Below are 225,784 nucleotides of genomic sequence, written 5' to 3'. Positions count from 1 at the left end.
GCGGGGTCCTGCCGTGCCTTACTGCGCCTTGCCGCGTCCCGCCGTGTCCTGCCGCGTCCTGCGATCGACGAGTCGTACGGTCGACGGATCCTGCGGTCGACGGGTGCCGCCTCTGCATGCGGTACGAGTGCTCCGTGCCGCGCACTACGCGGCGAGGGCCATCTCCCGGCGAGCCGCTCCTGCGCGGACCGCTGCGGCGACCGTGGCACTACGGACACCGGCGTCGACTCCGTGGCCGGACGCGTACTCGGACCCGGACCCGGTTCCGGAACCGGCGGACAGGGCGGTGGTGGAGCGGCGGACGGACGGGGTCTTGCCGTGGGCCTCGGCGCGGATGCGCTGCTTGATGGTGGGCGGGAGCGAACCACCGCGCATCATCGCCCTCCAGGTCCGCCGGGCCATGAAGGCCGGCCGGTTCACCGCGACGGCCGCGGGGGCGGCGGTGGGGGAGGAGGAGAGCGGGGCGGCTGCGGCCTGGGCGGCCTTGCCACCGAAACCGAGGGAGGCGAGGACGGCCACGAGGGCCGCGAGGACGGTGGTCCAGATCGACGTGAAGGTGCTGCGGTGAGCCATGACGGGTCCCTCATTTCGCGATGTTCTGACGGGCGGATCTGAATACATTCGTCATGATGCGGACGCAAGCGGAGCGTCTCCACGACGCGCGCCGATCTTCCGACAAACACCACCCAAAGGGGCTAATCACACAAATCCACCCCCTTGGGAGCTCACCCGCGCTCAGGCACAACTGGCACCGAGCCCGCGCCATCTTTCTTTCCACCAAGGGCAATTGACGGCACACCGGCTCGCACACCCTGCCCCGCGACAGCGCGACGGGTCTCGGGGCCTGCGCCACCACGGTCGTGCGCACCCTGGCCGGCCCCCACGGTGACGTGGGTGTCCGCCTGGTCGTCTGGTTCGCGTGATTCCGCGGGAGGCCGTGCGGGCCGGGGGCCCCGCAGGAACGCGGAAGGGGTGCCACCTGGGCGGTGGCACCCCTTCCGGGCTGGGCCTCGGCCCTGCCTGGTGCGGTGGGTGTGGGATTTGAACCCACGGTGACTCGCGCCACGACGGTTTTCAAGACCGTTCCCTTAGGCCGCTCGGGCAACCCACCTGGCGGGTACAGAGTACCGGGCGGCGGGGGTGGGCGGCGCTGGGGATTTTCGGGAGGTCAGGCGGTCTGGGCCTTGTCGTAGGCCGCCTTCGCCTCGTTGCCGAAGTACGGGCCGTACATCCGGTTCGGGAGGAACGTGTAGCCGAAGCTGTTCACCGAGGCCTGGGTGCCCAGGCCGGTCGCTTCGTTGAAGTCCTGGAACCACGGGCCGCCGCTGGAGCCGCCCGTCATGTTGCACGGCAGGCTGTGGTCCTTCGTGAGGAGGAAGTCCTTTCCGGTGTTGCCGCTGCAGTAGACGAGCTTGGTGCCGTCGTACGGGGCCGCGGCCGGGAAGCCGAAGGCGTACATCTTCTTGTTGTAGCCCCCGTTGAAGACGATGCCCTGGGCTCCGACGGTCTGGCTGAGCGTCCGGCCGTTCAGCGGGGCGACGACCGCCAGGCCGACGTCCATGTTCATGTCCTCGCTCGCCACCCACTGGTCGGTCGCGAAGGTCTTGGTGGCCCTCCACTGCCCGTAGGGCGCGTTCCCGTTGTCGTAGCCCGGGACGAAGATCCAGTCGGTGTGCCAGGCGCCCTGGTACTTCACGCAGTGGCCGGCGGTGATCACCGTGCTGCCGTTGGCGCTGGTGATCGAGTCGCCCGAGCAGGATGCGCTCTTCCCGTTGAAGGTGAAGAAGACCCGGCCCGAGGTTTTGACCACCGCGCCGCCGGATGTCCAGGCTCCGCCCGGCTGGGGGAAGGCCGCGGGTGCGGCCTTGAGGAGGGTCGTGGGGGAGGAGCTCGCGGGGGTCGGGGCGATCGTCGTGGGGCGTTCCGCGGTGGTGGGCGCCGTACGGGCGGTCGCGCCCGGGGCGGCCGTGATGTCCAGCGGGGTGGCGGCCCGCATCCGCTCGGCCGACCAGGAGCCCGGGGACGCGGGGCGCGGTACGGCGGCCGAGGGGGAGGCCGCCGTCAACGCGCCCGCGAGCAGGGCGCCCGTCGCGAGCAGAACCGATATGGCTGTCCGATGGTGATTCACGCATGACTCCTTCTGCCGTGCCCGGATGAAGAGTTGTCGGTGCGGATCGGGGGCAGAGTGGCACGCCGGGAACGAGAAGTCAGGCAGCAGTCGGAACGTTCGGTCGGTTCCGGCCAGGAAATGGCCAACTCCGGTTAGGTGGTGAGGAGAACGCCCGCGTACGAGGCTCCGGCCACCACCACCCAGGCCGCGAGACCCAGGAGGGCGGCCCGGCCGCCGGTACGGGACAAGGTGGGCAGGTGCACCGCGCTGCCGAGACCGAACAGGGCTGCGGCCAGCAGCAGTTCCTGGGCCGTGTGCGCCCCTTCCAGCGCTACGTCGGGCAGTACCCCGGTGGCGCGCAGCGCGGCCGCGGCGAGGAACCCGGCGACGAACAGCGGCACCGGAGCCGGGCGGCGGCCCGAGGACGTGCGCACTCCGCGCCGGCGGGCCCGTACCGAGAAGGCCACCGCCGCGACCAGCGGGGCCAGCAGCGCCACGCGCATCAGCTTGACCAGCACCGCTTCGCCGAGGGCGCCGGGGCCGGCCGTCTGGGCGGTCGCGACGACCTGCCCGACGTCGTGGACGCTCGCGCCCACCCAGCGGCCGAAGTCCGGGTCGGAGAGGCCGAGGGGGGACTGGAGGAGCGGGAGCACCGCGATGGCGAGGGTCCCGCACAGGGTGACCAGGGCCACCGAGGAGGCCACGTCCTCCTCGTCGCTGCCCGACACCTGACTGACGGCCCCGATGGCCGAGGCCCCGCAGATCGAGTAGCCGGTGGCGATCAGCAACGGCTGGTCCCCGGGGAGTCCGAGCCTCCGGCCGAGCCAGAGGGTGCCGAGGAAGGTCGCCGCCACCACTCCGGCCACCATCGCCACGGTGGCCCAGCCCAGGCGGAGCACCTTGTCCAGCCCCAGCGCCAGGCCCAGCAGGACGATGCCGATCCGCATCAGGCGACGCCCGGCCAGGGAGAGGCCCGGCCGCGCGGGTCCCCGTACGAAGCCCCGTAGGCCGGGGAGGTGCGCCGCGGCGATGCCGAGCACCACCGACACCGTCAGCATCGGAGCCCAGGGCAGCAGCCGGTGCACCGACCAGGCCACCAGGACTCCGGCCGCCGCGAGGCCCAACCCGGGCCACGATGACGATGTTTCACGTGAAACATCGACCGGAACCGGCGATCCCGCCCCGCTCATAGGGCGGTTGAGCAGGGCCATCAGTCGGTCGGGAGCATGTAGACGCGGCGGACACTGCTGCCCAGGCGTATGACGTCGGCGCCGTAGACGTGCAGGGATATCGCCTTCGTGCGACAGGAGTTGCGGACCTTGTGGATGTCTCCGGGCGGGGCGAACCCGCAGACGTCACCGGGTCCGTTGACCACGTGCTCGGTCGCCACCAGCCGCGCTCCGGCGGTGGCCGTGGCGGGGACGAGGCGGTAGCGGAGCTCGCTCTCCTCGCCCTCGTGCACCCCGGCCACGCACCACGAGACGTGGTCGTGGACGGCGGTCTCCTGGCCCGGAAGCCACACCAGGGCCACCACGGAGAAGCTGCCGTCCGGCTCCGCGTGCAGGACGTGCTGCCGGTAGCGGTCGGCGTGCCCCGCACGCTGCTCGGGCGTGAGCAGGCCGGGCGTGCCCAGGTGCGGGGCCAGGCGTTCGCCGACCAGGTAGGCGGTCAGATCGGGGGCCAGTCCCCGGTCGACGACCGTACGGATCTCGCTGACGAGGGCGGCCATCCTCGCGGTCGTGCGGGCCGGCGTGGTGGTGGTCATAGGGGGAGCGTCGAGGAGCCAACCCATCACGTCCAACGACAGTTATGAGCTCAAATCCCAAGACCGGCTTATGGATTGGGGGCCGAGCCGGACAGCCTGCGGGCCGGGTCAGCAGCCGACGCGGTTCGAGGCCGCCTGCTTCAGGGCCTGCAGCACCACCGCCGTGGCCGGGACCCGCAGGTGGTCGCGGTAGACGTGTGCGGCGATGTGGCGGCGGGCGGCCGGCAGGAGGGCCCGCCCGCACACCTTGCTCAGCGAGAGCGAGGGCAGCACCAGCGCGGGCATCATGGCCACGCCCAGGCCCTGGGCGACCAGGCTCTGGACCACCAGGTTGTCGTCCGTGGCGAACCGGATGTCGGGGACGAAGCCGAGCCCCGCGCATTCGTGCAGCAGGTTCGCCCGACAGCGCGGGCAGCCGGCGATCCACCGCTCCTCGGAGAGGTCCGCGAGGTGCACGGCCCGTCGCCGGGCCAGCGCGTGACCGGTCGGCAGCAGCACCGTGAGCTGGTCCTCCATGAGCCTGACCTCGGCGACCTCCTCCGGGACCTCCTCGTGCAGGCCGGGATAGGTGAAGGCCAGGGTGATGTCGCACTCGCCGCGCTCCAGCCTGCGCAGCGAGTCCGGGGGCTCCCCCTCCAGCAGCTCGACCTGGATGCCCGGGTGCTCCTTGGCCAGGCTGCTCAGGGCTTCCGGGACCAGGGTGACGTTGGCGCTGGGGAAGCCGCACAGCCGGACGCGGCCGGTCAGCAGCCGGGCGTAGGCCTTCAGCTGGGCCTCGGCGGCGGAGAGGCTGCCGAGGATGGCCTCGGCGTGCCGGGCCATGGACTCCCCTGCCTCGGTGAGCTGCATGCGGCGTCCGACGCGGGTGAACAGCGGCGTGCCGACGGCGCGTTCGAGCGCCTTCATCTGCTGGGTGATCGCGGGCTGGGTGTACCCGAGGACCCGGGCGGCGGCCGAGTAGGACCCCGAGGCGACCACCTCGTGGAACGTCCGTATGTGCCGCGAATCGAACACGGTCGAAGCATAAGCGGACGTTGGGAGGGGCCGCAGGCACAATCGCGCCTACGGCCCCTCGCCATCAAGCCAGTTGGTCCTGCCGTCCACCGGGCCGGGGCCCGTGCGCGGCAGCCGGCCGCTACTTGTCGCCGACCCGCGAGCCGAGCGTGATGTCCACCGTGGTCGGCTTGCCGCCGCGCAGGTAGGTCAGCTTCACCGTGTCACCCGGCTTGTACGTCCAGATCTCGCTGATCAGGGTCGGGCCGCTGTCGATCGGCTTGCCGCCGAGCTCGGTGATGATGTCGCCGGGCTTCAGGCCCGCCTTGCCCGCAGGGCCGTTCGGGTCGACCAGCTCGTTGGCCGAGGCGCCCGTCTCGGAGATCTTCGCGCCGTCGCTCTTGGCCGCGAGGTCCACGGAGACCGAGATCACCGGGTAGACCGGCTTGCCGGTCTTGATCAGCGATTCGGCGACGTTCTTGGCCTGGTTGACCGGGATGGCGAAGCCGAGGCCGATGGAGCCGGCCTGGCCGCCGCCGAAGCCGCCGTTGCCGGCCGACTGGATGGCGGAGTTGATGCCGATGACCGCGCCGCGGCTGTCGAGCAGCGGACCGCCGGAGTTGCCCGGGTTGATCGAGGCGTCCGTCTGGAGGGCGCTCATGTACGAGTTCTTGCCGCTGGAGCCGTCACCCGAGGCGACCGGACGGTTCTTGGCGCTGACGATGCCGGTGGTGACCGTGTTGGACAGGCCGAAGGGAGCGCCGATCGCGATGGTCGAGTCCCCGACGGCGACCTTGTCCGAGTCGCCGAGGGGCAGCGGCTTGAGCCCGGCCGGCGGGTTCTTCAGCTTGAGGACGGCCACGTCGTACCCCTGGGCACGGCCGACGACCTCGGCCTCGTACTTCTTGCCGTCGGAGAAGGTCGCGCTGAGCTTGCCGCCGTTGGCCGCGGAGGCGACCACGTGGTTGTTCGTGAGGATGTGGCCCTGCTGGTCGTAGACGAAGCCGGTGCCGGTGCCGCCCTCGCCGTCCCCGGCCGAGGCCTCGATGGTGACGACGCTCGGCAGCGCGCCGGCGGCGAGGCCCGCGACGGAGCCGGCATCGCGCTTGAGGTCCTTGGGCGTGTTGCCGGCGCTGACCGTGGTCGAGCCGGAGGCGTTGCCGCTGCGGTCGGCCGCCCAGTAGCCGACACCGCCGCCGACGCCGCCCGCGAGGAGCGCCGCCACGAGCACGCCGGCGATCAGGCCGCCCTTGCCCTTCCGCTTGGGCTGTGGGGCACCGTCGGTGCCCATGGGCGCGCCCCAGCCGCCACCGCCGTGGCCGCCGCCGGCCCCGTATGCGGGGGCCGCGGGCGGCGGCGGAGGCCAGCCCTCGGCGCCCAGCGGCTGCGGAGCCGGGGCAGCGCCATGGGTCTCGGCGTACGCCGGGGTGACGGGCGGGACCGGGCTCTCGGCGTACGCCGGGGTGACCGGCGGAACCGGGGTCTCGGCGTACGCCGGGGTGACCGGCGGGACCGGGGTCTCGGCGTACGCGGGGGCCTGGGGCTGGACGGGCGCGGCAGGCTGGGGCGCGGCCGGGGGCTGCACCGGCGCGGGCTGCGCTGCCGGGGTCTGGGGGAGCTGCTGGGTCGGCTCGGCGCCGGGCGCGGGAGTCGGCGGCAACTGCTGCGTCACCGGCTCCACGGGCGCCGACGCGGCAGGCCCGGACGACACGGACGGCGCGGCGTCGACGGGCGCGGCCACCGGGGGTACGGGCGGGGCCGCGGGGGGCGTCGGGGCCGCGGTGCCCTCGTTCTCGGTGCTCACAGCGCTCTCTCCTCGTCACACACGGCTTCAGAAATACGGGCGATATCGGTCCGACTGAACGTTCGACGTGCCGTACAAGTTCCTGGGCAAAGCCTTTCCCATGCCCCGTCAGAGCACTGTAAGCCGGACCTGTGAGTCTCCCCCATCCTTTATCTCCGACATTTCAGGCGCATCCCCAGAAGCACCCACTGGGCTCTCTCCGACATCCGCACCCCTCGCGGTGGCACCATGAGCCGGTGACCCACGCAACGCCGCGCCCCATCCAGGTCGTCGCCCACCGCGGCGCCTCGGAGGATGCCCCCGAGCACACGCTGGCCGCCTACCGCAAGGCCATCGAGGACGGGGCCGACGCCCTCGAATGCGATGTCCGGCTCACGGCCGACGGCCATCTGGTCCTGGTCCACGACCGGCGGGTGAACCGCACCTCCAACGGCCGCGGCGCCGTCTCCGCCCTGGAACTGGCCGACCTGGCCGCCCTCGACTTCGGCTCGTGGAAGGACCGGGAGGAGTCCCCCGACTGGGACGCGGACCCCGAGCGCACCTCGGTGCTCACCCTGGAACGGCTGCTGGAGCTGGTCGCGGACGCCGGGCGGCCGGTCCAGCTGGCCATCGAGACCAAACACCCGACCCGCTGGGCCGGACAGGTGGAGGAGCGCCTGCTCTTCCTCCTCAAGCGGTTCGCACTGGACGCCCCGCCGGCGGAGGGGCCCCACCCGGTCCGGGTGATGAGCTTCTCCGCACGCTCCCTCCACCGGATCCGGGCGGCCGCGCCGACGGTCCCGACCGTCTACCTGATGCAGTTCATCTCCCCCCGGATGCGGGACGGGCGGCTCCCGGCGGGAGTACGGATCGCCGGACCGGGCATGCGGATCGTGCGCAACCACCCGGCCTTCATCCGCAAACTTCAGGCCGCCGGGCACTCCGTTCACGTGTGGACCGTGAACGATCCGGAAGATGTTCAGCTCTGCGCTGATCTGGGTGTGGAAGCGATCATCACGAACCGACCGCGACAAGTTTTGTCACAGCTGGGCCGCTGACATCCCGCTTTGCGCACCCGTCCCACACGCAACACCCGTTACGGGGTGTGCACCGGCGCATCCGCTCCGCATTCGACCTCCCCGAATGCGTCAGAGGGCGCCGGTCCGACGGTTTCCGGTCCAGGCCATTGGGGCATCCAGACCATGCGTGGGGCTAAGGAGGTTCCGGGGGTGGCGTTGATGGTGGCACAGGAAGTGCCCACGTCGTCGTGCATGGACGTGTCCCATGGTCCTGCGGGCGTGGGCGAGGCGAGGCACCGGATGCGCGAGCAGCTGCGCATCAGCGGGGTGTCCGAATCGATCGTGGATGACGCCGTTCTGATCCTTTCCGAACTGCTCAGCAACGCCTGCCGGCACGGCAGACCACTGGGTTCACGGGAGATCGGCGACGGCGGGATACGAGCGTCGTGGCACGTCGACAGGGCGGGGCGGCTGATGGTCGAGGTCACGGACGGCGGCGGGCCCACCCGCCCCCTCCCGGCCAAGCCCTCGGTCACCGCGCGGGGCGGGCGGGGGCTGAACATCATCAGCGCCCTGGCCCAGGACTGGGGTGTCCGGGACGGAGCGGCGGGTGAGGTCACCGTCTGGGCGATCGTTGCCTGTGGGCCCCGGCACGAGGACTTCGCTACGCGCGTTGCGCCCCCTGCGATCGATTTCAGTACGGCCTTCGACGATCTGGATCCCTGATCCGACCGGTCCCCGACCGCGGGTGGATGGCGGCCGTCCGGGAGTGCACGCCGACCGTGCTCCCGGCCGCACCCCACCGGTTGTGGCGGTACGAACGGCTAGGCTCGCGCCCAGACCGACGCCGTACCGCCGCAACCGGGAGACACCCACGATGGCCAAGAAGCGCCCCGCCGCGAAGTCCGCAAAGCCGCAGCTCAACAACGGGGAGATCCCGGTGGTGGGCGCTCGCGAGCCCTGCCCCTGCGGATCCGGGCGCCGTTACAAGGCCTGCCACGGCGCGGCCGCCGCGCACGCCGTGACCGAGCACGTGGCCCGCCCGTTCGAGGGCCTGCCCGGCGAGTGCGACTGGGTCGCGCTGCGCGAGCTCGTCCCCGCCGCCACCGTGCCGCTCACCCTCAAGGGCGGACTGCCCGAGGGCGTCCCCTCCGTCACGCTGGTGACCGTACTCCCGCTGGCCTCGCCGGCACTGCGCCGCGAGGACGGCTCCGTCCTGCTCGGCCTGCAGAACGACTCGACCACCGGCGACCTCGCCCGGGACATGGCCGACACCCTGGAGCGCGCGCTCGTGGCCGATCCCGGCACCGTCGTCGCGGCCCGTCGGGTTCCGGCCGAGGGTCCGCGACTTCAGGATCTCCTGTCCGCGGACGGCGGTTTCGAGCCGGTTGTCCACAGCGGGTTCGAATTCTGGATTCCGGAAGCCGAGAGCGCCCAGAACGCTTCCCCGGAGGTCGCCGCCTCCCTGGAGCGCGCCAACGCTGCCGCCATCCCGACCGTCAAGCTGACCGGCGTGGATGCCGCCTACTGGTGCGAGACCCCGGACAAGTACCACCTGCGCTGGGTCATGCCGCACCCCGAGGAGAAGCTGCTCGACGCGCTCGCGCGGCTGCACGCCGCGGGCACGTCCTCGCTCGGCGAGGGCACCAAGCTGGTCGGCTCCTTCCGCGCCCACGGCCTGATGGTCCCCGTCTGGGACCTGCCGACCGGGGTCTCGGCCGAGGACGTGGAGAAGCCCGCGGCCGAGCTCGCGGAGCGGCTCGCCACTGCTCTCGCGACGGACGCGCCGCTGACCACGGAGGAGCGCCGCGCCCGCGGCGGCCTCACCAACCGCCAGGTCACGCTCAGCTGACCTGGTGGCCGGCCCGTTCCGCGGGCCGGCCGCAGAGGTCGCCGGAGGGTCCCGGGGAGGGGCTGCGGGAGCGTCACCGGTGACCGGTCACCGGTGACCGGTGTCACAACTCCCGCTAATCGCCTGCAAATCGCTGTCCGAATATCAGAGATCGAATTTGCGAACAGGCGATCTCTTGTTACCGTTCTTGTAGCCCGGTCGCTGGTGCATCCCCCGTCGCCAGCGACCGGGCCCTTGATTTTCCGTGACGCTCAACCGTCACCCGGTACCGGTGAGTTGCTCCCGGACCGCAGGAGCAGGGCTCCTTCATCATCCGGAACTGCAAATTCCGCTACGGCCGAGTAGTCCGCCGGAACCCCGGCCGACTCCTCCTTCGGCGTTTCGCACAGCCCCGGTTCGTCACCCGCCCCGACCGCACAGCGGATCTGCACCGTGCGTCCCGCCGGACCCATCACGGTGAGCACCGCGTCGAGCGCGCGGCCGCTGGTGTTCCGGTAGTAGCTGCGCCCCCACGTCCGACCCTCGCCCGACAGGACGCACGTCTGCGCCTCCACCCCCTGCGGGGAGGACAGTTCGGGTCCGCAGCGGGCGTCCGTACGCGGCTGCTCGGCCGGGCCCGGGCGGGCCGGCGCCGCGGCGGGGGTCTGCGTACGGGACCGGCCTGGGGCCGAATTCGCTTCCGGGCCGCCCGAATCGGCCGAGCCGCCAGAGCCGGCTGCGCCGTCGGGGTTCTCCGAGTCCGACCGGCCCGATTCCCCCGAGGCGCCCTTGGACGGGTGCCCGAGGCCGAAGGTGGAGAGCAGCCCGCCGCCCTTTCCATCGCTCTGACCGGCGAAATCCGGCCCGGCGATCGCTCCCGCCAGCGGGAGCGACAAGATGATCAACACACCGGCGCCGATACCGATCAGGCGGAGATTCATTCGCCGAACATAGCGATCCGGGAATGGGGCACGGAGATCCCCGCGCCCAATTCCCTTGGAAACTCGTCTCGCTGACACCCGTACGAGTGATCCGTCCGCGTTCGGGCTCAGTACGCGAGCCGGCTCCCGCCGCCCGACGCCCCGCTGCTCGCCTCCACCAGCGCGTCCACCACCGCCTCCACCTCCGGCAGCCAGACCTCCCCGGCTCCCGCCGGTGCGCGCTCCCACCGCACCTCGCCGCCGCCGATCGCGGGGGAGGGCGGGAGCAGCAAGTAGCCGCCCTCACCGTGGAAACGCAGCGAAGAGGGCACGTGGTCCTTGGCGTAGAGGATCTCGCCGAGCCGCTCCAGCGAGTACGGCTCCACGAGCAGCGACCACCGCGTGGGCGTGGCCACGATCGGCCCGAGCCGCATCCCCTCGGCGTCCAGTCGTACGACGGCACGCGCGCCCGCCGCGGCCGGCAGGCTCACCGCGCAGGGCGCGCTCCCACCGGTGGCCAGCAGGATCGGGGCACCCGCCCGGTTGGCCCACCACCAGGACACCATGCGGGGGTCGGTGGTGGCCGCGAGCAGCCCGGGATCGAAGGGGTGCGCGCCGGGTACGGCGCAGTCGGGGTCGGGGCAGGCGCACCGGGCGCTGTCGACGCCGGAGCGTCCGACGCCCGGCAGCACGGGCCAGTTCCAGGTGGTGGCGCAGGTCAGCGCCGCGTCGAGGAGAGTCGGCGCTTCACCCTGCGGCGGGGCGGGGCGCAGGGTTTGGAAGCGATTGCGGAGCCGCTGGAGACGCCTTCCGAGGATCTCGCGCATGAGCGCTCGTTCCTTTCCGTTGAACGCCGAGGGCCACATCACACCATGTAAGCGGTGGTTCACCACACGTACACGTTTCGCGTCACTGTCCGCTTGAAGCAGGTTCACACGGTTCGTGCAGTTTTCGTACGGGTCCATGAAACGTCCGTCGGGGGCGGTACGCGACCCGGGACCGCGCGGGGGACGGCTGTCGTCGATGGGGACGACGGGCCGTGCCCGACGGTTCCCGGCGGGCACCGGGCTGCGCCAACTCTCCCCGGGTGCAACCGATTACGTACCCGGACCGGCCGACTGACTCGCCCAGTCGACCGCAAAAACCGTCCGCTTCCCGCTTTTTCCGGCCAAGTTCTAGCCCTGACCGGACAGTGAGTTGCCGCCCCACGGACACCAGGATTCCCACCTGGGCAATGCTGGACATCGCTCCTCGTGTGCGTGTAGATGTGGATTCATTGATAGCGGCGCAGCATGATCTGGGGGTTTGCGATGCTATATGGCGAATCGCACCAGCTGGAAAGGCGGACGCCATGAGCGCCCCGCATCTGCCGAAAGTGGCTGGAATCGATCCAGCTGCCACAGCGTCCCCGCACACTGTGGCGCCCACACCGGTGCCCACGGCCACGTCCACACCGACGAGCCCGCGAACGACCCACGCCCCGGCGCAGGGACCCGCTGCGAGCTCCGTCATCCAGGACCGTCTCGCGGGCATGGTCTCCGACCTCACCACCCTCCACGAGCTCACCGAGCGGCTCGCCCGCGCCGCTGACCTCACCTCCTCCCTCCAGGAGTTCCTGCGGGCGGGCGCGACCCTCGTCGGCGCCCGGCGCGGCCTGATCGTCCTGGAGCCCTCCGACGGACTCGGCCCCACCAGCACGATCGGCCTCGGGCTCGGCCACGCCGACCTCGGCCACATCGAGACGGTGCCGCGCAGCGCCACCTCCTACGGCCGCATCCTCGACGGTCTGCCCGACGCCCACGGCGGCTCGGAGGTCCTGCCCGAGCCCGGCACCACCCCCGGTACCGGCGCCGGCGGGTACGCCACCCCCGTCGACCCCCGCCACCGCGAGGTCGCCGCCCGACTCGGCTACGCCGCCAGCTACGCGCTGCCGCTGACCGCCGAAGCCACGGGCCGGCTCGGCGCGGCCGTCTGGCTCTACGACGAACAGGCCGAGCCGAGCGACCGCCAGCGCGACCTGGCCGGGCTCTACGTCCGGCACGCCTCCGAGCACCTGGCCCGGATGCTGGAGGTGGAACGCGCCCGCACCAGCCTGGCCACCGTCGCCGAGGAACTGCTGCCCAGCCGGCTCCCCCGGATCTCCGGGGTCCAGCTCGCCGCCCGGCACCACACCGGCCCGCACGGCGGAGGCGACTGGTACGACGCACTGCCGCTGCCGGAAGGCGCCCTCGGCCTGGCCGTGGGCTCCGTCACCGGCTCGGGGCCGAGCGCCGTCGCCGCCATGGGCCGGCTGCGCGCCTCGCTGCGCGCGTACGCCGTCATGGAGGGCGAGGACCCCGTCGCCGTCCTCTCCGACCTGGAACTGCTGCTGCGCCTGACCGAGCCCGCGCGCTCGGCGACCGCGCTGTTCGCCTACTGCGAGCCCGCCGGGGGCCCGAACGCGAACGGCCGGGGGAGGAAGCTCATCCTGGCCGGGGCCGGGCACGCCCCGCCGCTGCTGATCGGCGAGCGGCGCACCGAGTACGTGGAGACCACCCTCTCCGCACCGCTCGGAATGCTGTCCTGCTGGGAGGCCCCGAGCGTGGAGATCGAGCCCGCGCCCGGAGAAACGGTGCTGCTCTACACGGACGGGCTGCTCCGGCGCACCGGGGACCCGATGGACCGGGCGTACGCGCGGCTGCACGCCGCCGCCGCGGGGATCCCCCGTAGCGCCCGCGAGGACCCGGCCGCCATCTGCGACCACATCCTGCGCACGGTGCTGCCGGACGGCGACGGGGACGGCGCCGTGGCCCCGGCGGACGCCTCGGAGGACATCGTGCTGCTCGCGGCACGTTTCGAGTGAGCAGAGACGCCTTCGGGACGAGACGCAGCGATACGAGGCGATGAGGGACGGGACGTGTGACCGTGTGGCCCGGTTTGGCGGATATGTCACACGACCCGTCGGGGGGCGTCCGCTCACCCATACGATGGATGAGGTCCATACCCGGTCCGTGTCCGCCGTACTGAGGAGAAGACGTGGCTGACGAGCTCACCCCGGAGACCCCGGAAGAAGAGCAGCCCAAGAAGAAGCACAAGCAGCGCAAGAACGGGCTGTACCCGGGCGTCAGCGAAGAGCTCGCCGCGAGCATGCGCACCGGCTGGGCCGACACCGAGCTGCACGGGCTGGAGCCGATCGCCCAGGCCGCACACACCGCAGCCCGCCGCTCCGCACTGTCCCGGCGCTTCCCCGGTGAGCGCCTCGTCGTCCCCGCCGGACGGCTGAAGACGCGCTCGAACGACACCGAGTACCCCTTCCGCGCCTCGACCGAGTACGCGTACCTCACCGGCGACCAGACCGAGAACGGCGTCCTGGTCCTGGAGCCCGCGGGGGAGACCGGCCACCACGCCACCGTCTACCTGCTGCCCCGCTCCGACCGTGAGAACGGCGAGTTCTGGCTCTCCGGCAGCGGCGAGCTGTGGGTCGGCCGCCGCCACTCCCTCGCGGAGGCCGAGCAGCTGCTGGGCATCCCGGCCCGGGACGTGCGCAAGCTTCCCGAGGAGCTGGCCGAGGCCGCGGGCCCGGTCCGCACCGTCCGCGGGCACGACTCCGTCATCGAGGCGGCCCTGACCGACAAGGTCACCAAGGAGCGCGACGAGGAGCTGCGCGTCTACCTCTCCGAGGCACGCGCCGTGAAGGACGCCTTCGAGATCGGCGAACTGCAGAAGGCCGTCGACTCCACCGTCCGCGGCTTCGAGGACGTCGTGAAGGTGCTCGACAAGGCCGAGGCCACCTCCGAGCGCTACATCGAGGGCACCTTCTTCCTGCGCGCCCGCGTCGAGGGCAACGACGTCGGCTACGGCTCCATCTGCGCCGCCGGCCCGCACGCCTGCACCCTGCACTGGGTCCGCAACGACGGCGACGTCCGCTCGGGCGACCTGCTGCTGCTCGACGCCGGTGTGGAGACCCACTCCCTCTACACGGCCGACGTCACGCGCACGCTGCCGATCAGCGGCACGTACACCGACATCCAGCGCAAGATCTACGACGCGGTCTACGCCTCCCAGGAAGCCGGCATCGCCGCCGTCAAGCCGGGCGCGAAGTTCCGCGACTTCCACGACGCCTCGCAGCACGTGCTCGCCGAGAAGCTCGTCGAGTGGGGTCTGCTGGAGGGACCGGTCGAGCGTGTCCTGGAGCTGGGTCTGCAGCGCCGCTGGACCCTGCACGGCACCGGCCACATGCTCGGCATGGACGTCCACGACTGCGCCGCCGCGCGCACCGAGGCGTACGTCGACGGCACGCTGGAGCCCGGGATGTGCCTGACGGTCGAGCCCGGTCTGTACTTCCAGGCCGACGACCTGACCGTTCCCGAGGAGTACCGCGGCATCGGCGTCCGGATCGAGGACGACATCCTCGTCACCGAGGACGGCAACCGGAACCTGTCGGCCGGGCTGCCCCGCACCTCGGACGAGGTCGAGGCCTGGATGGCGCGGCTCAAGGGCTGACGCCACCGCTCGTACGCGCCGATGGGCGGGACCCGCCACGGGTCCCGCCCATCGGCGCGTCTACGAGACCCTCAGCAGGGAGTCGTCCCGCCACTTCAGCATCTTGTCGAAGCTGACCACGGCGCCCCGGCCGGGCCGGTTGCGGAAGCGGACGTGGTCGGCGAGTTCCTCGATCAGGTGCAGGCCCCGGCCGTGCTCGGCCAGGGACGGTCTGCGGCGGGCCACGGTCGCGGCCGGGAACCCCGGACCCGAGTCGCTCACCTCGATGCGACAGCGGTCCCCGTCCAGATAGGCCGTGACGTGGTACGCCCCGGTCCCGTCCGGGGATCCGCCGTCCCAGGACGCACCGCCCGCGCCGTCGGATCGCGGGGCGGCCTCGCAGCCGCCGTGCTCCACGGCATTCGCGCACGCCTCGCTCAGCGCCACCGACAGGTCGAAGGAGATGTCCGGGTCCACCCCCGCGGTCTCCATCGTCCCCAACAGCAGTCGCCTCGCGAGGGGCACACTCGCTGCTTCGCGCCTCAAGTGGAGAGACCACCAGATGCTCATACGGTTACCTATTGCCGCCCGGGGCCGGGGCTAAGCCCCTGAGGACCGACAGAGCCCTCGTTCGGCCGACGCGGCGCTCCCGGGCGCCGGTGTATGCCAGGTCGGGCCGGTGTGGGCGGGGTGGGGCCGGGCATCCGTGCGCGGGAATGCAAACCGGCTGTCGCACCTGCCGTATGCGGCGCCTAAGGCCAGTGCGATGATGGCCCGGCCATGACTGCCCCCCACGCGACGCAGGCCGGACCCGGCCTCAGGCTGATCCGGACCGCGGTGTTCACCGCGGTCTGTGTCGTGCTGTCCGCGGTCGGGCACGCACTGGCCTCCTGCGCGACGGTGCCCTGGTGGTCCCTCTGCGCCGGCTTCCTCACCGTCTTCGCGGTGGCCGCCCCGCTCGCGGGACGCCGCCGCTCGCTGCCCGGCATCGCCGCCGCGCTGGCGGGCGGACAGCTCGCGCTGCACACCCTGTTCGGCCTCGGCCAGCACACCGCCGCCCCGGCGGGCGGCAGCACCTCCTCGGAGACCTCGCTCGCGGCGCTCGCCGCCCAGCTGGTCTGCGGGGGCAACTCCGTCCCGATCCACCCGTCGGATGCCCGGCGGATCGTGGAGAGCGCCGGACTGGACCCGGACGCCGTGGCCGCTCAGGCCGGGGCGCCGGGCCACCTGGCCCACGCCCACCTGGGGCAGGGCCTGGTGGAACCGGCCGGCGGATCGATGGGTCTGCTCAGCCCGGCCATGCTGATCGGGCACCTGCTGGCCGCACTCGCCGCAGGCTGGCTGCTCGGGCGCGGCGACGCCGCGCTGTTCCGCCTCCTCGAACTGTCCCGGCTCTCCGCCGGAGCCGGACCGGTGCGCCCGCTGCGTGCCGCGCTGGCCTACGTACGAGCCCTCGGCGCGGGCCTTCCGGGCCTGCCCGCACGTACCCCGTGGGCAGCGGGTGACGGGACCGGCCCCGCACGATCCACGGGCCGGGACGCACTCCAGCACACGGTGACCAGGCGCGGGCCGCCCACGGCGTTCGCCCTCGCAGCCTGAAGCGGCACCTCTCCTCCCCGGGACTCACGACGGGAGCACCGGTGCCGCGACCTCCGTGCGCGCCGCGCCCGGAGCAACCGTCACCACAGCTTCCGTGGAGTGTTTCTGCCGTGAAGACCTCTCGCGTCTCCTTCGCCGCCGCCCTCGCCGCCGGTTCCGTCCTCCTCCTCTCCGGTACCGCCTTCGCCCACGTCGGCGTGCAGCCCGTCGGGGAGGCCGCCAAGGGCGGCTACGCGACGCTCAACTTCAAGGTCCCCAACGAGCGCGACAACGCGGCGACCACGCAGCTCGAGGTCAACTTCCCCGTGGACCAGCCGCTCACGTCCGTCATGCCGCAGGACATCCCCGGCTGGACGTCCACGGTCGAGAAGACCAAGCTCGACAAGCCGCTCACCGTGCACGGCAAGCAGGTCAACGAGGTCGTCACCAAGGTGACCTGGACCGGCGGCAAGATCGAGTCCGGCAAGTTCCAGCAGTTCCCGGTCTCCGTCGGCAAGCTCCCCGAGAACGCCGACCAGATGGTCTTCAAGGCGATCCAGACCTACGACAACGGCGAGGTCGTCCGCTGGATCGAGGAGCCCAAGGAAGGCGCCGCCGAACCGCAGACCCCGGCGCCCGTCCTGAAGCTGACCGCCGCCGGCGCCGACCACCACGACACCGCTGCCAAGAAGCCGGCGGACGAGGCGAAGAACTCCGACTCCCACGAGGACGGCCACGACTCGGCCGCCGCCAAGAGCGGATCCGACACGACCGCGCGGGCCCTCGGCGTCGCCGGCATCGTGATCGGACTCGGTGGCGTGGCCTTCGGCGTCGCCTCGCGCCGCCGCACCTCCTGACCACCCGATCTCCCGGGCGCCCGGCCTTCCGCGTGCCCGGCCCTTCCCACCTGACGATCCTGCGCAGCCGGCCGGTCCTCCGGTCCGGCCGGGCTCGCGGATCCACCCGTACCACCCCCGATCTCAGGGACTTCCCCATGCGCACCACACGTGTGACGCTCGCCGCCCTCGTGGCGGCGGCCGCCCTCACCCTCACCGCCTGCGGTGGTGAACCGGCCAAGAACGGCCAGGTCACCCAGATCAGCGAGAACCAGGCGAAAGCCGGGTCCGCCACCGTGCTCGACCGCCCCTTCGACAAGCCGGACGTCGTCCTCACGGACACCACCGGCAAGCCGTGGAACCTGCGCGAGCAGACCAAGGGCAAGCCGACGCTCATCTACTTCGGCTACACCCACTGCCCCGACGTGTGCCCCCTGACGATGAGCAACGTCGCCGTCGCCAAGAAGGCACTTCCCAAGGCCGATCAGGACAACCTCCGGATCGTCTTCATCACCACCGACCCCGAACGGGACACTCCCGAGTCGCTCGGCGCGTGGCTCAAGGGCCTGGACCCGGCCTTCACCGGGCTGACCGGTGACTTCGCCACCATCCAGGCCGCCGCGCGCACGCTCGGCATCGGCATCGAGGCCCCCACCAAGGACGCGAACGGCAACGTCGTCTCCATGCACGGTGCTCAGGTCATCGCCTTCTCGCCCAAGACCGACGAGGGATACCTCCTCTACGGCGAGAGCACCACCGTCGATGACTACACCAAGGACCTGCCGAAGATCGTCAAGGGAGAGAACCCGTGAACGCCCGCACCACCCGCACCCTCGCAGCCGCCCTCTCCCTGACGGCCGCGCTCGCCATATCCGGCTGCTCTTCCGACTCCGGGTCCGCGTCCGCTTCCGGTGACGTGCCGAAGCTGACCGTCAGCGGCGGCTACATGCCGGAGCCCGTGAACGACCAGATGGCCGGCGCGTTCATGGTCATCAAGAACGACTCCAAGACGGCCGACAAGCTGACCGGCGCCACGAGCACGCTCTCCGACGACCTGCAGATCCACGAGACCAAGGATCAGAAGATGCAGCAGGTGCAGTCCATGGACGTGCCCGCCAACGGAGAACTGAAGCTGGAGCGCGGCGGCAACCACGTCATGTTCATGGGGCTCAAGAACACCCCCAAGGTCGGCGACAAGGTCACCGTCGAACTGCGCTTCGAGAAGTCCGGCCCGGTCAAGGTCGAGCTGGACGTCAAGGAGCGGACGTACAAGGCTCCGACATCCACTGACGGCACCGCCCACTGACGGACCGAGGGACTGACACGCCATGACGGCCACCGCCCCGACCCCATCCACGACCCGCGTCCGCGCCACGGCACTCCTGCCGCGGCTCACGCTGGTCCTCGCCGCACTGCTGGCAGCCTTCTTCGCCGCTGCCGCGCCGGCCTCGGCACACGCCGCGCTGACCGCGAGCGACCCCACGGACGGGGCGGTGGTCGCCGCGGCGCCCGCCCAGATCACGCTCTCCTTCTCGGAAGGGGTCGCCATGAACGGCGACTCCATCCGCGTCCTGGACCCACAGGGCAAGCGCGTCGACACCGGTGAACTGCGCGACCTCTGCAGCGGCAGCCTCATCCGCTACGGCACCGCCCTGCGCCCGGGACAGCCGGACGGCACCTACACCGTCGCCTGGCAGGCCATCTCCGCGGACAGCCATCCGATCTCCGGCGCCTTCACCTTCTCCATCGGAGCCCCCTCCGAGACCGCCGTCTCGCTGCCCTCCCGGACGGCCGGAGACGGGCCCGTCGCCGTCGCCTACGGCATCGCGCGCTACGTGGCCTACGCCGGGTTCGCCGTGCTCGTCGGCGCCGCCGCCTTCATCCTCCTGTGCTGGCGCCGGGGCGCCGCGCAGCGGCCGATGCAGAAGCTGGTCGTACGGGCCTGGGTGGCGCTCACCGTGGCCACCCTGGTGATGCTGCTGCTCCGCAACCCGTACACCGGGTCGGGGAACTTCGCCGACGCCTTCGACCTGGCCGGGCTGAAGGCGGTCCTGGAGACCAAGTCCGGCGCCTCGCTCGTCTCGCGACTGCTCCTCCTCGGCGCCGCCGCACTGTTCATCACCGTGCTGTTCGGCTCCTACGCCCGGCGCCACACGTCGGACGGCTCGGACGGGTCGGACGGGTCGGACGGCTCGGTCGCTTCGGGGACCTCCGGTGGCTCCGAGGCCGCCAGTGCCTCCGACGAGGACGCCAAGGGGGAGAGCGACCTCGTCTTCGGGCTCGGCATCGGCGGGACCGTCGTCGCGGGCGGTATCGCCGCCACCTGGGCGCTGTCCGAGCACGCCTCCACCGGCATCCAGCCCGCCCTCGCCATGCCCGTCGACATCCTCCACCTGCTGGCCGTCGCCGTGTGGCTCGGCGGACTCACCGCGCTGCTCGTCGCGCTCCACAAGGTCCCCGGGATCGAGCGCACGGCCATCCGGCGCTTCTCCACCGTCGCCTTCAGCAGCGTCGTGGTCCTGGCCTGCACCGGCACCTACCAGGCCTGGCGCCAGGTGGGCAGCTGGTCCGCACTGACCGGAACCGACTACGGCCGGCTGCTGCTCGTCAAGATCGGCCTTGTCGCCGTCGTCGTGGCCATCGCCTACACCTCCCGGAAGTGGACCTCCCGGCTGGCCGGAGGCCGGGACGAGACCGGGGCGGAGGGGGAGGTCGCCTCCGATGTTTCACGTGAAACATCGACCGTGACGGTCGCCCCGGCCTCCACCACCGCCGACACCGGTGCCTCCGACCCCCGGCGTGCCGCGCAGCTCGCACGGCAGAGCGCCGCCCGGCGCACCGCGCGGGAGAAGCAGGCGCGTGACGCCGACCCGGACCGCACCGGCCTGCGCCGTTCCGTCCTCGCCGAGGCAGGTGTCGCCGTGGTCCTGCTGGCCGTCACCACCATCCTCACCAGCACCGAGCCCGGCCGCGCCGCGGAGCTGGAGGTCGGCCGCGGATCCACCGCCACGGCCGTTCCCGACCGCGCGGTCAAGGTCACCCTGCCTTTCGACACCGGCGGCCAGAACGGCAAGGGCTCGGTCCGGCTCCAGCTGGACCCGGGCCGCGTCGGCGCGAACACGCTCCACGTGTGGGCCGAGACCCCCGACGGCAAACCGCTCGACCTGCCCGAGCTCAAGGTGTCGTTCACCTTGGAAGCCAAGGAGGTCGGTCCCCTTCCGGTCCTGCCCGAGCGCGCCGCACCCGGGCACTGGACCGCATCGGGCGTCCAGCTTCCGCTGACCGGCGACTGGCGGATCGACGTGACCATCCGCACCTCCGACATCGACCAGACGACCGTCCAGAAGAACGTGAAGATCGGCTGACCAGCGTGACCCAGAACAGCGCCCCCACCGAAAGCACTGCGAGCAGCGAGGGCAGCACCGGGCTCCCCGGCATCGAGATCTCCCGGCGCCGCCTGCTGGGCACGGTCGGCGCCGCGGGCGCGGCCGGGCTCGCGCTCGGCGCCGCCGGCGGGGCCCTCGTGCAGTCCGAGGTGTCCGGGTCCGGGACGGCGGGCTCCGGCGGCGCTCCCGGCAGCCTCGGTGCCACCCGGGTCGACTTCCACGGGGATCACCAGGCCGGCATCACCACGCCCCTCCAGGCCAAGGGGCACGTACTGGCCTTCGACCTGGCGCCAGGAGCCGGACGTACCGAGGCGGCCGCCCTGATGCGGCGCTGGTCCGACACCGCGCGGCGGCTGACGGCGGGCGAGACCGCACCGGTCGGCGACACCGGCATCGCCCTCGGCTCCGGCCCCTCCTCCCTCACGGTGACCTTCGGCTTCGGCCACTCCTTCTTCGAGCGCACCGGACTCACCGCGCGCCGACCCGCTGCCCTCGACCCGCTTCCGGACTTCTCCGCCGACCGCCTCGACGCCCAGCGCAGCAACGGCGACCTGTGGGTCCAGATCGGCTCGGACGACGCACTGGTCGCCTTCCATGCCCTGCGCGCGCTGCAGAAGGACGCCGGAGAGGCGGCCCGGCCGCGCTGGCAGATGAACGGCTTCAACCGCTCTCCGGGCGCCACCGCCTCCCCCATGACGGCCCGCAACCTCATGGGCCAGGTCGACGGCACCAACAACCCGAAGCCCGCCGAAGCCGACTTCGACCGGCGGATCTTCGTCCAGGGGACCGTGCCCCCGGAGCACGCCTGGATGGTCGGGGGTTCGTACGCCGTCGTACGCCGTATCCGCATGCTCCTCGACCACTGGGACCAGCAGTCACTGGCCCAGCAGGAGCAGGTCATCGGGCGTACGAAGGCCACCGGCGCCCCGCTGACCGGAGGCGACGAGACCACCGCCCCGGCTCTCGACAAGATCGGGGCCGACGGAAAGCCCGTCATCGCCTCCAATGCGCACGCCCGCATCTCCGCGCCCGCGCAGAACGGTGGAGCGGCCATGCTCCGGCGTCCCTTCTCCTTCCACGACGGGATCGACGCCGACGGGACCCCCGACGCCGGGCTCCTCTTCATCTGCTGGCAGGCCGACCCGTCCCGCGGTTTCGTCCCCGTCCAGCGCAAGCTCGACCGCGGCGACGCCCTGTCGGAGTTCATCCGGCACGAGTCGAGCGGCCTGTACGCGGTGCCGCCCGGGGCACGCGCCGGGGAGTACGTGGGGCAACGGCTGCTCGAAGGGTGAACAGCCCAGGTCGCGTCCGGGCCCCGGCATTAGGCTGATCGCATGTCGGCCACCCGCTTCACCTATCTCGGTCCCGAAGGCACGTTCACCGAAGCCGCCCTTCGCACCCTCCCCGAAGCCGCGACCCGGGAACTCGTCCCGATGGTCTCGGTCCCGGCAGCCCTGGACGCCGTGCGCAACGGTGAGGCCGCGGCTGCCCTGGTCCCGATCGAGAACTCGGTGGAGGGCGGGGTCACCTCGACCCTGGACGAGCTGGCCGGCGGCGTTCCGCTGATGATCTACCGCGAGGTGCTGCTCCCGATCGCGTTCGCGCTGCTGGTGCGGCCCGGGACCAAGCTGTCGGACGTCAAGACCGTCACCGGGCACCCGGTCGCCCAGCCGCAGGTGCGCAACTGGCTGCGGTCAAACCTGCCCGACGCCCTGTGGGAGTCGGCGGCGTCCAATGCCGACGGTGCCCGGCTGGTCCAGGAGGGCCGCTTCGACGCCGCCTTCGCGGGCGAGTTCGCGGCCGCCACCTACGGACTGGTCCCGCTCGTCACCGAGATCCACGACGCGCAGAACGCGGAGACCCGCTTCGTGCTCGTCGGGCGTCCCGCCCGCCCGGCCGCGCCGACCGGCGCCGACAAGACCTCCGTCGTGCTGTGGATGGGCGACGACCGCCCCGGTGCACTGCTGGAGCTGCTCCAGGAGTTCGCCGTCCGCGGGGTGAACCTGATGCTGATCCAGTCCCGGCCGACGGGTGCGGGGATCGGCAACTACTGCTTCGCCGTCGACGCCGAGGGCCACATCTCCGACCGCCGGGTCGGAGAGGCCCTCATGGGCCTCAAGCGCACCTGCCCCCAGATCCGGTTCCTCGGCTCCTACCCGCGCGCCGGTGTCGCACAGGGTGACGTCCAGGCCGTCCAGACCACCCGGCCCGGAACCTCCGACGGGGACTTCACCGCGGCCTCGGACTGGCTGACGCGTTGCCTCGACGGGCGCCCCTGACACTCCCTGGTTGTCCACAGAGTTATCCACAGGGATCGGTGTGGACCTGGGGACAAGTCGACAGAGCAGCACGACAAGGTCGACAAATCGGTCGGGGGGCGCAGGTTTCGCGCTGACGAGCGGGAGGTGAACGACGTCACCCCTGCATCACCGATCAACTCTTTGGGGCGAGTCATTCCCACCCGAATGAGTGTGTGAGGGTGGTTTGAACCCTGATGGGGCTCGCTCGCTCCACAGTCGGGATTGATCTATTCCTGTGTCCACAGATCCGGCGCACAGCCTGTGGATAAGCCGGTCGCCTGGGGAATTCCTGTGGACAAGGAAGCCCCTCCACTCCTGCTCAGGGGCTGTCCGATCACTGCCGCTCTGTCCCTTTTCGGGGAATGGAGCCGGTTTATCAACCCCTACGGAAGGGCCGCTTCCAGCCTCCCGTCGGAAGTTTTCCATTCGCGGCAATTAGGGCAAAGCGACACGCAGCGTGATATCGGTGCGTCCCCCGGAAGCCCGGCCCGGTAGCCTGGAGGGGTGATTGACCTCCGGCTGCTCCGTGAAGACCCTGACCGTGTCCGCGCCTCGCAGCGCGCCCGTGGAGAGGACGTCGCCCTCGTCGACGCACTGCTCTCCGCCGACGAGCGCCGCAGGTCCTCCGGCATGCGATTCGACGAACTCCGCAACGAGCAGAAGTCGCTCGGCAAGCTCATCCCCAAGGCCTCTCCGGAGGAGCGGGCCGAGCTGCTGAAGAAGGCCGATCAGCTCAAGCAGGACGTGAAGGCCGCCGAGGCCGAGCAGAACGAGGCGGACGAAGCCGCCAAGCAGCTCCTCCTGCGACTCGGCAACATCGTCCACACCGACGTGCCCGTCGGCGGCGAGGAGGACTTCGTCGTCCTCGAGACGCACGGCACCATCCGCGACTTCGGCGCCGAGGGCTTCGAGCCCAAGGACCACCTGGAGCTCGGCGAATCCCTGGGCGCCATCGACGTCGAGCGCGGCGCCAAGGTCTCCGGCTCGCGCTTCTACTACCTCACCGGTGTCGGCGCCCTGCTGGAGCTCGCCCTCGTCAACGCGGCCATCGCACAGGCCACCGAGGCCGGCTTCACCCCGATGCTCACCCCCGCGCTGGTCCGCCCGCGCGCCATGGAGGGCACCGGCTTCCTCGGCCAGGCCGCGGAGAACGTCTACCACCTGGAGGGCGACGACCTCTATCTGGTCGGCACCTCCGAGGTCCCGCTCGCCGCGTACCACATGGACGAGATCATCGACGCGGACAAGCTGCCGCTGCGCTACGCCGGCTTCTCCCCGTGCTTCCGCCGCGAGGCCGGGACGTACGGCAAGGACACCCGCGGCATCTTCCGCGTCCACCAGTTCGACAAGGTCGAGATGTTCTCGTACGTCGCGCCGGAGGACGCCGAGGCCGAGCACCAGCGGCTCCTGGACTGGGAGAAGCAGTGGCTGACCAGCCTGGAGCTGCCCTTCCAGGTCATCGACGTGGCCACCGGCGACCTGGGCGCCTCCGCCTCCCGCAAGTTCGACTGCGAGGCGTGGATCCCCACCCAGGGCAAGTACCGCGAGCTGACCTCCGCCTCGAACTGTGACGGCTTCCAGGCCCGCCGCCTGTCGGTCCGCTACCGCGACGGCAAGAAGACCGCTCCGCTCTCCACCCTGAACGGAACGCTGTGCGCGGTCCCGCGCACGATCGTCGCGATCCTGGAGAACCACCAGCAGGCCGACGGCACGGTCCGGGTTCCCCCGGTGCTCCGGCCCTACCTCGGCGGTCGGGAAATCCTGGAGCCGATCGCCAAGTGAGCACGGCCCCGTTCCCGTACAAGCTCGTCGCGACCGACCTCGACGGGACGCTGCTCCGCGGCGACGACACCGTCTCGGAGCGCACCCGTGAGGCGCTCCTCGCGGCCACCGCGGCGGGCGCAGCGCACATCATCGTCACCGGCCGCGCCGTGCCGTGGACCCGTCACGTCCTCGATGACCTCGGCTACAAGGGCATCGCCGTCTGCGGACAGGGCGCGCAGGTCTACGACGCGGGTGCGCACCGGCTGCTGACCTCGGTGACGCTCGACCGGAAGCTCGCCGCGCTGGCGCTGGAGAAGATCGAGGCCGAGGTCGGTCCGCTGGCGCTCGCCGCCAGCCGGGACGGAGTCGAGGGCGAGGTGCTCTTCGGCCCCGGCTACAAGGTCCAGGAGGGCCTTCCCGCGCTCTACCTGGAGGACACCGCCGAGGTCTGGTCGGCTCCGCTGAACAAGCTGTACATCCAGCACCCGGAGCTGGACGAGGACGCCCTCGTCCAGGTGGCCCGGGCCACCGTGGGCAGCCTGGTCGGCGTCGTCATGGCCGGTCCGGGCATCGTGGAGATCCTGCCGCTGGGGCTGACGAAGGCCACCGGCCTCTCGCTGGCCGCGCGCCGGCTGGGGGTGAAGGCGGCCGAGACGATCGCCTTCGGCGACATGCCCAACGACATACCGATGTTCGGCTGGGCCGCGCACGGAGTGGCGATGGCCAACGCGCACCCGGAGCTCAAGGCCGTGGCGGACGAGGTCACCACCTCCAACGAGGAGGACGGCATCGCCGTGGTCCTGGAACGTCTGCTGGGCGCCGCGTAACCGAGCGGAAGACCGGAGGAAGGTCCGGAACGGCCCGCGCCGCGAGGCGCGCTCGAAGTGGCCGTTCCGGACCTTCTTGTTTCTCCCCGCACGGCTCACTCTGCCCCCGTCGCACGCCTCGTACCAGTGATTTTCCGTCCGTCAGCCGGGGTTCCGGCGGGGGTTCGGGTACCGGGTCAGCGGCCAGGCGAGGAGGCCGACGGCGAGTGCGATGGCGTGGCCGAAGTCGGTGAAGGTGCCGTCGCTGACGAGCGGGAGTCCGAAGAAGGCCACGGTCCCGGCCAGGTAGAACCAGCGCCAGGGGCCGGGCAGGCGGTACGTCAGTACCCCGATGGCGGTCGCGAGTCCGTAGCTGACGCCGATGTCGACGACGTGGACCATGCTGCGCGGGGCGCGGTGGTCCTGGATGGCCATCAGGACCAGCTTCTGGCTGATCAGCGTGGCCGTGATGTGTCCGGTCGCGATGATGAACAGCCAGCGCAGGGTGCCGAGCCAGCGCTCGACGTTGGCCTGGAAGACCTCGAAGAGGACGAAGTAGAGCGGGAGCGAGGCGGGGTCCTCGATCCAGAACGCGCTGCTGAGCAGCGCCCGTATGGGGTGGCGGGCGAGCTCGTGGATGTTGCTGCTGTTGCGGTGGAGCAGGACGTGTTCGAGATGGTCGGGCACGATCACGACCACGATGCTGGTGACCACGATGATCAGCAGCCAGATGTGGGTGCCGGGCGCGGAGCGTATCCAGGACCGCACTGGTCTGGACGGCTCGGGCTCGGGGTGCTCGATCATGCACCGATGATCTCTCGCAAAGCTGTGCCCCGCCTGGCCGGTGGGCCGGGCGGGGCACTGTTTCACGTGAAACATCCGCTGCCGGCACCCTCGTGGGCGCCGGTGCGGAGGTCCTACTCCTCGCCCGCCAGGGTCAGGCGGCGGAGCTTCTGTCCGGCGTAGAAGGTGGCGCCGACGGTGACCGCGACGAGCAGGATCACCGCGGTGGGCAGCCCGACGGTGGCGTCCACGTACCCCTCGCCCGCGACCTTCTGCGCGAGGGCCAGCGACCACTGCTGGACGCTGAGGGTCTTGGCACCGTCGACGAGGCTGCCGAAGAGCGACTCCCAGATCAGGGCGTAGACCAGGCCGAAGACGACCGCGTGCCGGCTGACGGTGCCCAGCAGCAGGAACAGGGCGCTGTAGGCGACCGAGGCGACGAGGGCGGCGACGGTGTAGGCGACGGCGATCTGCTGGCCGTTGCCGTTGAGGATGAAGCCGGCGATCAGGGTGGGGATCGCGGAGAAGACCATGGTGACGGCGATCGCGACGGTCAGCTTCGTCAGGATGATCGTCGGGCGCTTCACCGGCTTCGAGAGCAGGTAGACGATCGAGCCGTCGTCGATCTCCGGGCCGATGGCGCCGGTACCGGCGATGACGCCGATCAGCGGGACCATCGTCGCCAGGGCGAAACCGCCGAGGAGGTCGGCGGCGACCTTGTCGTCGAGGCCCGTGAAGGCGCGGACAGCAATGGAGATGGCGATCAGCAGGACGGGCAGCGCGCAGAGGATCAGCGCGCGGCGGCGGCCGAGGAGGGCCCGGTAGGTGAGCCGGGCAACGGTGGGGTTGTACATGGGTGCCAGCTCCTTCAGGCCGTGACGAGGTAGGAGAAGACCGACTCGAGGGACTCGTCGGAAGGCGAGACCGTCAGCAGCCGGACGCCGTGCTCGCGGGCGACCCGCGGCAGCAGCTGGGTGAAGCGCCCGAAGTCGACGGCCTGGATGCGCAGGGCGCCTTCCTTGAGGTCCACCTCGATCCCGGCGGTGGACGGGTCGGCGATCAGGGCCGCGGCGAGGGCCCGGTCGTCGGAGGAGCGGACGAGGTAGCGGTGCGGGCGGTCCGTCATCAGGCGGCGGATCTTGCGGAAGTCGCCGGAGGCTGCGTGCCGGCCGGCCACGACCACCTCGATGTGGGAGGCGAGCTGTTCGACCTCCTCCAGGATGTGCGAGGAGAACAGCACGGTGCGGCCGTCGTCGCCCATCCGCCGCAGCAGATCCATGAGCTGCATGCGCTGGCGCGGGTCCATGCCGTTGAAGGGCTCGTCGAGCAGCAGCACGGACGGGTCGTGGACCAGGGCGGAGGCCATCTTCACGCGCTGGCGCATGCCCTTGGAGTACGTGGAGATCTTGCGGTCCTGCGCGTACTCCATCTCGACCGTGGCCAGGGCTCGCTGGGCGGCCGCCTCGTCGAGACCGTGGAGTTCGGCGTTGGCGACGACGAACTCCTTGCCGGTGAGGAAGTCGTACATGGCCTCGCGCTCGGGCACGACACCGATCTGCTTGTAGACCTGCTCGTTCTGCCAGATCGGGGTGCCGTCGAGGGTGACGGTGCCCGTGGAGGGGGCGAGGAAGCCGCCCATCATGTTGATGAGGGTGGACTTGCCGGCTCCGTTGGGGCCGAGCAGGCCGGTGACTCCGGGACCGATGCGCATGGTCACGTCGTTGACGGCGACGACGTTCCCGAACCAGCGGGAGGTGTGGTCGATGTCGATGATGCTCACAGCCCGGCCTTCCGGTAGCGGGCCATCAGGGCGGCGTAGGAGCCGGCGATGAGGCCGAGGATGACGAGCAGGTAGACGAAACCGACGGCGCCGGAGGGACCCTCGCTGCCGGGGAAGCCGGAGTCGGCGCCGAGGAAGGCGGTCTGCAGGCCGTCGATGAGGCTCATCGGGGAGAACAGGCCCAGCCACTCGATCCCGCCGGTCGAGCCGGTCTCGTAGGCGATGGCCTGGACGGCGGACACGGCGCCGTAGGGGATCAGGAGCACGGCGATGATGGCGGCGACGCCGAAGCCGCGGCGCGGGGTGAGCGCGGCCATGACCAGGCCGAGGCCGGAGAAGAGCAGCGACAGCAGCAGTACCGACACCAGTGCCTGCCCGAATCCCTTGGTCTGGTCGGCGAAGTCGAACTTCGCCAGGAGCGAGCCGATCCACATGATCAGCAGCGGGGTGGCCGTGAGGATGAACAGGGCCGAGGCCATGGCCGCGAACTTGGCCAGGACGTAGTCGACGCGCTCGATGGGCCGCGAGAAGTAGAGCGGCACCGTCTTGAACCGCAGGTCTCGCGAGACGGACTGCGGTGCCTGCGACGCGAGGTAGAGGTAGACGATCACCTGGGTGGTCATCGCGTACGTCGTGTACTTGATCGGCAGGGAGGTGGAGCCGGGCACCGTGATGGCGACGGCGACGAGGATCAGCGCGGGAACGCACATCACCGCGAAGAGCAGCATCGGCAGCACCTTGGACTTGGCCGAGCGGCCGAGTCCGTAGGCGCCGCGCAGGGACTGCGCGAAGAGCGACTTGCGGGCGTAGGAGCGGCCGAGCCGGGGGCCGTCGTAGGACCGGTAGCCGATGTTGTGGATCTGGGTCGAGGTGTCAGGCGCCATCGGAACCGGCTCCCTTCTGCTGGGTGGCGGCCCAGGCGGCGGCCTGGGCGGACTGGGCTGCGAACTGCTGGGCCCGGGCGGCCGCCGCGTCGCTGTCGCGGAAGACCTCGGCGATGTGGTGGCGGCGCTGTTCCATGCGGACCAGACCGATGCCGAGATCGGCCACCGTGTCGCGGACGGTGTCGTACGTGGCCTCGCCGGTGGCTTCGACGAGGAGGATGTGGCCGGCTCCGGGCAGGCCCTCCTCCTCGCCCGCGTGCAGGGTCACTCCCGCCTCGGTGAGCGCCTTGCGCAGGGCGGCGGTGCCGTCCGGGTGGGCGTCGGAGTCGGTGACCTCGACCGCGAGGGTCGTGGTGGTCTGGGTGAAGTCGCTGGTGGAGCTGGAGCGCAGCAGTTTGCCGCCGTCGACGACCACGACGTGGTCGCAGGTCCGCTCCAGCTCGCCGAGCAGGTGGGAGGTGACCAGGACCGAGATGCCGAAGTCGGTGTAGACGCGGCGGATCAGGCCGAGCATCTCGTCGCGGCCGACCGGGTCGAGGCCGTTGGTGGGCTCGTCGAGGAGCACCAGTTGCGGGTCGTGGACCAGCGCCTGGGCGAGTTTGACGCGCTGCTTCATGCCCGTGGAGTAGCCGCCGATGGGGCGGTAGCGCTCCTCGTACAGCCCCACGTGGCGCAGGGTGTCCGCGGTGCGCTCACGGGCGGCGGTCGGCGGGAGCCCGGACATGCGCGCCATGTGCACGACGAACTCGGTGGCCGAGACGTCGGGGGGCAGGCAGTCGTGTTCGGGCATGTAGCCGACCCGCTCGCGGATCGCGCTGCCGTGGGTGGCCACGTCGAGTCCGAGCACGGCGGCGGTGCCCTCGGTGGCGGGGGACAGTCCCAGCAGGATCTTGATCAGCGTGGACTTGCCGGCTCCGTTGGCGCCCACGAGCCCGGTCACTCCGGGGCCGATGTCCAGGGAGAGCCGGTCGAGGGCGGTCACTCGGGGGTACCGCTTGCTCAGGCTTTCGGTCGCGATGACAGTCACGGGAACGACGTTAGTGGCGCGCCGGGTCCGGATCGTCAGACCTGGAGCTCGATCCTTTCTCCGCCTTCAGGACTACAGACCCCGACATAAGGCTGACGTAGGGCTGATGCGTACCGGACAAGTTTGTCCACAGGTCCGTGCACGGGCCTTGACGTGATCTCCGGTCATTGTCACATTCATCAGTGTCAAGTTACGGGCGCGTACGGCTACATGGACGGACGGCTGGCATGGCTGGGGACACCAGGCAACGCACGAAGCGGCGCACCACCGAGCTCTCCGCGGAGCTGCGCGGGTTCAAGGAGGTGCAGCGCCTCTCCTACGAGTGCGCGGAGGCCGTGGCGGCGCAGCTGCGCCCCGGAGTGACCGAGCGCGAGGCCGCGCGGATGCAGCGCGACTGGCTGCGCGAGCGCGGGGTGCGGGACTGGTTCCACATGCCGTTCGCGTGGTTCGGGGACCGGACCGCCTTCACCGGCTTCAAGATCCCCCTGCAGTTCTTCCCGACGAACCGGGCCCTGGAGCCGGGGATGCCGTTCATCCTCGACATGGCCCCGGTCTACAAGGGCCACACCGCGGACATCGGGTACTCGGGCAGCCTCGGCCTCAACCCGGTGCAGGACCGGCTCATGTCCGACCTTCAGGCGCACCGCGCGCTGATCCTCGACCAGGTCCGCGAGCGCCGCTCCCTGCGCGAGATCTACGAGGAGGTGGAGCGGCTGATGATCGCCCAGGGGTACACCAACCGGCACCGGGCCTACCCCTTCGGCGTCATCGCGCACAAGATAGACCGGGTCAAGGAGCGGAGCTGGGCACCGACCGCGTTCGGGTTCGGCACCCAGGCCCTGAAGGGGCTGGCCTCCGATGCCCTGCGCGGCCACCGCGAGGGCTGGTCCCCCCTGTGGAGCCCGTACCGCTTCTCCGACCACCCGCCCCAGCCCGGCCTGTGGGCGGTGGAGCCGCACCTGGGCTTCCGGGGCACCGGCGCGAAGTTCGAGGAGATCCTGGTCGTCACCGACTCCCGGGACCCCGAGGAGAGCGCGTACTGGCTGGACGACGATCTGCCGCACGTGCGGCGCTGGGCTGAGGAGAAGGCGGCATGAGCGCAATGACGGACGCGGGCCTGACGGGCGGGCGCGAGCGCTGGGTGAGCACCGGCGGGGTCGAGCTGTGCGTCGTCGAACTCGGCGACGCACAGCGGCCGACGGTCGTCCTGGTGCACGGGTACCCGGACAGCAAGGAGGTCTGGTCGCAAGTCGCCGAGCAGCTGGCCTCCCGGTTCCACGTCGTGCTCTACGACGTGCGGGGGCACGGGCGCTCCTCGGCCCCGCAGCCGCTGCGCGGCGGGTTCACTCTGGAGAAGCTGACCGACGACTTCCTCGCGGTCGTGGACGCGGTCAGCCCGGACCGCCCGGTGCACCTGGTCGGCCACGACTGGGGCTCCGTACAGGGCTGGGAGTTCGCGACGGTCGCCCGGACCGAGGGCCGGATCGCCTCCTTCACCTCGATGTCGGGGCCCTCCCTGGACCACTTCGGGCACTGGATAAAGAAGCGGATGGCCCGGCCCACCCCGCGGCGGGCGGCCCAGCTGCTGAACCAGGGCGCCAAGTCCTGGTACGTGTACATGCTGCACACCCCCGTGCTGCCGGAGCTCGCCTGGCGCGGACCGCTCGGCAAGCGCTGGCCGAAGGTACTGGAGCGGATCGAGCAGGTCCCGGCCGGGGACTACCCCACCGCCTCCCTGCCCTCCGACGCCGCGCACGGCGCCTGGCTCTACCGGGACAACGTCCGGGCGCGGCTGCGCCGGCCGCGCGCCGACGCGTACGCACACGTACCGGTGCAGCTGATCACCCCCACCGGGGACGCCTTCCTCTCCGAGCGGCTCTACGACGATCTGGAGCTGTGGGCCCCCGACCTGGTGCGGCGCACCCTGCCGGCCAAGCACTGGGTGCCGCGGACCCGGCCCGACCAGCTGGCCGCGTGGATCACCGAGTTCGTCGGTTCCCGGGAGGAGCCCGCCGTGCGGGCGCCGGAGCAGAAGGCTCCGGGCCGGTACGCCGACCGTTTCGGCGGCCAGTTGGTCCTGGTCACCGGGGCAGCCAGTGGCATCGGCCGGGCCACCGCCTTCGCGTTCGCCGAGGCCGGCGCCCGGGTGGTGTGCGTGGACCGGGACGCCGAGGGCGCTGCCCGCACCGCCGACATGGCGCGGCTGGTCGGCTCGCCGGAGGCCTGGGGCGAGTGCGTAGACGTCAGCGACGAGCAGGCCATGGAGAAGCTCGCCGAGAAGGTCGCCTCCGAGTACGGGATCGTGGACGTCCTGGTCAACAACGCCGGGGTGGGCCTGTCGGGCTCGTTCCTGGACACGAGCGCCGAGGACTGGAAGAAGGTCCTCGACGTCAACCTGTGGGGCGTCATCCACGGCTGCCGGCTGTTCGGCAGGCAGATGGCCGAGCGCGGGCAGGGCGGCCACATCGTCAACACCGCTTCCGCCGCCGCCTACCTGCCGTCCAGGACGCTGCCTGCGTACAGCACCTCCAAGGCGGCGGTGCTGATGCTCAGCGAGTGCCTGCGGGCCGAGCTGGCGTCGAAGTCGATCGGGGTGTCGGCGATCTGCCCCGGCATCGTCAACACCAACATCACCGCCACCTCCCGCTTCGCCGGAGTGGACGAGGCCGAGGAGAAGCGGCGCCAGCAGAAGTCCTCGCGCCTCTACGGGCTGCGCAACTTCCCGCCGGAGAAGGTCGCCGACGCGATCCTCCTCGCGGTCGTGAAGAACCAGGCCGTGGTCCCGGTGACCCCCGAGTCCAAGGGCGCCCTGTGGATGTCCCGGTTCGCGCCGGGGACCCTGCGGCGGTTCGCGAAACTGGAGCCCAGGCTGTGAGCGGGGCGGCGGACGCGGGCCGGGCCGGCGCCCGGTACGCGATCGCCCCGCGCCGGGTGGCCTTCGACTGGAAGACCACCCCGCTGCACTGGATACCGGACGAGCCCACCGCCACCCACGTCATCAACGTGCTGCACCTGCTGCTGCCGGCCGGCGAGCGGTGGTTCGTGAAGGTCTTCAAAGAGGGCCTGCCCCTGGTCACGGACCCGAAGCTGCGCAGCGACGTGAAGGGTTTCATGGGCCAGGAGGCCACGCACAGCGTGCAGCACTCCGTCGTGCTGGAGCACCTCGCCGAACAGCGGCTGCCCACCGAGGCGTACACGAAGTACGTGGACTTCCTCTTCGAGAAGCTGCTCGGGGAGACCCCGCCCTTCGGGGCTCCGGTCACGGCGCAGGAGTGGCTGCGCTTCCGGCTCTCGCTGATCGCCGCGATCGAGCAGTTCACGGCGGTCCTCGGGGACTGGGTGCTCGGCGCCGAGGGACTGGACGCGGCCGGAGCGGACGAGGTCATGCTCGACCTGCTGCGCTGGCACGGCGCCGAGGAGGTGGAGCACCGGTCCGTCGCCTTCGACATGTACCAGCACTGCGGAGGCGCGGGCCTGCCCCGCTACCTCCGGCGCATCGAGGGCATGGCCGTGGTCGCGCCCGTCCTGGCCTGGCTGTGGATCGCGGGGGCCTCGTACCTGCTGCGCAACGACCCCGAACTGCGGGGAGGGACCCGCTATTCGCTGCGCGAGCACCACCGGGCCGTGGCCAAGGGTCTGCTGCCCACGTGGAGAGAGCTCGGCATGGCCATACCCCGCTACCTGCGGCGGTCGTACCATCCCTCGCAGGAGGGCTCGCTGCGCAGGGCGGTCGAGTACCTCGCGGCTTCGCCCGCAGCCCGGTCAGCTGCGGGCGCGGTCGGCCGAGCCGCCATGTCGTAGGGAGCCGGGATTGTCCGAGCAGGCAGTAGCCGAGTACCGGATCGAGGATCTGGCGCACCACAGCGGTGCGACCGTCCGCACGATCCGGGCGTACCAGGACCGCGGTCTGCTGCCGAAGCCGGAGCGACGAGGCCGTTCCAACGTCTACCGGGACACGCACCTGGCGCGGCTGCGCCAGATCGCCGACCTGCTGGACCGCGGTTACACCCTGGCCTCCATCAAGGAACTGCTGGAGGCCTGGGACGCGGGCCGCGGGCTCGGCGGTGTGCTCGGGCTGGTGGCCGAGGTGCACGGGCCGTGGACGGACGAGGAAGCGGCCCGGATAAGCCGGGACGAGCTGAACGAACGGTTCGGCGGCAAGCCGGACGACGAGGCCGTCGGCGAGGCCTGCGAACTGGGCGTGCTGGAGCGGATCCCGGGGCGCCCGGACCAGTTCCTCGTACCGTCCCCGCAGGAGCTGTCCGTGGCCGCCGAGCTGTACGCGGCGGGGGTCCCGCTGCCCGCGATCACCGGTCATCTGCGGGAGTTGCGCGGCCAGGTGGAGCTGATCGCCTCGCGCTTCCTGGAGTTCACCACGGAGCACGTCTTCGCCCGGTACCTGGGGGCCGTCCCGCCGACGGACTCCGATGCGGCCGAGGCGGCGACGATGGTACGGAGACTGCGGCCCCTGGCCCAGCAGACGGTGGACGCGGAGCTGGCGCGGGCGATGCGCCTCTTCGCGACCCGGCACCTGCAGCAGCACCTCGGGGCCGTCGGAACCCCTCAGCCGTCCGGGCCGGCCCCGGTGGCGCTGCCCGCGGAGACCGTGCGGGCGGTGCAGGAGCTGGTGGGGCCCGACCATGTGGCGGAGTTCGTCCGGGCCGCCACGGAACGGGAGTTGCAGGCCCGGACGATGAACGATCTGGCCAGCCGGGGCGGCCGGTAGTGCTCGCTCAGTAGTCCACAGGTCGGATCACGCTTTTGTCGCCGAAACCGGCGCAAAGGGCTGTGGACAAGTCCGGCCGACCTGTGGGGAAACCATCCCGGAGGGTCAGCTGACGGCCTGGTACGCCGTTCCGGGCGTGCTGGTTTCGGCCACCGGGGTGACGGTGGTGGTGGCGACCTCGGTGGCAGCGGCCCCGGTGGTGCCGGCTCCCGCGGCGGTGGCTCCGGCGGTGTCGGCGACCGCCCGGCGGGTGCTCCCGTAGAGCACGGCCGCGAGGACCAGGCCGAGCATCCCGCCGACGAGCTGGGCGGCGACGAACCCCGGCAGCGACTGCGGGGCGATGCCGGTGAAGGAGTCGCTGAAGCTGCGCCCGATGGTGCCGGCCGGGTTCGCGAAGGACCCGGAGGAGGTGAACCAGATCGCGGCGGCGATGTAGGCGGCGACCGCGGCCGGGATCAGCTTCGGCCGGCCGATGCGGCCGAGGCCCTGGATCACCAGGACCAGTCCGGCGGTGGCCACGACCTCGCCGACGAGCAGGTGCCCGCCGTCGCGCACCTGGGTGGAGAAGGCTCCGGGGATGCGGCCGAACATCGCTTCCGCGAGGACCGCGCCGCCTATGGCCCCGGCGGTCTGGGCCGCCACGTAGGCCAGGGCTTCCCGGCCTGCGAGCCCTTCGCCGCCGGTGCGCCGGCCCCACCAGGCCGTGAGGGTGACCACCGGGTTGAGGTGGGCGCCCGAGAGCGGCCCGAAGAGCGTGATGATCAGCCCGAGTCCGATGGCCGAGGCGAGCGAGTTGGCGACCAGGGCCACCCCCGTGTCGGAGGTGAGCGACGCGGCCTGGATTCCCGATCCGATGACGACCACGAGGAGGGCGGCGGTGCCGACGAGCTCGGCGGTCGCACGCCGCGACAGAGACGCACTGTTTGTCATACTTTTCTTCCCCTTGAGTGGCAGTTCAGCGGAAAATGTATTCCGTATCTTGGAAACGCGATAGAGGGAGTCCAGGTTGGGGAGAACGGCGAAAATTCGCTGCGCCGGACCCGGCCGAGCCGTCACGCTGGGCGAATGGATGACAAGCGCACCGTCAAGGTGTCCAAATACGTCTCGAAACACCTCCGGCATCAGCCGGAACGCATCGGACTGGTGCTCGATCCGCACGGCTGGGTGGAGATCGACGATCTCCTGAGCGCCGCGGCCGCCCACCACTTCCCGATCAGCCGGGCCGAGCTCGACCACGTGGTCGCCGCCAACGACAAGCAGCGGTTCGCCGTCGACGGCAGCCGGATCCGCGCCAGCCAGGGCCACACCGTCCCCGTGGACCTGGACCTGCCGGAGGCCGAACCGCCCGCGTACCTCTACCACGGCACCGTCGCGGCCGCCCTGGACGCGATCCGCGCCGAAGGGCTGTGTCCGATGGCCCGCCACCACGTCCACCTCTCCCCGGACCGGGAGACCGCGACCCGCGTCGGCGCACGCCGCGGCCGGCCGGTCGTCCTCGCCGTGGACGCGGGGGCGATGCGCGCCGCGGGGCACGTCTTCCGGGTCAGCGCCAATGGGGTGTGGCTGGCGGAGTCGGTACCGCCGCAATTCCTGCGGTTCCAATAAGCCGGAGAAGCCCGGGCAGCCCAGGAATTCACGGAGGGATTGTCAGATCATCCCCCTACTCTGTTCCTCACTCCGGGATCTGTGAGGGGGGCACCTCGCGGTCACCGAACGACCCGTACCAGCACGCGAGGTGACGCTCCATGATCTCCGAAGAACCCCTCCCGAACACCTTCCAGGTCGATCTGCGCGGCCTCGTCGACCTGCTCTCCCACCACCTCTACTCCAGCCCCCGCGTGTACGTCCGCGAGCTCCTCCAGAACGCCGTCGACGCGGTCACCGCCCGCCACGCCCTCGATCCCGAAGCCGAGATCGGCATCCGACTGTCGGCCACCGGGAACCGGGTGACCATCGAGGACAGCGGCATCGGCCTGACCGCCGACGAGGCCCACTCCCTCCTCGCCACCATCGGCCGCAGCTCCAAGCGCGGCGGCCCGCACGGCCTGGAGACCACCCGTCAGGAGTTCCTCGGCCAGTTCGGCATCGGCCTGCTCGCCTGCTTCGTCGTCGCCCGCGAGATCCGCGTGGTCACCCGCTCCGCCCGCGATCCGCTGGCCGCGCCCGTCGAATGGCTGGCCACGGACGACGGCTCGTACACCGTGCGCGAACTGCCCTCCGAGGCCCGCCCGGAGCCGGGCACCACCGTCGTCCTGGAGGCCCGCCCCGGCGCCGAGGAGTGGACCGTCCCGGCCAAGGTCGGGCAACTGGCCCGCGACTACGGCTCCCTGCTGCCCTACGACATCACCTTCGACGACGGCTCCGGCGCCGGACCCCGCCCGGTCACCGACCGGCCCGCCGTCTGGGACCGGCCCTTCCCCACCCCCGCCGCCCGCCGCGTCGCGCTCGCCGGGCACTGCGCGGAGCTCTTCGGTTTCACCCCGCTCGACAGCATCGACCTCGACCTTCCCGTGGCCGGCGTGCGCGGAGTCGCGTACGTCCTGCCCGAGCCGACCAGCCCCGCCCACCGGTCCGGACACCGCGTCCATCTCAAGGGCATGCTGCTGACCGACAAGGCCGACAACCTGCTGCCCGACTGGGCGTTCTTCGTCCGCGCCGTCCTCGACACCGACACGCTGCGGCCCACCGCCTCCCGCGAGAACCTGTACGACGACGAGACGCTCGCCGCCGTGCGCGAGGCCCTCGGCGCCCGAGTCCGCGCCTGGCTCGCCGAGCTCGCCACGAGCGAACCCGAGCGGCTGGCCGCCTTCCTGAGCGTCCACCACCTCGGGGTGAAGTCGCTGGCCCGGCACGACGCCGAGCTCCTCGGCCTGATGCTGCCCTGGCTGCCGTTCGAGACCAGCGACGGCTCGATGAACCTGGAGCAGTTCGCCGCCGCGCACACCGAGATCCACTTCACCCGGACCGTGGAGGAGTTCCGCCAGATCGCCCCGATCGCGGCGGCCCACGGCCTCGGAGTCATCAACGCCGGCTACACCTACGACGCCGACCTGCTGGCCCTGCTGCCCGCCGTACGGCCGGAGCTCAAGGTCACCGAGCTCGACGCCGGAGCCGTCACCGAACGCCTCGATCCGGTACCGACCTCCGCCGAACTGGCCCTGGCCCCCTTCCTGGCCACGGCCCGCACCCGCCTGGAACCCCAGAGCTGCGACGTCGTCCTGCGCGCCTTCCAGCCCGCCACCGTCCCCGCGCTCTACCTCGACGACCGCCAGGCCCGGCAGGAGCGCGACCGCACCGCCGCCCTGGAGACCGCCGACTCGCTGTGGAGCGGCATCCTCGGTTCGCTGCGCGGCTCCGCCCCGCGCGCCCGCCTCGTGCTCAACCACAACAACCCGCTCATCCGCCGGATCGCCGCCCTCCCCGAGGAGGCACTGACCGCCACGGCCGTCGAATCGCTGTACGGCCAGGCCCTGCTGAGGTCCCAGCGGCCCCTGCGCGCGGCCGACACCACCCTGCTCAACCGGGCCTTCCTCGGGCTCCTGGAATGGGCGACCCACGCCGTCACCGGTACGGACAGCACCGAAGGCACCGACAGCACGGACAGCACCGACACCCAGGGGGAGCAGAAGTGAGCACGATGACGGGCGAGGAGATCGAGCGCGGACTGGCCGAGAACCGCCAGGCTCCGGGCGGGGCCGCACGCAACGCCCACGCCGAGGCCCTGTCCGCGGCCGCCGAAGCGACCGGCGACCGGCCGCTGTTCCGTGCGGCACTGGACAACCTGATCAACGCCTACCTGTACAGCTCCGAGTCGCCGAAGATGCTCGTGCCCTTCGCCCGGCTGCTCCAGGAGTACGACAAGGACCCCGGCGCCTTCGACGAGTGGGACGCCCACTCGCTGTTCTGGCAGTTCAAGTGGATCGCCAGCGCCATCGGCCACTCGCCCGAGATCCCGCTGGAGTCGGCCGCGGGCTGGCTGGACGAGATGGAGCGCCGCTACCGGATCGCCGGCTACAGCGAGCGTCCCGTGCGCGAGGCCGAGCTGTGGCTCGCCGACGCGACCGCCGACGACGAGCGGGCCGGCCGCGCGTACGCCCGCTGGCAGGCCGCCGACCGCGACGACATGAGCGACTGCCACGCCTGCGAGCTCAACAGCCAGGGCCACTACGCCATGCTGCGCGGTGACGACGCCGAGGCCCTGGAGGTCTGGCAGCCGGTGCTCTCCGGCGAGCAGACCTGCGCCGAGGAGCCCCACCGGATCCTGGCCACCTCGCTGCTGCCGCTGGTGCGGCTCGGCCGGTTCGACGAAGCCCGCTCGGCCCATCTGCGCGGATACCGGCTGGCCCGGGACAAGGAGAGCCTGCTGCCCTCGGTGGGACGGCACATCGAGTTCTGCGCGCTCACCGGGAACGAGTCCCGGGGCCTGGAGATCCTGGCCGAGCACGCCGCGCACGTGGCCCCGCTCGCCAACCTCTCCGACCGGCTCGCCTTCCACGGCGGAATCCTCGTCCTGCTGCGCCGGCTGACGGAGCTGGGCCACGGGCAGAGCCCCGCCGTCCCCTACGAGGGCAGCCCGCGCACCGTCTCCGAGCTGTACGAGGCCCTGCGCGCGGACTCCCTCGACATCGCCCGGCGGTTCGACGCCCGCAACGGCTCCACCCGGGTCTCGGAGCGGTTCCTCGCACGGATCGGCGGAGCCCCGCTGACCGCGGTCCTGCCCCTGGGCGTACGAAGCTCCGCGCTCGCGGCGCTCCCGCAGCCGGGCCCCGCCCCCGTGCCGGGGCCCACGGCGCCGGCCGAGGGCTTCGCGGAACTCGTGGACCGGGCCCGGGCCGCACGCGACCTCGGGCATCCCGGCGCGGACGCCCTCTGGGAGGAGGTGGCCCTCCGGCCCGAGGCCACGGCCGGGTCCGATCCGCTGGCCGCCGCCGATGTGGCGGACCACCGGGCCCTGGCCGCCGCTCGGGCCGGCTCCGCGGACGCCGCGGAGCTGCTGGCCGGCGTACGCGAGCGCTACCGGGAGCTGGGGGTCGCGGAGCGCGCCGCCCTGGCCGAGCTGCGGCTGGCGACCGTGGCCGCGCAGTCGGGCACCGCGCCGGGGGAGCTGCGCGCGCTGCTGGCCGTCGCCCTCCGCGCCGCCGAGGCGCTGGACGCGGACGAGCCGCTGCGCACCCGGCGGATCGCCCTCGCGGAACTGACCGGGATCCGGGTGGAGTCGTACCTGCGCTCGGTCGAGGCCACCGAGGACGCCGGACACGGGCACGGCCACGGGCACGGGCACGCCGACGGGCCGGAGCACGGCCACGGGCAGGGGCACGGCCACGGCGAGCTGGCCGCCGAGCTCACCGCCTTCGCCGATGCCTACGCTGCGGCCCTGCCCGACGTGGTGGCGGAGGCCGAGGAGATGCTGGGGCGGCTCGCCCTCTCGCAGGGCGACCCGGACCGTGCCCTGACGCTGCTCGCCGGCTCCGCCGACCGCTCGGTGGCCGCGGGCCGGCCGTGGCTCGCCGTGGACCCGCTCGTGCTGCGTGCCGGAGTCCTGATGTCCCTGGACCGGCCCGCCGAGGCCGAGGAGTCGGCCCGAGCCGGGCTGGCGCATGCCGCCGAGGTGACCGACGCCGAGGCGCAGGCCGCCGTACGGCTCACCCTCGCCGACATCCTGCTGGGGCGGGGCGAGGCCGACTCGGAGGCCGCACGGCACGCGCTGGAGGCGGCGCACTGGTTCGACCAGGCCGGGCTCACCGCCGACGGCGGGGCACAGGCCCGGCTGCTGCTCGCCCGCTGCCACGCCCGCGAGGGCCACACCGCCGAGGCGGCCGAGGTGCTGCAGTCTACGCTGCCGGACCTGCTGGAGCACGGGCAGGGCCAGGCCGTCTCCGCCCGGGAGTTCCTGGGCGACCTGCTGCGCGATCTGCACGCCCCCCGGGGCGCGGCCGAGCAGTACCTGCTGGCGGCGGAGCTCTCCGAGGCCTGGGAGGACCCGCGTCCGCAGGCGAACTTCGCGCAGGCCGCCGCCGATCAGCTGTCCGAGGCCCGGCTGGTGCCGGAGGCGGTCGCCGCCTACGAGCGGGCCCTCGAACTGCGCAGGCGGTCGAAGGACGCGCCGGTCGCCGAGGTGCGGATCCTGCGGTCCCTGGCCTGGCTGGGGCTGCGCGACGCGGTCACCGACGCGGCGGTGGCGGGGGCCCGGGCCCGGATGGACGAGGCGGCCGGGGTCCTGACCGCCGTGCTGGCGGACGACCCCGAGGACGTCGAGGCACGGGCCGAGCTGGCCGAGACCTGGAACCAGCTCGCCCAGGTCCTCGACCGCCGGGTCCGCGCCGACGAGGAGGCGGAGGAAGAGGAAGAAGGGGGCCCGGGTTCAGGGCCCTCCGAACCGCTGGGGACCGAACCGCTGGGGACCGAACCGCTGGGCGCAGAGGAGCTGGAGGCCCTGCGGCTGGAGGAGGTCCTGCTCTGGGAACGGGCCGCCGCCCTCCACGCGGAGCTCGGCCCGGACCATCTACAGGCACGGTTCCAGTGCGTGAACAATGCCGCCTGGACCGAGCACGAGCTGGGCCGTCCCGAGGCCGGCGCCGCCCGGGTCTCGGCCCTGGCGGCCGAGGTCCGCGCACTGCCCGAGGGCGTGGCCCCGGAGTGGCTCCTGGAAAGCGCCGAACGCACGACGGAGCACCTGCTGCGCACCTCGGGCTGAGGACGCACGCTGCCGTCGCTCCGAACTGCGGGGCGACGGCAGCGGCACGACCACTTCGGCTGGTTCCGTCTCAGCCCAGCTGGGCGAGCGCCTCGGTGGCGATCTGCTCGAAGACGCCCTGGTCGGCGGCGAAGTCCGAGTCGGGGATCGGCCAGTGGATCACGAGCTCGGTGAAGCCGAGCTCCTGGTGGCGGCCGGCGAAGTCGACGAAGGCCGCCACGGACTCCAGCGGCCGCCCCCGGTCCGGGGTGAAGCCCGTGAGCAGGATCTTGTCCAGCTCGGCCACGTCCCGGCCGATCTCCGCGCACGCCTTGCCGAGCTTCTCGATCTGGCCGCGCAGGGCCTGCACCGACTGCTCCGGGGTGCCCTCTTCGAAGATCTTCGGGTCACCGGTCGTCACCCACGCCTGCCCGTGCCGCGCAGCGAGCTTCAGGCCGCGGGGGCCGGTCGCGGCGACGGCGAAGGGCAGCCGGGGCCGCTGGACGCACCCGGGGATGTTGAAGGCCTCCCCGGCCGAGTAGAACGCGCCCCGGTCCGAGACGGAGTCCTCGGTGAGCAGCCGGTCGAGCAGCGGCAGGAACTCCCCGAAGCGGTCGGCGCGCTCCTTGGGGGTCCACGGCTGCTCCTGTCCGAGCACCGTGGCGTCGAACCCGTTGCCGCCGGCGCCGATCCCGAGCGTGATCCGTCCGCCCGAGATGTCGTCGAGGGAGATCAGCTCCTTGGCGAGCGTCACCGGGTGCCGGAAGTTCGGCGAGGTGACGAGCGTGCCGAGCCTCAACCGCTCCGTCGCCGTCGCGGCGGCCGTGAGCGTCGGCAGCGCACCGAACCACGGCCCGTTCCGGAAGGTCCGCCAGGACAGGTGGTCGTAGGTGTAGGCCGTGTGGAACCCCAGTTCCTCGGCCCTCTGCCAGCGTTCACGTCCCCCGTCGTTCCACCGGTGGACGGGAAGGATCACGGTGCTCAGGCGAAGAGTCATGACCAGAGCCTACGACCGCCGCCCCGGGCGCCGTCATGTCCCGCGCTGGGCCCGGGCACGCCACAGGGCGAGCAGGACGGCGGAGTAGGGGTGGGCCGGAGTCGTGGTGCGGACGGTGTGGGCCAGGGCGTCGGCGGCGTCGGCGGCATGGGCCGCATCGGCCAGGACCTTGCCCACCAGCACCGGTTCTCGCTCCGGGTGGTAGGTGCTCGCTCGTGCGCACGCCGTGCACAGGACCATCGCCAGGCTCACGACCCAGTTGGCGTGCGGGCCGCCGCAGGCGGCGCAGTCCGGTGTGCGGGCTGAAGGGATGAGCACGTCGCCCCCGTGTGACGTCGTCGGAACCGGCACCGTGCCGGCGGCCCGAACGGCAGTGGAGCCGGCGAGGAGATCCTTCCACCACCCACTGACAACCATGTGGCGATGTTTCACGTGAAACATCGCCGGCCGTCGGCATGGGCGAAGATGGAGCCGTGACCTCGGCTCCCCAGCGCCCGGACGGGCCCATCCCCGCGACCCGGCTCATCGCCACCGACCTCGACGGCACCCTGCTGCGCGACGACAAATCCGTATCGGAACGCACCGTCGCCGCACTCGCCGCCGCCGAGGAGGCCGGTATCGCGGTGTTCTTCGTGACCGGGCGCCCGGCCCGCTGGATGGGAGTGGTCAGCGACCACGTCCAGGGCCACGGCCTGGCCATCTGCGCGAACGGCGCAGCCATCGTCGACCTGCATGCCATCGAACGGCAGGACACCAGCGGGCAGATCACCGACGGGCAGGCTACCGGCCGGCAGCCCTCGGGCCGGGAGTTCATCCAGGTCAGGCCCCTGCCGCGGATCACCGCGCTCAAGGTGGTGGAGGCCCTGCGGGCCGCCGCCCCCGGCACTACCTTCGCCGTCGAGCTGACCACCGGCATCAACTACGAACCGCAGTACCCGCCGTTCTACCAGGACCCGGGTGCCAACGTCGCCACCGCGGAGACCCTTCTCCACGAGGCCACGGACGACGATTCGGCGCCCGTCCTCAAGGTGCTCGCCCACCACTCCGAGCTGGCTCCGGACGAGTTCCTGGCCCTGGCCCGCTCGGTCGCCGGTGCGTACGCCACGATCACCCGTTCCAGCCCCACCTCCCTGCTGGAGATCAGTGGTCCCGGGGTCTCCAAGGCGAGCACCCTGGCGCTGTGCTGCGAGGAGCGGGGCATCTCGCCGGCCGAGGTGGTCGCCTTCGGCGACATGCCGAACGACGTGGAGATGCTCGGCTGGGCCGGCACCTCGTACGCGATGGGCAATGCCCATCCGGATGTGATCGCGGCCGCGTCGGGCCGTACGGTCGCCAACAACGAGGACGGCGTCGCCCTGGTCATCGAGCGCATCCTGGCCGAACGGACCGCCCGCACCGAGGCCTAGGCCGTCTCTTTCGGCCTAGGCCCTCTCGCGGCTACAGCGGGGCCTCCCACACCAGGGTGGTCCCGCCGCCCTCCTCACCGAGGCCGGGGCCGTACGAGCTGGACCCGCCGAGGGATTCGGCCCGCCGGCGCAGGTTCCGCAGACCGCTGCGCCGTCCGCCCTCGGGAATGCCCACCCCGTCGTCGGCCACCTGCAGCCGGACTCCGGGACGCCCGTCGGGCAGGCTGACGGTGGAGTCGAGCACCACCTCGATCCGGGACGCCTCCGCGTGCCGGAACGCGTTCGACAGCGCCTCGCGCAGGGCGGCGATCAGGTTCTTGCCGACGAGCTCGCCGACGACCGCGTCGATCGGTCCGAGGAACCGGTGCGCCGGCTTGAAGCCCAGCGGCACGGCGGCCATGTTGATCTCCCGCAGCACCCGGGTGCGCAGCCCCGAGGGGGCCTCCGCCGGTCCCTGCTGAAGGGCGAAGATCGCGGTGCGGATCTCCTGGATCGTCACGTCGAGTTCGTCCACGGCCTTGCCGACGCCCTCCTGGACCTCCGGGACGACGGAGCGGCGCTGAGCGCCCTCCAGCATCATCCCGGTGGCGAAGAGCCGCTGGATGACCAGGTCGTGCAGGTCGCGGGCGATCCGGTCGCGGTCCTCGAACACCGCGAGGCGCTCCCGGTCCCGCTGCGCCTCCGCCATCATGAGCGCCAGGGCCGCCTGCGAGGCGAACTGCGTGGCCAGGGTCCGCTCCGCCTCCGTGAACGGCCGCTTCCCGCGGGCCCGGGGCGTGACGAGGGCCCCCAGCACCCGGCCCCCGCTCTGCAGCGGAAGCATCATGCAGGCCCCGTACTGGCTGGTCAGGCGGCTGATCATGCGCGAATCCGAGGCGGCGTCGTCCACGAAGAGCGGCTCGCCCTCCAGCAGTCTGGCCACCACCGGGCTCTCGGCCGGGATGACGACGCCGAGCGAGGTCGCCGGGTTCTCCGCGGCGACGGCGACGATCTCCATCCCGCCCTCCTCGGCCGGGAGCATCACGATCCCGGCGGCCGAATCGGCGAGCCGGCGGGCCTGTTCGGCGACGACCGCGAGCGCGTCGTCCGCGTCCCCGCCCGACAGCAGGGCCGTGGTGACGGCGACCGAGCCGTCGATCCAGCGCTCGCGCTGGGTGGCGGCCTCGTAGAGCCGGGCGTTGCCGATGGCGATGCCCGCCTCGGTGGCGAGCACCCGGACCATGTGGACGTCGTAGTCGTTGAACTCGCCGCCGCCGTTCTTCTCCGCCAGGTAGAGGTTGCCGAAGATCTCTCCCTGGACCCGGATCGGAACGCCGAGGAAGGTCTTCATCGGCGGGTGATGGGCGGGGAAGCCCGCCGAGCGCGGGTCCTTGGTCAGGTCGGCGAGGTGGACCGGGTCGGGGTTGGAGATCAGTGCGCCGAGCAGGCCGCGCTTCCCGTCCGGGCGGTGCCCGATCTTCCTCGCCAGCGCGTCGCTGATCCCGAAGGTGACGAAGTCCGAGAGCCCCCGGCCCTCGGTGTCGACCACGCCGATGGCCGCGTAGCGGGCGTCCGCGAGTTCGGCGGCCGTCTCGCAGATCCGGTCCAGCGTGGAGTGCAGTTCGAGGCCGGTACCGACGGACCTCATGGCTTCCAGCAACTGCGGCACCCGGGCCGTGAGCTCGGTGGAAAGCCCCTGGAGACTCCGGGTGGCGGCGGTCGCGGCCTCCAGCGGGTCGGGCGAATCCGGTGAGGGCTCCGGCGGGTACTCGGGTGATTCCTGGGACTCCTGCGCTGACATGCCCTTGAGCCTAGTTAGTCCCGTTTGGGGAGGAAAGTCGAGCCTGTGCGGTGACGCCCGTCCCGTCCGCTTCCCGTTCCCGCTCGAGCAGCCCGCGCAGCGGACCGGGGGTCGCCGCCAGCTCCGCGTACGCACCGCGCTGGACGACGGCGCCGCCGTCCAGGACGAGGACCTCGTCGACCTCTTCGAGACCGGCCAGCCGGTGCGTGATCAGCACGGTGGTACGGCCCTCGGTCGCGGCCAGCAGGTCCGCGGTCAGTGCGTCGGCGGTGGCCAGGTCCAGGTGCTCGGCAGGCTCGTCCAGCACGAGGACGGGGAAGTCCGCGAGCAGGGCCCGCGCCAGGGCGAGGCGCTGGCGCTGACCTCCGGAGATCCGCTCCCCGTGCTCACCGACCAGCGTGTCCAGCCCGTCCGGGAGCCCCTCGGCCCACTCCAGCAGCCGGGCCGCGGCGAGGGCCTCCCGCAGCCGCGCCTCGCCCGCCCCCGGGGCGGCCAGCCGCAGGTTCTCCCGTACGGAGCTGTCGAAGATGTGGGCGTCCTGGGCACACAGGCCCACGACCCGGCGGACGTCGTCCCCGTCGAGGGCGCGCGCGTCGGTCCCGCCCAGGGTGTACGAGCCTTCGTGCTGGTCCAGGAAGCGCAGCAGGACCTGTGCCAGCGTGGTCTTGCCGGCTCCCGAGGGCCCGACGACCGCGATCCGGCGGCCCGCTTCGAGGGTCAGGTCGAGCCCGCTCAGTGCCTCGTTCTCCTGCCCCGGGTGCCGGGCGGCGAGCCCCGTCAACCGGAGCGGGAAGGGCGAGGCGGGCAGGGCTTCGGGCCGCTCCGGCTCGGTGACCGGGGCGGGCGTGTCGATGACCTCGTAGACCCGCTCGGCGCTGCGCCGGACCCGCTGGCGGTACTGGACGGCCTGCGGGAGGCCGCCGACGGCCTCGAAGGCGGCCAGCGGCGTCAGGACGACCACGGCCATGGCCACCCCGGACAGCCGGCCACCGGCGACGGCGTTCGCCCCGACGGCGGCCGCGCACACCACCGTCAGCCCGGTCAGGAAGGCGGACAGCCCGCTCCCCAGTCCCGTGACGGCGGCCGCCCGGGCCGCGATCCCGGTCAGGGTGCGGTCGCTGTCCTTCGCGGCGGCCTTGCGTCCGCCGAGTGCTCCGGCGACCGTGAGCTCCGCGGTTCCGGTGAGCAGATCCGCCACACGGGTGGCGAGCTCTCCCCGGGCGGGCGCCAGCCGGCGCTCCGTCCGGCGCGCGCAGACCGCACTGACGAGCGGTACGCCGACCCCGGCGGCCAGCAGCCCGACGGCGAGCACCACCCCGGCCTCGGGCAGCAGCCAGCCGGTGAACGCCACCGAGCCGGTGCCCACGAGCAGCGCGGTGCCGAGGGGCAGCAGCCAGCGCAGCCAGTAGTCCTGCAGGGCGTCGGCGTCGGCGACCAGCCGGGTCAGCAGATCCCCGCGGCGCTGGGTGCGCAGTCCGGCGGGCGCGATGCGCTCCAGCCGCTGGAACACCGAGACGCGCAGGTCGGCAAGCATCCGCAGGACCGCGTCGTGGGACACGAGCCGCTCCGCGTAGCGGAAGACGGCCCGTCCCATGCCGAAGGCCCGCGTCGCGGTGACGGCCACCATGAGGTAGAGCACGGGCGGCTGTTCGGAGGCGCGCGAGATGAGCCATCCGGAGACGGCCATCAGCCCGACGCTGCACCCGACGGCCAGCGCCCCGAGGAACAGGCCGAGCCTGAACCGTCCCTGCCAGGCCTTGGCCACGCCCCGTACCCGCCGGAGCGGATCGCCACCGCCGGCATCGCTGCCGCCGGTGGACGCGGCCCGTTCCGGAGCATCCCCGAGGATCCACTCGCCGGGATCGCGCGGCGCCGGGCCAGGCTCGGGCTGCCCCGCCCGCACGGTGGGAAGCGAAACGGCGGGCAGCGAAACGGCGGGGAGCGGCGCGGCGGGGGAGGACCCAGCGGGGCCGGCCCCCACCCGCACGATCCGGTCGGCCAGGGCCAGCAGCGCCGGCCGGTGGACCACCAGCAGCACGGTCCGGCCGACCGCGAGGCGGCGTACGGCCTCCACCACGGCCGCCTCGGTCTCGCCGTCGAGTGCCGCCGTCGGCTCGTCGAGCAGGAGCACCGGCCGGTCCGCCAGGAACGCCCGGGCCAGCGCGAGGCGCTGGCGCTGTCCGGCGGACAGTCCGACCCCGCCCTCGCCGAGGAGGGTGTCCGCCCCCCGCGGCAGGGCCCGTACGAACTCCCAGGCCCCCGCGTCCACCAGGGCGGCGGTCACCTCGGCATCGGCGGCGCCGGGGCGCGCCAGCCGTACGTTCTCCGCGATCGTCCCCGCGAACAGGTGCGGCCGCTGCGGGACCCACGCGATCTGCTCCCGCCACTGCTCGGGCGCCAGCCCGGCCAGGTCCGCGCCCCCGACCAGGACCCGGCCCGCACTGGGCGTCACGAAGCCCAGCAGGACCTGGAGCAGCGTGGATTTGCCGGCGCCGCTCGGGCCGGTGAGGGCCACGCATTCGCCCGGTTCCACCGTCAGCGAGACGGCTCCGGGGGAGTCCTCGCCGCGGCCCGCGTACCGGACGGCCACCCCGTCGAGCTCGATCCGCAGCTCCGAGACGGGGACGGGGGCCGTCCCGGGCGAGGCGGCGACCGGGGTCTCCAGCACCTCGAAGATCTCTTCCGCGGCGGCCAGTCCTTCCGCCGCCGCGTGGTACTGCGCGCCGACCTGACGCAGGGGCAGGTAGGCCTCGGGCGCCAGGACCAGGATGACCAGTCCGGTGTAGAGGTCCAGCTCACCGTGGACGAGCCGCATGCCGATGGTCACGGCGACCAGGGCCACGGACAGTGTCGCCAGGAGTTCGAGTGCGAACGAGGACAGGAAGGCGATGCGCAGGGTGCGCATCGTCGCCTGCCGGTAGTCATCGGTGATCTTGCGGATGGACTCCGCCTGCGCCTTCGCACGGCCGAAGACCTTGAGGGTCGGCAGACCGGCCACCACGTCCAGGAAGTGTCCCGAGAGCCGGGACAGCAGCCGCCACTGGCGGTCCATCCGGGACTGGGTGGCCATGCCGATCAGGATCATGAACAGGGGGATCAGCGGGAGCGTGACCACGATGATCGCCGCCGACACCCAGTCCTCGGTGACGATCCGCGCGAGGACCGCCACGGGGACGACGATCGCGAGCCCCAGCTGGGGCAGGTACCGGGAGAAGTAGTCGTCGAGCGCGTCCACGCCCCGGGTGGCCAGGGCCACCAGTGAACCGGTCCGTTGGCCGCTCAGCCAGCCGGGTCCGAGGTCCGCCGCACGGTCCAGCAGCCGGCCGCGCAGTTCGGACTTGACCGCCGTGCTCGCCCGGTGCGCGGCCAGCTCGGTCAGCCAGGCGACCAGGCCGCGGCCGAGCGCCACCGCCGCGAGCAGCAGCAGGGGTGTCCGCAGGGCCGCGCCGTCGAGTCCGTCCTCGAAGGCGCCGACCACGATCTCGGCGATGAGCATCGCCTGGCCGACGACCAGCCCCGCCCCGGCGAGCCCGAGGGCCACCACCGCCCCCAGGAAGAGGCGGGTGGACCGGGCGTACCGAAGCAGGCGCGGGTCGATCGGTTTCACGTGAAACATCCCCCAGGCAGGATCGGGCGGAGCGGAGCTGGCGAGTCGGCGGAGCGGCTCAGTGCACGTCGACGATGTGCTGCGTGCCGATGCGCTTGCGGAACACCCAGTACGTCCACGCCTGGTAGAGCAGGACGACCGGGGTCGCCACCGCCGCGCACCAGGTCATGATCTTGAGGGTGTACGCGCTGGACGAGGCGTTGGTGACCGTGAGGTTCCAGGCGTCGTTGAGCGAGGACGGCATGACGTTCGGGAAGAGCGTCAGGAAGAGCATCGCGACGGCCGCCGCGATGGTGACCCCCGACAGGCCGAAGGACCAGCCCTCGCGGCCCGCGAGGTTGAAGCCGAGGGCGCCGACCAGGGCCAGTACGGCCACGATCATGGCGATCAGGCTCCAGCCGTCACCGCGCGAGACCTGGGTCCAGATCAGGAAGGCGAGCGCCAGCACGGCGGTCACCACCCCGAGCCGGGTGGCCAGCTTGCGCGAGCGGTCCCGGATGTCACCGACCGTCTTGAGCGAGGTGAACACCGCGCCGTGGAAGGTGAACAGGGTCAGGGTGACCAGGCCGCCGAGGATCGAGTACACGTTGAGCAGGTCGAAGAAGTTGCCGACGTACTCCATGTCCTGGTCGATCTTCACTCCGCGCACGATGTTGGCGAAGGCCACGCCCCACAGGAACGCGGGGATCAGCGAGGTCCAGAAGATCGCGTGTTCCCAGTTGGTCTGCCACCTGTCCTCGGGCCGCTTGTGCCGGTACTCGAAGGCGACCCCGCGGATGATCAGGCAGATCAGGATGAGCAGGAGCGGCAGGTAGAAGCCGGAGAAGAGGGTGGCGTACCACTCGGGGAAGGCGGCGAAGGTCGCGCCGCCGGCTGTGAGCAGCCAGACCTCGTTGCCGTCCCAGACGGGTCCGATCGTGTTGATCAGGACCCGCTTCTCGGTGCGGTTGCGGGCCAGCAGCTTGGTCAGGACGCCGACTCCGAAGTCGAAGCCCTCGAGGAAGAAGTAGCCGATCCACAGAACGGCGATGAGTACGAACCAGACGTCGTGGAGTTGCATGGTGTGGTCTCCTCAGCCTCAGTACGAGAAGGCCATCGGCCGGTCGGGGTTCTTGTCGTCCCCGCCGATCTTGGTCGGCGGGTTGAGGTCGGCCTCGGTGAGCTCGGGCGGGCCGGCCTTGACGTACTTCACGAGGAGCTTGACCTCGATCACGGCGAGCACGGCGTAGAGCAGCGTGAAGCCGATCATCGAGGTGAGCACCTCACCCTGGGAGACGTTCGGCGAGACCGCGTCCCTGGTGCGCAGGACCCCGTAGACCACCCAGGGCTGGCGGCCCATCTCGGTGAAGATCCAGCCCCAGGAGTTGGCGATCAGCGGGAAGCCCATGGTCCAGAGCGCGATGATCCAGTACCAGTTGGTGAACTTGGGGCTCAGCGCCTTCTTGAAGAGGACCAGGTGCGGGACCTCTTCCTCGCCCGTGCGCAGCCCCGGCGGCAGCAGGAACTTCCTGCGGGTCAGCCAGAGCCCCAGCACGCCCACGCCGAGCGACGCCATGCCGAAGCCGATCATCCACCGGAAGCCCCAGTAGGCGACCGGGATGTTGGGCCGGTAGTCGCCGGGCCCGAACTTCTCCTGCTCGGCCTTGTTGACGTCGTTGATGCCCGGGACGAAGGAGGTGAAGTCGTCGTTGGCCAGGAAGGAGAGCAGGCCGGGGATCTCGATGGCGACCTTGTTGTGCCCCTTCTCCACGTCTCCGTAGGCGAAGACGGAGAAGGGCGCCGGCGCCTCGCCGTCCCAGAGCGCCTCGGCGGCGGCCATCTTCATCGGCTGCTGCTTGAACATCACCTTGCCGAGGAGGTCACCGCTGATGGCGGTCCCCAGACCGGCGATGATCATGACGACCAGGCCGAGTCGCAGCGAGGTCCGCATGACGGGGATGTGCCTCTTGCGGGCCAGGTGGAAGGCCGAGATGCCGACCATGAACGCGCCGCCGACCAGGAAGGCCGCCGTCATGGTGTGGAAGAACTGGGTCAGCGCGGTGTTCTGCGTGAGCACCAGCCAGAAGTCCGTGAGCTCGGCCCGGCCGCGCTCGGGGTTCATCCGGTAGCCGACGGGGTGCTGCATCCAGGAGTTGGCCGCGAGGATGAAGTACGCGGACAGGATGGTGCCGATCGAGACCATCCAGATGCAGGCCAGGTGGATCTTCTTCGGCAGCTTGTCCCAGCCGAAGATCCACAGGCCGATGAAGGTGGACTCGAAGAAGAAGGCGATGAGCGCCTCGAAGGCCAGCGGGGCCCCGAAGATGTCACCGACGAACCGCGAGTAGTCGGACCAGTTCATGCCGAACTGGAACTCCTGGACGATGCCGGTGACGACACCCATGGCGATGTTGATCAGGAAGAGCTTGCCCCAGAACTTGGTGGCCCTGAGGTACTTCTCCTTTTCCGAGCGCACCCAGGCGGTCTGCAAGATCGCGACGAGCGCGGCCAGAGAGATCGTCAAGGGAACGAAGAGGAAGTGATAGACGGTGGTAATGCCGAACTGCCATCGCGCCAAGGTCTCTGGCGCCAAAGCTAGGTCCACGTCGTCGTCTCCTTCGTTTCGCCGTGGTCACAGCCGCAGTTTGCCGCTTGCATCCCACTCAATCCGGGAGGAAGCAGGACACGCTTGTGAACGCGTTCACATTCACAAGCATTATGTCGTACTGCTGTCGGCATCCTTCAGGGGGGTCCCCCCTAGCGAATAAATTCAACAGATTGTTGAATGCGACCCATGAAGATTCGATTCCTCTGGCCCGCGGGCCAGCTCACCGCAACGCTTGACGAAACCCCGACCGCCAAGGCGCTCGCCGACGCGCTCCCCATTTCCGCCGCCGCCAACACCTGGGGCGAGGAGGTCTACTTCGACACCGGCGTCTCCGTGGCACTGGAGCACGACGCCCAGCAGGTCGTCGAGCCCGGCACGGTCGCGTTCTGGACCGAGGGCGACGCGCTCGCGCTGCCCTACGGCCCCACCCCGATCTCCCGCGGGGGCGAGAGCCGCCTGGCGAGCCCGTGCAACGTCCTCGGCTCGTTCGACGGCGACCCCCGCCTGCTGGCCACCGTCCGCGACGGCGACCCCATCCGCGTGGAACTGGCCTGACACCAGTTCCGGAGCACTACCCCTCCTTCGGGAGCGCTCACATCTCCTTGAAGAAGGCCTCCGCCGTGTGCAGGAAGAGGTCGTTCGCCTCGGGCTCGCCGATCGTGACCCGCAGGCCCTCGCCCGCGAAGGGCCGGACCACCACGCCGGCCTTCTCGCAGGCCGCCGCGAAGTCGGAGGTGCGCTCCCCGAGCCGCATCCACACGAAGTTGGCCTGCGTCTCGGGCACCACGGTCCAGCCCTGGGCCAGCAGCGCCCCGTAGACCCGGGCGCGCTCGGCCACCAGCGACCCGACCCGGCCCATCAGCTCGTCCTCGGCCCGCAGCGAGGCGACCGCCGCGTCCTGGGCGAGCTGGCTGACACCGAAGGGCACTGCGGTCTTGCGCAGCGCCGCGGCCACCGGCTCGTGCGCGACCGCAAAGCCGACGCGCAGACCGGCGAGCCCGTACGCCTTGGAGAACGTACGCAGCACGGCGACGTTGGGGCGGCTGCGGTAGAGCTCGATGCCGTCCGGGACCTCGACGTCGCGGACGAACTCCTTGTACGCCTCGTCGATCACGACGAGGATGTCGGAGGGCACCCGGTCCAGGAACCGCTCCAGCTCGGCACGGCGCACGGCGGTGCCGGTGGGGTTGTTGGGGTTGCAGACGAAGATCAGGCGGGTCCGCTCGGTGATCGCCTCGAACATCGCGTCCAGGTCGTGCACGTCGCCCTCGGCCAGCGGGACCTTGACCGACGTCGCACCCGAGATCTGAACGATGATCGGATAAGCCTCGAAAGACCGCCAGGCGTAGATGACCTCGTCGCCGGGTCCCGCCGTCGCCTGGATCAGCGACTGGGCGACACCGACCGAGCCGGTGCCGGTGGCGATGTGATCGGCCGGGATCCCGAAGCGCTCGGCGAGCTCGTTCACCAGGCCGGTGCACGCCAGGTCCGGGTACCGGTTGAAGTGGCCGGCCGCCGCGACCGCGCTCTCCAGGACCCCGGGCAGGGGCGGGTACGGGTTCTCGTTCGAGGACAGCTTGAACGCGACCGGACCGCCCGCAGCCGCGGGCTTCCCGGGCTTGTAGGTGGGAATGCCGTCCAGCTCGGCGCGCAGCTTCGGGCTCTTCTCGCTCACCGCAGGTCCTCCTCGACCATCCCGTACGACGTCGCCGTCGCCTCAATACTCCTCACCTTATGAGGATTCCGCCGATCCGAGAACGGCGGGCGCCTGGAATGCGGGAGAGCGCACGCATATATGCGTGCGCCGGTGGCCTGCGCCGTGGCGCGCGTCCCTCGTACAGGTGAGTTGAGCAGAGCCCGAAGGTGCGCCGTTTTGGCATGCACGGTCCCGTCGACAAGGACACCAGACACCCCGAACAACCAAGCGCCTTCATTTCCAAGGTCATTGGGGGTGGCGAACCATGCAGAAACGTGCCTGTCAACGCGTGCATATGCATCCGGGCCGCGCTGCCCACCGAGCCCTACTATCGGCTCGCCATGACAGCAGCAGGGAAGCATCAGGTGAGCCGGACCGAGACCACCCGGCGGGCCGCCGGCCGACAAGGCCGGGCCGGCATCAGGGACGTGGCCGCTGCGGCGGGCGTCTCGATCACGACCGTCTCCGACGCCCTCAACGGGAAGGGACGGCTGCCGGACGCCACCCGTCGCCACGTGCGCGAGGTCGCAGACCGGCTGGGCTACCGCCCTTCCGCGGCGGCCCGCACCCTCCGTACCGGCAAGTCGGGCCTCATCGGCCTGACCGTGACGACGTACGGGGATGAACCTTTCACCTTCACCGAATTCGCGTACTTCGCGGAGATGGCCAGGGCCGCCACCTCCGCCGCGCTCGCCCGCGGCTACGCCCTCGTCATCCTCCCCGCCACCTCCCGGCACGACGTCTGGTCCAACGTGGCCCTCGACGGCACCGTCGTCATCGACCCCTCCGACCACGATCCCGTCGTCACCGAACTGGTCCGCCAGGGTCTGCCCGTCGTCTCCGACGGACGCCCGGCCGGCTCACTCCCCGTCACCGCCTGGGTCGACAACGACCACGAGGCCGCCGTCCTGGGCCTCCTCGACCACCTCGCCGCCGCCGGAGCCCGCCGCATCGGGCTCCTGACCGGCACCACCACCGACACCTACACCCGGCTCTCCACCACGGCCTACCTCCGCTGGTGCGAGCGCGTGGGCCAAGATCCCGTCTACGAGTCCTACCCCGCCCACGATCCGTGCGCCGGCGCCGTCGCCGCCGACCGGCTGCTCGCCCGGCCCGACCGGCCCGACGCCGTCTACGGCCTGTTCGACCCCAACGGCACCGACCTGCTCGCCGCCGCCCGGCGCTACGGCCTGCGCGTTCCCGAGGATCTGCTGCTCGTGTGCTGCAGCGAATCCACCGTGTACGCCAACACCGAGCCGCCCATCACCACCCTGTCCCTCAAACCGCGCCGCATCGGCACCGCCGTCGTCCAACTGCTCATCGACGCCATCGAGGGCGTCGACACGGGCGGACCCGTCGAACAGGTCATCCCGACCGAGCTGATCATCCGCACCTCGTCCCAGCGCAGGCAACCCCGTACGACCGTCAGCCCGCCCCGCTCCCCGGCGCAGGACTGACCACCACGCCGGCCCAACGGCGGGGCCGCCGGCCCCGCCCGGGATTTCAGCAACGGTCATATCGGGAGAAACCGGCAGGAAGGATCAGCTCCGGCCAGGATTCACCACCCCTGGTGCGTCACAGAGCGCGAGCTGCATTCCTATGATGGGCGCACGACATCACGGACCCACCGCCCCCGAGGCGGAACGGTCCGCAGGTGTACGGCAGCGCGAGGGTGGTGGAGGGGTCGATGACTCAGGGGGCCGGTCAGGGACCCGCGGTGCGGACGGACACCGAGCGGGACTTCCGGTTGCCGGTCGCCGCACCCGCCCCGCATCCCGTTCACCCGGGAGCCACAGCAGCCGGATCCGTCGGCTCCACGGGGTACGGCACGGACGCACCCGTCTACGGCGAGTACCCCGCGTACTACGACGCGGGCCCCGCTCCCGTCCCCGCGCAGCACGGGTACGGCCACGAAGCCCCGTACGGCGCCGCCGGCGCGTACGGAGAGCCCGCCGGCCACCAGACGGTCCACGCCTCCGAGGAGAGCGACCCCGACGGGTACACCCCGACGCAGCGCGACCTCCCCGTCATCGGGCGCGGCGCACTCGGCGGGCCCGGCGACACCGTTCAGATCCAGTACGTCCCCCAGGAGACCCCCGGCGAGGGCCCCGGCCCGCTCTACGTCGTCGGCGACGTCCACGGCTACATCGACGAACTCGTCGCCGAACTGCAGTTCCAGGGACTCATCGACGCCGACCACAACTGGTCCGCCGGCAACGCCCGGCTCTGGTTCCTCGGCGACTTCACCGACCGCGGACCCGACGGCATCGGGGTCATCGACCTCGTCATGCGGCTCTCCGCCGAAGCAGCCGCCGCGGGCGGCTACTGCAAGGCCCTCATGGGCAACCACGAGCTGCTGCTCATCGGCGCCAAGCGGTTCGGGGACACCCCCGTCGTCTCCGGCGCGGGCACCGCCACCTTCCAGGCCGCCTGGCTCCTCAACGGCGGCCAGCGCACCGACATGGACCGCCTGCAGGACGTCCACCTCCAGTGGATGTCCCGGCTGGACGCGGCGGTCCTGGTGGACGACCACCTGCTCCTGCACTCGGACACCACCGCCTACCTCGACTACGGCGACTCGGTCGAGGACGTCAACGACACCATCCACGAGCTGCTCAACCGCAACGACGCCGACATCACCTGGGACCTGTTCCGCAAGTTCACCAAGCGATTCGCCTTCCGCGACGAGGACACCGGCCCCCAGGCCGTACGCGAGCTCATCGGCACCTACGGCGGCAGCCGGGTCGTACACGGCCACAGCCCCATCCCCTACCTGCTGGGCGAAGTGGGCACCGAGGACGGTGACGGTGCACACGGCCCCGAGGCCGTCGTCGGCCCGCACGTCTACGCGGAAGGCCTGGCCATCGCGATGGACGGTGGCGTGACGATGGCGGGCAAACTACTCGTCGTGCAACTCCCGCTGAACGACTGAGGCTTCCCGGAGCTGGGTATTTCCGGAAAGCCCCTGTCGACGTACGGCGTGGGCGCTCTACCATCGCTCTATCCGTAGCAGGCTCTCCTCCGTTTGTGCCGGCGCCCCGTTCAACACGGACATACCGGTCCCCACGGAGCATCGGGGGATGCACATGACCAGCGCTCCGCACCTGCTCACCGAAGACCGACCGGAGTTCGATCGGCTCCTCGACGAGGCGCTGCGCACGGCGAACGACCGGCCCGAGCTCGCCGCCCTGGGCGAACGGCTGAACGCCGAACAGCTGCGCACCATGGCCATCGGGGCCACCGGGCTGCTGACGGCCGCGGCCGCAGCCGAGTACGACCACTACGTGAAGATCCGCAAAGAGCGTCAGGACGAGATACTGTCCACCCCCGGGACGACGGGGGAGGAGGGCGACGGGCAGGGCGGCGGCGCGGGCGTCAGCGCCGTGGTCGCGGTCCTCGCGCCGGTCCTGGCCGGCACCGCCATGCTGATCTTCCTGCTGGTGGGCTACATCCTGAAGATGATCGAACCCGAACCAGCCTTCGCCGACACGATGCTGACGGCTGGTTGGCTCTTCGGCGGGCTCACCGCGGCCGCCCTGCTCTCCGCCGCGATCGGGCTGCTCGTGACGGCCGTCCGCAACAGTTCCACCGAGGTGGCGGCGGACGAGACCGAGGCGGTGCCCGACGAGGTGGCGCGGGCCCGGGAGGCCTGGCGCAACGCCCTGCTGGAGCGGGGCATCGTGCCGTTCCTCCGGGACGCGCTGGCCGATCCCAGCGCGGGGGCCGGCTTCCCCTCCGCCAGAAAGCCGGGAGCCGGGCGCATCCCCAACCTGGGATACACCCGGCCCGATTTCACCAGTCCCGGGGCCCCGGCCGAGGGGCCCCGTCCCGGTTACTCGTCCCCGGACTTCACCAGTCCGGACTTCGGCGGCCCGGAGACCGAGCCGGAGTGAGGGCTACAGACCGTTCGGCGAGCCGGAGTGGGCCAGGTCGCCCTTCCACTCGACGCCCTTGCTTCGGAGGCCGAGCGCCGGGTTCGGAGCAGGCAGGAGCTGGGTCCAGGCCTCGTCCCAGACGAAGTTCTGGCCGTTCACGTCGCCGTGTGTCTGGAACACCTGGCCGGTCGTGGTCAGCACCTTGATAAACGCGTCATTGCCCTGGGCGGCGATGGAGATACCGCAGGCCAGCCCAACGGGGAAGCCCGGGTTGTCGTCGGGGTCGCTGATGTTCTGCCAGACCGGCACGCCGCCCGGCGTGGACGCCCGGCCCGCGTACGCCACCCCGCCCGTGAGGGCCGCGTGGAAGTCCTCGGTGTTCGAGGGCGAGTAGCTGTCGATGTCGCTGCACGGACCGGTTCCACCCGTGGCACCGGTCGCACCCGTGGCGCCCGTCGCACCGGTGGCGCCCGTCGCACCCGTGGCGCCCGTCGCACCCGTGGCGCCCGTCGCACCCGTGGCGCCCGTCGCGCCGGTGGCACCCGTCGCGCCGGTGGCGCCCGTGGCGCCGGTGTAACCGCGCGGCCCGGTCGCACCCGTGGCACCGGTCGCACCCGTAGCGCCCGTCGCGCCGGTGGCACCCGGGTAGCCGCGCGGCCCGGTCGGGCCCGTGGCTCCGGTCGCCCCTCGGGGGCCGGTGGGACCTGTCGCGCCCCTGTCTCCCTTGGGGCCCTTGGGTCCCTTGGGTCCGCGCGGGCCCACCTTGCAGTCGTCTCCGTGAGCCGCCGCCGGCGCGCTCGCTCTGTGGCGCTGGGACTTGCAGTGGTCCGGACCCCCCGACGCCTCGGCCAGCGCGACCGCCGGGGACGCCAGGCCGCCCAGTACCAGCGCCACCGTGGCGAGCGTGCCTCCCGTCAGCCAGCCGGCCCGACGGGGCAGCGGCCCCAGGTAGGTACGGGTCTTGTTCTCAGAACTCATGTACCGCTCCTCGCACACACCGGATCGAATGGAACTGCGAAGTCCGGAGATGCGACCGGGCTCCGCGGGCCATCCTGGGGACCCCGGCATCGCGAACCGGACCGGCGCGCCCATCGGTCAGCGGAACGGCGGAGCCCACACCGCCACTTGGCGGCCCGCCGCGGAGCCACACGGGTCCGCCCAGAGGTTCGCGTACTCGCCCTGGCTTCGCGGCGTCCCGTGTTTCACGTGAAACATCCGTTCCTGTTTCACGTGAAACATCGGAGAGCCCGCCCGTCTAGCCGGCAGACCGGTCTCCCAGCACCCGCCTGCGCTGAGCGACATCAGCGAGCGCCGGCGGGCGCCACGCCCCGTCCGGCTGGTACAGGTTCCGGCCCGGCTCCACGATCTCGTCGATCCGGTCGAGGGTCGCATCGTCGAGGACCAGTCCGGCCCCCTTCACCAGGGCTTCCAGCTGCTCCATGGTCCGCGGCCCGGTGATCACCGAGGTGACCGCGGGATGCGCCAACGGGAAGGCCACCGCCAGCTCGGGCAACGTGCAGCCGATGGAGTCGGCGAGCTCCACCAGCTGCTCCACGGCCTCCAGCTTCGCGACGTTGCCCGGAATCGCGGGGTCGAAGCGGGCCGGAGTCAGCGCCGCACGCCCCGAGGTCATGTCGACGGCGCTGCCGAGCCGGTACTTCCCGCTCAGGAACCCCGACGCGAGCGGGCTCCAGGTCAGGACGCCCATCCCGTACCTCCGGGCCACCGGCAGCACGCTTGTCTCGATCCCGCGCGCGAGGATCGAGTACGGCGGCTGCTCGGTCCGGAACCTCGGCAGGGCCCGCCGTTCGGCGACGTGGTGCGCCTCGACGATCTCCTCGGCCGGGAAGGTGGAGCAGCCGAAGGCCCGTATCTTGCCGGCCCGGACCAGATCGCCGAGGACGGACAGGGTCTCCTCGATGTCCGTGCCCTGATCCGGCCGGTGCACCTGGTAGAGGTCGATCCAGTCCGTATCCAGTCGGCGCAGGCTGTCCTCGACGGCACGCACGATCCAGCGCCGGGAGTTCCCGCTGCGGTTGCGGCCCTCGCCCATCTGGAAGTGCACCTTGGTCGCGAGCACGACGTCGTCCCGGCGGCCCTTGAGTGCCTTGCCCACGATCGTCTCGGACTCCCCGGCCGAGTACATGTCCGCGGTGTCCACGAAGTTGATCCCGTGATCGAGCGCGGCGTGGAGGATCCGTGCGCACTCCTCGTGATCCGGATTGCCGACCGCGCCGAACATCATCGTGCCGAGGCAGTGCGTGCTGACCTCGATGCCGGTCCCACCCAGAATTCGGTATCGCATGCTCATGCGCCGCACTGTAGAAGTTGGAGCGCGCTTCAACGCAAGCCCCTCTTAGGGGGTGTACAACGCTCGGAGCTCACGTGCCTGAACGTCAGCGGCCCGGACCGCCTCCCGGACCGACGTCCGGGGGCGGGCCGGGCCGGCCGCGTCCGTACTGCGTGGAGTTACTGCGTCAGGTCAGACGGGCCGGCTCACTTGCGGGGCTTGGCCGGGTGGGCGGGGTTGGCCTTGAGCGCCGGCGGGACCTGGTTCGGAGTACCGTGCGCCGTGAACTCGCCCTTGAACGGGGCTCTGAGGAGCACGGCCGGCGTGGGCGTCGTCTGCTGGAGCCAGCCTTCGTCCCAGACGAAGGTGTTGCCCTGGATGTCACCGTGCGTCTGCCACACGGTCCCCGCCGCCGTCAGCACCTTGACGTACGCGTCGTTGCCCCGGGCCTCGATCGCGACGGCGCAGACGTTGGCCGGGTAGTTGGGGTTCGCGGGATCGGTCATGGTCGCGACCGTGTTGGTGAGGTCCTGCCAGACGATCGCCCCACCCACCGATGAGGCCTTGCCCACGTAGGTCCTCCCGCCGGTGAGCGCGGCTTGGAAGTCCTCGGTGTTCGAGGGGGTGTAGGCGTCGATGTCGGAACACGGCCCGGTGGGCCCCGTGACCCCGGTCGCACCCGTCGCGCCCGTGGTACCCGTGGCACCGGCCGCACCCGTCGCGCCCGTCGCGCCCGTCGCGCCCGTCGCGCCCGTGGCACCCGTCGCGCCCGTGGCACCCGTCGCGCCCGTGACACCGGTCGCACCCGTGGCACCCGTGGCACCCGTGGCACCCGTGGCACCGGTCGCACCCGTCGTGCCTGTGGCACCGGTCGCACCATCGGCACCCGTGGCACCCGTCGCGCCATCAGCACCCGTCGGTCCGGTCGGGCCCGTCGGGCCCGTCTCGCCCGTGGCACCGGTCGCGCCATCAGCACCCGTGGCACCCGTCGCTCCGTCAGCACCGGTCGCACCCGTCGCACCATCAGCGCCCGTCGTGCCCGTCGCACCATCAGCACCAGTGGCGCCCGTCGCACCCGTGGCGCCGTCGGCACCAGTGGCGCCCGTGGCGCCGTCGGCCCCCGTTACCCCCGTCGCTCCATCGGCACCGGTGGCGCCCGTCGCGCCGCTGGCGCCCGTCGCGCCGGTCGGACCTGCCGGACCTGCCGAACCCGTCGGTCCCGTCGGTCCCGTCGGTCCCGTAGGCCCCGTCGCACCGGCCGGCGGGCACCCGTGGTGGTGGTCGCGGCCCTCGTCGTCGCCCCAGTCGCCGAGCTCGTCGCCGTTTCCGCCGTCCCGCTTCCAGTCCCGTGGCGGTCCGTCGTGCGGCTCGCAGTCCTCGCCTCCGCCGCCGCCCGACGGGGTCGTGGGTCTCACGGCCGCCACCGCCGGCCCGTCTGCCGCGACGACCGGGCCGGCCATGCCCACGAGTACGAGGGAAAGCGAGGCCAGGGCACCTCCCGCGATCCAGGCGCGATTGCGGGGGACAGGACCAAGGCGGAGCTTGGTCTGGTGCTCACGACTCATCTGCAGCGCTCCTTCGGAACGGAATGCGAGCCGGAGAAGTCGGCGCCCCGGCTGCGAGTTCGAACGTCCTTGGGACTTACGGACGGAGCTGCCCAGATCTTGAGATGACCGGAGCGTTTATCAGTAGAACGGCTTATCAGACGCCTCCGAACGGCTCCGCCACCGCGCACCGGCCGGTAGCGCCACCGGCGTGCCGCCGCCCCATCTGCACCCGTACTCCCTAACGTCGCCCGCGATCCGTCCGACGAGAGGGTGCTGCGGTGAGGCCGACCATCTGTCTGAACATGATCGTCAAGAACGAGGCTCCGACGATCCGGAAGTGCCTGGAGTCGGTGCGCCCTCTGATCGACACCTGGGTGATCGTGGACACCGGTTCCACCGACGGCACCCAGGACGTCATCCGCGACTGCTTCGCCGATCTGCCCGGCACGCTCCACGACCGGCCGTGGAAGGGCTTCGACGGCAGCCGCACCGAGGCGATCGAACTCGCGCGCTCCAGCGCGGACTACCTGCTGTTCATCGACGGCGACGACGAGATGCAGATCCGGCCCGGGTTCCGCATGCCGGACCTGGCCCTCGACGCGTACCAGGTGGCACTGCACGACGGTCCGATCGTCCACTGGCGGCCGGCGCTGGTCTCCACCCGGCTGCCCTGGCGGTACGTGGGCGTGCTCCACGAGTACATCGACTGCGGCACCGAGTACGGCCGCGAGGTGATCGAGGGCTTCAACATCCTGTCCGTCGGCGGTGGGGGCCGTCTCCGGGAAGAGGGCCAGCGGGCGAAGTACCTGCGGGACGCGGAGGTCCTCACCGAAGGCCTCGCGAAGGAGCCCGAGAACTCCCGTTACGCGTTCTACCTGGCCCAGAGCTGGCGCGACGCGGGAGAGCCGGAGAAGTCCCTCGAGGCCTACGACCACCGGGTCGCCATGGGCGGCTGGGCCGAGGAGACCTACTGCGCGCAGCTCTACGCCGCACGGCTCGCGGTCACCCTCCAGAGGCCCTCGGCCGAGGTGACGGACCGCTACCTGCGGGCACACGAGAGCCGGCCCTCGCGCGCCGAGGCCCTGGGCGACCTGGCCCGGCTCTGCCGCCTCGAAAGCCGTTGGCCCCTGGCCTACTTGTTCGCCCGGCAGGCCGTGCGGGTGCCGCCCCCGGACGACATCCTCTTCGTCGAGTTCGCCTGGCACGACTGGCGTGCGCTCGACGAACTCGCCGTGGCGGCCTACTGGACCGGGGAGTACCAGGAGTCCTCGGACTGCTGCGAACTGCTGCTCCAGGGCGGCAAGCTGCCCGACGACCAGCAGGACCGGGTCCTCGCGAACCTCGAGTTCGCACGGCGCAAGCTGGGCGTGGGCCTGGGCGTGACCTCCCGGGCCTTCGCCTGACCGTCCGCCCTCCCCCCTCGTCGGATCCCCACGGCGGCCCGCGACTCCCCCCTCGGTGTCGCGGGCCGTCCGTCTGTGCCGGTGGCGGGAGGTCAGTCCGCCAGCGGCAGGTACACGCGGTTGCCCGCGGCGGCGAACTCGGCGGACTTCTCCGCCATGCCCGCCTCGATCTCCTCGGCGCCCAGGTCACCGCCGTGCTGGCGGCGGATGTCCTGGGAGATCTTCATCGAGCAGAACTTCGGACCGCACATGGAGCAGAAGTGCGCGGTCTTGGCCGGCTCGGCCGGGAGGGTCTCGTCGTGGAACTCACGGGCCGTGTCCGGGTCGAGGGCCAGGTTGAACTGGTCCTCCCAGCGGAACTCGAACCGTGCGTCCGACAGGGCGTCGTCCCATTCCTGGGCGCCCGGGTGGCCCTTGGCGAGGTCCGCCGCGTGGGCCGCGATCTTGTACGTGATGACGCCGGTCTTCACGTCGTCGCGGTTCGGCAGGCCCAGGTGCTCCTTGGGCGTGACGTAGCAGAGCATCGCGGTGCCCCACCAGGCGATCATCGCGGCGCCGATGCCCGAGGTGATGTGGTCGTACGCGGGCGCGACGTCCGTGGTCAGCGGGCCGAGCGTGTAGAACGGCGCCTCCTCGCAGATCTCCTGCTGGAGGTCGATGTTCTCCTTGATCTTGTGCATCGGGACGTGCCCGGGGCCCTCGATCATCGTCTGCACGTTGTACCGCTTGGCGATCGTGTTGAGCTCGCCCAGCGTCTTGAGCTCAGCGAACTGCGCCGCGTCGTTGGCGTCCGCGATGGAGCCGGGGCGCAGGCCGTCACCCAGCGAGTACGTGACGTCGTACGTCGCGAGGATCTCGCAGAGCTCCTCGAAGTTCGTGTAGAGGAAGTTCTCCTTGTGGTGCGCCAGGCACCACGCGGCCATGATCGAGCCGCCGCGCGAGACGATGCCGGTCTTGCGGCGCGCGGTCAGCGGCACGTACGACAGCAGCACGCCGGCGTGGACCGTCATGTAGTCGACGCCCTGCTCGGCCTGCTCGATGACCGTGTCCTTGTAGATCTCCCAGGTCAGGTCCTCGGCGCGGCCGTCGACCTTCTCCAGCGCCTGGTACAGCGGCACGGTGCCGATCGGCACGGGAGAGTTGCGCAGCACCCACTCGCGGGTGGTGTGGATGTTGCGGCCGGTCGAGAGGTCCATGACCGTGTCGGCGCCCCACTTGGTCGCCCAGGTCATCTTGTCCACCTCCTCCTCGATCGAGGAGGTGACCGCGGAGTTGCCGATGTTGGCGTTGACCTTCACCAGGAACCGCTTGCCGATGATCATCGGCTCGATCTCGGGGTGGTTCACGTTGACGGGCATGACCGCGCGACCTGCGGCGATCTCCTCCCGGACGACCTCGGGGGAGACGTTCTCGCGGATCGCGACGTACTCCATCTCCGGGGTGATCTCACCGCGGCGGGCGTACGCGAGCTGCGTGACCGCGGCGCCGCCGCGGCCGCGGCGGGGCTGGCGCGGACGGCCCGGGAAGACCGCGTCGAGGTTCTTGAGGCCACCGCGGGGCGAGGTGTGCTTGATGCCGTCGTCCTCGGGGCGCACGGGGCGGCCCGCGTACTCCTCGGTGTCGCCGCGGCTGATGATCCAGTTCTCGCGCAGCGGCGGCAGGCCCCGGCGCACGTCGGTCTCGATCTGCGGGTCGGTGTACGGACCGGACGTGTCGTAGAGCGTCACGTCCTTGCCGTTGGTGAGGTGGACCTGACGGACCGGCACCCGGATGTCGGGGCGGGAGCCCGCCACGTAGCCCTTGTGCCAGCCCGGCTGGCGCTCGGTCTGGCCGTCGGCGTCCTGGCTGACGGCAGGCGTGCGTGCGTCCTGAATGGTCATGAGACCTAATCTCCCTACGCCGGCATTACCCGGTAACAGGTTCGGCGGTCGACGCAGCCTCCTCCCGTACGCATATTCGAATGCGAACGGTGATCAGCGCCCTCTCAGCCCGGTGCTCCGAGCTCCCGCGTTGTGCAAAGTAGCCCCCACGCTAGCGTCATGTGTGGCGTGCTGAACAGTGGGCCCCCTCATCTGTTGCGATGATCAGCCAGTGACGTCCTCGCCGCAGCCCCCCATCGAGCCCACGGATCCCGCTGGTCACGCAGGCCACGCGCACGCGGAACCCGGTCACTCGCCCGCCCCCTCTGCCGGACACTCCCACGGCCATGCGCACAGCCACGGCCCGGCGGCCCCCGTCTCGAAGCACCTGCGCAAGGTGATCGCGGCCGTGCTGATCCCCTTCGCCGCAGCCGTCGTGATCGGCATGGTGGTGCTCTGGCCCGGCGGCGCGCCGGGCCACGAGCGCACCGGGGTCGGCTTCGACCGGCAGACCCAGCAGGGCACGGTCGTCGCGCTGCAGACCGTCGACTGCAAATCCGTGAACGCCGCGCAGGTGCCGCCCACCGGCGACACCTCCACGCCCGAGGGGCGCGAGGCCCTGGCCGCGCAGAACGGCGAGTGCAAGAAGGCCACGATCAGGGTCGGCAGCGGGCCCGACAAGGGCCGTGAGTTCGTCGAGATCGTCCAGCCGGGCGCACCACGCCAGTTGGCGGACGGCCAGGGCGTGGTGGTCGCCTACGCCCCGGACGCGCCCCTGGACCTCCAGTACGCAGTGATCGACGTGAACCGCAAGCTGCCGATGGCCCTGCTCGCCGGCATCTTCGCCCTCTCGGTGGTCCTCGTCGGGCGGATGCGCGGGCTTTTCGCGCTCATCGCCCTCGTCGTCAGCTTCGCGGTGCTGACCCTCTTCATCCTCCCGGCGATCCTGCAGGGGTCGAATCCGCTGGTCGTGGCCGTGGTCGGAGCCAGCGCGATCATGCTCATCGCGCTCTACATGTGCCACGGCCTGACGGCCCGCACCTCGGTCGCGGTCCTCGGCACCATCATCTCGCTGCTGCTGATCGGCGTTCTGGGCTCGCTGTTCATCGACTGGGCGTTCCTCAGCGGCAACACGGACGACAACACCGGGCTGATCCACGGGCTCTACCCGAACATCGACATGAGCGGTTTGCTGCTTGCGGGCGTCATCATCGGATCGCTCGGCGTACTCGACGACGTGACCGTCACTCAGACTTCGGCGGTCTGGGAACTCCACCAGGCCGACCCGTCGATGGGCCCGCGCGGGCTCTACCGGGCAGGCATCCGGATCGGCCGGGACCACATCGCCTCGGTGGTCAACACGCTGGTACTGGCGTACGCGGGCGCGGCGTTGCCGCTGCTCCTGCTGTTCTCGATCGCGAACAGCAGCATGGGGTCGGTGGCCAACAGCGAGCTGGTCGCGGAAGAGATCGTACGGACCCTCGTGGGCTCGATCGGACTGGTCGCCTCGGTACCCGTGACGACGGCCCTGGCCGCTCTGGTGGTGTCCGCGGACCGCGCGGACTCCCCGGCGGCCACAGCGGCTTCGGGGCCGCTCCGCGGCGGCCGGGGCCGTCGACGCAAGCGCTGAAAGGCGGGCCGGCGGGCGCGGCGGGTCAGTTGGCGCAGGCTCGCGTCAGCCCGCGTCAGCCCGCGTTCTGCTCGTTCTGCTGCGACTCCGCGAGGATCTTGTCGAGCGCCTCGTCGAGGTTCTCATCGAAGTCCCCGAGGTTGCGCTCCTGGCCGAGCGGAACGATCCGGTCGGTACGGTCGAGGAACGCCACGAGGGGCGCTGCGCTCGCACGGAAGAGAGCCCGGTCTGCGCCCACTTGCAGCCGGATGTGGACGTCGGACAGTTCCTCCGGATCGGTCGGGGCGATGTGGACGTCGCCCTCACCGCACGGCTTGTTGATGCCGTCGAGGAGGAGCTCCCGGCCGAACGCCCAGGTCACGGGCGCGTCTCCGGGAAGGTGGAAGGTCAGGCGGACTGCGTAGGGGTCACGAGCGTCGTACCGGAGTTCCACCGGGATCCGGAACGAGAGCTCCTCGGAAACGAGGAAGCTCATCATGACCTCTGCCTGTACCGACTCGCGCATTGCCTACCCCGCTGTAGTGGAAGTGGCCAGGAATGATCCCCCAAGGCCCTCTTGACAAGAGTGGTGGAAGCGCTTGCAGATCACAAGGAGTGAGTTTTCAGATACTGATAGAGAACGAGAGGGTGCTCAACAGCGCGCCTACTTCACTCCGTAGTCGATCGAGCGCATAGAGCAATCGGCCTTCCTGGTGCAGAGGAAGAGAAATCGCCATGGTCGCGGCAGTGTCTCCGGCCGTGATGGGGATGGCCGCGCACACCGTGCCCAGGGCGTACTCCTGACGCTCGGTCACCGGCTGCATCCGCTCCATGGAGACGATCCGCTGCTCCAGAGCATGGAGGTCCCGCACGGTGTGGGCGGTGATGGCCTCGACCGGATGACGGTCGTAGTAGTCCCTGCGCGTCTTCTCGTCGAGCTGGCCGAGCAGGCACTGCCCGATGGCGTGCGCATGGCCGGTCTCGCGGAAATCGGCCCACTCTTCGCAGGCAGGGTTCGCCGGGGTGTCCGAGACGCCCACGACCTCGATTTCACCCTCGCGGTAGACGGCGAAGTAGACGGGGGCCCCGACCACGTCGCGGAAGTGCGCGAGGGAGTCGAGGATCATGCTGCGACGTTTCTGCTGAAGTCCGCCATCGGCCAGTCGACCCGCGGCGTCCCCCAGGACGAAGACTCCGCACTCCCGTCGCAGATAGCCCTCGTGCGTCAGGGTGCGCAGCAGGTGGTACGCGGTGGGAAGCGGGAGCCCGGCCTCGCGCGCCAGTTGTTTCGCCGGGGCTCCCTCACTATGGGAACCCACCGCTTCGAGCAGCCTCAGTGCCCGCTGCACCGAACCGATCAGAGTCGGCACACCGGAATTGTGAACCGAAGGCAAAGCTCACCCCCAGGCGTGGCGGCGAGCCTTGGGGGCCCGCCCTGCGGGGGCCGCCCCCGCGCGTGCCGTGACTCCTGGGGGTCGTGCTCGGTGGCTGTACCAAATAACCGCAGGTCAGAGCGGCAGTACCGGCGTTCGGTGCCCAGGGAACGGCACAGATTGCCACTCTATCCGCCGATTCCCGGGCTGTGAGCGGTTTAGGGCTTCACGTTCCCTCAGCTGGGTTAATCCCGCTGTGACCCTGGTTGCGCCAGTTCTACCACTTTCCGGCGGAGGACTTCGATTCGGTGCCCTTGAACTTCCTGACGACGAAGATCAGGCCTCCGACGAGGGCCACGAGGAGCAGCGCCTTGAAGAGGAAGCCGATCAGCGCGCCGATGATGCTGGTGATCACGCCACCGAAGACGAACAGCACCAGCAGCGGAACGGCGACCCACTTGACCCACCAGGGCATGCCCTCGAATATCGCTCGGATGCCTTCCATGTCCTCGACCTCTTCCTAGTCTGTCCAGCGGTGAACTCCTGCTCTCGATGCTAGGAGGCCGGTGCGCTCGGCGGGGGCCCGCGAGCCCTCGTAGTCCCCTGATCCGACCCCTAGGGGGACGGGGCTCCGGACCCTCAGTGCCGCTCGGTTCACCTCAGTCCGGGGGGGCCGTTCACCCTTCCGGCGGAGAGAAGACGACCATCACCTTCAGGTTCTCGGTGATGTGGTGGAACTTGTGCGGCACCCCGGCCGGCACGTAGACCACGCTCCCGTTGGCGACCATCGTCGTCTCCTCCCCGACGGTGATCGAGGCCCGGCCGCTCACGACGAAGTACACCTCGTCCTGGCCGTGGGGCTGTTGGGGATCGCTCTGCCCGGCGTCCAGCGCGTAGAGCCCGACCGACATGTTCCGCTCGCGCAGGAACTGCAGGTAGGCGCCCTCGTTCGCGGCCCGCTCGGCCTCGAGCTCGTCCAGCCGGAAGGCCTTCATCTTCTTCGTACCCCTTGTGCTCTCTCGTCCGGCGAGCATCCACAGCTCAGCTGATGTTCCACCGGGACCATCTCTGCAACGATCAGACACATGACGAATTTCGTAGTCAAGACCCTCGCCAACGCGGCAGCCCTGGGCGTCGCCATCTGGCTCGTCGCAGGCATCACGCTGGACGACGGCAGCAGCATGGGCCACCGCGTGTGGTCCCTGATCCTGGTCGCGCTGATCTTCGGCCTGGTCAACCTCATCGTCAAGCCCGTGGTCAGGCTGCTCTCGCTGCCCCTGTTCGTCCTCACCCTCGGTCTCTTCACCATCGTGGTGAACGCGGCGATGCTGCTGCTGACCTCGTGGCTGGCCAAGCAGTTCGACCTCAGCTTCCACGTCGACAACTTCTTCTGGTCGGCGGTCGTCGGCGCCCTGATCATCTCCATCGTCTCCTGGGCCCTGAACATGGTCCTGCCCGACAAGAACTGAGGCCGGGCGCCCATGTACCGCGTGTGCTTCGTCTGCACCGGCAACATCTGCCGCTCGCCCATGGCCGAGTCGGTCTTCCGCTCCCACGTGGCCGACGCCGGGCTCTCGGGCCTGGTCGAGGTGGACAGCGCCGGCACCGGCGGCTGGCACGAGGGGGACGGTGCCGACCCGCGCACCGAGGCCGTCCTGGAGGCCGCCGGGTACGAGCCGGGCCACCGGGCCCGGCAGTTCCGGGCCTCCTGGTTCGCCGGCCTCGACCTCGTCATCGCCCTAGACGCCGGGCACCTGCGTGACCTGAGGGCGCTCGCCCCCACCCCCGAGGACGCCGCCAAGGTCCGGCTGCTGCGGTCCTACGACCCGGCGGCCTCCGCCGCCCAGACCGACGTACCGGACCCCTACTACGGCCCCCTCGACGGATTCGAGGAGTGCCTGCAGCTGGTCGAGGCCGCGAGCCCCGGCCTGCTGGCCGCCGTAAGCGAAGCCGTGAAGGACAAGGAGCACACCCCATGAGCGCCCCCGACCCCGTGCCGCCGAGGGCGGAGCGGTTCGGCGACGGCACCGTCGCCGTCCGCGCCGGTCTCCCCGAGCCCGTCAAGAACGAGCCTCCGCTGCCCGGCCCCGTATTCGCCGCCCACTTCCACCTTCCCGGCGACGTCGAAGGCCCCTACTCCTACGGCCGCGACACCAACCCCACCTGGACCCTGCTGGAGCGGGCCATCGGGGAGCTGGAGGCCCCCGGCCTGGACGGGGCCGACACGGTCGTCTTCGCCTCCGGGATGGCCGCGGTGTCCGCCGTCCTGCTCTCCCAGGCGCGCGCCGGCGAGACCGTCGTCCTGCCCGACGACGGCTACCAGGCCCTGCCCCTCGTACGGGAACAGCTGGAGGCGTACGGGGTCCACGTGCGGACCGCCCCCACCGGCGAGGACGCCCAGCTCCCGGTGCTCGACGGGGCCCGGCTGCTGTGGCTGGAAACCCCGTCCAACCCGGGGCTCGACGTCTGCGACGTACGGCGCCTCGTGGACGCGGCGCACGCCGGCGGAACCCTCGTCGCCGTCGACAACACCCTCGCGACCCCGCTCGGCCAGCGCCCCCTCGAACTGGGAGCCGACTTCTCGGTGGCCAGCGGCACCAAGGGGCTGACCGGCCACGGCGACCTGCTGCTCGGTTACGTCGTCTGCCGCAACGCCGAGCTCGCCGCGGGCATCCGCCGCTGGCGCAAGGTGGTCGGCGCGATCCCCGGCCCCATGGAGGCCTGGCTCGCCCACCGCTCCCTGTCCACCATCCAGCTGCGCGCACAGCGCCAGTGGGCCAACGCGCTCGCCGTCGCCGAGGCCCTCGCCGACCGCGGCGACGTCACCGGGCTGCGCTACCCGGGCCTGCCGTCGGACCCGTCCCACAAGACGGCCGCACGGCAGATGCGGGGCTTCGGCTCCGTGGTCTCCTTCACCCTGGCCGACCGCGCACACGCGGAACGGTTCATGGCCGCCCTGCGGCTCGTCGAGGACGCCACCAGTTTCGGAGGCGTGCGGTCCACCGCGGAGCGCCGCCGGCGGTGGGGCGGCGACGCGGTCCCGGAGGGCTTCATCCGCTTCTCCGCAGGGGCCGAGGACACCGAGGACCTGGTCGCGGACGTACTGCGGGCACTCGACCTGGCGGCTGCGGAGAGCTGACCGGCCGCCCGTAGGCGGTCCGGGCACGCCGCCCGGGCTCGGACCGCCCCTCTCCCCGACCTGCGGGTTTCACCCGGATGCGTTTCAGAAGCGGAAGTCTGGGCCACTCTTCTCCCATGACCGAACGTCCAGTGGTCAAACGCACCGCCCGCGCGATCCTGCTCGACGGTGACGACCTGATCCTCATCAAGCGGACCAAACCCGGCGTCGACCCGTACTGGCTCACTCCCGGCGGAGGCGTCGAGTCCACGGACCTGACCGTCGTCGACGCCCTCCACCGAGAACTCCACGAGGAGCTCGGCGCGAAGATCACCGATGTCGTGCCCTGCTTCGTCGACACCATCGAGCACATCGCCGACGGGGGAGTGACCGGCGTCAAGGTGCAGCACTTCTTCGTCTGCCACCTCGAATCCATGGACCCCAGCCAGCGGCACGGCCCCGAGATCGACCAGCCGGAGGGCGAGTACGAGATCGTCCGGGTGCCGTTCAGCCGTGTCGGCATCGCCGCGGTGCACCTCGTCCCGCTGTCCCTGCGTCACTACCTCGACGGCAACATCGAGGGCGTGCGCGCCATGCACGCCCCCGACCTGGGCTGACCCACCTCACGCGGGCGCCGCCGCAATCAGCCGGCGACGCCCGCCAGTTCCTCCACCTCGTCGTGCCGGATCCGCTCGCCGGGGATCCCGATCCGCTTCAGCGCGTCCACTCCGCTGCGGATCATCGCGGCCGGCCCCGAGACGAACGCGTCGTACGAGCTCCAGGGCCCGTGGGTACCGACGGCCTGCGGCAGTTGTCCGGCAAGCCCCTCGTCACACACCACCGGGCGCACCGACAGCCAGGGGTGCGAGCGCTGCAGCCCCAGCAGCGTGTCCTTGTCGTACAGGTCGTCGTCGCTGCGCGCCCCGAAGAACACCTCCACCGGACGCCGCTCCCCGTGCTCGGCCACGTCCTCGATCAGCGCCTTGATCGGGGCGATCCCCGTGCCGCCGCCGAGGCAGAGCATTCCGTTGTCGGTGCTGTGGTCGACCACCATCGATCCCGTCGGGGGCCCGAGCCGCAGCACGTCGCCGGGCCGGGCGTGCCGGACGAGCGCGTTGGAGACCCATCCCGCCGGTACGGCCTTGACGTGGAAGGACAGCAGTCCGTCCGCGCGCGGCGCCGAGGCGAAGGAGTAGTGCCGCCAGATCCGCGGCCACCACGGGGTCTCCAGGCTCGTGTACTGGCCCGCGAGGAAGGGGTAGGGCTGGTCGGGGCGGACGGTGATCACCGCGATGTCGGAGGTCCGCAGATCGTGGGAGACCACCTCCGCGTGCCACCACGGCGGCGCCTTGGACTCGTCCTCGGCCGCCGCGTCGATCATGATCTGCGAGATCGCGGTGTACGCCCGTACCCAGGCGGCCTCGGTCTCCGGCCCCCAGCTGGAATCCGCGTACTTGGCCAGCGCCCTGATCAGGGCCTCCCCGACCGGCGGATAGTGCTCCGGCCGGGTTCCGTACTTGCGGTGCCCCGTGCCCAGCCGGCGCAGGTAGGCGGTGAGCACCTCGGGGTTGTCGATGTGCTCGGCGGCCGTCAGCAGCGCCTTCAGCAGCCGGTCGCGCTGTACGTCCATCGCGGCGGGGAACAGGCTCCGCAGATCGGGGTACCCCGTGAACACGACGGCGTAGAAGTAGGAGGTCACCTTGTCGGCGACGGGTGCGATCTCCGCGAGGGTCCGGCGGATGAGAACGGCATCGGGTGAGGGCTCGGGCGCACTGTCCCCGGACGGTATCCGGGACGGCCCCCGTCTTGCCGATCTGGTGGGCGGAGCGTCCATGCGGTGCCTCGCTTCGAGCATCTCGGTAGGTCTGCACACGCCACGGCCTTCGAATCCGTGGTTCCGGGTTTCACAGCGTGCCAGTCCGCCCCAGAGCCTGCGGGGAAATGCGGGAATTCCGCGTTTCGAACCCACTTTCCCCTTAAGATGCCTCAACTCCCATGCGCGCCACCCCTGTCAGCTGGTATGCCTCACGCAGGTCCCGGCCCTCGTAGACGTGCGTCGCCCGCTCCACCAGGTAGGGCCGGGCATTCACCGCGACCGAAACCGGGACCACGTCGAAGAGCGCCATGTCGGTGCTGGAGTCCCCGTACGCAACACAGTCGGCCCGGGTCACGCCGAACCGCGCGCACAGCTGGTCGGCGACCGTGACCTTCCCCTCCGGCGTCAGGATCCCGGCCACGTCCACCGGCCGGGTGAAGGGCACTTCCGGGAAGACCGAGCCGTGCGCGGCGTGCGCGCCCCACTCCAGCAGGAGCTCCACGAAGAACGACGGCGACAGCGAGATCACCGCGCAGTACTCCCCGCGCTCCCGGATCTCCTTCCAGACCTCCTGGATCCCCAGCAGCCACGGAGCCGCGTCGAACGCCGCCCGGACGTGCGCCGGGGTCAGATCCGCCCAGAGCTGCTGGATGGCCGTCGCGAACTGGAACGGCTGGAGCTCCAGCGCGGCGAAGGACCGCTCCAGCGCGGCGATCTCTTCGCTCAGCCCGAGTTGCCGGGACATCTCGACAGGCGACGACGTGCCGTACATCAGCGTTCCGTCGAGGTCGAACAGGTGAAGGCGGGTCATAGCCGTCGAGGCTAGCCCCTATGTTTCACGTGAAACAGTGCCCCGCCCGGACAGCACACACGGCGGCGAGGCGATGTTTCACGTGAAACATCCACCCCAAATCCCCTGGACCGGGTCCTGTCCCATGAACCACTCTGAGGCCGTGACACCACCCCATCTCACCGCCCTCCCCATCCGCGCACTGACCGTGGACGACCTCCGCCACTGCGCCGATCTCTCGGAAGACCGCGGCTGGCCCCGCGAGGACCACAAGTGGGGGCTGCTGCTCGCCGCCGGACACGGCTACGGCATCGACGCCCCCGACGGCCTGGGACTCGCCACGGTCTGCGTGGTCACCCGCTACGGACCCCCGCTGGCCGATCCCGAACTCGCCGCCGTCGGCATGGTCCTGGTCGCCGAGCGGTACGCCCGCCAGGGCCTGGGCCGGCGCCTGATGACGTACATCTGCGACGACGTCCTCAAGGGCGTTCCGATCACCCTGCACGCCACCCCGTACGGCCGCCCCCTCTACGAGGAACTCGGCTTCGAGACCACCGGCCGTGCCGAGATGCTCCGGGGCTCCTTCAGCCCGGATGCCGCCGCTCCCGCGCAGGAAGCCATCCGCGTCCGGCCCGCCGGCGGCGAGGACATCCCGCGGATCCTGCTGCTGGACGCCGAGGTCTTCGGCGCCGACCGCACCCACATGGTCACCCGGCTGCCGGCCTTCACAGACCGGCTGCTCGTCGCCGAGGACCCGTCCGGCGAGCTGATCGGCTACGGGGCCATCTGGCCGAACATGGAGACCCATGTCGTCGGACCGCTGGTGGCCCGCGACACCGACGCGGCCCGCGCCCTGGTCACCGCCCTTGCGGCGGCCACCGACCGGCCCCTGCGCACCGATGTCGACGTACGCCACGAAGAGCTGCTCGGCTGGCTCAAGGACCGTGGTCTCGGCTCCGTGGCCTTCAATGCCGTGATGACCCGGGGCATCCCCGGCCTGCCCGGTGACTGGACCCGCCGCTGGGCTCCGCTCACCGTGGCAGCCGGCTGACCCAGGAGGATCGGACCATGACCGACACCAGTTCCGACCTGCTCATCCGGCCGGCCACCGAGGAGGACCTGCCCGCGATCGTCGCGATGCTCGCGGACGACCCGCTCGGCGCCACCCGGGAGTCCCCTGACGACCTCACCCCGTACGTGGCGGCGCTCGAGCGGCTGACGGACGATCCCCACCAGCACGTGGTCGTCGCCGTCCGTGCGGGCCGCGTCGTCGGCACCCTCCAGCTGACGATCGTCCCCGGGCTCTCCCGCAAGGGCAGCACCCGCTCGATCATCGAGGGCGTACGCGTCCACGCCGACGAACGCGGCAGCGGGCTGGGAACCCGGTTCATCGAATGGGCGATCGAGCGGTCCCGTGCGGAGAACTGCGCACTCGTCCAGCTGACCTCGGACGTGACCCGCACCGACGCCCACCGCTTCTACGAGCGGCTCGGCTTCACCCCCTCCCACGTCGGCTTCAAGCTCCAGCTCTGAGCCCCCGTGTGGGCCGGGTCGCTGTCGGCGGCCCGGCCTACGATCGGGAAGATGAGCAGCCTCCCCCTCATCAGCACCGCGGAGCGCCGACTCCGCCTCGGCCGCCGGCACCGCCTCGCACCGTCGGCCCGCGCCACGAGCGTGCCCGAAGTCGCTGACGCCGTGATCGGCCTGCACGCCACCGACGCATCGACGGTCTTCCTCTCGGCCCGGGCCCGGCTGAGCGCAGGCGGACCGGGGGAGATCGAGCGGGCCCTGTACGAGGACGTGAGCCTCGTACGGCTGCTCAGCATGCGCCGTACGCTCTTCGCCGTCTCCACCGAACTCGCCCCGTACGTCGACTCCTCCACCGCGCGGGCCATCGCCGCGAAGGAGCGGCGGAACTTCCTCAAACGGCTCGCCGAGGACGGTCATGGCCTCGATGCCGAGTGGCTCGCCGGGGCGGAGCAGGCCACGCTCGACGCGCTGGACAGCCTCGGTCCGTCCACCGGCAGCCAGCTCTCGGCGGCCGTACCCGTACTGCGGCGGAAGGTCACCGTCGAGCGGGGCGGGAAGTACGAGGCGCAAGTGGGCGTCGCCACCCACGTCATCCGGCTGCTCTCCGCCGACGGCCGCATCCGCCGGGACCGGCCGCGGGGATCGTGGACCTCCAGCCAGTACCGCTGGGTGCACACCGAGCCCTGGCCCGCCCTGCAGCCGGCCGAGGCCCGCGCGGAGCTGGCCCGCCGCTGGCTCCGGTCGTACGGTCCGGCCACCGAGGCCGACCTCAAGTGGTGGACGGGCTGGACCCTCACCGACGCGCGCAAGGCCCTTGCCGCGGTCGGCCCCGACACGGTCCGGCTCGACGACGGCACCACCGCGCTCGTCAGCCCCGGTGACACCGGACCAGAACCCGAGCAGGAGCCCTGGGCCGCCCTGCTGCCCGCCCTCGACCCGAGCGCGATGGGCTGGGCGGACCGGGGCTTCCACCTCGACCCCGCCCACCGCCCGGCCCTCTTCGACTACGCCGGCAACATCGGCCCCACCGTGTGGTGGAACGGCCGGATCGTCGGCGGCTGGGCCCAGCGCGCCGACGGGGAGATCGTGCACCGGCTGCTGGGCGACCCCGGCGGCGAAGCCGAGCGGGCCGTCGCCGCCGAAGCCGGCCGGCTCGCCGCCTGGGTGGGGGAGGCCCGCATCACCCCGCGCATGCGCACCCCGCTGGAGCGTGAACTCACAGCGGGGTGAGGGCAGCCCGCTAGCCGATGCCCCGCCAGCCCTGCGGGTCGACCCCGCCGGGCACCGGCGCCTGCGGGTCGTAGGGCTCGCGGGTGAACACGAACGAGCCGAGGTCGAGGTGGCTCACGGATCCGTCCGGCCGCCGTACGGCCCGCAGGGACTCGCCTGCGTAGTAGCCCGCCAGTCCGGTCCAGCTGCCGTCCGGCTCGGGCCGGAAACGCGCGGACCGGCCGCTGCCACCCACCGGGCCCAGCTCCAGGAACCCGTCGTAGGTCAGCCTCACGGCCTGGGCCGACGTGCCCCAGTACCAGGGGCCGCAGAGCTCCAGCGCGACGGGATCGGCCTCGCGCAGCGGCCGCCACGGCTCGGGGATCCGCGGCTCCGCCTCGGCGACGATGCCCACCAGTTCGGCCGCCAGCGTGGAAGCGGCCAACCCCGAGGTGCAGTTGGCCAGCACCACCGCGGCCACGTCGTCCGCTTCGCTCAGCCACAGCCCGGCGAGGAAGCCGGGCAGCGAGCCGCTGTGGCCCGCGAGCCGGCGCCCGCCGCTCAGCGTCAGCTGCATCCCGAGCCCGTATCCGAGGTCGGCGAGGCCCGGCTCCGGCGGGGTGGCGGACGTCCGCATCTCCCGTACGGACTCCGCGCTCAGCACGCGCTCGTCGCCCCGCAGGAGGAAGGCGGCGAACTTCGCCAGATCGCCGGTGGTGGACCACAGCTGGCCGGCCGGGGCCATCAGCCCGAGGTCCTCCAGGGGTTCCGGCATCATCACGTCCGCCCACGGGTGCACCGCCCAGCCGCCGGCGTGCGGCGCCACCGGCTGCGCCGACGTGCGCTCCAGCCCCAGCGGCTCCAGCACCTCGGCGCGCAGCACGTCCTCCCACGGCCTCGCGCGGACGGCTTCCACGAGCGAACCCAGCAGGGTGTAGCCGGGGTTGGAGTAGTGGTGGCGGCGTCCGGGCTCGAAGCGGAAGGGGTGCTCGCCCAGGACGTCCGAGAGCTCCGGCCGCAGCGTGCCCGCCGTGCGCTCCCACCACTCGCCGGGCGTCTCCGCCGCCAGCCCGGCCGTATGGGACAGCAGTTGCCCCACCGTCACCTCGCCGACCCCGGTTCCCGGAAGGAACTTCTCGACCGGGTCGCCCAGTTCCAGCAGCCCCTCGTCCCGCAGCCGCATCACCAGCACGGCGGTGAACGTCTTGGTGATCGACCCGATCCGGTACTGCACGTTCCCGTCCGGACCGTGCCCCTCGACCATGGTCCGGGACCCTTCCCAGACCACCTCTCCACCCCGCACCACGGTCGCCACCAGGGACGGAGCCCGGCCTTCGCGCTGCGCGACCGCGATCCGGTGGCTCAGCGCACGCCGGGTCGCGGGCAGCAGGACAAGATCTTCAGATACGGCATCCATGGGGCGGATGCTACGTGTTGGCCATGTCCACGAACCGCGAATAATGGCCCTGGAAGGCCACGGTGATGGTGGCCGTCGGACCGTTACGGTGCTTCGCCACGATCAGGTCCGCCTCACCCGCTCGGGGAGACTCCTTCTCGTACGCGTCCTCGCGGTGCAGCAGGATCACCATGTCGGCGTCCTGCTCGATCGAGCCCGACTCACGCAGGTCGGAGACCATCGGCTTCTTGTCGGTGCGCTGCTCGGGACCACGGTTCAGCTGGGACAGCGCGATCACCGGGACCTCCAGCTCCTTCGCCAGGAGCTTGAGGTTTCGGGACATGTCCGAGACCTCCTGCTGGCGGCTCTCGGGCCGGCGCGAGCCGCCCGACTGCATCAGCTGGAGGTAGTCGATGACGACGAGCGACAGGTCGCTGCGCTGCTTGAGGCGGCGGCACTTGGCCCGGATCTCCATCATCGACAGGTTCGGGGAGTCGTCGATGTAGAGGGGGGCGGCGGAGACGTCCGGCATCCGGCGGGCCAGCCGGGTCCAGTCGTCGTCCGTCATCGTGCCGGAGCGCATGTGGTGCAGGGCCACCCGGGCCTCCGCCGAGAGCAGGCGCATCGCGATCTCGTTGCGCCCCATTTCGAGGGAGAAGATGACGCTGGGCAGATTGGCCTTGATGGAACAGGCGCGGGCGAAGTCCAGCGCGAGGGTGGACTTACCCATGGCGGGACGGGCCGCGATGACGATCATCTGGCCCGGGTGCAGGCCGTTGGTCAGCGAGTCCAGGTCCGTGAAGCCGGTCGGGACGCCCGACATCTGCCCGCTGCGCGAGCCGATCGCCTCGATCTCGTCGAGGGCGCCCTCCATGATGTCGCCGAGCGGAAGGTAGTCCTCGGAGGTCCGCTGCTCGGTGACGGCGTAGATCTCGGCCTGGGCGCTGTTGACGATCTCGTCGACGTCCCCGTCGGCGGCGTAGCCCATCTGCGTGATCTTCGTGCCGGCCGCGACCAGGCGGCGCAGGACCGCCCGCTCGTGGACGATCTCCGCGTAGTACTCGGCGTTCGCCGCCGTGGGGACCGACTGGACCAGGGTGTGGAGGTAGGGGGCCCCGCCGATCTTGCTGATCTCACCGCGCCGGGTCAGCTCGGCGCTGACGGTGATCGGGTCGGCCGGCTCTCCCTTGGCGTACAGGTCGAGGATCGCCTGGTAGATCGTCTCGTGCGACGGCCGGTAGAAGTCGTGGCCCTTCAGCACCTCGACCACGTCGGCGATGGCGTCCTTGGACAGCAGCATGCCGCCCAGGACGGACTGCTCGGCGTCGAGGTCCTGGGGCGGGACCCGCTCGAAGCCGCCGCCTCCGCCGTCCCAGGAGCCGCCCTCGCGGCCCCGGTCGCTCTGTTCGTCCCCGCGGCCACGGCCTTCGCCGCCCCGGCGCGGACGGGCGGGCAGACGGTCACCTGGACCGCTGTCGGCCCAGGGGTCGTCCATGGGCTCGGACATGCTCACCGGGCCGCCTCCTCCCGTCCGCAACGCGGACCTTGCCGTGTCACTCTTTCTACGACACGGCTCTGACATTTGGGGCACCCGAATCGGCTCTCGGCGAGTCGGACAACGCACCACGGTAGGCCCGCGAGCGACGTCAGCCAATCTTGTTATCCACAGGCTGTGTGGATGAGGTGTGGATGACGGCGCCAATGCTGTGGGTAACTCCCCGGAAGCTGTGCACGGACCGGGGGACGGTGCTGTGGACAAAATCACCTGCCCTACCCATCCAACCCACCTGACCTGGCATTTCTCCCTCCACCGCCTGTGGGGAAGAAAATTATTCGCCACTGTCTCAAGATCGCCTCCAACGAGGTGGGACGAACGCTCGAATCGGCGTATCGGTAAGGATCCAAAAGGCCTTGCGTCTATTACCTGTGGAAGATTAGATTGAGCGCATGAGACAGGCCCCCACCGCACCGAAGGCTGCCCCGAGACGGCACGACCGCGAGATCCTCGCACTCGCCGTCCCCGCCTTCGGCGCCCTCGTCGCCGAACCCCTCTTCGTGATGGCCGACAGCGCCATCGTGGGGCACCTCGGCACACCCCAGCTGGCCGGTCTCGGCATCGCGGCCGCACTCCTCACCACGGCCGTGAGCATCTTCGTCTTCCTCGCCTACGCCACCACCGCCGCCGTGGCCCGCCGCGTCGGCGCGGGCGACCTCCAGGCCGCCATCCGGCAGGGCATGGACGGCATCTGGCTCGCCCTGCTCCTCGGCGCGGCCGTCGTCGCCGCCGTGCTGCCCACGGCGCCCACCCTGGTCTCCTTCTTCGGGGCCTCCGACACCGTCGCCCCGTACGCGATCACCTACCTGCGGATCTCGACCCTCGGCATCCCCGCGATGCTCGTGGTGCTCGCCGCCACCGGTGTCATCCGCGGCCTCCAGGACACCCGCACCCCGCTCTACGTCGCGATCGGCGGCTTCGCCCTGAACGGAGCCCTGAACGTCGCCCTCGTCTACGGAGCCGGCCTCGGCATCGCCGGCTCCGCCTGGGGCACCGTGATCGCCCAGTGCGCCATGGCCGCCGCCTACCTGGTCGTGGTGGTCCGGGGCGCCCGCAGGCACGGCGCCTCCCTGAGGCCCGACGCCGAGGGCATCCGGGCCTGCGCACAGGCCGGAGCACCCCTGCTGGTCCGCACCCTGTCCCTGCGGGCCGTCCTGCTGATCGCAACCGCCGTGGCCGCACGCCTCGGGGACGCCGACATCGCAGCCCACCAGATCCTGCTCTCCCTGTGGAGCCTGCTCGCCTTCGCCCTCGACGCGATCGCGATCGCGGGGCAGGCCATCATCGGCCGCTACCTCGGCGCGGGCGACACGGAGGGGGCCAAGGCCGTCTGCCGCCGCATGGTGCAGTGGGGGATCGCCTCCGGCATCGTCCTGGGCCTCCTCGTGATCGCGGCCCGCCCGGTCTTCATCCCGCTCTTCACCAGCGACCCCGCCGTCGAGGACGCCCTCCTGCCGGCCCTGCTCGTGGTCGCCCTCTCGCAGCCCGTCTCCGGCATCGTCTTCGTCCTCGACGGCGTCCTGATGGGCGCGGGCGACGGCCGCTACCTGGCCTGGGCCATGCTGCTCACCCTGGCCGTCTTCACCCCGGCAGCCCTGCTCGTACCGTCCCTGGGCGGCGGACTGACGGCCCTCTGGTGCGCCATGACCCTGATGATGCTGGTCCGGATGGTCACCCTCCAGCTGCGGGCCCGCTCGGGCCGCTGGCTGGTCGCCGGAGCCACGCGCTAGACCCCAGCAGCCCGGGGGAGCCTGGGGGCAGCCCTCGGGCAGGCCAGCCCTCGGGCGTTGTTTCACGTGAAACATCGCCCGCTCACGAGCTCCGTTTCACGTGAAACAACGACGAAGGGCCGCACCCCCACGGGGGTGCGGCCCTTCATGCGCAGCCCTTAGGCGGCGACGACCTCGATGCCGACGGTCGCGGCCACGTCAGCGTGCAGACGCACGGAGACCTGGTACGAGCCGAGGGTCTTGATCGGGGAGCCCAGCTCCACGCGGCGCTTGTCGACCTTCGGGCCACCGGACGCCTCGATCGCCGTGGCGATGTCGGAGGGCGTGACGGAACCGAAGAGACGACCGGCGTCACCCGCGCGGGTGGCCAGACGGACCTTGACGTTCTCGAGCTTGGCCTTGAACTCGTTGGCCTGCTCGATCGTCGCGATCTCGTGGATCTTGCGGGCGCGGCGGATCTGCGCCACGTCCTTCTCGCCACCCTTGGTCCAGCGGATCGCGAAACCACGCGGGACCAGGTAGTTGCGGGCGTAGCCGTCCTTGACGTCGACTACGTCGCCGGCGGCGCCGAGGCCAGAGACCTCGTGGGTCAGGATGATCTTCATTATTCGGTCACCCTTTCCTTATCGCGCGGTGGACGTGTAGGGCAGCAGTGCCATCTCACGGCTGTTCTTCACAGCCGTGGCGACGTCACGCTGGTGCTGCGTGCAGTTGCCGGTGACGCGGCGGGCACGGATCTTGCCACGGTCGGAAATGAACTTCCGCAGCATGTTCGTGTCCTTGTAGTCCACGTACGCGGTCTTGTCCTTGCAGAACGCGCAGACCTTCTTCTTAGGCTTGCGCACAGGCGGCTTCGCCATTGTGTCTCTCCTGTGAAATCAAGAAGTGGGGGTGCGAGCTGCCCTAGAAGGGCGGCTCGTCCGAGTAGCCACCGCCGGAGCCGCCGGAGCTTCCGCCCCAACCGCCACCGCCGCCGCCCTGCTGCTGGCCGCCGGCCGGCGCGCTGGACGCCCATGGGTCGTCGGAGGGACCTCCGCCGCCCTGGGGGCCGCCGCCACTGGGGGCTCCGCCCCAGTTGCCACCGCCGCCGCCCTGCTGCTGACCGCCGCCACCGCCGCCGTATCCACCCTGGCCACCGCGACCCGTGGTCTTGGTGACCTTGGACGTGGCGTTCTTCAGGCTGGGGCCGACTTCCTCGACGTCCAGCTCGTAGACCGTGCGCTTGACACCCTCACGGTCCTCGTACGACCGCTGCTTCAGCCGGCCCTGCACGATGACGCGCATGCCTCGCTGAAGGGACTCGGCGACGTTCTCGGCCGCCTGGCGCCAGACCGAGCAGGTCAGGAACAGGCTTTCGCCGTCCTTCCACTCATTGGTCTGCTTGTCGAAGGTGCGGGGAGTGGACGCGACACGGAACTTCGCGACCGCCGCACCCGAGGGGGTGAAGCGCAGCTCGGGGTCGTCGACGAGATTGCCGACGACCGTGATGACGGTCTCGCCTGCCATGGATGAACCTCTCGGCGGGGATTGCTGCTGGGCTGCTGTGCTACTCGGTCCCGATTACCGCTGAACCGAAGTTCAGTGGGTCTCGGGGCGAAGGACCTTGGTCCGGAGAACCGACTCGTTCAGGTTCAGCTGTCGGTCAAGCTCCTTGACGACCGCAGGCTCGGCCTGGAGGTCGATGACCGAGTAGATGCCCTCGGGCTTCTTCTTGATCTCGTAAGCGAGACGACGACGGCCCCAGGTGTCGACCTTCTCGACCTTTCCGTTGCCCTCACGGACGACAGAAAGGAAGTTCTCGATCAGCGGGGAGACAGCGCGCTCCTCGAGATCGGGGTCGAGGATGACCATCACTTCGTAGTGACGCATGTGGAACCCACCTCCTTTGGACTCAGCGGCCACGGTCGTTCCGTGGCAGGAGGGTCGTGATGCGTGCGCACGGCATCTGCAGAGCAGACACCGCGCAGCTGTACAGACTACCTCGTCGACTCCTTCCGGTTGAAATCCGGCACCAGGAGGCCACAATCTGTATGCATCGGGTGTTCTCGGTGCTAAGCCCCCGGCCCCGCCGGAGGCCGCCCGCAGCACCGCTCTGCTGCAGCCAGGAGGTGCCTTCCCATGGCACAGGCAATGCAACGACAGTCCATCTCCCTCTTCGCGACCGACGGCAAGCCCCATCCGCTCCAGGACACCCTGGTGGCGGTCACGCTGGTCCTCGGTGCCGTGGCGTTCATCACGGCCTTCTTCCACAACCTGCACCTGCTCAGCTCGTGGACCGGGCTGATCGGGATCGTCACCGGGCTCTACGGCCAGTTCATCTCCGCCACGACACGCGAGCGCACGGCACTGATCATCGGCCTCGGAGCCTCTGCCATCGGCTTCTTCCTCGGCATGGCGCACGGCGGACTTTTCGGCGGCTGGCTGGGCTGACCGGGTGCCTCCGCGACGGGGCGCCGGCCTCCCACGGGCCCGGGCCCGGCCCGTCCCCCAGATGGGTGGCGCCCCCGTCGCAGTAGGCTTCGCGCCATAGCCAGCGAAGCCGCCGAGGAGACGCCCCGCATGAGCCTGTCCCTGAGGACCATCAGCCGAGAGCAGCACCTGGGCTACCTCCAGAGCCTGCCCTCGGCTAGCCACTGCCAGGTCCCGGCGTGGGCCGACGTGAAGAACGAGTGGCGCTCCGAGAACCTCGGATGGTTCGACCAGTCCGGCGAACTCGTCGGCGCCGCACTCGTGTTGTACCGACAGCTGCCCAAGGTGAAGCGGTACCTCGCGTACCTCCCCGAGGGCCCGGTCATCAACTGGTACGCCCCCAACCTCGAAGAGTGGCTCCAGCCGATGCTGGCGCACCTCAAGCAGCAGGGCGCCTTCACCGTGAAGATGGGCCCGCCCGTCGTCATCCGCCGCTGGAACTCGACCGCCATCAAGGCCGGGATCCAGGACCCGGAGGTCAAGCGCCTGCGCGACGTGGAGGCCTCCGTCATCGAGCCCCGCGCCTTCGAGGTCTCCGACAAGCTGCGCCGCATGGGCTGGCAGCAGGCCGAGGACGGGGGCGCCGGCTTCGGTGACGTGCAGCCCCGCTACGTCTTTCAGGTGCCGCTGGCCAACCGCTCGCTGGACGACGTCCTCAAGGGCTTCAACCAGCTGTGGCGCCGCAACATCAAGAAGGCCGAGAAGGCCGGCGTCGAGGTCGTCCAGGGCGGCTACGAGGACCTGCCGACCTGGCAGAAGCTGTACGAGGTCACGGCCGAGCGCGACAAGTTCCGCCCGCGCCCGCTCAGCTACTTCCAGCGCCAGTGGACGGCCCTCAACTCCGAGGACCCCAACCGGATGCGGCTGTACATCGCCACGCACGAGGGGGAGCCGCTGGCCGCCGCCACGATGCTCACGGTCGGCCAGCACGTCTGGTACTCGTACGGCGCCTCCGCCAACCACAAGCGCGAGGTCCGTCCTTCGAACGCGATGCAGTGGCGCATGCTGCGCGACTCCTACGCGCTCGGTGCAAGCGTCTACGACCTGCGCGGCATCAGTGACACCCTGGACGAGAACGACCACCTGTTCGGCCTCATCCAGTTCAAGGTCGGCACGGGCGGCGAGGCCGTCGAGTACGTCGGCGAGTGGGACTTCCCGCTCAACAAGCTGCTGCACAAGGCGCTCGACATCTACATGTCGCGTCGCTGACCCCGCCCCATCCACACACACCGCACCGCTGCACCACGCAGCTTTTCGAGAGAGGCTCCGGACGGGCATGGCGCTCACGCTCTACGTCGACACCGCGCGCTGGCGTGCGCACCAGAAGCAGGTTCAGGACCAGTTCCCCGGGATGATCCCCGTCTGCAAGGGCAACGGCTACGGCTTCGGTCACGAGCGGCTCTGCGAGGAGGCGACCCGGATGGGTGCCGACGTCCTCGCGGTCGGCACGACCTACGAGGCCGCCAGCATCAAGGACTGGTTCGGCGGTGACCTGCTCGTCCTCACCCCGTTCCGGCGGGGCGAGGAGCCGGTGCCGCTGCCGGACCGGGTCATCCGCTCGGTGTCCTCGCTGGACGGGGTGCGCGGCCTGGTCGGCGCCCGTGTGGTCATCGAGTGCATGAGCTCGATGCGCCGGCACGGGATCTCCGAGCAGGAGCTCGGTCAGCTCCACTCGGCGATCGAGGACGTGCGGCTGGAGGGCTTCGCCCTGCACCTGCCGCTGGACCGCCCGGACGGCTCGGACGCCGTCGAAGAGGTCATCGGCTGGATGGACCGGCTGCGTGCGGCCCGGCTGCCGCTGCACACCATGTTCGTCAGCCACTTGAAGGCCTCGGAGCTCGTGCGGCTGCAGCAGCAGTTCCCGCAGACCCGGTTCCGGGCCCGCATCGGCACCCGGCTGTGGCTGGGCGACCACGAGGCGACCGAGTACCGCGGCGCGGTCCTCGACGTCACCCGCGTCGCCAAGGGCGACCGGTTCGGCTACCGGCAGCAGAAGGCCGCCTCCGACGGCTGGCTGGTCGTCGTCGCCGGCGGCACCTCCCACGGAGTCGGCCTGGAGGCCCCCAAGGCCCTGCACGGGGTGATGCCGCGCGCCAAGGGCGTCGCCCGGGCCGGACTCGCCACCGTCAACCGCAACCTGTCGCCGTTCGTGTGGGCGGGCAAGCAGCGCTGGTTCGCCGAGCCGCCGCACATGCAGGTGTCCATCCTGTTCGTGCCGTCGGACTCTCCCGAGCCGAAGGTCGGCGACGAGCTGGTGGCGCACCTGCGCCACACCACCACCCAGTTCGACCGGGTGCTCGACGCCTGAGTCACTCCCCGGGGCGCGCGCCCCATTCCACTCGCTGACCCTCCGAAGGCGCCGCGTCCTGCGGCGCCTTCGGCGTACGCGGGAGCGTGAACACGTCCTCGGCGCCGTCCAGGACGCCCCCGGAGGGGTCGTCGGAGCCGTCGCGCCGCACCACGTCCCGCTCGGGCAGCAGGATGTCGCGTACGACCACCGCGCACAGGTAGAGCGTGCACAGCAGGTGGGCCGTGATCGCCAGCTGGTAACCCTCCAGCGGCAGGCCCTGGTGCTTGTCCCCGCTGGTCGTGTAGGCGAGGTAGAACCAGATCCCCAGGAAGTAGACGACCTCGCCGGCCTGCCAGATCAGGAAGTCCCGCCAGCGCGGCCGGGCCAGCGCGGCGAGCGGGATGAGCCAGAGCACGTACTGGGGCGAGTAGACCTTGTTGACGAGGATGAAGGCGGCCACCAGCAGGAAGGCCAGCTGGGCGAAGCGGGGGCGGCGGGGCGCGGTGAGCGTGAGCAGGCCGACGCCCGCGCACAGCAGCAGGGTCAGGCCCGTCGCATAGGTGTTGGCGCCTTCGAGGGGGTTTCCGGAGCGCTGGGAGATCAGCAGCCACACGGATCCGAAGTCGATGGGCCGCTCCTGGCTGAAGGTGTAGAACTTCTGCCAGCCCTCCCAGGCGAAGAGCATCACGGGGAGGTTCACCACGAGCCAGGAGACCACGGCGCCGCCGACCGCCTCGCCGAAGGCACGCCACTTCCCGGCCCGCCAGCAGAGCACGAACACGGCGCCGAGCAGCAGGACGGGGTAGAGCTTGGCCGCGGTGGCCAGGCCGATCAGGACGCCGAAGGCCACCGGCCGGCTCCGCGACCACATGAGCATCGCGGCGGCGGTCAGGGCGATGGCCAGCAGGTCCCAGTTGATGGTCGCGGTGAGTGCGAAGGCGGGAGCGAGGGCGAAGAGCAGCGCGTCCCAGGGCCGCCGGCGGTGGGTACGGGCCACGCACACCGCGATCACGGCGGCGCAGACCATCAGCATGCCCGCGTTGACCATCCAGTACATCTGCTCCCGGTGCTGCATGGTGCCGCTGCCGGGGGTCATCCACGAGGCGATCTCCATGAAGAGCCCGGTGAGCACCGGGTACTCCAGGAACTGCATGTCGCCCGGGATCCGGTCGAAGTACGGGGTGAGGCCGTCGGCGAAGCCGCGGACCACGTAGAGGTGCGGGATGTCCGAGTAGCAGGCGTGGGTGTACTGGGAGCCGGCTCCCCGGAACCACGCCCAGTCGTAGCAGGGCAGCTTCTGCACCATGCCGAGCGCGAACATGCCCAGGGCGACGAGCACGACGACCCGCACCGGGGTGAGCCAGTGGCCGCCCAGCCGCGCGTAGCGGCCCAGCGGGCCGCCGATGAGCTCGCTCCCCGCGGCGGCCACCTCGTCCTGCTGGGTGGGCAGTACGGGGCTGTCCTCGTGCACCTTCGTCATGCGCACATCCTGCCGTACGGCGCCGCACATGGGAGAGGGCCGCCGCACTCGGTGCGACGGCCCTCTCCTGCCGTGTGTCGGGCGCTCGGTCAGCCGCCCGTGGAGCCCCCTATCGGGAAGCCTCCGTTACCGCCGTTCGTCGCGCCGCCCGGCCTGCCGCCGCCCGACTTGCTGGGCGAGGGCGAGGGGGACCGGGAGGAGCTGGCGCTGGGGTCCGGGTCGCAGATGGCCCACGGCTTGCAGGTCGGCTTGCCTCCGCTGCGCGACGGGCTCGGGGACGGGGACGGGGAGTTCGACGGAGACGGGGACGGGGACGGGGAGGGCGAGGGGGACGGAGAGGGCGAGGGCGAGGGAGCGCCGGAGGCGTCCGCGACCACACCGACCTCGTCGGGCTCCGGGAAGTCCGACTCCGGGACGCCGTCCAGCGCCTCCTTCATGTACTTGGTCCAGATCTCGGCCGGGATGTCACCACCGTGGAGGGAGGGGATGCCCGCCACGCCCCTCATCGAGATGAGTTCCTTCTTCTGCGCGGAGGGGTCCGAGCGGAACAGCGCCACGGAGGTGGACAGCTCGGGGGTGTAGCCGACGAACCAGGCCGACATGTTCTTGTCGGTGGTGCCGGTCTTGCCCGCGGCGGGCCGGCCGAGCTTCTTGGCCTTCGTGCCGGTGCCGTTCTCGACGACGTTGCGCAGGACCTTGGTGATGTTGTCCGCGATGGAGTTGTCCATGGCCCGCTCCGCCTTGGGCGCCTCGAAGCCGGGGACGTCGTTGCCGTTCTTCTTGACGCTGCGCACCGAGTACGGGTCGTGGTGGGTGCCGGAGGCGGCGAAGGTGGCGTACGAGTCGGCCATCCGGATGGCGCTGGGGGTCGAGGTGCCGAGCGCGAAGGAGGCGTTGTCGTTCGGGTCGAAGGACTCCTTCAGGATGCCCGTCGACTCCGCGACCTTCTTCACCTTGTCGTGGCCGACGTCGAAGACGAGCTGGGCGAAGGGGACGTTGATGGAGTCCTCCATCGCCTTGTTCAGGGTCACGTAGCCGTAGTCGGTGGGGCTCTCGTTCTTCTGCCTGAACGGCTTGCCGGAGCCGTCGCGCAGCGGCTGGCCCGCACGGTTGTTGATCACCGTGAGGTCGCTGGCCATGTACTTGCTGTCGGCCGAGATCCCCTTGCCCTTGGAGTTCTGGGTGCCGTACTGCATGGCCGCCGCGAGCACGAACGGCTTCCAGGTCGACCCGACCTGGACGCCGGAGGTGTTGGCGTTGTTGTTGAAGTGCTTCTTGTCCATGCCGGGTCCGCCGTACAGGGCGACGATGGCTCCGGTCTTCACGTCCACCGAGGCCGCGCCGAACTGCACGAAGGTGTCGGTGTCGGGCCGCTTCTTCTCGTCGAGCATGCCGTCGCGGGTGCCCTCGACCGCCTTGACCAGTGCGTCCACCTTCGGCTTCTGGAAGGTGGTGTAGATCCGGTAGCCGCCCTTGGCCAGGTCCTCGACCTTGATGCCGTTGGTCTTCAGCATGTACAGCTTGGCCGTCTCGACCAGGTAGCCGATCTGGCCGGACATGCCGGCGGCCTCGGGAGCCTCGATCAGGGCGGGGAACTCCTTGAACTGGTCCCTCTCCGCCTGCTGCATGCGGCCCACCTTGACCTCGCGGTCCAGCACCCAGGCCCAGCGCTTCACGGCCCGGTCCTTGTTCGCCTCAGGCGTGGCCGCGGTGCCGATGCCGCCGTCGGGGTTGTAGAGGTTCGGGCCCTTGAGCACGGCGGCGAGGAAGGCGCTCTCCGAGGGAGTCAGATCGTTGCAGTCCTTGCCGAAGTAGGCACGCGCGGCGGCCTGGATCCCGTAGGCGTCGCGACCGTAGTACGCGGTGTTCAGGTAGCCGGCGAGGATCGTGTTCTTCTCCTCGCTCACACCGAGCTTTATCGAGATGAAGAGCTCGGTGGCCTTCCGCTTGAGCGTCTGGTCGGAGTCCAGGTACGTGTTCTTCACGTACTGCTGGGTGATCGTCGAGCCGCCCTGGGTGGATCCGCCCTTGGCCATGTTCCACACGGCGCGGGCGATGCCCATCGGGTCGACGCCCTTGTCCGACTCGAAGGACTCGTTCTCCGCCGCGATCACGGCGTTCTGCATCGAGCGGGGGATCTTCTCGATGGGCACGATCTGACGGTTCACGGCGCCGCCGGTCGCGACCATCTGGGTGTCGTCGGCCCAGTAGAAGACGTTGTTCTGCGCATCGGCCGTCTTGTTCGCGTCGGGCGTGTTCACCATGGCGATGCCGATGCCGGCGCCTGCAGTGAGGAGCGCGAAGAAGCCGAGGGCCGTGCCGCCGACGAGCTTCCAGGAGGGGACGAAGCGCTTCCAGCCGATCTTTTCGCCGCGCGGGTAGTTGATGAACCGCTTGGGGCGGCCGGCGGCCGCGGCGCCCCTGCCCCGTCCCGCCGGGGCGCGGCCGGCGGATCTCCGGGCGTCCGACCGGCTGCCGTGGCCCGGCTGCTGTCCGTACGGCCCACTGGGTGACGCGGTGGGGACGTCACGCCCGGCACCGGCGCCCCTGGAGGGGCGCTGCTGGGCGGCCTTGCGGGCGGCTGCGCGGCCGCCGCCCTGGGGCTGTTGCGGTTTGCGGCGGTGCTCGCTCATCGAACGACTACTCCTCGGGCAGGCGAGTGGCCTGGAAGCGGCAGGTGAGTTCCGGTCCCCCCGGTGTCATGGCGCACAGACTACGCACGCCCAAAAGCCAATCAGTGCCGAAGTTCACCCCAAATCAGGCAACTTGCCTCGCGCAAATCAGCGATGTGACGCCGGTCACCGTGTCACCACTTGTAGCTGACGGCCACCCGTTCTATCGTCTGGATGTATCGAGTCGATACATCAGCTCGACATAAAGACTCCGAGGCGGAGGAAAGGGCAGGCGGATGAGCAGGCGCTCAGGCATCCTCGAGTTCGCTGTTCTCGGCCTGCTCCGCGAATCCCCCATGCACGGATACGAGCTGCGCAAGCGGCTCAACACCTCGCTGGGGGTGTTCAGGGCGTTCAGTTACGGGACGCTCTACCCCTGCCTCAAGACGCTCGTCACCAACGGATGGTTGATCGAAGAGCCGGGCAACGCCCCGGAAGACGCTCTCGCCGCTTCACTCGCAGGGCGCCGCGCCAAGATCGTCTACCGGTTGACGGCAGCAGGTAAGGAGCACTTCGAGGAGCTCCTCTCCCACACGGGCCCCGATGCCTGGGAGGACGAGTCCTTCGCCGCCCGCTTCGCCTTTTTCGGCCAGACCGAACGAGACGTGCGCATGCGGGTGCTGGAAGGCCGTCGCAGCCGCCTTGAGGAGCGCCTGGAGAAGATGAGCGCCTCGCTGGCTCGCACACGCGAGCGGCTCGACGACTACACGCTCGAGCTGCAGCGCCACGGCATGGAATCCGTGGAGCGCGAAGTGCGCTGGCTGAACGAGCTCATCGAGAGTGAGCGGGCGGGACGGGATCAGAGACGACCCGGTCCGTCCGACGAAACTGCAAAGTGAGGTCTGCATCTCGCAGGCCTCGTCCGAGAACAAACAGGGAGCAACCGGAATGGGTTCGGTTCGCGTAGCCATCGTCGGCGTAGGCAACTGCGCCGCCTCGCTGGTGCAGGGCGTCGAGTACTACAAGGACGCCGACCCGGCGGCCAAGGTCCCCGGTCTGATGCACGTCCAGTTCGGCGACTACCACGTGAGCGACATCGAGTTCGTCGCCGCGTTCGACGTCGACGCGAAGAAGGTCGGCCTCGACCTTTCGGACGCCATCGGCGCCAGCGAGAACAACACCATCAAGATCTGTGACGTCCCGAACGCGGGCGTGACCGTTCAGCGCGGCCACACCCACGACGGCCTGGGCAAGTACTACCGCCAGACCATCGAGGAGTCCGCCGAGACCCCGGTCGACGTCGTCCAGGTCCTCAAGGACCGTCAGGTCGACGTCCTGATCTGCTACCTCCCCGTCGGTTCCGAGGTCGCGGCGAAGTTCTACGCCCAGTGCGCCATCGACGCCAAGGTCGCCTTCGTCAACGCCCTCCCGGTCTTCATCGCCGGCACCAAGGAGTGGGCCGACAAGTTCACCGAGGCCGGTGTCCCGATCGTCGGCGACGACATCAAGTCCCAGGTCGGCGCCACCATCACGCACCGCGTGATGGCGAAGCTGTTCGAGGACCGCGGTGTCCGTCTTGAGCGCACCATGCAGCTCAACGTCGGTGGCAACATGGACTTCAAGAACATGCTCGAGCGTGACCGCCTCGAGTCGAAGAAGATCTCCAAGACGCAGGCCGTCACCTCGCAGATCCCCGACCGCGAGCTCGGCGAGAAGAACGTCCACATCGGCCCGTCCGACTACGTCGCGTGGCTCGACGACCGCAAGTGGGCCTACGTCCGCCTCGAGGGACGCGCGTTCGGCGACGTCCCGCTGAACCTCGAGTACAAGCTCGAGGTGTGGGACTCCCCGAACTCCGCCGGTGTCATCATCGACGCCCTGCGCGCCGCGAAGATCGCCAAGGACCGCGGCATCGGTGGCCCGATCCTGTCGGCCTCGAGCTACTTCATGAAGTCCCCGCCGGTGCAGTACTTCGACGACGAGGCCCTGGCCAACGTCGAGAAGTTCATCAAGGGCGAGGTCGAGCGCTAGTCGAACCCCGGCGTCCGCAAGGACACCTGGACTTCGAGAGCTCTTCCACGGAGGGTCCCCGGGCAATGTGCCCGGGGACCCTCCGTGTGTGTGACCCTTTCCCTCATGGCTGTCGTACGTGATCTGGGCGTACTCCTGCGTCTGCGGGACTTCCGCAAGCTGCTCGCCGTACGGCTGCTCTCGCAGGCCGCCGACGGGGTCTACCAGGTCGCCCTCGCCGCCTACGTCGTCTTCTCCCCGGAGAAGCAGGCCTCGCCCGCGGCCATCGCGTCGGCCATGGCCGTACTCCTGCTGCCCTATTCGGTGATCGGCCCCTTCGCGGGAGTCCTGCTGGACCGCTGGCGCCGCCGCCAGGTCTTCCTCTACGGAAACCTGCTGCGGGCCTTCCTCGCCTGCATCACCGGCATGCTGATCGTGGCGCACGTCCCCGACTGGCTCTTCTACGCCTCGGCCCTGTCCGTCACCGCGGTCAACCGCTTCGTCCTGGCCGGGCTCGCGGCCTCCCTGCCACGGGTCGTCGGGCCCGGTCAGCTGGTCACCGCGAACGCCCTCTCACCCACCGCGGGAACGCTCGCCGCCGTCGCCGGCGGGGGACTGGCCTTCCTCGTCCGCGTACTCGCCGACGACTCCGACGCCCTGGTCGTCCTCCTCGGAGCCGGCCTCTACCTGTGCGCGGCCCTGGTCTCCCTGCGCCTGGCCCTGGATCTCCTCGGGCCCGACCACCCTCCCGGGCGGATCAACCCGACGGTCCTCCAGGGGATCGCCCTCACCGTGCGGGGCCTGGCCGAAGGCCTGCGCCACCTGGCCTCCCGGCGCGAGGCGGCACGGGCGCTCACCGCCATGACCGTCATGCGGTTCTGCTACGGGGCCCTGTTCGTCACGCTGCTCATGCTCTGCCGCTACGCTTGGTCGGACAACGAGGCCGACGGGCTGGCCCTGCTGGGCGTCACGGTCGGCGTTTCCGGGGCCGGGTTCTTCGCGGCCGCCGTCGTCACTCCGTGGCTGGTGGGCCGGCTGGGCGCCCTCGGCTCCATCACCCTGTGCGCCGCGGGCGCCGCGGTGCTGGTGCCGGCACTCGGCCTGTTCTTCGCGCCCGGGCCGATGCTGGCGGCCGCCTTCGTGCTGGGCCTGGCCACCCAGGGGGCCAAGATCTCCACCGACACCGTGGTGCAGTCCCAGGTGGACGACGCCTTCCGCGGCCGCGTCTTCTCCATCTACGACGTGCTCTTCAACGCCGCCTTCGTCGGCGCCGCCGGGGTGGCCGCACTCGTGCTCCCCCTCGACGGGCACTCCGTCCCCCTGATCATCGGGGTGGCCCTGCTCTACGCCGCGACCGCCGCGCTCCTCATGCGTCAGGGCGATGTTTCACGTGAAACATCGCCCTGACCACAACACGACCGGCTCGCCGCCGCGATGTTTCACGTGAAACATCGGGACGACCCTCAGGCCTGAGCGGCCCACCACTCCTTGAGGGCGGCCACCGCAGCCTCGTGCTCCATGGGACCGTTCTCCAGCCGCAGCTCCAGCAGGAACGCGTACGCCTTGCCGATCACCGGGCCGGGGCCCACATCGAGGACCTGCATGATCTCGTTGCCGTCGAGGTCGGGCCGGATCGCGTCCAGCTCCTCCTTCTCCTGCAGCTGGGCGATGCGCTCCTCCAGCCCGTCGTAGGTGCGGGAGAGCGCGTTCGCCTTGCGCTTGTTGCGCGTGGTGCAGTCGGAACGGGTCAGCTTGTGCAGGCGGTCCAGCAGCGGACCGGCGTCACGGACGTAGCGCCGCACGGCCGAGTCGGTCCACTCCCCGTCCCCGTACCCGTGGAAGCGCAGGTGCAGCTCCACCAGCCGGGCCACGTCCTTGACCATGTCGTTGGAGTACTTGAGCGCGGTCATGCGCTTCTTGGTCATCTTCGCGCCCACCATCTCGTGGTGGTGGAAGGAGACCCGTCCGTCGCTCTCGAACCGACGCGTCCGGGGCTTGCCGATGTCGTGCAGCAGGGCCGCGAGCCGCAGGACCAGGTCCGGGCCGTCCTCCTCCAGTGCGATCGCCTGCTCCAGCACGATCAGCGAGTGGTCGTAGACGTCCTTGTGCCGGTGGTGCTCGTCGCTCTCCAGCCGCAGCGCCGGCAGCTCCGGCAGCACGTGCTCGGCCAGCCCCGTGTCCACGAGGAGCCCCAGGCCCTTGCGCGGGTGCGCGGACAACAGGAGCTTGTTCAGCTCGCCCTGGACCCGCTCGGCCGAAACGATCTCGATGCGGCCGGACATCCCCGTCATCGCCGCCACCACGTCCGGGGCGACCTCGAAGTCGAGCTGCGCGGCGAACCGCGCCGCCCGCAGCATCCGCAGCGGGTCGTCGGAGAAGGAGTCCTCGGCAGTGCCCGGGGTGCGCAGCACACCCGCACGGAGGTCCTCCAGACCTCCGTGGGGGTCCACGAACTCCTTCTCGGGCAGCGCGACGGCCATCGCGTTCACCGTGAAGTCGCGGCGGACCAGGTCCTCCTCGATGGAGTCGCCGTAGGAGACCTCCGGCTTGCGCGAGGTCCGGTCGTAGGACTCCGAGCGGTACGTGGTCACCTCGATCTGGAAGCCGTCCTTCTGCGCCCCGACCGTGCCGAAGGCGATGCCGACGTCCCAGACCGAGTCGGCCCACGGCCTGACGATCTTGAGGACGTCCTCGGGCCGCGCGTCGGTGGTGAAGTCGAGATCATTGCCGAGGCGCCCGAGCAGCGCGTCGCGGACGGACCCGCCGACCAGGGCGAGGCGGAAACCCGCCTCCTGGAAACGGCGGCCGAGCTCGTCGGCGACAGGGGCGATCCGCAGCAGTTCACTCACCGCGCGGGCCTGCCCCTGATTCAGGACACTGGGGTTGTCTTCGTTGGCGTTCGGCACAACAGAAAAGGGTACGTGCCCGGCCCGCCGCGAGCTCCCGTCTTTTGCGGCCACCCCGGCCCGCGGCCGCTCCGGGGCGGGCCCGATCATGTGGAGCAAGGCGCGGCACTCGCGCACAGCGGGCCTCGTTACCATGCGTGGACGCACAAACGACGACCACTGACACTCCGAGGGACGGGCGAGCGCGTTGGCCGAGGCGGCAGACATCCAGGGGGCGTCCCTCGCCCCTGCCCGGCGGCGCTGGCTGCGACGCGCGGTCGTCCTGCTCGCCGGGACCCCGGTGCTCGCCGGGCTGGTCTACTCGCACGTGCCCGAAGCCCAGGCAGCCGACACCGCGGCCACCGCCGTCGACGTCCAGCTCGACGCCCTGACACCGAGCGCACCGGTCAAGGGCGACACCCTCACCATCTCGGGCACCATCGTGAACAAGGGCTCCGAGAAGATCACCGACGCACACGTGGGTCTGCGGGTCGGACCGGCGCTGGGGGACCGCAGCTCCATCGAGGAGGCCGCCGAGCGCGGCGGATTCCGGGCGGGTACCGACCCGGCGGAAGTCGGCCCCGAGTTCGCCGTGAAGATCGATTCGCTGGCTTCGAAGGTCAGCCAGCCCTTCACCCTCAAGGTTCCGGTGAACAAGCTGGGCCTGGACGAGGACGGCGTCTACCAGCTCGGCGTCTCCGTATCGGGGGAGACCTCGAGCCGCCAGTACGAGCAGGTCCTCGGCATCAAGCGGACCTTCCTGCCCTGGCAGCCGGAGCCGGCCGCCAAGCGCTCCCAGCTCGCGTACGCCTGGCCGTTGATCTCCACCACGCACCTGACCGCGGAGACCGGCTCCGACGAGCTGCAGACCCCCGTGTTCCTCGACGACAGCCTCGCCGACGAGCTGCGGACCGGCGGCCGCCTGGAACAGATGGTCACCCTCGGCAAGGACCTTCCCATCACCTGGGTCATCGATCCGGACCTGCTCTACACCGTCGATGCCATGACCAAGGGCTACCGGGTCCGCACGCCCGAGGGCCGGACCGTCCCGGGCAAGAACAAGGCCATCGCCGAGCAGTGGCTGAGCTCGCTGGAAAGCGCCGTCCAGGGCAAGAAGGTCGTCGCCCTGCCCTTCGCGGATCCGGATATCGCTTCTCTCGCCCACCGCGGCAAGGACGTCTCCGGCACCCTGGGCCAGCTGCGGCCGGCCACGGACAAGGCGAAGCAGGCCGTCGAGACCGTCCTGCACGTCCCGGCGAGCACCGACTTCTCCTGGCCCGTGGACGGCGCCATCGACCCGTCGATCGTCAACGTCGCGACGTCGGCCGGTGCCCACAACGTCCTCACCCGCAGCGACAGCCTCCAGGAGACCGGCGCCCTCGGCTACACCCCGTCGGCCGCGCGGCCCATCGGCGCGGGGACCACGGCCGTCGTCGCCGACGCCGACCTCTCCACCGCGTTCCAGGGCGACATGCTCCGCGCCGGGAACTCCACCCTCGCGGTGCAGCAGTTCCTCGCCCAGACCCTCGCCCTGAACCTGCAGAAGACCGACAACCAGCGCAGCTTCGTCGTCGCTCCGCAGCGGATGCCCAGCTCCAGCCAGGCGCAGACGATGGCCGCCGCCATCCGGGGTCTGCAGTCGGGCCGCTGGAGCCAGGGCGTGGACCTGGAGGCGGCCGCCGCGGCGACCCCCGACCCCCGCGCCGCCACCCAGGTCCCGGGAGCCGGCCAGTACCCCGGGGCGCTGAGCAAGCAGGAACTGCCGGTCTCCGCCTTCGAGAAGATCCGCACCACCGAGAACACGCTCGGCCACTTCAAGGCGATCCTGACCGCGCCCGACCGCGTCGAGATCCCCTTCGGCAACACCACCAACCGGGAGATGTCCTCCTCGTGGCGCGGCCGCCCCGACGAGGCGCGGGCCTACCGGGACCAGGTGCAGCAGTACCTGGTCCGGCTCACCGAGAAGGTCAAGATCATCCCGAAGTCCGACGCGACGCTCTCCGGACACAGCGCGACCATCCCGGTCACCGTCCAGAACAGCCTCGTCCAGGACACCCACAACCTGGTCCTGCGACTGCAGTCCTCCAACCCGACCCGGCTGATGTTCGGCGACAGCGGCGAGGCCCAGCAGGAAGTCGCGATCCAGGGCGGGCACAGCCAGACCGTGAAGTTCCCTGCCAACGCCACCGCGAGCGGCCCGGTCTCGGTCACGGCCCAGCTCTTCACCACCGACGGCGTGCCCTACGGAAAGGCGCGCAAGTTCACCGTCGAAGCCACCGAGGTGACCCCGACCGTCATGCTCGTCATCGCGGGCGGTGTCCTCCTCCTCGTGCTGGCCGGCATCAAGATGTACGCAAGCCGCAAGCGTGTCGCGGCACGCAGCGCCGCGGAGGAGAGCACGCAGCAGAGTGACGAGTCCCCGGACACCGGACCGCAAAGCGCGGACGCGTCCGGCACGGGTGAGACAGTGGACCGTTGAGCGATGCCGTGGCCGGTCGGCCTGGGGACGATGAGGTGGGGTTTCGATGAACGCGCCGTACGAAGGTGACCGCGCGCAGGGCACTGGCGGGCCCGCGCCCTCCCAGGGCACTGCCCCCGGCGCCCCGGTGCCGGGACAGGTTCCCGCGCCCGCGCCCGCGCCGGACCACGACCCCTATGTCCAGGACGCCTACGCCTACGACCCGTACCGGGCGCAGGACCTCTCCGCCCAGGATCCGGTGGCGGAGGTCCTCTACGACCGGGCCTCGCACCCGCCGCCACCGCCCGGCACCTTCCAGGAGCCCGGCCCGCTCTACGCGGCCCCGGCCGCCCCCTCCTACGCCCCGGACCCGCGGGTGTGGGCCCAGACCCCGCCGCCCGAGCCGGACGGCCCCTCCCGGCACCTTCCCTACGGGGACCACGCCACGACCACGCAGTTCGTCGGCGTGGACTCCCTCGTGACCAAGGCCGCCGACCAGGACCCCCGCCCCGACGCCTTCGCCCACCTCTACCGGGACCAGGACGCGGCGCCCCGTACGCCCGCCGAGGACGCACCCGTGGCCGCCCCGGCGCCGAGCAAGCCCGCCGGACGCGCCTCCAGCCTGCTCAAGTCCAGCGCCCTGATGGCCGCCGGCACCATCGTCTCCCGCATCACCGGCTTCCTGCGGACCCTGGTGATCGCCGGGGCGATCGGCGTCGCCACCCTCAACGACAGCTACCAGGTCGCCAACACCCTGCCGACGATGATCTACGTCCTGGTCGGCGGCGGCGCCCTCAACGCCGTCTTCATCCCGCAGCTCGTGCGCGCGATGAAGAACGACGAGGACGGGGGAGAGGCGTACGCCAACCGGCTGCTGACCCTCGTCATGGTCCTGCTGGGCGCCGTCACCGTGGTCTGTGTGCTCGCGGCCCCGCTGTTCATCGGCATGATGTCGCAGAAGATCGCCGACGACCCGGCCCGCCTGGACGTGGCCGTCGCCTTCGCCCACTACTGCCTGCCCACCATGTTCTTCATGGGCGTGCACGTGGTCCTCGGTCAGATCCTCAACGCCCGCGGCCGGTTCGGCGCGATGATGTGGACCCCGGTCCTCAACAACATCGTCGTCATCGCCACCTTCGGCGCCTTCATCTGGGCCTTCGGCGGCTTCACCACCACCGGCGTCACCGAGGCCGGCATCACCCCCGAAGGCGTCCGGCTCCTGGGCCTCGGCACCCTGCTCGGCCTCGTCGTCCAGTCCCTGGCGATGCTTCCCTACCTGCGCGACGCCGGCTTCAAGCCGCGCCTGCGGTTCGACTGGAAGGGCCACGGCCTCGGCAAGGCCGCCGGCCTGGCCAAGTGGACGTTCTTCTTCGTCCTCGCCAACCAGCTCGGCCTCATCGTCGTCACCCAGCTCGCCACCTGGGCGGGCGAGGTGGCCGACAAGCAGGGCCACGGCGGTACCGGCATCACCGGCTACAACTACGCCCTGCTGCTCTGGCAGATGCCGCAGGCCATCATCACCGTCTCCGTCATGACCGCCGTCCTGCCGCGCATCTCCCGGTCCGCCCACGACGGAGACGCCGCCGCCGTCCGCGACGACATCTCCTACGGACTGCGCACCTCGGCCGTCGCGATCGTGCCCTGCGCCTTCGCGTTCCTCGCCCTAGGCGTCCCCATGGCAGGCCTGCTCTACGCCGGTTCCGGCACGCAGAGCGCCCAGAACATCGGCTTCATCCTGATGGCCTTCGGCCTCGGACTGATCCCCTACTCCGTCCAGTACGTGGTCCTGCGCGGCTTCTACGCCTACGAGGACACCCGGACGCCCTTCTACAACACGGTCATCGTGGCCGCCGTCAACGCAGGCATGTCCGCCGTCGCCTTCTTCGTACTCCCCGCCCGCTGGGCCGTCGTCGGCATGGCCGCCGCCTACGGCCTCGGCTACGCCGTGGGCGTCGGCGTCGCCTGGCGCCGACTGCGCACCCGCCTCGGCGGCGACCTCGACGGCGCGCACGTGAGGCGCACCTACACCCGGCTCATCGGCGCCTGCGTCCCCGCCGCCGCCGTGGCCGGCGCCGTCGCCTTCGCCGTCCTGCACTTCATCGGCAGCGGAGCCCTCGGTTCCCTCACCGCCCTGGTGGCCGGCGGCATCTCCCTGGCAGCGGTGTTCCTCGTCGCCGCCAAGCGGATGCGCATCGAAGAACTCAACGCCATGGTCGGGATGGTCCGCGGGCGCCTGGGACGCTGATGGGTACAACCATCCTGTCCTCTGGCGTGTCGTGCAGATCGGTGGACTGTGGGCACAATTGGCATGGCTTCGCAGACTGGCCGACAGCGCGCAACGGATGGGGAGGCGGGGACGACGGTGGCGGAACGTAGCACGGCTGCCGTCGACGTGGCCGACAACAGCGGCGACGAGCCGCTGGCCGCGGAGACGGCCCAGGCCACGGCCGACGGGGTGGACACCCAGAACGGACAAGCCGCGGACGGAACCATGCCCGAGAAGGACGGCGAACGCAGGACCCCGGCACCTGCTGCCGCGCCCGAGCTGCACAGCGGCCACAAGCTGGCCAGGCGCTACCGGCTCGAAGAATGCGTCACCCGTCTGGACGGATTCAGCAGCTGGCGCGCGATGGACGAGAAGCTGCGCCGGGCCGTGGGCGTCCACCTGCTGCCCGCCGACCACGCCCGGGCCCGCGCCGTCCTGGCCGCAGCCCGCTCCTCGGCCCTGCTCGGCGACCCCCGGTTCGTCCAGGTCCTCGACGCCGTGGAGGAGAACGACCTCGTCTACGTCGTCCACGAGTGGCTGCCCGACGCCACGGAGCTCACCGCGGTCCTCACCGCCGGCCCCATGGAGCCCCACGAGGCCTACCAGCTCGTCAGCCAGGTCTCCCAGGCCATGGCCGCCGCGCACCGCGAAGGCCTCGCGCACCTGCGCCTGACCCCCAGCGCCATACTGCGCACCTCCACGGGCCAGTACCGCATCCGCGGCCTCGCCGTGAACGCCGCCCTGCGCGGCATCACCAGCGAGACCCCGCAGCGCACGGACACCGAGGCCATCGGCGCCCTCCTGTACGCCTCGCTCACCCAGCGCTGGCCCTACGAGAACGACGCCTACGGCCTCACCGGCCTGCCCAAGGGCGTCGGCCTGATCGCCCCCGACCAGGTCCGCGCGGGCGTGCACCGGGGTCTGGGCGAGCTGGCCATGCGCGCCCTCGCCAACGACGGGGCCACCGCCTCGCGGCAGGAACCCGCCTGCACCACCCCGGAAGAGCTCTCCAAGGCCGTGGCCGCGATGCCCCGCATCCGGCCGCCGGAGCCCACGTTCACCGCTCCTCCGGAGTACCAGCACACCACGTACCAGCAGGGCAGCTACGGCAGGCCCCAGGGCCCCGGCATGCCCACCGCGCAGGTCCTCACCGTCGTCCCCCCGCCGCCGCCCCTGCAGAGCCGCACCGGGCGCGCCCTCAAGTGGGGCGTGGCCGCCCTGCTGATCGCCGCCCTCGGGCTGGGCAGCTGGCAGCTCGCCGACACCCTGCTCAACCGCAACAACCAGGGCACCACCAGCGGCAGCCAGACCAGCCACGAGAACCCCGCGGACACCACGGAGAAGCCGGCGCCCGTGCCCCTCACCATCTCCGGTGCCCGCGAGTTCTCCGTGGACGACAAGGAACAGGCCCCCGGAACCGTCAAGAACACCTTCGACGAAGACTCCTCCACGTTCTGGCGCACCAAGTTCTACCTCGACGGCCCCGACCTGAAGACGGACTACAAGGCCGGCGTCGGCATCGTCTACGACCTCGGCGCCGAACACGAGGTCAGCAGCGCCTCCATAGAGCTGCGGTTCGCGGGTGACCACACCACCACCACGCTCTACGCGGTCGATTCACTGGCCCCGTCAGCCAAGATCTCCTCCATGACGAAGATCGCCACGTCCACGACCACGAACACCAAGTTCGTCATGACCGCGGCGAACCCGGTCAAGACCCGGTACGTCCTCCTCTGGATCACCGCGATGCCGTGGGCTCCTGCCGACACCTACACCGGTGCCGGGTACAAGCAAGCCATCACGGACGTGAAGTTCACGGGCTGACGGACAGCAGGGGGAGGGGCCCAGCGTTGGACGAAGCCACACCCGGCGGCCGCAGCGACCAGGAGCTCCTGTCGCTGCACGCCGCCGGTGACCCGGACGCCTTCGGTGAGCTCGTACGCAGGCACCGAGACCGGCTCTGGGCCGTCGCCCTGCGCACCCTCGGCGACCGGGAGGAGGCCGCCGACGCCGTGCAGGACGCCCTCGTCTCCGCCTACAGGGCCGCGCACACCTTCCGCGGCGAGTCCGCCGTCACGACCTGGCTGCACCGCATCACCGTGAACGCCTGCCTGGACCGGGCCCGCAAGGCCGCCTCCCGCAGGACGTCCCCCCTCGACGACACGGACCGGCTGGAGCGCCTCCTGGAGCCCCACGAGTCCGCCGAGGCTCCCGCGGAGCGGCAGGACCTCCACCGGCAGCTGCTGGCCGCCCTGAGCACCCTCCCGGCCGATCAGCGGGCGGCACTGGTCCTCGTCGACATGCAGGGCTACCCCGTCGCCGAGGCCGCCCGCATGCTCGACGTCCCCGTCGGCACCGTGAAGAGCCGCTGCGCCCGCGGCCGGGCCAAACTCGTCCCGCTCCTCACTCATCTGCGCACACCTACCGGGGATAACACCGATACCGAGCGGGGAAGGAACCGGACACCGGGGACAACCGTCCCACCGGCGGCAGACCGCGGGGACCCGGCCCCGGATCCCAATGCAGTGAAGGGCGGAGGTGGACGAGCGTGAACCCCACAACCGGTGCGACCGGCACCATCAAACACCCCGACGTCTCGGAGATCTCCGAGCTGGCGGAAGGCCTCCTCTCCCCGTCCCGCACGGCGGAGGTGCGCAGCCATCTCGTCGGCTGCCCCCTGTGCGCGGACGTCCGCGCCTCCCTGGAGGAGATCCGGTCCCTGCTCGGCACCCTGCCCGGCCCCGCCCGGATGCCCGCCGACATCGCCGGACGGATCGACGCGGCCCTCGCCGCCGAAGCGCTCCTCGACGCCACCGCGCCGCACCGGGAGCCCGCGCCCGCCGGCCCCGCAGCGGCCGACAGGTCGTCCGGACCCGATGTTTCACGTGAAACGCCCGCCGCCCCGCCCGGTGAAAAGAGCGCCCTGCGGCCCTCCGGTCACCCGTCCGGCGCAACCGGTCCCGGGCGCCGCCGCGCACGCCGCCGGGTCGCTCTCGCGGGCGGTCTGCTCGCGGCCTGCGCCGCCGGCGTCCTGGTCTTCGGCCTGATGTCCGGCGACCACCCCGCACAGGACATGTCCGTACGGGGAGACGCGGCCACCGCGCAGTCCCGGTCCGGCACGCCCGAGTACACCGCGCAGGGACTCCCCGGCACGGTGAGCGGGCTCCTCGCCTCCGCCGCCCGCGGAGACAAGGCGGTGGCGGGGGAGCGGAACAACACCTTCGGAGTGGAGAACAGCCCCCCGTCCGAACCGGGCCTCGCCCCGGCCGACGGCGAGGCGCCCGGGGCACCCGCCTGCATCCAGGACGCCACCGGGAGGAGCGAGACCCCGCTGGCCTTCGAGTCCGGCACCTACGAGGGCAAGGACGTCTTCCTCCTCGTCCTGCCCCACCCCGGCGACCCCGCCTCCGTGGACGCCTATCTCGTCGGCTCCGCCTGCGTCACCGACCCCTCGGCCGCGCCCGGGAAGCCTCTGCTCACCCGCACCTACCCCAGGAGCTGACAGACCGGAAAGCCCAGGAGGACAACTCGGGAATGCAGGCGCCGTAGGATCCGTTGGGTGGGGTGAGAGTCCACACCGGCCCCCCGGTAGGCAGCAGGCAGTCCGCAGAGACGAGGAATCAACCCGTGAGCGACGTACGAAACGTGATCATCATCGGCTCCGGGCCGGCCGGCTACACGGCCGCCCTGTACACCGCACGCGCTTCGCTCAAGCCGCTGGTCTTCGAAGGTGCCGTCACCGCCGGTGGCGCGCTGATGAACACCACCGAGGTCGAGAACTTCCCCGGCTTCCAGGACGGCATCATGGGTCCGGACCTCATGGACAACATGCGCGGCCAGGCCGAGCGCTTCGGCGCCGAGCTGATCCCGGACGACGTCGTGGCCGTGGACCTCACGGGCGAGATCAAGACCGTCACCGACACCGCCGGCACCGTGCACCGCGCCAAGGCCGTGATCGTGACCACCGGTTCCCAGCACCGCAAGCTCGGCCTGCCCAACGAGGACGCCCTCTCCGGCCGCGGCGTCTCCTGGTGCGCGACCTGCGACGGGTTCTTCTTCAAGGACCACGACATCGCCGTGATCGGCGGCGGTGACACCGCGATCGAGGAAGCCACCTTCCTCTCCCGGTTCGCCAAGTCCGTCACGATCGTCCACCGCCGCGACTCCCTGCGCGCCTCCAAGGCCATGCAGGACCGCGCCTTCGCCGACCCGAAGATCTCCTTCGCCTGGGACAGCGAGGTCGCGGAGATCCACGGCGAGCAGAAGCTCACCGGGCTGACCCTGCGCAACACCAAGACCGGTGAGACCTCCGCACTGCCCGTGACCGGCCTCTTCATCGCCGTCGGCCACGACCCGCGCACCGAGCTGTTCAAGGACCAGCTCGACCTCGACGCGGAGGGCTACCTCAAGGTCGACGCCCCCTCCACCCGCACCAGCCTCACCGGCGTGTTCGGCGCGGGCGACGTGGTCGACCACACCTACCGTCAGGCCATCACGGCCGCGGGCACGGGTTGCTCCGCGGCCCTCGACGCCGAGCGCTTCCTGGCCGCCCTCGCGGACGCCGAGAAGGCGCACGCGGCGGTCTGACACCCTCAAGCAGCACCACACCCCACTCCCCGCAGGAAAAGAAGGAGGCCGCTGTGGCCGGCACCCTCAAGACCGTCACCGACGCAAGCTTCGATGACGACGTCCTCAAGAGCGACAAGCCCGTCCTGGTGGACTTCTGGGCCGCCTGGTGCGGTCCGTGCCGCCAGATCGCCCCGTCCCTCGAGGCCATCGCCGCCGAGTACGGTGACGAGATCGAGATCGTCAAGCTGAACATCGACGAGAACCCGGAGACGGCTGCCAAGTACGGCGTCATGTCCATCCCGACCCTGAACGTCTACCAGGGCGGCGAGGTCGTCAAGACCATCGTCGGCGCCAAGCCGAAGGCCGCCATCCTGCGCGACCTCGACGGCTTCGTCACCAGCAAGGCCTGACCCACCCGCGTCCGGGTCCGGACGCGAGCGCGTGAAACGGGGCCGCCCCCTGCCAGGGGCGGCCCCGTCCGCATGTCAGGCCACCCCCGGGACCGGGGGCTCCCGCCTCACAGCGGACGCAGCGCCGGTTCCTTCCGGGCCCCGCCCAGCAACCGGTCCAGGGCCAGCTCCACGTCTTCCTTCCACGACAGCGTGGACCGCAGCTCCAACCGCAGCCGGGGACGCGTCGGATGCGGCCGGACCGTCTTGAACCCCACGGCCAGCAGGTGGTCCGCAGGCAGCAGACAGGCCGGCCCGTCCCACCGGGCGTCGCCGAAGGCCTCGATCGCCCGGAACCCCCTGCGCAGCAGATCCTTCGCCACCGTCTGGACCATCACCCGCCCCAGCCCCTGGCCCTGATACCCCGGCATGATCCACGAGGTGATGAGCTGGACGGCGTCCGGGGACACCGGGCTGGTCGGGAACGCGGTCGCACGCGGCACGTACGCCGGCGGCGCGTACAGGACGAAGCCCACGGGAACCTCGTCCACGTAGACCACCCGACCGCACGAGCCCCACTCCAGGAGGACGGCGGAGATCCACGCCTCCTTCTCCTCGGCAGGGTTCCCCGCCTTCACGGCCGCCTCGCCGGTGACGGGATCCAGCTCCCAGAAGACACACGACCGGCAACGCCGGGGCAGGTCTTGAAGGTTGTCCAGCGTGAGAGGTACCAGCCGACGACCCATGACCGCATCGTATCCAGAGCTCGAATCACCCGAAACCGCAGCAAGGCAAAGGGGCGGGCCGCACCGGCTCACACCGGCACGACCCGCCCCTGGGCTGTGCGTTACTCCCCGGCAGCACCCTGATCCAGCACCCGGCCCTCGCCCGGCGCCAGGGTCCCCAGAATGCGCTCCAGGTCCTCCATCGACGCGAACTCGACGGTGATCTTGCCCTTCTTCTGGCCCAGATCCACCTTCACCCGCGTCTCGAACCGGTCCGACAGCCGCGTCGCCAGCTCGTTGAGCGCGGGAGCCACCCGAGCACCCGCCCGCGGGCCCTTCGGCTTCACCGCACTCGGCGACTCCGAACCCATCAGCGCCACGATCTCCTCGACCGCACGCACCGAGAGCCCCTCGGCCACGATCCGGTGCGCCAGCCGGTCCTGCTCCTCGGAGTTGTCCACCGACAGCAGGGCCCGCGCGTGGCCCGCCGACAGCACACCCGCCGCCACCCGCCGCTGCACGGGCGGAGAGAGCTTCAGCAGACGCAGCGTGTTCGAGACCTGCGGACGGGAACGCCCGATCCGGTCCGCCAGCTGGTCGTGCGTGCAGTTGAAGTCCTGGAGCAGCTGGTCGTACGCGGCAGCCTCCTCCAAGGGGTTCAGCTGCGCCCGGTGCAGGTTCTCCAGGAGCGCGTCCAGCAGCAGCTTCTCGTCGTCCGTTGCCCGGATGATCGCCGGAATCCGGTTCAGGCCGGCCTCCCGGCACGCCCGCCAGCGCCGCTCGCCCATGATGAGCTCATAGCGGCCCGGACCGGACTGCCGCACCACCACCGGCTGGAGCAGGCCCACCTCCTGAATGGAGGTCACCAGCTCGGCCAGCGCGTCCTCGTCGAACACGTCGCGCGGCTGCCGCGGGTTCGGCGTGATCGAGTCCATCGGGAGCTCCGCGAACGTGGCCCCCGCCACCTCGCCGGCCTCCGGAGCGGTGAGCTGCTCGGGCTCGCTCACGGGCGCGGGCGCGGACGTGGACGTGGACGTGGCCACCGGCGATGTTTCACGTGAAACATCGGCCTGCGCCAGCGAAGCCAGCTTCGCCGCCGCGACGCCTCGCTCCGAAGGAAGAACCGGCATCGCCGACGGAGACGTCGACCCTGCACCGATCACCGGCGGGACCTTCTCCTGGGGAGCCGCGGGAATCAGCGCGCCGAGCCCCCGCCCCAGACCCCTACGTCGCTCACTCACTGGATCCCCTCCGCCATGCTCTGCGTGTTGTTCATGCCCGCACCCTGATGGGGGTGCTGGGGGTCGTACTGGAAACCGGCCCCGCGCAGCGCGATCTCCCGCGCAGCCTCCAGATAGGAGAGGGAACCGCTGGAACCCGGGTCGTAGGTCAGCACCGTCTGCCCGTAGCTCGGAGCCTCGGAGATGCGCACCGACCGCGGGATGCTCGTGCGCAGCACCTCCTTGCCGAAGTGCGTGCGCACCTCCTCCGCCACCTGCGAAGCCAGCCGGGTCCTGCCGTCGTACATCGTCAGCAGGATCGTGGACACGTGCAGGGTCGGGTTCAGATGGGCCCGCACCAGGTCCACATTGCGCAGCAGCTGACCGAGACCCTCCAGGGCGTAGTACTCGCACTGGATCGGGATCAGCACCTCCGCGCCCGCGACCAGGGCGTTCACCGTCAGCAGGCCCAGCGAGGGCGGGCAGTCGATCAGGATGTAGTCGAGCGGCTGCTCGTACGCCTGGATGGCCCGCTGGAGACGGCTCTCCCGTGCGACGAGGGAGACCAGCTCGATCTCCGCACCCGCGAGGTCGATCGTGGCCGGCGCGCAGAAGAGGCCCTCCACGTCGACCACCGGCTGGACGACCTCCATCAGCGGGCGGCTGTCCACGAGCACGTCGTAGATGGACGGCACGTCCGCGTGGTGGTCGATGCCCAGCGCCGTCGAGGCATTGCCCTGCGGGTCGAGGTCGACCACGAGGACCCGTGCGCCGTGCAGGGCCAGGGATGCGGCCAGGTTCACGGTCGACGTGGTCTTGCCCACGCCGCCCTTCTGGTTGGCCACCACCATGATCCGGGTCTTCGGGGGCCTGGGCAGCCCCTCACCCGCACGCCCCAGGGCCTCGACCGCGATCTGGGCGGCTCGGCCGATGGGCGTGTCCTCGTTGTCCACCAGGGGCGGGGCCGATGTTTCACGTGAAACATCGTCGCCCGGGGATTCAGAGCGGGGACCGGGGACCGGATCGGCCATCGGCCCCGCAAGGTTGGCGTCTGACCGCACGGTGTCACTCTCCTCGGCATCTGGCTCGCGATGAACAGAGCCTGCCATGTCACCGGGGTCGCGAACCAGCGGGGCCCGTACTCCTGTGGATGAATCCACCGATGTGGACAACTCCGTCCCCCCTTCGCCCGTGCGGAGACGGGGGGACGTAGCCGCACGACCGCGGCTGATGATTCCGTGCAGCAGAGAGGGGCGTTTCACGTGAAACACGATGCCCGGACGGAGTCATCCGGCCGCTACGACACTCCGAAATCCGTACCTACAGGGCGCAACACGCCCCAGGACACGGCTCAGCGCCGCCGGCGCGTCCGGCTGGTCCGGGCGGCCTTGGCCCGCTTCGCCGCGAACCGCACCCCGCCGGGGCTTTCCCCGACCTCGACCCGCACCACGGTGGTGAGCGGGTCCACGACCCCCTCGCCCACGTGCAGCACCGAGGTCTTCACCACACCGAGCTTGGTCAGCGCGGACTTCGCCCCCACCAGCTCCTCATCGGCGGTGTCGCCCTTCAGCGCCAGCATCTCGCCGTACGGGCGCAGCAGGGGTACGCCCCAGCCGGCGAGCCGGTCCAGCGGAGCCACCGCGCGCGCCGTCACCACGTGCACCGGCTGGAGCTTGCCGAGAACTTCCTCGGCCCGCCCGCGCACCACCGTCACATGGTCGAGCCCCAGCAGCTCCACGACCTCCTGGAGGAAGTTCGTGCGGCGCAGCAGCGGCTCCAGCAGCGTGATCTTCAGGTCCCTGCGGACCAGGGCCAGCGGAATGCCGGGGAGGCCTGCGCCCGAACCCACGTCGCACACGGTGACGCCTTCGGGGACCACCTCCGAGAGCACGGCACAGTTCAGCAGGTGCCTCTCCCAGAGCCGCGGCACCTCGCGCGGCCCGATCAGGCCCCGCTTGACACCCGCATCCGCCAGCAGCTCCGCGTACCGCACAGCTTCCGGGAAATGCTCGCCGAACACCGCACGCGCCTCGTCAGGTGCCGGGGGCGCTTCTTCGGGCATCGGGGGAAGCTCAGCTGCCTCCGTCACGGGGACCGTCCTTCCGTACCGCATGGTTGTGAACCCACGGCGTCACTGCCGTCACTGCCAGGCTGACAAAGATCGGCCCCGCCTGCGAGACAGACGGGGCCGGACACTCAAGCTTCCGGTCAGGCCGGAAGCACGACGACGAAGCGCTGCGGCTCCTCGCCCTCGGACTCGCTCCGCAGACCGGCGGCGGCCACGGCGTCGTGGACGACCTTCCGCTCGAAGGGGGTCATCGGGTCCAGCTTCATGGGCTCACCGGACGTCTTCACGTCCTCCGCGGCCTTGATGCCGAGCGCCGTCAGCTCCTCGCGCTTCTTCGCCCGGAACCCGCCGATGTCCAGCATCAGCCGGCTGCGGTCCCCGGTCTCGCGGTGCACGGCCAGGCGGGTCAGCTCCTGCAGAGCCTCCAGCACCTCGCCGTCGCGGCCCACGAGCTTCTGCAGGTCGCGCGCGGACTCGCTGACGATGGAGACAGAGGCGCGGTCCGCCTCGACGTCCATGTCGATGTCGCCGTCCAGGTCGGCGATGTCCAGCAGACCCTCAAGGTAGTCGGCCGCGATCTCACCCTCCTGCTCGAGGCGGGTCAGGGTGTCGCCACTCTCAGCGGCGGCGGTGGTGGTGCCTTCCGTCACGGGAGGGACTCCTTCTTACTTCTTGGGAGAGGGCTTGCTGGGGGGCGTCTGACGCTGCGACTTCGACTGCCGCTTGGGCTGCTGCCGCTTCGGGGTACCACCGCCGGCCGCATCGGAGTCGACCGTCGCCTCGACGCTCTTCGCCACGGAGCCGTCCGCCTGCGCGGCCAGGCCCTGCTTGGTCAGGCCGGTGATGAACTTGCGCTCGTTGTCGTTGCGGTCCGGGCCCTTGGCCACGATCGCCGCGACGATCTTCTTCTTGCCCCGGCTCTTGAGCTCGCCGTGCGAGGTGATCTGCTTCAGCAGGCGCGACAGGTACTGGTCCTGGGCCAGGCTGCCCGGGGTGGGGTTCCGGTTGATCACGAACATCTGCTGGCCCATGGTCCACAGGTTGGTGGTCAGCCAGTAGACGAGGACACCGACGGGGAAGTTGATGCCCATGACGGCGAAGATCACCGGGAAGACGTACATCAGCATCTTCTGCTGCTGCATGAACGGCGTCTTGACCGAGAGGTCGACGTTCTTCTGCATCAGCTGGCGCTGCGTGTAGAACTGCGACAGCGACATCATCACGATCATGACCGCGGTGACGATCCGCACGTCGGTGATCGAGGCGCCCAGAGCAGCGACCTTGTCGGCGCTGTCCGTGAACTTGGATGCCAGCGGGGCACCGAAGATGTGCGCGCTACGCGCGCTCGCGAGCAGCGGGCCGTCGATCACGCCGATCGGCTTGCCGTTGGCGATGGCGGCGAGCACATGGTAGAGCGCGAAGAAGAACGGGGACTGCGCCAGGATGGGAAGGCACGAGGAGAGCGGGTTGGTACCCGTCTCCTTGTACAGCTTCATCATCTCTTCGGACTGGCGCTGCTTGTCGTTCTTGTAGCGCTCCTGGATCGCCTTCATCTTCGGCTGGATCGCCTGCATGCCGCGCGTCGCCTTGATCTGCTTCACGAAGAGCGGGATCAGGCAGATGCGGATCAAGATCACCAGGGAGACGATGGACAGGCCCCAGGCCCAGCCACTGTCCGCGCCGAACATGGCGCCGTACACCTTGTGGAACTGGACGATGATCCACGAGACAGGCGTGGTAATAAAGCTGAACAGACTGGCAATCGTGTCCACTAATCAGGCTCCTTGAGCATTGCGAGATCTACGCAACGCACTGCGCAGCTGCTCGTGCCAACGCGGGCGTTTCCGGGGTGGGACGTGGTCCACGCCACCCGGGGACCACGGATTGCACCGCAGGATCCGCCAGGCGGTCAGAGCCGTCCCCTTCACCGCACCATGCCGGTCGATGGCCGTGTACCCGTAGTGCGAACACGAGGGGTAGTAGCGGCACACCGGCCCGAGCAGCGGACTGATCGTCCACTGGTACAGCTTGATCAATGCGAGCAGCGGGTACTTCATCGAGCCACGCCTCCCAAGAGCCGCAGCAGTGCGGCATCGAGGTCCCGGGCCAGCTCGTCGAGACCGGCATCACCCGCTCCGGGCAGAGCCCGTACCACCATCAGGCTACCTTCGGGCAGCTGGGACAGCCGCTCGCGGACGAGATGGCGCAAACGGCGCTTGACCCGGTTGCGTACCACGGCGATGCCGACAGCCTTGCTGACGACGAAACCCGCACGCGTCGAGGGATCGATCTCCCCCGGCTCGTGCGGGTCCGTTGCACCGCTTGTACGTAGGTGGACGACGAGGAGCGGGCGACCGGCCCGGCGACCTCGACGTACCGCGCTCGCGAAGTCCTCGCGCCGCCTCAGCCGATGTTCGGGAGACAGCACGACGTCACGATCCGCCCGTCAGTTACGCGGAGAGGGCGGCGCGGCCCTTGGAACGACGGTTCGCGAGGATCGCGCGACCGGCACGGGTACGCATCCGCAGGCGGAAGCCGTGGGTCTTGGCGCGACGGCGGTTGTTCGGCTGGAAGGTGCGCTTGCTCACTCGGGGGCTCCAGAGAATTAAATCGTTTAGGCGGGACATCGCCTGGCTGTCACCGTGCGCCCACGAGGAGAAAACTCGCGTGTTCGCCCGAGTGGCACCGCAAAACGATCACGACCAGTGATCTTCGCCCATCGGTAGGCAGGCGGCAGCAGCCATCGACAACTCGACCTCGTTACGGTACGCGCGGCTACGCCATCCGGTCAAACCGAGCCGACGGTGCCCCACACTGTGCACAGGCTGTGGACAACGACTTGAACCGTACCCGCTGGCCTGACTACCGTTGCCTGACCCCGGATTTTTTGTCCCGACCGTCCCAAAGAACCACACATTCGTGGGACCCCCTCTGAGAGAGCGTGCCCTGTGGCTGACGTACCTGCCGATCTTGCCGCAGTGTGGCCCAGGGTGCTCGAAGGGCTCCTCGGGGAGGGACAGAACAGCATCGAGCCCAAGGACAAGCAGTGGGTCGAGCGCTGTCAGCCGCTGGCCCTGGTGGCGGACACCGCGCTGCTTGCCGTCCCCAACGAGTACGGCAAGCGGATCCTCGAGGGCCGGCTCGCTCCGCTCATCAGCGACGCCCTCAGCCGCGAGTGCGGGCGCCCCATCCGGATCGCCATCACGGTCGACGACTCCGCCGGCGAGCCCTCGCCCCCGGCTCCGTCCCCTTCTTCCTCCCGCGACGGCTACGAACCGTACGGCGGCCAGCGCCCCGGCGGCCACACCGGGCCCATGGGTCACACGGGCCCCGGCGGCCACACCGGCCCCGGCCCCGGCTCCGGCCCCGTCGATGAACAGCTCCCCAACGCCCGTCCCGCCTACCCGGACTACCAGCAGCCGCGCTCCGAGCCCGGCGCCTGGCCCCGCGGCGGCCAGCAGGACGACTACGGCTGGCAGCAGCCCCACCTCGGCGGCTTCCCCGAGCGCGACCCGTACGCCTCCCCGCAGCCGGGCTACATGCAGCAGTCCGAGCCCTCCTCCTACGACCAGGGCTCCTACGAACAGCAGAAGTACGAGCAGCAGCCGTTCGAGGACCAGCAGCAGCGCTCCTCCCGTCAGTACGAGCAGCAGCAGTACGAGCAGTCCGCCCCGCGCCCGGCGCCCAGCCGGCCCGCGCCCTCGGCGCCGTCCGGCGGTTCCACCTCGGGACCGCTGGAGCCGACCGCCCGGCTGAACCCCAAGTACCTCTTCGACACCTTCGTCATCGGCGCCTCCAACCGCTTCGCGCACGCCGCCGCGGTGGCCGTCGCCGAGGCGCCGGCGAAGGCGTACAACCCCCTCTTCGTCTACGGGGAGTCCGGGCTCGGCAAGACGCACCTGCTGCACGCCATCGGGCACTACGCGCGGAGCCTCTACCCCGGCACCCGGGTGCGGTACGTGAGCTCCGAGGAGTTCACCAACGAGTTCATCAACTCGATCCGCGACGGCAAGGGCGACGCGTTCCGCAAGCGCTACCGCGAGATGGACATCCTGCTCGTCGACGACATCCAGTTCCTCGCGAGCAAGGAGTCGACGCAGGAGGAGTTCTTCCACACCTTCAACACGCTCCACAACGCCAACAAGCAGATCGTGCTCTCCTCCGACCGGCCGCCCAAGCAGCTCGCCACCCTGGAGGACCGGCTCCGCAACCGCTTCGAGTGGGGCCTGATCACCGACGTCCAGCCGCCCGAGCTGGAGACCCGCATCGCGATCCTGCGCAAGAAGGCCGTCCAGGAGCAGCTCAACGCCCCGCCGGAGGTGCTGGAGTTCATCGCCTCCCGCATCTCGCGCAACATCCGCGAGCTGGAGGGGGCGCTGATCCGGGTCACGGCCTTCGCGAGCCTGAACCGGCAGCCGGTCGACCTGGGGCTGACCGAGGACGTGCTGAAGAACCTGATCCCGGGCGGTGAGGACAGCTCGCCCGAGATCACCGCCGGCGACATCATGGCGGCCACCGCCGACTACTTCGGGCTGACCGTGGACGACCTGTGCGGCTCCTCGCGCAGCCGCGTGCTGGTCACCGCCCGGCAGATCTCCATGTACCTGTGCCGGGAGCTCACCGACCTGTCACTGCCGAAGATCGGGGCGCAGTTCGGCGGCCGCGACCACACCACCGTCATGCACGCGGACCGCAAGATCCGCGCTCTGATGGCGGAGCGCCGCTCCATCTACAACCAGGTCACGGAGCTCACCAACCGCATCAAGAACGGCTGACGCCGGCTCTGTGTACGTGCCGTACGGGTGCCTGCGAGGCCCCTTCAAACGCTGTGAGAGGGCGCTCCCGGGTCACTTCGGGGGCGCCTTTCTTCGTGCGTGCGCCCCCAGCCTGTTCGAATACGCCCCCTCGGGGGCAACTCATCCACAGATTGGGCGACTTTCTTCCGTCCACAACCTGGGGACGGGTCGCGCCACCCACAAAACTGTCCACAGGGCCCAGGTGTGAGGCACCATCAGGGCTGGTCAGGGCCCTGTGGATTTGTGCGCAGCCGCTATCCACAGGCTGTGGACGAAATATTCATCCACAGGTTCATCCACCGCGTTGTCCACCGGTGGTCCACAGCTTCGCGGGTCCTGTGCACAGGATCAGACGACTTCCCCACACCGTTGTCCACTGTTCGGCAACGGTGAACCCTCCATCACCGCCCCGAGTGAAAGCGGTCACACCGAAGTCGACGTTTGGGTTGTGGAGTACTCGGGAAAACCTGGGGACACACCTGTGGAGTAGTCGGGGTCATCTGGGGATGGCCTGTGCAGAAGTTTTCGTTCTCCACAGAGACACCTGGTTGTCCACCGGTGCCGCCCACAGGGTGTGTGCATAAAAAACCGGGGCTGAGCTGCAGAAACACTGTTATCCACTGTTTCCACAGGCCCTACTACTACCCCCATAGAGAGTTAGCCCGGTTTCGGTTTTCAAGCGGGTCCTGTGCACAACTCGGTGGATCGCCCTCCCCGACACCTCGCTCCCGACTTGACCGGCAGCAGCAACGACTGTCGGCGCCGTACGTCAGACTGGTCCCCGGCATCGGTCGAGGCATCGACGAGCCGACGACGAAGGCCGGCAGGACGAGCGAGCAACAGCAGGAGGCGGTTTCCGGTGAAGATCCGGGTGGAGCGCGACGTACTCGCGGAGGCGGTGGCCTGGGCTGCCCGTAGCCTCCCGGCCCGGCCGCCGGTGCCCGTTCTCGCGGGCCTGCTGCTCAAGGCCGAGGACGGCAAGCTGTCCCTCTCCGGCTTCGACTACGAGGTCTCGGCCCGCGTCTCCGTCGATGCGGACGTCGAGGAGGACGGCACGGTCCTGGTCTCCGGCCGGCTGCTCGCCGACATCTGCCGCGCCCTCCCCAACCGTCCCGTGGAGATTTCCACAGACGGTGTACGGGCGACCGTGGTCTGCGGCTCCTCGCGATTCACACTCCACACGCTGCCTGTGGAGGAGTACCCGGCGCTGCCGACGATGCCCACCGCGACCGGCACCGTGCCCGGCGAGGTCTTCGCCTCCGCCGCCGCCCAGGTGGCCATCGCCGCCGGCCGCGACGACACGCTGCCCGTACTGACCGGTGTCCGCATCGAGATCGAGGGCGACAAGGTCACCCTCGCCTCCACCGACCGCTACCGCTTCGCGGTCCGCGAGTTCCTGTGGAAGCCCGAGGACCCCGAGGCCTCGGCCGTGGCCCTGGTGCCCGCCAAGACCCTCCTGGACACCGCCAAGTCGCTCACCAGCGGCGACACGGTCACCATCGCGCTGTCGGGCTCCGGCCAGGGCGAGGGCCTCATCGGCTTCGAGGGCGCCGGCCGCCGCACCACCACCCGCCTCCTCGAGGGCGACCTGCCGAAGTACCGCACGCTGTTCCCGACGGAGTTCAACTCGGTCGCCGTGATCGAGACCGCCCCGTTCGTCGAGGCCGTCAAGCGCGTGGCCCTCGTCGCCGAGCGCAACACCCCGGTCCGCCTCAGCTTCGAGCAGGGCGTGCTGATCCTGGAGGCCGGCTCCTCCGACGACGCACAGGCTGTGGAGCGGGTCGACGCGAAGCTGGAGGGCGACGACATCTCGATCGCCTTCAACCCGACCTTCCTGCTGGACGGCCTGAGCGCGATCGACTCGCCGGCCGCGCAGCTGAGCTTCACCACGTCCACCAAGCCGGCGCTGCTCAGCGGCCGCCCGGCGGTCGACGCCGAGGCCGACGAGGCGTACAAGTACCTGATCATGCCGGTCCGCCTCTCCGGCTGAGACCGGGAAACGACGCGGCAAGCCCCTCGGGCCCGGCCCCGCTTCCCGCGGGCCGGGCCCGAGGGCGTTCCGACACCCCGAGTGCCCGTGGCGCCGGGCGCCGCGGCCCGGCGTAGGCTCGGCACGGGGGGATGTCCCCGGGCAGGGGAGCACCCCGGCACAGACGGCCACAACGCTTAAGGAACCACCTGATGGAGCTTGGTCTCGTCGGTCTCGGCAAGATGGGCGGCAACATGCGCGAGCGCATCCGCCGCGCCGGCCACACCGTCATCGGATACGACCGCAACCCGGACCTCGCCGATGTCCACAGCCTGTCGGAACTTGTGGACAGCCTGCAGGCCCCCCGCGTGGTGTGGGTGATGGTCCCGGCGGGCGCGGCGACCCAGTCCACCGTCGACGAGCTCGCGGGGCTGCTCTCGCCCGGCGACATCGTCGTCGACGGCGGAAACTCCCGCTGGACCGACGACGAGAAGCACGGCGCGGAGCTGGCCGCCAAGGGCATCGGCTTCGTCGACTGCGGCGTCTCGGGCGGCGTCTGGGGCCTGGAGAACGGCTACGCGCTGATGTACGGCGGCGACAAGGAGCACGTCGCGGCCGTCCAGCCGATCTTCGACGCCCTCAAGCCCGAGGGCGACTTCGGCGCCGTGCACGCGGGCAAGATCGGTGCCGGCCACTTCGCGAAGATGGTCCACAACGGCATCGAGTACGCCATGATGCAGGCCTACGCCGAGGGCTGGGAGCTCCTGGAGAAGGTCGACTCGGTCACCGACGTCCGCGAGGTGTTCCGGTCCTGGCAGGAGGGCACGGTCATCCGTTCCTGGCTGCTGGACCTGGCCGTGAACGCGCTGGACGAGGACGAGCACCTGGAGCAGCTGCGCGGCTTCGCGCAGGACTCCGGCGAGGGCCGCTGGACGGTCGAGGCCGCGATCGACAACGCCGTGCCGCTGCCCGCGATCACGGCCTCGCTCTTCGCGCGCTTCGCGTCCCGCCAGGACGACTCCCCGCAGATGAAGATGATCGCCGCGCTGCGCAACCAGTTCGGCGGCCACGCGGTCGAGAAGAAGTAATCCACAACCGCTCCACAGGTCCACAGCCCGCAGTGGGGATGTGCACAGCCTGTGGAGCGGAGCACAGCAGAGCAGCGGGAAGCCGGGGGAGGTCGGCGCCACATGCACGTTTCGCATCTCTCGTTGGCCGACTTCCGCTCGTACGCCCGGGCCGAGGTTCCCCTCGGCCCGGGCGTCACCGCTTTCGTCGGCCCCAACGGGCAGGGCAAGACCAATCTCGTCGAGGCGATCGGCTACCTCGCGACCCTCGGCAGCCACCGCGTCTCCGCGGACGCCCCGCTCGTGCGGATGGGCGCCGAGCGCGCCGTCATCCGGGCCGCGGTCACCCAGGGCGAGCGGCAGCAGCTCGTGGAACTGGAGCTGAACCCGGGCCGCGCGAACCGGGCCCGCATCAACAGGTCCTCGCAGGTCAGGCCGCGTGACGTGCTGGGCATCGTGCGCACGGTGCTGTTCGCCCCCGAGGACCTGGCGCTGGTCAAGGGCGACCCGGGGGAGCGGCGCCGGTTCCTCGACGAGCTCGTCACGGCCCGCTCGCCGCGGATGGCGGCCGTCCGCTCGGACTACGAGCGGGTGCTCAAGCAGCGCAACACCCTGCTGAAGTCGGCGGCGATGGCCCGCCGGCACGGCGGCCGCTCCATGGACCTGTCCACGCTCGACGTGTGGGACCAGCACCTGGCGCGCACGGGTGCGGAACTGCTGGCCCACCGGCTGGACCTGATCGCGACCCTGCTGCCGCTGGCGGACAAGGCGTACGAGCAGCTCGCGCCCGGCGGCGGCCCGCTCGGCGTGGCCTACAAGTCCTCCGCGGGCGAGCAGGTGGACGGCGGCGGGGCGCGCACCCGCGAGGCCCTGTACGAGGTCCTCCTCGGCTCGCTGTCCGAGGTGCGCAAGCAGGAGATCGAGCGCGGGGTGACCCTGGTCGGCCCGCACCGCGACGACGTGCTGCTGCGCCTCGGCGAGCTGCCGGCCAAGGGATACGCGAGCCACGGGGAGTCCTGGTCCTACGCGCTGGCCCTGCGGCTGGCCTCCTACGAGCTGCTGCGCTCGGAGGGCAGCGAGCCGGTGCTGATCCTCGACGACGTGTTCGCGGAGCTGGACGCACGGCGCCGGGAGCGGCTGGCGGAGCTGGTGGCGCCGGGCGAGCAGGTGCTGGTGACGGCGGCGGTGGACGACGACGTGCCCGGGGTGCTGGTCGGGACCCGGTTCGGGGTGTCCGGGGGGGAGGTGACCCGGCTGTGAGCGGCACGGAGCAGGAACCCCCGCGCAAGGCGGCCGAACCCTCCGGCGTGGACCTGGCGCGCCAGGCGCTGGCGGCGGCGCGCGAGCAGGCGCGGGCCCGGGGCAACGCGGCACAGGGCAAGAAGAACCAGCACCGTCCGGGCCTGCGCTCGGGCGCCCGGGCGGACGGCCGGGACCCGATGCCGCTGATGGCGGCGCTGGACCGGCTGCGCACGGAGCGCGGCTGGGAGATGCCGATGGCGGTGGCGGGCGTGATGGAGCGCTGGCCGGAGATCGTCGGGCAGGACATCGCCACGCACTGCGTGCCGGACCGGTACGAGGACCGCGAGCTGGTGGTGCGCTGCGATTCCTCGGCGTGGGCGGCGCAGCTGAAGCTGCTGGCCCCGCAGCTGGTGGCGCGGCTCAACGCGGACCTGGGGCAGGGCACCGTCCGGCTGATCAAGGTCCACGGGCCGGGCGGCGGGCCGAAGCGGTACGGGCCCTGGCGGGCGCCGGGGAGCACCGGCCCGGGGGACACCTACGGGTGAGTACGGGAGCAGGCCCGGCGCGGTCCGACCGCGTGCGGGCGGCTTCGCATGCCCGCCGGCGCGGGCGCCCGTACGGGTGAGTAGGGGGCGGGCGGCCACCCGTACGGACGGCTGCGCGGGTGGTGTCCCTCACGGTAGCCGGAGGTTGACAGCCCGAAGCGCTCAATGCCCGTGTGAGCCTCTTTGAGCCCCTCCCCGGATATGGGGAGTCGGAGAGAGGAGTTTCCGGGCGGCACATGCGGACTCAGGTACCGGCAAACGCCCATTCATGGGGGTGATACCGGTAGACTGAACGAGAATCCCGCGTCCGCGCGGGATCCAGTCGAGTAAAGCTGACCACCGCTGACAACGCAGATCGACGCAGCCGCTCCCGCTTGCATGCATGCCGGCCCGGAGTACGGCCTGTGCTGTGCCAGAAAGGGCGCTTCGTGGCCGATTCCGGCAACCCCAACGACAACCAGTCCACAGCCGGCAAGAACGGCGAGGTCACCACCTCGTACGACGCAAGTGCCATCCAGGTCCTCGAAGGTCTGGACGCGGTCCGCAAGCGGCCCGGCATGTACATCGGCTCGACCGGTGAGCGCGGGCTCCACCACCTGGTCTACGAGGTGGTCGACAACTCCGTCGACGAGGCCCTGGCCGGGCACGCGGACACCATCGACGTGACGATCCTCGCCGACGGCGGCGTGCGCGTGGTCGACAACGGCCGCGGTATCCCGGTCGGCATCGTGCCGTCCGAGGGGAAGCCGGCCGTCGAGGTCGTGCTGACGGTCCTGCACGCGGGCGGCAAGTTCGGCGGTGGCGGCTACGCCGTCTCCGGCGGTCTGCACGGCGTCGGCGTCTCCGTCGTGAACGCCCTGTCCACCAAGGTCGCGGTCGAGGTCAAGACCGACGGCCACCGCTGGACCCAGGACTACAAGCTCGGTGTCCCGACGGCGGCCCTGCTGAAGAACGAGGAGACGTCCGAGACGGGCACCTCGGTCACGTTCTGGGCCGACGGCGACATCTTCGAGACGACCGAGTACTCCTTCGAGACGCTCTCGCGCCGCTTCCAGGAGATGGCCTTCCTCAACAAGGGCCTGACCCTCTCGCTGACGGACGAGCGCGAGTCGGCGAAGGCGACGATGGGCGCGGACACCGCCGAGGAGACCGACGACCAGCAGGCGCGCACGGTCCGGTACCACTACGAGGGCGGCATCGTCGACTTCGTGAAGTACCTGAACGCGCGCAAGGGCGAGCTGATCCACCCGACCGTCATCGACGTCGAGGCCGAGGACAAGGAGCGCATGCTCTCGGTCGAGATCGCGATGCAGTGGAACTCGCAGTACACCGAGGGCGTCTACTCCTTCGCGAACACGATCCACACGCACGAGGGCGGCACCCACGAAGAGGGCTTCCGCGCGGCGCTGACCGGCCTGGTCAACCGCTACGCGCGGGACAAGAAGCTGCTCCGCGAGAAGGACGACAACCTCGCCGGCGAGGACATCCGCGAGGGTCTGACGGCGATCATCTCGGTGAAGCTGGGCGAGCCGCAGTTCGAGGGCCAGACGAAGACCAAGCTGGGCAACACGGAGGCGAAGACCTTCGTGCAGAAGGTCGTGCACGAGCACCTCAACGACTGGTTCGACCGGAACCCGGTCGAGGCCGCGGACATCATCCGCAAGTCGATCCAGGCGGCCACGGCGCGCGTCGCGGCCCGCAAGGCCCGTGACCTCACCCGCCGCAAGGGTCTGCTGGAGAGCGCCTCGCTGCCGGGCAAGCTGTCGGACTGCCAGTCCAACGACCCGACGAAGTGCGAGATCTTCATCGTCGAGGGCGACTCGGCCGGCGGCTCGGCCAAGTCCGGCCGCAACCCGATGTACCAGGCCATCCTGCCGATCCGCGGCAAGATCCTGAACGTCGAGAAGGCCCGGATCGACAAGATCCTCCAGAACACCGAGGTCCAGGCGCTGATCAGCGCCTTCGGTACGGGTGTGCACGAGGACTTCGACATCGAGAAGCTCCGCTATCACAAGATCATCCTGATGGCGGACGCCGACGTCGACGGCCAGCACATCAACACCCTGCTGCTGACCTTCCTGTTCCGCTTCATGCGGCCGCTGGTCGAGGCCGGGCACGTGTACCTGTCGCGTCCGCCGCTGTACAAGATCAAGTGGGGTCGCGACGACTTCGAGTACGCGTACTCGGACCGCGAGCGGGACGCCCTGGTCGAGCTCGGCAAGCAGAACGGCAAGCGGATCAAGGAAGACTCGATCCAGCGCTTCAAGGGTCTGGGCGAGATGAACGCCGAGGAACTGCGCGTCACCACCATGGACGTCGACCACCGCGTGCTCGGCCAGGTCACCCTGGACGACGCCGCGCAGGCCGACGACCTGTTCTCGGTGCTGATGGGTGAGGACGTCGAAGCCCGGCGCTCCTTCATCCAGCGCAACGCCAAGGACGTCCGCTTCCTCGACATCTGAGTCGGCTCAGCTGACCGCCGCCTGAAAGGATTTCTGACCAGCAATGGCCGACGAAACCACCCCCACCGCCGAGAACACCGAGGAAGAGCCCGTACTGCGGATCGAGCCCGTCGGGCTCGAGACGGAGATGCAGCGCTCCTACCTCGACTACGCGATGTCCGTCATCGTCTCCCGCGCGCTGCCCGACGTACGGGACGGCCTCAAGCCGGTCCACCGGCGCGTGCTGTACGCGATGTACGACGGCGGCTACCGGCCCGAGAAGGGCTTCTACAAGTGCGCCCGCGTCGTCGGCGACGTCATGGGCACGTACCACCCGCACGGTGACTCCTCGATCTACGACGCCCTGGTCCGCCTGGCCCAGCCGTGGTCGCTGCGCATGCCGCTCGTGGACTCCAACGGCAACTTCGGCTCCCCGGGCAACGACCCGGCCGCCGCCATGCGGTACACCGAGTGCAAGCTCATGCCGCTGGCCATGGAGATGCTCCGGGACATCGACGAGGAGACCGTCGACTTCACGGACAACTACGACGGCCGCAACCAGGAGCCCACCGTCCTGCCGGCGCGGTTCCCGAACCTGCTGATCAACGGCTCCGCGGGCATCGCGGTCGGCATGGCCACCAACATCCCGCCGCACAACCTGCGCGAGGTCGCGGCCGGCGCCCAGTGGGCGCTGGAGCACCCGGATGCCTCGCACGAGGAGCTCCAGGACGCGCTCATCGAGCGGATCAAGGGCCCTGACTTCCCGTCGGGCGCCCTGGTCGTGGGCCGCAAGGGCATCGAGGAGGCGTACCGGACCGGTCGCGGCTCCATCACGATGCGCGCGGTGGTCGAGGTCGAGGAGATCCAGAACCGCCAGTGCCTGGTGGTCACGGAGCTTCCGTACCAGACCAACCCCGACAACCTGGCGCAGAAGATCGCCGACCTGGTGAAGGACGGAAAGGTCGGCGGCATCGCCGACGTCCGCGACGAGACCTCGTCCCGGACCGGCCAGCGCCTGGTGATCGTCCTCAAGCGCGACGCCGTCGCCAAGGTCGTGCTGAACAACCTCTACAAGCACACCGACCTGCAGACGAACTTCGGCGCGAACATGCTCGCGCTGGTGGACGGCGTGCCGCGCACGCTGTCGATCGACGCGTTCATCCGCCACTGGGTGACGCACCAGATCGAGGTCATCGTCCGGCGCACCCGCTTCCGCCTGCGCAAGGCGGAGGAGCGCGCCCACATCCTGCGCGGTCTGCTCAAGGCGCTGGACGCGATCGACGAGGTCATCGCGCTGATCCGGCGCAGCAACACGGTCGAGATCGCGCGCGAGGGCCTGATGGGCCTGCTGGCGATCGACGAGATCCAGGCGAACGCGATCCTGGAGATGCAGCTCCGCCGCCTCGCGGCCCTGGAGCGGCAGAAGATCGTCGCCGAGCACGACGAACTCCAGGCGAAGATCGACGAGTACAACGCGATCCTGGCCTCCGAGGCGCGCCAGCGCCAGATCGTCAGCGAGGAACTGGCCGCGATCGTCGAGAAGTTCGGCGACGACCGGCGTTCCAAGCTGGTGCCCTTCGACGGCGACATGTCCATGGAGGACCTGATCGCCGAAGAGGACATCGTCGTCACGATCACCCACGGCGGGTACGTCAAGCGCACCAAGACCGAGGACTACCGCTCGCAGAAGCGCGGCGGCAAGGGCGTGCGCGGCACGAAGCTGAAGCAGGACGACCTCGTCGACCACTTCTTCGTGTCCACCACGCACCACTGGCTGCTGTTCTTCACGAACAAGGGCCGGGTCTACCGCTCCAAGGCGTACGAGCTCCCGGACGCCGGCCGCGACGCCCGCGGGCAGCACGTGGCGAACCTGCTGGCCTTCCAGCCGGACGAGAAGATCGCCCAGATCCTCGCGATCCGCGACTACGAGGCCGCCCCGTACCTGATCCTGGCCACCAAGGGCGGCCTGGTGAAGAAGACGGCGCTCAAGGACTACGACTCGCCCCGTTCGGGTGGCGTCATCGCGATCAACCTCCGGGAGACCGAGGACGGTAGCGACGACGAGCTGATCGGCGCCGAGCTGGTGTCCGCCGAGGACGACCTGCTGCTCATCAGCAAGAAGGCGCAGTCGATCCGCTTCACGGCGACCGACGACGCGCTGCGCCCGATGGGCCGCGCCACCTCGGGCGTGAAGGGCATGAGTTTCCGCGGCGGGGACGAACTGCTCTCCATGAGCGTGGTCCGGCCCGGTACGTTCGTCTTCACCGCGACCGACGGCGGCTACGCCAAGCGGACGCCGGTGGACGAGTACCGCGTCCAGGGCCGTGGTGGCCTGGGCATCAAGGCGGCGAAGATCGTGGAGGACCGCGGGTCGCTCGTCGGGGCGCTCGTGGTGGACGAAACGGACGAAATCCTCGCCATCACGCTCAGCGGTGGTGTGATTCGTACGCGCGTCAACGAAGTACGGGAGACCGGCCGTGACACCATGGGCGTCCAGCTGATCAACCTGGGCAAGCGGGATGCCGTCGTCGGCATCGCCCGCAACGCGGAGGCCGGTCAGGAAACTGACGAGGCCGACGACAGCGAGAACGAGATCGGGACCGAGGCGGCCGTCGAAGGACAGGCCACCGAGGCTGCCGGGGGCACGGAGCCCTCGGCTGGGGAGCACGAGGAGTAAGAGTGAGCGGAGCCACGGGCGCCGGACCGGCCCACACTGGAGCGAACGGTGCCCGTGGCCCCGCCGCGGACTCGCAGGGGGGAACCGTGACGGACACCCGAGGACCGCAGCCGCCTCAGGCCGGCCCTCAGCAGCCCTACCACCCTCCGCAGGCGTACCCGGTGCCCCAGGGCCCCGCGGCGCCGCGGGGGGCGGGCGACCCCGGTGCGCAGCGGGGGCCCCGCACGGGGGCCCGTATGGCGCCCAGGACGCGCAAGGCGCGGCTGCGGGTGGCCAAGGCCGACCCGTGGTCGGTGATGAAGGTCAGCTTCCTGCTGTCGATCGCGCTGGGCGTGTGCACGATCGTCGCCGCGGTGGTGCTGTGGATGGTCATGGACGCCATGGGCATCTTCTCCAGCGTCGGCGGCACGATCAGCGAGGCGACCGGCTCGAACGAGAGCAACGGCTTCGACCTCCAGACCTTCCTGTCGCTGCCGCGCGTTCTGATCTTCACGACGGTGATCTCGGTCATCGACGTGGTGCTCATGACGGCGCTGGCGACCCTGGGCGCGTTCATCTACAACCTGTCGGCGGGCTTCGTCGGCGGTGTGGAGCTGACGCTCGCCGAGGACGAGTAGAGCTTCCGAAGACGGGGCTGGTGACCTGCGCAGACGGGTCACGGGAACCGATTTTGGAGTCACCGGGTCTGTGCGCTAACCTTCAGAAGTCAGCGCGCAGCGCGGATGGGGCTATAGCTCAGTTGGTTAGAGCGCATCCCTGATAAGGATGAGGCCACAGGTTCAAATCCTGTTAGCCCCACAGTGTCGAAGACCCCCAGGCCCATGGCCTGGGGGTCTTCGTCGTTGGGCCAGTTGGTGGATCGGCTGATGGGGCGGTAGGTCACCGATCGGTATCGGTCGGTGTGTATTGTTGGGCGCCAGAAGTCCCCTACGTCAACGAAAGACGAGGTCGCGCGGTGAAGAAGCTGCTCCTGGTCGCACTGGCCGCCATCGGCGGGCTCCTCGTGTACCGCCAGATCCAGGCGGACCGCGCCGAGCAGGACCTGTGGACGGAGGCAACCGACTCCGTGCCTTCTGGTTCCGGTGTGTGAGACCCGAGGTTGATCCCAGAGCCCCGACTGCCGCTGCGGTCGGGGCTTTGTGCTGCTCTGTGACGAAATGTTGCGGTATGCAAAGAAGTTGCTTGCGTTGGCAAACTCGGGGTGGGTGCGCGTGATGGGTGGGGTACGTCGGGTACGGACGGCCGCGGGGGCGGCGCTGGCCGCCCTCGGGCTGGTCGCGGCCCTGCCGGGGGCCGCGGGCGCCGCGGGGACCCCGCAGCCGGTGCCGTCCTACCGGGGCGCCGACGGCGCGCTGGCGGTGGCGGGCAAACCCTCCACGGCCGGAGCGCCGGAGCTGAAGGCGGGATCGGTCTACAAGGACGCGATCGCGCCGGGGGAGCGCTACTACCGGCTCAACCTCGACGCCAGTTCGAGCGTGTACGTCTCCGCCGTGCTCCAGCCCCCGGGCAGCGCCAAGGTGAGCTACACCGACGGCCTCGAGGTGGAGGTCCTGAACGCCGAGAACCGCCCCTGCCCGGGCAGCCCGGGACGGGCGGCCTTCGGCTACGACCCCGTCCCGCTCAGCGCCGTCGGCGCCCGGGTGCGGCAGGAGGACGCCGACTGCCAGGGGGCCGCCACCTACTACGTCAAGGTCACGCGCGAGGCGGGCAAGGACGCGGAGCAGGCCCCGTGGCCCCTGGAGCTGAGGGTCCAGCGCGAGCCGGAGCTCGGCGGCGGGAACGCGCCCACCGCGGCCCCCAGCGTCTGGCCCTCGGCCTCCCCGACCCTGCCGGGCAGCGATCCGGCGCAGCGCCCCGGCGGGACCGGCTTCAACGACGCGCGGGCGCTCGGCACCGGGGTCTGGAGCGACGAGCTGCGGCCCGGCCAGACCCGCTTCTACCGGGTGCCGCTCGACTGGGGGCAGCAGCTCGGGCTCGCGGCCGAGCTCTCCGCCGGCAAGCTGACGAAGGACTCCGGGTACGCCCCGTCCGGGCTCACCGTCTCGCTGTACAGCCCGTACCGGTCCCTGGTCGACGACAAGGAGGCCACCTACGACGGGAAGCAGGCGGGGCTCTCCCTGCCGCGGACGCCGCCGGTGGCGTACGAGAACCGCTTCTCCACCGACCGCAAGCTCGGGGCGGTGCGGGTGGCGGGCTGGTACTACATCGCGGTCACCATGGCCGGGAAGGTCGCGGAGTTCACCCAGGACGCGGTGCCCGTCCCGCTGACCCTGCGCATGGAGGTCATCGGCACGCCGGGCAAGGCCCCGGCCTACGCCGAGGACCTCGCGGCCGCAGGGTTCGGGGTGGGGGAGCAGGACCGTACCGCGGCCAAGGAGGGCAGTACCGCCGTGGAGGCCGATGCCGCCGCCGCGAACCGGTCGGTGATGCGGACGGTCGCGGGCGCCGGCTTCGGTACGGGGACGCTGCTGCTGCTCGTGCTGGGCGGCTGGATCCTGCTGGCCCGGCGGCGCCACCCCTAGATCTGGGTCAGGGCCCAGATCCCGACGGCGAAGCACAGCACCGCGGCGAGCAGGATCCCGGCGGTGACCTTCGCGGGCGGGGGCGCGAGCGCGGTCGTACGGGGTGCGGGAGGCGCGGCGGGAGGCGCGGGCTGCTGATACGCGTACGGGGCCGTCGGCGTGCTCTGCGGCTGCGGCTGCTGGGGATGCGGCGTCGGGGCGGCGACGGCCAGCGGTGGTGCGAGGTGGAAGCTGCCCGTCTCCGAGGGGCCGAAGACCCCGAGGGGAGCGGTGGCGGGCGTGGGGGCACCGGAGGGCTGCGCCGGTACGGAGGGCGCGGCCGAAGCGGAGGGCGCGGCCGTCGGGGGAGTCTCGTACGCGGGTTGCTGGAGGGACCGGGGCGTGAAATCGGCGGGCACCGGGCCCAGTTGGTCGAACACCTCGACCGGATCCGCGTCCGGGCCGGGCGGGGGCAGCAGCTCCACGGCCTCGGCGAGGGCCCTGCGCGCCCCGGTGGCCGTCTGGAACCTGCTCCGGGGGTCCGGCTGGAGCAGCGCGGCCAGGACGTCCCACAGCGGCGCGGGAACGCCCTCCGGCGCATCGGGGGTGCCGTGGGTGAAGAACTGCTCCACGAGGGCCTGGGAGTCGGGCTTGGCGCCCTGGAGCAGGTAGAGGCCGACCAGTCCGACGGCGAACAGGTCGGCGGTGAAGTCGGGTTCGGATCCGAGGAGCTGCTCGGGAGCGAGATAGCCCGGCGTGCCGACCACGTAGGCGGTCTCGGTGAGGCGGGGCTCGCCCTTGCGCATGGCGATGCCGAAGTCGGACAGCCGCAGGTGCGGCCGCCCGGTTCCAGTGGCCTCCATCAGGATGTTGGCCGGTTTGATGTCGCGGTGCACGACACCCTCCGCATGCACCGCCGCCAGCCCCGACAGGAGCTGGTCGAGCAGCGTGCACACGAACCGGGGCGGCAAGGCCCCGTAGTCCCCGATCACATGGGCGAGGGAGCCGCCGGCGACGAGGTCCATGGTGAAGAGGACCTTGTCGTCGTCCGCCGCCCAGCTGGCCGGGGCCAGTACGTGCGGGTGATCGATCCGCAGCGCCTGCTCGCGGACGAACCGCAGCAGGGTGTGGGCATCGCTCTGCAGGAGGACCTTCGCTGCGACGTACCGGCGGCGCCGGTGGTCCCAGGCACGCCATACGGCGCCGGCGCCGCCACGTCCGATCGGGTCGATCAGTTCGTACCGGCCGGCGAAGATCTCACCCATTGCTGCGCCCGTCCCCCGTCGTCAGCCGCGTCCGTCGCCTGCGTGGCGTGTCAGTTCTGGTGCGCCTCGTAGTGCGCGACGGCGTCGGAGGTGCGGCCCGCTCCGTACACCCGGAGAAACTCTGCCAGTTCCGGGTGGGTAGGGGCGAGGGTGTCCGCCGCGTCGATGATGTCGCCCGCCGCGGAGACCGAGCGCAGCAGCGACTGGATCTCGCGCACGACGCGCTTGACGGTGGGTGCGCCGGAACCGGTGGCGGCCTGGCTGGTGCTGTTGCTGAGGACGGAACCTCCCTGGGTCTTCTTGATCTCGTCCATCCGGTCGGTGGCCTCTCCGGCGCTGACGCTCCCGTCGGCCACCTGGCCGGCGAGATCCTGGAGAGCCTGAACCCGCTGGACCACGGCGGGGTTTCCGATCTTCGCCCGCTGACCGCTCATCAGCTGGGACAGCATCGGAGCCGACAGCCCGAGGACGGCAGCGAGGCGGGCCTGGTTCAAACCGAGGTCATCTATGAGCCGGCGGAAGAGCGCGCCGAGCGGCTCCCCGTACCAACTCCGCTGGAGTTCCCTGGCTCTGGCGGTCGCCTCTTGCTGTACTGCGTCCACTCTTACTACTCCCCTTCGCTGGTGCGAACCTCGCGAGCATCTTACGGAGAGTGGTCGCGGGGCGGGAGTCCCTATCATTTTGCGGGATGAGGGGGTACACCCGGTACTCTGTCCTAAGGAACGGTCACTCCCTCCCGGGGAACGGCCGTGCCCGCGTACGGGGCCTTAGCTCAGTTGGTAGAGCGCTGCCTTTGCAAGGCAGATGTCAGGAGTTCGAATCTCCTAGGCTCCACAGTCAAGAAACCCTGCCTGACCAGCGGAAACGCCGGTCAGGCAGGGTTTTTTCATGCCCTGGCACCCAGGGGCCCCGGGTCAGCGGGGGCCCGGGCGGCGGCACAGTTCGTGGAGCCGGGAGATGCGCCAGCCTTCGCCGAGGGGTGCGCCCCGGGGAGTCAGCAGGACGCCCGAGTTCGCCCGTACCGCTTCGGTCAGTGCCGGGCCGCGCAGGTCCGGTGAGGCGGTGAGGGTCCGGGCGAGTGCCGTGACCGCGCTGTCGGCCCGGCGCACCGCGCAGGAGTGCGCGTGGACGGCCCAGACTTCGAGGCCCGCCGCGTACGCGTCGAGGGAGCCGAAGGTGGCGAGTCCGCAGTCGGCGGGGATCAGTACCGGGCCCCTGGGCGCCACCGCGCGGGCGAGGCGCAGGCAGAGTTCCTGGGGGGCCAGTACCGCCAGGACGTCCTTCGAAGCGGCGGCGGTGGACGGGGCCGCGGACGGTGCCGTGGCCAGTCCGGCAGCGGCGGCCTCCTGGCCCACCCGGCGGGCCAGTTCCGTCCACTGCGCGCTGCCGTCGTGCAGTGCCGAGAGGGAGACCGCCCCCAGTGCGACCGCCCCCTCGACGATCAGGCGCGGCAGGGAGTCCTCGTCGGGGGCCCAGCTGAGCGCGGTGGCCTCGGGCTGCAGGAAGGGCAGCAGGCAGGTCAGCCCCGCCGCCCCGTAGGCCGCGGCCACGGCCTTGCCGCGGGCCGGGTCGCTGTGTCCGACCACCGCCGCGTAGTCCCCGGCCACGACCTCGTCCTCGACCCCCATGGTCTCGTCGTGCACGCGCCAGTCGGCCGCCGCGGGGTGCTCGGTCCTCGCCCGCTCGATCCCTCCGAGGAGCGCCGCCCCCCAGGCGGCCCGGGGGCCGGTCAGTGGGGCGACGACCGCTACTTCCGGTCGCCTCGTCATGGTCAGCCCCAGATGAAGGAGTCGGTCGCGGCAGCCTCCGGCTGCGGCGCGGCGAGGGCCGCGGGGGCTCCGCCGAGGACGAAGGCGGCGGCGATCACGACGAGCAGAGCGGTGCGGACACGAGACATGGAGAACCCCCGGAACGATGTGTGCTGTGGTGTGGAACCAGCATGCTGTGGGCGGTTCGGCGGTGGCTACGGATGCGAAGTTCCGGGACCGGCCATGGCCAGGGGCGGACACGGCGGGCGCTGCCGCGGCCCCTGCGACCTCTGCGGATGTCCGTATGCCGGACCAGGCTGGCCGTGATGCGGACCCCTTCCTAGGATCGCGGGTGCGAACCGTGGGGGATGGTTCGTCAAGCCGAGGGGGCGGTGTTGGACGACGTACGGGTCAAGGCCCAGGAGCTGTACCGGATCGCGCTGGACGACGCGTCGTGGCGGCCGGAGCTCGTCACCGTGGAACGCGGTTGGACCGACCCGGAGTTCGCGGACGTCCTGCGGCTGCTCAACCGGCTCGGCCTGTTCGTCCCCTCGCCGGAGACCCGCAACGGCTGGACGGCGCTGGCCCCGGACACGGCACTGCGCAACCTCCTGCTGGAGGAGGAACAGCACACCGGGGCCCTGATCTCGGCCGTGCAGCAGACCCGGGCCGCGCTCGCCCAGGTCGTCACGGACTTCCAGCCGGTGCACGCCCGGGAACTGTCCTCCGTACAGATGGAGGTGGTCACCGGAGCCGCCAACGTCTCGGCCGCCCTGGAGGACGCCTCGCAGCGGGTCGAGCGCGAGGTGCTGTCCCTGCACCCGGGCCGGGCACTGCCGGCCGAGATGGTCGAAGCGGGCCTGGAGCGGGACCGGCTGGCGCTCGGCCGCGGGGTGCAGATCCGTACCATCCACCTGGGTTCGGCCGCCGCGGTGCCGCACATGACCGCGTACCTGCGCAGGCTGAACACCGCAGGGGCCCAGGTGCGCACCGCACACACCCTGCCCCTGCGGCTGATCGTGGTGGACCGCTCCCTGGCCATCGTCCCGGCCCCCGAACCGGTGGACGGGGACATCGCCGCCGTCGTACTGCGCGGGGAGACGCTGGTCGGCGTGCTGCGCGGGATCTTCGAGCACTGCTGGGCGGCCGCCAGCGTGCTGGGCGAGGCCGCTACCGCGACGAGCCCGGCGGCCCCGGAGGGCGAGGGTGGGTGGCAGCCCACCGGACGCCACCGCGAGCTGCTGCGGATGCTGGAGGGCGGACTGACGGACGAGACGATGGCCCGCAAGCTCGGGGTGTCCGAGCGCACGGTCCGCCGTCTCGTCTCCGAGCTGACCGAACGGCTAGGCGCGGCCAGCCGGTTCCAGGCCGGAGTGTGCGCGGTCCGTCTGGGCTGGCTCGACGACTGAGGCGGTGGCCGCGGCGGTCTCCTCGGCGGCGTGCCCGTCCGCGGTGGTTTCCACCGCGGTGGTCTCGTCCGCGGCGGCCGGGCCGGCGGCGGCCGTGCGGCCCCAGGCGGTGCCCGCGAGGACCAGCAGGGCGCCCGCCAGGCCGAGCAGTCCGGGCCGGTCCCCGGCCAGTGCGATGCCGAACACGGCGGCCCACACGGGCTCGGTGCCGAGCAGGAGGCTGACCCGCGAGGGCGAGGTCTTGCGGACGGCCCACATCTGCGTGAAGAAGGCGAAGAGCGTGCAGAACACGGACAGGTAGACCAGCCAGAGCCAGTCGGACACGTCGAACGCGGCGGCGGCCGCCCACGGGGTGCCCCCGGTGCCCGGGGCGAAGGACAGCAGGGCGAACACCGCGACCGCGCTGCCGAGTTGGAGCGTGGTCATCGACATCGAGTCCGCGCCCCGCACCGACTTCATCCGCGACATGGCGAGGACGTGGACGGTCCGGGCCAGGGCCGCGCCCAGCATCAGCAGGTCGCCGAGGGAGGGCGCGGTGAAGCCGGCCCCCTGGGTCAGCAGCAGGACGCCCGCCACGGACAGCCCGGCCGCGGCCATGAACGGGCGCGGCAGCGCCGTCCCGCGGATCCGGCTCTCCGCGATCGGGGTGAAGATCATCGTGAGGCTGATGATGAGTCCGGCGTTGGTCGCCGAGGTGTGCACCACCCCGTAGGTCTCCAGCAGGAAGATCCCGGCGAGGATCAGCCCGAGGACGCCCGCGCCGCGCACCTGCGCCCCGCTGAGGGCGCGGAGCTTGCGCCACCCGGCGATGACGAGCACGGGCAGCGCCACCGCGAACCGCAGCACCAGCACGGCCAGCACGGTCTGGGTGGTGGTGACGCCCTTGGCGGCCAGGTAGCTCGATCCCCACACCACTGCGACCAGCAGTACGGGCAGATCGGTCAGCCAGGCGCGGCGGGCCCGGGCGGTGGCGGTGGCGGTCATCGGGACTACTCCTACGGGGTGTGGGGGAGGGGCGGAGCGCGGGGTGCGCGCTCAGCGGGCGGTGTAGGCGATCACCAGGACGTCGCGGTGGGCGGCCGTCTGGGGGTCGACGGGCTGCAGCCCGGTCACCGAGTGCAGGGTCCGGCGGTCGTCGCCGAGCAGGAGGTCGCCGGGCTCGGTCAGCGTGGTGGTGAGCAGGTGCTCGCCGGCGTCGGTGTAGACGCCGCTCTCGCCGCCGGTGACGTTGGTCCGGCCGATCATCAGCGAGGTGATGAAGGTGACGCCGTCGCGGTGGCGGCCCTCGGGGGCCGGCTGCCCCTCCTGGTCGGCGGAGGCGATGATCCGGTACGGGTGGAGCTTGATGTTCCAGGTCTTCGTGCCGTCGACCGCCGTGAAGATGCGGCCCAGTTCGACCAGGACCGACCGCAGGAGCTGGTCGCCCACGAAGGCGCCGGTCAGCGGGTCGAAGACGCGCTCCACACCGCCGTTGAGGGGGTTGACGTCGGTTTCCTGGCGGTAGGGCTCGTGGGGGAGCAGGCTGAGCTCGCCGGAGTCCGCGTCGAGCTCGAACTGGCCGTAGCGGCGGAAGCGGTAGGTGCCGCCGTCGGCCATGTGCGTGTCGAGCGTCAGCTCGTCCCAGTGGGCGGCGAAGCGGGCCCAGTCGGAGGCGTCGGCGTCGACCAGGTCGGAGAGGGCCCGGGAGGGCATCAGGTGCCCGCCGGATCCGGCGAGGGCGGCGGTGGCGTCGAGCGCGACGGGGTGCGTGGTGGAAGCGGCAGTGCTCATGGAAGTGCTCCGTGGAAACGAGGAAGAACGGTCGGTACGGGGATCCGTACGGGGACCCGTAAGGGAATCCCTCCGCGCGGGAATGCGCGCGGGGAAGGGAAACGGCCTCAGACGGCCGTGAGCAGGGAGTCGGCGCGGGCGAACGGCGCGGACTCGGCTTCGATCGCCCGCTCCTCCCAGGCCTCGCGGTCCCGCAGGTACAGCGGCTTGACGGCGTTGATGGCCCGGGTCTCCGCCCCGCCGGTCCGCAGCCGCCAGGTCACCGAGCCGGTGGTGCGGGCGGCGCACGTGTCCATGAACGCCTGGACGGTGAGGCGGAGGTCGCCGAACCAGCGGCCTTCCAGCGCCTCGCGCACCCAGACCTGCTCCAAGTGGCGCTTCTCCCGGATGAGTTCGGCGTCCAGGCAGGCGCTCTCGACGTGCCGGTAGCTGCTCAGCAGCAGGTAGGCGCCGGGCATCTCGCGGATCTCCAGCACCTTCTCGCCGTGGTCCAGGTGCTCCAGGCCGGAGTAGCGGCCGAGACCGTAGGCGCCCACGCGGTGGTTGAGCTGGTCGATCAGGTCGGTGAGCGACATCGGCACCCCGTCGACGGCGACCGGGAGCCCGCGCTCGATGGAGACGGTCAGGGTCTCGGAGTCGCCGGGCAGGGCGGTGGGCCGGCTCCAGGTGTACATGTCCTCCGGGACCGCGTGGCGCTCCGGGTCGTCGAGGATGCCCGACTCGAACTCGCGGCACCACAGGTTGGAGTCGCCGCTGACGATCCGGCCGGCGAGCAGGTCGATCCCCGCGGACCGCAGCTCGACCAGCTTCTCCTCACGGGTGACCGGGTCCAGGTCGTACGGGCTGCCGAAGCTGCCCTCCCAGCCGAGCAGGGTCAGCGCGCCGTTGAGCCGGCGCAGGGTGTTCTGCGAGCGGTTCGCGGTGTGCAGGACGGTCTGGGCGCCGAGGGCGCGGGCCAGGTCCACCGCGCTGCGGGCGATGAGCGGGCGGCTGAGGGTGGAGCTGACCGGGTGGATGCCGAGGTAGACGGCCTGGGCGGCGATCGCGGGGGCGACGTACTGGCCTGCGAACTCCTCGCGCCGGTCGAGGATGTGGATGGTCGCACCGAGCGCCTCCGCCACCTGGCGCTTGTACTGGCTCGACTCGTCCTCGCCGATGTCGACGCTGACGGCGTGCACGTCGCGGACGCCCATGCGGCGCAGCCGCAGCAGCAGGTACGAACTGTCGAGGCCACCGCTGAACAGGGTGACGACGGGACGGTTCGGGTCCAGCGTGTCGAGCTGCGAGAAGGAACGTATGAGCGGGGACTGCATGGTCTCTCCAACCTTGGCGCGGTTCACAAGAGAGGAGATTTCCCTGCGGCGGACTTCCGGACAATGGATTCCGGCCGTCCGCGCCCGGCCATGACCGGTCCCGGACGGGGTCAGGCGCGGGTACGGGCCTTGCGGGCGCGCAGCGTCAGGGCGGTGGCGAGTCCGGCGAACACCGCGACGAGGCCGGCGCCGAGGGCAGCGGTGTTCACGTCGTCCCGGGGGGCGACTTCGGCGCCCGCGGCGACCGGGCCCTTGGGGACGACGACCGTCTGCGGCTTCGCGTCCGTGGCGGGCTTGGCGGAGGGCTTGACCGAAGGCTTCGCGGACGGCTTCACCGACGGCTTGACGGACGGCTTGGCGGCGGGCTCCGCCTTCGGCATCAGCTGGAAGCTCGAGGCACCCTCGCCCAGGACGCGGATGTCGAAGCCCTCGCCCTTGTTCGTGAGCTTGTACTGGACGCCGTCGAGCACGGCCAGGGTGTGGGTGAGGTCGAGCTTCGCCAGGACGCGGCCGGCCCAGCCGTCGCCCGGCTTCCAGCCGGTGCCGACGGAGCGGATCCAGACCTCCGGGCCCTCGGACTTGTTGCGCAGCACCGCGATCTTGCCCTTGCCGAGCGGGACGATCTCACCGTTGTAGCGGTCGTTGCCCGAAGGGTCCGCCGACACCGCGGTCACGGACTGCGCAGCCTGGGCGGGCGCGGCGATGGCCGTCGCGGCGGGGGCCAGGAGGGCTCCGGCGAGGGCGGCGGTGACGATCGAGGTGCGGAGGGCGGTACGCATAACGACTCCTTGGAGCATGGTCGGGGAGGGTGGAGAGTCGCATGCCGCGGTGTCTCTGTCGGGGTTTCGTCCGGTCAGGTCTGCGGGGCTGCTGATGAGAAATCTACGGATCCTGATCGACCGGAACGTGGTCGTCCTGTCATGGCCGGGTAACAGGCACCGGTCGTTAAACCGCCGGATGACCAGCGCACTCCCCGGTTAAAGTCCCCTTTCCGTGGACGTATGTGACGGGTCCTTAGGGACCTTTCAGTTGAGGAGAGTTCGCATGACCGTGGAAGCGAAGAGCACCGAGAAGGCCCGGCGGCTGAGGGAACTGGGCGAGGGGCTGCTCGTCCTGCCCAATGCCTGGGACGCGGGCAGTGCGGCGGTGATCGAGTCGGCCGGGGCGGTGGCGATCGCCACCACCAGCGGGGGCGTGGCCTGGTCGATCGGCCGTGGGGACGGACAGCACGCGACGAAGGCGGAGATGCTGGCGGCGGCCGCGCGGATCGTGGCGGCCGTGGAGGTCCCGGTCACCGTGGACATCGAGGGCGGCTACGAGGACGTCGCGGCCACCGTGCGCGAGGTGGTGGCGGTGGGCGCCGTCGGGATCAACCTGGAGGACTCGAAGGCGGCCGACGGTACGCTCCGCACCGCCGCGGAGCAGGCCGACCGGATCCGCGCCGCCCGTGCGGCGGCCACCGCGGCCGGCCTGCCGGAGCTGGTGATCAACGCCCGTACCGACGTCTTCCTGTTCGGGATCGGCGAGGAGTCCGGCCGCCTCGCCGACGTCCTCGCGCGGGTGGAGGCGTACGCGGCCGCCGGGGCCGACGGGATCTTCGTGCCGGGGCTGCTGGACCTGGACACCCTGGGCGAGATCGCGCGGGGCCCGCTGCCGGTCAACGCGATGGCCGGGCCGGGCGGTCCGTCCGTCGCCGAGCTGGCGAAGGCCGGAGTGCGCCGGGTCAGTGTCGGGACCGGGGTGGCGCAGGCGGCGTACACGGCGGCCCGCGCCGCGGCGGTGGAGGTGCTGGAGCAGGGGACGTACGGGGCCCTCGAAGGGGCGGTCGACTACGGGACGCTCAACGGGCTGTTCGTGAAGTAGGAACGGGCCTGCCCGATGTTTCACGTGAAACATCGGGCAGGAATGGCGGGAACGACAGGGAGTCACCGGCGCGGGCCGGTCCGCAGTAGGGTCGCCGCCGCCACGAGTGCCGTGAGCATCAGACCGGCTCCGATGCCGAAGGCCAGGTGGTAGCCGGAGGTCAGGGCCGCGGCGCGGTCGAGGCCGGTGGCGAGGGCCGAGTCGGTGCGGGCGGCGGCCAGGGTGGAGAGGACGGCGACACCGAGTGCCATGCCGATCTGCTGGGTGGTGTTGAACAGGCCCGAGGCGAGGCCCGCGTCCTGCTCGTCGGCGCCGGACATCCCGAGCGCGGTGAGGGCGGGCAGGGCCAGACCGAAGCCGGCGGCCAGCAGCATCACGGGGAGCAGGTCGGTGACGTAGTCCGCGCGGACCGGGAGCCAGGTCAGCAGACCCAGGGCGGCCACCAGCAGGGCGAGTCCGGCGAGGAGGACGGCCCGCTCGCCGAAGCGGGCGTTCAGCGGGGCGGAGGCGAAGAGGGAGACCCCGCCGATGACCACGGCCGCCGGGAGCATGGCCAGGCCGGTCTCGGCGGCTCCGTAGCCGAGCACGTTCTGGAGGTACAGGGCGACCAGGACCTGGAAGGAGAACAGCGCGGCCACCATCAGCATCTGGACCAGGTTCGCGCCGACCACGGTCCGCGAGCGGAAGATCCGCAGCGGTACCAGCGGGGTGCGGGCCGTGGCCTGGCGTGCGGCAAAGCCGGCGAGCAGGGCGACCGAGAGGGCGCCGAGGCCGAGGGTGTGGGCGGAGACCCAGCCGTAGCGCTCCACCTCGACGACGGTGAAGATGCCGAGCATCAAGCCCGCGGTGACCAGGAGGGCGCCGATGACGTCGGCTCCGGCGCGCAGCCCCGGCCGGGCGTGAGCGCTGTCGGCGGGGAGTGCGGGCAGGGCCAGTGCGAGGGCGGCCAGTCCTATGGGCAGGTTGATGAAGAAGATCCAGTGCCAGTCCAGGGCATCGGTCAGGACACCGCCGAGCACCTGGCCCAGGGAGGCTCCTGCCGCGCCGGTGAAGGAGAAGACGGCGATGGCCTTGGCCCGCTCGCGCGGTTCGGTGAACAGCGTGATGAGGATGCCCAGGCTGACGGCGGCGGCCACGGCGCTGCCGAGGCCCTGCAGGAACCGGGCGGCGATCAGCACCTCGGGCGACCCGGCGAATCCGGCGAGCAGCGAGGCCCCGGTGAAGACGCCGGTCCCCGCCAGGAACATCCGCTTGCGGCCGATGAGGTCGCCGAGCCGGCCGGCGAGGAGCAGCAGGCTGCCGAAGGCGATCAGGTAGGCGTTGACGACCCAGCTGAGTCCGGCGGGGGTGAAGCCCAGGTCCTTCTGGATGGCCGGCATCGCGACGGTGACGATGCTGCCGTCGAGGACGGTCATCAGCACCCCGGTGGACAGCACCCCGAGGGCGGTCCACCGGGAGCGCAGCCCGCGCGGGGCGGCGGGTGCGGCAGGTGCGGCAGGTGTGGCAGGTGTGTCCGGGGTGGCCGGTGCTGAGGAGGCGGGAGCCGGAGCGGAGGGAGCGGGAGCGGCGGTGGCAGGCATCTGTGGTCCCCAATCGGTGATCGGCAGGCGGTGAGAGCGGCTGACTTGATGAGACCGTATCAGATAGTTCTGTTGCAGACGATCTATTGGAGACTGAATTGCTAGACTGGCGGACATGACAGCCATGGCGCCCGCGCAGAACGAGCCGGACCTCTCCTTCCTCCTGGACCACACCAGCCACGTCCTGCGCACGCGGATGGCGGCCGCACTCGACCGGATCGGGCTCACGGCACGGATGCACTGCGTGCTCGTGCACGCGCTGGGCGAGGAGCGGACGCAGATCCAGCTCGCCGAGATCGGGGGCATGGACAAGACGACGATGGTCGTCACCGTCGACGCCCTGGAGAAGGCCGGACTGGCCGAGCGGCGGCAGTCCGGCACGGACCGCCGGGCCCGCGTCATCTTCGTCACGGAGAAGGGCGCGGCCCTGGCGCAGGAGAGCAGCCGCATCGTCGACCAGGTACACGCCGAAGCCCTCGGCTCCCTCGCCGACGCGGACCGCGAGGCCGTGCTCCGGGTACTGAACCTGCTGGTCAAGGGCGATCTGGAGACTCCGTCGGAGAGCCCGAGGCCGGCCCGCAGGGCCCGCCAGTAACCGGCCGGCATCCCCCGGATGGCCCCGTCACAGGGCCGTCCCGGACCTTCTGGCAGACAGTGGAACAAGGGACTCAGCCCAGGGGGGCACCACCATGCCGGAGGCGTACGCACATGGGACTGTTCGACTTCATGAGGTCCGACAAGAAGAAGGAAGAAGCCGAGAAGGCCGCCCAGAAGGCGGCTGAGCAGGTGCAACAGCAGGCCTCGGCCACCCCTGCGCCGCCGGCCGCGATGCCCGGCGACACCGGGACCAAGTACACCGACGCGGCAGCGGCGACCAAGGCGGCCGCCGAACGCATGGCGGCAGCGGCGCCGCCCAAGCCCGCACCGATGCCGCCCAAGGCCGCACCGGCGCCCCCGGCCGCACGCCCCGCCGCGCACACGCCCACGCCGGCCTCCGCCGCGCACAAGGCGGTGCCCGCGGCGCCGATGCCGAAGCCGGCGCCCAAGCCGCAGCGCACGTACACCGTCCGCTCGGGCGACTCGCTCTCCGCGATCGCCCGCCGTGAGCTCGGCAACGAGGGCCGCTGGCGCGAGCTCTACGCCATGAACAAGGGCGTCATCGGCTCGAACCCCGACATGATCCACCCGGGGATGAAGCTCACCCTCCCCAACTGACCGCAGCGCACGAAACGCAACGAAAGAGGCGGGGCCCGGATCCTCTCCCAGGATCCGGGCCCCGCTCTTCGTTCTTCCGCGTTCCTCAGCGGTGCTTGCGCTTCGCGTCTTCCGCGTCGATCCGCTCCTGCACGGCCTCGGCCTCGGCCTCCAGGCTGGACGCGGTGTTCCTCGCCTCGCGTTCCTTCTCCCGAAGTTCCTCGTCGTAGGGGGCCGGAGCCTCCTCGCGCGCCGACAGCTCGGTCGCGGCCGGCGGCTCGACGAGCCAGTCCGGGTTCGACTGCTGGTCCCACCAGCGCCACGCGGCGTAGGCCCCGCCGGCCAGGACGCCGACGACCGCCGCTCCCTTGAACCACCGGCCGCAGCGCGCACGCCGCTCGTGGCTGCGCACGAGCTTCCTGACCTCCTTGGCCGACACCTGGCCGCGCAGCGCCGCCAGCGCCGCCGTCGACCGGGACGCGGCCTCCTCGGCCACCGGCTGGGCCGCCGCGAGGGCGCTCTCCAGCCGCGGCTGCGTGTACTCCATTGCCTGGACGGCCGCCAGACGGGTCTGCTTCACGGCGTTGGACGCCGCCCGGTCGACGTTCGGCGGAACATGGGAGCGCGCCGATTTGAGCCGGGGCTGTACGTGGCAGCCGTACGTGTGGCGGGCATGTCTGGCAGCCTCGCCGGCCGCGTACGACACCTTCGGTGCGAGCCGTTCATTCGCTTCGTGGGCGTAATGCACCGCAGCGTGCTTGGCGGATTCCGCGTACGGCGCCACCACTTCTGCTGCGTGCCGCGCCGTATCCCTGGCACTCATCGCTGCCAGGTGCACGCTTTCCTTGCGGGTCACGGGGGATCCTCCTCCTCGGTGGCGGACACAGTTCACCTTTCCACCCTTTGTCGGATCATGCCTCTCATACCGCCGACCGGCATGCGTGACAGGGCATACGGTGGACGATTTCCGCCCCGTGCAGCTCTCCGTGCGAGGATCTGAAACCGACAGTGACGACGCGAGGAAGGCAGATCCGTGGCCGAGAAGCTCTACGCCACCCTGAAGACCAACCACGGCGACATCGAGATCGAGCTTCTGCCGAACTTCGCTCCGAAGACCGTGCGCAACTTCGTGGAACTCGCCACCGGTGAGCGCGAGTGGACGCGTCCCACGGACGGCCAGAAGACGACGGACCCGCTCTACGACGGCACCGTCTTCCACCGCGTCATCAGCGGGTTCATGATCCAGGGCGGCGACCCGCTGGGCAACGGCACCGGCGGCCCCGGCTACGCGTTCGCCGACGAGTTCCACCCCGACCTGGCCTTCACCAAGCCCTACCTGCTCGCGATGGCGAATGCCGGCCCGGGCACCAACGGCTCGCAGTTCTTCATCACCGTCGCCCCCACCGCCTGGCTGACGCGCAAGCACACCATCTTCGGCGAGATCGGCGACAAGGCCAGCCAGAAGATCGTCGACGCCATCGCCGCGGGTCCCACCAACCCGCGCACCGAGCGCCCCCTCGACGACGTGATCATCCACTCCGTCGTCATCGAGAAGCGCGCCTGACCGCAGGGGAACCTTTCGGCCCCGCCCGTCCGTCCTCGATACGTACCGGACGGGCGCGGGCGGACCTGCCGCTCCGCCGCGTTCTGCGCCGACCGAGGGGACCGATGGACACCGACCGTCTTCCGGGCTGCTACCGGCACCCGGACCGTGAGACCGGGATCAGCTGTACGCGCTGTGAGCGGCCGATCTGCCCCGACTGCATGGTCAGCGCCTCGGTCGGCTTCCAGTGCCCCGAGTGCGTCCGTGGGGGCTCGGGAACGGGCCACGGCCGGGCGGCCAACGCTCCGCGGACGATCGCGGGCGGGGTCGTCGCTGCCGATCCGTACCTGGTCACCAAGATCCTGATCGGGATCAACGTGGCGGTGTTCCTCGCGGGATTCCTCTTCCCCGGGCTGGCGATCCAGCTGGAGCTCCTGGGCCGGTACCGGGAGCTGGTGGGCGGGCCGCTCGAGGGAGTCTCCACGGGCGAGTACTACCGGTTGCTGACCTCGGCCTTCCTGCACGTGCAGCTGTGGCACATCTTCAGCAACATGCTCGCCCTGTGGTTCATCGGCGGACCGCTGGAGCAGGCGCTCGGCCGGGCCCGCTATCTCGCGGTGTACCTGCTGTCGGCCCTGGGCGGCAGCGCGATGGTCTATCTGCTGACGGCACCGAACGTCGCGACCCTCGGTGCCTCCGGCGCCGTATTCGGCCTGCTGGGTGCCACCGTGGTGCTGTTCCGCCGGATGCGGTACGAAATGCGCCCGCTCATCACCATGGCCGTACTGATGCTGGTGCTGACCTTCGCACCGGGGCTGAACGTGTCCTGGCAGGCCCATATCGGTGGTTTGGTCACCGGTGTACTGGTCGCGGCGGGCTTCCTGTGGCCTTCCAGGGACATGGGCGCGCGGAATCGCACATTCATCCAGTGGGGCACCTGTGTGGTGGTGTTCTTGCTGGCCACAGCCTTGATCGCGATCCGTACGGCCGACCTTTCCGTACTCACCTGATCACACCGGCGTCAACTCTCCACAGAGTTATCCACAGATCTTCTGTCTTTTCCTCAGGTGTGGATGACGCTGTGGATAACTCATGGGGAGAGCTTGCGGAGCCGGGCTACTTCCACTGCGTGGAGACGCCGAATCCTGCCGCAATGAAGCCGAATCCGACCACAATGTTCCAATTTCCGAGTGCTTCGACCGGAAGCTGGGTCTCGGACAGATAGAAAACGACGATCCATGCCAGACCGACCAAGAAGAACGCCAGCATGACCGGGGCGACCCAGTTGCGGTTCGTCAGCTTGATCGACTGCGGCGTCCGCGTGGGGGGCGGCGTGTAGTCGTCCTTCTTGCGGATACGTGACTTCGGCACGAGGGGCTCTCCTGTCGATGGGCTGGGGACCTGGCCTGCCCCGGGCGTCCGTTAGCGTAGTGGACCTGTGGCGTTGAAGGAGAAGGGTACGTTGACCAATTCCGACGACTCCTCCGCGGGTCCCCGTCGCCGGGCCAGACCGGTCCGGCTGCTCACGGCCGCCGTTTTCGCCCTGGCCGGCCTGATCTTCGTCACCAGCTTCAACACCTCCAAGGGTACGAACATCCGGACGGACGCCTCGCTCCTCAAGCTGTCCGACCTGATCCAGGAGCGCAGCCAGAGCAATCTGGAGCTGGAGAAGAGCACCGCCACCGCACGCGGGCAGGTCGACGCCCTCGCCGAACGCGACAACGGGAGCACCAAGGCCGAGGACGCCAAGCTGGCCGCCCTGCGCGCCGCCTCCGGCACCGAGGAGCTCACCGGCAAGGCCGTGACCGTCACCCTCAACGACGCGCCCCCGAACGCCACGGCACGCATCCCCAACGTGCCCGAACCGCAGCCCAACGACCTGGTGATCCACCAGCAGGACCTCCAGGCCGTGGTCAACGCCCTCTGGCAGGGCGGCGCCGAGGGCATCCAGGTGATGGACCAGCGCCTGATCTCCACCAGCGCCGTGCGCTGCGTGGGCAACACCCTGATCCTCCAGGGCCGCGTGTACTCGCCCCCGTACAAGGTGACGGCCGTCGGCGACCCCGGCGCGCTGAAGAAGGCCCTCGCGGCCTCCCCGGCGCTGCAGAACTACCAGCTGTACGTGAACGCGTACGGGCTCGGCTGGAAAGTGGACGAGCACAAGGCGCTGACACTTCCGGGCTACTCCGGCACAGTGGACCTCCACTATGCGAAGCCGCTGGAGTCCGCCACCCCGTGACCGCCACCGTGGCCGTGGCGTCGACGTGCCGCGCCTGCTGGTGCGGACGTTCAGCGAGGTCTGCCTGACCGCGGGCTCGCTCATCGTGCTCTTCGTGGCCTACGTCCTGCTGTGGACCGGGGTCAAGGCCGACCAGGCCATGGACGGGGAGATGGCCCGCATGCGCGACCGCTGGTCCGCGGCGCCGGCGGCCGCCCCGCAGCCCGCCCCCGCACCGTCGGCGGTACCCTCCGCGGCCGCGCCACCCCCGGCCGCCCCGGAGCCCGGCACGTACCCGCCGGGCCGCGCCTTCGCCGAGATGTACGTCCCGCGCTTCGGCTCCGGCTGGAACAAGCCGGTCCTGGAGGGCACGGGCACCGAGCTGCTGAAGAAGGGCCTCGGCCACTACGCCGGCACGGCCCGGCTTGGCGGCACCGGGAACTTCGCGGTGGCCGGCCACCGGCGCACGTACGGCGACCCCTTCAAGGACATCCCCAAGCTGCGCACCGGCGACCTCGTGATCCTCAAGGACGCCACCGGCTGGTACACGTACACCGTCCGCGCGGAACCGCTGCGCACGCTCCCCACCGAGGTGGGCGTGGTCGATCCGGTACCGAGCCGCTCGCCCTTCACGGCGCTGGGCAAGTACCTGACGCTGACCACCTGCGACCCGGAATGGGGGCACAGCCACCGGCTCGTGGTCTGGGCGGAACTGACCGGTATCCGGACCCTCGCGCAGGGCTCACCGGAGGGTTTGGCAAGGTGACCCTCCGCGCCGGGCGGGTGGCTTTAGGCTGTGGACGTACCGCTCCTGCGGTGCGTTGAACGATCGTGGACGAAAAGGACACAGGCGGCATGTACGGCTGGATCTGGCGGCATCTGCCGGGCAACGCGTGGGTACGCGCTGCGATCTCCCTCGTGCTGGTGCTCGCGGTGGTGTTCGTGCTGTTCCAGTACGTCTTCCCGTGGGCCGAGCCGCTGCTCCCGTTCAACGATGTGACGGTGGACGAGGGATCGGGAGCGACTCCGTGAGCGCGCGCATTCTGGTGGTCGACAACTACGACAGCTTTGTCTTCAACCTGGTCCAGTACCTCTATCAGCTCGGTGCCGAGTGCGAGGTCCTGCGCAACGACGAGGTCGAGCTCGCCCACGCCCAGGACGGCTTCGACGGCGTCCTGCTGTCCCCCGGTCCGGGCACGCCCGAAGAGGCCGGCGTCTGCGTGGACATGGTCCGCCACTGCGCGGACACGGGCGTACCGGTCTTCGGCGTCTGCCTCGGCATGCAGTCGATGGCCGTCGCCTACGGAGGAGTCGTCGGCCGGGCTCCGGAACTGCTGCACGGCAAGACCTCGCCGGTGGTCCACGAGGGCCTCGGTGTCTTCGAGGGACTGCCCTCGCCCTTCACCGCGACCCGGTACCACTCCCTCGCGGCCGAGCCCCCGACCCTCCCGGACACGCTGGAGGTCACGGCGCGGACCGAGGACGGGATCATCATGGGCCTGCGCCACCGCGAGCACGACGTCGAGGGCGTGCAGTTCCACCCCGAGTCCGTGCTGACCGAGTGGGGCCACCGGATGCTCGCGAACTGGCTGGTGCGCTGCGGTGACGCGGGCGCGGTGGAGCGCTCGGTGGGGCTCGCCCCGGTGGTGGGCAAGGCCGTCGCGTGACGGCGCTCGCGCCGTCCGCGCCCACCGAGGGCCGGGCAGCGCGACGCAGGGCGGCACAGGAGGCCGAGAAGCGTGCGCGCACGCGCGGCGGGGGCCGCGGCCGGGGACGGCGGCGCAGGCGGCCGGCCTCGGGCGGGCCGGTCGTGGTCGTCAGCAGGCTCGCGGGGGAGCTGCTCATCACGATGGGCCTGGTGATGCTCCTCTTCGTCGGCTACCAGCTCTGGTACACGAACTTCCTGGCGGGCCGGACGGCCGACCACGCCGCGGGCTCCCTGCTCCAGACCTGGGACCGCGATCCGGGCGCCGGAGGGGCGGCCGCCCCGCCCGTGGAGGCGTTCGAGCCGGGCCAGGGCTTCGCGATCCTGTACATCCCGAAGCTGGACGTGAAGGTGCCGGTCGCGGAGGGGATCAGCAAGGCGAAGGTCCTCGACAAGGGCATGGTCGGCCACTACGCCGACGGGCCGCTCGCGAGCGGGATGCCGGCCGACGCGCAGGGCAACTTCGCGCTGGCGGGCCACCGGAACACGCACGGCGAACCGTTCCGCTACATCAACCGGCTGGTGCCGGGGGACAAGATCGTGGTGGAGACCCGGGACGCGTACTACACGTACGAGATGACCTCGCAGCTCGCGCAGACCCCGCCGTCGAACGTGTCGGTCATCAAGCCGGTGCCCGTCGGATCGGGCTTCACTTCCCCGGGCCGGTACATCACGCTGACCACGTGCACCCCGGAGTTCACCAGCACCTACCGGATGATCGTATGGGGCAGGATGACCGCTGAACGCCCCCGCAGCCAGGGCGCCCCGCCCGAGCTGACCCCGTAGGCCCGTACATCCGTAAGCCCGTAAGCCCGTAAGCCCGTAGAGGATCCGCAGTGTCACGTGTCGCACCGCCCCCGCGCCGCAGCGCCCTCGCGGGGTTCCTGAGCCTGCTGGGCGAGGTCCTGATCACGGTGGGCCTGGTGCTCGGGCTGTTCGTGGCGTACTCGCTGTGGTGGACGAACGTCCTGGCCGACCGGGACGCCTCCGCGCGCGGGGACGCGGTGCGCGAGCAGTGGGAGCGGGCGGCGCCCTCGCAGGATTCGGCAGCCGCGCCGGGGGCGCTGGACACCCAGGGCGGGATCGGCTTCCTGCACGTGCCGGCGATGAAGAACGGCGAGGTGCTGGTCAAGAAGGGCACCGACTCGGACGTCCTGAACGACGGGGTCGCCGGGTACTACACGGAGCCGGTGAAATCTGCGCTGCCGTGGGACCCGGCGGGCAATTTCGCACTGGCGGCGCACAGGGACGGGCACGGGGCCAAGTTCCACAACATCGACAAGCTGAAGAACGGCGACGCGGTCATCTTCGAGACCCGCGACACCTGGTACGTGTACAAGGTCTTCGCCGACCTCGCCCAGACCTCGAAGTACAACGTGGACTCGATCAGCCCGATCCCCAAGGAGTCGGGCCGGACGGCGCCGGGCCGCTACATCACCCTGACGACCTGCACACCCGTGTACACCTCGAAGTTCCGCTACATCGTCTGGGGCGAGCTGGTCCGCACGGAGAAGGTCGACGCGAAGCGGACGCCTCCGGCGGAGCTGCGCTGAAGCCGCGGAGTCACCGCAGCACCTGGAGCTTCACCCCGGCGCTCCAGGCCTCCAGAAGCCCCCTGTGGACGGCCGTCACGCCCCCCTGGGCGGCGATGGCCAGGGACTCGCGGGTGAAGGCGCAGGTGGCCACGTAGAGGGCCACGTCGGCCCGGTGCAGGACCTTGGAGGCACCGAGGAACTTCTGCATCTCGCCGCTGTTCGCCGGAGGTCTCGATCCGCTCGTCGAGCTCGTCCCAACTGGGCCTGTGGACAAGGTTATCCACAGGGAGTGTGCGGACCTCCGCCTCGGTGTCGAGGCGGTACGTACGCACCTGACGTGCGACTTTGCTGTCGCGCAGCGGCATTCCGACGTTCAAGACCGTTCGTCGGGAGTAGAGGGCGACGGCCGCGGCGCGGCTGCTGATCCGACTGACTTGCCTAAAGTAAGTCGGTTCTGTACCTGTCAAAACCCGAGACACGTACGTACGGAAAACGGGTCCGGCCCCTCTCCACGAGAGGGGCCGGACCCGTTTCGGGTGCTGCGGGGGGACGGGGCTAGTTGCCGAGGCCTCCGATGAAGCCGCCGCCGCCGTCGTTGCCGCCGTTCTGCTGGTTGTCGGGGACCGTGTTCACGTTGATCACCGTGCCGGGGTTCACCGGGCTGCCGACCGTCGGGTCGGTGCTCAGGATGCGGGCCCTGCCGTCGGAGGAGCCCGACAGGACGGATCCGAAGATCAGGCCCTTGGAGGCGAGCTCCGCCCTGGCCTGGTTGATGGTCTTGCCGACCAGGTTCGGGACCTGCAGCTGCTGGACCGGCTTGGCGACCGAGATGTTGACCGTCGAGTTGACGTCGACCTGGCTGTTGATGCCGGGGTCCTGGTTGACGACCGTCTTGGGGGCCGTGCCGGGGGCCGCGTCGACCTCGGTGACGCTGCCGAGCTTCAGCTTGACGGCCTGCAGGGCCTTCGCCGCGTCGGCCTGGCTCTTGCCGGTCAGGTCGGGGACGGTCACCTTGGAGATTTCCTTGGCCACCGTCAGCTTGACGGTCGAACCCTTCTCGGCCTCGCCGCTCTTCGGGTTCTGGTCGATGACGGTGCCGGCGGGCCGCTCGGACTCGACCTGCGACTTCTCGACCACGAAGTTCTTCTCCGTGAGCGCCTTCTCCGCGTCGGCGATCGACAGGTTGACGACGTTGGGGACGGGGACCTTGGGCGCGCCCGTGGACATCTTCACCTTGACGACGAAGTTCTTGGCGACCTTGGTGCCCTCGGCCGGGTCCTGCTGGCAGACCGTGCCCTTCGGGGAGGCGTCGCAGGGCATCTCCCCGTCCTGCTCCACGATGATGCCGACGTTGGTGCCGTTCGCCTTGGCCGCTTCGAGGGTTTCGCCGATGAGCTTGGGGACCGCGGGCCGGTTGTCGGCGTTGCTGCTGAAGAGGGAGCGGCCGATCAGGATCGCGCCGACCAGCACGAGGATGCCGGCGGTGACCAGCAGGATCGTGGAGGCCTTGCTCTTCTTCTGCGGACGCCGGCCGCGGCCGCCCTGGTCGTAGCCGCCCTGGTCCTGGTACCCGGTGTTGCCGTATCCGCCGTCGCCCGGGGGCATCGGCGGGAGCATGGAGGTCTGGTTCGGGTCGGCGGTGCGCAGGGCGGTGGTGGGCTGGTCGTAGCCCTGGTGTCCGTAGCCGTTGCCCTGGTCGGGGTAGCCGTAGCCGGCGGCCATGGAGGCGGTGGCCGCGACGGGCTGGCCGTCGAGGCAGGCCTCGATGTCGGCGCGCATCTCGTCCGCGGACTGGTAGCGGTAGTCGGCGTCCTTGACGAGCGCCTTCAGGACGATCGCGTCCATTTCGGGCGTGATCTCGCTGTCGAAGTTCGACGGGGGCTGGGGCTCTTCCCGCACGTGCTGGTAGGCGACCGCGACCGGGGAGTCCCCGATGAACGGCGGCCGGACGGCGAGGAGCTCGTACAGCAGGCAGCCGGCCGAGTAGAGGTCGGAGCGCGCGTCGACCTGCTCGCCCCTGGCCTGCTCCGGGGAGAGGTACTGGGCGGTGCCGATGACGGCGGCGGTCTGCGTCATGGTCATGCCGGAGTCGCCCATGGCGCGGGCGATGCCGAAGTCCATGACCTTGACCTGGCCGGAGCGGGTCAGCATGACGTTGGCGGGCTTGATGTCGCGGTGCACGATGCCGGCGCGGTGCGAGTACTCCAGCGCCTGGAGGATGCCGATGCACATTTCCAGGGTGCGCTCGGGCAGCAGCTTGCGGCCGGAGTGCAGGAGCTCGCGCAGGGTCGAGCCGTCGACGTACTCCATCACGATGTACGGGATGGAGATGTTGTCGACGTAGTCTTCGCCGGTGTCGTACACGGCGACGATCGCCGGGTGGTTGAGCGATGCGGCCGACTGGGCCTCGCGGCGGAACCTGGCCTGGAAGGACGGGTCGCGGGCGAGATCGGCGCGCAGGGTCTTGACGGCGACGGTACGGCCGAGCCGGGTGTCGTGGGCGAGGTAGACCTCGGCCATGCCACCACGGCCGAGCACGTGGCTCAGCTCGTACCGGCCGCCGAGGCGACGCGGCTCTTCCATAACGTGCAGCCCTCTCCGTCAGTCCCGACCGCACCCGTGTGTGGTCCGGCGGTGTGCTGTTCGCGCAAAGGCTACCGGCCGATCGTCGGTGATCGGTTCGTGACCACAGGCTGATACCGGACCGGTACCGTACGCTCCGATCCGGACGGGAATGGTGACCCGGATCACATCTGTGTGCCCCTTGCGGCTCTCGCGTGGCGCTCGGCCCCGCCCGTCACCCCTTGTTGCTCTTGAGCACGGCTTCCATGACGGCCTTGGCGACCGGGGCGGCGAGGCCGCCGCCGCTGATGTCCTCGCGGTCCGCTTCGCTGTCCTCGATGACGACGGCGACGGCGACCGGCGAGCTGCCGTCGGGGTTCTCGGCGTAGGAGATGAACCAGGCGTAGGGGCGCTTCTTGTTGCCCTCGCCGTGCTGGGCGGTGCCGGTCTTGCCGCCGACGACGGTGTTGTTGATCTTGGCCTTGCCGCCGGTGCCGGTCGCGACGACGTTGACCATCATGTCCCGGACCTTCTTCGCGTTCTCCGGGGAGAGCGGCCGGCTCATCTCCTGCGGCTCGTGCTTCTCGACGATGTCGATGCCGGGCGACTCCAGCTGGCTGACCATGTACGGCTTCATCAGCTTGCCGTTGTTGGCGATGGCGGCGGTGACCATGGCCATCTGCAGCGGGGTGGCCGCGGTGTTGAACTGGCCGATGGAGCTCTGGGCGTTGCCGTCCCGGGTCATGGTCTTGTCGTAGACGCTGGCGAAGGCGCGGACCGGGGTGTCGATCTTGTCGTTGTTGAAGCCGAACTTCTCCGCGGTCTTCACCATGTTGTCCCGCCCCACCTTGTCGCCCATGTTGGCGAAGACGGAGTTGCAGGAGACGCGCATGGCCTCGTTGAGGCTGGCCTTCCCGCACCCGGGGGCGTGGTTGATCAGCTCGGTCTTGGTGCCCGGGAGGATGTACGGGTCCTCGGTGTCGGTCGGCGCGTTGATGTCGCTGACGACGCCGTTCTCCAGCGCTGCGGCGGCGGTGACCACCTTGAAGGTGGAGCCGGGCGGGTAGGTCTCGCGCAGGGCGCGGTTGACCAGCCTCTTGTCCTCGCTGTCCTTGAGCTCGACCCAGGCCTTCTCGTCGGTCTTGGAGTTGCCGGCGAACGTGCTGGGGTCGTACGAGGGGGTGCTGACCAGGGCGAGGATCGCGCCGGTGCGCGGATCGATCGCGGCCACGGCGCCCTTCTTGGTGCCGAGCTTGTCGAAGGCGGCCTTCTGCGCGGCGGCGTTGAGCGTGGTGACGACGTTGCCGCCCTGCTTCTTCTCGCCGGTGAACATGCCGATGGTGCGGTCGAAGAAGAGCCGGTCGTCGTTGCCGGTGAGGATGCCGTCCTCGAGGGATTCGAGCTGGGTGGAGCCGAAGGCCTGCGAGGCGTAGCCGGTCACGGGCGCCCAGAGCGGGCCGTCGATGTAGGTCCGCTTGTACTTGTAGTCGCTGCCGTCGGTGACGGCGGAGCCGGTGACCGGCTTGCCGTCGACGATGATGTTGCCGCGCTCGGTGGCGTACTGGGCGATCTGGACCCGGCGGTTCTCCTTGCGGGTGCTCAGTTCCTCGGCCTTGACGTACTGGAGCCAGTTGGTCCGCACGAGCAGTGCCAGGACGAGCAGCCCGCAGAAGATCGAGATGCGGCGCAGGGGCTTGTTCATGACGGGCGGACCACCTGGGTCATCTCGGAGTCGGGGGACGGTGCCGGGGCCGGGGCAGGGCGGCGTGCGGTGTCGCTGATCCGGATGAGGATGGCGATGAGGATCCAGTTCGCGAGGACGGACGAGCCGCCGGACGCGAGGAAGGGCATGGTCATGCCGGTCAGGGGGATGAGGCCCATGACTCCGCCGGCGACCACGAAGATCTGGAGCGCGAAGGCGCCGGAGAGGCCGATGGCGAAGAGCTTGCCGAAGGGGTCGCGGGCGGCCAGCGCGGTGCGCACGCCCCGCTCGATGATCAGGCCGTAGAGCAGGAGGAAGGCCATGACCCCGGCGAGCCCGAGCTCTTCGCCGACGGTGGAGAAGATGAAGTCGGAGTTGGCGGCGAAGCCGATGAGGTCGGAGTTGCCCTGGCCCCAGCCGGTGCCGAGGACCCCGCCGGAGCCGAAGCTCATGATCGACTGGCCGACCTGCTCGCAGGCGCCGGACTTCTGGTAGCAGGCGAAGGGGTCGAGCCAGGCGGTGACGCGGGCCTTGACGTGGCTGGCGGTGGCGCCGACCACGGTGGCTCCGCCGACGCTCATGAGCAGGCCGATGACGATCCAGCTCGTCCGCTCGGTGGCCACGTACAGCATGATCACGAACATGCCGAAGAAGAGCAGCGAGGTGCCGAGGTCGTTCTCGAAGACCAGGACGAGCAGGCTCATCGCCCAGATCATCAGGATCGGGCCGAGGTCGCGGCCGCGCGGCAGGTAGAGGCCCATGAAGCGGCGGCTGGCGAGCGCCAGGGCGTCGCGCTTGACCATGAGGTAGCCGGCGAAGAAGACGGCGATGACGATCTTCGCGAACTCGCCGGGCTGGATGGAGAACCCGCCGACGCTGATCCAGATCTTGGCGCCGAAGACATCGGCTCCGAGACCGGGGATCACGGGGAGGATCAGCAGCACGAGTGCGGCGGCCATGGAGATGTATGTGAACCGCTGGAGCACGCGGTGGTCCTTGAGGACCAGCAGCACGACGGCGAACAGCGCGATGGCCAGCGCCGTGTACATCATCTGCCGGGGCGCGGACTCGGAGAAGGCGCCGAACTGCCGCTTCGCCAGGTTCTGCAGGCGCTCGGACTGGTCGAGGCGCCAGATCAGGACGAGGCCGAGCCCGTTGAGGAGCGTGGCGATCGGCAGCAGCAACGGGTCGGCGTACTTGGCGTAGCGCCGGACGACGAAGTGGGCGATGCCGGCCAGGACGCCGAGGCCGAGCCCGTAGGTGAGCATGCCCGGGGGCAGCTTCCCGTGGAGCGACATGCCCGCGTTGGCGTAGGCGAAGATCGGGATGACCACGGCGAAGGCGAGCAGCAGGAGCTCGGTGTTCCGCCGGCTCGGTGCCTCGATGGCGCCGATGGTGGTCGTGTTGGTGACAACGCTCATGGTGTGGCGGGCCCCCTGTGCCCGCGTATGTCTACTGCTTCTCGCACAGGCCGACGACCTGCTGCTCGGCGGCAGTCAGGACGGGGCCGGGTGTCTGGTTGCCCTGCGCCTCGGCGGCACGCCGCTCCTCGTCCTTCTTGCACGCGGAGGTCTGGGTGCCGAGCTCGTCGATCTTCGTACGGGCGGAGTCGAGGCTGCTTTCGCCGATCGTGTCCACGACCTGCTTGCGCTTGAAGGGCGGCAGGTACTTCAGTTCGATGTCGGGGCGGTCGGTCTCCACCTTGGAGAGCTCCAGCGGCCCCAGCTTCTGGCTGATCCCGCGGAAGAGCGCGACGTGCTCGTCCTTGACCCCGACGTAGAACTGCGTCTGGGTCCAGCGGTAGCCCGCGTACAGGCCGCCGCCGATGACGCCGAGGACCACGAGCAGCGTCAGCGTGCGCGTGGTCCACTTGCGGCCCTTGGCGCGCCGCCGGCGGGGGTGGTCGTACGTGTCCTCGTACCCGGAGTCGCCGTCGTACGGGTCGGGTTCGCCGAAGCTGCCGTACGCGTCGGCTCCGCCGCCCTGTCCCTGGGCGCCGTAACCGCCGTAACCCGGTGCCTCGCCGCTGCCGGGGGGGCCGAAGGCGCCGGCGGGCGGAGGGCTCTGGCGGCCGAGCCCGGAGGCGCGGCCGGCCGGCGTCTGCATGGCGTTGCCGCCGTCGAAGAGCTGGTGGTGCTGGTTCTCGGCGACCGCGCCGACGACGACCGGGGTGTCGTTGACCTGCGCGGCCAGGGTGTCGCCGCTGTCGGTGTCGAGGACGTCGGCCACGATGCAGGTGATGTTGTCGGGGCCGCCGCCGCGCAGCGCGAGCTGGATGAGGGAGGCCACGGTCTCGCGGGGGCCGTGGTAGTCGGCGAGGGTCTCTTCCAGGGTCTGGTGGGAGACCACGCCGGAGAGGCCGTCGGAGCAGATCAGGTAGCGGTCGCCGACCCGGACCTCGCGGATGGAGAGGTCGGGCTCGACGATGTCGCCGCTGCCCAGGGCTCTCATCAGCAGGGAGCGCTGCGGGTGGGTGGTGGCTTCCTCTTCGGTGATCCGGCCCTCGTCGACGAGGCGCTGCACCCAGGTGTGGTCCTGGGTGATCTGCGTGAGGACGCCGTCGCGGAGCAGGTAGGCGCGGGAGTCGCCGACGTGGACCAGGCCGAGGCGCTGGCCCGTCCACAGCAGGGCGGTGAGCGTGGTGCCCATGCCCTCGAGCTGGGGGTCCTCCTCGACCATGACCCGCAACTGGTCGTTGGCGCGCTGCACCGCGGTGCTGAGCGCAGTGAGCATGTCGGAGCCCGGGACGTCGTCGTCGAGCTGGACGAGGGCGGAGATCACCTCGGAGCTGGCGACTTCACCGGCGGCCTGGCCGCCCATGCCGTCGGCGATCGCGAGGAGGCGGGGACCGGCGTAGCCGGAGTCCTCGTTGCCCTCCCGGATCATGCCCTTGTGCGATCCGGCGGCGAACCGCAGGGACAGACTCATGCGCACCTGCCCTGTCGACGACGATGCCTCGGGGTACAACCGGTCTCGAGCCACACTGCCCACCCTCCGGCCTGGAGCGCGCTCGGGTCCGTGTCCCCGGTGGGACGGACCGCTGCGGCTCGCTCGCTCCGCTCGCTCATTCTCGTACTACTTCCGCAGCTCGATGACGGTCTTGCCGATGCGGATCGGGGCGCCCGGCGGAATGGGCGTCGGGGTGGTCAGCCGGGTCCGGTCGAGATACGTGCCGTTGGTGGACCCGAGATCCTCGACGATCCACTGACCGTCACGGTCCGGGTAGATCCTGGCATGCCTGCTGGAGGCGTAGTCGTCGTCCAGCACGATCGTGGAGTCGTGGGCGCGGCCCAAGGTGATCGTCTGGCCGGCGAGGGCCACCGTGGTGCCCGTGAGGGTGCCCTCGGAGACGACGAGTTTGGTCGGCGCACCGCGGCGCTGGCGCTGCTGCGGCGGGGCCGCGGCCTGCCGGCCCTGCTGCTGCGCCGGGGCGCCGGAAGCGCCCCCGCCGCGTCGGGAACCGCGCTGCGTGACTCTCGTACCGAAGAGGTCGCTGCGGATGACCTGGACGGCCACGATGACGAACAGCCACAGAACGGCCAGGAAACCCAACCGCATGACCGTCAGGGTCAGCTCTGACATTGCCCCCGCTTCACCCTTCGGCTTGCCGGTAAATGATGGTGGTGCTGCCCACGACGATCCGCGAACCGTCGCGGAGCGTAGCGCGGGTGGTGTGCTGCCCGTCCACCACGATGCCGTTGGTGGACCCGAGATCCTGGATCGTCGAGGGCGTTCCGGTCCGGATCTCACAGTGCCGGCGCGATACGCCGGGGTCGTCGATCCGCACGTCGGCCTCGGTGCTACGGCCGAGTACGAGCGTAGGACGCGAGATCTGGTGGCGGGTGCCGTTGATCTCGATCCAGTGGCGCCGGACGGCGCCGCCGGGAGGTACGGGAGCCGGTCCGCCCGGTCCGCCGGCGTTCGGCCGGCGTGCGCCGGGTCCGCCCGGGGGCGGTCCTGCGGGCATGGGCGGCGCGGAGGTCGGGGGGTACCCGTAGCCGCCGGGCTGGGCCGGGGGGGCCTGGTGGCCCTGTCCCTGGCCCGCACCGGGCTGGCCCGGGGACTGGGAGGTGCTGGCGGCGAGCGTGCGGCTGCGGACCCGGTAGAGCCCGGTGTCCAGGTCGTCGGCCTTCTCCAGCTGGACCTTGATGGGGCCCATGAAGCTGTAGCGCTGCTGCTTGGCGTAGTCGCGGACGAGGCCCGCGAGCTCGTCGCCGAGCTGGCCCGAGTAGGGGCTCAGGCGCTCGTAGTCGCCCGTGCTCAGCTCCACGATGAAGTCGTTGGGGACGACGGTCCGCTCGCGGTTCCAGATGGTGGCGTTGTTGTCGCACTCGCGCTGGAGGGCGCCCGCGATCTCCACCGGCTGGACCTCGGACTTGAAGACCTTGGCGAAGGTGCCGTTCACCAGACCTTCGAGTCGCTGCTCGAACCGCTTCAGGACTCCCATGGGGCACCTCCTCCGTCGTTGTCGCCCTGTACTGCTTACTGATCGTATCCACGCGTGGCGGATTCGGGTGGTTCCCCATCGGTCACGTGCGCATGAGTGTTGGTCCTCACAAGCGATCGTAGGGGCGCCCCGAGGACAGTGTCCCGCACCGGCGGCCGAGTGCGGGAGGGGCGGTCGTCGGCCGGTGGCGGGGGAGCACGGAAAGCGATGTGAATCCACCCCGTCCGACGTGCTAATGTTCCGATGTCGCCAGGGGAACGGCCCGCAAGGGAAGAACCGCTGGTAGCTACTCGGGCGAGTGGCGGAACGGCAGACGCGCTGGCTTCAGGTGCCAGTGTCCTTCGGGACGTGGGGGTTCAAATCCCCCCTCGCCCACATGTGAAAGAGCCCCTGCTCCGGAGAGATCCGGAGCAGGGGCTCTTTTGTCGTGGCCGGAGGGCGGTGCGGGTTCGGGGTGACGAGGGTCTCGGCTACGGCGGGGCCGTGATGGCTGCTCTGGTGGTGGCCAGGGTTTCGTGGGCGAAGAAGGCCGTTACTTCGGCGGGGGTGGCTCCGGAGGCGGTGCGGACCAGGTCCCACAGGTCGCACCAGGAGCGGCGCAGGACGGCGGCGAAGGGGGCGTCGTCCAGGGAGGCCGCGGCGGCGGCGGCCTGGAGCCGCATCAGGGGGAGGGGGTCCTCGGTGAGGAGGCGGTCGCGGGCGCGGGCCATGGCGTCCAGGGCCTCGGCGCCGCGCAGCCGGCCCGCGGCGTGTGCGTACACCGCGGCGGTCCGCTCGAAGGAACGGACCGCCGCGGCCTGGAACAGGGCGCGCTTGGTCGGGTACAGCCGGAACAGGTAGGGCTGGGAGACGCCGGCCCGGCGGGCGATCGCCTCGGTCGGGGTGCCGTGGTAGCCGCCGGTGGCGAAGGCGGCGATCGCGGCGCGGAGCACGGTCTCCCGGCGTTCGTCCGCGCTGAGCCTCACGCCGGTCCGCGGGGCGTGCGCCCGCGGGACACCGTCAGGGGGTCCCAGTCGGTGCCGCGGTCCGGGAGCAGGGCGGGGTCGCCGAGCACCGAGCCCGTGTGCACCTCGTGCATGAGGCGGCGGCCCAGGATCCGGCCGGCGCAGGCGATGCCGCTGACGGCGGAGCCGGTGATGCCGTTCCCGTAGCGGGTGTTGGCCCCGGCGATGTGCAGGCCCTCGATGAGGGTGGCCGTGTCCGGGCGGGCGCCGGTGGCGCCCCACTGCGCCAGGCCGAAGGGGGTGCCGCCGGTGGAGAGCGTGTACCGCTCCTGGGTGAGGGGGGTGGCCGTCTCCAGGTGGGTGATGTGGCCGCGGAAGGGGCCGAGGACCTCCTCCGCGGCGTCCAGGACGGACGCGGTCAGCCGTGCCTTCTCCTTGCGGTACGCCGGGTCGTCGCGGTACGTCCCGCCGTCCGCCGGGCCTTCGGCGACGCCCCAGCGGGCGAGGCCGGGCGGGCAGAGGGTCATCAGCTGGAAGTTGGAGTGGCCGGGCGGGCAGATGCGGCGGCCGACGTGGTCCTTGCCGGAGGCGAAGGACATGAAGAGGAAGTCGGTGGTGGGGGAGGGGTCGCCGGAGCGGAGGTCCTCGTAGTAGCGGCCGATGTCCTCGCCGCGGTACCACCACACGTTGGCGTGGCGCTCGATGTCCCGGTCCAGGGCCACGTAGACGGTGGCCCAGGGCAGTGCCATCCGGGCGTCCCGGGTCTTGGCGGCCAGGCGCCGGGGCAGCCGTTCCTCGCCGACCAGGTCGAGCATGGTGCGGCGGTAGTCGGCGTTCGAGACGACGACCGGAGCCGTGGCGCCGCCGCCGTCGGCGAACTCGACTCCGCGGACGCGGCCCTCCTCGATGGCGATCCGCCCGACCCGGGCGCGGGTGCGCAGGGCCCCGCCGTGTGCGCGGATCACTTCGAGGAGCCCGCCGGCGAGCATCTGCCCGCCCCCTTGCGGGTAGTAGGCGCCGCGGACGTAGTGGTCGACGAGGGTGGCGTGGGTGGCGACGGTGGCCTCGTCCGGCGACATCCCGTAGTTGGGCGACTGGGCGGCGAGCAGGGTGCGGGCGCGGGTGGAGAGCGCGCAGTGCTCGAAGAGCTCGGTCAGGGTCCGCCGGCCCCAGGCCACCGAGTGCGGGGCGAGGCGCTGCAGTTCCGCCATGGGGACGTCCGCGGCGGAGACGATCGCGTCGCGGCGCTCGGCGCCGAGTCCCGCCACGACGTCCAGGAAGGTGTCGATCCCGGCGGCGTCCGCGGGGCAGGCCTCCTGGAGCCGCTCGCGGTACCGCTTCCAGTCGGCCGGCATGTCGAGGGTGGTGCCCCCGGCCACGATGCGGTCGAAGCCGTCGGGGTCCATCTCCTCGTACGGGACCCTGCCGTGCAGCCCCAGGCCGTCCAGGATGGCGGGCAGGATGCCGCCCGGGCCGCAGTCGCCGAGGTAGTGCACGCCGACGTCGAACTCGTAGGCGCGGCGTCTGCGGAACACGTGGCTGTTGCCGCCGGCGACCGCTCCCTGTTCGGCGACCAGGACCCGCTTGCCGCCGACCGCGAGGTAGGCCGCGCACACCAGGCCGCCGATGCCCGAGCCGATGACGATCGCGTCCCAGTCGGTGGTCGTGTTCATGCTGCGCTCCGTACGAGGGTCTGCGGGACGGCGGGCAGTTGGCCCGGTTCCGAGATGGTCAGGCGGGAGACCCGGGGCGCGGTCTGGCGGGCCAGCGCGGTCAGGGTGCGGCCGGGGCCGACCTCCACGAACATGTCGCAGTACAGGCCGTCGGCCATCGTGCGCACCGAGTCCGCCCAGCGCACCGGGCCGGTCAGCTGGCGCTCCAGCAGGCCCGGCCAACCGTCGGTGCCGTGGTGGGGCCGCGCGTCCGCGTTGGCCACGACGGGCGCGGATCCGTGGTGGAACCCGGTGGCGGCGAGGGCGGTGGAGAAGGCCGTCGCGGCGCCGGCCATCAGCGGGGTGTGGAAGGCGCCGCCGAGGGGCACCGGCAGGATCCGGGAAGCCCCCAGCTCGCGGGCCAGGGTGCGGCAGCGGGCCACGGAGGCCGGGTCGCCCGACAGGACGGTCTGCAGGGCCGAGTCGAGGTGCGCGGTCCAGACCCGGCCGCCGGCCTCGCGCACCGACTCCGCGGCGCGTTCCAGGGCTTCGGGGGAGAGCCCGTGCACGGCCGCCATGGTGCCGGGGTCCGCGGCGGCCGCCTCCTGCATCGCCTTGCCGCGGGCGGCGACCAGGCGTACGCCCTCGTCGAAGCCGATGATCCCGGCGGCGACGAGGGCGGAGTACTCGCCGAGGCCGTGGCCGGCGCAGACGAGGGGCCGGGCGGCCGCGGGCAGGGCCCGCCTCAGATCGGCGAGGATCACCATCTCCAGTACGAAGATGGCGAGTTGGGCGCCGTCCGTCCGCGGCGGGTGGTCAGCGCCGTGGACGGGGTCCAGCAGCAGGGCCGACACGTCGTGTCCGGAGACCTCGCCCGCCCGCTCGGCCAGGTACCAGCTCGGAGAGTCGGCCCAGGGCCGCCCCATTCCGGGACTCCGCGCATCCTGGCCCGGAAATATCAAAGCCAAACGTGGGCCGCGCACTCCGCTCATCTCGACCTCTTCCGCCGTCCCGATGTCAACGTCCCGGTGATTCTGGCAGGAGGGTTTGGAATATCGATAAACCTTTAATGGATCATCGATAAACTCGTAATGGACCCGCGATAAACCGTCGATAAAACCGCGGGCGCATGTCGGGTGAAGGGGTCGGAAGGGTGTCGTTGTCACTTTGGGGGAAGGTGCTGCCTCTTTGGTTGAGTGGGCCTTGCTCGGTCAATTCATGCCCGCATACGGTCCTCATCGAAACGGTTCGAAGGCGACGAGAGGCAAGCGCATGACTCAGCAGTCCGTGGCATCCGTGAGCGACTACTACACGGCTGTCAGCGCCATCGTGAACGAAGAACTGGAGCTGGAAGAGGGCGAGCTCACCGACGGTGGCCACTTCATCGACGACTACGACAGCGACTCGCTCTCCCTCATCACCGTCGTTGCCAGGATCGAGAAGGAATTGGGTGTGGTCATTCCGAAGACCGACCTCACCGAACTCGTGAACCTGCGTCTCCTGGTCGACGGTGTCGAGCGGTACGCCAAGGAGAACCCGAATGGCTGAGACCGGACCCGCGCGTACTGCCGGCAAGGCGGCGGGAACGTACCGCCGGGTGGTCATCACCGGGCTCGGCGCGGTGTCTCCGGTCGGTATCGGCGCCGATGTGTTCGCCGCGGCCATTCGTGCGGGCGAGAGCGGTACCGGGCCGATCGAGAGTTTCGACGCGAGTGCCTTTCCGCGGCGCAAGGCCGGAGAGGTCCTCGATTTCGAACCCGCGGACCACCTCAAGCGGCTCGACCCGGCCCGCTGGGGCCGCAGCGGCCTGCTGGCCGCCGCGGCCGCCCGGCTGGCCGTCGTCGACGCCGGGATCGACGAGGCACAGCTGGAGGCAGCCGGGGCCGGCGCCATCATGGGCACGACCAGCGGGGAGTCCGCCGTCGTCCAGGAGCTGGCCGAGCAGTGGATCCAGGGCGGACTGGAGTCGATCGACGGCGGGCTGGCCGGGCAGACCCCGGCCGCGCGGATCGCCAACGCGGTCAGCTCCGAGCTGCTGCTGAACGGCGACACGCAGACGATCCCGACGGCCTGCTCCGCCTCCAACTACGCGCTCGGGTACGCCTTCGACCTGGTCCGCAGCGGTGAGGCCGACGTGATGCTGGCGGGCGGCGCCGACGCCGTCAACCGGCTGACGCACGCCGGGTTCTACGCGCTGGGCGCCATGGCCGAGGACGTTCCGCGGCCCTTCGCCGCGGACCGCTCCGGCATCGTCACCGGCGAGGGCGGCGCGGTGCTGGTGCTGGAGTCGTACGAACACGCGCAGCGGCGCGGGGCCCGCATGTACGCCGAGGTGCTCGGGTACGCGGCGAACTGCGACGCCTCCCACATGGTGCACCCCGACGCGGCCAGCATCGCGTCCGGCATCCGGGCCGCGCACGAGGCGGCGGGGGTGGACCCGGAGCAGATCGACTACATCTGCGCGCACGGGACGGGCACCCCCACCAACGACGCCACCGAAGTGGCGGCGGCGCGCGAGGTGTTCGGCGACCGCATACCGCCGATCAGCTCGATCAAGTCGATGCTGGGCCACACCATGGGCGCGGCCTCCGGTTTCGGCGCGATCGCCTGCTGCAAGGCGCTGGAGCAGGACTTCCTGCCGCCCACCGCGCACGTCACCGAGCCGGACCCCGAGCTCGGTGAGGGCGTCGACTGCGTGCCGGGGACCGGCCGCGAGGCCCGCCTGAACATCGTGCAGAACCACGGTTTCGCCTTCGGCGGGAACAACGTCATCACCATCCTGGGGAGGGTCTCGTGACCGCGACGACCGCCACCAACGCGACGAGCGCCGTCGTCGCACCGCTCTACGTGGCTTCGGCGGGCGTCGTCTCCGCGGCCGGTCTGGGGCTGGACGCGCTGGCCGAGCGGCTGCTCGGCGGCGGCGAGGCTCACGAGTCCCACGGGGTCCACAAGGCCCACGGGGTCCACGACGAGCCGGTCGGCGAGGACGCGGCGCAGTACCCGCCGCGTCCGGTCCGCGCGGTACGGGGCCTGGACGTCAAGGAGCACCTCGGACGCAAGGGCACGAAGTACCTGGACCGGCTGACCTCGTTCGGGCTGATCTCCTGCAAGGCGGTGCTCGAAGGGATCGAGGTCGACGGGGCGCGCACGGGCGTGGTGCTCGCCACGAACACCGGGTCGGTGTCCACGCACAGCACCCTGCTCCACGACACGCTGACGCTGGAGAAGCCGTACCTGGTCAATCCGGGCCGGTTCCCGAACACCGTGATGAACAGCACCACCGGCCAGATCGCCATCCGCAACGGTCTGCGCGGCCTCAACGCCACGGTGGCGGGCGGCCAGACGGCCTCCCTGCTCGCCTTCCGGCACGCCCGGCTGGCGCTCTCGCTCGGGCGCGCGGACCGGCTGCTGGTCGGCGGTGTGGAGGAGCTGAGCGCTCCGGCGGCCTGGGCCTGGCACCGTACCGGAGTGCTGCGGGAGGGCGCCGTGCTCGGCGAGGGCGCCGCGGTGTTCACGGTCCAGCCCGGCCGGCCGGACGGCGGTGAGCTGGCCGAGCTCCTCGCGTGCGAGTCGCGGTTCACCCCCGATCCGCGGGACTACGCCGACGGGCTGGCCGCGGCCGTCTCGCGTGCGCTGGAGCGCAGCGGGGTCGAACCGGGCGAGGTCGACGTGGTCTCCCTCGGGGCCGTGCACCAGCGCGGTCTGGAAGCGGTCGAACGGCGCGGCGTGCGGGTCGCGCTGGGCGGTGCGCCGGCGCGGACCCTGCGGATCGCCGACGCGCTCGGTGAGACGTACAGCGCGAGCGGCTCGATGCAGCTCGCCGGTCTCCTCGCGCTGTGGAAGGCGCAGCCGCCCGCCACGCCGGTGACCGCGCTCATCACCTCGGTGGGGTGGGACGGCAACGCGGCCGCCCTGGTGGTGCGTTCACCCCGCTGACGTCCGGCCGGCTCACAGCGGCGCCCGCGAACCCTCGCGCGGGCGCCGCTGTGCTGTCCGGCCTTCCGTTCTTCACTCCGTACCTACCGAGGAGAGGCCCCATGCCATCTGTCTTCGACACGTCCTTCGCGGGGCGCACGTACCCGCCGAGCGAGCCCTACGAAGTCGGCCGCGAGACGATCCGGGAGTTCTCGCGCGCCGTGGGCGCCGAGGCCGGGGACGGGCTGACGGCGCCGCCCACGTTCCCCATCGTGCTGTCCATGCACGCCGAGCGGCAGGTGATCGACGATCCCGGGCTCGGCTTCGACTTCTCCCGGGTCCTCCACCGCGACCAGCGGTTCGAGGCGGTGCGGCCGATCCGGTCGGGGGACCGCCTCGTCGTCCTGGTCGAGGTGCTCTCCGCCGCCGTCGTCGACGGCAACGACGTACTCACCCTGCGCGGGCGGGTACGGGAGGCGGACGGCGGCGCGCTGGTGTGCACGACGACGTCCACGCTCGTTTCACGGCACGACTCGGGCCTTGAGGAGGACGTCAAGTGACCGCCGCAGGAGATGCGTTCCCCACCCGCACCTTCCGCGTGACCCGGGCCGGTCTCGTCCGGTACGCGGCGGCGTCCGGCGACCACAACCCGATCCACTGGTCCGACTCCACGGCCGCCCGGGTGGGGCTGCCGGGGGTCATCGCCCACGGGATGCTCAGCATGGGCCTCGCCGCCACGGCCCTGCGCGGGTGGGTGGGCGAGGAGGCCGTCTTCGCGGAGTACGGAACCCGCTTCACCCGCCCCGTCGTGGTCCCCGACACCGCCGACGGTGTGGAGATCACCGTCGACGGTGCGGTGGCCGAGGTCAGGGAAGACGGCTCGGTTCGGGTCGATCTGACCGTGCGCCAGGGGACGCGGAAGGTGCTGGCGCGGACCCGGGCCGTGCTGACGTACGCCCGATAGCGACTCCCGCGAAGGCGCCCGCGAACACCACGGCGGCCCCCGTCAGCACAGCGCTGCGGAGGCCGCCGTGTACGTACACGAGGGTGAGCACGGCGATGCCGAGGGCGCCGCCGAACTCGCGGATGGTGTTGTTCACCCCGGACGCCAGGTTGTGCTCGTGCTCCTCGACGGAGCCGATCACGGTCGCGGGGTTGGCCGCGAAGACCAGGCCCATGCCGACGCCGGCGAGCACCATGGCGAGGACCATCGGCCCGTAGGACACGCCCGGCCGGGCGATCAGCCCCAGCCAGGCCAGCGCGAGCGCCTGGGCCAGACAGCCGGCGGCCTGGAGCCGCCAGCCGCCCACCCGGTCCAGCAGGGCGCTGGCCACGGGGACGGCCACCATCGGGGCCACGGTCCAGGGCAGGGTGCGCAGACCCGCTTCGAGCGGGGAGTAGCCCATCGGCCCCTGGAGGAACTGGGCCAGGAAGAAGATGGATCCGAACACGCCGAAGTACATGGCCATCGCCAGCAGGTTGCTCAGCATGAACGGCCGCACCCGGTAGAGGTGGAGCGGGATCAGCGGGTGCGCGGCGGTGCGCTGGCGGCGGGCGAAGGCGGCGGCGAGGACGGCGGTCAGTACGACGCCGAGGAGCGTGCGGAGCGGTGACCCTTCCTCTGCGGCGGACTGAATGATGGACCAGACCGCGGCCACGACGGTGCCGCACGAGAGCAGGGTCCCCCACACGTCGAGGGGACGGGCCGCACCGGTCGATTCGCGTACGGCCCACAGGGCGAGCGGCACGGCCAGCAGGCCCACCGGCACGTTGAGCCAGAAGATCCAGTGCCAGTCCAGGCCCTGGGTCACCAGGCCGCCCGCCATCGGGCCGATGGCGATGCCCAGGCCGTTGACCCCGCCCCACACGCCGACCGCCAGGGCGCGTCTGGCCGGGCCGACCGCGGCGACCGCGAGGGTCAGGGAGACCGGCAGGATCGCGGCCGCTCCGGCGCCCTGCAGGACGCGGGCGGCCATCAGGGCCCCCGCCGAGGTCGCCAGCGCGCAGGCCGCCGAGGCCGCGGTGAAGACGCCGATGCCCCAGACGAAGACGCGGCGCCGCCCGATCCGGTCGCCGAGTGCGGCGCCGGCGAGCAGGAGTCCGGCGAAGGGCAGGATGTAGCCGTTGACCACCCACTGCAGGCCGGTCTGGCTGGTGTTCAGGTCCTCGGCGATCACGGCGAGGGCGTTGGTGACCACCAGGTTGTCCACGGCGACCATGAACATGGGCAGCGAGGTCGCCACCAGGGCCCATGCCGGCCGGTCGGCTCTCGTCACGGCTTCGTTCCTCTCTGTGGTGTCTGTCGTGTCTGTCGTCTCTTGTGGCGCTGTCGCGTGGTGTCGCGTGCTGCTGGAAATGCGCTCAGGCCGCCGAACCCGTGGGGTGTTCGGCGACCTGAGTGGTGGGGCGGGGACGGGGTTACGCCTGCGTGCCCGTGGGCGGCAGCTTCAGTTCGACCGCGCCGATCTGGGCCAGCAGGAACAGGTCCTGGCGGCAGGCCCAGTGCTCGTGGACGAGGCCGTCGTCACCGACGCGGTAGATGTGGATGTGTTCGACGTCGACCTTGTTGCCGGTGCCCTCGAAGCCGAGGAAGTTGCCGGTGTGGATTCCGGTGAACCGCACCCGGATCACGGCCCGGTCGCCGTCGGCGAAGGAGTCGAGGTGGTCCCAGCCGGCTTCGGAGAACACGGAGTTCATCCAGCGGGCGGTGCCGAGGTAGCCGTCGGGGCCGCCGGGGGTGCCGGGCGGGGCCTCGTAGTCGACGAAGTCGGGGGCGACCAGCGCGTGGGCGGCCTCCGCGTCCAGGTCGTTGAAGATCCGGCCCATCTGGTGGGCGATGTCGAGGACCTTGTCGTTCGCCATGGGTTTCCTTTCCTGCGGATGGAAGGGGTGGGTGGGGTGTGTGTGGCTGGGTGGGGCGGGTCAGTGGCCGACGCCGAGGCCGCCGGTGACGGGGACCACCGCCGAGGTGACGTACGAGGCGTCGTCGCTGGCCAGGAACTTCACGACGCCGGCCACCTCCTCGGGCTCGCCCGCGCGGAACAGGGAGGTCTGGCTGAGCAGGTGCTCGCGGCGCGGGCCGGTGACGTCCTTGACCATGTCGGTCTCGATCAGGCCCGGAGTCACCACGTTGACGGTGACCTTGCGGCGCCCGACCTCCCGGGAGAGGGAACGGCCGAAGCCGATCAGGCCGGCCTTGGAGGCGGCGTAGTTGGTCTGGCCGGGGGCGCCGGACATGGCGCTCACCGAGGCGACGAGGACGATCCGGCCCCAGCGGGCCTTGAGCATGTCCGGCAGGACCTCCTTGGTGACGGCCACCGCCGCGAGCAGGTTCGTCTCGACGACGGCGCGGAAGTCCTCGGCGTCCATGCCGACGAACAGCTCGTCGCGGGTGATGCCGGCGTTGGAGACCAGGACCTGGATCGGCCCGTGCTGGATGCGGGCCTCCTCCACGGCGCGGCGTACGGACCCGGGGTCCGTCACGTCGCAGCGCACGCCGAAGAGCCCCTCGGGCGGCTCGCCGGTGCGGTAGGTGACGGTGACCTTGTCGCCCTGTTCGGCGAAGGCGCGGGCGGTGGCGAGGCCGATGCCTCTGTTCCCGCCGGTGACGAGGACGGAACGGCTCACGGTGTGGTGCTCCTTATCGAAGGTCGGACGATGAAGCGGGCGCCAGCAGGGAACTCAGCCGCTCCGCAGCCGTGTTGGTGTCGGTGAAGTGGATCGCCGTCCAGCCGGCGGCCTCGGCGCCCGCGATGTTGTGCGCGAGGTCGTCGATCAGGACGCAGTCGGCGGCGGGGACCCCGGCGCGCTGCGCGGCGAGCGCGAACATGGCGGGGGAGGGCTTGCGGTGGCCGACCTCGAAGGAGAGCAGGACGTCCTCGAAGAGCTCGTCCACGTCGACCATGCGGCGCCAGTGGGCGTCCCAGGTCGGGACCATGTTGGAGATCATTCCGACGAAGGCACCGCCCTCGCGCGCCTTGCGCAGCTCGGCCACCCACGCGTGGTTGGTCTCGCGGCCGTCGAACCAGGTGTCGGCGAGGGTCGTCAGCTTGCGCCCGGCGATCCCGTGGTCGGCCTCCAGTACGGCGGCGATCTCGTCGAGCCAGGCCTCTTCGGTGATCAGGGGGGTGTCGATGGGCTCCATCGGGTCGACCGCGCCGTAGCGGGCGCTGACCTTGGCGAGGGCCTGTCCGAGCACCTGCGGGTCGAGGTCCTGTGCCGCGCAGAAGGCGGCCATCGTGTGGGAGATCGGGGGTGTGAGAACACCGCCGAAGTCGGTCCAGACGGCAAGGCGCCGCGTGCTCACAGTTGACTCCCGGATGCGGTGGTGACGGTGACGTGGGCGATCTGCGCGCCGGCCTGGAGGAAGCGCACCGGAACCGTGCCGGGTGCGTCCCCGCCGGGGCGGGCCGCCTCGGCCAGGACGGTGTCGTCCAGTTCGGCGAAGCGGTCGAAGCGGGCCTCGAAGCCGACGGCGTACGTGGCCAGGGGGTCGCCGGTGGCGAGCAGGGCGAGCTGGCGGGCGGCCTCGACGAGGGTCATGGCCGGGAGGTGGTCGTAGACGTGGTCGAAGAGCGCGCGGTTGTCGTAGCGGGGCGTCACCCTGGCGGTGACGGCCTCCGGCGCGTGCTCGGCGCGGGACAGCACGACGTTGAGGGGGTTGCCGCGGCCGATCTGCTCGGGCCGGACCTGTCCGCTGCCGTCGTCTCCGGGTGCGTGGCGGCCGTAGTCCGAGGTCAGGGGCGCCGGGGTGCCGCGCTGGGCGTGCCGCAGCACGTCGTTCTCGTGCGGGTTGAGGAAGAGCACGTCCATCTCGTGCTCGCCGACCTCGGTGCCGTCCATGACGTACCGCTGGGTGACCTTGCCCTTGCGGACCCGGCCGCGCCGGTTCGCCTTGCCGGAGTACTCGGTGTCGATGTGCAGCCGTCCCGGCTTCGAGCCGATCTTCAGCGCCGCGAGGCCGTACAGGTCCATGCGGAAGCTGTCGACGATCATCGTGGTGCCCTGGGACATGCCCATGTGGGTGTGCGATCCGGCGATCGCGGCCTGCCGTCCCGACTCCAGGAGCAGCAGGGCGTCGTAGAGGGCCGGCTGCTGCACGTGGTCGCTGTAGTAGCCGTGTGTCAGGGGCAGTTGGACCGCGGTGCGGACGCGCATGGCGGTCAGGGGCCTGATGTCGGTCACGAAGACCTCGGAGACGGCGGCCCGGTGGACCAGGGAGCGGTCCACGGTGCGCCCGTAGGTGAGATCGCCGGGCTCCGAGGGAAGCTCCGGAACCACTTCTGTGGTCATACCTGATTCCTTCGGCTCGGTTCTTTGGCGGCCGGCTGCCAAGAGGGGAGTTTGGGTACGGAATGAGCCTGGCAGTCCGGCATGGAAGCGCGATCGTGCGCAAATTCAAGACCGATAAAAGCTGGGCAATTCGCGGAGGCGGCGGTCTCCGGCCGGGTTCTCGTGGCCGGGGGGTAAACACGGAGGGGAAACGCAGTATCCTGGTCGAATGCGTATCGGAGAGCTGGCGCGGAGTACCGGAGTTTCGGTAGCGACGGTCAAGTACTACGCCCGTGAAGGGCTGTTGCCGTCCGGCGAGCGGACGAGCCCCAACCAGGTGAGCTACTCCGACGCGCACGCGCACCGGCTCAGGCTGATCCGGGCGATGCTGGAGGTCGGCGGTCTGTCGATCGCCGCCGTCCGCGAGGTGCTCTCCGAGGTCGATTCGCCCGACCGCACGGTCCACGGCATGCTCGGCGTCGCCCAGTCCGCGGTCACCCGCGCCGTGGCCGAGCCGAATCCGGAGGGCGACTGGGACGGTGCCGAACGCGCCGTCGAGGAGCTGGTGCGGCGCCAGGGGTGGGCGGTCAAGCCCGAGAACCCCGGCTGGAAGGCGCTGGTCCAGATCGTCGTGACCTACAGCGACCTGGGCCGGGGCGACCTGCTGTCCCTGCTCGACGAGTACGCGGCCGTGGCCGGACGCCTGGCCGGCGCCGAACTGGCCGCGCTGGCCCGGGTGCCCAGCGTGGACGGCAAGGTGGAGGGCGTCGTCCTGGGCACGCTCCTCGGCGACGCGGCCATGTCGGCCCTGCGCCGCATCGCTCAGGAGGACGCGTCCGGACGTGTGTCCGCCCCGGTGGAGGATCAGGCGCTGTAGGCGAGCGCGGTTGCGGTTGCGGTTGCGGGTGCCACCAGGGCGAGGTGGTGCACGTGGGCGGGCGGTACGTTCCACAGCACGGTCTCGGTGCGGAACCGGTGGCGCCGCAGCGTGCGTTCCAGCACCGCCTGGGTGCCCAGGGTGCGTTCGCGCGTCTCGCCGGAGGTGAGGGCCCGGCGCAGGGGTGGCACTCCGGCGTAGGCGAAGAAGGACAGCGTGCCGCCCGGGTTCAGCGAGGCCAGCAGCTGCCCGAGGATCTCCTCCACGACCGGGGCCTCGAAGTTCGCGAAGGGCAGGCCGCACACGATCGTGTCGTAGGAGCCGAGTTCGTGGTCCTGGACCAGTCCCGGCAGCAGGCCTATGCGCGAGTCGTCCCGGTAGGCGTGCCGCAGCAGGTCGGTGAACCGCGGGTTGGGCTCGATCAGTTCGAGGGTGTCGAGGGGTCCCAGGGCCGGCTGGATGTGCCGGGTCACGGCGCCCGTGCCGGGGCCGACTTCGAGCACGGCGCGCGGCCTGCCCGGACTGGGGATCACGTAGCGGGTGAGGGCCCGGGCCAGTAAGGGACTGCTGGGAGCGATGGCTCCCGTGTCCCGCCGGGTCCGGGCGAACTCCCTGAGGAACAGCATCACGTCGGTCATGTGCGCCCGCCTAGGCTGGTGATAGGTGATAGTGAATCTATCGATACCTTAGGTTACAGTTCTTGTGGAGGCGCGTTCGTCCGCTGCCGAACCGACGCTAATGACCCGCCGACCTGGGGTCATCACTCACCAATGACCCGGCGCATGCCTCGAAAGAGGTAGGGCCGGCCGCCCCGGAGCCATCGGGTCCGGGGTCCGACGGATGGAGGGAAGGCCGTGGACATCAACGCGATCGTGACCTGGGTCGACGTCACCTCCGGCCTGGCGGGGAACCTGTCGGGCGCCGCCTGCTGGGGGTACGCGATCCTGGCGCTCACGACCCTGCCGCCGCTCCTGCCGAACAACGTGCTGCTGGTCACCAGCGGTGTGCTGGCGGCGCGCGGGGAGATGTCGATCGTCCTCGTGGTGCTGTCGGTGGCCGGCAGCGCGCTCCTCGGCGACCTGCTGATACACCGCTGCGGGCGGTTCCTCGGGGACCGGGCCCGGCTGGGCGCCGTGGCGCGCGGGCGGCGCGGGGAGCTCTTCGAGTGGATGTCCGGGCAGGTGCGCCGGCGGGGCGTTCCGTTCGTCGTCGGCGTGCGCTTCCTGCCGAGCGGGCGGCTGCTGGGCGGGCTCGCGGCGGGCGCCGCCGGGTTCCCCCTCGGCAGGTTCGCCTCCGGGGCCGCGCTCGCGGAGCTGATATGGACCGCGTACTCCGTGGGGGTGGGCTACTTCGGCGGCGCGATCAGCGACGACCCGGTCCACTCGGTCGCCCTCGGGCTCGGGCTGTCGCTGCTGGTGGGAGTCGCCGCCTCCGTCGCGCAGCGGCGCACCGGAAGGCGGACCCGCCGGGAATGTGTCCAAAGGGGTATGGCCGGCAATCCGAATGTGCATTCCGCGCAATTACCGGCTCTGAAAGAGTCGTGAAACGAACCTGCGCGGGGTCGGACGAATCAAGCAAGCCTCAGCAAAAGCGATACCAGCCAGGGAGAGAAAATTGTTTGCCGCCATCGGAGCATTCACCGCGCGGCGTCGCAAATGGGTCGTGATCGCGGCGGTCGTCTTCACGCTGTTCGCCGGCGTGTGGGGCACCGGCGTCTTCGGCTCGTTCACCGGCGGAGCCGGATTCGACGACCCGGCCAGTGAGTCGGTCGAGGCCGACAAGGTTCTCGCGGGCCCGCTGGGGCGCGAGTCCAACGACGTGATCGTCCTCTACGAGTCCAAGACCGCCGGCCAGAGCGCCGCCGAGTTCGGCGGCGCCGTCCGGTCGGCGCTCGACGGCGTCCCGCGCGAGGGCATCGCCCGGCTGAACTCCTTCTGGGAGCCCGGCACACAGGGCGCGGACGCCTACGTGTCGCGGGACGGCACCCGCATGTACGCGACCGTGCAGTTCGCCGGCGACAACGACCAGGAACAGGTCGAGGCGCTGACGAAGATCAAGGCGGAGTTCGAGGCCGAGGGGGTCACCGCCCGCTTCGGCGGCGTGGCCGCGATGACGGAACAGGTCAACGCCCTGACCGGCTCGGACATCGCCCGGGCCGAGATGCTCTCGATCCCGATCCTGCTCGTCCTGCTGGTCCTGATCTTCCGCAGCGCGGTCGCCGCACTGCTGCCGCTGGCCGTCGGCACCTTCGTGGCACTCGGATCCTTCGTGGTGCTGCGCGTGCTGACGATGTTCACCGAGATCTCCAGCACCGTCATCAACGTCATCACGATCCTGGGCCTCGGCCTGGCCATCGACTACGCCCTCTTCCTGGTCAACCGGTTCCGCGAGGAACTGCACGCCGGCGCCGACGTGGACACCGCGGTCCGGCGGGCCACGGCCACGGCCGGGCGCACGGTGGCGTTCTCCGGGCTCGCCGTGGCCATCTCCTTCGCGGGCCTGGCCCTCTTCCCGTCGCGGTTCCTCTCCTCCATGGGCTACGCGGCCGTCGCCGTGGTGTCCTTCGCGGTCGTCGGCTCGCTGACGCTGCTCCCGGCCCTGCTGCGCTACACGGGACACCGCATCGACAAGTGGCGGATCCCGCTGCCGGGCAGCGGGGGCGGCGCGGCCCGGGGCGGCGCGGCGAAGCCGCTGACGCAGGGCCGCTGGTACCGCACGGCGCACGCGGTGATGCGCAAGCCGCTGCTCTCCTCGCTGGCGATCGTCGCCGTCCTGGTCGGCCTCGGTGCGCCGCTGCTCGGCGTCAACTGGGCCCGGCCGGGCGAGTGGGTCCTGCCGTCGAACGGGGACGCGAAGGTCGTCAGCAAGACGCTGGCCGCCGACTTCGACACCAACCCCGGCCGGACCATGACCTCGGTCGTCCGCTTCGACGGACCGGCCGACCGCGGCACCGTGGAGGCCTACGCGGACCGGCTGGAGGGGATCGCGGGCGTGACGTCCGCGACGCCCACGGCCTTCGCCGGCAACGACGCACGGGTGACGCTGCGGTACGCGCCCGACCCGATGTCACGGGCGGCCGTGGACCTGGTGCACGAGGTCCGGGACACCGCGGCGCCGCAGGGCGCGAAGACCCTGGTGACCGGAATGCCGGCCTCCCGCGTGGACATCGTCGACATGATCGGCGGCCGTCTTCCGTGGATGGCCCTGTTCGTGGCCGTCGTGTCCTTCCTGGTGCTCTTCCTGGCCTTCGGCTCGCTGCTGCTCCCGCTGAAGTCCGTGATCCTGAACCTGCTGTCGCTCCTGGCCACCTTCGGCGCCATCAAGTGGATCTTCCAGGACGGGCACCTCTCCGGGCTGCTCGGCTTCGAACCCATCGGTGCGGTGGACGCCAACTTCCCCGTGCTCGTCGTGGCGATCGCCTTCGGTCTGGCCATGGACTACGAGGTCTTCCTGCTCTCCCGGGTCCGCGAGGAATGGGAGGCCGGCGGCGACCCGGTCGAGTCGATGGCCATCGGGCTCCAGCGCACCGCGAAGATCATCACCAGTGCCGCGCTGCTGCTCGTCGTCGTGGTCGGCGGGTTCATGACCTCGTCCATCCTGTTCATGAAGATGATCGGGGTCGGTCTGGTGATCGCGGTGGTCGTCGACGCGACCGTGGTCAGGGGCCTGCTCGTGCCCGCCACGATGGCCCTGATGGGCAAGTGGGCGTGGTGGGCACCGGCGCCGCTGGCCCGCTGGTGGTCCCGCTACGGCTTCCGGGAGTCCGCCGCCGAGGAGCGTACGGTCCCTGCGCCGGGCGCGGGTGCCACCCGCTCTGCCGACACCGCCGACGCCGCCCACGCCGCCGAGGCCGGGCGATGACCACGGCCCGGCCCGCCGGGGCGTCCGCATCCGGATGCCCCGCGACCGCGAAGGGTTCCGAGGCGCCGGAGGCGGCCATAGCCGCCGGCCCCCTCGGCCCGACGCCACGAACCGCCTCGGAGGGGACGGTCCCCCGACTTCCCTCCGAGGCCGCCCACGGGGCCGCGACCGGGCCGGCTGCCACCGGCCCGGCGATCCCGCAGGCAGCGCCGCGCCCCGGCACCGGACCTCCCCCGTTCCGGGCCCGGGGCGTGGCGCTCGTCCTGACCGGGGGCGAGGGGGCCGAGACCGTCCTGACGGAGACCGACCGGGCCGGGACCGACCGGGCTGGGACCGAGCGCACCGAGCACGGGCGTGCCGAGGACGACTGGGGCGAGGACGAGCGGGCGCGGGCCCGGGCGGAGGCCGAGCGGGCCGAGCGGGCCCGGGCCGAGACCGACCGGGTGCAGCACGCCGGGGCCGTCGCCGCCTGTGTCACCGCCGTACTGGCGGCCCTGTTCGGGGACTGGGGGAGCTGGTCGGCGCCCCTGGGGGACGGCCTGCCCGGGTTCCCGCTGCCCTGGGGGGTGACCGCGGGCCCGCCCGTGCTCCTGGTCTCGCTGGCCGGCGTCTTCGTCGGCTGGGCCGGAGCCCCCTCCTTCGCCCGGACCTGGGCGCACACCGCGGCCGGACTCGCCGCCGCCACCGGCCTCCTGGCACTGCTGCGCGGCGGCTGGGGCCCGGACGCGGGCTGGGCCGCGCTCTCGGAAGCCGCCCACGCCGGGCTGTTCGGCGTGCTGACCGGGTGGGTGCCCGCCCTGGCCGCCCTCGCCGTCACCCGGCGGCGGGCCCGCCGGAGCACCGGACTGGCGCCCTACGTGTGGACCACCGGACTCGCCGCCCTGGCCCCGCTGCTCTTCCTGGGGCTCGGGGTCCTCGGGGCCTCCGCCGACCCGCCCGACGGATGCTCGGCGGCCGGGTGCATCACCGCCCGCGCCGGACTCCTCTTCACCGGCGAGGTCAGCCTGCGCATCGCACTGCCCGCCTGGGCGGCGTCGGTCGCGGTGCTCGCCCTGGCCCGCCGGCGTGCCCGGATCAGGAACCTGCGCACCGGGTGGCAGGTCCTGCTGGCCCTGGCCGGCGGCGGGCTCGCCGTACTCCTCGCCCCCGGGCTGATCTTCGGAGCCGCACTGTGAACCGCCCCCGCAGACAGGGCGAAGGAGCCCCGTCCGCCTACGACCGCCGCGGGTTCCTCGCACTCGCCGGAGCGGGCGCCCTCGCCGGGATCGGCTGGACCGGCATGTCCACCGCCGCGGGCGAAGCACCCCGGCCGGACGCCCGCCACGCCTACATCGGCGGCTTCACGATCGGCGAGTACGGGCTGCCGGGCCTTCCCGGCATCGGGATCGCCGCCGTGCGCGCCGACGGCCGGCTCGACGTCAGGAGGTGGCAGCGGGGGATCGAGAACCCCTCCTTCCTCACGCTCTCGCCCGACGGGGCCCGCCTGTACGCCGTCAGCCAGCTCCCGGACGGAGCCACCGGCGCCGTCCACGCCTACCGGATCGACGGGGACCGGCTCCACCCGCTCGGGACCGCCCGCTCCAGCGCGGGTGCGGCGCCGGTGCACCTCGCGGTCCATCCCGAAGGCCGCTTCCTGCTCACGGCCAACTACGACTCGGGGCACGTCGCCGTCCTGCCCGTGGCGGCCGACGGCTCGCTGGGCGAGCCCGTGACCGTCGTACGCCACGACGGGCGCGGCCCGCACCCCGAGGAGCAGCGCGGCCCGCATCCGCACATGATCGCCTTCGATCCCGCGGGCCGCCGGGTGCTGGTCCCCGACAAGGGCGACGACCACGTCCACGTCTACGACTTCGACTCCGCCACCGGCGGGCTGCGCCCGGCCGGCAGGGTCCGGCTCGGCAGCGGCATCGGCCCGCGGCACCTGGTCTTCCACCCGCGGGGAGACCTGGCCTACGTGACCAACGAACTCGGGCACACCGTCACCGTGCTGTCCTACGACGCCGGCACCGGAGAGCTCCGCCCTGTCTCCCACGCGTCCGTCGCGCCGCCCGGCATCGACCCCCGCAACGCCCCCTCCGCCGTGCACCTCACGCGCGACGGCGGGCTCCTGGTCACCGCCGACCGGGGGCTCGACACCGTCGAGTCCTTCCGGGTCGGCAACGCGGGCCGCAGCCTCGCGCTCATCGAGTCCCAGCCCGTCAGCGCCAGGGCGCCGGGCACCTGCTGGCCCCGCGACGTGGCCCTCGACGCCTCCGACCGGTACGTGTACACGGCCAACCAGGCCGGGCAGTCGGTCAGCGCCTTCCGCCTGGACCCGGCCACCGGCCGGCTCACCCCGGCCGCACCGCCGCTCGCCGTGCCCAGCCCCAGCTGCGTCCTGCTGCGGTAGCGGCGCGGCCGGGCAGAGAAGGGCAGGGACAGGAGGGCGGCCCCCGGAACTTCCCGGGGGCCGCCCTCCTTCTTCCGTTTCCCGCCGCCGTCCGTCGGGACCGTCAGGGCCGCCACTGCGCGACGGTGACCGTGGCGTCCGCGCTCGCGGACGCCACCGAAGCGGCGTACCCCTCGGGGGAGCGGATGCTGCGCACGTACCAGTCCCGGGCCGAGCCCGGTACGAGCGCGGCGCGCCACGGCCCGAAGGCGTGGCCGGTGTAGCGGGGCGGGTCGGCCTCCAGTCCGGTGCCCGCCGCCTTCACCAGCGCCTCGGCCCGCGTCCACTGCTCGAAGCCGTGGGTGGTGCGAACGCCCTGGACGCACGGGATGCGGCTCCAGTCCATGTGCGGCCGCACCCGCTCGATGTCCACGCCGACCGGGACCTCCGGGCTGTCGCCGATCGCGACGACCGCGTACGCCGCCGAATGGGACAGGCTGACCGACAGGGTGGTCCCGTCCGGTCCGTAGGGCACCGGCCGGCCGTGCTCCGGGCTCGCGCAGCGGGCGCAGGACCGGCGGAAGGCCACCTGGGCCGGATGGATGCCCAGTTCCCGTCCGAGCAGGCTCCGGTAGACGTGGTGGACGGCCAGGTAGCGCAACCGGTCGGCCGCGCGGCCGAAGCGGTCCAGCCGCCGCCGCTCCCGGGAGTCCATCACCGCGTACGCCTCTTCGTACGGGGCCCAGGCCGCCGCGTCCGCGGTCGGGACGGTCCAGATCCGGATGCTCACGCGGCCGCTCCGCCGGCCAGGATGTGGTGCTGGAGCCGGCGCAGGTCGTCGGAGGGCTCCAGGCCCAACTCCTCGGCCAGTACGTTGCGTACGTGGTGGAAGGCGCGCAGGGCATCGCCGCGCCGCCCGCTGCGGTACAGGGCGTCGATGAGGCGGGCGTGCAGCCATTCGTTCAGCGGATCCACCGCGACCAGCCGGAGCAGTTCCGGCACGACCTCGCCGTGGCGCCCCAGGACCATGATGACCTCGACCCACAACTGCTGCGCCCGTGAGCGCAGTTCCTCGATGCGGGCGCCGTGCCCGGTCAGTACGCGGCCCCGGCTCACATCGGCCAGGGCGCGGCCCCGCCAGAGGCCGAGCGCGGTGTCCAGCCGCTCCAGCGCGGCTTCGGCGTTGCCGGCGCGCAGGTCGGTGCGGGCCTGTCCGTACAGCTGGGTGAACCGCTCCAGGTCCAGCCGGCCGGGGGCCAGGCACAGCGAGTACCCCGTGCCCTCGGTGGTGATGGCGCCGCGGACGTCGGTGTCGCCCAGTTCCCGTCCCAGCTCCTGGCGCAGGTGGTAGACGTGCGTGCGGACCGTGCTGACCGCGGTGGGCGGGGGCGAACCGTCCCACAGCTCCTCCACGAGCGTGTCCACCTCGACGATGTCCCCCGCGCGGACGGCCAGCAGGGCGAGCAGCTTGCGGACCTTGGGGCCGCGCGGGCGGTGCGCCGAGGCGCCGTTGACCGCCTCCAGCGGGCCGAGGATGCGGATGCCGAACCCGTCGTGGTACGGATGGATCTGACTGTGCCTCACTGTGTTTCCCCCGTTGTCGTTCAGCCGATGGGCTGGGCGAATGCGACGAGATGCGCCGCGTACTGCGTGACCATGAACATCCGGTAGGGCAGCCTGCGCCGGGAGCGCGAGTCGTCCGACCGCCCGGTGAGCGCGGCGGCCGCCAGCGCCAGGGCCCCGCCCAGCAGGACGAAGGCGGGCACCAGCAGCTGCGGTGCGTCCAGGACGAGGGCGGACGCCAGCAGCCCCGCCGCGACCGCCACGGCGCTCAGCGAGACGACGGCGGCCGTCCGCGCGTACCCCCACAGGACCGTCCAGTTGCGCCGGCCGTGCCGGGCATCGCCCGCCGCGTCGGAGAAGTCCTTCGTGACGGCTCCGACCAGCCCCATCCACAGGCACATCGCCGTGCAGAACGCGATCAGCGCCGGGGAGACGGGGCTCCCGGAACACACGATGCCGGCGGTGTAGGTGAGGGCGCCGCTGCCGATCACGGTGGCCATCGTGCCGGGGGTGCTGGTCTTGAGGGCGATGCCGGGAGCGGAGTAGACGAAGCCGAGGAGCAGCATGCACGCGGTCGCCGTGAGCATCGCGGGGCCGATCCACGCGCCGCCGGCCAGCGCCGCGGCGGCCATCACGTGTGCGGTGCGCCGGGCGTCGGCGGGTGACAGCGCGCCGCGGCCGATGGGGCGGGTGGAGCCGTTGGCCCGGTCCTCGTCGACGTCCGTCACCCCGTTGAAGAGGTAGACGGACGTCGCGGCCAGCAGCCAGACGCCGGCCCCGCCGAACAGGGCGGGGGGCAGCGCCAGATAGGACGTGGCACCGGCCGTGGCGGCCAGCAGGAAGCGCATCAGGAAAATCGCCTGCACCGCCGCCCGGGATTCCTGGAAGCAGAGCAGCAGGATCCGGACCCATGTGAGAAGTGTGGCCGACGGTGATAACGATCTCGTGGAACGCTCAATTCCATCGGAAATTATGGGCGTCTTAGTCGACATGGCTCGAATATATTTGAATGCCCCAACCCGGGGCAGACCCGCTGGGGGTAACCCCGGTACTCTCAAAGAGACATACGGGCGAGCCTGTTGTGCGGTCTTTTGGTCCTATCCCCTTCCGGCGCCCGGGCGGTCTTCCGGACCGGGCCTTCTGATGAGCCGCGCATCAATTGCCTTGTTCGCCGCGTCGATGCGTGATATCGCGCCGAGTTTCTCGAATACGTTGCGCAGGTGCCGCTTCACGGTGCCCTCGGTGATGCGCAGCCGGACGGCGATCTGCCGGTTGCTCAGGGCGGCGGCGACGTACGTGAGCACTTCCCGCTCCCGGGGCGAGAGGGTCTGGTGCGAGGTGCTGAATCCGACGGTGGGAACACCGCTGCTCGGCAGGGCGATCGTGACGTGCGGGTCGCGGGAGGCGGTGTTCCGCAGCGCCGCGAGCAGCGATTCGCGCGGGACGCTCTTGTGCAGGTAGCCGCGGGCTCCGTGGGCGAGCAGCTCCTGCACCAGCTGCGCGTCGCTGTGCATGGTCAGGATCAGTACGTGCAGCTGGGGAAAGCGGGTGGTCAGGGCGCGCACGACGGTGGGCGCGTGGTGACCGGGCATTTCCACGTCGAGGAGGACCACGTGGGGTCTGGTGCGTTCCACGAGGTCGGCCAGTCCCTCGGAGGTGTCCGTGTCGGCGACGACGGTGAGGTCGTCCTCCGATTCGATCAGCTCGCACAGGGCCCGGCGCAGCAGTGAGTGGTCGTCGACGGCGATGATGCGGAGCGGTTCGGCGGCCGGGCGCGGCTCAGGTGGCGTGTGCATGGTTCTCCGTGTCGAAGGGGATGGACAGCGCGATCGCCGTTCCTTGCCCCGGAGTGCTGTCGATGGTGAGCAGGCCGCCCAGCAGTTTGGTGCGTTCGGTCAGGGACGACAGCCCGTTTCCCCGCCGCTGGGCGTGCGGGTCGAAGCCCGTGCCGTCGTCCCGCACCGATGCGTCGACCCGGGCCGCCTCGACGCGGACCTCCATGTCGATCCGTGACGCACGGGCGTGGGTGTACGCGTTGCGCAGGCATTCGCGGAGCATCAGGTAGAGGTCTTCGGTGAGTTCGTCCGGCAGCAGGTCGTCCGGATCGGTCACGTGGATGTCGACCCGTACGTCGTCCATGGCCATGGCGGAGACGAAGGCCGAGAGCGAGACGTAGAGGGACTGGGTGGCTTCCGCCCGGGTCCGCAGGTCCGTCACGATGTCCCGCGTGGTGTAGAGCGTCTCCAGGATGGCCTGTTTCAGGGCCTCGAGCCTGGGTTCCGTTCCCGACGGGTGCCGGGTCAGCTCGTAGAGCTCCAGCTGGCGCAGGGCGAGGCTGGCGGAGCTGCCGATGCGGTCGTGGATCTCGCGGGCCATGCCGTCACGGCCGTGCCGGGTGGCATCGCGTACGACGTCGAGCAGGAAGAGCTCGTGCCCGGTGGAGCCGGCTTCGAGCCGTTGGGTGATCGATGACTGCAGTACCGGCAGCATCTTCATCAGGCAGCGCTGGTCTTCGGGGTGGGCCGAGGCGATCCGGATGAGGTGGCTCGTGGCGACCTGGAAGAGCAGGGCCCCGGCGCGCACCGAATGGATGGGTGCGATTCCCTGCGAGATGCGGGCGCCGCCGAGCCTTCGGGTTTTCGCGATGAGCCGGGTGTCGAGTGGTTCCTCGACTCCTCCGTCTTCCATCGCGCGGAGGCATTCGGCGAGAATGTGCTGGGCTTGTTCTCTGCAGGTGGCCCATGCTTCCGGATTCGAGCCCAATGGATTGTGATGCTCGATCAGGGTCTTTCGGTATTCTTCGAGAAGTTCTGGCTGCTGGTGCCTGAATAACTTTGCTAATCCCACCTCTTCTCTTGTGTCTTCTGGTGTCTCGATCCCGTGTCCGTCTGGGTTGTACCGCAAGATCCCCCGCCCTTGCTGTAGCCCGAAGTCGCCTATCCCTTACGGTCGTTCTGTTCGGAAGGAGTGGCTTCAGTGATCACCAAACAGCATGCACGTCAACCGTAGGGGCGTCAACCTTAAGGTACTTACTGGACGGTAGTTGCAGTTACGGACATTCGGACGGTTCCTGGGAGGAAGCGTGCTCGTGGATAAGGCGGCGCAGTGCGGAAAATGCGACGTCCCCGAGAACGGTTCCGGTCACCATGTGGGCGGCCGCACTCTCCGGGTCCGGCTGTTCGTGCAGGAGACGGACCTCGGCGGCCACAACCGGTTCCAAGGCGTCCGCATACGTGTCCAGGAGGCGCAGGAGATCGTCGTGGCCGAGCCAGTCCACCGCGACGAGAGTCTGCGTCAGGGTGTGCCATGCCGGATTCTCCGGACTCACCCGCCAGTTCCGCGCCAGGGCCAGTGCCTGGACACGCTCCCGGGCCCGGTCCCAATTCTGGTCCTGCGCCTCCGACCCGGCCGCGGGCAGGGCGTACTGAATGGTGCCGCACAATTCGCCGATCGGCGGCGACGCCATGTCCATCTTCCGCACGACGCGGCGGGCGGAGGAATAGGAAAGGCCGCCGACGTCCAGCAGCGTTCTGACCAATACGGCTCTACGGACGTGCGATTCGTCGTACGCGGGAAGAGCGGGGAGCAGTCCCATGCGTACGTACAGCTGAAGGACACGGAGGGGAATGCGGATCTCGGCGCTCAGTTCCGGTAGCTGCACGCCTCTTCCACCCGCCGATCTTCTCTGCCGCCGGTTTCCCCGCGTGATCCATTCCGTTCGGTCATGGCAGGACCTTAGGGAGGAGGGGCGGGGCTCACAAGGCGGAGCGGCCCGCCGGCGACGGTGCTGCCTCGAAAGAGGTAGGGGGGTGCTCCCCTTCGGAGGCAGGCCGCCTGTAGCGGAGAAGCAGCGGGACTGCGCCGGGAGACTTTCGTTGCGGGGGGCGCGACGAAAGAGGGCAGTCCGCCGGTGGCGCGGTGTCTAGGGTCGGGCGCGTGGATGCGACGTCGAGGATGCGTACGGGATGGGACTGGGTGAAGGGGCCCGAGCCCTGGACCCGGCGGATGCTGGCGGGGGACCTGGCCCTGTCCGGGCTGCTCGTGCTGATCGGGCTGGGGGTCGAGGACCTCGACAACGGCTCCGCGGCACGGATGGTGGCCAGTGCCGCGGCCGTGGTGGTGCTGACCCTGCTCCGGCGGCGGCTGCCGGTGTCCACCCTGCTGGCCGGCTCCGTGGTGGGCGTCTTCCTGCCCGGGGCCTTCCTCGTGGCGGTCCCCCTCGGCTGGTCGGCGGGGCGGCGCATCGTCGGCGTCGGACGGGCGCTCGGAGCCTTCACCGCGGCCTTCGCCCTGGCCGTCGTCCTCAACGTGCTCAAGGAGTGGTCGCAGGGCCGCGCGGTCCTCGTCGTCGTCTTCAGCGCGCTGATGTTCCTGGCCATGGTGGTCATGCCCGGTCTGGCCAGCCGCTACTGGTCCCAGCGCCACACGCTGCTGCGCGCCCTCCAGGAGCGCAACGCCCAGCTGCTGCGCGAGCGGGCGATGGTCGCGGGCCAGGCCCGGCTGCGCGAGCGCCAGCGCATCGCCCAGGACATGCACGACAGCCTCGGCCACCAGCTCGCGCTGATCTCGGTGCACACCGGCGCACTCGAGGTCGATCCGGTCCTCACCGACCGGCAGCGCGAGGCCGTGGGCGTCCTGCGCCAGGCCTCGGTCGCCGCCATGCACGAGCTGCGCGAGGTCGTCGGCATCCTGCGGGACGGGGTGGAGGCGCCGCTGCCGGTCGAAGAGGCGCAGCCCGCCGCGCGCGGGGTGGCGGGCATCGCCGGGATCGTGGAGTCGGCGCGGAGCGCGGGGACCGACGTACGGCTCACCACGGCGGGGCAGCCCCGGCCGCTGGTCGCGGCGTGCGACCACGCGGCGTACCGGATCGCGCAGGAGGCGCTGACCAACGCCTACAAGCACGCGCCGGGCGCGCCCATCACGGTGGAACTGCGGTACGAGGACGACTCCCTGGTGGTGGAGATCGCCAACGGTCCGGCGGCCGGTCCGGGCGGCGGTGAGGTGGTGTCCGGCGGGCAGGGGCTGACCGGACTGCGCGAACGGGCCCGGCTGGTCGGCGGCATGGTCTACGCGGGAGCCGCGGAGGGCGGCGGGTTCCGGGTGGCGGGGGTGCTGCCGTACGGGACCGAGCCGGCCGGGGCCGAGGAGGCGGGAACGGGCGCGGTCGCCGACGACTTCGGACAGCAGGTGCAGGCCAGGACGCTGAGCGGAAGCGCCGGGCCGGTGGACTGGGACGCGGTCGACCGGAAACTGCTGAACGGAAGCCGGGTCGGGGGCGTGACGCTGGGCTGCGGGATCGCGGTCGCCTCCGTGGTGGTGCTGCTGATCGTGATCGGGGCCGCGGTGGCGCTGCTGGTGGGCTCGGTGAGCGACGCGACGATCGGCCGGACCGACTACGACGCCATCCAGGTGGGCGAGCCGGAGGGCGCGGTACGGTCGCGGCTGCCCAGCGGTGACAGCATCCTGACCGAGGGACTCGACCGGAAGGGGCCGCCGATCCCGCACGGCGCCACTTGTATCGCCCTGCTCGAAGAGGGCGGCGGCGACTGGGACAGCGACGGCGTTTTCCGGTTCTGCTTCAAGGACGGCAAGCTCATCGAGAAGCAGGCGTACGAGGCGAAGCAGTAGGAGCAGGGGTGACAGCCAAGGTGATCCGTGTGGTGATCGCTGACGACGAACCGCTGATCCGGGCCGGGATCAGGATGATCCTGACCTCGGCGGCGGACATCGAGGTCGTCGCCGAGGCGGCGAACGGCCGGGAGGCGGTGGAACTGGCCCGGGCGCACGGCCCGGACGTGGTGCTGCTGGACATCCAGATGCCGGTGATGGACGGGCTGACGGCGCTGGACGAGCTCGGGCGGGCGGCCCCCGAGGTGCGGGCGCTGATCCTGACCACCTTCGGGGAGAAGGAGAACGTGCTGCGGGCGCTGAGCGGCGGCGGAGCGGGGTTCCTGCTGAAGGACTCGGCGCCCGGCGAACTCATCGGCGCCGTACGGGCGGCCGCGGCGGGGGACGCCTACCTGTCCCCGGCGGCGACCCGGCACGTGGTGGACCAGATCGCCTCGGGCCGGACGGCGGGCCGTGACGAACAGGCGCGGCGCCGGGTGGCCGAACTGAGCGAACGCGAGCGCGGGGTGCTGGCGCTGCTGGGGGAGGGGCTGTCGAACGCGGACGCGGGGCGGCGGCTGCACATGAGCGAGGCCACGGTGAAGACGTACGTGAGCCGGATCCTGGCAAAACTGGAATGCGAGAACCGGGTGCAGGCGGCCCTGCTGGCCAGGGACGCCGGGCTGTAGGTACGGTCGGGCCGAAATCCGATGGGCGAGCAGGGGGCGGGGCGCATGACGGCGGTAGCGCAGCAGCACGGCGTGGAACCGGAGCCGACGGTGTCGGCGGTACGGATCCCGGTGGTCGAGGGGTTCGCCCGGCGGCGCTCCGCCGGTTCGCCGGCGGTCTCGCCCCGGGAGGCGGGCAAGGCGCTGCGCACGCGGGTGCCCCGGTCGGCGCACGCACGGTTCGAGGCTCCCGCCGACCGTCCGGACGCGGTACGGGCGGTGGAGGAGTCCAACGTCGGACGGGTCCCCGAACTCGCCCCGATACGGGTCGGCCGGATGGCCGCCAACCCCTTCGCGTTCCTGCGCGGGGCGGCCGGGCTGATGGCCCACGACCTCTCCGGCGGTCCCGTCACCGGAATCGGCGCGCAGATATGCGGGGACGCCCACGCGGCCAACTTCGGCCTGTACGGGGACGCGCGCGGCCGGCTGGTCATCGACCTCAACGACTTCGACGAGACCGTCTTCGGCCCGTGGGAGTGGGACCTCAAGCGGCTGGCCACCTCGCTGGTCCTGGCGGGCCGGGTGGCCGGCGCGGACGAGGAGACCTGCCGTGCTGCCGCGCACGATGCGGCGGGCGCCTACCGGCGCACGATGCGCCTGCTGGCCAAGCTCCCGGCCCTCGACGCGTGGAACGCCATCGCGGACGAGGAACTGGTCTCGCACACCGATGCCCGTGACCTGCTGGGCACCCTGGAACGCGTCTCGGAGAAGGCCCGGGGCAACACCTCCGCCCGGTTCGCCGCCAAGTCCACCGTGCGCACGCCCGACGGGGGCCGCGCCTTCGTGGACGCGCTGCCCGTGCTGCGCCGGGTCGGGGACGGGGAGGCGGCGGCCGTGGCGGCCGCGCTGGGCCCGTACCTGGAGACCCTGCAGGGCGACCGGCTGCCGCTGCTGGCCCGGTACGCGATCCACGACGTGGCCTTCCGGGTGGTGGGCACGGGCAGCGTCGGCACGCGCTCGTACGTGGTGCTGCTGCTCGACCACCGGGGTGAGGCGCTGGTCCTCCAGGTGAAGGAGGCCAGGCCCTCCGCGCTCCTGCCGCACCTGCCCGGACTCGGCTTCGTCTCCCCGCCGGAGGAGCACGAGGGCCGCCGGGTGGTGGCCGGGCAGAAGCGGATGCAGGTGGTCTCCGACATCCTGCTGGGCTGGACGACGGTGGAGGGGCGCCCCTTCCAGGTCCGCCAGTTCCGCAACCGCAAGGGCAGCGTGGACCCGGCAGCGCTGGCCGCCGACCAGTTCGACGACTACGGGCGGATGACCGGAGCCCTGCTGGCGCGGGCGCACGCGCACAGCGCGGATCCGCGGCTGCTGGCCGGGTACTGCGGAAAGAACGACGAGCTCGACGAGGCCGTGGCCGGCTTCGCCGTGGCCTACGCGGACCGCAGCGAGGCCGACCACGAGGTGCTGGTGGCGGCGGTGCGGTCCGGCCGGATCGCGGCGGAGTCCGGGGTCTGAGCCCGGGGCCGGGGCCGGGGACGGGCCGTCGGGATGTTTCACGTGAAACCGGTGGATGTTTCACGTGAAACACCCGGGCCCCAGGGCCTTAGGCTGGCCGGGTGAGCGAGCAGACTGTTCCCGAAGCGTCCGAGCCCGGCTCCGGCCCCGGCCCCGCTGCCGACGAACGGCCCGAGGCGCGGCTGGAGCGCGCGGTGCGGGCCGCCGAGCAGGCACTGATCGAGTTCGAGATCGCGGTGGAGACCTTCCGGGTGGAGGTCGAGAACTTCTCCCGCCTGCACCACCAGAAACTCGGCCCCATGTACTCGCGGCTCGACGAGCTGGACGCGCTGATCGCCGAGGCGAAGGCGCAGCGCACCGGGGATCCGGAGGACCTGCGCCGGGCGCGCGAGGCCCGCTCGCTGGTGATGCCGATGCCCGGGGTGGACGAGCTGTTCCACGACTGGCTGGACTCGGACGGGATGTCCGACGACGCCTCCGCCATGCTCACGGACCGCGCGGTGCGGCCGCCCGAGCGGGTGCGCCCCTCGGAGGAGGTACGCCGCCTCTACCGCGAGCTGGTCCGCCGGGCCCATCCCGACCTGGCCCAGGACGAGGCCGAGCGCGAGCGGCGCGACGCGTTCATCGTGCGGGTCAACGCGGCCTACGGGCGCGGCGAGGAGCAGGCGCTGCGCGAGCTGGCCGAGGAGTGGGCGGCCGGCCCGGCGCCCGCCGAGCAGCGGCTGAGCGAGAGCGAGGAGCTGTACGAGCGCCTGGAGTGGCTCGCGCGCCGCAAGGAGCTGCTGTCGGTGGTGGCCCGGGACCTGGAGGAGAGCGCGATCGGGTCGATGCTGCGGATGGCCCCGGAGGACCCGGACCGGCTGCTGGAGGAGATTGCCGAGCAGCTGCTCGGCGACGTCGAGAAGCGCGAGGCGGAGCTGGCGGCCCTCACCTCCGAGTGAGGCGCCGGCCGCGGCGGCCGGGTCGGATAGGTTGGCTCAGCTATCCGTGACGAGAGAAGGCGACAGACATGAACTCCGGACCGCTTCCCTCGGTGGCCGCCTCCGCGCTGCCCTCCGAAGCCTTTGTCCTCGACGTTCGCGAGAACGACGAATGGGCGGCCGGCCATGCCGAGGGCGCGCTGCACATCCCGATGAGCGAGTTCGTCGCGCGCATCGGTGAGCTGACCGAGAAGATCGAGGACGAGCGCCCGGTCTACGTGATGTGCCGGGTCGGCGGACGCTCCGCCCAGGTGGCCCAGTACCTGCGGGGCCAGGACATCGACGCCGTGAACGTGGCCGGCGGCATGCAGGACTGGGAGGCCGCGGGCCGCCCGGTCGTCACCGACGCGGGCACCCCGGGCTTCGTCGTCTGAGACGGCGGCTCCGTACCTCAGTGGGTCGGGGGCTGCGGGGCGCTGGCCACCCCCACCTCCCGGCCGCTGAGCGCGGCGTCCAGGGTCTCCTGGGCCGTGCGCATCGCCTCGGCGTACTTCGGCTCGGACATCCGCTTCCAGGCGAGGTCCGGTGCGACGTCCTCGACCCGGCTCGTCACCCACCAGATGTTGCCGAACGGGTCCCGCACCCTGCCGCCGCGATCCCCCCACGCACTGTCGGCGCTTTCGGTGATCACCTGGGCCCCGTGCGCAACGGCGGCGGCCATGGCGGCGTCCGCGTCCGGGACGTAGACCCGCAGCAGCGAGGGCATCGCCGGCCAGTCGGGCCGTCGGTCGAAGGCCAGCACGACGGTGTCGCCGATGCGGATCTCGCCGTGCCCGATGCTGCCGTCCGCGACCGCCACCCGTGCGATCTCCTCGCCGTCGAACGCGCGGGTGATGAAGTCGAGGAGCGCGCCGGTGTCGTCGGTGACCACCCACGGCGCGACGTCGGTGTACCCCTCGGGTGCGGTGTGGCTCATGGGTGTCGTCCCCTCGTGCGGTTCCTCGGACGGAACGACACTAGAGCTCAACTAGGACGGAAACCGTCCTAGTTGAGTCGGGGCACCCGAAAGAGACGGTCTAGGCGAGCGGGTGGGCGGCCAGCAGGTCGCCCAGCGCCTCCTCGTGGGCCGCGGCCGGGCCGAGCTGGAGCTCCAGCTGCTTGGCCCAGGCGTGGTAGCGGTGCAGCGGGTAGTCGGTGTCGGCGCCGAAGCCGCCGTGCAGGTGCTGTGCGGTCTGCACGACGCGGCGTACGCCCTCGGAGGCCCAGATCTTGGCCACGGCCACGTCGCCGGAGCTCGGCAGCGGTCCGCCGGCTCCGCCCGTGGAGCTGTCGAGCCGCCAGGCGGCCTGCCAGAGGGTGACCTCCATGGCGCGCAGGTCGATGTAGCGGTCGGCGGCCTGGACGGCGACGGCCTGGAAGCTGGCCACCGGGAAGCCGAACTGCTCGCGCTTGCTCGTGTACTGGCTGGTCATGGTGAGCACGTTCTCGCCGAGGCCGAGCGCGAGCGCGCAGGTCCCCGTGGCCAGGAGCTGGCGCAGGTGGTCCCAGGCGCCGGGCGCCTCGATCAGATGCGCGGCCGGGACCCGTACGCCGTCGAGGGTGAGCTCGGCGAGCCGCTCCCCGCTGGTGGAGTACTGCTCCGCGAAGGACAGGCCCTCGGCGGACCGGGGGACGAACGCGAGGACCGCCTCGCCCTCCCCGGTGTGGGCCGGCACGGCGATCCAGTCGGCGCCGTGTGCCCAGGTGACGGCCGTCTGGAGGCCTTCCAGGACCCAGGTGTCCGCCTCCTGCCGTGCGGTGACGGACAGCTCGGCCGGGTCGTGGCCGCTCCGGCCGTGCGCGGCGACGGTGAGGACGAGGCTGCCCCGCCCGGCGCCGGGCAGCAGGGCGGCGGCCAGCTCGGGGCTGCCGTGGGCCTGGACGGCCATGGCGGTGGCGCAGTGCTCCAGGAGCGGCACCCGGGCCAGTACCCGCGCCGACTCGCGCAGGACCAGGCACAGGGCGATGGCGTCGAGTCCGGAGCCGCCGTGCTCCTCGGCGAGGACCAGGCTCAGCAGGTCGGAGTCGGCGAGCTTCGCCCACAGCTCGCGGTCGAACTCCTCGGCCACCGCCCTCGGGGTGAGTGCGGGGCTGGGCACGCCGTCCGGGGCCACGTCCGCGAACACGGCCTTGGCCGCTTCGACGGCGGCCTGCTGCTCCTCGGTGAAGGTGAAGTCCACTGCCTGTCCTCCCGTGTACCCGGATCGTGCTCGCCTGACGGTGCGTCAAGATAGAACACGTTCCTGAAAAAGCACAGCCTGGAAATGTGACAGGGGGCGGCGCGGCCCGTCAGCGGTCGAAGTCGATCTCCACTTCCTCCGACACCGGGTGCGACTGGCAGGCCAGCACGAACCCGGCCTCCGTCTCCTGCTCCTCCAGCGCGAAGTTACGCTCCATCCGCACCTCGCCCGAGACGACGAACGCCCGACAGGTGCCGCACACCCCGCCCTTGCAGGCGTACGGGGCGTCCGCGCGGGCCCGGAGCACCGCGTCGAGCAGGGACTCGCCGTCGCGCACCGGCCAGGTGCCCGAGCGGCCGTCGAGCCGCGCCGTGACCCGGCCGCGGGTGGCGTCGGCGGCAGCGGTGCGCGCGGGCGGGGCCGTGTCCTCGACGTGGAAGACCTCCTCGTGGACCCGGGTCCGCGGGACGCCGAGCCCGGCCAGTGCCCGCTCCGCCCCCGTCACCAGACCGTACGGCCCGCACAGGAACCAGCCCGTCACCTCCGCGACCGGCAGCAGCGCGGGCAGCAGCTCCGCCAGCCGCTCCTCGCCGAGCCGCCCCGAGGGCAGCCCGGCCTCCTGCTCCTCCCGGGACAGCACGGTGACGAGCTGGAACCGGTCGGGGTAGCGGTCCTTGAGGTCGGCGACCTCCTCCAGGAACATCGTTGAGGCCGCGCTGCGGTCGCTGCGCACCAGGCAGAACCGGGCGTCGGGGCGGGCGGCGAGGAGGGTGGCGGCGATCGACAGCACCGGGGTGATGCCGCTGCCGCCGACGATCGCGGCGTAGTGCGCGGCGGGCGGCGCGGCCACCGGGTCCAGGACGAAGCGGCCGGCCGGGACCATCACGTCCAGGACGTCCCCGGCGGCGATCTCCTTGTGGGCGAAGGAGGAGAACTCCCCGCCCTCCACCAGCCGCACCCCGACCCGCAGTACGGCGGGTCCGGGCCCGTCGGCGGCCGGGGCGGGGGAGCAGATCGAATAGGTGCGCCGCACCTCGGCCCGCGCCGCGGTGCCAGCCGTGCCGGAGCGGCCGCGGCGCAGGGTGAGGTGCTGGCCGGGGGCGTGCCGGTACTCGGCGCGCAGCTCCGGCGGGACGGCCAGGGTCAGGGCCACGGAGTCCTCGGTGAGCCGGTCGACCGCCGTCACCGTCAAGGTGTGGAACGCGCCGTGGCGCGCGGGGCGCGCCGACGCGGCGGCCTCCGGGCCTGCGGGCGCCACCGGCGTGGGCGACGGCGGTGACACGGCCATCTACAGCTCCTTGAAGTGGTCGAACGGTTCACGGCAGGCGGTGCAGCGGCGCAACGCCTTGCATGCGGTGGAGGAGAACCGGCTGAGCAGCTCGGTGTCCGTCGATCCGCAGTTCGGGCAGCGGACGGACAGGGTGAGCGGGACCGGTCCGCCGGCGGCGTGCGGCCGCGGCGGGGCGATGCCGAACTCCGCCAGTTTGCGGCGGCCTTCGGCGCTGATGTCGTCGGTGGACCAGGCGGGGGCCAGCACGGTCCGCACCCGGACCTCCGGTATGCCGTGGTCGGTCAGGACCCGCTCGATGTCGGCGGACATGGCCTCGATGGCCGGGCAGCCGGTGTAGGTGGGGGTCAGGGTGACCTCCACGTGGCCGTCCTCGTGCATCCGCACGCCGCGCATCACGCCCAGCTCCGCGAGGGTGAGCACGGGCAGTTCGGGGTCGGGGACGGAGCCGGCCAGCGCGGCCAGCTCCACCTCCAGCCGGGTCTGCTCGGTGCAGGCACCGGCGCCGGTCACCACGATGCTCCCGGGTGGCTGCGGTGCAGGTGCTGCATCTCCGCGAGCAGCCGCCCGAACGACTCGGTGTGCAGCCCCTGCCGGCCGGCTCCGGCCGCCCAGGCGCCGTGCCGCGGTCCCTGGGGCAGCTCCAGCCCGGCCCGCTCCAGCACACCGCCGAGCGCGGCCAGCCAACGGCCCTCCAGGGCGGCCCAGTCGAGCTCCTCGAGCCCGTCCACCGGCCGGAACATCTCCCCGGTGAACTTCCACAGCCCGTCCAGGCCGGCGCGCATCCGGCGCCGGCTCTCCTCGGTGCCGTCGCCGAGCCGCAGCGTCCACTGCTCGGCGTGGTCGCGGTGGTAGGCGGTCTCCTTGACCGCCTTGGCGGCGAGCGGCGCGAACGGGCCCTCGCCGAGCGCGAGTGCGCCGTAGAGCTCGTGCTGGTAGAGCGAGAAGTAGAGCTGGCGCGCGATGGTGTGGGCGAAGTCGCCGTTGGGCTGCTCGACCAGCTGGAGGTTGCGGAAGGACCGCTCCTCGCGGAGGTAGGCCAGCTCGTCCTCGTCTCCGGCCGTCGACAGCAGGACGCGGGCCTGGCCGAGCAGGTCGAGGGCGATGTTGGCGAGCGCGACCTCCTCCTCCAGGACGGGCGCGTGGCCCGCCCATTCGGCGAGGCGGTGCGAAAGGATCAGCGCGTCGTCGCCGAGGGCCAGCGCCGCCGCCTCGGCGGTGGCAGCCGCTCCGGTGGCCGTATTCGCTCCGGTGCTCGTCTCGGTGCTCGTCACAGGTGCTGCACCCCCTCGGGGATCTCGTAGAAGGTGGGGTGCCGGTAGGGCTTGTCGGCGGAGGGCGCGAAGAAGGGGTCCCGCTCGTCCGGGGAGGAGGCGGTGATCTCCGTGGAGGGCACCACCCAGATGGAGATGCCCTCGCTGCGCCGGGTGTAGAGATCGCGGGCGTTGCGCAGGGCCATCTCCGCGTCGGGGGCGTGCAGGCTGCCCGCGTGCGTGTGCGAGAGGCCGCGCCGCGAACGGACGAACACCTCCCACAGGGGCCAGTTCTGCGTCATACCCGAGCCTCGCTTCCGATGTGTGCCGCTGCGGCCGTGGCCGCCGCCTGCTTCTCCGCATACGCCGCGGCCGCGTCGCGCACCCAGGCGCCTTCCTCGTGCGCCGTGCGGCGCTGCCCGATCCGCTCCTCGTTGCACGGGCCGTTGCCCTTGAGGACCTCCCAGAACTCGGCCCAGTCGATGGCTCCGAAGTCGTGGTGGCCGCGCTCCTCGTTCCACTTCAGGTCCGGGTCGGGCAGGGTCAGCCCCAGCGACTCGGCCTGCGGGACGGCGATGTCGACGAAGCGCTGGCGCAGGTCGTCATTGGTGTGGCGCTTGATCCGCCAGGCCATCGACTGCGCGGAGTGCCCCGACTCGGCGTCCGGCGGGCCGAACATCATCAGGGAGGGCCACCACCAGCGGTTCACGGCGTCCTGCGCCATCGCGTGCTGGGCCTCGGTGCCCCGGGAGAGGGCGAGGAGCAGCTCGTACCCCTGGCGCTGGTGGAAGGACTCCTCCTTGCAGATCCGGACCATGGCCCGCGCGTACGGCCCGTAGGAGCAGCGGCAGATCGGGACCTGGTTGGTGATCGCCGCGCCGTCCACGAGCCAGCCGATCGCGCCGACGTCGGCCCAGGTCAGCGTGGGGTAGTTGAAGATCGAGGAGTACTTCTGCTTCCCGGCGTGGAGCTTGTCGAGGAGCTCGTCGCGGCTGGTGCCCAGGGTCTCGGCGGCGCTGTACAGGTACAGGCCGTGGCCGGCCTCGTCCTGGACCTTCGCCATCAGGATCGCCTTGCGGCGCAGCGAGGGCGCGCGGGTGATCCAGTTCGCCTCGGGCTGCATGCCGATGATCTCGGAGTGGGCGTGCTGGGCCATCTGACGGACCAGGGTGGCGCGGTACGCGTCGGGCATCCAGTCGCGCGGCTCCACCCGCTCGTCGGCCGCAACGGCCGCGTCGAAGGCCGCCGCGAGCTGCGCACCGAGGTCGGCGGTCACGCCGGTCCCCGCGTCCTGCACGGCGCCCTGCTGCGTGTCCCCGCCCCCGGTCCCCGTCGCTGCCGGGGTCACTGCCACCATCACGGCCCCCTGTCAGAGGTCTGTTCCCGCCTCGTCCCGCCCGACCGACCGATCGTTCGGTTCATGCTCTTCAATGGTGGGACGAGGGCCCGTAGGGTGTCAACCTCTGTGGTCAACCCTGTGGACGCCGGATGATCGGGGCGGGATGGATTCGAACGAGCGCGAGCCCCTCGAAACGGCGGCTCCACCCCCGCCCAGAGCGCCCGGGATCGCCGGCCTGTCCACGCCGTACCGGATCGTCACGGCCCTCGCCCTCGGCGCGGTGGCGGTGGCCGCCTGCGGGCACCTGGCCCTCGTCTTCCTGCACGTGGCCCCGTCCAACACGGTCAGCAAGCGGCACGCCCGCACGATCGACGGCTGGGTCTACCCGGAGTTCGAACAGAACTGGAAGCTCTTCGCCCCGAACCCGCTCCAGCAGAACATCGCCGTGGAGGTGCGCGCGGAAGTGCGGACGGACGACGGACGGCTGGTGACCGGCGCCTGGCGCGGACTCTCCGCCGAGGACGGCGCTGCCATCCGCCACAGCCTGCTGCCGAGCCACACCGAGCAGAACGAGCTCCGCCGGGCCTGGGACTTCTTCACCAGCTCCCACGACGACGACAACAAGTCCACCGGCGATCGCGGCCCACTCGCCGAGGAGTACCTGCGCCGGATCGCCCTGGACCGGCTGGACGGCCGGGCCGAGGAAGGGCGGATCGTACGGATCCAGCTGCGCGGGGCGACGACGGAGGTCGCCGCACCCCCGTGGTCGGACGAGAAGACCGACACCCAGACCTACTACCGGGAGCTGCCGTGGTGGACGGCCTGACGGGTCCGGCGCGCCCGACGGGCCCGGCCCGCCTGAGGGCCTCCGGCGGCCGGGCGCTGGCCCGGGTCAGCGGGCAGGCGCTGGGCCCGTACCAGAGCGCCGTGGTCCGCATCGGCTTCGCCGGCACCTGGCTGTTCTTCCTGCTGCGGGAGTTCCCCCACCGCCACGAGATGTACGGGCCGGACGGACCGTGGAGCTGGGAGCTGGCGCGGCAGCTGATCGACTCCAACCGTGCCTTCACGGTGCTGATGTGGTCGGACTCGGCGCTCTGGTTCGAGATCGTCTACGCCGCGGCCGTGCTCTCGTCCGCCCTGCTGGTGCTGGGCTGGCGCACCCGGGCGACCTCCGTGGTGTTCATGGTCGGCGTGCTGTCCCTGCAGAACCGCAGCGTCTTCATGGGCGACGGCGGGGACAACGTCATCCACCTGATGGCGATCTACCTCGTGCTGACCCGGTGCGCGCAGGTGTGGTCGCTGGACGCCCGGCGCGCCCGCCGGCTCGGCGCGGCCTCGGCCGGGCGGGCGGGGCCGGTGCTGTGGGGCGTGCTCGGCGCGGTCTTCGCGTACGGGGCCGTGACCGGGCGGTTCAGCACCGGCTGGCTGGTGGTCTTCACGGCCCTGTGGGTGCTCAACGCGCTGTGGTGGACGGTCGACCGCTACGAGCCGGAGGGGGAGGGGCGGGCCGTCCTCGACGTCCTGGCCAACCTGCTGCACAACGCCGGAATGCTGGTGATCATGGTGGAGGTCTGCCTGATCTACGCGACGGCCGGGTGGTACAAGATCCAGGGTTCGCGGTGGCAGGACGGAACGGCGCTGTACTACCCGCTGAACCTGGACTACTTCACCCCGTGGCCCGAGGTCTCGGCCTTCCTCGGGAGCAGCGGCACGCTGGTCATGCTGCTGTCCTACGGGACGGTCGCGGTCCAGGTGGCCTTCCCGTTCACCCTGTTCAACCGGCGGATCAAGAACGTGCTGCTCGCGCTGATGATGCTGGAGCACGCGGGGATCGCGGTGCTGCTGGGGCTGCCGTTCTTCTCCATGGCGATGATCGCCGCCGACGCGGTGTTCCTGCCGACCGGTTTCCTGGTGTGGCTCGGCGCGCGGGTCGCCGCCCGGCGGGTGGGGGTGGGGCGGTCCGTCCCCGACCCGGGGCCGGAGCCACACGTCGACCCTGACCCGGTGCTCCCCAGCCCTGTGCCGCGCTGAGGTCCGGCTGTCCTGCGGGGCCGTCCCCTACCCGCCCTTCCACCGTTCCCCGGGCGCTGCCCGGACCCCGTTGCTGCGTGAAGCGCCGTTCCGGGGGTGCTGCCCCCGCACCCCCGCCGTGTACGCAGTGGGTCCGGGGCGGAGCCCCGGGGAACGGTGGAAGGGCGGGTAGGGGACGGAGCAGGCCTTGAGGGGCCCGTACGCTCGGCGTATGAGTGAGTACGGGAATCCCGAGGAGATCGCGCGGCAGTGGCAGGAGGCCGCCGGGAGGCAGGACCTGGTGCTCCTCGACGGGTTCCACGCGCTGAAGCACGCCCTGCGGTTCGGGGCGGACGTGCGCATCGCGGTCGCCGAGGACCCGGAAGCCGTACGGGGCCTCGCGCGCGAGCTGGCCGCGGACGTGGAGGCGGACGTGGCCCGGCTGGTGCGGCGGGCCCCGCTCAAGGGGCTGCTGGCGCGGGTGCACCCCACCGGGGTGGCGGCCCTCGCCGTCCGGCCCGGCCGGGCCGAGGGGCGGGCCCGGCTCGACGCACGGCCCAGGACGGCCCCGATCGTCCTCCTCGACAACCCCCGCAACCTGGGCAACGTCGGCGCCGTCGTCCGGCTCGCCGCCGGCTTCGGCGCCACCGGCGTGATCACCCGAGGCGACCTCGACCCCTGGCACCCCAACGTGGTCCGGGCCGGGGCGGGTCTGCACTACGCCACGACCGTGGACCGGGTGGAGCTCGGCACGCTGCCGCCCGGCCCGCTGTACGCCCTCGACCCGGAGGGCGAGGACATCCGCGCCCTCACCCTCCCGGACGAGGCCCTCCTCGCCTTCGGCTCGGAACGCCACGGCATCTCGCCCGAGCTGCGCGCCCGCGCCGATCACCTCGTGTCCCTGCCGATGCGGCCGCAGGTCTCCAGCTACAACCTGGCCACCAGCGTGGCCATGGCCCTCTTCCACTGGGGCGGGCCCGGGCCCGGGCCGACGGACGGCTGAGCGGCGCGGCCCGTCCGGGCGCGGGCCCGTTCAGAGGACGTTCAGACGGCATTGAGAGGACGTCCAGCGGATCCCGGCACCGTGGAGGTGTCGAGAAGACGGGGCGGCCGGTCCACCAGGGGGAGGGCCGGCGCCGGACCGCGAGGGGGAACCATCATGGCCACCGCATCGATCACCGGGAACGTCGTCAACGTCCAGGTCGAGGGCGACACACCGCTCCGGCTGAGCATGTCGCTCCAGCGCCACTCCTACCGCCACTGCGGCACGAGTCCGACCGCGGCGGCGCTGAACAGCCTCTTCCACTCCAGCGTCGACGACGCCACGATCACCGCCGAGGCCGTGGAGGTCGGCGAGCAGGTCGAAACGCTGCTGCGCAAGGGCGGCGGCAAGTGGGCCGCACTGTTCGGCAAGACCCTCACGACCGGCTCCCGCCGCACCTACCTGGTCGACAACAGCGCCCTGAACCCCAACGGCTCGCCCAACCACTTCTTCATCACGGGCGGCGACGGCGTCTGGGCGAAGATCCCGCAGCTCGACTACCTCGCCGCGCGCGACGTGCGCCGGGTGGAGGACGAGCTCGTCATCCGCCAGCTGCGCAAGGACGCGTACGACTACCTGGACCCGAAGAAGTTCTACGCCAAGCAGCAGGAGTCCGGCGGCGGGGACAACCCCGTGGTGCTGGCCGTGGTGGCGGCGCGGGTAAGCATCGGCCGGGCCTCCAGCGACGACAAGGCGCTCATCGCGGCCTCGGGCCGCAAGGACATCGTCGACCTCCTGCGCAACCGCTGAACCGGCTCCCTCACCGCCGCCCGCCGCTGCGGGCGGCGGGCGGCGGTGAGGGCCGTACAGCCGGCCGGGGTTCAGCCCTGGCGGCGGACCTCCACCACGCGGAAGCGGTTCGACACGAACGCCCCGTCGCACAGCGCGGCGTTCGCCGCCGGGTTGCCGCCGGAGCCGTGGAAGTCGGAGAAGGCCGCGGTCTGGTTCACATAGACCCCGCCCGTCAGGTTCAGCGAGAGCTGCGCCGACTCCTCCAGGCAGACCTCCTCGATGGCCCGCTCGGTGTCCGCGGACGTGGTGTACGCCCCGACCGTCATGGCGCCCTTCTCGCGGACGGTGCGCCGCAGCAGGTCGAGGGCGCCCTGCGTGGAGTCGACCGCGACCGCGAAGGAGATCGGGCCGAAGGACTCCGAGAGGTAGGGGGCGGAGTCGTCCGGCTTGGCCGAGTCCAGCTTGACCATCACCGGCGTGCGCACGACCGCGCCCGGGAAGTCGGGGTTCTCCACCTCGCGCGAGGCCAGCGCGACCTCGCCGAGCCCGGCCGCGGCCTCCAGGCGGGCCTTCACGTCCGGGTTGACCAGCGCGCCCAGCAGGGCGTTGGCCCGCGCGTCGTCGCCGAGCAGGCCGCCGACCGCGCCCGCGAGGTCCGAGACGACCTCGTCGTAGGACTTGTGCCCGGCGTCCGTCTCGATGCCGTCGCGCGGGATCAACAGGTTCTGCGGGGTGGTGCACATCTGGCCGCTGTAGAGCGAGAGGGAGAAGGCCAGGTTGGACAGCATGCCCTTGTAGTTGTCGGTGGAGTCCAGGACGACGGTGTTGACGCCGGCCTTCTCCGTGTAGACCTGCGCCTGGCGGGCGTTGACCTCCAGCCAGTCGCCGAACTCGGTGGACCCGGTGTAGTCGATGACCTTGATCTCGGGCCGGACGGCGAGCTCCTTGGCGATGCCCTCGCCCGGGCGCTCCACGGCCAGCGCGACCAGGTTCGGGTCGAAGCCGGCGTCGGCGAGGACCTCGCGGGCCACCTGGACGGTCAGTGCCAGCGGGAGGACGGCGCGCGGGTGCGGCTTGACCAGCACCGGGTTGCCCGTGGCGAGGGAGGCGAAGATGCCCGGGTAACCGTTCCAGGTGGGGAAGGTGTTGCAGCCGATCATCAGGGAGATGCCGCGCGGGACGGCGGTGAAGGTCTTGCCCAGCTCCAGCGGGTCCTTCTTGCCCTGCGGCTTCGACCAGTCGGCCTGACCGGGGACGCGGGTCTGCTCCTCGTAGGCGTAGGCGATCGCCTCCAGGCCGCGGTCCTGGGCGTGGGGGCCGCCCGCCTGGAACGCCATCATGAAGGCCTGGCCGCTGGTGTGCATGACGGCGTGCGCGAACTCGTGCGTCCGCGCCGAGATCCGGGCCAGGATCTCGATGCAGACCAGGGCGCGCACCTCGGGCCCGGCGTCCCGCCAGGCGCCCATGCCGGCCCGCATCGCGGGCAGCAGCACCTCGGGGTCCACGTGCGGGTACTCGACGCCGAGCTCCACTCCGTACGGCGAGGTCTCCGCGCCCGTCCAGCCGTCGGTCCCGGGCTGCCCGAGGTCGAGCCGGGTGCCGCGCAGCGCCTCGAAGGCGGCGAGGCCGTCGGCCGGCGCGGTCTCCCCGTACGCCTTGGGGTGCTCGGGGTGCGGGGACCAGTAGGCACGGCTGCGGATGGTGGCCAGCGCCTGGTCCAGGGTGGGCCGGTGCTTGGCGGACAGCTGGGGGACGGTGAGCTCGGCGGCCATCAGGGACCAACTCCTCTTTGAGCCGGGCGGGATCAGGCGATCGGGGCAGGCAAGAAGGGATGAACAAGAGCAGACTGGAGTTAGAGTAACCGAACGATCGGTCGGGACAAGAGGGCCCGGCAGACCTGTGGACAAGTCGGTGCGGGAGGATCTGGGCATGACAGCAATCGAGCGGTCCCGGACAGTGGCGGTCGTCGGCGCCGGCACCATGGGACAGGGCATCGCCCAGGTCGCCCTTCTCGCAGGTCACCGCGTGCTGATCTACGACATCAACGCCGCACTCGCCTCCGACGCGGTCGGATTCGTCCAGGACCGGGTCGAGCGGATGGCCGCCAAGGGCCGCCTGGACCGCGCCGAGTCCGAGGACGCGATCGGCCGGATCGCATCGGCGGGCGCGCTGGCGGAGCTGGCCGGCGCCGGCCTCGTGGTGGAGGCGGTCGTCGAGGACGTCACCGTCAAGCGGGCGCTCTTCGCCGCGCTCGAAGAGGTGGTGTCGCCGGACGCGCTGCTGGCCACCAACACCTCCTCCCTCTCGGTCACCGAGCTCGCCGCCGGGCTGGCGCACCCGGGCCGCTTCCTGGGCCTGCACTTCTTCAACCCGGCCCCGCTGCTTCCGCTGGTCGAGGTGGTCTCCGGGTTCGCGACGGACCCGGCCGCCGCCGACCGCGCGTACGCCACCGTCCTGGGCTGGGGGAAGACGCCGGTGCGCTGCGCCGACACCCCGGGCTTCATCGTCAACCGGATCGCCCGGCCCTTCTACGCCGAGGCCTTCGCGGTGTACGAGGAGCAGGGCGCCGACCCGGCGACCATCGACGCCGTGCTCCGCGAGAGCGGCGGCTTCAAGATGGGCCCCTTCGCGCTGACCGACCTGATCGGCCAGGACGTCAACGAGGCCGTCACCCGCTCGGTGTGGGAGTCCTTCTTCCGCAGCCCCAAGTTCACCCCGTCCCTCGCGCAGCGGCGGCTCGTCCAGTCGGGCCGCCTCGGGCGGAAGTCGGGCCACGGCTGGTACCCGTACGGCCCGGACGCGAAGGCCCCGGTCCCGCACACCGCCGGCCCCGTCGACGAGGGGGTGGCGCCCGCGAAGGTGACCGTCGTCGGCGACCTGGGACCGGCGGCCGGCCTCCTCGACCTCCTGGAGGAGGCCGGGATCGAGGTCACGGACGTCGAGCACGGGGGCCCGTACATCCAGCTGCCCGGTGAGGGCCAGCTGGTGCTCGCCGACGGCAAGACGGCGATCGAGTTCACCGACGTCGTCTACTTCGACCTCGCCTTCGACTACCGCGACGCCACCCGGATCGCGCTCTCGGTCGGCGAGGACACGAGCGAGCGGACGCTCGCGGAGGCAGTCGGGCTGTTCCAGAGGCTCGGCAAGAAGGTCTCCGTCATCGGCGACGTCCCGGGCATGATCGTCGCCCGGACGGTCGCGATGCTGATCGACCTCACCGCCGACGCCGTCGCGCGCGGGGTGGCGGGCGCGGAGGACATCGACACGGCGATGCGGCTCGGGGTCAACTACCCTGCGGGCCCAGCCGAATGGCACGACCGGCTCGGCCGCGACTGGGCGTACGACCTGCTGCACCACCTCGACGAGCGCTGTCCCGGCGGCCGGTACGCGCCTTCGCTGGCGCTGTACAAGCTCGGGTACGCGGCGGGCGACGAAGACGAGGCCCCCTACGGGGACGACGAGGCGGGGGAGTCGGAATGACCACGGCCAAGCGGGACACCTACACGCCCGAGACGCTCCTGTCCGTAGCCGTCCAGGTCTTCAACGAGCGCGGCTACGACGGCACCTCGATGGAGCACCTGTCCAAGGCGGCCGGCATCTCGAAGTCCTCGATCTACCACCACGTCGCCGGCAAGGAGGAGCTGCTCCACCGCGCCGTCAGCCGGGCCCTGGACGAGCTCTTCGCGGTCCTGGCGGAGCCGGGGGCAATACGCGGCCGCGCGGTCGAACGCGTCGAGTACGTCACGCGCCGCACGGTCGAGGTCCTCGTCGCGGAGCTCCCCTACGTCACCCTGCTGCTGCGGGTCCGGGGCAACACCCGCACCGAGCGCTGGGCCCTGGAGCGCCGCCGCGAGTTCGACCACCAGGTCGCGGAACTGCTCAAGGCCGCCGCCGCCGAGGGCGACCTGCGGGCCGACGTGGACATCCGCCTCGCCACCCGCCTCCTCTTCGGCATGGTCAACTCTCTGGTCGAGTGGTACCGCCCGCACCCGGGCACCACCCCCGACCAGCTCGCGGACGCGGTGGTCAGCATGGCTCTGGACGGCCTGCGCACACAGCGCTGACCGGGCCCTCCGGAGTCGGGCGGGGGGCCCCGCCCGCCCGACCGCGGGCCACCTGCCCGTCGGCCGCCGACGGCCGACGGCTGGCACCGGCCCGCCCGCCGGGTTTCACTGGGAAGTACCGGCAGCACCGAAGCCCGCACGCCTCGGGAGGCCCCGTGAACACGCACACGCCGCCGCGCTTCGACCCCACCCGCGTCCCCCACCTCCTGGGCTCTTTCGCCCCGGTGAGCGAGGAGGTCGAGGTCGCCGACCTCGAAGTGACCGGCGAGATCCCGCCGGAGCTGGACGGGCTGTACCTGCGCAACGGCCCCAATCCGAGGTTCACCCCGATCGGCTCGTACCTGTACCCCATCGACGGGGACGGCATGCTGCACGGGGTCTGGCTCTCGGGGGGCCGCGCCCGCTACCGCAACCGCTTCGTGCGCACCGGCACGCTGATGGCCGAGGAACGGGCCGGCCGGGCCCTGTGGGGCGGCGTGGAGTCGATGATCATGCCGGATGCCGGCCAGGTCGGGCCGGAACTCGCGGGCACCTTCAGGGAGATGCCGGACATCAACGTCGTACGGCACGGAGGCCGGCTGCTGGCGCTCGCCGAGTCCGCGTGCCCCTATCGCATGGGCGCCGGCCTGGAGACGCTCGGCCGCGAGGAGTTCGACGGCGCCCTGCCGATGGGCATCACCGCCCACCCCAAGACCGATCCGGTGACCGGCGAGATGGTCGTCTTCTGCTACGGCCTGGAGGCGCCGTACCTGACCTGGTCGGTCATCGGCCGCGACGGCACGGTCACCCGGGGACCCACGCCGGTCGACGGCGTGGACGAGCCGATGATGATCCACGACATGGCCCTGACGGCGCGCTACGCGGTCATCGTCCTGGCCCCCGCCTTCTTCGACTTCGCCGCGGCCATGGCGGGCGGCTCGGTCCTGGCCTGGCGCCCCGAGCGCGGGACCCGCGTGGTCCTCGTCCCGCGCGACGGCGGACCGCCGCGCTGGGCCGCGGACGAGGCGTTCTGGCTCTGGCACACGCTCAACGCGTACGACGACGGACCCGGCCCGGACGCCCCGGTGGTCCTGGACTACGTGCAGTGGAGCCGGCTGACCGTCGGGCCGGAACCGGAGCCCGGCGCGGCCCCCGCGAGCAGCGGGCTCGTACGGGCGCGCATCGACCCGGTGGCGGGCACGATGGCCCGGACCCTCCTGGACGACGCCCGGGTGGAGTTCCCCCGCATCGACGACCGGCGCATCGGCCGCCGCCACCGCTACGCCGCGCTGGCCGGCGAGACCGGCCGGACGGACCTGCTGCCCGGTGAGTACGACGCCGTGCGCTTCCACGACACCGAGACCGGCACGGCCCTGGTCTGGGACGCCGGGGACCTGTCCGTCGGGGAGCCGGTCTTCGCGCCGGCTCCGGGGCAGGACGCGGAGGAGCACGGCTACTGGCTGACGTTCGCCACCGACCGCACCGACGGGTCCGCGTGGTTCCTGGTCCTCCCGGCCCAGGACCCCGCCTCCGGCCCCGTGGCCCGCGCCCGCGTGCCGGTCCGGGTTCCGCTCGGCCTGCACGGCTGCTGGCTGCCGGCGGACGGCGGCTGAGGACGGGCGGCCGCTGAGGACCCGGGCCCGCCTCAGTCTTCGGAGATCGTGGGGCCCGCGGTCTGGTCGCGGGCCAGGAGGTCCGTTTCCTCGAAGACCAGCAGGGTGCGCGTGGAGAGGACCTCCGGGATGGACTGGAGGCGGGTCAGGACCAGTTCGCGCAGGGTGCGGTTGTCCGGGGTGTGGACCAGGAGCAGGACGTCGAAATCGCCGCTGACCAGGGCGATGTGGGCGGCGCCGGGGAGCTCGCGGAGCTGTTCGCGGACCGTGCGCCAGGAGTTCTGGACGATCTTCAGGGTGATGTAGGCGGAGGCGCCCTGGCCCGCGCGTTCGTGGTTGACGCGGGCGGTGAAGCCGCGGATCACCCCGTCGTCGATGAGCCGGTTGATCCGGGCGTAGGCATTGGCCCGGGACACGTGGACCTGTTCGGCGACGGAGCGTATGGAGGCGCGGCCGTCCGCCTGGAGCAGGCGCACGATCGACCGGTCGATCGGGTCCAGCGGGCGGGGCGGCAGGGCCGGCGGCAGCGCCGGTCCGGGGGCTACCGGCGGTACGGCCGCGCCCCCGAGTGCGCCCCCCGGGGCGGGAGCCGCCCCGGAACCCGCTCCGGAACCCGGTCCGGCCATTTGTTCATCCGTCATCGCCCGATGCCTGCCTCTCCTGGACGTCCTGCACCCATACCAGGGCGTCGACGCCACTTTGTCCACAGCCTGGCGCCGCCTGTAGCCAAATTGCCCGGGCAACCGAACAATCGGTAGGTGAGGGGCCTCACACCCGAGGCCTCCCTGCCCGCTTCCCACGAGGAGGTGTACGCCGCCATGACGGTCCAAGAGCTGCCCGGTGCCGGTGCGTCCCACCGCTCCACCCCGCCGCCCGCCTGGAGGCCCCGTACGGATGCCGCCCCGCTGCTCCCGGACCCCGAGCCGTACCGGGTGCTGGGCACCCCGGCCGCCGACAGCCTCGACCCCGAGCTGATGCGCCGGTGCTACGCCGAGCTGGTGCGCGGCCGCCGCTACAACGCCCAGGCCACCGCCCTCACCCGGCAGGGCCGTCTGGCCGTATATCCCTCCACCGTCGGCCAGGAAGCGTGCGAGATCGCCGCAGCCCTGGTCCTGGAGGAGCAGGACTGGCTCTTCCCGAGCTACCGCGACACCCTCGCGGCCGTGGCGCGCGGACTGGACCCCGTAGAGGCCCTGACGCTGCTGCGCGGCGACTGGCACACCGGGTACGACCCGCGCGAGCGCCGGATCGCCCCCCTCTCGACCCCCCTCGCCACCCAGCTCCCGCACGCGGTCGGCCTGGCGCACGCCGCCCGGCTGCGCGGTGACGACGTGGTCGCCCTCGCCATGGTCGGCGACGGCGGCACCAGCGAGGGCGACTTCCACGAGGCCATGAACTTCGCCGCCGTCTGGCAGGCGCCGGTCGTCTTCCTCGTGCAGAACAACGGCTTCGCGATCTCCGTCCCCCTCGCCAAGCAGACCGCCGCCCCGACCCTGGCCCACAAGGCCGTGGGGTACGGGATGCCCGGCCGCCTCGTCGACGGCAACGACATCGCCGCCATGCACGAGGTGCTGTCCGAGGCGGTCCGGCGGGCCCGGTCCGGCGGCGGACCGACCATGATCGAAGCGGTCACGTACCGCATCGAGGCCCACACCAACGCCGACGACGCCACCCGCTACCGGGGCGACGCCGAGGTCGAGGCGTGGAAGGCGCACGACCCGGTCGAGCTGCTGGAGCGCGAGCTGACCGCGCGCGGCCTGCTGGACGAGGCGGGCATCCAGGACGCCAAGGACTCGGCCGAGGCGATGGCGGCGGCACTGAGGGACGGGATGAACGCGGACCCCGTGACCGACCCGATGGACCTCTTCTCCCACGTCTACGCGGAGCAGACCGGCCGGCTGCGCGAACAGGCGGCCATGCTCCGAGCCGAGCTGGACGCGGCCGAGCAGGAAGAGCACGGAGCGGGGGACGGATCATGACCACGGTGGCGGCGAAGCCGGCGACGAAGCCGGCGACGATGGCCCAGGCCCTGAACCGCGCGATGCGCGACGCGATGGCCGAGGACCCGGCCGTCCACGTCATGGGCGAGGACGTCGGGGCGCTCGGCGGGGTCTTCCGCATCACGGACGGCCTCGCGAAGGAGTTCGGCGAGGACCGCTGCACGGACACCCCGCTCGCCGAGGCCGGCATACTCGGCGCGGCCGTCGGCATGGCCATGTACGGGCTGCGGCCGGTCGTGGAGATGCAGTTCGACGCCTTCGCGTACCCGGCCTTCGAGCAGCTCGTCTCGCACGTGGCGAAGATGCGCAACCGCACCCGCGGCGCGATGCCGCTGCCGATCACCATCCGGGTGCCGTACGGCGGCGGGATCGGCGGCGTGGAGCACCACTGCGACTCCTCCGAGGCGTACTACGTGGCCACGCCCGGGCTCACCGTCGTGACCCCGGCGACGGTCGAGGACGCGTACGGACTGCTGCGCGCCTCCATAGCCAGCGACGACCCGGTGATCTTCCTTGAGCCGAAGCGGCTGTACTGGTCCAAGGCCGACTGGTCGCCCGAGGCGCCCGCGGCGGTCCCCGGGATCGGCACCGCGCTCGTCCGGCGGACCGGCACGAGCGCGACCCTGATCACCTACGGGCCCTCCCTGCCGGTGTGCATGGAGGCCGCCGAGGCGGCCCGCGAGGAGGGCTGGGACCTGGAGGTCGTGGACCTCCGCTCCCTCGTCCCCTTCGACGAGGAGACCGTCGTGGCCTCCGTACGCCGCACCGGGCGCGCGGTGGTCGTCCACGAGTCCGGCGGCTTCGGCGGACCGGGCGCGGAGATCGCCGCCCGGATCACGGAGCGGTGCTTCCACCACCTGGAGGCGCCCGTGCTGCGCGTCACCGGCTTCGACATCCCGTATCCGCCGCCGATGCTGGAGAAGCACCACCTGCCCGGCGTGGACCGGATCCTGGACACCGTGGCCCGTCTGCAGTGGGAGAACTGATGCCGCAGGTCATGGAGTTCAAGCTGCCGGACCTGGGAGAAGGGCTGACCGAGGCGGAGATCGTCCGCTGGCTGGTCGCCGTCGGCGACGTCGTCGCCATCGACCAGCCCGTCGTCGAGGTCGAGACGGCCAAGGCCATGGTCGAGGTGCCCTGCCCGTACGGGGGCGTGGTCACCGCCCGCTTCGGCGAGGAGGGGACGGAACTGCCCGTCGGAGCACCGCTGATCACCGTGGCGGTGGGTGCGCAGTGCGCGCCGGCCGATGCCCCCGCTGCCGAGGGGACCCAGGACTCCGCGCACGCGCCCCGGCCCCTGATCGGCTACGGCTCGGACGATTCACGTCCGGCGCGTCGGAGGCGGGTGCGACCCGGCTCCGCCGCGCCGGGGGCGGCTCCCGCGGCTCCGGCTCCGGCCGCCGTCGCGGTGGTCACGGCACCTCCCGTCACGGCAGCGGCGGCCACCGCACCGGCCGTCGTCGCCGGGCCGGTGCCCGTCATCTCGCCGCTGGTGCGCAAGCTGGCGCGGGACCACGGGGTGGACCTGCGCGCCCTGCGCGGATCGGGGCCCGAGGGCCTGATCCTGCGTGCTGACGTCGAGGAGGCGCTGCGCGCACCGGCGCAGGCACCGGCGCCCCCCGCCGTTGCGCCCGCTGCCGTCGCCGCGCCGGAGGGTGTCACGCGGATCCCCCTCAAGGGGGTGCGCGGGGCGGTCGCGGACAAGCTGTCGCGCAGCCGGCGGGAGATCCCGGACGCCACCTGCTGGGTCGACGCCGACGCCACCGAGCTGATGGCGACCCGGGCGGCGATGAACGCCGCGGGCGGCCCCAAGATCTCCGTGCTCGCGCTGCTCGCCCGGATCTGCACGGCGGCACTGGCCCGCCACCCGGAGCTCAACTCCACGGTGGACCTGGCGGCGAACGAGATCGTCCGGCTGCCCGCCGTGCACCTGGGCTTCGCCGCGCAGACCGAGCGGGGCCTGATGGTGCCCGTGGTCAGGGACGCGCAGGCGCGCAGCGCGGAGTCGCTGTCGGCGGAGTTCGCGCGGCTCACGGAGCTGGCCCGGGCGGGGAAGTTGGCGCCGGCCGATCTCACCGGGGGCACCTTCACCCTGAACAACTACGGGGTGTTCGGGGTCGACGGCTCCACGCCGATCATCAACCATCCCGAGGCGGCGATGCTCGGTGTGGGGCGGATCATTCCGAAGCCGTGGGTGTACCGAGGGGAGTTGGCGGTCCGGCAGGTCGTGCAGTTGTCACTGACGTTCGATCACCGGGTGTGCGATGGCGGGACCGCGGGCGGCTTCCTGCGCTACGTCGCCGACTGCGTCGAGTCCCCCTCGGTACTGCTGCGCAGCCTGTAGCTCCGCGGGGCCGGCCGCCGACCGGGCAGCCCTGCGGGGCTGTCCCCTACCCACCCTTCCACCGTTCCCCGGGCTCCGCCCGGACCCCCGGTCCTCAAACGCCGGAGGGGCTGGATAGATCAAGCCTCGCCGGCGTTTGAGGCGCGGGGTCTGGGGCGGAGCCCCAGGAGGGGTCCGGGCGCAGCCCGGGGAACGGTGGAAGGGCGGGTAGGGGACTTCGCACCGCGCAGCGGCAGACCACGCCGCCCGGGCGAGTCAGGTGGTCAGGAGGAGCTTGCCCACGTGGGTGCTGGCCTCCAAGACGCGGTGGGCCTCTGCCGCCTCCCGCATGGGGTACGTCGCGTGCACCACCGGGTGGATGCGGCCCGCTTCGAGCAGGGGCCATACGTGTTCGCGTACGGCCGCGACGATCGCGGCCTTCTCTTCCAGGGGGCGCGCCCGGAGCGTGGTCGCGGTGATCGCCGCCCGCTTCGCCAGCAGCGCCGCCAGGTTGAGCTCCGCCTTGACCCCGCCCTGGAGCCCGATGATCGCGAGGCGGCCGTTCACGGCCAGCGCGTCCACGTTCCGGGTCAGGTACTTCGCGCCCATGATGTCCAGGATCACGTCCGCCCCGGCGCCGCCCGTGGCCGTCCGGATCTCCTCGACGAAGTCCTGCTCGCGGTAGTCGATCAGGATGTCCGCGCCCAGCTCGGCGCAGCGCGCCAGCTTCTCCTTGCCGCCCGCCGTAACCGCGACCCGCGCGCCCACGGCCTTCGCCAGCTGGATCGCCATCGTGCCGATGCCGCTCGATCCGCCGTGCACCAGCAGGGTTTCGCCCGGGCGCAGCCCGGCCACCATGAAGACGTTCGACCAGACCGTGGAGACGACCTCGGGCAGGGCCGCCGCCGTCACCAGGTCCACGCCCGCCGGGACCGGCAGGAGCTGGCCCGCCGGGACGGCCACCCGCTGCGCGTACCCGCCTCCGGAGAGCAGCGCGCACACCTCGTCGCCGACCGACCAGCCGGACACCCCGGCCCCGATCGCGGAGATCCGCCCGGAGCACTCCAGGCCGGGGTGGGGCGAGGCGCCGGGCGGCGGGTTGTAGAAGCCCTGCCGCTGCAGGACGTCGGCGCGGTTCACGGCACTCGCCGCCACCTCGACGAGGACCTCGCCGTCTCCGGCCACCGGGTCGGGTGCGTCGGCCCACACCAAAGCATCGGGGCCGCCGGGCTGTTCGATGGTGATCGCATGCATGGCCGGAGGCTACCGCGCGGATCGCCCGCCCAGTGGAGTTCAGCAGCCGGCGGTGGTGGCGCGAGCGCCACGCGGCCTTCGGGGTCCGCTCGGGGCGCGTTGAAGACCGGGGGCCTGCTAGTCCGGTGAGCCCAGGACCACCGGCGGTGTGGCCGGCGGGGCCGCGCGGACGATGGTGATGACACGGTCCGTCAGTTGCAGCGGGCTCGCGTGCGGGTCGTCGTACGGGAGGAGTCGGTGGCCGCGCAGGACGCTGACGACCAGGTCGTCCGTGTCCCGGACCGACTTGCCGACCTCCGCGCGGTTCACCGGACGCTCGATCAGGTCGAGTCCGCTGCCCTGCTGGATGAGGTCCTCCATCACCGTGCCCGCGCTCGGGCTGAGCACCGAGAGGCCGAGCAGCCGGCCCGCCGCGCTCGCGCTCGTGATGACGGCGTCGGCGCCCGACTGCTTCAGCAGCGGTGCGTTCTCCTCTTCCCGGACGGCCGTCACGATCTTCGCGCCGCGGTTGAGCTGGCGGGCCGTCAGGGTGACGAGGACCGCCGTGTCGTCGCGCTGGGTGGCGATGACGATCTGACGGGCCTTCTGGATCTCGGCGCGCAGCAGGACGTCGGAGCGCGTGGCATCGCCGACGACCCCCGTGAACCCCTCCGCGTTGGCGATGTCGATCACCTTGGCGCTGGGGTCGACGATGACCACCTGCTCCTTGCTGAGGCCGGTGGCCAGCAGGGTCTGCAGGGCGGAGCGGCCCTTCGTACCGAAGCCGACGACGACCGTGTGGTCACGCAAGTTCTTCCTCCAGCGGCTGAGCCGCCACTCTTCCCTGGTGCGTTCGGTGAGGACTTCCAGGGTGGTGCCGACCAGGATGATCAGGAACAGCACGCGCAGCGGGGTGATCAGCAGGACGTTGACCAGCCGCGCGCTGTCGCTGTACGGGACGATGTCGCCGTAGCCGGTGGTCGACAGGGTGACGGTCGCGTAGTAGACGCAGTCGAGGAAGTCGACCTTGTCGTTGGCGTTGTCGTGGTACCCCGCGCGGTCGATCCACACGATCAGGACCGTCAGGGCCATGACGAACAGGGCCATCAGCAGGCGGCGCGTGACCTGACGGAGCGGTTTTTCGACGACGCGCTTGGGCAGTTTGATGCGGCGCGAGACGAGCTTCTCGTCGGCGCCGCGTGCCATCGCGTCGGAGCCGTGAAGTTTCACGTGAAACATCCCCCCGAAGCCCACGGGAGATCGAGGATCTCCAACTCCTGTCCGGACCGAGCCCCGTTCGGCGGTACGACGGCCAGCGCGTCCGCGGCGGCCACCCCGCGCAGCATGGCCGGCCCGTTGTAGCGCAGCGGTACGGCGTGGTCCTCGGTCAGCAGGACCGGTACGAGCCGGGTGTCGTGCGGGTGACCCGGTACGTCGCCCTCCACGGGCACCACGTACCGGGGGCGCGGGCGGCGTCCGGCGAGGGCCCGCAGCAGCGGTTCGGCGAGGGTGAGCAGCCCGGAGACGGCGGCCAGCGGGTTGCCGGGCAGCCCCACCAGGTGGCGGACCGGGTCCCCTCCGGCAGCCCCGCCGCCGATGCGGGCCAGCAGCATCGGGTGCCCGGGGCGTACGGCCACCCCGTCGACGAGCAGTTCGGCGCCGGCCTTGGCCAGCACGGGGTGGACGTGGTCGACGGGGCCGGATGCGGTGCCGCCGGTGGTGATGACCACGTCGGCGGTGGAGCCGGTGACGGCCTCCAGCAGGGCTTCGGCGCCCGCCGGGTCGTCGCCGAGCCGCCGGACGGAGACGACCTCGGCGCCGAGCCGGGTCAGCCAGGGGCCCAGCATGGGGCTCAGGGCATCGCGGATGAGCCCGTCGTGCGGGGGGCCCTCGGTGAGCAGCTCGTCGCCGAGGACCAGGATCTCCACGCGCGGCCGGGGGCGGGTGGCGAGCTCGTCGTACCCGGCGGCCGCGGCCAGGCCGAGGACGGCGGGGGTCACCAGGGAGCCCGCGGGCAGCAGCAGATCACCGGAGCGGCACTCCTGGCCGCGCGGGCGGATGTCCTGGCCGGTGACGACGGGACGGTCGGCGTACAGCAGGGTGCCGGCCTCGCGGGAGTGCTCGCTGCGGATCACGGCGGTGGTGTCCGCGGGGATGCGGGCGCCGGTGGCGATCCGTACGGCCTCACCGTCCGCGAGGGGCGCCGGGCGCTCGCTCCCGGCCAGTGCGCTCTCGCCGGGGCGGACGGTCCAGGGGCCGGGCCCGGCGACGGCCCAGCCGTCCATCGCGGAGGTGTCGAAGGACGGCAGGTCGCCCAGGGCGTCGAGGGATGCCTCCAGCACCTCGCCGAGTGCGGCCGCCAGCGGGACCCGGTGCGTGCGGCCGCGGACGGCCGCACCGGCACGGGCGGAGGCCTCCCGGGCCCGGTGCCAGGGCGCGGCGCGGTGACCGCAGCCGGCGCCGCCGGTGCCGGTGCCGGGGCCGGCTGCGGTGTCCGCGGCGTCGGAACGGGGGGTGCGGCTGACCAGGGCGAGGGCCTGGTCGAGGGCGCGGTCGGCGTCGGCGTCGGCGTCGGTGCCGGGGTCGGCGGTCATCCGGTCGCTTCGGGGCCGGTGGCTCCCGGGGCTTCGGCGGCTTCCGCGGCCTCGCCTTCCGCGGCCCAGCGCAGGGCCAGCTCGGCGGCCTTGCGGGACGCCTCGGCCACGGCCTGCGCGGGGTCGGCCCCGGTGGCCTCGGCGTGGGCCGCCGCGTAGCCGACGAGGAAGGTCGTCAGCGGGGCGGCGGGCCGGGCGACGCCGTGCGCGGCGTCACGGGCGAGGTCGAGCAGGGTCTTGGTGTCGACGGCGACGTCGATGCCCAGCTCGTTCTTGACGGCGGTGATCCATTGCTCCAGCACGGTTCCATGCTCTCTGATTCGGGCGCGGGCAGCGGCGAGATCGTCCCAGGTGTCGCAGTCGAAGGAGGCGAGTGGCGCAGCCGCGGTGACCGGGGTGAGGTCGAGTTCGGTGGTGAGGGCGCGCAGGGGGAGGCCGTTCACCGAGCCGTGTTCGGTGGCCAGCAGGGCGATTTCCCTGCGCAGGGGCTCGGCGCGGTAGGCGGCGACCAGGGGCTGGTCGCGGCCGTCCGGGTCCCGGAGCAGGGCTCCGTCCCGGGCGTGGTGCTCGGGCGCGTCGAGGGTTCGGAGCAGGGCCGCGACGGTGTCCCCGTCCAGGAACGGCAGATCTGCGGAGAGTACGAGGACCAGCGGGGCGGTGGTGTGCCGCAGGCCGGCGTCCAGCGCGGCGAGGGGGCCGCCGCCCGGGGGGTCCTCGCGGGCCCATTGCACGGGCCGGGCGGTGGGCCTGCGGCCGGCCACGACGATGGTGGTGCGGGCGTCTGCGCAGGCGTCCAGGACGCGGTCCAGGAGGGGGCGGCCGCCTACGCGGAGGCCGGGTTTGTCGGCTCCGCCGAGTCGTCTTGCGGCGCCGCCTGCCAGGACGATGGCGTCGTAGGTCATTCCCCGAGTATGCGGGGGGTTGGGGCCGGATGGGTTGTGGCGTTTACCGGGGTCTTACCCGGTGGCCCGTCGGGGTGGCTGCGGGTGTGCCGCTGCGCGGTGCGGAGTCCCCTACCCGCCCTTCCACCGTTCCCCGGGCGCTGCCCGGACCCCGGTCCTCAAACGCCGGACGGGCTGAAGGGGGTACCGGGCTCCGCCCGGACCCCCTGGGGCTCCGCCCCAGACCCCGCGCCTCGAACGCCGGCGAGGCCGGAATGGCTGCGCCCGGACCCCCTGGGGCTCCGCCCCGGACCTCGGTCCTCAAGCGCCGGAACGCCACAAAGGCTCCGCGGGCGTCGGGCCGGGCATGGCTCCGGGGCCGCTGGGTGGCGGCCCCGGAGGGGTGGGTGGGGTGGGTTAGAGGTACGGGCCCGAGCGGACGGCGCCGTGGGGGCCGTCCTCGTCGTCCTCGTGGGAGGAGCCGGGCGGGAGGGCGCGGCGCATCTGCTCCAGCTGGGCCCGCGCCGCCATCTGCTGCGCGAACAGGGCCGTCTGGATGCCGTGGAACAGGCCTTCCAGCCAGCCCACCAACTGCGCCTGGGCGATCCGCAGTTCCGCCTCGGACGGAATCGCCTCCTCGGTGAAGGGGAGGGAGAGCCGCTCCAGTTCCTCCACCAGCTCGGGAGCCAGGCCGTCTTCCAGCTCCTTCACCGACGCCGCGTGAATGTCCTTCAGACGGACCCGGCTGGCCTCGTCCAGAGGTGCGGCGCGTACCTCTTCCAGGAGTTGCTTGATCATGCTGCCGATCCGCATGACCTTGGCGGGCTGTTCGACCATCTCCGTCACCGGGACCTCGCGCGACTCGTCATCGGCGCCGCCGACCGGCATCCCGTCCTGCCCCACGATCAGGCCGTGCGGGGGGCTGTCCTGCGACCGTTCACTCCTCGGCATCTCCATGCCGTCATTCTCTCGCACACCTTCGTATTCACTCGGTGTGCCCCCGCACGGGCGTGATCCACCCTGTGCGGGGGCACCAACCGGCACCGAAATCGTCAGGCCTCGCGGCGGGCCAGCGCTCCGCTCGAACGGGTGACCAGGGCCGCCAGCAGGGCGGCGCCCAGCGGGACGACGATCAGCAGGCCGCCCAGCGTGGTCCACGGCACGGAGATCGGGATGTACGGAACGGCCTCGGAGGCGGCCGAGTAGCCGTTCTCGATGCCGTTGCGGACCAGGTCGGCCGCGGCCCGCCGTTCGGTGAGCCGGAGCCCGACCGCGGGCAGGATCCCGGCCGCAGAGCCGAGCAGTACGCCCATCAGGGCGACCACTCCGCACTGGAAGCCGCTGAGCGTGCGCCGCACCCGCGGCGGTGCACCGACGGCGGCCAGGGTCTTCAGGTCGCCCTCTGCGTCCGCCTGGGCCAGGCCCGTGGCGATGCCGGCCGCGCCGATGGTGACCAGGCCCGCGAAGACGGTCAGGACGAGCATGACGAGGCTGTCGTTGCCCTCGTAGCCCTTCTCGATCCGCACGGAGGTGTCCATGCCCAGCTTGTCGAGGGCCCCTTCGAGCCGCTGGCGCTGCTCGGAGCTCGCGTTCCCGTCGAGGGTGAAGTACGAGCCGAAGGGGACGGAGGCGATCCCGGCGCTCTTCGCGGCGGAGGGCGGCAGCACCAGCGCGATGCCGTAGCCCTTCACCGACTCCGGTACCTGGTACGCGGCGAAGACCTTGTCCTGGCCCGGCGGCGGCTCGTCGGGGGCGGACCCGGGGGCGGGCTCGGCCCGGCCCGTGATCAGCCGGACGGTGACCTGGTCCGCGAGCACGTTCTGCTTCTTGAAGGAGACGGCCTTGCCCGCCTTCAGCGCGGCCACCGCGCCCGGGTCGTCGACGGCGAGGACGGACAGCAGCTTCTCGTCGGCGACGACCAGGGAGTGCTGGATCCCGAAGCGGTCGTACTGGCACCGCCAGTCGTTGCGCAGCTCCTTCTGCTGGGCCAGCGTGAAGGAACTCGGGCCGTTCGGGGCGCCGTAGAGCGGGCAGCGCTGCGCCTTCGGGATGATGATCTCGGCCTGCCCGCAGTCCGGGCTGTCGCCGTACGGGGAGCAGCCCGGCTTGCCGACGACGGGGCGCTCCACGTCGGCCCGTACGGCCACCGGGAGTTCCTTCGACAGGGTCTCGCGCATCACGGGGACGTCCCGGTACGCCGTGAACTCGTTGGTCTCGATCAGCCCGGCGCCGAAGGGCAGGCTGGCGACGTACTCGTGCCGCGCCTGGATCTCCTTGCTGTGCTGGTACGTGGCCACGGCGACGGTGCCGGCGACGGCGGCCAGCACGGCGGCCACGGCCGGTGCCGTACGTCCCCGGTTGCGGACGGCGTCGCGCAGCGCGAGGCGGGGCGACAGCGGCAGCCACCGGCCGGCCCGGCCGAACAGGCCGACCAGGGTGGGGGTGAGGGCGACGACGCCGAGCTCGGCGATGGCGCTGCCGCCGGCGACGACGGTGGCGCCCATCTTGGAGACGGAGCCGAACAGGGCGATGGCGGCCCCGCCCGCGATGGCGATCAGGCCGAGGACGGGCAGCACCCGGTTGGCCCGGCGCACACCGCGGCGGCCGGTGAGGGAGGCCAGGACGGTCTGCCGGGAGGCGTTGACGGCCGGGACGATCGCGGCCAGCAGCCCGGTCAGGACGGCGAGCGCTCCGATGGCGAGGAGCTCCAGCGGGCGGACGTCGAAGCTGCCGAAGCGCTGGCCCATCGTGTCCTCCAGCACCGGGCGGAGCCCGACGGTGAGGGCGATGCCGAGGGCGGTGCCGCTGACGGCCGCCGCGGCGCCGATGACGAGGCCGCCGGAGAGCACGATGGCCCGGATGTGCCGGCGGTCACCGCCGTTGGCGCCGACCAGGCCGAGCTGGCGGCGCGAGCGCCGGGCGCCGACCGCGAAGGCGGGTCCGGCCAGCAGGCAGATCTCCAGCATGGCGAGGCCGACGACGGTGGAGACGATCGCGATCTCGGTGGTCCCGATCATGGAGCCGGGCCGCCAGACGTCCCGGGGCTGCTCCGTGTAGAGCGGCACCTCGGAGTCGGCCGGCGGGTTCAGCAGCACGGCACGGGATTCGACGATGAGGTGCTGCTTGGCGTTGGTCTCCTTGACCATGTTCCACGTGAAACCTTCGCCGCCGACCTTCACCAGGTACTCGTCCTGGGGGCGCATCCCCGTGCCGCCGACGGCCTTCAGGTCCCGGTCGAGCGGGGCCAGCAGGGTGCCGGGCAGGGCGAGGAGCTGCGCCGACTTCAGCGCGTTGGGCAGCTCGTAGACACCGACGATCTTGTACGAGGTCTTCGACTCGCGCGGGGTCACGCTGGAGCCGAGGAAGTACCCGGACTCCTCCAGGAAGGCTCCGGTGGCGAGGACCTCGCCCGCGGCCTGCGGCAGCCGGCCGCGCTCCAGCGTCCACAGGCCCTTGACCAGCGGGCTCGCCGGGTCCACCTCGCGCAGTTCGGTGTCCATGATCCCGTAACGGGTGCGGACCTTGCCGTAGGAGATGCTGTCCTTGACGGACTGGGATCCGGCCGGGAGCTGCGGTGCGGCGGTGGGCTGGTCCGGGTTGCCGGAGCTCGGCTGGTAGTTGTCGTATCCGCCGACGGGGGCGTAGCTCTGCGCGTCGGGGGACTGGTAGAGGGGCGTGCCCATGTGGGGGTCGTGCACCTTGGCGTCGGCGGCGCCGAGCACGCGTACGGCGCGCTGCTCGGGGGAGAGCTCCGAGCTGCGGATGGTGAGGTCGACGGCGCTCACGCCGACGATCGGCAGGGCGATCATGGCCAGGACGAGGGCGCTGCGGCCCTTGGAGCGCCAGGCGTCGCGGCGGGCTATTCGGATCGCCGCGATCCAGGAGTGGTACGCGGAGATCACTGAGCGGCCGCCTGCCCGGAGAGCAGGGAGTCTGCGTGGCTGCGCAGGGTCTCGTCGACGACGCTGCCGTCGCGCAGGAAGACCACGCGGTCGGCCCATGCGGCGAACCGCGGCTCGTGGGTGACCAGGATGCCGGCCGCTCCGGCGTCGCAGCGCGAGCGCAGCAGGGCGAGTACGGACTCCCCGGTCTCGGAGTCCAGGGCGCCGGTCGGCTCGTCGGCGAGGACCAGGCGGCGGTCGCCGACCAGGGCGCGGGCGATGGCCACGCGCTGCTGCTGGCCGCCGGACATCTCGTCCGGGAAGCGGTCGGCGAGCTGCGGGAGGTTCATCTCCTCCAGGGCCGCGAGCGCGGAGACCCGGGCCTTGCGGGCGGAGACGCCGTCGAGTTCGAGCGGCAGGGAGACGTTCTCGGCGGCGGTGAGCGCCGGGATCAGGTTGTAGTCCTGGAAGACGTACCCGATGCTGCGGCGGCGCAGGGCGGCCAGCTGCTTGCGGCTCGCGGTGGTGATGTCGGTGCCCTCGACGATCACCTTGCCGCTGCTCGGGGTGTCGAGTCCGCCGGCGAGGGTCAGCAGCGTGGACTTGCCGGACCCGGAGGGGCCCATGACGGCGACGAGCTCGCCGGGGTACACGGAGAGGTTGATCCCGCGCAGGGCGTGCACCTCGGTGGCGCCGCTGCCGTGGGTGCGGACGAGCTGGTCCAGTTGCAATACGGGCTGGTCGGGCATGAAGGGTTCCCCCCTGAGACGTGGAGCGGTGGTTCAGACCCGCCGCGAGCGGGCGGTACGGGAAAGAGACCGGTCGGTGGTCGTGGGCGTGGTCGGGACGGTGGGGGCCTGGGCGGCCCCGGAGGGTCCGGCGGGGTGGTGGCCCGCGCCGTGTCCCTCGGGCGGTTCGGCCTCGGCCGGTGCGCGCTCCCCGCGCGCGGACAGCCGTACGAGCCGGGACTCGCAGTGGTCGAGCCAGCGGGCCTCGGCCTCGGTCTGGAAGATCAGCTGTTCCAGGACCAGCAGCCAGGCGATGTCGTCGCGCTCGCCGGAGCGCCCGCTCTCGATGGCGGTGAGCGCCTGGGCCTTGAGCCGGGTGTAGTCCTGCATGGCCTGGACGGTGGCGTGCCGCTGGGCCTGGATGACCGCGCGGACGTCCACGCCGGGTGCGCCGACGGCCATGGCGAGCTTGATGGCGAGCTCGTCCCGGGGCGGGTTGGCCCGGTCGACGGGACGCTCGTACCAGGCGTGCAGTTCGTGGCGGCCGGTCTCGGTGATGGCGTACAGGGTGTGCCCGGCGGTGTCCGCGCCGCCGGGTGCGACGAGGCCGTCGCGCTCCAGACGGGCGAGCGTGGTGTACACCTGCCCGACGTTGAGCGGCCAGGTGGAACCGGTGCGGGACTCGAATTCGGTGCGGAGCTGAGAGCCGTACCTGGGGCCCCGTTCCAGCAGGGCGAGAAGGCCGTGGCGGATCGACATACTCAGTATGTATACCGAGTATGTACCTCGCCGCAACCGTCCTCGGGACTACGTCCCAAGGGGGACCCGGGGGTCGGGGCGGGGGCTACGCGCCCCGGCGCAGCCGCATTCCCATGAACCCGAGACCCAGTCCCATCAGGGCGAATCCCGTTCCGAGCGGCAGTATGTGCGCGGCCAGATCGGCGGCCCGGTCGTTCGGCTCGGTGCCGAGCGCGCCGACCACCGGGTGCGTCGGAGAGGCGGAGGGGATCGCGGGAGCCGGCAGGACCGGCTCGGTGCGCGGGTGTGCGGGGACGGGGCGCGCGGCGAGCACGGTCTCGGGATTGGCGGGCTCGCCCACCGGCCGCCCGGGCCGCTCCCGCCCGGCTCCGGCGGAGCTGCCGGCGAGGTCCTCGAAGGCCCGGTCCGCCGCGTCGGCCACGGGCGCGGGGTCGTCGGGCGACGCGTCGGCGGGGGCGGTGGCGGGGGTGAACGCGGAAGCCGCGACGGGGATGGCGGCGGCGGCCTGTGCAGGCGCCGTGACCAGCAGCGCGGCGGTTGCCATCGCTGCCCCGGCGGTCCAGCGCAGCGCGCGGGCGTAGGTCACGGACTCAGATTTACACGACCGGACAAAACCGGCATCCCGGACAGGCTGTTCGGGATGCCGGTGCGTCTAGAAGGTCGGGTTCTTCACCGAAGCGGAACCGCACAGGCTCCGGTAGCCGGCGTCGTTGAACGCCGCGACCTCCACGCCGACCCGGTCGATCCCGCGCTTGTCCTGGAGGGAGGTCTCCCAGGTCTGGCTCTTGCCGGCCCCGCGCTTGTTGAAGCGCCAGGGCCAGTCGTGCGAGTGGCCGCTGTGATCCAGCGTGTAGAGCCGGATCCCCGCGACGCGGGCGTCGTCCGAGGTGTCCACGGACGTCAGCTTGACGTCGAGCAGGGTGGAGCCGTTCAGCCACGTCCAGTCGGCGCTGCCGTAGGCGCCGGCGGTCTCGCAGCTGGAGGAGGGCCCGGCCGCCGACGCCGGCGAGACGGCGAGCGAGCCGGCCGCCAGGGCCGCGGCGGCGCCGGTGAGGAGACGGACGAGGGCGCGTGCATGACGGTGCAACAGGACTCCCGAGGTGCGGAGGGTGTGACCTGCGCGTATGTACCAGAACCGGCCCCCGGCGGGCGAACTGCCGTCACCCTTCCGAGGGGCACTCCTCCTCAGGCCCTTCCTCGGGCTTACTCAGACCTACTCCGGGTCGCCGGTCGAGATCCACAGGGTGAAGGTGGTGTTCTTCGGGTCGATCTCGTCGCCGCCCGCGGGCTGCTGTTCCACGACGGTCCCCTCGCCGTAGACCGCCTCGTCCTTCGGCTTCGGGGTGTACTTCCATCCGGCGGCCCGGATGCAGGCCTTCACCGAGACCTCGTTCATGTACCGGAAGTCCGGTGCCACCACCTTGGCGGCGTCGGTGCCCTTGCGGGGCTCCTTGCACTTGGACTCCTCGATGGTCCGCGTGAGGTCCGGCCCCTTGTGCCCGGTCTTCGCCGGGGCGGACGCCGAAGTGGAGGAGCCCGGCGTGGACGGCCCGGCCTTGTCCTTGTCGTCACCGTCCATGTTCAGTACGGCGATCAGCCCGCCGATGGCGACCAGCGCCACCACGATGGCTCCGATCACGACCGGGTTCTTCTTCTTGCCGGACCCGCCCGCGGCCGGACCGTGACCGCTCTGCCCGCCCTGCGGCGAGATCGTGTACGGCGGCGGGGTCGGGGCCGAGTACGGCGCAGGGGTCGAGGCCGAGTACGGCGCCGGGGTCGGGGCCTGCTGGTGCTGCTGCTGGTGCTGCGGGTACCCGTACGCCCCGGACTGCGGTGCGGGCGGCGGCGTCGGCGCGTACGCGGACGGCACCGGGGTGTGCGGCGCCTGGTACGGCTGCTGCACCGAGTGCGGCGGCGCCTGCAGGGCGGAGTCCACCGGAGGGAACACGGCCGAGCCGAGGCCCGCACCGCTGTTCGTCGGGTGCGCGCCCGGGACGATGACCGGGGCTCCGGTGTGCCCGGCGCCCGCCACCCGCGCGACCTCGTCGAGCATGGCGGCGGCCGTGGGGAAACGCTCGTTCGGGTTCTTCTTCAGGGCCCGCGCGACCAGCGCGTCCATCGCGGGGGTGACCGAGCGGTTGATGGAGGAGGGCGCGACCGGCTCCTCCTGCACGTGCGCGTACGCCATGCCCAGGGCCGAGTCGGCGACGAAGGGGACGCGCCCGGTCAGCAGCTCGAAGAGCATGATGCCGACCGAGTACAGGTCGGAGCGGGCGTCCACGGCCCGCCCGAGCGCCTGCTCGGGGGAGAGGTACTGCGGGGTGCCGACGACCATGCCGGTCTGCGTCATCGAGGTGACCCCCGACTGCATGGCGCGCGCGATGCCGAAGTCCATGACCTTGACCACTCCGCGCCGCGTCATCATGACGTTGCCCGGCTTGATGTCGCGGTGGACCAGCCCCATTTCGTGGCTGCTCTCCAGAGCCGCCAGCACGTCGGCCGTCACCTTCAGCGCCTTGTCGGCCGGCATGGCCCCGTACTGCCTGATGTCGCCGTCCAGGACGGAGCCGAGCGGCTGCCCCTCGACGTACTCCATGACGATGTACGGCATGACGGCGCCGTCGGCGGCCGACGGGTCCGCGAAGGAGACGACGCCCTCGCCGGTGTCGAAGACCGAGACGATGTTGGTGTGCGACAGTTTCGCTACAGCCTGGGCCTCGCGGCGGAAGCGTTCGCGGAACGACTGCTCGCGTCCGAGCTCGCTGTGCAGGGTCTTGATGGCGACCTGGCGGTCGAGCGCGGAGTCGTAGGCGAGGTAGACGGAAGCCATGCCTCCTTCGCCGAGCAAGTCCCTCAGCTGGTAACGGCCACCGGCCAAAGAGCCGCCCGCGTACTGGCCCTGAGTGCCGTCCTGGCTCATGACTGTCGCTTCCCCTCGGGATCTCCGTGCGCCTCTGGCTGAGCGCACGTCGGCCTCAGTCTGCCGGAGGGCAAGCACACGTCAAGCCAGGTTCCCGTTCCGTGACCACAAGGCCACAGGGGGTCCACAGGCGGCGCACGCGGGGTCCTTGTCCGAACGGTGACCGGTTCCGAGGCTGTAGCGTTCGTCGGAGCACACGACGAGGACCTACCGCTGAGCGGCGGCCGAGACAGACGACGGTGAGGACTGATGGCACCCGAACCCGAGGGAAGCGGCGCCGGGATGGCAGAGGGTCCTGAGCACTGGGGCGCGGGCGGCCTGGTGGGTGACGGCCGTTACCGGCTGACCCACCGTCTGGGCCGGGGCGGCATGGCCGAGGTCTTCGCCGCCGAGGACGTCCGGCTGGGCCGGACCGTCGCCGTCAAGCTGCTCCGCCCCGACCTGGCCGAGGACCCGGTGTCCAAGGCCCGGTTCACGCGCGAGGCGCAGTCGGTCGCCGGTCTCAACCACCATGCCGTGGTCGCCGTGTACGACTCGGGCGAGGACCGGGTCGGCCCGAACGTCGTCCCCTACATCGTCATGGAACTGGTTGAAGGCCGCACCATCCGCGACCTGCTGATCAGCGCCGAGGCCCCGGGCCCCGACCAGGCGCTGATCATCACCTCCGGCGTGCTCGAAGCGCTCGCCTACTCGCACCAGCACGGCATCGTGCACCGTGACATCAAGCCCGCCAACGTGATCATCACGGACACGGGCGCGGTCAAGGTGATGGACTTCGGCATCGCGCGCGCCCTGCACGGCGCGCAGTCGACGATGACCCAGACCGGCATGGTCATGGGCACGCCGCAGTACCTCTCGCCCGAACAGGCCCTCGGCAAGGCCGTGGACCACCGCTCCGACCTGTACGCGACGGGCTGCCTGCTCTACGAACTCCTCTCGCTGCGTCCCCCGTTCACCGGGGAGACCCCGCTGTCGGTGGTCTACCAGCACGTGCAGGACGCGCCGATCCCGCCCTCGCAGCTGCCTGAGGGCGGCCAGATCCCGCAGGAGCTCGACGGGCTCGTCATGCGCTCCCTCGCGAAGGACCCGGACGACCGGTTCCAGAGCGCCGAGGAGATGCGCGGGCTGGTCCAGTACGCCCTGCAGATGCTGCACGACCAGGGGGCCAACACCGGCACCTGGAACACCGGCCCGGTCACCATGGCGCTGCCACACGGGCGCGGCCCGGCGCAGACCACCGCGATGGCGACGCCCGGCCAGGGGCAGCCGCAGTACGGCGCGCACTCCAACACCTCGCAGTTCCAGCAGCCGATGGTGCCGCCGCTGAACCCGGACGACGGCTCCGCCTACCCCGGCGGGGGCGGCAACGGCCACGGCCAGGGCGGGAACGGCGGCTACGACGGCTACGACGACCGCTCCGGCGGCGGCAAGTGGAAGCTCTGGCTGTTCGCGATCCTCGCCGTCCTGGCGGTCGCGGGCGGCGTGGCGTACGCGGTCGACAACTTCGGCGGCAAGAAGGACCCCGGCACGGGCGTGACCCCGCCGGCGAGTTCCGCGTCCTCCTCGCCCGGTGCGTCGCCGGAGAGCCCGTCGCCGGAGACCTCGGAGTCCAAGTCGGCGCCGGAGAGCTCGTACTCCTACTCGGCGCCGCCGACCCGCAGCAAGTCGCCGTCGCCGAGCTACTCGTACTCGCCGTCGTACAGCCCGTCGCCGACGCCCACGCCGACGCCCACGCCGACCCCGACGCCCACGCCGAGCCCGTCGAAGTCGACGTCGCCGAGCCCGACGAAGACGCCCGAGGGCAACGGCGTCGGGGACGACGGAGCGTAGTCCCGCACCCTGCAGAACGGCCCGGCGGCCCGTCTCGATGAGACGGGCCGCCGGGCCGTTCCGTACGGGACCAAAGTCCCGGAGCGCCGGGGTCAGAGCGCGTGCTGGTACTCCCGGTCGACGGCGTCCAGGTTGCCCGCGAGGGTGTGGACGGTGACGAGGTGCGGCTCGATCCGCATGTAGACGGGGTCGAAGACCGCGCCGTCCACGAAGTGCGGACCGGGTCCGAACAGTTCCAGTTCGGCGGTGGTCGGTTCGACGAGGTTCGCGGTGCCGGTGAACTGCACCGACCACAGGTGCGCCTCACCGGAATTGAAGTTGTCGGCTCCGTAGGCGACCACACTGCCGTTGCAGGCCTGGTGGTAGCCGAAACCGGAATGCATTCTCAGGACGACCTTGCCGTTCACCACGATGTGGCGCGCGACGGCGAGGAAGGGCAGCGCGCGCATGCTGGTGGCGGCTCGGCCGTACGGCACGCGGCGCAGCAGTTCGATGGCGTGGAGTTCCTCTGGGGACATGTCATCCACTGTCGGGTACCGACACCGTGTGGGAAAAGAGGAGCCCGCCCCGCACATGAAGGACGTTGGTCCCGAATTAAACAGTGCGCCCCGTGGAATCGTGCGACCACGGGGCGTGACACTGAGTGACGGAAATCAGTTCCGCTTCTCGGCCTGCAGGCGGGCCACGTACGCGGCGGCCTGGGACCGGCGCTCCATGCCGAGCTTCGACAGCAGGCTGGAGACGTAGTTCTTGATGGTCTTCTCGGCCAGGTGCAGCCGCTCGCCGATCACGCGGTTCGTCAGGCCCTCGCCGATCAGGTCGAGGATCTTGCGCTCCTGCTCGGTGAGGTTCGAGAGCCGGTCGTCGCCCTTGCCGTTCTTGCCGTCGCGCAGCCGCTCCAGCACCCGGGCCGTGGCGACGGGGTCCAGCAGGGACTTGCCGGCCGCCACGTCACGCACCGCGTTGAGCAGCTCGTTTCCGCGGATCGCCTTGAGCACGTAGCCCGAGGCGCCGGCCATGATCGCGTCGAACAGCGCCTCGTCGTCGGCGAACGAGGTGAGCATCAGGCACTTGATGTCCTCGTTCTGGGAGCGCACCTCGCGGCACACCTCCACCCCGCTGCCGTCCGGGAGGCGGACGTCGAGAACGGCCACGTCGGGGCGGGTGGCGGGGATCCGGACCAGTGCGTCGGCGGCCGTGCCGGCCTCACCCACGACCTCGATGTCCGATTCCATCGACAGCAGCTCGTGAACACCCCGGCGTACCACTTCGTGGTCGTCCAGGAGGAATACCTTGATTTTTCCGTTTTCGCGCACGAACTCAGTTTCACACACTCACCCCTTCCCTGCCGGTGGCGAGCGGGATAACGTGCCGTTGTTCCGGCCCCCTGCAAGGCTGTGACCAGTGGTTGTTCCCGGTTCCGCGGATTTACTTGGAAATCCAAGCAAAATCGCAGGTCAAACGGGGTTTCGCAGTTATGCGACGCACTGGGTAACGTGCATTGCGCAGGGCACTCGCCGGGGCACCTGTCACGCCTGAATCCCAGACCCGAAGCGCACCCACCCCGTGCGCGGGCAGAGATACAGGTGAGCCGCACTGGACCCCGGAGAACCCGGGTGCCGGACCGACGGAGGAGCAATCGTGACCGTGGAGAGCACTGCCGCGCGCAAGCCGCGCCGCAGCGGCACCAAGCGGCCGGCCGGCGCGGCAAACGCCGCCAAGCCCGCCGCTGCCACCGCGAAGACGCATGACGCTGAGCCTCAGCTCGTACAGCTGCTGACGCCCGAGGGGGTGCGCGTCGACGTCGCGGAGAATCCCGACGTCGCGGAATTCGCGCCCTTCGTCGCCGACATCACCACCGATGACCTGCGCGGTTTCTACCGCGACATGGTCATGACCCGCCGCTTCGACGGCGAGGCGACCGCCCTCCAGCGCCAGGGCGAGCTGGGCCTGTGGGCCTCGCTCCTCGGCCAGGAGGCCGCCCAGATCGGCTCGGGCCGGGCCCTGCGCGACGACGACTACGTCTTCCCGACGTACCGCGAGCACGGCGTGGCCTGGTGCCGCGGGGTCGACCCGACCAACCTGCTCGGCATGTTCCGCGGTGTGAACCACGGTGGCTGGGACCCGACCACCAACAACTTCCACCTGTACACGATCGTCATCGGCTCCCAGACGCTGCACGCGACCGGGTACGCGATGGGCGTGGCCAAGGACGGGGCCGACTCGGCCGTCATCGCCTACTTCGGCGACGGCGCGTCCAGCCAGGGCGACGTCATGGAGTCCTTCAACTTCTCCGCCGTCTACAACTCGCCCGTGGTGTTCTTCTGCCAGAACAACCAGTGGGCGATCTCCGAGCCCACCGAGCGCCAGATGCGCGTCCCGCTCTACCAGCGCGCGCAGGGCTTCGGCTTCCCGGGCGTCCGGGTGGACGGCAACGACGTACTGGCCTGCCTCGCGGTGACCCGCTGGGCACTGGAGCGGGCCCGCCGGGGAGAGGGGCCCACCCTGGTGGAGGCCTTCACGTACCGGATGGGTGCACACACCACCTCCGACGACCCGACGAAGTACCGGCGCGACGAGGAGACGCGGGCCTGGGAGGCCAAGGACCCGATCCTGCGCCTGAAGGCCCACCTGCTGGCCACCGGAGGCGCCGACGAGGCGTTCTTCGAGGCGCTGGAGGCCGAGAGCGAGGCGCTCGGCAAGCGGGTGCGCGAGGTCGTGCGCACGATGCCGGACCCCGACACGATGGCGATCTTCGAGAACGTCTACGCGGACGGGCACGCGCTCGTCGACGAGGAGCGCGCACAGTTCGCCGCCTACCTCGCGTCCTTCGAAGGCGGGGAGTGACCCTCATGGCCGTACAGAAGCTCACCATCGCCAAGGCGCTCAACGACTCGCTGCGCAAGGCCATGGAAGAGGACCCCAAGGTCCTGGTCATGGGCGAGGACGTCGGCAAGCTCGGCGGCGTCTTCCGCATCACCGACGGACTCCAGAAGGACTTCGGCGAGGAGCGGGTCATCGACACCCCGCTCGCCGAGTCGGGCATCGTCGGCACCGCCATCGGCCTGGCCCTGCGCGGGTACCGGCCGGTCGTGGAGATCCAGTTCGACGGGTTCGTCTTCCCCGCGTACGACCAGATCGTCACGCAGCTCGCCAAGATGCACGCGCGCTCGCTCGGCACCATCAAGATGCCGGTCGTCATCCGCATCCCGTACGCGGGCGGCATCGGCGCGGTCGAGCACCACTCGGAGTCCCCGGAGACGCTGTTCGCGCACGTCCCGGGCCTGAAGGTGGTCTCGCCGTCCAACGCGAGCGACGCCTACTGGATGCTCCAGCAGGCCATCCTCAGCGACGACCCGGTGATCTTCTTCGAGCCGAAGCGCCGCTACTGGGACAAGGGCGAGGTCGACGTCGAGGCCATCCCCGACGCGCTGCACGGCTCGCGGGTGGCCCGCAGCGGCACCGACGTCACCCTGGCGGCCTACGGGCCCATGGTGAAGGTCTGCCTGCAGGCGGCCGAGGCCGCCGCCGAGGAGGGCAAGTCGGTGGAGGTCGTCGACCTGCGCTCGATGTCCCCGGTCGACTTCGACGGGATCCAGGCGTCGGTGGAGAAGACCCGTCGGCTCGTGGTGGTCCACGAGGCGCCGGTGTTCCTCGGTGTGGGTTCGGAGATCGCCGCTCGCATCACGGAGCGGTGCTTCTACCACCTGGAGGCGCCCGTGCTGCGCGTGGGCGGCTACCACGCCCCGTACCCGCCGGCCCGCCTGGAGGACGAGTACCTGCCGGGCCTGGACAGGGTGCTCGACGCAGTCGACCGCTCGCTGGCGTACTGAGGAGAGCCCTGCGATGACGATCCGCGAATTCAAGATGCCCGATGTGGGCGAGGGCCTCACCGAGGCCGAGATCCTCAAGTGGTACGTCCAGCCGGGTGACACCGTCACCGACGGGCAGGTCGTCTGCGAGGTGGAGACGGCGAAGGCGGCCGTCGAGCTGCCGATCCCCTTCGACGGGGTCGTGCACGCGCTCCTCTTCGAGGAGGGCGTCACGGTCGACGTCGGCCAGGTGATCATCTCGGTCCGGACCGGTCCGGCGGACGAGGCTCCGGCCGAGGCCGCAGCCGCGGCCCCCGCTGCTGCCACCGCACCGGCCGCCGCCGCGGAGCCCGAGGCCCCCGCGGCCCGGCAGCCCGTCCTGGTCGGCTACGGCGTGTCCACCGCCGCTACGAAGCGCCGCCCGCGCAAGGCTCCGCAGCCGGCGGTCGCCGCGCAGAACGGCACGGGCGTGGCCGTGGCCGCACCCGCTCCGGCGGCTCCGGCCGCTCCGGCGACTCCGGCGGCCCCCGTGGTGGTCCCCGCCCAGGGCGGCTCGGGCAAGGCGCTGGCGAAGCCGCCGGTGCGCAAGCTCGCCAAGGACCTCGGCATCGACCTGGCCGCGGTGGTCCCCACCGGCGACGGCGGGGTCGTGACCCGCGAGGACGTCCACGCGGCGGCCGCGGCGGCCCTCACGCCCCAGTCCGTGGCTCCGGCGGCCCAGGCGGCCCCGGAGGTCCCCGCGGCGGCCCAGGTGGCCGAGGCGGCCCCCGTACAGGCCCCGTCCGAGGTGTCCGGGTCCGCCCGCGAGACCCGGATCCCGGTCAAGGGCGTCCGCAAGGTCACCGCCCAGGCCATGGTCGGCTCCGCCTTCACCGCGCCGCACGTCACGGAGTTCATCACCTTCGACGTGACCCGCACGATGAAGCTGGTCCAGGAGCTCAAGGACGACCCGGACCTCGCGGGGCTCCGGATCAACCCGCTGCTGCTGATCGCCAAGGCCGTCCTCGTGGCCATCCGCCGCAATCCCGAGGTCAACGCCTCGTGGGACGAGGCGGCCCAGGAGATCGTGCTCAAGCACTACGTCAACCTGGGCATCGCGGCGGCCACCCCCCGCGGGCTGATCGTCCCGAACATCAAGGACGCGCACGCCAAGACCCTCGGCGAACTGTCGCAGGCCCTGTCCGGGCTGGTCGCCACGGCCCGCGAGGGCAAGACCTCCCCGGCGGACATGCAGCAGGGCACCATCACCATCACCAACGTCGGCGTCTTCGGCGTCGACACCGGTACGCCCATCCTGAACCCCGGCGAGTCCGCGATCCTCGCGGTCGGCGCGATCAAGCTCCAGCCGTGGGTCCACAAGGGCAAGGTCAAGGCGCGCCACGTCACCACCCTGGCGCTCTCCTTCGACCACCGCCTCATCGACGGCGAACTGGGCTCCCGCTTCCTCGCGGACATCGCCGCCGTCCTGGAGCACCCCCGCCGTCTGATCACCTGGTCCTGACGGCGCGGCCGTCGCCGCGGCCTCCGAGGACCCCGTCCCCGGAGACCGCGGCGGCGTCCCCCGCCCACTCTGACGTGCGGAAATCCCTTTGACGGACAACCGTTCGCCGATAGTCTCCGACCGATGATCTTTCGCGCTGCCACAGCAGACCCCGCAGACCTGGACCGTGCCCTCGCCTACCCGGCCGACGGCCCCGTCCCCGCCCTCACCCCGGACAAGATCCGGGAGGAGCTCGCCGCACAGCAGATGCGGCCCGAGTGGACCTGGACCGCCGAGGACGAGAACGGCGAGGTCCTGGCCCGCGCCCTGTGGTGGGGCCGCGCCGACAGCGAGCGGCCGATCGCGCTCGACTGCCTCCAGGTGCGCGCCTGCGTGCCCGACCCGGCCGCCGTCGCCGCCGGACTGCTCGCCGCCGGGCACGAGGCCTTCGGCAAGCTCCCCGACTACAACATCTCCCTGCCGCGCGACTGGCGCACCTCCCCCGACGGCCTGGCCGACGCGGTCGCCTGGCGGCAGAAGGCGGCTGCCGAAGCCGGCCTGGTCCGCGAGATCGAGCGGCTCCGGTTCGAGTGGACCCCCGCCGCCGGCACCGCCGAGCCCACCGGCCGGCTGGTCTTCCGCGAAGGGACCGACGAGGAGTTCCTCGACGCCTTCGTCCGCCTCTCGCAGGGCAGCCTGGACGTGCACACGCAGAGCGAGCTCCGCACGATGGACGCCGAGGCGCTGGCGCGCGACGACATCGAGTTCTACACCGACTGCCCCGGCGAGCGCTCCTGGTGGCGCCTGGCGTACCTCCCGGACGGCACCCTCGCCGGCATGGCGATCCCGTCCGCGACCCCGTACCACCGCAACGTCGGCTACCTCGGGGTCGTCCCCGAGCAGCGCGGCAAGGGGCTGATCGACGAGATCCTCGCCGAGATCACCCGCTTCCACGCGGGCGAGGCCGCCGACCGGATCACCGCCACCACGGACACCGTGAACGCCCCGATGGCCGCCGCCTTCACCCGCGCCGGCTACGAGGTCACCGAAATCCGCCTGGTCCTGGAGCCGGCCCAGGAGTCCTGACGGCCCGCCCGGCCACCTCGCCCGGATCGGCACCGGCTGGTAGCCGCAGGAGGTAGCCTCCCCGCCGGGAGAGGGGTGGGACGGGGTGTCCATCGCGGAGTTGCAGGTGTGTGCCGTCGAGGCGGCCGACGTCACGGGCGGGGTGTGCGTCGTGCGGTGCATCGGGGGAGTGGCGCGGGCCGGGCAGGCGTACGCGGCCGGCGAGCTGCGGACCAGGCTGCGGGGGATCGAGCGGTACGGGCGCGCGGTCGGGTCCTTCGACGCGGGGCACGTGGCGAAGGTGCACCTCACGGGGCCCGTGGTCGCGCTGCTCGCGCGTGGGCAGGTGCTGACCTACGTACCGCCGGACGGGCACGCGCTGGCCGACCTGGAGGAGTGGCTGGCCACCGGGCCCCCGCTGCTGGAGGAGCCGCATCCGGAGCAGCTGCGGTCCCTGGCGACGAGCCGGATGCAGGGCGAGGAGCTGCCCGAGCGGGTGCGGCTGCGCTGGGGCCGGATCGCGCTGGCCGCCATAGAGCGGTCGGAGCGCACGGAGGAACGGCCGTACGTACGGAGCTACTTGCTCCGGTGCTTCGGGCCCGGCGAGGACGGTGATCCCGACCGGGACCCCGCCGTCCTGTGCCGGGACGTACTGGCCCGCTTCGAGCTGACCCCGGCCCAGGCGGCGGCGCAGGCCCGGATCTGGCGGGAGCTGCCGCGCCCCGACATCGTCCGGCTGCGCCGCATCAAGAACCTGATCCGCTGCACGGAACCGGCCCGGCCGTACCTCGCGCCGACCGATCCCCTGGCGGTGGCCGTGGACGCCTGGTCGGCGGTGCGGCCGGGGCTTCCCTAGCCGGCCTGGACGGCCGGGCGCGCGGCGCTGCCGAGCACCTTGGCCGGGGTGAGGCGGATGACGACCCGTACCTGCTCGGCCGGGGCGTTCGCGTACGCGGCGCCCGCGCCCGGGCCCTCGTACTCCTCCGCGAGGCGGACGGCGACGGCCCGGCCGGTGTCCTCGGTGAGGGTGGCGGTGCCGCGGATCTCGACGTAGAGGTCGGTGTCGGCCAGGTCGAAGACGGTGAGGCCGACCCGGGCGTCCCGCGCGATGTTGCGCTCCTTGCGGCGGCCGCGCACGGTGGAGATCAGGATCTCGTCCCCGTCCCGGGTCACCCACACCACCGAACTCTGCGGGCTGCCGTCGGGGTTGAGCGTGGCGAGGACCGCCGGGTGGGGGGCGTCGAGGAGCTTTCGTACGGTGTCGTTCAGCGCAAGTGTCATACGGGGAACGGTAATCGGGTCGCCGTGTCCCGCCGATCGGCAGGTGTCCCCGCCGATCAGCAGGTGCCCTCGCCCTTGATCAGGCACTGTTCCGCCCACCGGCCCAGTTCCGTGAGTGCGGGCTTCAGTGCGGCGCCCCGCTCCGTCAGCCGGTAGGCGACCCGCAGGGGCGGGCCCTCGTCGACCTCGCGCAGGACGAGGCCGGCCGCCGCGAGCTCGACCAGGCGGTCGGAGAGCATGCGCTCGCTGATGCCGGAGATGGACCGGCGCAGGTCCGCGAAGTGCACGGGCCCCTCCATCAGCGAGGCCAGGATCACGCCCGTCCAGCGCTTCCCGAGCAGCCCGAAGACCTGGGTGATGCCGTCGCTCACCCGGCTGCAGGCCCCGGTTTCCCGGTGCTTCCCCTTGTCTGCCTTGTCCGCCATGGCTTCAGGGTACTACCCGTGACTTAGAGGGTGAGAAAAAGTAAGTGACTGTGCTAATAATAGTGACGTACGAAATTGCACTCACCCTCACCCGGAGGTTCCCGTGGTCACCCTGCTGCACCTGGACTCGTCCCTGAACCCCGCTTCCTCCTCCTCGCGTGCGGTGACCGCCGCGTTCCGCAAGGCCTGGGAGGAGCAGCACCCCGAGGGCACGGTCGTCTACCGCGACCTGGCGGCCGACCCCGTCCCGCACCTCGACGGCGCCGCCTGGTCCGCCGCCTTCGCCGACCCCTCCACCCACACCCCCGAGCAGGCCGCGGCCTTCGCCGAGCGGCTGAAGCTGGTGGCGGAGCTGGAGCAGGCGGACGCCGTGCTGATCGGCGCCCCGATGTACAACTTCTCGATCCCCTCCACCCTGAAGGCCTGGCTGGACCAGGTCATCGTGATGGGCCGCACCGCGGGCCCCGACTCGCCCCTCAAGGGCCTGCCGGTCACCGTCGTCGCCAGCCGCGGCGGCTCCTACGCGCCGGGCACCCCGCGCGAGGGCATGGAGTACGTGCAGAACTACCTGGCCGGCGTGCTGACCGAGATGTTCGGCGCCGAGGTCGACTTCATCGTCCCCGAGCTGACCCTGGCCGCCTCCGTCCCGGCGATGGCCGGACTCATCCCCCTCGCGGAGGCCTCGTACGCGCAGGCCCTCGCGGACGCGGAGTCGAAGGGCAAGGCCCTCGCGGCCCGTCT

209 protein-coding genes, 4 tRNA genes and 2 pseudogenes (1 of these 215 cut by a window edge) are annotated in these 225,784 nt (G+C 71.3%); 107 read left to right on the top strand and 108 right to left on the bottom strand.

All coding sequences use genetic code 11. The annotated features are described in order from the left end of the window. Positions 1-144 precede the first annotated feature (144 nt). From ACZ60J_RS29855 to ACZ60J_RS29825, 7 genes are all read right to left on the bottom strand, one after another. A complete protein-coding gene (locus tag ACZ60J_RS29855; RefSeq protein WP_469686585.1) occupies positions 145-573 on the bottom strand; it encodes a DUF6344 domain-containing protein in 429 nt (142 codons plus the stop codon). A 453-nt stretch (positions 574-1,026) separates the two neighbouring features. Next, positions 1,027-1,111, bottom strand: a tRNA-Ser gene (locus ACZ60J_RS29850). 57 nt (positions 1,112-1,168) lie between these two features. Beyond that, positions 1,169-2,128, bottom strand: coding sequence for a trypsin-like serine peptidase (locus ACZ60J_RS29845; protein WP_469686584.1), 960 nt, complete (start codon positions 2,126-2,128; stop codon positions 1,169-1,171). A 134-nt stretch (positions 2,129-2,262) separates the two neighbouring features. After that, positions 2,263-3,321, bottom strand: a complete 1,059-nt coding sequence (locus ACZ60J_RS29840) for a YeiH family protein (protein ID WP_469686582.1) — start codon at positions 3,319-3,321, stop codon at positions 2,263-2,265. Then, positions 3,321-3,875 (bottom strand): cysteine dioxygenase family protein, encoded by a 555-nt coding sequence (locus tag ACZ60J_RS29835; RefSeq protein WP_469686581.1) that lies wholly within the window; start codon positions 3,873-3,875, stop codon positions 3,321-3,323. The genes ACZ60J_RS29840 and ACZ60J_RS29835 overlap by 1 nt, the downstream gene beginning before the upstream one ends. Before the next feature lie 108 nt (positions 3,876-3,983). After that, positions 3,984-4,889: a LysR family transcriptional regulator gene (locus tag ACZ60J_RS29830; RefSeq protein ID WP_469686579.1), complete on the bottom strand. Its 906-nt coding sequence runs from the start codon at positions 4,887-4,889 to the stop codon at positions 3,984-3,986. Between the two features lie 121 nt (positions 4,890-5,010). Then, on the bottom strand, positions 5,011-6,672 hold the full coding sequence (locus ACZ60J_RS29825; protein ID WP_469686578.1) for a S1C family serine protease: 1,662 nt from the start codon (positions 6,670-6,672) through the stop codon (positions 5,011-5,013). 236 nt (positions 6,673-6,908) lie between these two features. Here ACZ60J_RS29825 and ACZ60J_RS29820 point away from each other — a divergent pair, with 236 nt between their 5' ends. The 3 genes from ACZ60J_RS29820 to ACZ60J_RS29810 all read left to right on the top strand — a co-directional run bounded on the left by ACZ60J_RS29820 (position 6,909) and on the right by ACZ60J_RS29810 (position 9,522). Beyond that, complete coding sequence (locus ACZ60J_RS29820; protein WP_469686576.1) at positions 6,909-7,709, top strand: glycerophosphodiester phosphodiesterase; 801 nt, start codon at positions 6,909-6,911, stop codon at positions 7,707-7,709. A gap of 180 nt (positions 7,710-7,889) precedes the next feature. Then, positions 7,890-8,396, top strand: coding sequence for an ATP-binding protein (locus ACZ60J_RS29815; RefSeq protein ID WP_469686775.1), 507 nt, complete (start codon positions 7,890-7,892; stop codon positions 8,394-8,396). Between the two features lie 151 nt (positions 8,397-8,547). Further along, on the top strand, positions 8,548-9,522 hold the full coding sequence (locus tag ACZ60J_RS29810) for a DUF5926 family protein (RefSeq protein ID WP_469686574.1): 975 nt from the start codon (positions 8,548-8,550) through the stop codon (positions 9,520-9,522). A gap of 251 nt (positions 9,523-9,773) precedes the next feature. Here the strand turns inward: ACZ60J_RS29810 and ACZ60J_RS29805 are convergent, their stop codons facing one another. Further along, positions 9,774-10,442 carry a hypothetical protein gene (locus ACZ60J_RS29805; RefSeq protein ID WP_469686572.1) on the bottom strand — a complete coding sequence of 223 codons (669 nt, stop codon included), beginning with the start codon at positions 10,440-10,442 and terminating at the stop codon, positions 9,774-9,776. A gap of 107 nt (positions 10,443-10,549) precedes the next feature. After that, positions 10,550-11,248: a bifunctional DNA primase/polymerase gene (locus ACZ60J_RS29800; protein WP_469686570.1), complete on the bottom strand. Its 699-nt coding sequence runs from the start codon at positions 11,246-11,248 to the stop codon at positions 10,550-10,552. A 407-nt stretch (positions 11,249-11,655) separates the two neighbouring features. On the opposite strand from ACZ60J_RS29800, the gene ACZ60J_RS29795 reads away from it, so the two are divergent. Further along, positions 11,656-13,263, top strand: a complete 1,608-nt coding sequence (locus tag ACZ60J_RS29795; protein ID WP_469686568.1) for a PP2C family protein-serine/threonine phosphatase — start codon at positions 11,656-11,658, stop codon at positions 13,261-13,263. 173 nt (positions 13,264-13,436) lie between these two features. Beyond that, a complete protein-coding gene (locus ACZ60J_RS29790; protein ID WP_469686566.1) occupies positions 13,437-14,903 on the top strand; it encodes an aminopeptidase P family protein in 1,467 nt (488 codons plus the stop codon). 60 nt (positions 14,904-14,963) lie between these two features. On the opposite strand, the gene ACZ60J_RS29785 is transcribed toward ACZ60J_RS29790, so the two are convergent. Then, positions 14,964-15,452 (bottom strand): ATP-binding protein, encoded by a 489-nt coding sequence (locus ACZ60J_RS29785; protein WP_469686565.1) that lies wholly within the window; start codon positions 15,450-15,452, stop codon positions 14,964-14,966. 210 nt (positions 15,453-15,662) lie between these two features. On the opposite strand from ACZ60J_RS29785, the gene ACZ60J_RS29780 reads away from it, so the two are divergent. The 9 genes from ACZ60J_RS29780 to ACZ60J_RS29740 all read left to right on the top strand — a co-directional run bounded on the left by ACZ60J_RS29780 (position 15,663) and on the right by ACZ60J_RS29740 (position 25,573). Continuing rightward, positions 15,663-16,481, top strand: a complete 819-nt coding sequence (locus ACZ60J_RS29780) for a hypothetical protein (protein ID WP_469686563.1) — start codon at positions 15,663-15,665, stop codon at positions 16,479-16,481. 110 nt (positions 16,482-16,591) lie between these two features. Further along, positions 16,592-17,317, top strand: a complete 726-nt coding sequence (locus tag ACZ60J_RS29775) for a YcnI family copper-binding membrane protein (RefSeq protein ID WP_469686562.1) — start codon at positions 16,592-16,594, stop codon at positions 17,315-17,317. A 137-nt stretch (positions 17,318-17,454) separates the two neighbouring features. Further along, the gene (locus ACZ60J_RS29770; RefSeq protein WP_469686560.1) at positions 17,455-18,108 is read left to right on the top strand and encodes an SCO family protein; all 654 of its coding nucleotides are present in this window, start codon (positions 17,455-17,457) and stop codon (positions 18,106-18,108) included. Further along, on the top strand, positions 18,105-18,602 hold the full coding sequence (locus ACZ60J_RS29765) for a copper chaperone PCu(A)C (RefSeq protein ID WP_469686558.1): 498 nt from the start codon (positions 18,105-18,107) through the stop codon (positions 18,600-18,602). The genes ACZ60J_RS29770 and ACZ60J_RS29765 overlap by 4 nt, the downstream gene beginning before the upstream one ends. Positions 18,603-18,624: 22 nt before the next feature. Then, positions 18,625-20,661, top strand: a complete 2,037-nt coding sequence (locus ACZ60J_RS29760) for a copper resistance CopC/CopD family protein (RefSeq protein ID WP_469686556.1) — start codon at positions 18,625-18,627, stop codon at positions 20,659-20,661. 71 nt (positions 20,662-20,732) lie between these two features. Then, positions 20,733-21,974 (top strand): iron uptake transporter deferrochelatase/peroxidase subunit, encoded by a 1,242-nt coding sequence (efeB, locus tag ACZ60J_RS29755; RefSeq protein ID WP_469686773.1) that lies wholly within the window; start codon positions 20,733-20,735, stop codon positions 21,972-21,974. Positions 21,975-22,016: 42 nt separating this feature from the next. Beyond that, a complete protein-coding gene (gene pheA, locus ACZ60J_RS29750) occupies positions 22,017-22,961 on the top strand; it encodes a prephenate dehydratase (RefSeq protein ID WP_469686555.1) in 945 nt (314 codons plus the stop codon). A gap of 525 nt (positions 22,962-23,486) precedes the next feature. Next, entirely contained in the window at positions 23,487-24,764 is a 1,278-nt protein-coding gene (serS, locus tag ACZ60J_RS29745) for a serine--tRNA ligase (RefSeq protein WP_469686553.1), read from the top strand. Then, on the top strand, positions 24,761-25,573 hold the full coding sequence (locus ACZ60J_RS29740) for an HAD family hydrolase (protein ID WP_469686551.1): 813 nt from the start codon (positions 24,761-24,763) through the stop codon (positions 25,571-25,573). The genes serS and ACZ60J_RS29740 overlap by 4 nt, the downstream gene beginning before the upstream one ends. 141 nt (positions 25,574-25,714) lie before the next feature. On the opposite strand, the gene ACZ60J_RS29735 is transcribed toward ACZ60J_RS29740, so the two are convergent. From ACZ60J_RS29735 to ACZ60J_RS29715, 5 genes are all read right to left on the bottom strand, one after another. Further along, positions 25,715-26,356 (bottom strand): rhomboid-like protein, encoded by a 642-nt coding sequence (locus ACZ60J_RS29735; RefSeq protein WP_469686549.1) that lies wholly within the window; start codon positions 26,354-26,356, stop codon positions 25,715-25,717. Between the two features lie 113 nt (positions 26,357-26,469). After that, positions 26,470-27,189 (bottom strand): ABC transporter permease, encoded by a 720-nt coding sequence (locus tag ACZ60J_RS29730; RefSeq protein ID WP_250738572.1) that lies wholly within the window; start codon positions 27,187-27,189, stop codon positions 26,470-26,472. A gap of 14 nt (positions 27,190-27,203) precedes the next feature. Beyond that, positions 27,204-28,115: an ABC transporter ATP-binding protein gene (locus ACZ60J_RS29725; protein ID WP_469686547.1), complete on the bottom strand. Its 912-nt coding sequence runs from the start codon at positions 28,113-28,115 to the stop codon at positions 27,204-27,206. Further along, positions 28,112-28,999: an ABC transporter permease subunit gene (locus ACZ60J_RS29720; protein WP_469686545.1), complete on the bottom strand. Its 888-nt coding sequence runs from the start codon at positions 28,997-28,999 to the stop codon at positions 28,112-28,114. Before ACZ60J_RS29720 ends, ACZ60J_RS29725 begins: the two co-directional genes overlap by 4 nt. Beyond that, on the bottom strand, positions 28,989-30,026 hold the full coding sequence (locus ACZ60J_RS29715; RefSeq protein WP_469686543.1) for an ABC transporter ATP-binding protein: 1,038 nt from the start codon (positions 30,024-30,026) through the stop codon (positions 28,989-28,991). The genes ACZ60J_RS29720 and ACZ60J_RS29715 overlap by 11 nt, the downstream gene beginning before the upstream one ends. A gap of 227 nt (positions 30,027-30,253) precedes the next feature. Here ACZ60J_RS29715 and ACZ60J_RS29710 point away from each other — a divergent pair, with 227 nt between their 5' ends. The 4 genes from ACZ60J_RS29710 to ACZ60J_RS29695 are packed head-to-tail and all read left to right on the top strand — an operon-like array spanning position 30,254 to position 34,752. After that, entirely contained in the window at positions 30,254-31,123 is an 870-nt protein-coding gene (locus tag ACZ60J_RS29710) for a M24 family metallopeptidase (protein WP_469686541.1), read from the top strand. A 5-nt stretch (positions 31,124-31,128) separates the two neighbouring features. Then, entirely contained in the window at positions 31,129-32,901 is a 1,773-nt protein-coding gene (locus ACZ60J_RS29705; RefSeq protein ID WP_469686771.1) for an SDR family oxidoreductase, read from the top strand. Further along, positions 32,898-33,827 (top strand): metal-dependent hydrolase, encoded by a 930-nt coding sequence (locus ACZ60J_RS29700; protein ID WP_469686539.1) that lies wholly within the window; start codon positions 32,898-32,900, stop codon positions 33,825-33,827. Before ACZ60J_RS29705 ends, ACZ60J_RS29700 begins: the two co-directional genes overlap by 4 nt. 10 nt (positions 33,828-33,837) lie before the next feature. Next, positions 33,838-34,752 carry a MerR family transcriptional regulator gene (locus ACZ60J_RS29695; protein ID WP_469686537.1) on the top strand — a complete coding sequence of 305 codons (915 nt, stop codon included), beginning with the start codon at positions 33,838-33,840 and terminating at the stop codon, positions 34,750-34,752. 105 nt (positions 34,753-34,857) lie between these two features. On the opposite strand, the gene ACZ60J_RS29690 is transcribed toward ACZ60J_RS29695, so the two are convergent. Next, a complete protein-coding gene (locus tag ACZ60J_RS29690) occupies positions 34,858-35,682 on the bottom strand; it encodes an aquaporin (protein WP_469686535.1) in 825 nt (274 codons plus the stop codon). Positions 35,683-35,817: 135 nt separating this feature from the next. Between ACZ60J_RS29690 and ACZ60J_RS29685 the strand changes: the two genes are divergently transcribed. From ACZ60J_RS29685 to ACZ60J_RS29675, 3 genes are all read left to right on the top strand, one after another. Further along, a complete protein-coding gene (locus ACZ60J_RS29685) occupies positions 35,818-36,357 on the top strand; it encodes an RNA 2'-phosphotransferase (protein ID WP_469686533.1) in 540 nt (179 codons plus the stop codon). Positions 36,358-36,497: 140 nt separating this feature from the next. Beyond that, entirely contained in the window at positions 36,498-38,384 is a 1,887-nt protein-coding gene (locus ACZ60J_RS29680) for an HSP90 family protein (RefSeq protein WP_469686531.1), read from the top strand. Beyond that, entirely contained in the window at positions 38,381-41,446 is a 3,066-nt protein-coding gene (locus ACZ60J_RS29675) for a tetratricopeptide repeat protein (protein WP_469686529.1), read from the top strand. Before ACZ60J_RS29680 ends, ACZ60J_RS29675 begins: the two co-directional genes overlap by 4 nt. Positions 41,447-41,516: 70 nt before the next feature. On the opposite strand, the gene ACZ60J_RS29670 is transcribed toward ACZ60J_RS29675, so the two are convergent. Together ACZ60J_RS29670 and ACZ60J_RS29665 are read right to left on the bottom strand one after the other, a co-directional pair. Further along, positions 41,517-42,422 (bottom strand): LLM class flavin-dependent oxidoreductase, encoded by a 906-nt coding sequence (locus tag ACZ60J_RS29670; RefSeq protein WP_469686528.1) that lies wholly within the window; start codon positions 42,420-42,422, stop codon positions 41,517-41,519. Positions 42,423-42,455: 33 nt separating this feature from the next. Next, entirely contained in the window at positions 42,456-42,740 is a 285-nt protein-coding gene (locus ACZ60J_RS29665) for a hypothetical protein (RefSeq protein ID WP_469686527.1), read from the bottom strand. A 137-nt stretch (positions 42,741-42,877) separates the two neighbouring features. Between ACZ60J_RS29665 and ACZ60J_RS29660 the strand changes: the two genes are divergently transcribed. Then, positions 42,878-43,828, top strand: a complete 951-nt coding sequence (locus ACZ60J_RS29660; RefSeq protein WP_469686525.1) for an HAD hydrolase family protein — start codon at positions 42,878-42,880, stop codon at positions 43,826-43,828. Positions 43,829-43,859: 31 nt separating this feature from the next. Here the strand turns inward: ACZ60J_RS29660 and ACZ60J_RS29655 are convergent, their stop codons facing one another. From ACZ60J_RS29655 to ACZ60J_RS29640, 4 genes are read right to left on the bottom strand one after another with little or no spacing between them, the layout of a single operon-like run. Continuing rightward, a complete protein-coding gene (locus tag ACZ60J_RS29655; protein ID WP_469686523.1) occupies positions 43,860-45,608 on the bottom strand; it encodes a sensor histidine kinase in 1,749 nt (582 codons plus the stop codon). Positions 45,609-45,618: 10 nt separating this feature from the next. Next, positions 45,619-49,215, bottom strand: a complete 3,597-nt coding sequence (cydD, locus tag ACZ60J_RS29650; RefSeq protein ID WP_469686521.1) for a thiol reductant ABC exporter subunit CydD — start codon at positions 49,213-49,215, stop codon at positions 45,619-45,621. A 58-nt stretch (positions 49,216-49,273) separates the two neighbouring features. Further along, positions 49,274-50,275, bottom strand: a complete 1,002-nt coding sequence (gene cydB / locus ACZ60J_RS29645; RefSeq protein WP_469686519.1) for a cytochrome d ubiquinol oxidase subunit II — start codon at positions 50,273-50,275, stop codon at positions 49,274-49,276. Positions 50,276-50,293: 18 nt separating this feature from the next. After that, complete coding sequence (locus ACZ60J_RS29640; RefSeq protein ID WP_469686517.1) at positions 50,294-51,799, bottom strand: cytochrome ubiquinol oxidase subunit I; 1,506 nt, start codon at positions 51,797-51,799, stop codon at positions 50,294-50,296. A 189-nt stretch (positions 51,800-51,988) separates the two neighbouring features. On the opposite strand from ACZ60J_RS29640, the gene ACZ60J_RS29635 reads away from it, so the two are divergent. After that, complete coding sequence (locus ACZ60J_RS29635; protein WP_469686515.1) at positions 51,989-52,357, top strand: cyclophilin-like fold protein; 369 nt, start codon at positions 51,989-51,991, stop codon at positions 52,355-52,357. 37 nt (positions 52,358-52,394) lie between these two features. Here ACZ60J_RS29635 and hisC read toward each other — a convergent pair whose 3' ends face one another. Further along, entirely contained in the window at positions 52,395-53,477 is a 1,083-nt protein-coding gene (hisC, locus tag ACZ60J_RS29630; RefSeq protein WP_469686513.1) for a histidinol-phosphate transaminase, read from the bottom strand. A 362-nt stretch (positions 53,478-53,839) separates the two neighbouring features. On the opposite strand from hisC, the gene ACZ60J_RS29625 reads away from it, so the two are divergent. The 3 genes from ACZ60J_RS29625 to ACZ60J_RS29615 all read left to right on the top strand — a co-directional run bounded on the left by ACZ60J_RS29625 (position 53,840) and on the right by ACZ60J_RS29615 (position 57,391). After that, the gene (locus ACZ60J_RS29625; RefSeq protein ID WP_214954921.1) at positions 53,840-54,955 is read left to right on the top strand and encodes a LacI family DNA-binding transcriptional regulator; all 1,116 of its coding nucleotides are present in this window, start codon (positions 53,840-53,842) and stop codon (positions 54,953-54,955) included. 215 nt (positions 54,956-55,170) lie between these two features. Beyond that, positions 55,171-56,430 carry a metallophosphoesterase gene (locus tag ACZ60J_RS29620; RefSeq protein ID WP_469686769.1) on the top strand — a complete coding sequence of 420 codons (1,260 nt, stop codon included), beginning with the start codon at positions 55,171-55,173 and terminating at the stop codon, positions 56,428-56,430. 148 nt (positions 56,431-56,578) lie between these two features. Further along, positions 56,579-57,391 (top strand): hypothetical protein, encoded by an 813-nt coding sequence (locus ACZ60J_RS29615; protein WP_469686511.1) that lies wholly within the window; start codon positions 56,579-56,581, stop codon positions 57,389-57,391. 3 nt (positions 57,392-57,394) lie between these two features. Here the strand turns inward: ACZ60J_RS29615 and ACZ60J_RS29610 are convergent, their stop codons facing one another. The 3 genes from ACZ60J_RS29610 to ACZ60J_RS29600 all read right to left on the bottom strand — a co-directional run bounded on the left by ACZ60J_RS29610 (position 57,395) and on the right by ACZ60J_RS29600 (position 60,235). Beyond that, a complete protein-coding gene (locus ACZ60J_RS29610) occupies positions 57,395-58,351 on the bottom strand; it encodes a hypothetical protein (RefSeq protein ID WP_469686510.1) in 957 nt (318 codons plus the stop codon). A 277-nt stretch (positions 58,352-58,628) separates the two neighbouring features. Continuing rightward, positions 58,629-59,678 carry an aldo/keto reductase gene (locus ACZ60J_RS29605; protein ID WP_469686768.1) on the bottom strand — a complete coding sequence of 350 codons (1,050 nt, stop codon included), beginning with the start codon at positions 59,676-59,678 and terminating at the stop codon, positions 58,629-58,631. A 191-nt stretch (positions 59,679-59,869) separates the two neighbouring features. Further along, complete coding sequence (locus tag ACZ60J_RS29600; protein ID WP_469686508.1) at positions 59,870-60,235, bottom strand: hypothetical protein; 366 nt, start codon at positions 60,233-60,235, stop codon at positions 59,870-59,872. Between the two features lie 1,253 nt (positions 60,236-61,488). Here ACZ60J_RS29600 and ACZ60J_RS29595 point away from each other — a divergent pair. Then, positions 61,489-62,613, top strand: coding sequence for a tetratricopeptide repeat-containing glycosyltransferase (locus tag ACZ60J_RS29595; RefSeq protein ID WP_469686506.1), 1,125 nt, complete (start codon positions 61,489-61,491; stop codon positions 62,611-62,613). A 92-nt stretch (positions 62,614-62,705) separates the two neighbouring features. Here the strand turns inward: ACZ60J_RS29595 and thiC are convergent, their stop codons facing one another. After that, positions 62,706-64,493: a phosphomethylpyrimidine synthase ThiC gene (thiC, locus tag ACZ60J_RS29590; RefSeq protein ID WP_469686504.1), complete on the bottom strand. Its 1,788-nt coding sequence runs from the start codon at positions 64,491-64,493 to the stop codon at positions 62,706-62,708. Positions 64,494-64,704: 211 nt separating this feature from the next. Here thiC and ACZ60J_RS29585 point away from each other — a divergent pair, with 211 nt between their 5' ends. Further along, complete coding sequence (locus ACZ60J_RS29585; RefSeq protein WP_469686503.1) at positions 64,705-66,102, top strand: YibE/F family protein; 1,398 nt, start codon at positions 64,705-64,707, stop codon at positions 66,100-66,102. 55 nt (positions 66,103-66,157) lie between these two features. Here ACZ60J_RS29585 and ACZ60J_RS29580 read toward each other — a convergent pair whose 3' ends face one another. The 4 genes from ACZ60J_RS29580 to ACZ60J_RS29565 form a co-directional block, all read right to left on the bottom strand. Continuing rightward, a complete protein-coding gene (locus tag ACZ60J_RS29580) occupies positions 66,158-66,607 on the bottom strand; it encodes an SsgA family sporulation/cell division regulator (RefSeq protein ID WP_469686501.1) in 450 nt (149 codons plus the stop codon). Between the two features lie 97 nt (positions 66,608-66,704). Next, on the bottom strand, positions 66,705-67,442 hold the full coding sequence (locus ACZ60J_RS29575; protein WP_469686767.1) for an IclR family transcriptional regulator: 738 nt from the start codon (positions 67,440-67,442) through the stop codon (positions 66,705-66,707). A 289-nt stretch (positions 67,443-67,731) separates the two neighbouring features. Continuing rightward, the gene (locus ACZ60J_RS29570; protein ID WP_469686499.1) at positions 67,732-67,959 is read right to left on the bottom strand and encodes a DUF5326 family protein; all 228 of its coding nucleotides are present in this window, start codon (positions 67,957-67,959) and stop codon (positions 67,732-67,734) included. Between the two features lie 172 nt (positions 67,960-68,131). Continuing rightward, positions 68,132-68,449: a cupin domain-containing protein gene (locus ACZ60J_RS29565; RefSeq protein ID WP_328299709.1), complete on the bottom strand. Its 318-nt coding sequence runs from the start codon at positions 68,447-68,449 to the stop codon at positions 68,132-68,134. A gap of 90 nt (positions 68,450-68,539) precedes the next feature. On the opposite strand from ACZ60J_RS29565, the gene ACZ60J_RS29560 reads away from it, so the two are divergent. The 4 genes from ACZ60J_RS29560 (at position 68,540) to ACZ60J_RS29545 (ending at position 71,189) form a co-directional block, all read left to right on the top strand. Beyond that, positions 68,540-68,923: a phage holin family protein gene (locus ACZ60J_RS29560; RefSeq protein ID WP_469686497.1), complete on the top strand. Its 384-nt coding sequence runs from the start codon at positions 68,540-68,542 to the stop codon at positions 68,921-68,923. A 12-nt stretch (positions 68,924-68,935) separates the two neighbouring features. Further along, positions 68,936-69,433 carry a low molecular weight protein-tyrosine-phosphatase gene (locus ACZ60J_RS29555; protein WP_469686495.1) on the top strand — a complete coding sequence of 166 codons (498 nt, stop codon included), beginning with the start codon at positions 68,936-68,938 and terminating at the stop codon, positions 69,431-69,433. Next, positions 69,430-70,593: a cystathionine gamma-lyase gene (locus tag ACZ60J_RS29550; RefSeq protein ID WP_469686493.1), complete on the top strand. Its 1,164-nt coding sequence runs from the start codon at positions 69,430-69,432 to the stop codon at positions 70,591-70,593. Before ACZ60J_RS29555 ends, ACZ60J_RS29550 begins: the two co-directional genes overlap by 4 nt. A 116-nt stretch (positions 70,594-70,709) precedes the next feature. Next, positions 70,710-71,189, top strand: a complete 480-nt coding sequence (locus tag ACZ60J_RS29545) for an NUDIX domain-containing protein (RefSeq protein ID WP_469686491.1) — start codon at positions 70,710-70,712, stop codon at positions 71,187-71,189. Positions 71,190-71,215: 26 nt separating this feature from the next. Here the strand turns inward: ACZ60J_RS29545 and ACZ60J_RS29540 are convergent, their stop codons facing one another. Further along, the gene (locus tag ACZ60J_RS29540; protein WP_469686489.1) at positions 71,216-72,427 is read right to left on the bottom strand and encodes a globin domain-containing protein; all 1,212 of its coding nucleotides are present in this window, start codon (positions 72,425-72,427) and stop codon (positions 71,216-71,218) included. A gap of 121 nt (positions 72,428-72,548) precedes the next feature. Continuing rightward, positions 72,549-73,199, bottom strand: coding sequence for an HAD family hydrolase (locus tag ACZ60J_RS29535; protein WP_469686488.1), 651 nt, complete (start codon positions 73,197-73,199; stop codon positions 72,549-72,551). 142 nt (positions 73,200-73,341) lie between these two features. Between ACZ60J_RS29535 and ACZ60J_RS29530 the strand changes: the two genes are divergently transcribed. From ACZ60J_RS29530 to ACZ60J_RS29520, 3 genes are read left to right on the top strand one after another with little or no spacing between them, the layout of a single operon-like run. Then, entirely contained in the window at positions 73,342-74,229 is an 888-nt protein-coding gene (locus tag ACZ60J_RS29530; protein WP_469686486.1) for a GNAT family N-acetyltransferase, read from the top strand. A 17-nt stretch (positions 74,230-74,246) separates the two neighbouring features. Then, the gene (locus tag ACZ60J_RS29525; RefSeq protein ID WP_469686484.1) at positions 74,247-74,711 is read left to right on the top strand and encodes a GNAT family N-acetyltransferase; all 465 of its coding nucleotides are present in this window, start codon (positions 74,247-74,249) and stop codon (positions 74,709-74,711) included. A 51-nt stretch (positions 74,712-74,762) separates the two neighbouring features. Further along, entirely contained in the window at positions 74,763-75,938 is a 1,176-nt protein-coding gene (locus tag ACZ60J_RS29520; protein WP_469686482.1) for a winged helix DNA-binding domain-containing protein, read from the top strand. Positions 75,939-75,948: 10 nt separating this feature from the next. Here ACZ60J_RS29520 and ACZ60J_RS29515 read toward each other — a convergent pair whose 3' ends face one another. Together ACZ60J_RS29515 and dnaB are read right to left on the bottom strand one after the other, a co-directional pair. Continuing rightward, positions 75,949-77,334, bottom strand: a complete 1,386-nt coding sequence (locus ACZ60J_RS29515) for a serine hydrolase domain-containing protein (protein ID WP_469686480.1) — start codon at positions 77,332-77,334, stop codon at positions 75,949-75,951. A gap of 10 nt (positions 77,335-77,344) precedes the next feature. Next, the gene (gene dnaB / locus ACZ60J_RS29510) at positions 77,345-78,808 is read right to left on the bottom strand and encodes a replicative DNA helicase (protein ID WP_469686765.1); all 1,464 of its coding nucleotides are present in this window, start codon (positions 78,806-78,808) and stop codon (positions 77,345-77,347) included. Positions 78,809-79,260: 452 nt separating this feature from the next. On the opposite strand from dnaB, the gene ACZ60J_RS29505 reads away from it, so the two are divergent. Continuing rightward, on the top strand, positions 79,261-80,598 hold the full coding sequence (locus ACZ60J_RS29505) for an MATE family efflux transporter (RefSeq protein WP_469686479.1): 1,338 nt from the start codon (positions 79,261-79,263) through the stop codon (positions 80,596-80,598). A gap of 158 nt (positions 80,599-80,756) precedes the next feature. On the opposite strand, the gene rplI is transcribed toward ACZ60J_RS29505, so the two are convergent. The 4 genes from rplI to rpsF form a co-directional block, all read right to left on the bottom strand. Further along, positions 80,757-81,203, bottom strand: a complete 447-nt coding sequence (gene rplI / locus ACZ60J_RS29500) for a 50S ribosomal protein L9 (RefSeq protein WP_469686478.1) — start codon at positions 81,201-81,203, stop codon at positions 80,757-80,759. Positions 81,204-81,221: 18 nt separating this feature from the next. Next, positions 81,222-81,458: a 30S ribosomal protein S18 gene (gene rpsR / locus ACZ60J_RS29495; RefSeq protein WP_005315025.1), complete on the bottom strand. Its 237-nt coding sequence runs from the start codon at positions 81,456-81,458 to the stop codon at positions 81,222-81,224. 43 nt (positions 81,459-81,501) lie between these two features. Further along, the gene (locus tag ACZ60J_RS29490) at positions 81,502-82,104 is read right to left on the bottom strand and encodes a single-stranded DNA-binding protein (RefSeq protein WP_469686477.1); all 603 of its coding nucleotides are present in this window, start codon (positions 82,102-82,104) and stop codon (positions 81,502-81,504) included. Between the two features lie 72 nt (positions 82,105-82,176). Beyond that, entirely contained in the window at positions 82,177-82,467 is a 291-nt protein-coding gene (gene rpsF, locus ACZ60J_RS29485; protein ID WP_015034882.1) for a 30S ribosomal protein S6, read from the bottom strand. A gap of 249 nt (positions 82,468-82,716) precedes the next feature. Between rpsF and ACZ60J_RS29480 the strand changes: the two genes are divergently transcribed. The 3 genes from ACZ60J_RS29480 to ACZ60J_RS29470 all read left to right on the top strand — a co-directional run bounded on the left by ACZ60J_RS29480 (position 82,717) and on the right by ACZ60J_RS29470 (position 85,375). Further along, positions 82,717-83,028: a hypothetical protein gene (locus tag ACZ60J_RS29480; protein ID WP_469686476.1), complete on the top strand. Its 312-nt coding sequence runs from the start codon at positions 82,717-82,719 to the stop codon at positions 83,026-83,028. 129 nt (positions 83,029-83,157) lie between these two features. After that, entirely contained in the window at positions 83,158-84,276 is a 1,119-nt protein-coding gene (locus tag ACZ60J_RS29475) for a lipid II:glycine glycyltransferase FemX (RefSeq protein WP_243331146.1), read from the top strand. Between the two features lie 67 nt (positions 84,277-84,343). Then, positions 84,344-85,375 (top strand): alanine racemase, encoded by a 1,032-nt coding sequence (locus tag ACZ60J_RS29470; protein WP_469686474.1) that lies wholly within the window; start codon positions 84,344-84,346, stop codon positions 85,373-85,375. 1 nt (position 85,376) lies between these two features. On the opposite strand, the gene ACZ60J_RS29465 is transcribed toward ACZ60J_RS29470, so the two are convergent. Together ACZ60J_RS29465 and ACZ60J_RS29460 are read right to left on the bottom strand one after the other, a co-directional pair. Then, positions 85,377-86,837: a glycosyltransferase family 87 protein gene (locus ACZ60J_RS29465; RefSeq protein ID WP_469686472.1), complete on the bottom strand. Its 1,461-nt coding sequence runs from the start codon at positions 86,835-86,837 to the stop codon at positions 85,377-85,379. A gap of 89 nt (positions 86,838-86,926) precedes the next feature. Further along, on the bottom strand, positions 86,927-89,470 hold the full coding sequence (locus ACZ60J_RS29460) for a transglycosylase domain-containing protein (RefSeq protein WP_469686470.1): 2,544 nt from the start codon (positions 89,468-89,470) through the stop codon (positions 86,927-86,929). Positions 89,471-89,745: 275 nt separating this feature from the next. Between ACZ60J_RS29460 and ACZ60J_RS29455 the strand changes: the two genes are divergently transcribed. From ACZ60J_RS29455 to ACZ60J_RS29445, 3 genes are all read left to right on the top strand, one after another. Then, a complete protein-coding gene (locus ACZ60J_RS29455) occupies positions 89,746-90,348 on the top strand; it encodes a PadR family transcriptional regulator (RefSeq protein WP_250738617.1) in 603 nt (200 codons plus the stop codon). Between the two features lie 49 nt (positions 90,349-90,397). Next, complete coding sequence (locus ACZ60J_RS29450) at positions 90,398-91,480, top strand: inositol-3-phosphate synthase (protein ID WP_469686468.1); 1,083 nt, start codon at positions 90,398-90,400, stop codon at positions 91,478-91,480. A gap of 105 nt (positions 91,481-91,585) precedes the next feature. Further along, positions 91,586-92,866, top strand: a complete 1,281-nt coding sequence (locus tag ACZ60J_RS29445) for an MFS transporter (RefSeq protein ID WP_469686466.1) — start codon at positions 91,586-91,588, stop codon at positions 92,864-92,866. A gap of 56 nt (positions 92,867-92,922) precedes the next feature. Here ACZ60J_RS29445 and ACZ60J_RS29440 read toward each other — a convergent pair whose 3' ends face one another. After that, a complete protein-coding gene (locus tag ACZ60J_RS29440) occupies positions 92,923-94,365 on the bottom strand; it encodes a CCA tRNA nucleotidyltransferase (RefSeq protein WP_469686464.1) in 1,443 nt (480 codons plus the stop codon). Between the two features lie 187 nt (positions 94,366-94,552). Here ACZ60J_RS29440 and ACZ60J_RS29435 point away from each other — a divergent pair, with 187 nt between their 5' ends. The 7 genes from ACZ60J_RS29435 to trxA all read left to right on the top strand — a co-directional run bounded on the left by ACZ60J_RS29435 (position 94,553) and on the right by trxA (position 104,047). Further along, positions 94,553-96,823 carry a DUF6049 family protein gene (locus ACZ60J_RS29435; RefSeq protein WP_469686463.1) on the top strand — a complete coding sequence of 757 codons (2,271 nt, stop codon included), beginning with the start codon at positions 94,553-94,555 and terminating at the stop codon, positions 96,821-96,823. A 46-nt stretch (positions 96,824-96,869) separates the two neighbouring features. Next, positions 96,870-99,047, top strand: coding sequence for a murein biosynthesis integral membrane protein MurJ (murJ, locus tag ACZ60J_RS29430; RefSeq protein ID WP_469686462.1), 2,178 nt, complete (start codon positions 96,870-96,872; stop codon positions 99,045-99,047). A 117-nt stretch (positions 99,048-99,164) separates the two neighbouring features. After that, on the top strand, positions 99,165-100,892 hold the full coding sequence (locus ACZ60J_RS29425) for a protein kinase family protein (protein WP_469686460.1): 1,728 nt from the start codon (positions 99,165-99,167) through the stop codon (positions 100,890-100,892). Between the two features lie 26 nt (positions 100,893-100,918). Further along, complete coding sequence (gene sigM, locus ACZ60J_RS29420; RefSeq protein ID WP_469686458.1) at positions 100,919-101,620, top strand: RNA polymerase sigma factor SigM; 702 nt, start codon at positions 100,919-100,921, stop codon at positions 101,618-101,620. Beyond that, on the top strand, positions 101,617-102,570 hold the full coding sequence (locus ACZ60J_RS29415; protein ID WP_469686456.1) for an anti-sigma factor family protein: 954 nt from the start codon (positions 101,617-101,619) through the stop codon (positions 102,568-102,570). The genes sigM and ACZ60J_RS29415 overlap by 4 nt, the downstream gene beginning before the upstream one ends. A gap of 125 nt (positions 102,571-102,695) precedes the next feature. After that, a complete protein-coding gene (trxB, locus tag ACZ60J_RS29410) occupies positions 102,696-103,655 on the top strand; it encodes a thioredoxin-disulfide reductase (RefSeq protein ID WP_382977685.1) in 960 nt (319 codons plus the stop codon). A gap of 53 nt (positions 103,656-103,708) precedes the next feature. Beyond that, positions 103,709-104,047 carry a thioredoxin gene (gene trxA / locus ACZ60J_RS29405; protein ID WP_250738630.1) on the top strand — a complete coding sequence of 113 codons (339 nt, stop codon included), beginning with the start codon at positions 103,709-103,711 and terminating at the stop codon, positions 104,045-104,047. Between the two features lie 107 nt (positions 104,048-104,154). Here trxA and ACZ60J_RS29400 read toward each other — a convergent pair whose 3' ends face one another. The 9 genes from ACZ60J_RS29400 to rpmH form a co-directional block, all read right to left on the bottom strand. Continuing rightward, positions 104,155-104,772, bottom strand: a complete 618-nt coding sequence (locus tag ACZ60J_RS29400) for a GNAT family N-acetyltransferase (protein WP_469686453.1) — start codon at positions 104,770-104,772, stop codon at positions 104,155-104,157. Between the two features lie 101 nt (positions 104,773-104,873). After that, the gene (locus ACZ60J_RS29395) at positions 104,874-105,992 is read right to left on the bottom strand and encodes a ParB/RepB/Spo0J family partition protein (protein WP_469686451.1); all 1,119 of its coding nucleotides are present in this window, start codon (positions 105,990-105,992) and stop codon (positions 104,874-104,876) included. Beyond that, a complete protein-coding gene (locus ACZ60J_RS29390; RefSeq protein ID WP_469686449.1) occupies positions 105,989-107,080 on the bottom strand; it encodes a ParA family protein in 1,092 nt (363 codons plus the stop codon). The genes ACZ60J_RS29395 and ACZ60J_RS29390 overlap by 4 nt, the downstream gene beginning before the upstream one ends. 242 nt (positions 107,081-107,322) lie before the next feature. Next, on the bottom strand, positions 107,323-108,033 hold the full coding sequence (gene rsmG / locus ACZ60J_RS29385; protein ID WP_469686448.1) for a 16S rRNA (guanine(527)-N(7))-methyltransferase RsmG: 711 nt from the start codon (positions 108,031-108,033) through the stop codon (positions 107,323-107,325). A 146-nt stretch (positions 108,034-108,179) separates the two neighbouring features. Next, positions 108,180-108,689: a Jag family protein gene (locus ACZ60J_RS29380; protein WP_469686446.1), complete on the bottom strand. Its 510-nt coding sequence runs from the start codon at positions 108,687-108,689 to the stop codon at positions 108,180-108,182. Between the two features lie 15 nt (positions 108,690-108,704). After that, positions 108,705-109,811 carry a membrane protein insertase YidC gene (gene yidC / locus ACZ60J_RS29375; RefSeq protein ID WP_469686445.1) on the bottom strand — a complete coding sequence of 369 codons (1,107 nt, stop codon included), beginning with the start codon at positions 109,809-109,811 and terminating at the stop codon, positions 108,705-108,707. Positions 109,812-109,814: 3 nt separating this feature from the next. Continuing rightward, positions 109,815-110,096: a membrane protein insertion efficiency factor YidD gene (gene yidD / locus ACZ60J_RS29370; protein ID WP_076043740.1), complete on the bottom strand. Its 282-nt coding sequence runs from the start codon at positions 110,094-110,096 to the stop codon at positions 109,815-109,817. Next, complete coding sequence (gene rnpA / locus ACZ60J_RS29365; RefSeq protein ID WP_469686443.1) at positions 110,093-110,467, bottom strand: ribonuclease P protein component; 375 nt, start codon at positions 110,465-110,467, stop codon at positions 110,093-110,095. The genes yidD and rnpA overlap by 4 nt, the downstream gene beginning before the upstream one ends. 22 nt (positions 110,468-110,489) lie before the next feature. After that, on the bottom strand, positions 110,490-110,627 hold the full coding sequence (gene rpmH, locus ACZ60J_RS29360) for a 50S ribosomal protein L34 (protein WP_018547628.1): 138 nt from the start codon (positions 110,625-110,627) through the stop codon (positions 110,490-110,492). Positions 110,628-110,987: 360 nt separating this feature from the next. On the opposite strand from rpmH, the pseudogene dnaA (ACZ60J_RS29355) reads away from it, so the two are divergent. From dnaA (ACZ60J_RS29355) to ACZ60J_RS29300, 12 genes and pseudogenes are all read left to right on the top strand, one after another. After that, positions 110,988-111,531 (top strand): annotated as a pseudogene (dnaA, locus tag ACZ60J_RS29355) (chromosomal replication initiator protein DnaA); the annotation flags it as partial. A gap of 47 nt (positions 111,532-111,578) precedes the next feature. After that, the gene (gene dnaA, locus ACZ60J_RS29350) at positions 111,579-112,814 is read left to right on the top strand and encodes a chromosomal replication initiator protein DnaA (RefSeq protein WP_469686764.1); all 1,236 of its coding nucleotides are present in this window, start codon (positions 111,579-111,581) and stop codon (positions 112,812-112,814) included. A gap of 880 nt (positions 112,815-113,694) precedes the next feature. After that, a complete protein-coding gene (dnaN, locus tag ACZ60J_RS29345) occupies positions 113,695-114,825 on the top strand; it encodes a DNA polymerase III subunit beta (protein WP_469686441.1) in 1,131 nt (376 codons plus the stop codon). A 191-nt stretch (positions 114,826-115,016) separates the two neighbouring features. Next, positions 115,017-115,892 carry a phosphogluconate dehydrogenase (NAD(+)-dependent, decarboxylating) gene (gene gnd, locus ACZ60J_RS29340; protein ID WP_469686439.1) on the top strand — a complete coding sequence of 292 codons (876 nt, stop codon included), beginning with the start codon at positions 115,017-115,019 and terminating at the stop codon, positions 115,890-115,892. 102 nt (positions 115,893-115,994) lie between these two features. Continuing rightward, a complete protein-coding gene (gene recF, locus ACZ60J_RS29335) occupies positions 115,995-117,131 on the top strand; it encodes a DNA replication/repair protein RecF (RefSeq protein WP_469686437.1) in 1,137 nt (378 codons plus the stop codon). Next, complete coding sequence (locus ACZ60J_RS29330; RefSeq protein ID WP_469686436.1) at positions 117,128-117,658, top strand: DciA family protein; 531 nt, start codon at positions 117,128-117,130, stop codon at positions 117,656-117,658. Before recF ends, ACZ60J_RS29330 begins: the two co-directional genes overlap by 4 nt. A 404-nt stretch (positions 117,659-118,062) precedes the next feature. After that, the gene (gyrB, locus tag ACZ60J_RS29325; protein ID WP_469686434.1) at positions 118,063-120,120 is read left to right on the top strand and encodes a DNA topoisomerase (ATP-hydrolyzing) subunit B; all 2,058 of its coding nucleotides are present in this window, start codon (positions 118,063-118,065) and stop codon (positions 120,118-120,120) included. A 43-nt stretch (positions 120,121-120,163) separates the two neighbouring features. Beyond that, entirely contained in the window at positions 120,164-122,776 is a 2,613-nt protein-coding gene (gene gyrA, locus ACZ60J_RS29320) for a DNA gyrase subunit A (protein WP_469686433.1), read from the top strand. An 86-nt stretch (positions 122,777-122,862) separates the two neighbouring features. Then, entirely contained in the window at positions 122,863-123,393 is a 531-nt protein-coding gene (locus ACZ60J_RS29315; protein ID WP_469686431.1) for a DUF3566 domain-containing protein, read from the top strand. A gap of 107 nt (positions 123,394-123,500) precedes the next feature. Then, positions 123,501-123,574: transfer RNA gene (locus tag ACZ60J_RS29310), tRNA-Ile, on the top strand. Positions 123,575-123,731: 157 nt separating this feature from the next. After that, positions 123,732-123,866 (top strand): DLW-39 family protein, encoded by a 135-nt coding sequence (locus ACZ60J_RS29305; protein ID WP_208809277.1) that lies wholly within the window; start codon positions 123,732-123,734, stop codon positions 123,864-123,866. 124 nt (positions 123,867-123,990) lie between these two features. Further along, positions 123,991-125,298: a hypothetical protein gene (locus tag ACZ60J_RS29300; protein ID WP_469686429.1), complete on the top strand. Its 1,308-nt coding sequence runs from the start codon at positions 123,991-123,993 to the stop codon at positions 125,296-125,298. On the opposite strand, the gene ACZ60J_RS29295 is transcribed toward ACZ60J_RS29300, so the two are convergent. Continuing rightward, on the bottom strand, positions 125,295-126,542 hold the full coding sequence (locus ACZ60J_RS29295) for a serine/threonine-protein kinase (protein WP_469686427.1): 1,248 nt from the start codon (positions 126,540-126,542) through the stop codon (positions 125,295-125,297). The genes ACZ60J_RS29300 and ACZ60J_RS29295 overlap by 4 nt on opposite strands. A 50-nt stretch (positions 126,543-126,592) precedes the next feature. Beyond that, entirely contained in the window at positions 126,593-127,144 is a 552-nt protein-coding gene (locus tag ACZ60J_RS29290) for a helix-turn-helix domain-containing protein (RefSeq protein ID WP_243331094.1), read from the bottom strand. A gap of 159 nt (positions 127,145-127,303) precedes the next feature. On the opposite strand from ACZ60J_RS29290, the gene ACZ60J_RS29285 reads away from it, so the two are divergent. Next, positions 127,304-127,376, top strand: a tRNA-Ala gene (locus tag ACZ60J_RS29285). Positions 127,377-127,456: 80 nt separating this feature from the next. Here the strand turns inward: ACZ60J_RS29285 and ACZ60J_RS29280 are convergent. Beyond that, positions 127,457-128,311, bottom strand: coding sequence for a hypothetical protein (locus ACZ60J_RS29280; RefSeq protein WP_469686425.1), 855 nt, complete (start codon positions 128,309-128,311; stop codon positions 127,457-127,459). Positions 128,312-128,313: 2 nt separating this feature from the next. After that, a complete protein-coding gene (locus ACZ60J_RS29275) occupies positions 128,314-128,439 on the bottom strand; it encodes a hypothetical protein (RefSeq protein ID WP_469686423.1) in 126 nt (41 codons plus the stop codon). Positions 128,440-128,685: 246 nt separating this feature from the next. On the opposite strand from ACZ60J_RS29275, the gene ACZ60J_RS29270 reads away from it, so the two are divergent. After that, the gene (locus ACZ60J_RS29270) at positions 128,686-129,699 is read left to right on the top strand and encodes a LuxR C-terminal-related transcriptional regulator (protein WP_469686422.1); all 1,014 of its coding nucleotides are present in this window, start codon (positions 128,686-128,688) and stop codon (positions 129,697-129,699) included. On the opposite strand, the gene ACZ60J_RS29265 is transcribed toward ACZ60J_RS29270, so the two are convergent. The 4 genes from ACZ60J_RS29265 to ACZ60J_RS29250 all read right to left on the bottom strand — a co-directional run bounded on the left by ACZ60J_RS29265 (position 129,634) and on the right by ACZ60J_RS29250 (position 133,561). Continuing rightward, positions 129,634-130,683, bottom strand: coding sequence for a DMT family transporter (locus ACZ60J_RS29265; RefSeq protein WP_469686420.1), 1,050 nt, complete (start codon positions 130,681-130,683; stop codon positions 129,634-129,636). The two genes, ACZ60J_RS29270 and ACZ60J_RS29265, sit on opposite strands and share 66 nt — an antisense overlap. Before the next feature lie 51 nt (positions 130,684-130,734). Next, entirely contained in the window at positions 130,735-131,469 is a 735-nt protein-coding gene (locus tag ACZ60J_RS29260; protein WP_469686418.1) for a 2OG-Fe dioxygenase family protein, read from the bottom strand. Positions 131,470-131,576: 107 nt separating this feature from the next. Then, positions 131,577-132,782, bottom strand: coding sequence for an argininosuccinate synthase-related protein (locus tag ACZ60J_RS29255; protein WP_469686417.1), 1,206 nt, complete (start codon positions 132,780-132,782; stop codon positions 131,577-131,579). A gap of 110 nt (positions 132,783-132,892) precedes the next feature. Then, positions 132,893-133,561, bottom strand: a complete 669-nt coding sequence (locus ACZ60J_RS29250; protein WP_469686415.1) for a hypothetical protein — start codon at positions 133,559-133,561, stop codon at positions 132,893-132,895. Between the two features lie 265 nt (positions 133,562-133,826). Between ACZ60J_RS29250 and ACZ60J_RS29245 the strand changes: the two genes are divergently transcribed. Continuing rightward, complete coding sequence (locus tag ACZ60J_RS29245) at positions 133,827-134,645, top strand: isocitrate lyase/PEP mutase family protein (RefSeq protein ID WP_469686413.1); 819 nt, start codon at positions 133,827-133,829, stop codon at positions 134,643-134,645. 62 nt (positions 134,646-134,707) lie between these two features. On the opposite strand, the gene ACZ60J_RS29240 is transcribed toward ACZ60J_RS29245, so the two are convergent. Then, positions 134,708-136,225: an MFS transporter gene (locus tag ACZ60J_RS29240; RefSeq protein ID WP_469686411.1), complete on the bottom strand. Its 1,518-nt coding sequence runs from the start codon at positions 136,223-136,225 to the stop codon at positions 134,708-134,710. 115 nt (positions 136,226-136,340) lie between these two features. On the opposite strand from ACZ60J_RS29240, the gene ACZ60J_RS29235 reads away from it, so the two are divergent. Together ACZ60J_RS29235 and ACZ60J_RS29230 are read left to right on the top strand one after the other, a co-directional pair. Next, on the top strand, positions 136,341-136,820 hold the full coding sequence (locus ACZ60J_RS29235; RefSeq protein WP_469686409.1) for a MarR family winged helix-turn-helix transcriptional regulator: 480 nt from the start codon (positions 136,341-136,343) through the stop codon (positions 136,818-136,820). A 113-nt stretch (positions 136,821-136,933) separates the two neighbouring features. Then, positions 136,934-137,440 carry a LysM peptidoglycan-binding domain-containing protein gene (locus tag ACZ60J_RS29230; protein ID WP_469686407.1) on the top strand — a complete coding sequence of 169 codons (507 nt, stop codon included), beginning with the start codon at positions 136,934-136,936 and terminating at the stop codon, positions 137,438-137,440. Positions 137,441-137,525: 85 nt separating this feature from the next. Here the strand turns inward: ACZ60J_RS29230 and ACZ60J_RS29225 are convergent, their stop codons facing one another. Then, positions 137,526-138,275, bottom strand: coding sequence for a DUF5324 family protein (locus tag ACZ60J_RS29225; RefSeq protein ID WP_469686406.1), 750 nt, complete (start codon positions 138,273-138,275; stop codon positions 137,526-137,528). Positions 138,276-138,452: 177 nt separating this feature from the next. Between ACZ60J_RS29225 and ACZ60J_RS29220 the strand changes: the two genes are divergently transcribed. Next, entirely contained in the window at positions 138,453-138,983 is a 531-nt protein-coding gene (locus tag ACZ60J_RS29220; RefSeq protein WP_469686405.1) for a peptidylprolyl isomerase, read from the top strand. Between the two features lie 104 nt (positions 138,984-139,087). Continuing rightward, on the top strand, positions 139,088-139,972 hold the full coding sequence (locus ACZ60J_RS29215; protein ID WP_469686403.1) for a rhomboid family intramembrane serine protease: 885 nt from the start codon (positions 139,088-139,090) through the stop codon (positions 139,970-139,972). Positions 139,973-140,078: 106 nt separating this feature from the next. On the opposite strand, the gene crgA is transcribed toward ACZ60J_RS29215, so the two are convergent. Continuing rightward, positions 140,079-140,333 carry a cell division protein CrgA gene (gene crgA, locus ACZ60J_RS29210; protein WP_266879329.1) on the bottom strand — a complete coding sequence of 85 codons (255 nt, stop codon included), beginning with the start codon at positions 140,331-140,333 and terminating at the stop codon, positions 140,079-140,081. Between the two features lie 91 nt (positions 140,334-140,424). Here crgA and ACZ60J_RS29205 point away from each other — a divergent pair, with 91 nt between their 5' ends. From ACZ60J_RS29205 to ACZ60J_RS29180, 6 genes and pseudogenes are all read left to right on the top strand, one after another. Beyond that, positions 140,425-141,201 carry a DUF881 domain-containing protein gene (locus ACZ60J_RS29205; RefSeq protein WP_469686401.1) on the top strand — a complete coding sequence of 259 codons (777 nt, stop codon included), beginning with the start codon at positions 140,425-140,427 and terminating at the stop codon, positions 141,199-141,201. Positions 141,202-141,226: 25 nt separating this feature from the next. Next, positions 141,227-141,946: a class E sortase gene (locus ACZ60J_RS29200; protein ID WP_469686399.1), complete on the top strand. Its 720-nt coding sequence runs from the start codon at positions 141,227-141,229 to the stop codon at positions 141,944-141,946. 65 nt (positions 141,947-142,011) lie between these two features. Further along, positions 142,012-142,212, top strand: a complete 201-nt coding sequence (locus ACZ60J_RS29195; protein WP_469686782.1) for a hypothetical protein — start codon at positions 142,012-142,014, stop codon at positions 142,210-142,212. Further along, complete coding sequence (locus ACZ60J_RS29190; RefSeq protein ID WP_254382122.1) at positions 142,209-142,847, top strand: aminodeoxychorismate/anthranilate synthase component II; 639 nt, start codon at positions 142,209-142,211, stop codon at positions 142,845-142,847. Before ACZ60J_RS29195 ends, ACZ60J_RS29190 begins: the two co-directional genes overlap by 4 nt. A 143-nt stretch (positions 142,848-142,990) precedes the next feature. Continuing rightward, positions 142,991-143,671 (top strand): annotated as a pseudogene (locus tag ACZ60J_RS29185) (class E sortase); the annotation flags it as partial. Positions 143,672-143,721: 50 nt separating this feature from the next. Then, a complete protein-coding gene (locus ACZ60J_RS29180; RefSeq protein ID WP_469686397.1) occupies positions 143,722-144,438 on the top strand; it encodes a class E sortase in 717 nt (238 codons plus the stop codon). Positions 144,439-144,448: 10 nt separating this feature from the next. Here ACZ60J_RS29180 and ACZ60J_RS29175 read toward each other — a convergent pair whose 3' ends face one another. The 7 genes from ACZ60J_RS29175 to ACZ60J_RS29145 all read right to left on the bottom strand — a co-directional run bounded on the left by ACZ60J_RS29175 (position 144,449) and on the right by ACZ60J_RS29145 (position 153,131). Then, positions 144,449-144,628, bottom strand: a complete 180-nt coding sequence (locus ACZ60J_RS29175; RefSeq protein ID WP_469686395.1) for a hypothetical protein — start codon at positions 144,626-144,628, stop codon at positions 144,449-144,451. Between the two features lie 347 nt (positions 144,629-144,975). Next, the gene (gene pknB / locus ACZ60J_RS29170; RefSeq protein WP_469686394.1) at positions 144,976-147,003 is read right to left on the bottom strand and encodes a Stk1 family PASTA domain-containing Ser/Thr kinase; all 2,028 of its coding nucleotides are present in this window, start codon (positions 147,001-147,003) and stop codon (positions 144,976-144,978) included. Between the two features lie 214 nt (positions 147,004-147,217). Next, positions 147,218-148,684, bottom strand: a complete 1,467-nt coding sequence (locus ACZ60J_RS29165; RefSeq protein WP_469686392.1) for a peptidoglycan D,D-transpeptidase FtsI family protein — start codon at positions 148,682-148,684, stop codon at positions 147,218-147,220. Then, entirely contained in the window at positions 148,681-150,105 is a 1,425-nt protein-coding gene (locus ACZ60J_RS29160) for an FtsW/RodA/SpoVE family cell cycle protein (protein WP_469686390.1), read from the bottom strand. Before ACZ60J_RS29160 ends, ACZ60J_RS29165 begins: the two co-directional genes overlap by 4 nt. Positions 150,106-150,136: 31 nt before the next feature. Next, positions 150,137-151,666, bottom strand: a complete 1,530-nt coding sequence (locus ACZ60J_RS29155; protein ID WP_469686389.1) for a PP2C family protein-serine/threonine phosphatase — start codon at positions 151,664-151,666, stop codon at positions 150,137-150,139. 93 nt (positions 151,667-151,759) lie between these two features. Beyond that, positions 151,760-152,266: an FHA domain-containing protein FhaB/FipA gene (locus ACZ60J_RS29150; RefSeq protein WP_383954892.1), complete on the bottom strand. Its 507-nt coding sequence runs from the start codon at positions 152,264-152,266 to the stop codon at positions 151,760-151,762. A 10-nt stretch (positions 152,267-152,276) separates the two neighbouring features. After that, positions 152,277-153,131 carry an FhaA domain-containing protein gene (locus tag ACZ60J_RS29145; RefSeq protein WP_469686387.1) on the bottom strand — a complete coding sequence of 285 codons (855 nt, stop codon included), beginning with the start codon at positions 153,129-153,131 and terminating at the stop codon, positions 152,277-152,279. Between the two features lie 292 nt (positions 153,132-153,423). On the opposite strand from ACZ60J_RS29145, the gene ACZ60J_RS29140 reads away from it, so the two are divergent. Then, positions 153,424-153,506, top strand: a tRNA-Leu gene (locus ACZ60J_RS29140). A 95-nt stretch (positions 153,507-153,601) separates the two neighbouring features. Here ACZ60J_RS29140 and ACZ60J_RS29135 read toward each other — a convergent pair. The 3 genes from ACZ60J_RS29135 to ACZ60J_RS29125 are packed head-to-tail and all read right to left on the bottom strand — an operon-like array spanning position 153,602 to position 156,719. Beyond that, complete coding sequence (locus ACZ60J_RS29135; protein WP_469686385.1) at positions 153,602-154,096, bottom strand: TetR/AcrR family transcriptional regulator; 495 nt, start codon at positions 154,094-154,096, stop codon at positions 153,602-153,604. Beyond that, positions 154,093-155,748: a phytoene desaturase family protein gene (locus ACZ60J_RS29130; protein ID WP_469686383.1), complete on the bottom strand. Its 1,656-nt coding sequence runs from the start codon at positions 155,746-155,748 to the stop codon at positions 154,093-154,095. Before ACZ60J_RS29130 ends, ACZ60J_RS29135 begins: the two co-directional genes overlap by 4 nt. Next, positions 155,745-156,719 carry an ACP S-malonyltransferase gene (locus ACZ60J_RS29125; protein ID WP_469686381.1) on the bottom strand — a complete coding sequence of 325 codons (975 nt, stop codon included), beginning with the start codon at positions 156,717-156,719 and terminating at the stop codon, positions 155,745-155,747. Before ACZ60J_RS29125 ends, ACZ60J_RS29130 begins: the two co-directional genes overlap by 4 nt. Before the next feature lie 280 nt (positions 156,720-156,999). Here ACZ60J_RS29125 and ACZ60J_RS29120 point away from each other — a divergent pair, with 280 nt between their 5' ends. From ACZ60J_RS29120 to ACZ60J_RS29100, 5 genes are all read left to right on the top strand, one after another. Then, on the top strand, positions 157,000-157,275 hold the full coding sequence (locus tag ACZ60J_RS29120) for an acyl carrier protein (protein ID WP_469686379.1): 276 nt from the start codon (positions 157,000-157,002) through the stop codon (positions 157,273-157,275). Further along, entirely contained in the window at positions 157,268-158,524 is a 1,257-nt protein-coding gene (locus ACZ60J_RS29115) for a beta-ketoacyl-[acyl-carrier-protein] synthase family protein (RefSeq protein WP_469686378.1), read from the top strand. Before ACZ60J_RS29120 ends, ACZ60J_RS29115 begins: the two co-directional genes overlap by 8 nt. Next, the gene (locus tag ACZ60J_RS29110) at positions 158,521-159,663 is read left to right on the top strand and encodes a beta-ketoacyl synthase N-terminal-like domain-containing protein (RefSeq protein ID WP_469686376.1); all 1,143 of its coding nucleotides are present in this window, start codon (positions 158,521-158,523) and stop codon (positions 159,661-159,663) included. The genes ACZ60J_RS29115 and ACZ60J_RS29110 overlap by 4 nt, the downstream gene beginning before the upstream one ends. Positions 159,664-159,764: 101 nt before the next feature. Then, the gene (locus tag ACZ60J_RS29105; protein WP_469686374.1) at positions 159,765-160,202 is read left to right on the top strand and encodes an FAS1-like dehydratase domain-containing protein; all 438 of its coding nucleotides are present in this window, start codon (positions 159,765-159,767) and stop codon (positions 160,200-160,202) included. Further along, a complete protein-coding gene (locus tag ACZ60J_RS29100; protein ID WP_469686372.1) occupies positions 160,199-160,606 on the top strand; it encodes a MaoC/PaaZ C-terminal domain-containing protein in 408 nt (135 codons plus the stop codon). Before ACZ60J_RS29105 ends, ACZ60J_RS29100 begins: the two co-directional genes overlap by 4 nt. Here the strand turns inward: ACZ60J_RS29100 and ACZ60J_RS29095 are convergent. From ACZ60J_RS29095 to ACZ60J_RS29075, 5 genes are all read right to left on the bottom strand, one after another. After that, the gene (locus ACZ60J_RS29095; protein WP_469686370.1) at positions 160,509-161,918 is read right to left on the bottom strand and encodes an MFS transporter; all 1,410 of its coding nucleotides are present in this window, start codon (positions 161,916-161,918) and stop codon (positions 160,509-160,511) included. The two genes, ACZ60J_RS29100 and ACZ60J_RS29095, sit on opposite strands and share 98 nt — an antisense overlap. 142 nt (positions 161,919-162,060) lie before the next feature. Next, positions 162,061-162,504, bottom strand: a complete 444-nt coding sequence (locus ACZ60J_RS29090; protein ID WP_469686368.1) for an ester cyclase — start codon at positions 162,502-162,504, stop codon at positions 162,061-162,063. A gap of 60 nt (positions 162,505-162,564) precedes the next feature. Beyond that, positions 162,565-163,269: a 3-oxoacyl-ACP reductase FabG gene (gene fabG, locus ACZ60J_RS29085; RefSeq protein ID WP_469686366.1), complete on the bottom strand. Its 705-nt coding sequence runs from the start codon at positions 163,267-163,269 to the stop codon at positions 162,565-162,567. 13 nt (positions 163,270-163,282) lie between these two features. Then, positions 163,283-163,948 (bottom strand): HAD-IA family hydrolase, encoded by a 666-nt coding sequence (locus ACZ60J_RS29080; protein WP_469686365.1) that lies wholly within the window; start codon positions 163,946-163,948, stop codon positions 163,283-163,285. Next, complete coding sequence (locus ACZ60J_RS29075; RefSeq protein ID WP_469686364.1) at positions 163,945-164,934, bottom strand: AfsA-related hotdog domain-containing protein; 990 nt, start codon at positions 164,932-164,934, stop codon at positions 163,945-163,947. Before ACZ60J_RS29075 ends, ACZ60J_RS29080 begins: the two co-directional genes overlap by 4 nt. A gap of 208 nt (positions 164,935-165,142) precedes the next feature. On the opposite strand from ACZ60J_RS29075, the gene ACZ60J_RS29070 reads away from it, so the two are divergent. After that, positions 165,143-165,790 carry a MerR family transcriptional regulator gene (locus ACZ60J_RS29070; RefSeq protein ID WP_469686362.1) on the top strand — a complete coding sequence of 216 codons (648 nt, stop codon included), beginning with the start codon at positions 165,143-165,145 and terminating at the stop codon, positions 165,788-165,790. On the opposite strand, the gene ACZ60J_RS29065 is transcribed toward ACZ60J_RS29070, so the two are convergent. Then, positions 165,778-166,428 carry a class I SAM-dependent methyltransferase gene (locus tag ACZ60J_RS29065; protein WP_469686360.1) on the bottom strand — a complete coding sequence of 217 codons (651 nt, stop codon included), beginning with the start codon at positions 166,426-166,428 and terminating at the stop codon, positions 165,778-165,780. The genes ACZ60J_RS29070 and ACZ60J_RS29065 overlap by 13 nt on opposite strands. 216 nt (positions 166,429-166,644) lie before the next feature. On the opposite strand from ACZ60J_RS29065, the gene ACZ60J_RS29060 reads away from it, so the two are divergent. The 4 genes from ACZ60J_RS29060 to ACZ60J_RS29045 all read left to right on the top strand — a co-directional run bounded on the left by ACZ60J_RS29060 (position 166,645) and on the right by ACZ60J_RS29045 (position 172,040). After that, a complete protein-coding gene (locus ACZ60J_RS29060; protein ID WP_469686358.1) occupies positions 166,645-167,334 on the top strand; it encodes a DedA family protein in 690 nt (229 codons plus the stop codon). A 70-nt stretch (positions 167,335-167,404) separates the two neighbouring features. Beyond that, positions 167,405-169,651 carry an MMPL family transporter gene (locus ACZ60J_RS29055; RefSeq protein WP_469686356.1) on the top strand — a complete coding sequence of 749 codons (2,247 nt, stop codon included), beginning with the start codon at positions 167,405-167,407 and terminating at the stop codon, positions 169,649-169,651. 251 nt (positions 169,652-169,902) lie between these two features. Further along, positions 169,903-170,826 carry a hypothetical protein gene (locus ACZ60J_RS29050; RefSeq protein ID WP_469686354.1) on the top strand — a complete coding sequence of 308 codons (924 nt, stop codon included), beginning with the start codon at positions 169,903-169,905 and terminating at the stop codon, positions 170,824-170,826. Next, positions 170,823-172,040, top strand: a complete 1,218-nt coding sequence (locus ACZ60J_RS29045) for a lactonase family protein (protein ID WP_469686353.1) — start codon at positions 170,823-170,825, stop codon at positions 172,038-172,040. The genes ACZ60J_RS29050 and ACZ60J_RS29045 overlap by 4 nt, the downstream gene beginning before the upstream one ends. Before the next feature lie 103 nt (positions 172,041-172,143). Here ACZ60J_RS29045 and ACZ60J_RS29040 read toward each other — a convergent pair whose 3' ends face one another. From ACZ60J_RS29040 to ACZ60J_RS29015, 6 genes are all read right to left on the bottom strand, one after another. Beyond that, the gene (locus ACZ60J_RS29040; protein ID WP_469686351.1) at positions 172,144-172,809 is read right to left on the bottom strand and encodes a 4'-phosphopantetheinyl transferase family protein; all 666 of its coding nucleotides are present in this window, start codon (positions 172,807-172,809) and stop codon (positions 172,144-172,146) included. Next, positions 172,806-173,603, bottom strand: a complete 798-nt coding sequence (locus ACZ60J_RS29035) for an AfsR/SARP family transcriptional regulator (protein ID WP_469686349.1) — start codon at positions 173,601-173,603, stop codon at positions 172,806-172,808. The genes ACZ60J_RS29040 and ACZ60J_RS29035 overlap by 4 nt, the downstream gene beginning before the upstream one ends. 20 nt (positions 173,604-173,623) lie before the next feature. Continuing rightward, entirely contained in the window at positions 173,624-174,448 is an 825-nt protein-coding gene (locus ACZ60J_RS29030; protein WP_469686348.1) for a UbiA family prenyltransferase, read from the bottom strand. A gap of 231 nt (positions 174,449-174,679) precedes the next feature. Then, positions 174,680-175,378 (bottom strand): response regulator transcription factor, encoded by a 699-nt coding sequence (locus ACZ60J_RS29025; protein ID WP_274548562.1) that lies wholly within the window; start codon positions 175,376-175,378, stop codon positions 174,680-174,682. After that, on the bottom strand, positions 175,362-176,270 hold the full coding sequence (locus ACZ60J_RS29020; protein WP_469686347.1) for a sensor histidine kinase: 909 nt from the start codon (positions 176,268-176,270) through the stop codon (positions 175,362-175,364). The genes ACZ60J_RS29025 and ACZ60J_RS29020 overlap by 17 nt, the downstream gene beginning before the upstream one ends. A 361-nt stretch (positions 176,271-176,631) precedes the next feature. Further along, the gene (locus ACZ60J_RS29015) at positions 176,632-177,243 is read right to left on the bottom strand and encodes a MerR family transcriptional regulator (protein WP_469686345.1); all 612 of its coding nucleotides are present in this window, start codon (positions 177,241-177,243) and stop codon (positions 176,632-176,634) included. Between the two features lie 293 nt (positions 177,244-177,536). Between ACZ60J_RS29015 and ACZ60J_RS29010 the strand changes: the two genes are divergently transcribed. From ACZ60J_RS29010 to ACZ60J_RS28990, 5 genes are all read left to right on the top strand, one after another. Next, a complete protein-coding gene (locus ACZ60J_RS29010) occupies positions 177,537-179,210 on the top strand; it encodes a sensor histidine kinase (protein ID WP_469686762.1) in 1,674 nt (557 codons plus the stop codon). A gap of 20 nt (positions 179,211-179,230) precedes the next feature. Continuing rightward, positions 179,231-179,878, top strand: a complete 648-nt coding sequence (locus ACZ60J_RS29005; RefSeq protein WP_469686761.1) for a response regulator — start codon at positions 179,231-179,233, stop codon at positions 179,876-179,878. Positions 179,879-179,923: 45 nt separating this feature from the next. Beyond that, positions 179,924-181,372 carry a DUF2252 domain-containing protein gene (locus ACZ60J_RS29000; protein ID WP_469686343.1) on the top strand — a complete coding sequence of 483 codons (1,449 nt, stop codon included), beginning with the start codon at positions 179,924-179,926 and terminating at the stop codon, positions 181,370-181,372. A 101-nt stretch (positions 181,373-181,473) separates the two neighbouring features. Further along, positions 181,474-182,313 (top strand): J domain-containing protein, encoded by an 840-nt coding sequence (locus ACZ60J_RS28995; RefSeq protein ID WP_469686342.1) that lies wholly within the window; start codon positions 181,474-181,476, stop codon positions 182,311-182,313. A 68-nt stretch (positions 182,314-182,381) separates the two neighbouring features. Further along, positions 182,382-182,726: a rhodanese-like domain-containing protein gene (locus tag ACZ60J_RS28990; protein WP_250738739.1), complete on the top strand. Its 345-nt coding sequence runs from the start codon at positions 182,382-182,384 to the stop codon at positions 182,724-182,726. A gap of 17 nt (positions 182,727-182,743) precedes the next feature. Here ACZ60J_RS28990 and ACZ60J_RS28985 read toward each other — a convergent pair whose 3' ends face one another. The 7 genes from ACZ60J_RS28985 to paaA form a co-directional block, all read right to left on the bottom strand. Beyond that, positions 182,744-183,268, bottom strand: coding sequence for a VOC family protein (locus ACZ60J_RS28985; protein ID WP_469686341.1), 525 nt, complete (start codon positions 183,266-183,268; stop codon positions 182,744-182,746). A gap of 100 nt (positions 183,269-183,368) precedes the next feature. Next, positions 183,369-184,511 (bottom strand): acyl-CoA dehydrogenase family protein, encoded by a 1,143-nt coding sequence (locus ACZ60J_RS28980; RefSeq protein ID WP_469686339.1) that lies wholly within the window; start codon positions 184,509-184,511, stop codon positions 183,369-183,371. 109 nt (positions 184,512-184,620) lie between these two features. Then, positions 184,621-185,799, bottom strand: a complete 1,179-nt coding sequence (locus ACZ60J_RS28975; RefSeq protein ID WP_469686338.1) for a 2Fe-2S iron-sulfur cluster-binding protein — start codon at positions 185,797-185,799, stop codon at positions 184,621-184,623. Beyond that, the gene (gene paaD / locus ACZ60J_RS28970) at positions 185,800-186,312 is read right to left on the bottom strand and encodes a 1,2-phenylacetyl-CoA epoxidase subunit PaaD (RefSeq protein ID WP_469686336.1); all 513 of its coding nucleotides are present in this window, start codon (positions 186,310-186,312) and stop codon (positions 185,800-185,802) included. It abuts the gene before it with no gap. Next, positions 186,309-187,073, bottom strand: a complete 765-nt coding sequence (gene paaC / locus ACZ60J_RS28965) for a 1,2-phenylacetyl-CoA epoxidase subunit PaaC (protein ID WP_469686334.1) — start codon at positions 187,071-187,073, stop codon at positions 186,309-186,311. Before paaC ends, paaD begins: the two co-directional genes overlap by 4 nt. Then, on the bottom strand, positions 187,070-187,354 hold the full coding sequence (gene paaB, locus ACZ60J_RS28960) for a 1,2-phenylacetyl-CoA epoxidase subunit PaaB (protein ID WP_469686332.1): 285 nt from the start codon (positions 187,352-187,354) through the stop codon (positions 187,070-187,072). Before paaB ends, paaC begins: the two co-directional genes overlap by 4 nt. Next, a complete protein-coding gene (gene paaA / locus ACZ60J_RS28955) occupies positions 187,351-188,409 on the bottom strand; it encodes a 1,2-phenylacetyl-CoA epoxidase subunit PaaA (protein WP_469686330.1) in 1,059 nt (352 codons plus the stop codon). Before paaA ends, paaB begins: the two co-directional genes overlap by 4 nt. A 145-nt stretch (positions 188,410-188,554) precedes the next feature. Between paaA and ACZ60J_RS28950 the strand changes: the two genes are divergently transcribed. From ACZ60J_RS28950 to ACZ60J_RS28935, 4 genes are all read left to right on the top strand, one after another. Continuing rightward, on the top strand, positions 188,555-189,217 hold the full coding sequence (locus tag ACZ60J_RS28950) for a DUF5819 family protein (protein WP_469686328.1): 663 nt from the start codon (positions 188,555-188,557) through the stop codon (positions 189,215-189,217). Then, positions 189,205-190,422: an HTTM domain-containing protein gene (locus tag ACZ60J_RS28945; protein ID WP_469686326.1), complete on the top strand. Its 1,218-nt coding sequence runs from the start codon at positions 189,205-189,207 to the stop codon at positions 190,420-190,422. Before ACZ60J_RS28950 ends, ACZ60J_RS28945 begins: the two co-directional genes overlap by 13 nt. A 211-nt stretch (positions 190,423-190,633) precedes the next feature. Then, positions 190,634-191,404, top strand: coding sequence for a TrmH family RNA methyltransferase (locus ACZ60J_RS28940; protein ID WP_469686324.1), 771 nt, complete (start codon positions 190,634-190,636; stop codon positions 191,402-191,404). A gap of 156 nt (positions 191,405-191,560) precedes the next feature. After that, positions 191,561-192,193 carry a hypothetical protein gene (locus tag ACZ60J_RS28935; protein ID WP_469686323.1) on the top strand — a complete coding sequence of 211 codons (633 nt, stop codon included), beginning with the start codon at positions 191,561-191,563 and terminating at the stop codon, positions 192,191-192,193. 71 nt (positions 192,194-192,264) lie between these two features. Here the strand turns inward: ACZ60J_RS28935 and paaN are convergent, their stop codons facing one another. Continuing rightward, entirely contained in the window at positions 192,265-193,947 is a 1,683-nt protein-coding gene (gene paaN, locus ACZ60J_RS28930; RefSeq protein ID WP_469686321.1) for a phenylacetic acid degradation protein PaaN, read from the bottom strand. A 157-nt stretch (positions 193,948-194,104) separates the two neighbouring features. Here paaN and ACZ60J_RS28925 point away from each other — a divergent pair, with 157 nt between their 5' ends. The 3 genes from ACZ60J_RS28925 (at position 194,105) to ACZ60J_RS28915 (ending at position 197,831) form a co-directional block, all read left to right on the top strand. Further along, positions 194,105-195,655 (top strand): 3-hydroxyacyl-CoA dehydrogenase, encoded by a 1,551-nt coding sequence (locus ACZ60J_RS28925; protein WP_469686319.1) that lies wholly within the window; start codon positions 194,105-194,107, stop codon positions 195,653-195,655. Next, positions 195,652-196,239, top strand: a complete 588-nt coding sequence (locus ACZ60J_RS28920) for a TetR/AcrR family transcriptional regulator (RefSeq protein ID WP_274548577.1) — start codon at positions 195,652-195,654, stop codon at positions 196,237-196,239. Before ACZ60J_RS28925 ends, ACZ60J_RS28920 begins: the two co-directional genes overlap by 4 nt. A 155-nt stretch (positions 196,240-196,394) precedes the next feature. Then, positions 196,395-197,831, top strand: a complete 1,437-nt coding sequence (locus ACZ60J_RS28915) for a carotenoid oxygenase family protein (RefSeq protein WP_469686317.1) — start codon at positions 196,395-196,397, stop codon at positions 197,829-197,831. 32 nt (positions 197,832-197,863) lie between these two features. Here the strand turns inward: ACZ60J_RS28915 and ACZ60J_RS28910 are convergent, their stop codons facing one another. Next, complete coding sequence (locus ACZ60J_RS28910) at positions 197,864-198,472, bottom strand: Lrp/AsnC family transcriptional regulator (RefSeq protein WP_469686316.1); 609 nt, start codon at positions 198,470-198,472, stop codon at positions 197,864-197,866. Between the two features lie 177 nt (positions 198,473-198,649). Here ACZ60J_RS28910 and pdhA (ACZ60J_RS28905) point away from each other — a divergent pair, with 177 nt between their 5' ends. The 3 genes from pdhA (ACZ60J_RS28905) to ACZ60J_RS28895 are packed head-to-tail and all read left to right on the top strand — an operon-like array spanning position 198,650 to position 202,175. Further along, positions 198,650-199,810 carry a pyruvate dehydrogenase (acetyl-transferring) E1 component subunit alpha gene (pdhA, locus tag ACZ60J_RS28905; RefSeq protein ID WP_469686759.1) on the top strand — a complete coding sequence of 387 codons (1,161 nt, stop codon included), beginning with the start codon at positions 198,650-198,652 and terminating at the stop codon, positions 199,808-199,810. Further along, positions 199,807-200,817 (top strand): alpha-ketoacid dehydrogenase subunit beta, encoded by a 1,011-nt coding sequence (locus ACZ60J_RS28900; protein WP_469686314.1) that lies wholly within the window; start codon positions 199,807-199,809, stop codon positions 200,815-200,817. Before pdhA (ACZ60J_RS28905) ends, ACZ60J_RS28900 begins: the two co-directional genes overlap by 4 nt. Continuing rightward, positions 200,817-202,175, top strand: coding sequence for a dihydrolipoamide acetyltransferase family protein (locus ACZ60J_RS28895; RefSeq protein ID WP_469686312.1), 1,359 nt, complete (start codon positions 200,817-200,819; stop codon positions 202,173-202,175). The genes ACZ60J_RS28900 and ACZ60J_RS28895 overlap by 1 nt, the downstream gene beginning before the upstream one ends. A 255-nt stretch (positions 202,176-202,430) precedes the next feature. Here the strand turns inward: ACZ60J_RS28895 and ACZ60J_RS28890 are convergent, their stop codons facing one another. From ACZ60J_RS28890 to ACZ60J_RS28840, 11 genes are all read right to left on the bottom strand, one after another. Continuing rightward, positions 202,431-203,408 (bottom strand): NAD(P)H-quinone oxidoreductase, encoded by a 978-nt coding sequence (locus ACZ60J_RS28890; protein WP_469686310.1) that lies wholly within the window; start codon positions 203,406-203,408, stop codon positions 202,431-202,433. 117 nt (positions 203,409-203,525) lie between these two features. Continuing rightward, positions 203,526-204,626 (bottom strand): potassium channel family protein, encoded by a 1,101-nt coding sequence (locus ACZ60J_RS28885; RefSeq protein ID WP_469686308.1) that lies wholly within the window; start codon positions 204,624-204,626, stop codon positions 203,526-203,528. Further along, positions 204,614-205,981, bottom strand: a complete 1,368-nt coding sequence (locus ACZ60J_RS28880) for a molybdopterin molybdotransferase MoeA (RefSeq protein WP_469686306.1) — start codon at positions 205,979-205,981, stop codon at positions 204,614-204,616. The genes ACZ60J_RS28885 and ACZ60J_RS28880 overlap by 13 nt, the downstream gene beginning before the upstream one ends. Next, the gene (locus tag ACZ60J_RS28875) at positions 205,978-206,883 is read right to left on the bottom strand and encodes an NTP transferase domain-containing protein (protein WP_469686304.1); all 906 of its coding nucleotides are present in this window, start codon (positions 206,881-206,883) and stop codon (positions 205,978-205,980) included. The genes ACZ60J_RS28880 and ACZ60J_RS28875 overlap by 4 nt, the downstream gene beginning before the upstream one ends. 396 nt (positions 206,884-207,279) lie before the next feature. Next, the gene (locus ACZ60J_RS28870) at positions 207,280-207,819 is read right to left on the bottom strand and encodes a bacterial proteasome activator family protein (RefSeq protein ID WP_112446705.1); all 540 of its coding nucleotides are present in this window, start codon (positions 207,817-207,819) and stop codon (positions 207,280-207,282) included. 95 nt (positions 207,820-207,914) lie between these two features. After that, the gene (locus ACZ60J_RS28865; RefSeq protein ID WP_469686302.1) at positions 207,915-210,764 is read right to left on the bottom strand and encodes an FtsX-like permease family protein; all 2,850 of its coding nucleotides are present in this window, start codon (positions 210,762-210,764) and stop codon (positions 207,915-207,917) included. Beyond that, the gene (locus tag ACZ60J_RS28860; protein WP_469686300.1) at positions 210,761-211,492 is read right to left on the bottom strand and encodes an ABC transporter ATP-binding protein; all 732 of its coding nucleotides are present in this window, start codon (positions 211,490-211,492) and stop codon (positions 210,761-210,763) included. Before ACZ60J_RS28860 ends, ACZ60J_RS28865 begins: the two co-directional genes overlap by 4 nt. A gap of 33 nt (positions 211,493-211,525) precedes the next feature. Continuing rightward, positions 211,526-212,230, bottom strand: coding sequence for a PadR family transcriptional regulator (locus tag ACZ60J_RS28855; protein WP_469686299.1), 705 nt, complete (start codon positions 212,228-212,230; stop codon positions 211,526-211,528). 85 nt (positions 212,231-212,315) lie between these two features. Then, complete coding sequence (locus tag ACZ60J_RS28850) at positions 212,316-212,816, bottom strand: hypothetical protein (protein WP_469686297.1); 501 nt, start codon at positions 212,814-212,816, stop codon at positions 212,316-212,318. Between the two features lie 66 nt (positions 212,817-212,882). Continuing rightward, entirely contained in the window at positions 212,883-213,317 is a 435-nt protein-coding gene (locus ACZ60J_RS28845; RefSeq protein ID WP_469686295.1) for a hypothetical protein, read from the bottom strand. Positions 213,318-213,443: 126 nt separating this feature from the next. Then, positions 213,444-215,150 carry a protein kinase domain-containing protein gene (locus tag ACZ60J_RS28840; protein ID WP_469686293.1) on the bottom strand — a complete coding sequence of 569 codons (1,707 nt, stop codon included), beginning with the start codon at positions 215,148-215,150 and terminating at the stop codon, positions 213,444-213,446. A gap of 249 nt (positions 215,151-215,399) precedes the next feature. Between ACZ60J_RS28840 and ACZ60J_RS28835 the strand changes: the two genes are divergently transcribed. Next, entirely contained in the window at positions 215,400-216,980 is a 1,581-nt protein-coding gene (locus ACZ60J_RS28835) for a protein kinase domain-containing protein (protein ID WP_469686292.1), read from the top strand. Between the two features lie 92 nt (positions 216,981-217,072). Here ACZ60J_RS28835 and ACZ60J_RS28830 read toward each other — a convergent pair whose 3' ends face one another. Continuing rightward, on the bottom strand, positions 217,073-217,498 hold the full coding sequence (locus ACZ60J_RS28830) for a pyridoxamine 5'-phosphate oxidase family protein (protein WP_469686290.1): 426 nt from the start codon (positions 217,496-217,498) through the stop codon (positions 217,073-217,075). Positions 217,499-217,633: 135 nt separating this feature from the next. Beyond that, the gene (locus ACZ60J_RS28825; protein WP_250738766.1) at positions 217,634-218,296 is read right to left on the bottom strand and encodes a response regulator; all 663 of its coding nucleotides are present in this window, start codon (positions 218,294-218,296) and stop codon (positions 217,634-217,636) included. Between the two features lie 325 nt (positions 218,297-218,621). Here ACZ60J_RS28825 and pdhA (ACZ60J_RS28820) point away from each other — a divergent pair, with 325 nt between their 5' ends. The 5 genes from pdhA (ACZ60J_RS28820) (at position 218,622) to ACZ60J_RS28800 (ending at position 224,193) form a co-directional block, all read left to right on the top strand. Beyond that, the gene (gene pdhA, locus ACZ60J_RS28820; protein ID WP_469686288.1) at positions 218,622-219,827 is read left to right on the top strand and encodes a pyruvate dehydrogenase (acetyl-transferring) E1 component subunit alpha; all 1,206 of its coding nucleotides are present in this window, start codon (positions 218,622-218,624) and stop codon (positions 219,825-219,827) included. Positions 219,828-219,832: 5 nt separating this feature from the next. Continuing rightward, positions 219,833-220,813 (top strand): alpha-ketoacid dehydrogenase subunit beta, encoded by a 981-nt coding sequence (locus ACZ60J_RS28815; protein ID WP_469686286.1) that lies wholly within the window; start codon positions 219,833-219,835, stop codon positions 220,811-220,813. Between the two features lie 13 nt (positions 220,814-220,826). Continuing rightward, positions 220,827-222,293, top strand: coding sequence for a dihydrolipoamide acetyltransferase family protein (locus ACZ60J_RS28810; RefSeq protein WP_469686284.1), 1,467 nt, complete (start codon positions 220,827-220,829; stop codon positions 222,291-222,293). A 123-nt stretch (positions 222,294-222,416) separates the two neighbouring features. After that, on the top strand, positions 222,417-223,358 hold the full coding sequence (locus tag ACZ60J_RS28805; RefSeq protein WP_469686283.1) for a GNAT family N-acetyltransferase: 942 nt from the start codon (positions 222,417-222,419) through the stop codon (positions 223,356-223,358). Positions 223,359-223,443: 85 nt separating this feature from the next. Further along, positions 223,444-224,193, top strand: a complete 750-nt coding sequence (locus ACZ60J_RS28800; RefSeq protein ID WP_469686282.1) for a hypothetical protein — start codon at positions 223,444-223,446, stop codon at positions 224,191-224,193. Here ACZ60J_RS28800 and ACZ60J_RS28795 read toward each other — a convergent pair. Then, positions 224,190-224,618, bottom strand: coding sequence for a PPOX class F420-dependent oxidoreductase (locus ACZ60J_RS28795; RefSeq protein ID WP_469686280.1), 429 nt, complete (start codon positions 224,616-224,618; stop codon positions 224,190-224,192). The two genes, ACZ60J_RS28800 and ACZ60J_RS28795, sit on opposite strands and share 4 nt — an antisense overlap. Positions 224,619-224,674: 56 nt before the next feature. After that, positions 224,675-225,043: a winged helix-turn-helix transcriptional regulator gene (locus ACZ60J_RS28790; protein ID WP_469686278.1), complete on the bottom strand. Its 369-nt coding sequence runs from the start codon at positions 225,041-225,043 to the stop codon at positions 224,675-224,677. 103 nt (positions 225,044-225,146) lie between these two features. Between ACZ60J_RS28790 and ACZ60J_RS28785 the strand changes: the two genes are divergently transcribed. Next, positions 225,147-225,784 carry the 5' portion of an FMN-dependent NADH-azoreductase gene (locus ACZ60J_RS28785; RefSeq protein ID WP_469686277.1) on the top strand. Its footprint extends 16 nt past the window's final position, so only the first 638 of its 654 coding nucleotides appear in the window; it begins with the start codon at positions 225,147-225,149; its stop codon lies beyond the right edge, outside the window.

The organism is Streptomyces sp. NPDC104226 (assembly GCF_055584085.1).
This window is presented reverse-complemented; position numbering and strand designations above follow the sequence as displayed.

Bases quoted from the DNA above. Each gene is read 5' to 3' on its own strand.
- ACZ60J_RS28870 (WP_112446705.1), bottom strand. From the start codon at position 207,819: ATGGAGATGCCGAGGAGTGAACGGTCGCAGGACAGCCCCCCGCACGGC.
- ACZ60J_RS29730 (WP_250738572.1), bottom strand. From the start codon at position 27,189: ATGTACAACCCCACCGTTGCCCGGCTCACCTACCGGGCCCTCCTCGGC.
- ACZ60J_RS29670 (WP_469686528.1), bottom strand. From the start codon at position 42,422: ATGACTCTTCGCCTGAGCACCGTGATCCTTCCCGTCCACCGGTGGAAC.
- ACZ60J_RS29490 (WP_469686477.1), bottom strand. From the start codon at position 82,104: ATGGCAGGCGAGACCGTCATCACGGTCGTCGGCAATCTCGTCGACGAC.
- ACZ60J_RS28880 (WP_469686306.1), bottom strand. From the start codon at position 205,981: ATGACCGCCGACCCCGGCACCGACGCCGACGCCGACGCCGACCGCGCC.
- ACZ60J_RS28985 (WP_469686341.1), bottom strand. From the start codon at position 183,268: ATGAGCCACACCGCACCCGAGGGGTACACCGACGTCGCGCCGTGGGTG.
- ACZ60J_RS29800 (WP_469686570.1), bottom strand. From the start codon at position 11,248: ATGCGCGAGATCCTCGGAAGGCGTCTCCAGCGGCTCCGCAATCGCTTC.
- ACZ60J_RS28940 (WP_469686324.1), top strand. From the start codon at position 190,634: ATGAGTGAGTACGGGAATCCCGAGGAGATCGCGCGGCAGTGGCAGGAG.
- recF (WP_469686437.1), top strand. From the start codon at position 115,995: ATGCACGTTTCGCATCTCTCGTTGGCCGACTTCCGCTCGTACGCCCGG.
- ACZ60J_RS28815 (WP_469686286.1), top strand. From the start codon at position 219,833: ATGGCCGTACAGAAGCTCACCATCGCCAAGGCGCTCAACGACTCGCTG.
- ACZ60J_RS29070 (WP_469686362.1), top strand. From the start codon at position 165,143: ATGCGTATCGGAGAGCTGGCGCGGAGTACCGGAGTTTCGGTAGCGACG.
- ACZ60J_RS29020 (WP_469686347.1), bottom strand. From the start codon at position 176,270: ATGGAAGACGGAGGAGTCGAGGAACCACTCGACACCCGGCTCATCGCG.
- ACZ60J_RS28890 (WP_469686310.1), bottom strand. From the start codon at position 203,408: ATGCATGCGATCACCATCGAACAGCCCGGCGGCCCCGATGCTTTGGTG.
- ACZ60J_RS29805 (WP_469686572.1), bottom strand. From the start codon at position 10,442: ATGAATCTCCGCCTGATCGGTATCGGCGCCGGTGTGTTGATCATCTTG.
- ACZ60J_RS29660 (WP_469686525.1), top strand. From the start codon at position 42,878: ATGGGCGAAGATGGAGCCGTGACCTCGGCTCCCCAGCGCCCGGACGGG.
- ACZ60J_RS29245 (WP_469686413.1), top strand. From the start codon at position 133,827: ATGACCGTGGAAGCGAAGAGCACCGAGAAGGCCCGGCGGCTGAGGGAA.
- ACZ60J_RS29240 (WP_469686411.1), bottom strand. From the start codon at position 136,225: ATGCCTGCCACCGCCGCTCCCGCTCCCTCCGCTCCGGCTCCCGCCTCC.
- ACZ60J_RS29460 (WP_469686470.1), bottom strand. From the start codon at position 89,470: ATGAGCGAGCACCGCCGCAAACCGCAACAGCCCCAGGGCGGCGGCCGC.
- ACZ60J_RS28810 (WP_469686284.1), top strand. From the start codon at position 220,827: ATGACGATCCGCGAATTCAAGATGCCCGATGTGGGCGAGGGCCTCACC.
- ACZ60J_RS29770 (WP_469686560.1), top strand. From the start codon at position 17,455: ATGCGCACCACACGTGTGACGCTCGCCGCCCTCGTGGCGGCGGCCGCC.
- pdhA (WP_469686759.1), top strand. From the start codon at position 198,650: ATGACGGTCCAAGAGCTGCCCGGTGCCGGTGCGTCCCACCGCTCCACC.
- pknB (WP_469686394.1), bottom strand. From the start codon at position 147,003: ATGGAAGAGCCGCGTCGCCTCGGCGGCCGGTACGAGCTGAGCCACGTG.
- ACZ60J_RS28935 (WP_469686323.1), top strand. From the start codon at position 191,561: ATGGCCACCGCATCGATCACCGGGAACGTCGTCAACGTCCAGGTCGAG.
- ACZ60J_RS28975 (WP_469686338.1), bottom strand. From the start codon at position 185,799: ATGGCCGTGTCACCGCCGTCGCCCACGCCGGTGGCGCCCGCAGGCCCG.
- ACZ60J_RS29125 (WP_469686381.1), bottom strand. From the start codon at position 156,719: ATGAGCGGAGTGCGCGGCCCACGTTTGGCTTTGATATTTCCGGGCCAG.
- ACZ60J_RS29655 (WP_469686523.1), bottom strand. From the start codon at position 45,608: ATGTCAGCGCAGGAGTCCCAGGAATCACCCGAGTACCCGCCGGAGCCC.
- ACZ60J_RS29735 (WP_469686549.1), bottom strand. From the start codon at position 26,356: ATGATCGAGCACCCCGAGCCCGAGCCGTCCAGACCAGTGCGGTCCTGG.
- ACZ60J_RS29445 (WP_469686466.1), top strand. From the start codon at position 91,586: ATGGCTGTCGTACGTGATCTGGGCGTACTCCTGCGTCTGCGGGACTTC.
- ACZ60J_RS29025 (WP_274548562.1), bottom strand. From the start codon at position 175,378: ATGCACACGCCACCTGAGCCGCGCCCGGCCGCCGAACCGCTCCGCATC.
- dnaA (WP_469686764.1), top strand. From the start codon at position 111,579: ATGCAGCAGTCCGAGCCCTCCTCCTACGACCAGGGCTCCTACGAACAG.
- ACZ60J_RS28835 (WP_469686292.1), top strand. From the start codon at position 215,400: ATGGCACCCGAACCCGAGGGAAGCGGCGCCGGGATGGCAGAGGGTCCT.
- ACZ60J_RS28895 (WP_469686312.1), top strand. From the start codon at position 200,817: ATGCCGCAGGTCATGGAGTTCAAGCTGCCGGACCTGGGAGAAGGGCTG.
- ACZ60J_RS29265 (WP_469686420.1), bottom strand. From the start codon at position 130,683: ATGACCGCCACCGCCACCGCCCGGGCCCGCCGCGCCTGGCTGACCGAT.
- ACZ60J_RS29540 (WP_469686489.1), bottom strand. From the start codon at position 72,427: ATGCTCGAAGCGAGGCACCGCATGGACGCTCCGCCCACCAGATCGGCA.
- ACZ60J_RS29450 (WP_469686468.1), top strand. From the start codon at position 90,398: ATGGGTTCGGTTCGCGTAGCCATCGTCGGCGTAGGCAACTGCGCCGCC.
- ACZ60J_RS29480 (WP_469686476.1), top strand. From the start codon at position 82,717: ATGGCACAGGCAATGCAACGACAGTCCATCTCCCTCTTCGCGACCGAC.
- ACZ60J_RS29625 (WP_214954921.1), top strand. From the start codon at position 53,840: ATGACAGCAGCAGGGAAGCATCAGGTGAGCCGGACCGAGACCACCCGG.
- paaA (WP_469686330.1), bottom strand. From the start codon at position 188,409: ATGGTGGCAGTGACCCCGGCAGCGACGGGGACCGGGGGCGGGGACACG.
- ACZ60J_RS29685 (WP_469686533.1), top strand. From the start codon at position 35,818: ATGGATGACAAGCGCACCGTCAAGGTGTCCAAATACGTCTCGAAACAC.
- ACZ60J_RS29505 (WP_469686479.1), top strand. From the start codon at position 79,261: ATGAGACAGGCCCCCACCGCACCGAAGGCTGCCCCGAGACGGCACGAC.
- ACZ60J_RS28910 (WP_469686316.1), bottom strand. From the start codon at position 198,472: ATGACGGATGAACAAATGGCCGGACCGGGTTCCGGAGCGGGTTCCGGG.
- rpsF (WP_015034882.1), bottom strand. From the start codon at position 82,467: ATGCGTCACTACGAAGTGATGGTCATCCTCGACCCCGATCTCGAGGAG.
- ACZ60J_RS29465 (WP_469686472.1), bottom strand. From the start codon at position 86,837: ATGACGAAGGTGCACGAGGACAGCCCCGTACTGCCCACCCAGCAGGAC.
- ACZ60J_RS29145 (WP_469686387.1), bottom strand. From the start codon at position 153,131: ATGGGAGTCCTGAAGCGGTTCGAGCAGCGACTCGAAGGTCTGGTGAAC.
- ACZ60J_RS29275 (WP_469686423.1), bottom strand. From the start codon at position 128,439: ATGTCTCGTGTCCGCACCGCTCTGCTCGTCGTGATCGCCGCCGCCTTC.
- ACZ60J_RS29580 (WP_469686501.1), bottom strand. From the start codon at position 66,607: ATGCGCGAGTCGGTACAGGCAGAGGTCATGATGAGCTTCCTCGTTTCC.
- ACZ60J_RS29150 (WP_383954892.1), bottom strand. From the start codon at position 152,266: ATGTCAGAGCTGACCCTGACGGTCATGCGGTTGGGTTTCCTGGCCGTT.
- ACZ60J_RS29815 (WP_469686775.1), top strand. From the start codon at position 7,890: ATGGTGGCACAGGAAGTGCCCACGTCGTCGTGCATGGACGTGTCCCAT.
- ACZ60J_RS29545 (WP_469686491.1), top strand. From the start codon at position 70,710: ATGACCGAACGTCCAGTGGTCAAACGCACCGCCCGCGCGATCCTGCTC.
- ACZ60J_RS29570 (WP_469686499.1), bottom strand. From the start codon at position 67,959: ATGGAAGGCATCCGAGCGATATTCGAGGGCATGCCCTGGTGGGTCAAG.
- ACZ60J_RS29565 (WP_328299709.1), bottom strand. From the start codon at position 68,449: ATGAAGGCCTTCCGGCTGGACGAGCTCGAGGCCGAGCGGGCCGCGAAC.
- rsmG (WP_469686448.1), bottom strand. From the start codon at position 108,033: ATGCCCGAAGAAGCGCCCCCGGCACCTGACGAGGCGCGTGCGGTGTTC.
- ACZ60J_RS29680 (WP_469686531.1), top strand. From the start codon at position 36,498: ATGATCTCCGAAGAACCCCTCCCGAACACCTTCCAGGTCGATCTGCGC.
- ACZ60J_RS29635 (WP_469686515.1), top strand. From the start codon at position 51,989: ATGAAGATTCGATTCCTCTGGCCCGCGGGCCAGCTCACCGCAACGCTT.
- ACZ60J_RS29795 (WP_469686568.1), top strand. From the start codon at position 11,656: ATGCTGGACATCGCTCCTCGTGTGCGTGTAGATGTGGATTCATTGATA.
- ACZ60J_RS29525 (WP_469686484.1), top strand. From the start codon at position 74,247: ATGACCGACACCAGTTCCGACCTGCTCATCCGGCCGGCCACCGAGGAG.
- ACZ60J_RS29105 (WP_469686374.1), top strand. From the start codon at position 159,765: ATGCCATCTGTCTTCGACACGTCCTTCGCGGGGCGCACGTACCCGCCG.
- ACZ60J_RS28875 (WP_469686304.1), bottom strand. From the start codon at position 206,883: ATGACCTACGACGCCATCGTCCTGGCAGGCGGCGCCGCAAGACGACTC.
- ACZ60J_RS29760 (WP_469686556.1), top strand. From the start codon at position 18,625: ATGACGGCCACCGCCCCGACCCCATCCACGACCCGCGTCCGCGCCACG.
- yidD (WP_076043740.1), bottom strand. From the start codon at position 110,096: ATGAAGTACCCGCTGCTCGCATTGATCAAGCTGTACCAGTGGACGATC.
- rplI (WP_469686478.1), bottom strand. From the start codon at position 81,203: ATGAAGATCATCCTGACCCACGAGGTCTCTGGCCTCGGCGCCGCCGGC.
- ACZ60J_RS29260 (WP_469686418.1), bottom strand. From the start codon at position 131,469: ATGAGCACTGCCGCTTCCACCACGCACCCCGTCGCGCTCGACGCCACC.
- ACZ60J_RS29785 (WP_469686565.1), bottom strand. From the start codon at position 15,452: ATGAGCATCTGGTGGTCTCTCCACTTGAGGCGCGAAGCAGCGAGTGTG.
- ACZ60J_RS29560 (WP_469686497.1), top strand. From the start codon at position 68,540: ATGACGAATTTCGTAGTCAAGACCCTCGCCAACGCGGCAGCCCTGGGC.
- thiC (WP_469686504.1), bottom strand. From the start codon at position 64,493: ATGACCATTCAGGACGCACGCACGCCTGCCGTCAGCCAGGACGCCGAC.
- ACZ60J_RS29470 (WP_469686474.1), top strand. From the start codon at position 84,344: ATGGCGCTCACGCTCTACGTCGACACCGCGCGCTGGCGTGCGCACCAG.
- ACZ60J_RS28900 (WP_469686314.1), top strand. From the start codon at position 199,807: ATGACCACGGTGGCGGCGAAGCCGGCGACGAAGCCGGCGACGATGGCC.
- paaN (WP_469686321.1), bottom strand. From the start codon at position 193,947: ATGGCCGCCGAGCTCACCGTCCCCCAGCTGTCCGCCAAGCACCGGCCC.
- ACZ60J_RS28925 (WP_469686319.1), top strand. From the start codon at position 194,105: ATGACAGCAATCGAGCGGTCCCGGACAGTGGCGGTCGTCGGCGCCGGC.
- ACZ60J_RS29455 (WP_250738617.1), top strand. From the start codon at position 89,746: ATGAGCAGGCGCTCAGGCATCCTCGAGTTCGCTGTTCTCGGCCTGCTC.
- ACZ60J_RS29215 (WP_469686403.1), top strand. From the start codon at position 139,088: ATGGACACCGACCGTCTTCCGGGCTGCTACCGGCACCCGGACCGTGAG.
- gyrA (WP_469686433.1), top strand. From the start codon at position 120,164: ATGGCCGACGAAACCACCCCCACCGCCGAGAACACCGAGGAAGAGCCC.
- ACZ60J_RS29840 (WP_469686582.1), bottom strand. From the start codon at position 3,321: ATGGCCCTGCTCAACCGCCCTATGAGCGGGGCGGGATCGCCGGTTCCG.
- ACZ60J_RS29855 (WP_469686585.1), bottom strand. From the start codon at position 573: ATGGCTCACCGCAGCACCTTCACGTCGATCTGGACCACCGTCCTCGCG.
- ACZ60J_RS29065 (WP_469686360.1), bottom strand. From the start codon at position 166,428: ATGACCGACGTGATGCTGTTCCTCAGGGAGTTCGCCCGGACCCGGCGG.
- ACZ60J_RS29295 (WP_469686427.1), bottom strand. From the start codon at position 126,542: ATGGGTGAGATCTTCGCCGGCCGGTACGAACTGATCGACCCGATCGGA.
- ACZ60J_RS29610 (WP_469686510.1), bottom strand. From the start codon at position 58,351: ATGAGTTCTGAGAACAAGACCCGTACCTACCTGGGGCCGCTGCCCCGT.
- ACZ60J_RS29075 (WP_469686364.1), bottom strand. From the start codon at position 164,934: ATGACCACAGAAGTGGTTCCGGAGCTTCCCTCGGAGCCCGGCGATCTC.
- ACZ60J_RS29475 (WP_243331146.1), top strand. From the start codon at position 83,158: ATGAGCCTGTCCCTGAGGACCATCAGCCGAGAGCAGCACCTGGGCTAC.
- ACZ60J_RS29160 (WP_469686390.1), bottom strand. From the start codon at position 150,105: ATGAGCGTTGTCACCAACACGACCACCATCGGCGCCATCGAGGCACCG.
- ACZ60J_RS28840 (WP_469686293.1), bottom strand. From the start codon at position 215,150: ATGAGCCAGGACGGCACTCAGGGCCAGTACGCGGGCGGCTCTTTGGCC.
- ACZ60J_RS29390 (WP_469686449.1), bottom strand. From the start codon at position 107,080: ATGGCAGGCTCTGTTCATCGCGAGCCAGATGCCGAGGAGAGTGACACC.
- cydB (WP_469686519.1), bottom strand. From the start codon at position 50,275: ATGCAACTCCACGACGTCTGGTTCGTACTCATCGCCGTTCTGTGGATC.
- murJ (WP_469686462.1), top strand. From the start codon at position 96,870: ATGAACGCGCCGTACGAAGGTGACCGCGCGCAGGGCACTGGCGGGCCC.
- ACZ60J_RS29230 (WP_469686407.1), top strand. From the start codon at position 136,934: ATGGGACTGTTCGACTTCATGAGGTCCGACAAGAAGAAGGAAGAAGCC.
- ACZ60J_RS29255 (WP_469686417.1), bottom strand. From the start codon at position 132,782: ATGCAGTCCCCGCTCATACGTTCCTTCTCGCAGCTCGACACGCTGGAC.
- ACZ60J_RS28805 (WP_469686283.1), top strand. From the start codon at position 222,417: ATGATCTTTCGCGCTGCCACAGCAGACCCCGCAGACCTGGACCGTGCC.
- ACZ60J_RS29710 (WP_469686541.1), top strand. From the start codon at position 30,254: ATGGCTGGGGACACCAGGCAACGCACGAAGCGGCGCACCACCGAGCTC.
- ACZ60J_RS28855 (WP_469686299.1), bottom strand. From the start codon at position 212,230: ATGTCGATCCGCCACGGCCTTCTCGCCCTGCTGGAACGGGGCCCCAGG.
- ACZ60J_RS29555 (WP_469686495.1), top strand. From the start codon at position 68,936: ATGTACCGCGTGTGCTTCGTCTGCACCGGCAACATCTGCCGCTCGCCC.
- ACZ60J_RS29130 (WP_469686383.1), bottom strand. From the start codon at position 155,748: ATGAACACGACCACCGACTGGGACGCGATCGTCATCGGCTCGGGCATC.
- ACZ60J_RS29515 (WP_469686480.1), bottom strand. From the start codon at position 77,334: ATGGATGCCGTATCTGAAGATCTTGTCCTGCTGCCCGCGACCCGGCGT.
- pheA (WP_469686555.1), top strand. From the start codon at position 22,017: ATGTCGGCCACCCGCTTCACCTATCTCGGTCCCGAAGGCACGTTCACC.
- gnd (WP_469686439.1), top strand. From the start codon at position 115,017: ATGGAGCTTGGTCTCGTCGGTCTCGGCAAGATGGGCGGCAACATGCGC.
- ACZ60J_RS29300 (WP_469686429.1), top strand. From the start codon at position 123,991: ATGGGTGGGGTACGTCGGGTACGGACGGCCGCGGGGGCGGCGCTGGCC.
- ACZ60J_RS29120 (WP_469686379.1), top strand. From the start codon at position 157,000: ATGACTCAGCAGTCCGTGGCATCCGTGAGCGACTACTACACGGCTGTC.
- ACZ60J_RS29175 (WP_469686395.1), bottom strand. From the start codon at position 144,628: ATGCAGAAGTTCCTCGGTGCCTCCAAGGTCCTGCACCGGGCCGACGTG.
- ACZ60J_RS29250 (WP_469686415.1), bottom strand. From the start codon at position 133,561: ATGCGTACCGCCCTCCGCACCTCGATCGTCACCGCCGCCCTCGCCGGA.
- ACZ60J_RS29520 (WP_469686482.1), top strand. From the start codon at position 74,763: ATGAGCAGCCTCCCCCTCATCAGCACCGCGGAGCGCCGACTCCGCCTC.
- ACZ60J_RS28885 (WP_469686308.1), bottom strand. From the start codon at position 204,626: ATGTTTCACGTGAAACTTCACGGCTCCGACGCGATGGCACGCGGCGCC.
- ACZ60J_RS29280 (WP_469686425.1), bottom strand. From the start codon at position 128,311: ATGACGAGGCGACCGGAAGTAGCGGTCGTCGCCCCACTGACCGGCCCC.
- ACZ60J_RS29000 (WP_469686343.1), top strand. From the start codon at position 179,924: ATGACGGCGGTAGCGCAGCAGCACGGCGTGGAACCGGAGCCGACGGTG.
- ACZ60J_RS28795 (WP_469686280.1), bottom strand. From the start codon at position 224,618: ATGACACTTGCGCTGAACGACACCGTACGAAAGCTCCTCGACGCCCCC.
- dnaB (WP_469686765.1), bottom strand. From the start codon at position 78,808: ATGGACGACCCCTGGGCCGACAGCGGTCCAGGTGACCGTCTGCCCGCC.
- ACZ60J_RS28990 (WP_250738739.1), top strand. From the start codon at position 182,382: ATGAACTCCGGACCGCTTCCCTCGGTGGCCGCCTCCGCGCTGCCCTCC.
- ACZ60J_RS29720 (WP_469686545.1), bottom strand. From the start codon at position 28,999: ATGGCGCCTGACACCTCGACCCAGATCCACAACATCGGCTACCGGTCC.
- ACZ60J_RS29010 (WP_469686762.1), top strand. From the start codon at position 177,537: ATGCGTACGGGATGGGACTGGGTGAAGGGGCCCGAGCCCTGGACCCGG.
- ACZ60J_RS28830 (WP_469686290.1), bottom strand. From the start codon at position 217,498: ATGTCCCCAGAGGAACTCCACGCCATCGAACTGCTGCGCCGCGTGCCG.
- ACZ60J_RS28790 (WP_469686278.1), bottom strand. From the start codon at position 225,043: ATGGCGGACAAGGCAGACAAGGGGAAGCACCGGGAAACCGGGGCCTGC.
- ACZ60J_RS29835 (WP_469686581.1), bottom strand. From the start codon at position 3,875: ATGACCACCACCACGCCGGCCCGCACGACCGCGAGGATGGCCGCCCTC.
- ACZ60J_RS29780 (WP_469686563.1), top strand. From the start codon at position 15,663: ATGACTGCCCCCCACGCGACGCAGGCCGGACCCGGCCTCAGGCTGATC.
- ACZ60J_RS28860 (WP_469686300.1), bottom strand. From the start codon at position 211,492: ATGCCCGACCAGCCCGTATTGCAACTGGACCAGCTCGTCCGCACCCAC.
- ACZ60J_RS28950 (WP_469686328.1), top strand. From the start codon at position 188,555: ATGGATTCGAACGAGCGCGAGCCCCTCGAAACGGCGGCTCCACCCCCG.
- paaB (WP_469686332.1), bottom strand. From the start codon at position 187,354: ATGACGCAGAACTGGCCCCTGTGGGAGGTGTTCGTCCGTTCGCGGCGC.
- ACZ60J_RS29615 (WP_469686511.1), top strand. From the start codon at position 56,579: ATGCACATGACCAGCGCTCCGCACCTGCTCACCGAAGACCGACCGGAG.
- ACZ60J_RS29810 (WP_469686574.1), top strand. From the start codon at position 8,548: ATGGCCAAGAAGCGCCCCGCCGCGAAGTCCGCAAAGCCGCAGCTCAAC.
- ACZ60J_RS29090 (WP_469686368.1), bottom strand. From the start codon at position 162,504: ATGGCGAACGACAAGGTCCTCGACATCGCCCACCAGATGGGCCGGATC.
- ACZ60J_RS29690 (WP_469686535.1), bottom strand. From the start codon at position 35,682: ATGACAAACAGTGCGTCTCTGTCGCGGCGTGCGACCGCCGAGCTCGTC.
- ACZ60J_RS29400 (WP_469686453.1), bottom strand. From the start codon at position 104,772: ATGGGTCGTCGGCTGGTACCTCTCACGCTGGACAACCTTCAAGACCTG.
- ACZ60J_RS29535 (WP_469686488.1), bottom strand. From the start codon at position 73,199: ATGACCCGCCTTCACCTGTTCGACCTCGACGGAACGCTGATGTACGGC.
- ACZ60J_RS29605 (WP_469686768.1), bottom strand. From the start codon at position 59,678: ATGCGATACCGAATTCTGGGTGGGACCGGCATCGAGGTCAGCACGCAC.
- rpsR (WP_005315025.1), bottom strand. From the start codon at position 81,458: ATGGCGAAGCCGCCTGTGCGCAAGCCTAAGAAGAAGGTCTGCGCGTTC.
- ACZ60J_RS29165 (WP_469686392.1), bottom strand. From the start codon at position 148,684: ATGAACAAGCCCCTGCGCCGCATCTCGATCTTCTGCGGGCTGCTCGTC.
- ACZ60J_RS29705 (WP_469686771.1), top strand. From the start codon at position 31,129: ATGACGGACGCGGGCCTGACGGGCGGGCGCGAGCGCTGGGTGAGCACC.
- ACZ60J_RS28920 (WP_274548577.1), top strand. From the start codon at position 195,652: ATGACCACGGCCAAGCGGGACACCTACACGCCCGAGACGCTCCTGTCC.
- ACZ60J_RS29550 (WP_469686493.1), top strand. From the start codon at position 69,430: ATGAGCGCCCCCGACCCCGTGCCGCCGAGGGCGGAGCGGTTCGGCGAC.
- ACZ60J_RS29235 (WP_469686409.1), top strand. From the start codon at position 136,341: ATGACAGCCATGGCGCCCGCGCAGAACGAGCCGGACCTCTCCTTCCTC.
- ACZ60J_RS29115 (WP_469686378.1), top strand. From the start codon at position 157,268: ATGGCTGAGACCGGACCCGCGCGTACTGCCGGCAAGGCGGCGGGAACG.